190 protein-coding genes, 1 pseudogene and 1 riboswitch (1 of these 192 only partly in view) are annotated in these 206816 nt (G+C 59.7%); of the genes and pseudogenes, 86 read left to right on the forward strand and 105 right to left on the reverse strand.

Annotated elements, in window-relative coordinates; all coding sequences use genetic code 11:
* Window positions 1-1340, reverse strand: the 5' portion of a protein-coding gene (locus QD461_RS12030) for a methyl-accepting chemotaxis protein (RefSeq protein WP_414087983.1). The gene continues 598 nt to the left of window position 1, outside the view; only the first 1340 of its 1938 coding nucleotides appear in the window; it begins with the start codon at window positions 1338-1340; the stop codon falls past the left edge of the window.
* A gap of 536 nt (window positions 1341-1876) precedes the next feature.
* Between QD461_RS12030 and QD461_RS12035 the strand changes: the two genes are divergently transcribed.
* The 4 genes from QD461_RS12035 to QD461_RS12050 all read left to right on the forward strand — a co-directional run bounded on the left by QD461_RS12035 (window position 1877) and on the right by QD461_RS12050 (window position 6342).
* Window positions 1877-3187: an Nramp family divalent metal transporter gene (locus QD461_RS12035; protein ID WP_414087984.1), complete on the forward strand. Its 1311-nt coding sequence runs from the start codon at window positions 1877-1879 to the stop codon at window positions 3185-3187.
* Between the two features lie 106 nt (window positions 3188-3293).
* Complete coding sequence (gene mntR, locus QD461_RS12040) at window positions 3294-3743, forward strand: manganese-binding transcriptional regulator MntR (protein WP_414087985.1); 450 nt, start codon at window positions 3294-3296, stop codon at window positions 3741-3743.
* Between the two features lie 198 nt (window positions 3744-3941).
* Window positions 3942-5411, forward strand: a complete 1470-nt coding sequence (locus QD461_RS12045) for a diguanylate cyclase domain-containing protein (protein ID WP_414087986.1) — start codon at window positions 3942-3944, stop codon at window positions 5409-5411.
* 121 nt (window positions 5412-5532) lie between these two features.
* A complete protein-coding gene (locus QD461_RS12050; RefSeq protein ID WP_414087987.1) occupies window positions 5533-6342 on the forward strand; it encodes a mechanosensitive ion channel family protein in 810 nt (269 codons plus the stop codon).
* Between the two features lie 115 nt (window positions 6343-6457).
* Here the strand turns inward: QD461_RS12050 and QD461_RS12055 are convergent, their stop codons facing one another.
* The 3 genes from QD461_RS12055 to QD461_RS12065 form a co-directional block, all read right to left on the reverse strand.
* On the reverse strand, window positions 6458-7138 hold the full coding sequence (locus QD461_RS12055) for a hypothetical protein (RefSeq protein WP_414087988.1): 681 nt from the start codon (window positions 7136-7138) through the stop codon (window positions 6458-6460).
* A 325-nt stretch (window positions 7139-7463) separates the two neighbouring features.
* Window positions 7464-8555 (reverse strand): LLM class flavin-dependent oxidoreductase, encoded by a 1092-nt coding sequence (locus QD461_RS12060; RefSeq protein WP_414087989.1) that lies wholly within the window; start codon window positions 8553-8555, stop codon window positions 7464-7466.
* A 102-nt stretch (window positions 8556-8657) separates the two neighbouring features.
* Window positions 8658-9590: a LysR family transcriptional regulator gene (locus tag QD461_RS12065; protein WP_414087990.1), complete on the reverse strand. Its 933-nt coding sequence runs from the start codon at window positions 9588-9590 to the stop codon at window positions 8658-8660.
* Between the two features lie 103 nt (window positions 9591-9693).
* Here QD461_RS12065 and QD461_RS12070 point away from each other — a divergent pair, with 103 nt between their 5' ends.
* From QD461_RS12070 to QD461_RS12085, 4 genes are all read left to right on the forward strand, one after another.
* Window positions 9694-11088 carry a VOC family protein gene (locus QD461_RS12070; RefSeq protein WP_414087991.1) on the forward strand — a complete coding sequence of 465 codons (1395 nt, stop codon included), beginning with the start codon at window positions 9694-9696 and terminating at the stop codon, window positions 11086-11088.
* A 58-nt stretch (window positions 11089-11146) separates the two neighbouring features.
* On the forward strand, window positions 11147-12679 hold the full coding sequence (locus tag QD461_RS12075) for an aldehyde dehydrogenase family protein (protein ID WP_414087992.1): 1533 nt from the start codon (window positions 11147-11149) through the stop codon (window positions 12677-12679).
* A 5-nt stretch (window positions 12680-12684) separates the two neighbouring features.
* On the forward strand, window positions 12685-13920 hold the full coding sequence (locus tag QD461_RS12080; RefSeq protein ID WP_414087993.1) for a pyridoxal phosphate-dependent aminotransferase: 1236 nt from the start codon (window positions 12685-12687) through the stop codon (window positions 13918-13920).
* Window positions 13921-14168: 248 nt separating this feature from the next.
* Entirely contained in the window at window positions 14169-17204 is a 3036-nt protein-coding gene (locus QD461_RS12085) for an FAD-binding and (Fe-S)-binding domain-containing protein (RefSeq protein WP_414087994.1), read from the forward strand.
* A 181-nt stretch (window positions 17205-17385) separates the two neighbouring features.
* Here QD461_RS12085 and QD461_RS12090 read toward each other — a convergent pair whose 3' ends face one another.
* A complete protein-coding gene (locus QD461_RS12090; protein ID WP_184707934.1) occupies window positions 17386-18489 on the reverse strand; it encodes a saccharopine dehydrogenase family protein in 1104 nt (367 codons plus the stop codon).
* A 138-nt stretch (window positions 18490-18627) separates the two neighbouring features.
* Between QD461_RS12090 and QD461_RS12095 the strand changes: the two genes are divergently transcribed.
* The 4 genes from QD461_RS12095 (at window position 18628) to QD461_RS12110 (ending at window position 21769) form a co-directional block, all read left to right on the forward strand.
* Window positions 18628-19059: an Lrp/AsnC family transcriptional regulator gene (locus QD461_RS12095; protein WP_184707931.1), complete on the forward strand. Its 432-nt coding sequence runs from the start codon at window positions 18628-18630 to the stop codon at window positions 19057-19059.
* A 381-nt stretch (window positions 19060-19440) separates the two neighbouring features.
* Complete coding sequence (locus tag QD461_RS12100; protein WP_414087995.1) at window positions 19441-19962, forward strand: hypothetical protein; 522 nt, start codon at window positions 19441-19443, stop codon at window positions 19960-19962.
* A gap of 108 nt (window positions 19963-20070) precedes the next feature.
* Window positions 20071-20565 (forward strand): histidine kinase, encoded by a 495-nt coding sequence (locus QD461_RS12105; protein ID WP_414087996.1) that lies wholly within the window; start codon window positions 20071-20073, stop codon window positions 20563-20565.
* 181 nt (window positions 20566-20746) lie between these two features.
* A complete protein-coding gene (locus QD461_RS12110; RefSeq protein WP_414087997.1) occupies window positions 20747-21769 on the forward strand; it encodes an LLM class flavin-dependent oxidoreductase in 1023 nt (340 codons plus the stop codon).
* A gap of 119 nt (window positions 21770-21888) precedes the next feature.
* Here the strand turns inward: QD461_RS12110 and cml are convergent, their stop codons facing one another.
* Entirely contained in the window at window positions 21889-23088 is a 1200-nt protein-coding gene (cml, locus tag QD461_RS12115; protein WP_414087998.1) for a CmlA/FloR family chloramphenicol efflux MFS transporter, read from the reverse strand.
* A gap of 341 nt (window positions 23089-23429) precedes the next feature.
* On the opposite strand from cml, the gene QD461_RS12120 reads away from it, so the two are divergent.
* The gene (locus QD461_RS12120; RefSeq protein WP_414087999.1) at window positions 23430-24932 is read left to right on the forward strand and encodes a methyl-accepting chemotaxis protein; all 1503 of its coding nucleotides are present in this window, start codon (window positions 23430-23432) and stop codon (window positions 24930-24932) included.
* Between the two features lie 103 nt (window positions 24933-25035).
* On the opposite strand, the gene QD461_RS12125 is transcribed toward QD461_RS12120, so the two are convergent.
* Entirely contained in the window at window positions 25036-25914 is an 879-nt protein-coding gene (locus tag QD461_RS12125) for a LysR family transcriptional regulator (RefSeq protein WP_414088000.1), read from the reverse strand.
* Window positions 25915-26084: 170 nt separating this feature from the next.
* Between QD461_RS12125 and bla the strand changes: the two genes are divergently transcribed.
* On the forward strand, window positions 26085-26978 hold the full coding sequence (gene bla / locus QD461_RS12130; protein ID WP_414088001.1) for a class A beta-lactamase: 894 nt from the start codon (window positions 26085-26087) through the stop codon (window positions 26976-26978).
* A gap of 109 nt (window positions 26979-27087) precedes the next feature.
* Complete coding sequence (gene ampC, locus QD461_RS12135) at window positions 27088-28278, forward strand: class C beta-lactamase (RefSeq protein ID WP_414088132.1); 1191 nt, start codon at window positions 27088-27090, stop codon at window positions 28276-28278.
* An 89-nt stretch (window positions 28279-28367) separates the two neighbouring features.
* Here ampC and QD461_RS12140 read toward each other — a convergent pair whose 3' ends face one another.
* A complete protein-coding gene (locus QD461_RS12140; protein ID WP_414088002.1) occupies window positions 28368-28526 on the reverse strand; it encodes a hypothetical protein in 159 nt (52 codons plus the stop codon).
* A 295-nt stretch (window positions 28527-28821) separates the two neighbouring features.
* Here QD461_RS12140 and QD461_RS12145 point away from each other — a divergent pair, with 295 nt between their 5' ends.
* The 6 genes from QD461_RS12145 (at window position 28822) to QD461_RS12170 (ending at window position 34796) form a co-directional block, all read left to right on the forward strand.
* Window positions 28822-29211 carry a hypothetical protein gene (locus QD461_RS12145; protein WP_414088003.1) on the forward strand — a complete coding sequence of 130 codons (390 nt, stop codon included), beginning with the start codon at window positions 28822-28824 and terminating at the stop codon, window positions 29209-29211.
* 142 nt (window positions 29212-29353) lie between these two features.
* Window positions 29354-30100: a GntR family transcriptional regulator gene (locus QD461_RS12150; protein WP_246806440.1), complete on the forward strand. Its 747-nt coding sequence runs from the start codon at window positions 29354-29356 to the stop codon at window positions 30098-30100.
* Between the two features lie 68 nt (window positions 30101-30168).
* The gene (locus QD461_RS12155; RefSeq protein WP_414088004.1) at window positions 30169-31683 is read left to right on the forward strand and encodes a putative N-acetylmannosamine-6-phosphate 2-epimerase; all 1515 of its coding nucleotides are present in this window, start codon (window positions 30169-30171) and stop codon (window positions 31681-31683) included.
* Between the two features lie 47 nt (window positions 31684-31730).
* Entirely contained in the window at window positions 31731-33056 is a 1326-nt protein-coding gene (locus QD461_RS12160) for an ABC transporter substrate-binding protein (protein ID WP_414088005.1), read from the forward strand.
* A 51-nt stretch (window positions 33057-33107) separates the two neighbouring features.
* Entirely contained in the window at window positions 33108-33974 is an 867-nt protein-coding gene (locus QD461_RS12165; protein ID WP_414088006.1) for a carbohydrate ABC transporter permease, read from the forward strand.
* Window positions 33975-34796: a carbohydrate ABC transporter permease gene (locus QD461_RS12170; RefSeq protein ID WP_414088007.1), complete on the forward strand. Its 822-nt coding sequence runs from the start codon at window positions 33975-33977 to the stop codon at window positions 34794-34796. It abuts the gene before it with no gap.
* A 165-nt stretch (window positions 34797-34961) separates the two neighbouring features.
* On the opposite strand, the gene QD461_RS12175 is transcribed toward QD461_RS12170, so the two are convergent.
* The 5 genes from QD461_RS12175 to QD461_RS12195 form a co-directional block, all read right to left on the reverse strand.
* Window positions 34962-35483: an AAA family ATPase gene (locus QD461_RS12175; protein WP_414088008.1), complete on the reverse strand. Its 522-nt coding sequence runs from the start codon at window positions 35481-35483 to the stop codon at window positions 34962-34964.
* Window positions 35484-35699: 216 nt separating this feature from the next.
* The gene (locus tag QD461_RS12180; protein ID WP_414088009.1) at window positions 35700-36680 is read right to left on the reverse strand and encodes a branched-chain amino acid ABC transporter permease; all 981 of its coding nucleotides are present in this window, start codon (window positions 36678-36680) and stop codon (window positions 35700-35702) included.
* The gene (locus tag QD461_RS12185) at window positions 36677-37585 is read right to left on the reverse strand and encodes a branched-chain amino acid ABC transporter permease (RefSeq protein WP_414088010.1); all 909 of its coding nucleotides are present in this window, start codon (window positions 37583-37585) and stop codon (window positions 36677-36679) included. Before QD461_RS12185 ends, QD461_RS12180 begins: the two co-directional genes overlap by 4 nt.
* Window positions 37582-38331, reverse strand: coding sequence for an ABC transporter ATP-binding protein (locus tag QD461_RS12190; protein WP_414088011.1), 750 nt, complete (start codon window positions 38329-38331; stop codon window positions 37582-37584). The genes QD461_RS12185 and QD461_RS12190 overlap by 4 nt, the downstream gene beginning before the upstream one ends.
* Window positions 38328-39125 carry an ABC transporter ATP-binding protein gene (locus QD461_RS12195; RefSeq protein ID WP_414088012.1) on the reverse strand — a complete coding sequence of 266 codons (798 nt, stop codon included), beginning with the start codon at window positions 39123-39125 and terminating at the stop codon, window positions 38328-38330. Before QD461_RS12195 ends, QD461_RS12190 begins: the two co-directional genes overlap by 4 nt.
* A 121-nt stretch (window positions 39126-39246) precedes the next feature.
* Between QD461_RS12195 and QD461_RS12200 the strand changes: the two genes are divergently transcribed.
* The 8 genes from QD461_RS12200 (at window position 39247) to QD461_RS12235 (ending at window position 46444) form a co-directional block, all read left to right on the forward strand.
* On the forward strand, window positions 39247-39981 hold the full coding sequence (locus tag QD461_RS12200; protein ID WP_184707879.1) for a GntR family transcriptional regulator: 735 nt from the start codon (window positions 39247-39249) through the stop codon (window positions 39979-39981).
* A complete protein-coding gene (locus tag QD461_RS12205) occupies window positions 39978-40466 on the forward strand; it encodes a DUF3830 family protein (protein ID WP_414088013.1) in 489 nt (162 codons plus the stop codon). The genes QD461_RS12200 and QD461_RS12205 overlap by 4 nt, the downstream gene beginning before the upstream one ends.
* Window position 40467: 1 nt before the next feature.
* A complete protein-coding gene (locus tag QD461_RS12210; protein ID WP_184707873.1) occupies window positions 40468-40821 on the forward strand; it encodes a TIGR04076 family protein in 354 nt (117 codons plus the stop codon).
* A 5-nt stretch (window positions 40822-40826) separates the two neighbouring features.
* Window positions 40827-41882, forward strand: a complete 1056-nt coding sequence (locus tag QD461_RS12215; RefSeq protein ID WP_184707870.1) for an aldo/keto reductase — start codon at window positions 40827-40829, stop codon at window positions 41880-41882.
* Entirely contained in the window at window positions 41879-42307 is a 429-nt protein-coding gene (locus QD461_RS12220) for a hypothetical protein (protein ID WP_414088014.1), read from the forward strand. Before QD461_RS12215 ends, QD461_RS12220 begins: the two co-directional genes overlap by 4 nt.
* Before the next feature lie 53 nt (window positions 42308-42360).
* Window positions 42361-43617, forward strand: a complete 1257-nt coding sequence (locus tag QD461_RS12225; protein WP_414088015.1) for an ABC transporter substrate-binding protein — start codon at window positions 42361-42363, stop codon at window positions 43615-43617.
* Between the two features lie 136 nt (window positions 43618-43753).
* On the forward strand, window positions 43754-45052 hold the full coding sequence (locus tag QD461_RS12230; RefSeq protein WP_414088016.1) for an NAD(P)/FAD-dependent oxidoreductase: 1299 nt from the start codon (window positions 43754-43756) through the stop codon (window positions 45050-45052).
* Window positions 45053-45226: 174 nt separating this feature from the next.
* Window positions 45227-46444, forward strand: coding sequence for an SfnB family sulfur acquisition oxidoreductase (locus tag QD461_RS12235; RefSeq protein WP_414088017.1), 1218 nt, complete (start codon window positions 45227-45229; stop codon window positions 46442-46444).
* 116 nt (window positions 46445-46560) lie between these two features.
* Here QD461_RS12235 and QD461_RS12240 read toward each other — a convergent pair whose 3' ends face one another.
* The 3 genes from QD461_RS12240 to QD461_RS12250 all read right to left on the reverse strand — a co-directional run bounded on the left by QD461_RS12240 (window position 46561) and on the right by QD461_RS12250 (window position 50680).
* Complete coding sequence (locus QD461_RS12240) at window positions 46561-48033, reverse strand: nucleobase:cation symporter-2 family protein (protein ID WP_414088018.1); 1473 nt, start codon at window positions 48031-48033, stop codon at window positions 46561-46563.
* Window positions 48034-48358: 325 nt separating this feature from the next.
* On the reverse strand, window positions 48359-49564 hold the full coding sequence (locus QD461_RS12245) for an acyl-CoA dehydrogenase family protein (protein ID WP_414088019.1): 1206 nt from the start codon (window positions 49562-49564) through the stop codon (window positions 48359-48361).
* Between the two features lie 69 nt (window positions 49565-49633).
* Window positions 49634-50680 carry a substrate-binding domain-containing protein gene (locus QD461_RS12250; protein WP_184707849.1) on the reverse strand — a complete coding sequence of 349 codons (1047 nt, stop codon included), beginning with the start codon at window positions 50678-50680 and terminating at the stop codon, window positions 49634-49636.
* 398 nt (window positions 50681-51078) lie between these two features.
* Between QD461_RS12250 and QD461_RS12255 the strand changes: the two genes are divergently transcribed.
* From QD461_RS12255 to QD461_RS12275, 5 genes are all read left to right on the forward strand, one after another.
* A complete protein-coding gene (locus QD461_RS12255) occupies window positions 51079-52083 on the forward strand; it encodes a sugar ABC transporter substrate-binding protein (RefSeq protein WP_414088020.1) in 1005 nt (334 codons plus the stop codon).
* A 61-nt stretch (window positions 52084-52144) separates the two neighbouring features.
* Window positions 52145-53695, forward strand: coding sequence for a sugar ABC transporter ATP-binding protein (locus tag QD461_RS12260; protein WP_414088021.1), 1551 nt, complete (start codon window positions 52145-52147; stop codon window positions 53693-53695).
* Complete coding sequence (locus tag QD461_RS12265) at window positions 53685-54704, forward strand: ABC transporter permease (protein WP_414088022.1); 1020 nt, start codon at window positions 53685-53687, stop codon at window positions 54702-54704. Before QD461_RS12260 ends, QD461_RS12265 begins: the two co-directional genes overlap by 11 nt.
* Before the next feature lies 1 nt (window position 54705).
* Window positions 54706-55680 carry an ABC transporter permease gene (locus QD461_RS12270; protein ID WP_414088023.1) on the forward strand — a complete coding sequence of 325 codons (975 nt, stop codon included), beginning with the start codon at window positions 54706-54708 and terminating at the stop codon, window positions 55678-55680.
* Window positions 55681-55716: 36 nt separating this feature from the next.
* Window positions 55717-57105 carry an LLM class flavin-dependent oxidoreductase gene (locus tag QD461_RS12275; RefSeq protein WP_414088024.1) on the forward strand — a complete coding sequence of 463 codons (1389 nt, stop codon included), beginning with the start codon at window positions 55717-55719 and terminating at the stop codon, window positions 57103-57105.
* Between the two features lie 29 nt (window positions 57106-57134).
* Here the strand turns inward: QD461_RS12275 and QD461_RS12280 are convergent, their stop codons facing one another.
* The gene (locus QD461_RS12280) at window positions 57135-57812 is read right to left on the reverse strand and encodes a TetR/AcrR family transcriptional regulator (protein WP_414088025.1); all 678 of its coding nucleotides are present in this window, start codon (window positions 57810-57812) and stop codon (window positions 57135-57137) included.
* A gap of 106 nt (window positions 57813-57918) precedes the next feature.
* Between QD461_RS12280 and QD461_RS12285 the strand changes: the two genes are divergently transcribed.
* The gene (locus QD461_RS12285; protein WP_414088026.1) at window positions 57919-59286 is read left to right on the forward strand and encodes a cytochrome P450; all 1368 of its coding nucleotides are present in this window, start codon (window positions 57919-57921) and stop codon (window positions 59284-59286) included.
* 18 nt (window positions 59287-59304) lie between these two features.
* On the opposite strand, the gene QD461_RS12290 is transcribed toward QD461_RS12285, so the two are convergent.
* Entirely contained in the window at window positions 59305-60342 is a 1038-nt protein-coding gene (locus QD461_RS12290) for a dipeptidase (RefSeq protein ID WP_414088027.1), read from the reverse strand.
* A 213-nt stretch (window positions 60343-60555) separates the two neighbouring features.
* Here QD461_RS12290 and QD461_RS12295 point away from each other — a divergent pair, with 213 nt between their 5' ends.
* The 7 genes from QD461_RS12295 (at window position 60556) to QD461_RS12325 (ending at window position 68123) form a co-directional block, all read left to right on the forward strand.
* On the forward strand, window positions 60556-62154 hold the full coding sequence (locus QD461_RS12295) for an ABC transporter substrate-binding protein (protein ID WP_414088028.1): 1599 nt from the start codon (window positions 60556-60558) through the stop codon (window positions 62152-62154).
* Window positions 62151-63164 carry an ABC transporter permease gene (locus QD461_RS12300; protein WP_414088029.1) on the forward strand — a complete coding sequence of 338 codons (1014 nt, stop codon included), beginning with the start codon at window positions 62151-62153 and terminating at the stop codon, window positions 63162-63164. Before QD461_RS12295 ends, QD461_RS12300 begins: the two co-directional genes overlap by 4 nt.
* Window positions 63161-64063 (forward strand): nickel transporter permease, encoded by a 903-nt coding sequence (nikC, locus tag QD461_RS12305; RefSeq protein ID WP_184707826.1) that lies wholly within the window; start codon window positions 63161-63163, stop codon window positions 64061-64063. Before QD461_RS12300 ends, nikC begins: the two co-directional genes overlap by 4 nt.
* Window positions 64064-64066: 3 nt before the next feature.
* On the forward strand, window positions 64067-64894 hold the full coding sequence (locus QD461_RS12310) for an ABC transporter ATP-binding protein (protein ID WP_414088030.1): 828 nt from the start codon (window positions 64067-64069) through the stop codon (window positions 64892-64894).
* Window positions 64891-65640, forward strand: a complete 750-nt coding sequence (locus tag QD461_RS12315) for an ABC transporter ATP-binding protein (RefSeq protein ID WP_414088031.1) — start codon at window positions 64891-64893, stop codon at window positions 65638-65640. The genes QD461_RS12310 and QD461_RS12315 overlap by 4 nt, the downstream gene beginning before the upstream one ends.
* 20 nt (window positions 65641-65660) lie before the next feature.
* Window positions 65661-67169, forward strand: coding sequence for a serine hydrolase domain-containing protein (locus QD461_RS12320; protein ID WP_414088032.1), 1509 nt, complete (start codon window positions 65661-65663; stop codon window positions 67167-67169).
* Between the two features lie 69 nt (window positions 67170-67238).
* Window positions 67239-68123 carry a LysR family transcriptional regulator gene (locus QD461_RS12325; protein ID WP_414088033.1) on the forward strand — a complete coding sequence of 295 codons (885 nt, stop codon included), beginning with the start codon at window positions 67239-67241 and terminating at the stop codon, window positions 68121-68123.
* 24 nt (window positions 68124-68147) lie between these two features.
* On the opposite strand, the gene QD461_RS12330 is transcribed toward QD461_RS12325, so the two are convergent.
* The 3 genes from QD461_RS12330 to QD461_RS12340 form a co-directional block, all read right to left on the reverse strand.
* Window positions 68148-69014, reverse strand: coding sequence for a D-amino-acid transaminase (locus QD461_RS12330; RefSeq protein WP_414088034.1), 867 nt, complete (start codon window positions 69012-69014; stop codon window positions 68148-68150).
* 36 nt (window positions 69015-69050) lie between these two features.
* Window positions 69051-70097, reverse strand: coding sequence for a P1 family peptidase (locus tag QD461_RS12335; protein WP_414088035.1), 1047 nt, complete (start codon window positions 70095-70097; stop codon window positions 69051-69053).
* Window positions 70098-70244: 147 nt separating this feature from the next.
* Complete coding sequence (locus QD461_RS12340; RefSeq protein ID WP_414088036.1) at window positions 70245-71156, reverse strand: alpha/beta hydrolase; 912 nt, start codon at window positions 71154-71156, stop codon at window positions 70245-70247.
* A 514-nt stretch (window positions 71157-71670) separates the two neighbouring features.
* Between QD461_RS12340 and QD461_RS12345 the strand changes: the two genes are divergently transcribed.
* The 3 genes from QD461_RS12345 (at window position 71671) to QD461_RS12355 (ending at window position 73807) form a co-directional block, all read left to right on the forward strand.
* Window positions 71671-72801 carry a helix-turn-helix domain-containing protein gene (locus QD461_RS12345; protein WP_184708043.1) on the forward strand — a complete coding sequence of 377 codons (1131 nt, stop codon included), beginning with the start codon at window positions 71671-71673 and terminating at the stop codon, window positions 72799-72801.
* Window positions 72802-73076: 275 nt separating this feature from the next.
* Window positions 73077-73298 (forward strand): hypothetical protein, encoded by a 222-nt coding sequence (locus tag QD461_RS12350; protein ID WP_184707810.1) that lies wholly within the window; start codon window positions 73077-73079, stop codon window positions 73296-73298.
* A 182-nt stretch (window positions 73299-73480) separates the two neighbouring features.
* Window positions 73481-73807 (forward strand): VOC family protein, encoded by a 327-nt coding sequence (locus tag QD461_RS12355; RefSeq protein ID WP_414088037.1) that lies wholly within the window; start codon window positions 73481-73483, stop codon window positions 73805-73807.
* Between the two features lie 256 nt (window positions 73808-74063).
* Here the strand turns inward: QD461_RS12355 and QD461_RS12360 are convergent, their stop codons facing one another.
* The gene (locus QD461_RS12360; protein WP_414088038.1) at window positions 74064-74420 is read right to left on the reverse strand and encodes a hypothetical protein; all 357 of its coding nucleotides are present in this window, start codon (window positions 74418-74420) and stop codon (window positions 74064-74066) included.
* 115 nt (window positions 74421-74535) lie between these two features.
* Window positions 74536-74949 (reverse strand): hypothetical protein, encoded by a 414-nt coding sequence (locus QD461_RS12365; RefSeq protein ID WP_414088039.1) that lies wholly within the window; start codon window positions 74947-74949, stop codon window positions 74536-74538.
* A 174-nt stretch (window positions 74950-75123) separates the two neighbouring features.
* Here QD461_RS12365 and QD461_RS12370 point away from each other — a divergent pair, with 174 nt between their 5' ends.
* Window positions 75124-75900, forward strand: a complete 777-nt coding sequence (locus QD461_RS12370; protein WP_414088040.1) for an SDR family oxidoreductase — start codon at window positions 75124-75126, stop codon at window positions 75898-75900.
* A 12-nt stretch (window positions 75901-75912) separates the two neighbouring features.
* Here the strand turns inward: QD461_RS12370 and QD461_RS12375 are convergent, their stop codons facing one another.
* Window positions 75913-76875: a S1C family serine protease gene (locus QD461_RS12375; protein WP_414088041.1), complete on the reverse strand. Its 963-nt coding sequence runs from the start codon at window positions 76873-76875 to the stop codon at window positions 75913-75915.
* Between the two features lie 317 nt (window positions 76876-77192).
* Between QD461_RS12375 and QD461_RS12380 the strand changes: the two genes are divergently transcribed.
* Complete coding sequence (locus tag QD461_RS12380; protein WP_414088042.1) at window positions 77193-77825, forward strand: lysozyme inhibitor LprI family protein; 633 nt, start codon at window positions 77193-77195, stop codon at window positions 77823-77825.
* Window positions 77826-78035: 210 nt separating this feature from the next.
* On the opposite strand, the gene QD461_RS12385 is transcribed toward QD461_RS12380, so the two are convergent.
* Window positions 78036-78284 (reverse strand): hypothetical protein, encoded by a 249-nt coding sequence (locus tag QD461_RS12385; RefSeq protein WP_184707796.1) that lies wholly within the window; start codon window positions 78282-78284, stop codon window positions 78036-78038.
* A 292-nt stretch (window positions 78285-78576) separates the two neighbouring features.
* Between QD461_RS12385 and QD461_RS12390 the strand changes: the two genes are divergently transcribed.
* Window positions 78577-79803: an ROK family transcriptional regulator gene (locus QD461_RS12390; protein WP_184707794.1), complete on the forward strand. Its 1227-nt coding sequence runs from the start codon at window positions 78577-78579 to the stop codon at window positions 79801-79803.
* Between the two features lie 86 nt (window positions 79804-79889).
* On the opposite strand, the gene QD461_RS12395 is transcribed toward QD461_RS12390, so the two are convergent.
* From QD461_RS12395 to QD461_RS12445, 11 genes are all read right to left on the reverse strand, one after another.
* Complete coding sequence (locus QD461_RS12395; RefSeq protein WP_414088043.1) at window positions 79890-81911, reverse strand: beta-N-acetylhexosaminidase; 2022 nt, start codon at window positions 81909-81911, stop codon at window positions 79890-79892.
* Window positions 81912-81939: 28 nt separating this feature from the next.
* Window positions 81940-82410, reverse strand: coding sequence for a GNAT family N-acetyltransferase (locus tag QD461_RS12400; RefSeq protein WP_414088044.1), 471 nt, complete (start codon window positions 82408-82410; stop codon window positions 81940-81942).
* A 12-nt stretch (window positions 82411-82422) separates the two neighbouring features.
* Window positions 82423-83349: an ABC transporter ATP-binding protein gene (locus QD461_RS12405; RefSeq protein ID WP_414088045.1), complete on the reverse strand. Its 927-nt coding sequence runs from the start codon at window positions 83347-83349 to the stop codon at window positions 82423-82425.
* On the reverse strand, window positions 83346-84161 hold the full coding sequence (locus tag QD461_RS12410) for an ABC transporter ATP-binding protein (RefSeq protein ID WP_414088046.1): 816 nt from the start codon (window positions 84159-84161) through the stop codon (window positions 83346-83348). Before QD461_RS12410 ends, QD461_RS12405 begins: the two co-directional genes overlap by 4 nt.
* Window positions 84158-85060 carry an ABC transporter permease gene (locus QD461_RS12415; protein WP_414088047.1) on the reverse strand — a complete coding sequence of 301 codons (903 nt, stop codon included), beginning with the start codon at window positions 85058-85060 and terminating at the stop codon, window positions 84158-84160. The genes QD461_RS12410 and QD461_RS12415 overlap by 4 nt, the downstream gene beginning before the upstream one ends.
* The gene (locus QD461_RS12420) at window positions 85057-86040 is read right to left on the reverse strand and encodes an ABC transporter permease (RefSeq protein WP_414088048.1); all 984 of its coding nucleotides are present in this window, start codon (window positions 86038-86040) and stop codon (window positions 85057-85059) included. The genes QD461_RS12415 and QD461_RS12420 overlap by 4 nt, the downstream gene beginning before the upstream one ends.
* A 22-nt stretch (window positions 86041-86062) precedes the next feature.
* The gene (locus tag QD461_RS12425; RefSeq protein WP_414088133.1) at window positions 86063-87631 is read right to left on the reverse strand and encodes an ABC transporter substrate-binding protein; all 1569 of its coding nucleotides are present in this window, start codon (window positions 87629-87631) and stop codon (window positions 86063-86065) included.
* 561 nt (window positions 87632-88192) lie between these two features.
* Window positions 88193-88588: a RidA family protein gene (locus tag QD461_RS12430; protein WP_184707780.1), complete on the reverse strand. Its 396-nt coding sequence runs from the start codon at window positions 88586-88588 to the stop codon at window positions 88193-88195.
* A 259-nt stretch (window positions 88589-88847) separates the two neighbouring features.
* Window positions 88848-90647: an NAD(P)/FAD-dependent oxidoreductase gene (locus tag QD461_RS12435; protein WP_414088049.1), complete on the reverse strand. Its 1800-nt coding sequence runs from the start codon at window positions 90645-90647 to the stop codon at window positions 88848-88850.
* A gap of 64 nt (window positions 90648-90711) precedes the next feature.
* On the reverse strand, window positions 90712-91785 hold the full coding sequence (locus tag QD461_RS12440; RefSeq protein ID WP_414088050.1) for a 2,3-butanediol dehydrogenase: 1074 nt from the start codon (window positions 91783-91785) through the stop codon (window positions 90712-90714).
* A gap of 164 nt (window positions 91786-91949) precedes the next feature.
* Window positions 91950-93827 carry a sigma-54-dependent Fis family transcriptional regulator gene (locus QD461_RS12445; protein ID WP_414088051.1) on the reverse strand — a complete coding sequence of 626 codons (1878 nt, stop codon included), beginning with the start codon at window positions 93825-93827 and terminating at the stop codon, window positions 91950-91952.
* Window positions 93828-94145: 318 nt separating this feature from the next.
* Between QD461_RS12445 and QD461_RS12450 the strand changes: the two genes are divergently transcribed.
* Window positions 94146-94940, forward strand: a complete 795-nt coding sequence (locus tag QD461_RS12450; protein ID WP_184707772.1) for an SDR family NAD(P)-dependent oxidoreductase — start codon at window positions 94146-94148, stop codon at window positions 94938-94940.
* 104 nt (window positions 94941-95044) lie between these two features.
* The gene (gene ligD / locus QD461_RS12455) at window positions 95045-95917 is read left to right on the forward strand and encodes a non-homologous end-joining DNA ligase (protein WP_414088134.1); all 873 of its coding nucleotides are present in this window, start codon (window positions 95045-95047) and stop codon (window positions 95915-95917) included.
* Between the two features lies 1 nt (window position 95918).
* Here ligD and QD461_RS12460 read toward each other — a convergent pair whose 3' ends face one another.
* The 5 genes from QD461_RS12460 to QD461_RS12480 all read right to left on the reverse strand — a co-directional run bounded on the left by QD461_RS12460 (window position 95919) and on the right by QD461_RS12480 (window position 98527).
* Window positions 95919-96485 carry a methyltransferase family protein gene (locus QD461_RS12460; RefSeq protein WP_414088052.1) on the reverse strand — a complete coding sequence of 189 codons (567 nt, stop codon included), beginning with the start codon at window positions 96483-96485 and terminating at the stop codon, window positions 95919-95921.
* Between the two features lie 3 nt (window positions 96486-96488).
* A complete protein-coding gene (locus QD461_RS12465) occupies window positions 96489-97226 on the reverse strand; it encodes a glutathione S-transferase (RefSeq protein ID WP_414088053.1) in 738 nt (245 codons plus the stop codon).
* 204 nt (window positions 97227-97430) lie between these two features.
* The gene (locus tag QD461_RS12470; RefSeq protein ID WP_414088054.1) at window positions 97431-97745 is read right to left on the reverse strand and encodes a plasmid stabilization protein; all 315 of its coding nucleotides are present in this window, start codon (window positions 97743-97745) and stop codon (window positions 97431-97433) included.
* Window positions 97746-97785: 40 nt separating this feature from the next.
* Window positions 97786-97980 carry a hypothetical protein gene (locus QD461_RS12475; RefSeq protein WP_414088055.1) on the reverse strand — a complete coding sequence of 65 codons (195 nt, stop codon included), beginning with the start codon at window positions 97978-97980 and terminating at the stop codon, window positions 97786-97788.
* 274 nt (window positions 97981-98254) lie between these two features.
* Complete coding sequence (locus QD461_RS12480) at window positions 98255-98527, reverse strand: DUF2934 domain-containing protein (RefSeq protein WP_414088056.1); 273 nt, start codon at window positions 98525-98527, stop codon at window positions 98255-98257.
* A 349-nt stretch (window positions 98528-98876) separates the two neighbouring features.
* On the opposite strand from QD461_RS12480, the gene QD461_RS12485 reads away from it, so the two are divergent.
* Both QD461_RS12485 and QD461_RS12490 read left to right on the forward strand, forming a co-directional pair.
* Window positions 98877-100340: a phospholipase D-like domain-containing protein gene (locus QD461_RS12485; RefSeq protein ID WP_414088057.1), complete on the forward strand. Its 1464-nt coding sequence runs from the start codon at window positions 98877-98879 to the stop codon at window positions 100338-100340.
* Window positions 100341-100463: 123 nt separating this feature from the next.
* A complete protein-coding gene (locus QD461_RS12490) occupies window positions 100464-101309 on the forward strand; it encodes an endonuclease/exonuclease/phosphatase family protein (RefSeq protein ID WP_414088058.1) in 846 nt (281 codons plus the stop codon).
* Between the two features lie 65 nt (window positions 101310-101374).
* On the opposite strand, the gene QD461_RS12495 is transcribed toward QD461_RS12490, so the two are convergent.
* From QD461_RS12495 to QD461_RS12505, 3 genes are all read right to left on the reverse strand, one after another.
* The gene (locus QD461_RS12495; RefSeq protein ID WP_414088059.1) at window positions 101375-102130 is read right to left on the reverse strand and encodes an SDR family oxidoreductase; all 756 of its coding nucleotides are present in this window, start codon (window positions 102128-102130) and stop codon (window positions 101375-101377) included.
* A gap of 467 nt (window positions 102131-102597) precedes the next feature.
* Window positions 102598-103785, reverse strand: a complete 1188-nt coding sequence (locus tag QD461_RS12500; protein ID WP_414088060.1) for an MFS transporter — start codon at window positions 103783-103785, stop codon at window positions 102598-102600.
* Between the two features lie 221 nt (window positions 103786-104006).
* The gene (locus QD461_RS12505; RefSeq protein ID WP_414088061.1) at window positions 104007-104753 is read right to left on the reverse strand and encodes a FadR/GntR family transcriptional regulator; all 747 of its coding nucleotides are present in this window, start codon (window positions 104751-104753) and stop codon (window positions 104007-104009) included.
* A 102-nt stretch (window positions 104754-104855) separates the two neighbouring features.
* Here QD461_RS12505 and QD461_RS12510 point away from each other — a divergent pair, with 102 nt between their 5' ends.
* Complete coding sequence (locus QD461_RS12510) at window positions 104856-105653, forward strand: NAD-dependent epimerase/dehydratase family protein (RefSeq protein ID WP_184707750.1); 798 nt, start codon at window positions 104856-104858, stop codon at window positions 105651-105653.
* Between the two features lie 34 nt (window positions 105654-105687).
* On the opposite strand, the gene QD461_RS12515 is transcribed toward QD461_RS12510, so the two are convergent.
* The 14 genes from QD461_RS12515 to QD461_RS12580 all read right to left on the reverse strand — a co-directional run bounded on the left by QD461_RS12515 (window position 105688) and on the right by QD461_RS12580 (window position 120581).
* Entirely contained in the window at window positions 105688-106734 is a 1047-nt protein-coding gene (locus QD461_RS12515; protein WP_184707748.1) for a sulfate/molybdate ABC transporter ATP-binding protein, read from the reverse strand.
* Between the two features lie 11 nt (window positions 106735-106745).
* Window positions 106746-107618: a sulfate ABC transporter permease subunit CysW gene (gene cysW, locus QD461_RS12520; RefSeq protein ID WP_414088062.1), complete on the reverse strand. Its 873-nt coding sequence runs from the start codon at window positions 107616-107618 to the stop codon at window positions 106746-106748.
* Entirely contained in the window at window positions 107608-108465 is an 858-nt protein-coding gene (gene cysT, locus QD461_RS12525) for a sulfate ABC transporter permease subunit CysT (RefSeq protein WP_414088063.1), read from the reverse strand. Before cysT ends, cysW begins: the two co-directional genes overlap by 11 nt.
* Before the next feature lie 6 nt (window positions 108466-108471).
* A complete protein-coding gene (locus tag QD461_RS12530; RefSeq protein ID WP_184707742.1) occupies window positions 108472-109500 on the reverse strand; it encodes a sulfate ABC transporter substrate-binding protein in 1029 nt (342 codons plus the stop codon).
* 171 nt (window positions 109501-109671) lie between these two features.
* On the reverse strand, window positions 109672-110115 hold the full coding sequence (locus QD461_RS12535; RefSeq protein ID WP_184707740.1) for a PTS sugar transporter subunit IIA: 444 nt from the start codon (window positions 110113-110115) through the stop codon (window positions 109672-109674).
* 101 nt (window positions 110116-110216) lie between these two features.
* Window positions 110217-110909, reverse strand: a complete 693-nt coding sequence (locus tag QD461_RS12540; RefSeq protein WP_184707738.1) for a response regulator transcription factor — start codon at window positions 110907-110909, stop codon at window positions 110217-110219.
* Window positions 110906-113617, reverse strand: coding sequence for a DUF4118 domain-containing protein (locus QD461_RS12545; protein ID WP_414088064.1), 2712 nt, complete (start codon window positions 113615-113617; stop codon window positions 110906-110908). The genes QD461_RS12540 and QD461_RS12545 overlap by 4 nt, the downstream gene beginning before the upstream one ends.
* A 59-nt stretch (window positions 113618-113676) precedes the next feature.
* The gene (locus QD461_RS12550; protein ID WP_414088065.1) at window positions 113677-114282 is read right to left on the reverse strand and encodes a K(+)-transporting ATPase subunit C; all 606 of its coding nucleotides are present in this window, start codon (window positions 114280-114282) and stop codon (window positions 113677-113679) included.
* Between the two features lie 11 nt (window positions 114283-114293).
* Window positions 114294-116381 (reverse strand): potassium-transporting ATPase subunit KdpB, encoded by a 2088-nt coding sequence (kdpB, locus tag QD461_RS12555; protein ID WP_414088066.1) that lies wholly within the window; start codon window positions 116379-116381, stop codon window positions 114294-114296.
* A 48-nt stretch (window positions 116382-116429) separates the two neighbouring features.
* Window positions 116430-116591 carry a hypothetical protein gene (locus tag QD461_RS12560; RefSeq protein ID WP_184707729.1) on the reverse strand — a complete coding sequence of 54 codons (162 nt, stop codon included), beginning with the start codon at window positions 116589-116591 and terminating at the stop codon, window positions 116430-116432.
* 12 nt (window positions 116592-116603) lie between these two features.
* A complete protein-coding gene (gene kdpA / locus QD461_RS12565) occupies window positions 116604-118307 on the reverse strand; it encodes a potassium-transporting ATPase subunit KdpA (protein ID WP_414088067.1) in 1704 nt (567 codons plus the stop codon).
* 27 nt (window positions 118308-118334) lie between these two features.
* Window positions 118335-118424, reverse strand: a complete 90-nt coding sequence (kdpF, locus tag QD461_RS12570) for a K(+)-transporting ATPase subunit F (RefSeq protein WP_184707725.1) — start codon at window positions 118422-118424, stop codon at window positions 118335-118337.
* A 729-nt stretch (window positions 118425-119153) separates the two neighbouring features.
* The gene (locus tag QD461_RS12575; protein ID WP_414088068.1) at window positions 119154-120161 is read right to left on the reverse strand and encodes a Tim44 domain-containing protein; all 1008 of its coding nucleotides are present in this window, start codon (window positions 120159-120161) and stop codon (window positions 119154-119156) included.
* A 198-nt stretch (window positions 120162-120359) separates the two neighbouring features.
* Entirely contained in the window at window positions 120360-120581 is a 222-nt protein-coding gene (locus tag QD461_RS12580) for a hypothetical protein (protein ID WP_184707721.1), read from the reverse strand.
* Window positions 120582-121003: 422 nt separating this feature from the next.
* Here QD461_RS12580 and QD461_RS12585 point away from each other — a divergent pair, with 422 nt between their 5' ends.
* Window positions 121004-121282: an HU family DNA-binding protein gene (locus tag QD461_RS12585; RefSeq protein WP_414088069.1), complete on the forward strand. Its 279-nt coding sequence runs from the start codon at window positions 121004-121006 to the stop codon at window positions 121280-121282.
* Window positions 121283-121400: 118 nt separating this feature from the next.
* On the opposite strand, the gene QD461_RS12590 is transcribed toward QD461_RS12585, so the two are convergent.
* The 5 genes from QD461_RS12590 to nrdH all read right to left on the reverse strand — a co-directional run bounded on the left by QD461_RS12590 (window position 121401) and on the right by nrdH (window position 126191).
* Window positions 121401-122162 carry a glycerophosphodiester phosphodiesterase family protein gene (locus QD461_RS12590; protein WP_414088070.1) on the reverse strand — a complete coding sequence of 254 codons (762 nt, stop codon included), beginning with the start codon at window positions 122160-122162 and terminating at the stop codon, window positions 121401-121403.
* A gap of 264 nt (window positions 122163-122426) precedes the next feature.
* Window positions 122427-123401 carry a class 1b ribonucleoside-diphosphate reductase subunit beta gene (gene nrdF / locus QD461_RS12595; protein WP_414088071.1) on the reverse strand — a complete coding sequence of 325 codons (975 nt, stop codon included), beginning with the start codon at window positions 123399-123401 and terminating at the stop codon, window positions 122427-122429.
* A 24-nt stretch (window positions 123402-123425) separates the two neighbouring features.
* Window positions 123426-125579, reverse strand: a complete 2154-nt coding sequence (gene nrdE / locus QD461_RS12600; protein WP_414088072.1) for a class 1b ribonucleoside-diphosphate reductase subunit alpha — start codon at window positions 125577-125579, stop codon at window positions 123426-123428.
* Window positions 125567-125962, reverse strand: coding sequence for a class Ib ribonucleoside-diphosphate reductase assembly flavoprotein NrdI (gene nrdI, locus QD461_RS12605; RefSeq protein WP_184705582.1), 396 nt, complete (start codon window positions 125960-125962; stop codon window positions 125567-125569). Before nrdI ends, nrdE begins: the two co-directional genes overlap by 13 nt.
* A gap of 10 nt (window positions 125963-125972) precedes the next feature.
* The gene (gene nrdH, locus QD461_RS12610; protein ID WP_184705580.1) at window positions 125973-126191 is read right to left on the reverse strand and encodes a glutaredoxin-like protein NrdH; all 219 of its coding nucleotides are present in this window, start codon (window positions 126189-126191) and stop codon (window positions 125973-125975) included.
* A gap of 251 nt (window positions 126192-126442) precedes the next feature.
* A riboswitch (cobalamin riboswitch) is annotated at window positions 126443-126660 on the reverse strand.
* Window positions 126661-126823: 163 nt separating this feature from the next.
* On the opposite strand from nrdH, the gene QD461_RS12615 reads away from it, so the two are divergent.
* Window positions 126824-128062 (forward strand): hypothetical protein, encoded by a 1239-nt coding sequence (locus QD461_RS12615; RefSeq protein ID WP_414088073.1) that lies wholly within the window; start codon window positions 126824-126826, stop codon window positions 128060-128062.
* 98 nt (window positions 128063-128160) lie between these two features.
* Here QD461_RS12615 and QD461_RS12620 read toward each other — a convergent pair whose 3' ends face one another.
* Both QD461_RS12620 and QD461_RS12625 read right to left on the reverse strand, forming a co-directional pair.
* Window positions 128161-129306, reverse strand: coding sequence for an acyltransferase family protein (locus tag QD461_RS12620; protein WP_414088074.1), 1146 nt, complete (start codon window positions 129304-129306; stop codon window positions 128161-128163).
* Window positions 129307-129457: 151 nt separating this feature from the next.
* Window positions 129458-130195, reverse strand: coding sequence for a GntR family transcriptional regulator (locus tag QD461_RS12625; protein WP_414088075.1), 738 nt, complete (start codon window positions 130193-130195; stop codon window positions 129458-129460).
* A 150-nt stretch (window positions 130196-130345) separates the two neighbouring features.
* Between QD461_RS12625 and QD461_RS12630 the strand changes: the two genes are divergently transcribed.
* Window positions 130346-131659 (forward strand): MFS transporter, encoded by a 1314-nt coding sequence (locus tag QD461_RS12630; protein ID WP_414088076.1) that lies wholly within the window; start codon window positions 130346-130348, stop codon window positions 131657-131659.
* Window positions 131660-131688: 29 nt separating this feature from the next.
* Window positions 131689-132891 (forward strand): D-mannonate dehydratase ManD, encoded by a 1203-nt coding sequence (gene manD, locus QD461_RS12635; RefSeq protein WP_414088077.1) that lies wholly within the window; start codon window positions 131689-131691, stop codon window positions 132889-132891.
* 23 nt (window positions 132892-132914) lie between these two features.
* Here the strand turns inward: manD and QD461_RS12640 are convergent, their stop codons facing one another.
* The 4 genes from QD461_RS12640 to QD461_RS12655 form a co-directional block, all read right to left on the reverse strand.
* Complete coding sequence (locus QD461_RS12640) at window positions 132915-134030, reverse strand: FUSC family protein (RefSeq protein WP_414088078.1); 1116 nt, start codon at window positions 134028-134030, stop codon at window positions 132915-132917.
* A gap of 249 nt (window positions 134031-134279) precedes the next feature.
* Complete coding sequence (locus QD461_RS12645) at window positions 134280-134822, reverse strand: DUF1269 domain-containing protein (protein WP_414088079.1); 543 nt, start codon at window positions 134820-134822, stop codon at window positions 134280-134282.
* 53 nt (window positions 134823-134875) lie between these two features.
* On the reverse strand, window positions 134876-135166 hold the full coding sequence (locus tag QD461_RS12650) for a hypothetical protein (RefSeq protein WP_184705566.1): 291 nt from the start codon (window positions 135164-135166) through the stop codon (window positions 134876-134878).
* Window positions 135167-135469: 303 nt separating this feature from the next.
* A complete protein-coding gene (locus QD461_RS12655; RefSeq protein WP_414088080.1) occupies window positions 135470-135637 on the reverse strand; it encodes a hypothetical protein in 168 nt (55 codons plus the stop codon).
* A 364-nt stretch (window positions 135638-136001) separates the two neighbouring features.
* On the opposite strand from QD461_RS12655, the gene QD461_RS12660 reads away from it, so the two are divergent.
* Window positions 136002-136643: a putative nucleotide-diphospho-sugar transferase gene (locus tag QD461_RS12660; RefSeq protein ID WP_414088081.1), complete on the forward strand. Its 642-nt coding sequence runs from the start codon at window positions 136002-136004 to the stop codon at window positions 136641-136643.
* Between the two features lie 56 nt (window positions 136644-136699).
* Here QD461_RS12660 and QD461_RS12665 read toward each other — a convergent pair whose 3' ends face one another.
* Window positions 136700-137629 carry a phytanoyl-CoA dioxygenase family protein gene (locus QD461_RS12665; protein WP_414088082.1) on the reverse strand — a complete coding sequence of 310 codons (930 nt, stop codon included), beginning with the start codon at window positions 137627-137629 and terminating at the stop codon, window positions 136700-136702.
* A gap of 96 nt (window positions 137630-137725) precedes the next feature.
* Between QD461_RS12665 and QD461_RS12670 the strand changes: the two genes are divergently transcribed.
* Window positions 137726-138550, forward strand: coding sequence for an AraC family transcriptional regulator (locus QD461_RS12670; protein WP_414088135.1), 825 nt, complete (start codon window positions 137726-137728; stop codon window positions 138548-138550).
* Window positions 138551-138620: 70 nt separating this feature from the next.
* Here the strand turns inward: QD461_RS12670 and QD461_RS12675 are convergent, their stop codons facing one another.
* Window positions 138621-139517 (reverse strand): helix-turn-helix domain-containing protein, encoded by an 897-nt coding sequence (locus QD461_RS12675; RefSeq protein WP_414088083.1) that lies wholly within the window; start codon window positions 139515-139517, stop codon window positions 138621-138623.
* Window positions 139518-139612: 95 nt separating this feature from the next.
* Here QD461_RS12675 and QD461_RS12680 point away from each other — a divergent pair, with 95 nt between their 5' ends.
* Entirely contained in the window at window positions 139613-141175 is a 1563-nt protein-coding gene (locus QD461_RS12680; protein WP_184705561.1) for a 4-hydroxyphenylacetate 3-hydroxylase N-terminal domain-containing protein, read from the forward strand.
* Between the two features lie 10 nt (window positions 141176-141185).
* Window positions 141186-141698: a flavin reductase gene (locus tag QD461_RS12685; RefSeq protein WP_414088084.1), complete on the forward strand. Its 513-nt coding sequence runs from the start codon at window positions 141186-141188 to the stop codon at window positions 141696-141698.
* An 80-nt stretch (window positions 141699-141778) separates the two neighbouring features.
* On the opposite strand, the gene QD461_RS12690 is transcribed toward QD461_RS12685, so the two are convergent.
* From QD461_RS12690 to QD461_RS12720, 7 genes are all read right to left on the reverse strand, one after another.
* A complete protein-coding gene (locus QD461_RS12690) occupies window positions 141779-142480 on the reverse strand; it encodes an ABC transporter ATP-binding protein (protein WP_184705556.1) in 702 nt (233 codons plus the stop codon).
* On the reverse strand, window positions 142477-144192 hold the full coding sequence (locus tag QD461_RS12695) for an ABC transporter permease subunit (RefSeq protein ID WP_414088085.1): 1716 nt from the start codon (window positions 144190-144192) through the stop codon (window positions 142477-142479). Before QD461_RS12695 ends, QD461_RS12690 begins: the two co-directional genes overlap by 4 nt.
* Entirely contained in the window at window positions 144179-145048 is an 870-nt protein-coding gene (locus tag QD461_RS12700; protein WP_414088086.1) for a branched-chain amino acid ABC transporter permease, read from the reverse strand. Before QD461_RS12700 ends, QD461_RS12695 begins: the two co-directional genes overlap by 14 nt.
* Before the next feature lie 105 nt (window positions 145049-145153).
* Window positions 145154-146335: an ABC transporter substrate-binding protein gene (locus QD461_RS12705; protein WP_414088087.1), complete on the reverse strand. Its 1182-nt coding sequence runs from the start codon at window positions 146333-146335 to the stop codon at window positions 145154-145156.
* A gap of 52 nt (window positions 146336-146387) precedes the next feature.
* Window positions 146388-148049 carry an amidohydrolase gene (locus QD461_RS12710; RefSeq protein WP_414088088.1) on the reverse strand — a complete coding sequence of 554 codons (1662 nt, stop codon included), beginning with the start codon at window positions 148047-148049 and terminating at the stop codon, window positions 146388-146390.
* A gap of 331 nt (window positions 148050-148380) precedes the next feature.
* Entirely contained in the window at window positions 148381-149859 is a 1479-nt protein-coding gene (locus QD461_RS12715; protein WP_414088089.1) for an aldehyde dehydrogenase, read from the reverse strand.
* 57 nt (window positions 149860-149916) lie between these two features.
* Window positions 149917-151371, reverse strand: coding sequence for an APC family permease (locus QD461_RS12720; protein ID WP_184705544.1), 1455 nt, complete (start codon window positions 151369-151371; stop codon window positions 149917-149919).
* Window positions 151372-151687: 316 nt separating this feature from the next.
* Between QD461_RS12720 and QD461_RS12725 the strand changes: the two genes are divergently transcribed.
* From QD461_RS12725 to QD461_RS12800, 16 genes are all read left to right on the forward strand, one after another.
* Window positions 151688-152521: an IclR family transcriptional regulator gene (locus QD461_RS12725; protein WP_414088090.1), complete on the forward strand. Its 834-nt coding sequence runs from the start codon at window positions 151688-151690 to the stop codon at window positions 152519-152521.
* A complete protein-coding gene (locus QD461_RS12730; RefSeq protein ID WP_414088091.1) occupies window positions 152472-153725 on the forward strand; it encodes a Tm-1-like ATP-binding domain-containing protein in 1254 nt (417 codons plus the stop codon). Before QD461_RS12725 ends, QD461_RS12730 begins: the two co-directional genes overlap by 50 nt.
* Complete coding sequence (locus QD461_RS12735; protein WP_414088092.1) at window positions 153722-154372, forward strand: HAD family hydrolase; 651 nt, start codon at window positions 153722-153724, stop codon at window positions 154370-154372. The genes QD461_RS12730 and QD461_RS12735 overlap by 4 nt, the downstream gene beginning before the upstream one ends.
* A gap of 17 nt (window positions 154373-154389) precedes the next feature.
* Window positions 154390-155745: an aspartate aminotransferase family protein gene (locus tag QD461_RS12740; RefSeq protein WP_414088093.1), complete on the forward strand. Its 1356-nt coding sequence runs from the start codon at window positions 154390-154392 to the stop codon at window positions 155743-155745.
* Window positions 155746-155747: 2 nt separating this feature from the next.
* The gene (locus QD461_RS12745; protein ID WP_414088094.1) at window positions 155748-157031 is read left to right on the forward strand and encodes an aspartate aminotransferase family protein; all 1284 of its coding nucleotides are present in this window, start codon (window positions 155748-155750) and stop codon (window positions 157029-157031) included.
* A gap of 7 nt (window positions 157032-157038) precedes the next feature.
* Entirely contained in the window at window positions 157039-158058 is a 1020-nt protein-coding gene (locus tag QD461_RS12750) for a homoserine kinase (protein WP_414088095.1), read from the forward strand.
* Between the two features lie 53 nt (window positions 158059-158111).
* Window positions 158112-158498 (forward strand): 5-carboxymethyl-2-hydroxymuconate Delta-isomerase, encoded by a 387-nt coding sequence (locus tag QD461_RS12755; protein ID WP_414088096.1) that lies wholly within the window; start codon window positions 158112-158114, stop codon window positions 158496-158498.
* 42 nt (window positions 158499-158540) lie between these two features.
* A complete protein-coding gene (gene hpaE / locus QD461_RS12760) occupies window positions 158541-160058 on the forward strand; it encodes a 5-carboxymethyl-2-hydroxymuconate semialdehyde dehydrogenase (protein WP_414088097.1) in 1518 nt (505 codons plus the stop codon).
* A 132-nt stretch (window positions 160059-160190) separates the two neighbouring features.
* On the forward strand, window positions 160191-161171 hold the full coding sequence (gene hpaD, locus QD461_RS12765) for a 3,4-dihydroxyphenylacetate 2,3-dioxygenase (protein ID WP_184705525.1): 981 nt from the start codon (window positions 160191-160193) through the stop codon (window positions 161169-161171).
* 66 nt (window positions 161172-161237) lie between these two features.
* Complete coding sequence (gene gabD, locus QD461_RS12770) at window positions 161238-162692, forward strand: NADP-dependent succinate-semialdehyde dehydrogenase (RefSeq protein ID WP_184705524.1); 1455 nt, start codon at window positions 161238-161240, stop codon at window positions 162690-162692.
* A 23-nt stretch (window positions 162693-162715) separates the two neighbouring features.
* The gene (locus QD461_RS12775) at window positions 162716-163588 is read left to right on the forward strand and encodes a fumarylacetoacetate hydrolase family protein (protein WP_414088098.1); all 873 of its coding nucleotides are present in this window, start codon (window positions 162716-162718) and stop codon (window positions 163586-163588) included.
* A complete protein-coding gene (gene hpaH / locus QD461_RS12780) occupies window positions 163588-164391 on the forward strand; it encodes a 2-oxo-hept-4-ene-1,7-dioate hydratase (RefSeq protein WP_414088099.1) in 804 nt (267 codons plus the stop codon). The genes QD461_RS12775 and hpaH overlap by 1 nt, the downstream gene beginning before the upstream one ends.
* Window positions 164392-164402: 11 nt before the next feature.
* Complete coding sequence (gene hpaI, locus QD461_RS12785; RefSeq protein WP_414088100.1) at window positions 164403-165209, forward strand: 4-hydroxy-2-oxoheptanedioate aldolase; 807 nt, start codon at window positions 164403-164405, stop codon at window positions 165207-165209.
* 169 nt (window positions 165210-165378) lie between these two features.
* Complete coding sequence (locus tag QD461_RS12790; protein ID WP_414088101.1) at window positions 165379-166167, forward strand: SDR family NAD(P)-dependent oxidoreductase; 789 nt, start codon at window positions 165379-165381, stop codon at window positions 166165-166167.
* 16 nt (window positions 166168-166183) lie between these two features.
* Window positions 166184-166963, forward strand: coding sequence for a MoaF C-terminal domain-containing protein (locus tag QD461_RS12795; RefSeq protein WP_414088102.1), 780 nt, complete (start codon window positions 166184-166186; stop codon window positions 166961-166963).
* A gap of 11 nt (window positions 166964-166974) precedes the next feature.
* Complete coding sequence (locus QD461_RS12800) at window positions 166975-167364, forward strand: nuclear transport factor 2 family protein (RefSeq protein WP_199148280.1); 390 nt, start codon at window positions 166975-166977, stop codon at window positions 167362-167364.
* Window positions 167365-167404: 40 nt separating this feature from the next.
* Here the strand turns inward: QD461_RS12800 and QD461_RS12805 are convergent, their stop codons facing one another.
* The 15 genes from QD461_RS12805 to QD461_RS12875 form a co-directional block, all read right to left on the reverse strand.
* On the reverse strand, window positions 167405-168349 hold the full coding sequence (locus tag QD461_RS12805) for a helix-turn-helix domain-containing protein (RefSeq protein WP_414088103.1): 945 nt from the start codon (window positions 168347-168349) through the stop codon (window positions 167405-167407).
* An 11-nt stretch (window positions 168350-168360) separates the two neighbouring features.
* A complete protein-coding gene (locus QD461_RS12810) occupies window positions 168361-169077 on the reverse strand; it encodes an SDR family NAD(P)-dependent oxidoreductase (protein ID WP_414088104.1) in 717 nt (238 codons plus the stop codon).
* A 15-nt stretch (window positions 169078-169092) separates the two neighbouring features.
* A complete protein-coding gene (locus QD461_RS12815) occupies window positions 169093-169809 on the reverse strand; it encodes an ABC transporter ATP-binding protein (protein ID WP_414088105.1) in 717 nt (238 codons plus the stop codon).
* 1 nt (window position 169810) lies between these two features.
* Window positions 169811-170515, reverse strand: coding sequence for an ABC transporter ATP-binding protein (locus QD461_RS12820; RefSeq protein ID WP_414088106.1), 705 nt, complete (start codon window positions 170513-170515; stop codon window positions 169811-169813).
* Window positions 170512-171549 (reverse strand): branched-chain amino acid ABC transporter permease, encoded by a 1038-nt coding sequence (locus QD461_RS12825; RefSeq protein ID WP_414088107.1) that lies wholly within the window; start codon window positions 171547-171549, stop codon window positions 170512-170514. Before QD461_RS12825 ends, QD461_RS12820 begins: the two co-directional genes overlap by 4 nt.
* Window positions 171546-172412: a branched-chain amino acid ABC transporter permease gene (locus QD461_RS12830; RefSeq protein ID WP_184705510.1), complete on the reverse strand. Its 867-nt coding sequence runs from the start codon at window positions 172410-172412 to the stop codon at window positions 171546-171548. Before QD461_RS12830 ends, QD461_RS12825 begins: the two co-directional genes overlap by 4 nt.
* Window positions 172413-172481: 69 nt before the next feature.
* Window positions 172482-173735, reverse strand: coding sequence for an ABC transporter substrate-binding protein (locus tag QD461_RS12835; protein WP_414088108.1), 1254 nt, complete (start codon window positions 173733-173735; stop codon window positions 172482-172484).
* Window positions 173736-173794: 59 nt separating this feature from the next.
* The gene (locus tag QD461_RS12840) at window positions 173795-175390 is read right to left on the reverse strand and encodes a GMC family oxidoreductase (protein ID WP_414088109.1); all 1596 of its coding nucleotides are present in this window, start codon (window positions 175388-175390) and stop codon (window positions 173795-173797) included.
* 3 nt (window positions 175391-175393) lie between these two features.
* Complete coding sequence (locus tag QD461_RS12845; protein WP_414088110.1) at window positions 175394-176800, reverse strand: aldehyde dehydrogenase family protein; 1407 nt, start codon at window positions 176798-176800, stop codon at window positions 175394-175396.
* A 102-nt stretch (window positions 176801-176902) separates the two neighbouring features.
* Complete coding sequence (locus QD461_RS12850; protein WP_414088111.1) at window positions 176903-177889, reverse strand: helix-turn-helix domain-containing protein; 987 nt, start codon at window positions 177887-177889, stop codon at window positions 176903-176905.
* Between the two features lie 96 nt (window positions 177890-177985).
* Complete coding sequence (hpaR, locus tag QD461_RS12855; protein WP_414088112.1) at window positions 177986-178507, reverse strand: homoprotocatechuate degradation operon regulator HpaR; 522 nt, start codon at window positions 178505-178507, stop codon at window positions 177986-177988.
* Between the two features lie 131 nt (window positions 178508-178638).
* The gene (locus QD461_RS12860; protein ID WP_414088113.1) at window positions 178639-179346 is read right to left on the reverse strand and encodes a GIN domain-containing protein; all 708 of its coding nucleotides are present in this window, start codon (window positions 179344-179346) and stop codon (window positions 178639-178641) included.
* A 33-nt stretch (window positions 179347-179379) separates the two neighbouring features.
* Window positions 179380-179952, reverse strand: coding sequence for a DUF1700 domain-containing protein (locus QD461_RS12865; protein ID WP_414088114.1), 573 nt, complete (start codon window positions 179950-179952; stop codon window positions 179380-179382).
* A 2-nt stretch (window positions 179953-179954) separates the two neighbouring features.
* Entirely contained in the window at window positions 179955-180275 is a 321-nt protein-coding gene (locus QD461_RS12870) for a PadR family transcriptional regulator (protein ID WP_414088115.1), read from the reverse strand.
* Window positions 180276-180604: 329 nt separating this feature from the next.
* On the reverse strand, window positions 180605-181246 hold the full coding sequence (locus QD461_RS12875) for a dihydrofolate reductase family protein (RefSeq protein WP_414088116.1): 642 nt from the start codon (window positions 181244-181246) through the stop codon (window positions 180605-180607).
* Window positions 181247-181359: 113 nt separating this feature from the next.
* Between QD461_RS12875 and QD461_RS12880 the strand changes: the two genes are divergently transcribed.
* From QD461_RS12880 to QD461_RS12890, 3 genes are all read left to right on the forward strand, one after another.
* The gene (locus QD461_RS12880; RefSeq protein ID WP_414088117.1) at window positions 181360-181716 is read left to right on the forward strand and encodes an ArsR/SmtB family transcription factor; all 357 of its coding nucleotides are present in this window, start codon (window positions 181360-181362) and stop codon (window positions 181714-181716) included.
* Window positions 181700-182179 carry an SRPBCC family protein gene (locus tag QD461_RS12885; protein WP_414088118.1) on the forward strand — a complete coding sequence of 160 codons (480 nt, stop codon included), beginning with the start codon at window positions 181700-181702 and terminating at the stop codon, window positions 182177-182179. The genes QD461_RS12880 and QD461_RS12885 overlap by 17 nt, the downstream gene beginning before the upstream one ends.
* Window positions 182180-182324: 145 nt before the next feature.
* Window positions 182325-182723: an NUDIX hydrolase gene (locus QD461_RS12890; RefSeq protein WP_184705484.1), complete on the forward strand. Its 399-nt coding sequence runs from the start codon at window positions 182325-182327 to the stop codon at window positions 182721-182723.
* Window positions 182724-182788: 65 nt separating this feature from the next.
* Here QD461_RS12890 and QD461_RS12895 read toward each other — a convergent pair whose 3' ends face one another.
* From QD461_RS12895 to QD461_RS12910, 4 genes are all read right to left on the reverse strand, one after another.
* On the reverse strand, window positions 182789-184060 hold the full coding sequence (locus tag QD461_RS12895; RefSeq protein ID WP_414088119.1) for a CynX/NimT family MFS transporter: 1272 nt from the start codon (window positions 184058-184060) through the stop codon (window positions 182789-182791).
* Complete coding sequence (locus QD461_RS12900; RefSeq protein WP_184705480.1) at window positions 184057-184734, reverse strand: FadR/GntR family transcriptional regulator; 678 nt, start codon at window positions 184732-184734, stop codon at window positions 184057-184059. The genes QD461_RS12895 and QD461_RS12900 overlap by 4 nt, the downstream gene beginning before the upstream one ends.
* Before the next feature lie 242 nt (window positions 184735-184976).
* Entirely contained in the window at window positions 184977-186200 is a 1224-nt protein-coding gene (locus QD461_RS12905) for an MFS transporter (protein ID WP_414088120.1), read from the reverse strand.
* A gap of 226 nt (window positions 186201-186426) precedes the next feature.
* Window positions 186427-187122: a GntR family transcriptional regulator gene (locus QD461_RS12910; protein ID WP_184705476.1), complete on the reverse strand. Its 696-nt coding sequence runs from the start codon at window positions 187120-187122 to the stop codon at window positions 186427-186429.
* Between the two features lie 265 nt (window positions 187123-187387).
* Here QD461_RS12910 and QD461_RS12915 point away from each other — a divergent pair, with 265 nt between their 5' ends.
* The 6 genes from QD461_RS12915 to QD461_RS12940 all read left to right on the forward strand — a co-directional run bounded on the left by QD461_RS12915 (window position 187388) and on the right by QD461_RS12940 (window position 194630).
* A complete protein-coding gene (locus QD461_RS12915) occupies window positions 187388-187648 on the forward strand; it encodes a hypothetical protein (protein WP_414088121.1) in 261 nt (86 codons plus the stop codon).
* Window positions 187645-189471 carry an ABC transporter ATP-binding protein gene (locus QD461_RS12920; RefSeq protein ID WP_414088122.1) on the forward strand — a complete coding sequence of 609 codons (1827 nt, stop codon included), beginning with the start codon at window positions 187645-187647 and terminating at the stop codon, window positions 189469-189471. Before QD461_RS12915 ends, QD461_RS12920 begins: the two co-directional genes overlap by 4 nt.
* A 43-nt stretch (window positions 189472-189514) precedes the next feature.
* Window positions 189515-191050 (forward strand): ABC transporter substrate-binding protein, encoded by a 1536-nt coding sequence (locus tag QD461_RS12925; protein ID WP_414088123.1) that lies wholly within the window; start codon window positions 189515-189517, stop codon window positions 191048-191050.
* Between the two features lie 64 nt (window positions 191051-191114).
* Window positions 191115-192038, forward strand: a complete 924-nt coding sequence (locus tag QD461_RS12930) for an ABC transporter permease (RefSeq protein WP_414088124.1) — start codon at window positions 191115-191117, stop codon at window positions 192036-192038.
* A gap of 6 nt (window positions 192039-192044) precedes the next feature.
* The gene (locus tag QD461_RS12935; RefSeq protein ID WP_184705466.1) at window positions 192045-192893 is read left to right on the forward strand and encodes an ABC transporter permease; all 849 of its coding nucleotides are present in this window, start codon (window positions 192045-192047) and stop codon (window positions 192891-192893) included.
* Between the two features lie 6 nt (window positions 192894-192899).
* Entirely contained in the window at window positions 192900-194630 is a 1731-nt protein-coding gene (locus QD461_RS12940; RefSeq protein ID WP_414088125.1) for a M14 family metallopeptidase, read from the forward strand.
* Window positions 194631-195060: 430 nt separating this feature from the next.
* Here the strand turns inward: QD461_RS12940 and QD461_RS12945 are convergent, their stop codons facing one another.
* From QD461_RS12945 to QD461_RS12980, 8 genes and pseudogenes are all read right to left on the reverse strand, one after another.
* The gene (locus tag QD461_RS12945; protein ID WP_414088126.1) at window positions 195061-195672 is read right to left on the reverse strand and encodes a hypothetical protein; all 612 of its coding nucleotides are present in this window, start codon (window positions 195670-195672) and stop codon (window positions 195061-195063) included.
* Window positions 195673-196146: 474 nt separating this feature from the next.
* Complete coding sequence (gene fdhA, locus QD461_RS12950; protein ID WP_184705460.1) at window positions 196147-197337, reverse strand: formaldehyde dehydrogenase, glutathione-independent; 1191 nt, start codon at window positions 197335-197337, stop codon at window positions 196147-196149.
* A 593-nt stretch (window positions 197338-197930) separates the two neighbouring features.
* Window positions 197931-199985, reverse strand: a complete 2055-nt coding sequence (locus QD461_RS12955; protein ID WP_414088127.1) for a beta-galactosidase — start codon at window positions 199983-199985, stop codon at window positions 197931-197933.
* Window positions 199986-200089: 104 nt separating this feature from the next.
* Complete coding sequence (locus tag QD461_RS12960) at window positions 200090-203125, reverse strand: aminotransferase class III-fold pyridoxal phosphate-dependent enzyme (RefSeq protein WP_414088128.1); 3036 nt, start codon at window positions 203123-203125, stop codon at window positions 200090-200092.
* 16 nt (window positions 203126-203141) lie between these two features.
* Window positions 203142-203858, reverse strand: a complete 717-nt coding sequence (locus QD461_RS12965; protein ID WP_414088129.1) for an SDR family oxidoreductase — start codon at window positions 203856-203858, stop codon at window positions 203142-203144.
* A complete protein-coding gene (locus tag QD461_RS12970) occupies window positions 203839-205494 on the reverse strand; it encodes an amino acid ABC transporter permease (protein ID WP_414088130.1) in 1656 nt (551 codons plus the stop codon). The genes QD461_RS12965 and QD461_RS12970 overlap by 20 nt, the downstream gene beginning before the upstream one ends.
* 65 nt (window positions 205495-205559) lie before the next feature.
* Window positions 205560-206306 (reverse strand): transporter substrate-binding domain-containing protein, encoded by a 747-nt coding sequence (locus QD461_RS12975; RefSeq protein WP_184705452.1) that lies wholly within the window; start codon window positions 206304-206306, stop codon window positions 205560-205562.
* Between the two features lie 280 nt (window positions 206307-206586).
* Window positions 206587-206816: pseudogene (locus QD461_RS12980) on the reverse strand (LacI family transcriptional regulator); the annotation flags it as partial.

Raw genomic sequence — 206816 nt, forward strand, 5'->3', positions numbered from 1 at the left:
TCGTCGATGACGCCGATGATGTTGCTGATCTCGCTCGACGATTTCGAGATGGCCTCCATGGCGGCGATCGCCTCGCGCATGACTTCGCCGGACTTTTCGGCGCCGACGCGGGCTCGCCCGACCAACGAGCTCGCCTCTTCCGCCCGGCGGGTGGAATCCTTGACCGTGGTGGTGATTTCCTCGAGTGCCGCAGCGGTCTCCTCTACCGAGGCCGCTTGCTGCTCCGTGCGTTTCGAAAGATCGTCGGCCGCGGAGCGGATTTGGCTGGCGCCGGCTGCGATCGCTTGACCGCCCTGACCGACCGCGCGCAGCGTCTCCTCAAGCTTTGCCATCGACGCGTTGAAGTTCGTCCTCAGCTGATCGAGGTGGGCGACGAAAGGCTTCTCGATGCGATAGACCATGTTGCCATTCGAAAGCTCAGACAAGCCGCTCGCCAGCCCATCAACGGCGAATTGGGTATCGGCCGCGTCCTTGGCCTTCTGCGCCTCACGTTCCAGTCTTTCCCGTTCAGAGAGGCTTCGCCCTGCGGCAGCTTCCTGCTCCAATCGAATACGTTCAAGCGCATTGTCGCGAAATACAGAGACTGCTGCCGCCATCTGACCAACCTCGTCCCTGCGGCCAAGGCCTGCGATCTGTTCGTCCGTATGCCCGTCGGCAAGCGATACCATACGGGCTCGTAGTCGCTCAATCGGCAGGGTGATACCACGGGCGGAAACGAGAATGGCAATCAGGATTGCCGCAGCAAAGATGAGACCAAGTGCGACAAGCGTATCGGTGATCGTACTTGACGCATGCTCGTCAAGTCTATCGCTCTTGGCATTGATGTTGTCGTTGAAGGTATCGAGCCAGTGGCGAACGGCAAGGACCTCCTCCTTGATGAGCGGGTCGGCCTGCTTCAGAAGCTTGGTGGCCGTATCGTTGTCATCGACAAGCCCAGCCTTCACGGCCCGATCGGTCAGCGCGACAATGTCATTTGCCTTCGCCGCCAGCTTCTCGATCGCGTCAGCTTCGTCGGGAATCAACTGCTTAACCGTCGCAAAGCGAGCGAGAAGAACGCTCTTGTTCTCGTCGTAATCTTTCGAAAACGTCGCCATCTCCGGGTCTTTCGTGCTGTAGACCAGGATCTGATAGGCATTGTAACTCAGTGCTGTCACCCGCTGGCTGGCTCTGGACATCTCGACGGCCGCGGTCTCATCCTTCGAAATGAAATTCGAATAGGTGCCAACGCTATCCTTATACTGGCTCGATATAAAGAAGACACTTGCAACCCCAATCAGGCAGATCGGGATGATGATGGAGAGTACTTTCGTCCTGATTTTGGCATTCTGGAGAAATGACATGATTTGCCTGCTCTCGGTGAAGAGCCGACAATCGCGTGCACGCCGCAGAATGCGCCCGCGCCGATGATTGCCTGCCGTGGGGGAGTCGGGGGCATCGCAGATAAAGAGCGTCCTGCTCACCGCCAACGGCGCTGCAAAGCAACAAGAACATAATAGACTGATGAATCGGTTAAAATAACGAAATATTACATAAATTTAATTATGCTATAAATATAATATTCTAATAATGCGGATTTTGATAATCAAGAATTGCAAGGATATTCTCATTTCAATCCTTGCGTTTAAACTCAATGCTAAACAACGACGAATCTATACTTTCCTGTGCTGCATAAAACAAGAATAACCTCAAAGAAGATCAATATATTTCCCTCTACCCAACCAGAGCCCCTCGTATTCACCCGTACACGAAGATGAGGCACTCGCTTCTTGTCGCAGGCGGCCGTCGGCCAGCAGGGATTAGCACCAACTCTCAATAATGGTATATTGACATAAATTTAGCCCGGGCTATATTTTTTGCAGCGAGCTGGAGAAGCCCCATGACAGACTCGATTGCCCGGCAGACCCTGTCGGAACGTACAGATACGCAGATTCGCGAAGTTCTGGCCGGCAGGCGCCGTGGGTTCCGATCCGCCCTTCTTTTCGCAGGCCCGGCGGTCATTGCTTCCATTGCCTACATGGATCCAGGCAATTTCGCGACAAATATCCAGGCGGGCTCCGGTTACGGCTATTCTCTGCTTTGGGTCGTGTTGGTGGCGAACCTTATCGCCATGCTCTTTCAGGCGCTTTCGGCAAAACTTGGCATCGTCACCGGCCGCAATCTTGCAGAGCTCTGTCGTGACGAATTTTCAGCACCCGTCCGTTATACAATGTGGGTCGTCAGTGAAATCGCCGCGATGGCGACGGACCTGGCAGAATTCCTGGGCGGCGCAATCGGCCTCTCGCTCCTCTTCCAGATGCCGCTCATCGCCGGCATGGCGGTCACCGCAGTGGTGACCTATGGCGTGCTGTTGATGGAGAAGCGCGGCTTTCGACCCATGGAATTGATCATCGGCGGCCTAGTTGCCATCATCAGCCTTTGCTACATCGCCGAGATGTTCATTGCTCCCGTTGCCTGGGGTCAGGCAGCTCTCGGCACGATCTTGCCGTCGATCCCGGATTCTACGGCCCTGACCATCGCAGTCGGCATCATTGGCGCGACCGTTATGCCACACGCCGTCTATCTGCACTCCGGCCTCACTCAACATCGTGCTCCGGGCCGCAACGACAATGAGCGCCGGAAACTCGTCTTCTTTTCGAATTGGGAATGCGTGATTGCGCTCGCCGTCGCCGGAGTGGTGAATATGGCCATGGTGATCATGGCATCGGCCGCCTTCCATGCGGGCCATTCCGACGTTGCCGAGATCGAAAGCGCCTATCACACCCTCACACCCCTGCTCGGCGGGGCGGCGGCAAGCATCTTCCTGATCTCCCTCATGGCTTCCGGCATCTCGTCGTCGGCAGTCGGCACCATGGCCGGGCAGATGATCATGCAAGGCTTCGTCGGCTTCCGCATTCCCGTCTGGATACGCCGTCTCGTGACGATGCTCCCGGCATTCGTCGTGGTCCTCATGGGCGTCAACACCACGGAGGCGCTCGTCTATAGCCAGGTCGTGTTATCCTTCGCGCTACCCATTCCGATGATCGCGCTCGTCATGTTCACCCGAAACCGCGCCATCATGGGCAACTTCGCCAACGGCAGGCTGACCGATATCGCGGCAATTGGCGGAACGATCGTCATTCTCGGCCTAAACGCGATCCTGCTCCTCCAGACTTTCGGCATCCCGATTCCCGGCTTCGGCAACGGCTGATCCATATCTGAGGATCGGAGACCGGAGTTTCATAACGGAGTTGCATTCTTTATAGTCAAGGCTAAACGTCATTACACGACTCTTAATCTCATGAGGGTAAGCCGCCTTGACGAAACCACCCCCCGCCCTGGAAAGCCGCCTCGCCTCCACCGAAGTCGAGACGCATGTCGAGGCGTTTCAGAAAAGCCGCGATGACCGGCGCACGGAGCTCATGGAGGACTACGTCGAGCTCATTGCCGACCTGATAGAACATGCCGGTGAGGCGCGTCAGACTGACATCGCACAGCGGCTCGGGGTAACCCAGCCTACCGTGGCAAAAATGCTCAAGCGGCTGGCGGAAGAAAACCTCATTACCCAGCGCCCTTACCGCGGCGTCTTCCTGACAGAGGAAGGACATCGGCTCGCCATGGCGACGCGGCGGCGACATCAGGTCGTCGAGGCCGTCCTCTGCCGTCTGGGCGTCGATCCCGACACCGCGAGAAACGACGCCGAGGGCATCGAACATCACGTCAGCGAGAAGACTTTGGAAGCTTTTGAACGCTTCCTGAAGACATGATGACCACAAGGCGGGACCAAAGAGCCATTTTTGGCACAGTTTCAACAAGAATGAATTGAAACTAGTCCACGAACAATTGCCTGACTTGACCAATCAGCCGGTATCAACGCAAGTTTTACGAATATTCGCTAGGCAGAATTTAGCGAACCGCCGGTCCCATTGTTTTGCATTCCGCCTATCCGACCGGCACAGGGAATCATGATGAACGCCCAGGATTTTAGTTCCGCCATATTCGATCTCGCTCCCGTTGCCATGTGGCTGGAGGATTTCAGCGGAATCAAGGAGCAATTCGAACATTGGCGCAGCGAAGGGGTCAGCGACCTGCGCTCTTTCTTGCTAGCCGACCTGCGCCGCGTGGCGACCTGCTCGCAGAATATCCGCGTCCTCGCCGTCAATGCTAAAGCCCTGGACCTGTTTGAGGCGCATTCTTTCGAAGCTTTGGTTGGCGGGCTTTCCGATATTTTCCGAGGCGAGATGCTTCAAAGCCACGTGAATGAGCTGGTAGCGCTTTGGGAAGGAAAGACGGAGTTTTCGAGCACGGCAATCAACTACACGCTGGGCGGACGCAGACTGGATATCCAGCTTCGCGCCGTCATCCTGCCGGGACACGAGGCCTCCTGGGACCGCCTGCTACTGACAACCGAAGACGTGACAGCACGCGAGGAAGCACGGCGCGAGGAGGAACGCCAGCGCCGCTACGCGGAGGGAATGTTCGAACATTCGCCGGTCTCGCTCTGGGTCGAGGACTTCAGCCGCATCAAAATCCTGCTGGACGACATCCGCAAGCGCGGCATCATCGACTTTCAGGTCTTCCTCGACGTGCACCCCGAGTTCGTGCAGCAGTGCATGAGCGAGATCAGCGTGCTCGACGTCAATCAGGCCACACTGGATCTGTTCTGCGCGCCGGACCGCCAGACCTTGCACCAACGGATCGGCGAAGTCTTCCGCGACGATATGGAGAAGCATTTTCGCGGTCAGCTCGTGGAATTGTGGAACGACCGCCTCTTCCATCAGCGCGAAGTGCTGAACTACGCCCTCGATGGCTCCGAACGCCACGTTCTGTTGCAGTTTTCCGTCTTCCCGGGCCATGAACACGACTGGTCGCTGGTTCAGGTCGCACTGACGGATATTACCGCGCGTAAGAAGGCCGAGGCCTATCTCGAATATCTAGGCAAGCACGACGTACTCACCAGGCTCTATAATCGCGCCTTCTACATGGATGAGGTCAACAGGTTGGAGCGCAAATCCCTGCGGCCAGTCTCTGCCATCGTCATCGATCTCAATGGTCTGAAGGAGGCTAATGACGAGAGCGGGCACGATGCCGGCGATTCGTTACTACGGCGCATGGGAGAAGTACTCTCCAGCGTGGTGTCCCAGCCAAATCATGCCGCCAGGATCGGCGGCGATGAATTCGCTGTTCTGATGCCGGGAGCCGATGAAATGGCAGCGGCTGCCATGGTCGACACCATCAATGAACTGCTGAAGATCAACAATCAGTTCTATTCCAGCGCGCCTCTCAGCGTCGCGGTCGGCGTCGCCACCAGCCTGCAGGGCGAAACCATAGAGGCCACTGTGAAACGGGCCGATCTGGGAATGTACGAGCACAAGAAGGCCCATCATGCGGCGGTAGCCAAGGTGGATATGCATCACGCAAAGCATGGTGCCTGAAGTCGGCACCCTGCATTTTTGTCTTTGCAAATGACCGGAAGGCCAGCGGCCAAATGTCCGGCAAGCGGGAACAAAAATCCGCCGCGTCTCATTTGGCCTTGCGGACACACGGAGTTTTTACATGGAAGATCAAGCGACGGGCGTCGTCATTGCCACCCGGACGGCCCTGGATCAGGCCTCCGCGCTTGCGGTTCAATATGGCTTCTCGATCCTCGGCGCTTTCATCCTGCTGATTGCCGGCTGGATTCTTGCAGGCGTTGTCAGTCGAGCATCCTACCGTGTCATCTCGCGTATCCGCGGCATCGACGAAACGCTGGCGAGCTTCTTCCAGAACCTCCTGCACTATAGCCTGCTGATCCTGGTGTTCATCACCGTTCTCGGGCAGTTCGGCGTTCAGACCGCTTCTATCATCGCCGCACTTGGCGCCGCAGGCCTCGCCATCGGCCTCGCGCTCCAAGGAACGCTTCAGAATATCGCCGCCGGCATAATGTTGCTGATCCTGCGGCCGTTTCGGGTTGGCGAATATATTGAGACGACGAACGTCAAAGGCTTCATCAAGGATATCGGTCTTTTCGCAACGGAAATGAGAACCGCGGACGGCCTCTATCTGATGGCGCCGAATTCTACCCTTTGGAACACGCCGATCGTCAATCACAGCCGCGAGCCAGACCGCCGCCAGGAGCTTTCGGTCATCCTTGCCGGCGGCTCCGATATCGAACTCGCGCGCAAAATCATTCTCGACGTGGTCAAATCCGATCAACGTGTCCAGACCACCCCCTCGCCTGTCGTTTATATCGACGATCTGTCCGCTGGCCAGACTACGCTGAAGATCGACTATTGGACGATCACTTCGGCCTGGACGCCTACCCGCCAGGACATCATCTCGAAGCTGCTGGCGCAGCTGGCCGCCGCCAATGTCGCACTCAAGTAGCGGCTGGCGCGCGTGGCGCAAAGCGTTGCGCGGTTTTGCGACGACGACAGGCGAAACATCAAGAACCTGAGCAGAGCACCTATCCGGCCTGCACCTAGATGGCACTACGCATCCGCTACCATCGCACGCGATAATCCAAGCGAAGATTGCCTGACGGAGTGAGCTTCTGCGGATCGGCGAAGGAAGCGGAGAAGTTGAGGTGTGGAGTAATCGGCTGGTGGAATGAGACTGCGCTCGAGAAGATGTTACCGACCTGTTTGAGGTTGCCGCTCGCAGATATGGACGTTCCAGTCCAGGGAACCGCAACGGTTACGGCCTGCGACGCGGTAATCAAGGTCGGTTCGTTTTGCCCGCCCGCATAATTCAGGCTCAAGGACCGGGAGGAGCGCATATCGAGATCCTCAGAGGCAATCCAGCTATGTGTGCGACCAAAACACAGCGATCCCGCGCCATTGAGCGTATCAACACGGAGCGCCATTTCACGCATCGGTGAGTTCGAAAAACGCCCCGGATGGTCGACCGCCATCCACCAGAAGGTTGCAAGCCTGCTGTCGCGAGGGATCGTTCCATTTATCGCCCCCGCAAGACCCAGGTCGACACCCGCGCTTACATCCCAAGCCATGGGCAATCGAAAACCGACCGTGGTCTTATAGGTGCGGGGCGCAACCTTCACCGGCGACCAGATCATCAAGTCACCGGGACTAAGACTGGTGTTGGCGCCGGCACTTGCAGCTTGCGACAGCGAAAGCACAGTTGCAAGAACGCCGAGCAAGGCGTGCTTTGCAGCAGAAGCCATTCATAGACCCATTTGTTTTCGCCCAGCACAGTGATTATCGGGGCGTATCGAGACAACAGCCATATATGCAGCTAGCGCCGCATCAGGCCTCGGAGTGATTTGTTTGGTTAGGCGCTCAAAGTCAGAGTGCCTCGGAGCCAATCAGACATCCGCGTGAAGACCATAGCCACCGCAAATCAGGCGGCATCTTGACGTACAAGCATCCCATCCACCGCAGCGCTTGTAAACCCCTTGGCTCAGGTTTTCGTTGCAACGGACATTGAGCCCGGGCTAGCGCCGAGCGGGACACTAAGGCAGCGATGGACGGTTCCCTGCAGCCGGCAAGTTAGGCGACCCGGAGGCCGGCCTTTTTCAGAAGCGGCAGCACCCGATCGCAGAAATATGGAAGTTCCTGCGTATAGTTGACGAATGAGAGGGCAATGCCCGAATAGCCTTGCTCCGCAATCGCGATCATTTCATCGGCAATGTGCTCAGGCGTGCCGATCAACGGGTAGCTTCCCGCCCCGCCGGCAAAGCGTTGCCGATAGCGATCATAAGCGTCGTGGTCGTGGGACTGGGAGAATTCCTTCTTGCCCGCCATATGCTGGTCGACAGCGGCATGATCCGCCATGGTAACGGCATAGCGGGTGTAATAATCCTTGGCTTCCGCCTGTGTCTCGCGGCAGACGACATGGCATACCGTGTAAACTCCGACCTTCCTGCCGTTCCTTTCCGCCCGCTCACCTATGTCAACGACATGCTTTCCAGCCTCGGTGATCTCCGTAAAGGTCGTGAAGAGGTAGTCGCAATGGCCCGCAGCGAAGTCGCGGCCGGGGCCACCGAAGGCCGCATTCATCGTCACCGGGCGCGGCGCCTGCAGGCTCGCCGGCCGGCTGACGGCTTCCTTCAAATTGTAATAGGTTCCGGCATAGTCGAGCGGTTCATCGGAGGCGTATAGTTTCTCGACGATCTCGAGCCATTCCGCCGCCTGGTCATAACCCTTCTCCACCAGCGGCACGCCGAACATGCCGAATTCCTTCGGATTCCAGCCGCAGACGATATTAAGCCCGGCGCGTCCCTGGCTGATGTGATCGACCGTGGCGAGAGACTTGGCTGCATAGAGCGGATGAACAAGCGGCACATGTACCGTCATGAACAGACCGATGCGATCGGTCGCCGCAGAAAGGGCTGCGGCCCAGGTGAAGGTCTCGAACGACCATTCCCGCACTCGGTTCTTGCCGCCAAAGCCGCGCCAGCGGGCGATCGGCAGGAAAAATTCGAGACCGGCGCGGTCGGCGATCTGTGCCGCCGTCAGGTTGTCCTGCCATCCTGCCGTCCAGCGCTCGGGCACATCGGTGATCGCCAGCCCACCATCCGCATTGGCGGAAAAAACGCCGAGCTTCAACCGGTTCGGACCCTTTAACGGATGCGTCTTCATGATGGCTTGCTCCTCCCCGAGTTTACCTTGCACCTGTCCCGCACTGGAGATGCAGCAGCACAATAGAGCAATGTGTGACGCTCGCGAGAAAGAATTTCAAGCTTAAAGTTTATCAATCAACTCGGTCGTTGACTGCAATCGAGGCGGGACCTCGTTTAAAAGCCAGTTCTGAAACAATGTCGCCGTTTCGTTCGTCTGCTTCTTCTCCGGCATGACGATATAATAGCTGTTCTCCGTCGGCATCGGCAGATCGAACAACGGCAGGAGAATGCCTGATCTCAGCTCCTCCTCGATCAGGTAGGTGGGGAGGAGCGCCACGCCCAACCCGGCTATGGCGGCGGAGATGATCATGGAAAACTGGTCGAAGCGCGCGCCGGGGTAAGCATTCTCGCTCGGCAAATCCTGCAAATCGAACCACTGAGCCCAGAGCTTCGGGCGGGTCGTCAGATGAAGCAGCGGAGCATCGGCCAGCTCCACCGGCGAACGCAGATCCAGCCGCGCGGCAAGCGCCCGACTGGCAACAGGCAAGACCGTCTCGCTGCAAAGAAAAGTCGCAACTGCACCGGCCCAGGCCGGCAGGCCGTAATGAATGGCCAGATCAAAATTATCCTCGTCGAAATTGAAAGGCTTGGAGCGCGATTCCACGGTAACGGCGACGTCACGATGTTCTTCGAGAAATCTGCCGAGGCGCGGCACCAGCCAGCGAGTGCCGAAGGTCGGCAAAGTCGCCACTTTCAGTGACAGCTTCATCTGGCCCGCTGCAACGGCGCCAATCATCAACCGCTCCGAACGCAGCAGCAGATCCTTGACCTCCGGCAACAGCCGAAGTCCGGCTTCCGAAAGTACGACGCGCTGTCTCACGCGCTCGAAGAGCTTCAAGCCGGTCTGCTGCTCCAGTTCGCTGATCTGACGGCTGACGGCACTTTGCGTAAGATTGAGTTCCTCGGCGGCGCGCGAAAAATTCTGATGGCGCGCTGCGCACTCAAACGCCTGAAGATTGACGATGTCGGGGATAAGGCGTCGACGCATGGTCATTCCATTTCAGCATCAAGTTAGGATTTTCTCTCACAAGACCTACTCGTCAGCAAGATATATTCTGCGTGATAGGAATGATGTAGCCTTTCAGGAAGAGATTACCATGAAGTCCGACCACATCTCGACCAGCGATATACGCAGTGCCTTTTCGGCCGCTATGTCCGCCATGTACCGCGAAGAAGTACCCGCCTATGGCACGCTCATGGAGCTGGTCGGCCGCGTCAACGACGAGACGCTGGCCGCGCAGCCCAAGTTGAAAGAGCGCTTGCAGGCGACCGACTATCTCGATCGCATCTCCGAAGAGCGACATGGCGCGATTCGGCTCGGGACGGCAGCCGAGCTTGCCATGATGGCGCGCGTCTTCGCCGTCATGGGCATGTATCCGGTCGGCTACTACGATCTCTCGACGGCAGGCGTGCCGGTGCACTCCACGGCCTTCCGCCCGATCGGCGATGCCGAATTGAAGCGCAATCCCTTCCGCGTCTTCACCTCGCTGTTGCGCCTTGACCTGATCGCTGACGAAGAGCTGCGCGAGGCATCTGCGCAGATTCTCTCGAAGCGTCAGATCTTCACCAAGGGCGCTGTCGAACTCACCGAAAAGGCCGAGCACGATGGCGGTCTCGGCAAAGAGGATGCTCAGCGCTTCGTCAGCGAAGTGCTTGAGACTTTCCGCTGGCACGATGAAGCAAATGTCGACGCTGCCATGTATCATCGTCTCCATGACGCGCATCGTCTGATCGCCGATGTCGTGTCGTTCAAGGGGCCGCACATCAACCATCTGACGCCGCGCACCCTCGACATCGATCAGGTCCAGTCGCTAATGCCCGAATACGGCATCGCACCCAAGGCCGTCGTCGAGGGACCGCCGACCCGCGCCTGCCCTATTCTGCTGCGTCAGACGTCATTCAAGGCGCTGGAAGAACCGGTATCTTTCCGCAATGCCGACGGCGCGTGGGAAACCGGCTCGCATACTGCGCGCTTCGGCGAAATCGAACAGCGAGGCATCGCGCTGACGCCCAAGGGTCGTGCGCTCTATGATCAGCTGCTCGATGCCTCGCGCAAGATCGTGCGTCCGGCGGCCGATGGATCGAACGCGCGCGATTATGAAGCCGCGCTCGCTCAGAGCTTCGCCGAATTCCCCGACGACTGGTCGGCTATCCGCGCCCAGGGCCTGGGTTATTTTGCCTATTCGCTGACGGCCAAGGGCAAGGCGGCCGCAACCACTCGCGGCGATATCGAAACACTGATCAATCAGGGCCTCGTTCAGTTCGATCCGATCGTGTACGAAGACTTCCTTCCCGTCAGCGCCGCTGGTATCTTCCAGTCCAACCTCGGTGACGGCGCGCAGCAGGAGTTTGTCGCAAGCCCGAACCAGAAGCGCTTCGAAACCGATCTCGGTATGAAGGTGCTGAACGAATTCGACCATTATGCCGGCATCGAGCAGGCATCGATCGACGCCTGCCTGCAGGCGTTGTCCAAACAAGACGCAGCCGAGTGATGCGATGAGGCGGAAGTGCCGCTCGCAGCCTGGATCAAGACAAGTGGAGTTTGATAAGATGAACATCGCAGCAAAGAACATTTCCGTCGCAGCCGAAGCGGCCGCCATCCTCGAAAAGCTCGGCGTCGATAAGGCGCTTTACACGCAAGGCGACATGCCGTCCTATTCTCCGGTCACCGGCGAGAAGATCGGCAACCTCAAGACCGTTTCGGCGGCTGAAGCGGCTGAGCGTATCGAGAAGGCCGATGCGGCATACCGCGCTTGGCGCCTGGTACCGGCACCGAAGCGCGGCGAGCTGGTTCGCCTGCTCGGCGAAGAGCTGCGCGCCGCCAAGGACGATCTCGGCCGCCTCGTCTCGATCGAAGCCGGCAAGATCCGTTCCGAAGGCCTCGGCGAAGTGCAGGAAATGATCGACATCTGCGATTTCGCCGTCGGCCTCTCCCGCCAGCTCTACGGTTTGACGATCGCCACCGAACGTCCAGGCCATCGCATGATGGAAACCTGGCATCCGCTCGGCGTTGTGGGCATCATCTCGGCCTTCAACTTCCCGGTCGCCGTCTGGTCTTGGAATGCGGCATTGGCCCTGATCTGCGGCGACTCGATCGTCTGGAAGCCCTCTGAAAAGACGCCGCTGACGGCTCTCGCCTCGCAGGCAATTCTCGACCGCGCCCTCGCCCGTTTCGGCGATGCTCCAGAAGGCCTGTCGCAGCTGCTGATCGGCGACCGCGCCGTCGGCGAAGTTCTGGTCGATCACCCCAAGGTGCCGCTCGTTTCGGCAACCGGCTCGACCCGCATGGGCCGCGATGTCGGACCGCGTCTTGCCAAGCGCTTCGCACGCGCCATCCTCGAACTGGGCGGCAACAATGCCGGCATCGTCTGCCCGTCTGCCGATCTGGACATGGCACTGCGCGCCATCGCTTTCGGCGCCATGGGTACAGCCGGCCAGCGTTGCACGACGCTGCGTCGCCTCTTCGTTCACAAGAGTGTCTACGATCAGCTCGTGCCGCGCCTGAAGAAGGCCTACCAGAGCGTCTCTGTCGGCGACCCCCTGCAGTCTTCCGCGCTCGTCGGCCCGCTGATCGACAAGGCGGCATTCGACGGCATGCAGAAGGCAATTGCGGAAGCAAAGTCGCATGGCGGCTCTGTGACCGGCGGCGAACGTGTCGATGTCGGCCATTCCGATGGCTTCTACGTCAAGCCGGCGCTTGTGGAAATGTCGAAGCAGGCTGGCCCGGTCTTCGAAGAGACCTTCGCGCCCATCCTCTACGTCATGCCCTATGACGATTTCGATGCCGTCCTCGAAGACCACAATGCGGTAGCCGCTGGCCTGTCCTCGTCGATCTTTACCCGCGACATGCAGGAATCCGAACGCTTCCTCGCGGCCGATGGTTCCGATTGCGGTATCGCCAACGTCAACATCGGCACGTCTGGTGCTGAAATCGGCGGTGCATTCGGCGGCGAAAAGGAAACCGGCGGCGGCCGTGAATCCGGCTCGGACGCCTGGAGAGCCTACATGCGCCGGGCGACCAACACCGTCAACTACTCCAAGGCCCTGCCGCTGGCACAGGGCGTTTCCTTCGACATCGAGTAAGCTCCATGACGATCGCCACCACCATAGAAGAAGCGGGCTTTCAGCCCGCTTCGCGGATCGCCTCAATCGGCGTGTCGACAATTCTGCAGATCGGCGCGCGCGCCAATGCGATGAAGCGCGAAGGCCTTCCCGTCATCATCCTGGGTGCGGGCGAGCCGGACTTCGATACGCCTGACAACGTCAAGGAGGCCGCAAAGGCCGCCATCGACCGCGGCGAGACGAAATACACCGCGCTTGACGGCTCGCCGGAGCTCAAGAAGGCGATAGCCGGAAAGTTCCTGCGCGAGAACGGCATCGACTACGCAGTCGACGAGATTACGGTCGCAGCCGGCGCAAAGCAAATCCTGTTCAACGCCTTCATGGCATCGATCAATCCGGGTGACGAGGTTATCATCCCAACACCGTACTGGACGTCCTATTCCGACATCGTCGAGATCTGCGGCGGCGTGCCCGTGCTGATCCCATGCGATGCTGCGGCCGGCTTCCGCCTCAAGGCGGAACAGCTTGAGAAGGCCATTACCCCGAAGACGCGCTGGCTGCTGCTGAACTCGCCGTCCAACCCATCGGGTGCGGCCTATTCGGAAGCCGATTACCGGCCATTGATTGACGTCATGCTGCGGCATCCGCATGTCTGGCTGATGGTCGACGACATGTATGAGCACATCGTCTATGACGGCTTCCGTTTCACGACACCAGTCGCGATCGAGCCGCGCCTCAAGAGCCGCGCGCTGACCGTCAACGGCGTCTCCAAGGCCTATGCGATGACCGGCTGGCGCATCGGCTATGCCGGCGGACCTAAGGCGTTGATCAAGGCGATGGCCGTCATCCAGAGCCAGGCAACGTCCTGCCCCTGCTCGGTTAGCCAGGCAGCTGCCATCGCGGCGCTGAATGGCCCGCAGGACTTCCTTCAGGAACGCACGGCAAGCTTCCAGAAGCGTCGTGACCTTGTCGTTGGCCGCCTGAATGCCATCGAAGGCCTGGATTGCCTCGTGCCGGAAGGCGCTTTCTATACGTTCTCGGGCTGTGCAGGCGTTCTCGGCACGACGACTCCATCGGGCAAGACCATAGCAACGGATGCGGACTTCTGCGCCTATCTGCTTGACGAAGCGCATGTCGCCGTCGTGCCAGGCTCGGCCTTCGGCTTGTCACCCTACTTCCGCATTTCCTATGCGACATCGGAAGCGGATCTCGTCGAAGCCCTTGATCGGATCGAAAAGGCCTGTGCGGCTATCCGGCGCTAGAGCCGGATGATTTCAGGTCTCCTCGACCTGAAATCTCAATCCGCTCTAGAATCAAAGAAGTAGAGCATGATGTGGTCCGAAAACTGCCTACACTTTTCGGCATCATGCCCTATGGCAACTCCAGCAGGAACGCAAATCCGCCATACGCTTGGAATTGCGTGAAAACAAAGAGATAGAGCATTTCCGTAATTCTGTTTAAAAGCGGAAATGCTCGACTCATCGAATAAAAAGCCGGAAGCCTTCACGTCATGATACCACGCCTTGTTTCGGCGAAAGATAGTTTGCAACAGCAGATCGGTGCCTTCGCGCGTCGGCTGACGGCACTCGGCTTTCGCGGCGACGTGGAGATGGATGAAGGCGCAAGGACGGTCGCTTCGACCGACAACTCTATCTATCAGCTCAAACCGGCGGCCATTCTCTATCCTAAGGGCGCCGATGATCTGAAGATCATTGCAACGGCCATGTCGGAACCGGCCTTTTCCGACATCACAATTGCACCCCGCGGTGGCGGTACCGGAACCAACGGCCAATCGCTAACCTCGGGCGTCGTGGTCGATTGCTCCAGGCACATGAACCGCATTCTGGAGATCGATCCAGTGCGGCGGATCGCCCGCGTCGAAGCAGGCGTCGTCAAGGACCAGCTGAACAAGGCGCTCAAGCCCCATGGCATGTTCTTTGCGCCAGAGCTTTCTACCTCCAACCGCGCCACCATCGGCGGCATGATCTCCACGGATGCCTGCGGCCAGGGGTCCTGCCTTTACGGCAAGACGAGCAACCACGTTCTCGGCCTTCGCGTCGTGCTCTCGGATGGCAGCGACTGGTGGTCGCGCCCGCTCGACAGCGGCACTCTCGAAGAGGTTAAGACGCGACCGGATCGCGTTGGAGAGATCTACACGGTCGCCGATGCGATCGCGCGCGACAAACGCGATTTGATCGAGGCGACCTTCCCCAAGCTCAACCGATATATGACCGGCTATGATCTCGCCCATCTAAGACGGAAGGATGGCCGGTTCGACCTCAATGCGGTCCTTTGCGGCTCTGAAGGCACGCTTGCCATGATTGCCGAGGCAGAGCTCAATATTCTGCCGCTGCCGGCGCAGGCCGCGCTCATCAATATTCGCTACGATGCCTTCAACACGGCGCTCGAGGATGCGCGGTTGCTGGTGGCCATGAAGGTCGCCTCGGTCGAGACAGTTGACGAGAAAGTGCTTGGTCTTGCCAAGGGCGACATCGTCTGGACCGGCATCGCCCGCTTCTTTCCGGAGGACACCTCAGGCTCTGCCAACGGTATCAACATCGTCGAGGTTCTGGCCGACGATCGCGAAGAGCTGGAGCGCAAACTCGAAGAGGTGACGACGGTTCTCGATGCCGGCCCGCCGGCGCGCCACAAGGGCTACACCATCGCTCGGGAGCGGTCAGAGATCGAGGCGATTTGGTCGATGCGCAAGCGCGCAGTCGGTCTGCTCGGCAATGTCGAAGGGCCGGTCAGACCCGTGCCCTTCGTTGAGGATACGGCCGTCCCGCCGGAACACCTTGCGGCCTATATCCGCGAGTTTCGCGCCCTTCTCGATGCAGAAGGCCTGGATTACGGCATGTTCGGTCATGTGGATGCCGGTGTGCTGCATGTGCGGCCGGCCCTCGACCTCACGCGTGACGATCATCAGCCGCTCGTTCGCAAGATCAGCGACGGCGTCGTCGCCCTAACCCGCAAATATGGTGGCGTACTTTGGGGCGAGCATGGCAAGGGCGTGCGCTCGGAATATGTTCCCGACTATTTCGGCGAGCTCTATCCCAGCCTGCAGGAGATCAAGCGTTCCTTCGACCCCGGCGACCGGCTCAATCCGGGCAAGATCGCTTCGGGTTCGTCGAAGCCGCTCCTCAAGATCGATGAGGTGCCGTTGCGGGGCGATCTCGATCGTATCATCGGCAACGATATCCGCGCCGCGTTCGACAATGCCGCCTATTGCAACGGCAACGGCGCCTGCTTCGATTTCGACGCCGCAAGCCCCATGTGCCCATCCTTCAAGGCGACGGGCGACAAGCGCTACTCGCCGAAGGGGCGCGCAGCGCTGATGCGCGAGTGGCTGCGCCTGCTTGCAGAACGACGCGTCGACCCACGACGCGAAGTGGAGGCCCAGCGCCGCTCAAACGGCCTCGCCAGTCTTTTCCGGCGGGTGATCAACTCGGTCAATCCGGCCAACAAGGACGATTTCTCTCATGAGGTGCGGGCAGCGATGGATACCTGCCTCGCCTGCAAGGCCTGCGCAGGTCAATGTCCCGTCAAAGTCAGCGTACCCGCCTTTCGATCAAAGTTTCTGGAGCTCTATTACGGCCGCTATCTGCGGCCATTGAAGGATCCCATCGTCGCTGCGATCGAAACGACCCTGCCGCTGATGGCGCGCATCAAGCCCGCCTATAATCTGCTGACCGGATCCAGTGCCGGTCAGGCCTTGATGCGGATTGCCGGCCTTACCGCGCTTCCGACCATGCCCGCGATTTCGCTTGAACGGGAGGCCGCACGGCTGGGTGTTCAGGTTGCTACGCCGGAACGGCTGGCGAAGCTATCGCCGCAAGAGCGTGACCGCACGATTGTCATCGTCGCCGACATCTTCTCCACCCATTTTGATCCGGCCGTCGTCATCGCCGCTCTCAAGCTCATGCTGAAGATGGGTGCCAAACCGTGGCTTGCCGCCTCGCAACGAAATGGCAAGGCGCTGCATGTGCATGGCTATCTCGGTCGCTTCGAGAAGGAGGCTGCGAAATCGCGTGAATACCTCGACCGCATTTCGCAAACGGACATCCCGCTCGTTGGCATTGACCCATCGATGACGCTGACCTATCGCAGCGAATATGCCGCCTTGCCCGTCGCGAAATTGCAGCGGCCGGTACTGCTGCTTCAGGAATGGCTTGCCGCAAATCTCGACCAATTGCCACAACAGCAGACCTCACCCGATAAGCACTTCACGCTGCTGCCTCATTGTACCGAACGGACAAACGCACCAGCCGCCCTCAAGCAATGGTCGGTACTGTTCGAAAGACTGGGCATCAAGCTGGATATTGCCGACGTCGGCTGCTGCGGCATGGCAGGCACTTTCGGCCATGAGGTGCGCAATCGCGCCATATCCGAAAAGCTTTACGCCATGAGCTGGCAGGGCAAGATCGCCGAGACCAGCGATCAGGACGTGGTCATGGCGACGGGCTTTTCCTGCCGCTCTCAGGCGGCAAAAATGGAGCGCCGCACCACTCCGCACCCCATCGAGATCCTGAACAGTTTGGTCGGCTGAAGCCGGCCGCAACGCCACGCAAGCTGCTCCACCACTTCGGCCTTACGGCCCACTCCGCATCGCGCCGCGTAAGGGCGCGGCCTTTCTTGCGCTTATCTCCCCGCGAGAGTAGCAAGCCTGCCTCAAAACAAATGTGGCGCCCCAAGGCGCCACACTGCAAATTCTGAAAGCAAGCCTTAGCTCAGACTGCTTCTCTCATCTTGATCTTTTCCAGGCTGTAGACCTGACCGAAGCGGTTGTTGAGGAAGTCGCCCAGATCGATTTCTTCCTGGCAAACAAAGCCCTTGGCGGAAAGCTTGCCGTTGGCAAGCAGGTCGAGCACAGTCGTGATGCCGGCAGCCGTGGTGATCTGGATGGCGCTCATCTTCTTGCCGGCAACAATGCCCGAATAGACTTTGTTGGCATAGGTTTCCTGCATGTAGCGACCATCGCGCCAGCCGCAGACCGTAACGAAAATAACGACGACGTCCTGCATGGTGGCCGGCAGCGCGTTCTCAAACAGATCCTTCAGAACATCGCGGCGGTTCTTGAGGTTGAGGTCGTTGAGCAACGCCTTGATGATCGCCTGATGGCCGGGGTAGCGGATCGTGCGGTAGTTCATCGTGCGAACGCGGCCCTCAAGCGTCTTGGCAAGCGTGCCGAGACCGCCGGAGGTGTTGAAAGCCTCGTAGGTGACGCCGTCGAGGGAGAATTCTTCACGCTCTTCCATGGCCGGAACGGTGACGAACTTGCCTTCGACGATCGCTTCGCACGGCTCGATATATTCGTTGATCAGGCCGTCCGTGCTCCAGGTCAGGTTATAGTTCAAAGCGTTGGAGGGATACTGCGGCAGGGCGCCGACGCGCATGCGCACGCTATCGAGGCTGTCGAAACGCTTGGCGAGATCATTGGCAACGATGGAAATGAAGCCCGGTGCCAGGCCGCACTGCGGAATGAATGCAGTCTTCGCGTTTTGAGCCAGTTCTTCCACCTTCTTCGTCGTCGCGACGTCTTCGGTGAGATCGAGGTAGTGAACGCCGGCTTCGACGGCGGCTTCAGCGACCAAGCCGGTCAGATGGAAGGGAGCGGCAGACAGGACGGCAAACTTGCCGGTCAAAACGTTCACGAGCGCCGCGCGGTCGGCAATGTCGACAGCCGCCGTGGAAATCGCGGCGTGGCGGTCGATCTTGGCAAGCTGCTCGGGGCTGCGATCGGTGACGACGACCTTGTAATCGCCGGTCTCAGCGAGCATCAAAGCAATCGCGCCGCCGATTTTGCCTGCGCCGATGACCACTATGTCTTTCATATTATTCCCCTGCGTTTCATGAATAAGATTTTTATAAGTGTAGGCAGCAGCTGAACGATTCATAGCGACAAAAAACGCATTTCGTTGTATAAATTTACGCAATATGACGATCATGTTTCGCAAAGTGCAGAGACAACCATGCAGGTAACGGGTAAAGACCGCGAGTTGTTGGCATTGTTGGGCGAAAATGCCCGTATGCCGGTGGCGACATTGGCCAAGAAACTCTCACTTTCGCGGACAACGGTCCAGGCACGGCTTGAGCGGCTGGAGCGCGAAGGCGTGATCGCCGGATACGGCGTGCGGCTTTCGGAGGCCTATCTTTCCGGCCTTATTCGAGCGCATGTGCTGATTACCATTGCGCCGAAAGCGCTGTCTGCCGTGACGGCTTCGCTTGATGCGATTCATGCCGTGACGACGCTTCATTCCGTCAGCGGCTCTTTCGACCTCATCGCGATCGTCGCTGCGCCGTCGATTTCCGAGCTGGATCAGTTGATCGATGAAATCGGCAAGATCGACGGCGTCGAGCGAACTTTGTCGTCGATCATTCTCTCGACGCGAATCGCACGCTGAACGGCGACCCCGTTCTGTCTAGGAGGGCCATCCATGGTGCCGAAATCGGGCAGAGCGAGGCCTGAGGATGTTCGCACTTCTGCGTCAACGGCGCTTCGTGGGTCCCGGATAAAATTCCTCACCCCGAAGCCGACGTTTCGACCCAAAAATGGACCTGTCATGCCAGGCAATATTTGTGGCTCTCGCCTATCGAAAGACTTAGAAGAAATACATCCTATCTTTTTCGTAAGGGCTTAATTCCAATGCCGAAATCTCGCTCCGCCCTGGCAAACTAAGCAGGCGGCCTGATGATACGACCGTCGTGCTCGACGAGTCGTGTTATCTACTCATCCTTGCAGCATCTCCTTCATCAACGACCGGCTAAATGGATCGAAGAGCACCATGCGACGCGCCCTTGGACTGATACTAGCGACCTCTCTTGCGACCGCGGCCCATGCCGAGCCTCTTGCCGATCTGGCTGCAGCACAAAAGGCGACCATCGAAGCCTGGGGCAAGGTTCCGTTTTCACAGCAAAACGTGACCTTTGTCTCCGAGTCCTCGAATGGCTACGGCGTCTACAAGGCGCGCGGCTCGAATGTCTTCAAACCCGGCGAGCCGATCATCACCTATGGTGAGCCGATCGGCTATGGTTGGAAACAGCTTCCAGACGACCTCTATGAAATGCATTTGATGGCCGATCTAGACATCGTCGATGCAAGCGGCGAGGTCCTTTGGAGCAAGCAGGGCTACATGGATACGCACCTTGTCAGCCACAAGCAAAACATGGAGTTCAAGTTCGACATGACCTTGACCGTGGATGGTCTATCCGCCGGAAAATACAAGCTTCATTACACGCTTCACGACATGACCTCGGGCAAGACTTCGTCCTTCGATGAGGACTTCGAGCTCGCCTCCGGCGGCTGACGTCGGCGACCACTCTTTCGTCGCCATGATGGCGGCCGACGATAACACATACCCGTCACCCAACGGGATCAACCCGCCACTGCAACCCACCGACGAACTGGAAACCCAATGAAGAAGATAGTATTTCTCGCCGCTGCGCTGGCGGCATTCCCGATGCTTGCAAATGCCAAGTCAATCGCCTTCCCGAGTGATGCACCGGTCGCCCGCGTGACCATCCCAGACAGCTGGAAGCCGCAGGAGACGGAAACCGGCATCGACTCGAGTTCGCCGGACTCCGCCATCTACTTTTCTCTCGATGTCGCCACCGGCGATAACGTTGATAAGGTAATTGACGATGCCGTCAATTTCCTCGCCAAGAACGGTGTCAAGGTCGACGCCAGCACCCGCAAGGACGACGACAGCAACGAAGTCAACGGCATGAAGCTCTCGCTCCTGAACTGGCAGGGCACCGATAGCGATGGCGACGTCAACATCACTCTCGGCCTTCTTTCTCCGGCACCGAACAAGCTTCTCATCCTGACCTACTGGGGCTCCAAGGAGAACCAGGACAAGCACAAGCAAGAAGTGCTCGACATCGTCGGCTCCATCACGCCGGCGAAATAATGACTTTCGGCCGGAGGCTGCTATGCCGCAGCCTCCGCGTCCACAACCTTGCAGGCCCGCCCGATGGCGGCCCCTTTTCTTTGAAGCCCCTGGGGCGGGATACCTCCACTCCGCTTGTATCTGGCGCCGAAATCGTGGCATGACATAGAGACGAGCGAACCAAACCTTATGGAGTGAGCCTATGAAGAAGATCGGATTCCTTTCATTCGGCCACTGGACGCCCTCGCCGCAATCACAAACGCGCTCGGCTGCGGACACGCTTCTGCAATCGATCGATCTTGCCGTGGCTGCAGAAGAACTCGGCGCGGATGGCGCCTATTTTCGCGTACACCACTTTGCGCGACAGCTGGCCTCGCCGTTTCCGCTGCTAGCGGCAGTTGGCGCCAAGACCAGCCGCATCGAGATCGGCACCGCCGTGATCGATATGCGTTACGAAAACCCATTCTACATGGCGGAAGATGCCGGTTCGGCTGACCTGATCGCCGGCGGCCGGCTGCAGCTCGGCATCAGCCGCGGCTCCCCCGAGCAGGTCATCGACGGCTGGCGGCATTTCGGTTACGAGCCGACTGAGGGTGAGAGCGACGCCGACATGGGTCGGCGCCATGCGGAAGTGCTACTCGATATCTTGCGCGGCGAAGGCTTTGCCCAACCCAATCCGCGGCCGATGTTCCCGAACCCGCCCGGTCTGCTGCGCCTCGAACCGCATTCGGAGGGCCTGCGGGAGCGAATCTGGTGGGGGGCCAGCTCCAATGCGACCGCTACCTGGGCGGCAAGGCTCGGGATGAATCTGCAAAGCTCCACCCTAAAGGACGATGAAACCGGTCTGCCGTTCCATGTTCAGCAGGCAGATCAGATCAGGGTCTTTCGCGAGGCATGGAAAGAGGCCGGCCATAAGCGCGAGCCGCGGGTCTCGGTCAGCCGCAGCATCTTCGCGCTGGTCAATGATCTCGACCGCGCCTACTTCGGCAGCAGCGGTAAGGATTCAGACAAGGTCGGCTTCATCGACGAGAAGACGCGGGCCGTCTTCGGCCGTAGCTATGCCGCCGAGCCGGACGTACTGATCGAGGAATTGGCAAAGGATGAGGCGATTGCCGCTGCCGACACCTTGCTGCTGACCGTCCCCAACCAGTTGGGCGTGGAATACAATGCGCATGTGATCGAGTCGATCCTCAAGCACGTTGCGCCAGCTCTTGGATGGCGTTGAAGCAACGCCGCTGCGAAGCGAATTTATCTCTCAGGAAATCGTCGTAACTGCCCGCAAGACTTCATTTCTTTGCGGACAGTCTTCTTCTCAGATGCGTCGCGCTGGGACGTCTTGTTGACCTATCGCGCTGTCGGTTCGTGACGTTTCAACAGGATCTGAGCGATCAACACCAGCACGGCCATCGTCGTGGAATAAATCACCAACGGCCAAGCGCTGTCACCGTCGAGTATGGTGACTGATAGGGTTCCCACGGTGCTTACGATCATGCTCTGGATGCAGAAGTAAAATGCGACGGCAGACCCGGCCATATCGCCGAACTTAGCAAGCGCACCATTGGCCGTAACCGAAGCCGCAAACACGATGCCAACCGCCATGATCCAGACCGGCAGCAGGAAGCTTGCGAATGACGGCGAACCGAAGATCTGGCCGAATGCGAGAAATGCGGCACCGCATAGGAGCAACAGCATGCCTCGCGTCACGCAACCCGCGATGCCCCACGTCCCAACGAAGATCCCGGCGAATCGCGTCGTCGCAATCATCACACCGGCAACGGTCGCGAATGCGAGGCTAAAGCCAAGCTCCGAGTAGCCGGCATGGCCGATCAGAACACGCGGCGCGGTCGAGAAGAAGACGAAGAAGGTCCCCATAACAGCGCTGAAGGCCAAGGTGTAAACCCAGAAGGCGAAACTGGCGAAGATCGGCGAGATGGACCGCCGCGCATTCGCGGAAGCGAACGGCCGCGTTTCGTGCCACCGGACCGTCGCATTGATCGTCGCCGCCAGAGCCAGCAACGCGAGCAGCACGAAGATTGCGCGCCACCCGAACCTGTCCGCAATGACTGCCCCGGCAATCGGACCAAGTGCCGGTACGAATGAAAGAATCGCACCGAACGCGCTGTAGATGACAGCTCCTTCCTCACGATCGGCATAAACGTCGCGAACCGTTGCGAAGGTCGCGACGAGCACAGCCGAAGCACCACTTGCTTGCAACAGGCGGCATAGGACGAAGATGCCGGCGGTCGACGCGCATGCAGTTCCAATAGACGCCGCGGCGAAAAGAATCGCTCCGAGAATCAGGACAGGACGGCGGCCGACACGATCAGAAATCGGGCCGAAGATGATCTGCCCCGCGCCGAGGACAATCATGTAGCCGCTGAGTGTCAGTTGGATGACCGATGCCGAGGTGTTCAGGATGCCGGGCATCGACGGCACAACGGGAAGGTAGATATCCATGGCCAGGGAAGCGATGATATCGAAAGGCGCCATCAGCAGCAGTGCCGCTGGCGGCGAGTAGGCCCATGAAGGGCGCGTATATGTCATGAGAATATATCCGCTCGAAAGAATAATCGGGCGGCGACTGCCTACGGTCTCGGTTTGGATGGGATCGACAGGACGCCGCAACAACAAAATGAGCTGTTGCGGCTTATCTATCTGCTGACTTTAGGCTTCCCATGCCAAACGCTCCGCGGCGAAATAGTTGGTGATGATGTGGATCGCCTTAGCAGATCGAACCAAGCCTGACAATCATGCACAACCTTGGCTATAGGCCAGTGGGTGCGCTGAAATGCGCAGGTCCAGGAGCCAAAATAACCGGTCAATCTAATGAATTCTTAACCATGGCTGTGGCCTAACTGCTTGAAATTTCTTTACTGGAGCAGATCATGTCGCGTGCATCGAAAATGAACGAGTTGGACAATCGTCTCGACTTCGTAGGACTGGGGCAGGATGCCCGCCAGGCCCTGTCGGAGCTGCAGCCGATTATCGAGCTTGCCGTCAAAGGTTCTCTTGATGTCTTCTACGAGAAGATTACCAAGCACCCCGAGATGTCGAAGTTCTTTTCATCTCCGCAGCACGTGACGCATGCCAAATCCAAGCAGCAAGAGCATTGGAAGACAATCGCATCTGGCAAATATAGCCCCGACTATGTGGAGGCCGTGTCTGCTGTCGGCCGGACCCATGCCCGCCTCGGGCTCGAGCCACGGTGGTATATCGGCGGCTATGCCGTCATCCTCGAAGGCATAGTGCGAGCAGTCGTCGCCCAGCAGTTGAAGGGCATTCTGCAGCGCAAGCACGAGCAGGCTCTGTCACGGCGGCTCTCGGCCGTCATCAAGGCAGCCCTCGTCGATATGGATTTCGGCATTTCAGTCTATCTCCAGGTGCTGGCCGACGAACGCGACCGCGCCGAAACCGAGCGGGCGGCGGCTCAGCAGGAGCAACAACGCGCGCTTAACGCACTCGGCGTTGCTCTGAACGGCCTTGCAAACGGCGACCTGACGGCGGATATCACGGAAGCTCTATCGGCCGAGTTCGAAGTGCTGAAGAGCAATTATAACGAATCGCTGACATCCCTCGGGACCGCGATGCGGCACATCGAAGACTCGGTGACGCGCGTTCGCGACGAGGCCGGCTCGATCTCGTCAGCCGCCGACAATATGGCGCGGCGCACGGAACAGCAGGCATCCGCGCTCGAAGAAAGCGCGGCTGCGATCGAGCAGATTACCACCATCTCCGAGCAGACGGCAGAGCGGACGCGCGAAGTACAGGCGATTGTCAAGGAATCGGCTTCCGAAGCCGAGCGGTCGCGACAGGTCGTTCAAGAAGCGGTGTCGGCCATGGACGATATCGAAACCTCCTCGCGCAAGATGACCGACATCATTTCCGTTATCGACGATATTGCCTTCCAGACCAATCTTCTGGCACTGAATGCCGGCGTGGAAGCAGCAAGAGCCGGCGAACAGGGCAAAGGATTTGCCGTCGTCGCTCAGGAAGTCCGCGAACTGGCGCAGCGCTCCGCCACCGCCGCAAAGCAGATCAAGGACCTGATCGACCGCTCGTCGAACGACGTCCGTCGCGGCGTCGATCTGGTCAACCGTACCGGCGAAGCGCTGGAGCTGATCGGCAATCAGGTGGCCTCAATCGATCGCAATGTCGGCGCCATCGCCCGCTCTGCGCAGGAGCAGGCCGTCGGCATCAGCGAAATCAACTCCGCTGTCCGCAACATGGATCAGATGACGCAACAGAACGTGGCGCTCATGGAAGAGACCAATGCCTCGACCCGCCACCTTGCCGACATCAGCAACGAGCTTGCCGGCCTCGTCGGCCGCTTCAAGACGGTGCGCTCCGGCTCGCGGACGGGCGCCGTCAGACTGAAGCTCGCCAGCTAAGACAGCCTACGGCCGTCGCCAGCGCTTGACGGCGGGCCATTTTGAAGAGCCTCTCACCTCAGGGTTCCGGACGTAAGTCCGGGACCGTTTTCGGCTATTCGGCCTATCCCGGCATCTCCTCGATTTCCGCGATAACCCACTGGCGAAACGCCTTCATCGATGCGGTTTCTGTCCGCGACTTCAATCGCGTCAGCCAATAGCTTCCGGTCATGGCTGTGACCCCAAACGGTTGCATGATTCTGCCGGCCTCGATGTCATGCGAAAACATCGCGACAGGGACCAGCGCAACGCCAACACCGCGTGCAGCGGCTTCTACCAGCGTCAGCGACGAATCGAACATCCAGCCTCGAAGGTGGGGAGGCGGCAGCCCCGCTGCCCGGAACCAAAGCGACCATTCGTCGATCCGGTATGATCGCAGCAGTTCAAGTTCGGCAAGATCCGCGGGGATACGCAACCGCTCGCCCATGGCAGGCGTGCAAACCGGCGATAGCGGCGCATCCATCAAATGGATCGCTTCTGTGCCGTGCCATGCGCCATCGCCGAAGCGCATGAAGAAATCCAGGCCGTCCAGCACCATGTCCGCCCGGTTATTGTTGGTCTTCAGGCGCAGATCGATGTGCGGATGCTGCACCTTGAAGCCGCCAAGTCTCGGGAGAAGCCAGCCGATGGCAAAAGTACCGACGACGCCGACCGTCAGGATCTCGGCGAAATTTCCCTCCTCCAACTGGCTAAGCGTCGCGCTCATGCGGCGAAAAGCGTCGGTCAGAACCGGCAGCAACGCGTGTCCCTCGTCCGTGAGCGCCAGGCCGCGCGGCAGACGCTTGAAGAGCGTCACCCCCAGCACGTCCTCCAGCGCCTTGACCTGATGGCTGACGGCCGTCTGCGTGACCCGAAGCTCCAGACCTGCCCGCGTGAAGCTGCAATGTCGCGCTGACGCTTCGAAAACACGAAGCGCATTCAGCGGAAGCTGTGAGATGTCCATTGTGTCCTAAGCCCAAGTTTTTCTCATGCCTAAGCCCAAAATTGATCGTTTGTCTAGGGCACGAAGCAGCGGCATAGTCCGCGTCGCAAGGTGATTTGCAGGGTCTCCACGACATCCACGGGGCCTGACGCGCAAGCCCTCTGTTTAACAAAAATCGAATTGGAACCACGATGACGATCTTATTGTCACGCCGGCAGAGCCTTGCCGGCAGCTTGCTTGCACTCCCTGTTCTGGCCGGGATAAGCGGGATTGGACGCGCAGCGGACAGTGTTTCAGGGGAAGCGCAGCTTGCAGCGCTTGAAAGCAAGCACCCGGGACGCATCTGCGTCAGCATTCTCGACTTGGCAAGCGGCAGGCGCATCGAACACCGCGCGGACGAGCGCATCCTGATGTGCAGCACCTTCAAGGCCCTCTTGGCAGCCCTGGTGTTGGCGCGGGTAGACAAGGGCGAAGAAAGGCTAGATCGGCGTATTCGCTATACGAAAAGCGATCTCGTGAGTAACTCGCCGGCAACTAAAGTGAATGTCGGCAATGCCGGCATGACCGTTGCCGAACTCTGCGCAGCAACCATCACCCTCAGCGACAATGCGGCGGCAAACCTCCTGCTTGCAAGCTTTGGCGGACCGAAGGTGTTGACCGCTTTCTGCCGCAATCTCGGCGACGAAATCACACATCTCGACCGCGACGAGCCGGAATTGAACTACCACGATTCACCGGGCGACGAGCGCGACACGACGACGGCTGCGGCCATGCTGGAGAACCTGCGCCGGCTTCTGTTTACCGACGTGCTGACGCCTGCATCGCGATCGCAACTCGCCGCATGGCTGATCATGACAAAGACGGGCGACGCCCGTCTGCGTGCCGGTCTCCCCAAGGATTGGCTGGCGGGCGACAAGACGGGAACGAATGAAGACAAGTTCGGCAATGCCAACGACATCGCGGTGTTGTGGCCGTCGAACCGCTCGCCCATCATCGTCACCGCCTATTGCGAGATACCCGGAATTGCTTCGGACGAGCGCAACGCAGTCATAGCGGAGATCGGCCGTATCGCCGCGGCGATCTGAAGCCTGCAAATCGGAGGCGACAATCGCCATGGGAAGTTGCCGTCCAAATCATCTCTCTGCCGCGTCGCTCGGCGCCGTCTACCACTACAATGAGGACATCATCTTGAACATGCGTTTCAATCCATTGCGGACGCTCGGCGTTGCCGCCTGCTGCCTTGCCTATAGCGGGGTGGCTCATGCCGCAGGTCCCGGCGACCAGGACCGCCTCCGGCAGATGGTCGATGCCACCATCCGACCGCTCATGAAGGAAAATGACATTCCCGGTCTGGCTCTTGCGATCAGCATCAAGGGCGAACGCTACGTGTTCAACTACGGCGTCGCCTCGAAGGAAGCCAGTCAAAAAGTTACGAATGACACGATCTTCGAGATTGGCTCCGTCAGCAAGACTTTTACCGCAGTGCTCGCCTCCTACGCGCAAGTCAGCGGAAAGCTGTCCTTCTCAGACAAGGCGACGAAATATATGCCTGAACTTGCCGGAAGCAGCTTCGACAAGATCAGCCTGCTGGAGCTCGGCACTTACACCGCCGGCGGCCTGCCCCTGCAGTTTCCGAAAGAGGTGACCGATCAGGACAAGATGGTCGCCTATTATCGCAACTGGCATCCCTCCTACGCGCCCGGCAGCTATCGGCAGTATTCCAACCCCAGCATCGGCCTATTTGGCTATCTGGCGGCGCGAGCCATGGGCGAGCCATTCGACACGCTGATGCAGGACAAGATCCTTGCCGGCCTCGGGCTCAAGCACACCTATGTTCACGTCCCGACCACCGAGATGCGCAATTATGCCTATGGCTATTCAAAGCAGGCCAAGCCGATGCGCGTTGGCCCCGGCGCTCTTGATGCCCAGGCCTACGGCATCAAGACCACGGCCTCCGATTTGCTCAGCGTCCTCGAGACCAATATGGATAGTTCGCGGCTCAGAGACGGAACCTTGCAGCGCGCGATCGCTGAAACCCATGTCGGCCACTATAGTGTGGGGAATATGACCCAGGCTCTGGGCTGGGAGACCTACGCCTATCCAACGACGCTTGCCCGCCTGCTTGGCGGCAATTCATCCGACATGGCGCTCGAGCCGCAAAAGACAGAGCCTCTCAACTCGCCGCAACAGCAGAAAAAAGACATCCTGCTCAACAAGACAGGTTCGACAGGCGGCTTCGGCGCCTACGCGGTTTTCATTCCGGCACGGCAGACCGCTATCGTGCTGCTGGCAAACAAGAATTACCCGAACCCGGAACGCGTCAAGGCGGCATATAAGATCCTGACTGCGATCGGAAAGCTGGAGGTCACTGGCACCGCTCCATAATGGGCAGAAGCGCTCGTTCTCGCTCCATTCGCCAAACAGCCGGCTCTCGAGAAAACCTCAAGGGCCGGCTTTATTCCATCTGTTGATTTCTATCGGCTATTGGACGCCTTGCGCGGGGCAGCATCTGCCTTGGAGGCTTCTGTCCCGTTGAAAAATTCCTGCAGGAGCCGGGTAATCCGCTCTGGCGAAGTGCCCTTGGCATATTCTTCCTGCATGCGACGTCTTACCAACATTTCCAAGACTGACATGTCTTTCACCTCATCAAGCCGGCGCAAGGCAAATGTCGCTCTCATCGACACGCGAGGCAAGTTACAGTTTTTTCATAGTCTTGCGCCGCAAATGTCAAAATCCCGACCCATCACGCCCAAGCCGCTGACCGTCGCCGGATTCTAACTCAAGCGTGATCGTTATCCCCTTGCCAAATGTCGACACATCGTAGATTTGAAAGCGGCCAAACGGTCGGTTGTTTGCGCTTCGTTAACCTCAGTGCTTTAGCGGGCCACACCCCGACCTTTGGATGAGGTCGCATGCAAGGAATGAATAATGCCCGTAAAGAAGAATTCTGCCTCCGATGTTTTCCAACGCAAGATCTCGGATTTCTGTGATCTGAGGCTCGCGCCGCTGCTGCAGCCGCGCAGCTTTGAAAATCTCAAGGGCTTCATGATCGGGCTCATCGTCTTCCAGTCGCGTCCTCCACTGAGAGCCGGACGCGTGGACTTTCAGGAAATCGCAACGCTTTGCGGCATGGATGCCGAAATGAGCCCTGAGCTCAAGCGGGCAGCCCAACCCGGCTTCGATGCGATTCTTCGCTGGCTCGGAGCGACCAAGGCCAAGACGACCAGCATCACTCCCATCGCGTCCAAAAGCCCGCTGCGCGTCGTCGGCAAGACGACCATGGGCAGGCAGGCGGAACGCCGCTCTATCGCATCATAAGCCCCTGGCCGCAGCACCGGATCTTTCCCGCTGCGGCGTTCACTCCTCCTCTCGACAGATCTAGAAAAGCTCGCCAGAATAATACCAGTAGCGAACGGGGTGAAATTTTCTCCCTGCTCGCATCATGGAAAGAAGGTGCAGCTTGGCAACCGATATTATTGAGCTGATCAGGAGCGAATTCGCCGCTGCCGAGCTTGAGATCCCCCTTTACAAGCGGCTCAAGACAGCGATCGAAAGCGCCGTCCGCAGTCATGCCTTCAAACCGGGTTCGGCTCTGCCCGGTGAACGATCGCTCGCCGAAGCGCTTTCGCTCTCGCGAGTGACCGTTCGCAAGGCGCTGGCGATGCTGGAAGAGGAAGGCATGTTGAGCCGGCGACAGGGTGCACGCAGCGAAATCGGTAACCGCGTCGAGAAATCGCTGTCGACACTGACGAGCTTTTCCGAAGACCTGCGGGCGCGTGGAATGGAGCCCGGCTGTATATGGCTTTCCAAGCAATTGAGCCGCCCATCGCCAACCGAGATGATGGCGCTGGGAATCTCTGCAAACGCACAGGTCCTACGCATGCGCAGAGTGCGAACGGCGGATGGCGCCCCGATCGCCGTCGAACACGCGGCCGTGCCCGTACGCTTTCTCCCCTCGCCCTCCTCCGTCGGCGATTCCTTATATGAGGCGCTCGCCCAGCGCGGCTTTCTGCCTCGGCGAGCAGTACAGAGAATGCGAGCACGCGCCGCATCGCCCGAAGACGCGCAGCATCTACGTTGCGAGCCGGGCGCACCGATCCTGACGACGGAACGACGCTGCTTTCTGGCCGACGGCGAGATCGTCGAATATTGCGAAACGCGCTACAAAGGCGAGGTCTACGATTTCGTCTTTGAGCTTCAGAGATAATACCAGTTTAAAACCGGTTGCTTTCCAGTAACCTTCGTCTATCGTGACACTCCGAAAAGGGGTGCCGAATGCGTAAGGAAGATCTCAATCTAAGCCTAATCGTCTCATGTCAGCCGGTGCCTGATGGAGCCATGGATGAAGCCATTTTCGTCAGCGGCTTCGCTCGATCAGCCCTCGCTGCTGGAGCGCGGGCCTTGCGGATCGAGTCTTCAACCTATGTCGCAGCCGTAAGGGCAGCCGTTGACGCACCGATCATCGGCATCGTCAAGCGCGACCTTGACGACAGTCCGGTGCGCATCACCCCCTTCGTCGCGGATGTCGAGGCACTGGCCGATGCCGGAGCCGATATCATCGCCTTCGACGCCACCGATCGCCCTCGTCCGGCAACGATCGAGGCACTTCTGGCGGCCATCAAGGCGCGCGGCCTGCTTTCCATGGCGGATTGCTCGTGTCTCGATGATGCAAGACGCGCACTTGCCGCTGGCGTCGATTTTGTCGGCACGACCATGTCCGGTTATGTCGGCGGCCCGGAGCCCGTGGATCCGGATATCGCGTTGATCGCCGCCATGCGGCAACTGACGCCCCATGTGATCGCCGAGGGCCGGATCCGCACGCCTGAACAGGCGGCAGAAGCGGTCAGTGCCGGCGCTTGCGCCGTTGTCGTCGGATCGGCGATCACCAGAACCGAACATGTGACGTCGTGGTTCCACGACGCAGTCTCGGCCGCCTTCTCACAGCGAGAGGCAGCAACCTTGGCGATCGATATCGGTGGCACCAAGACGCTCGCGGCGCTCGTGCGCGGCACACAGATCCTCGCCGAAGCAATAATCCTGACCAGCCGAGAGGCTGGCCCTGATGCCTGGTTGGCCGCGATGGCCGAGCAGGCAGCATCATGGAAGGGGCAGTACGAACAGGTGGGCATCGCTGCGACCGGCCTCATTCGTGAGGGATGCTGGTCTGCGCTCAACCCGGCCACTCTAGCAATCCCCGACGACTATCCGCTGGTCGCACAGGCCAGCAAGCTGTTTGGTAAGCCAGCCTTTGCCGTCAACGACGCCCAGGCAGCCGCCTGGGGCGAATACAGGTTCGGTGCCGGCAACAACGAGGACACGGTGTTCCTGACCATTTCCACCGGGCTCGGTGGCGGCGTTGTGATCAATGGGCGACCATTGCTTGGCCTTGCCGGCCACTTCGGCCTGCTTCGTGCGCCGACCGACGGTCAATCTCCGCTGGAGGATGTCGTTTCCGGCCGCTGGATGGCGGCAAAAGCTGCGGCCTCCGGACATCCGATAGAGGCACCCGAAATATTCGAACAGGCGCGCCGTGGCGAGACGTGGGCGCAGGCGATCATCGCGCAATCGGCCGCCCGCGTCGCCCTCCTCTGCCGAGACATCCAGATGATGTTTGCTCCCAAACGCATCGTCATGGGCGGCGGCATAGGTCTGGCGCCTGGCTATCTCGAAGCCGTTCGCGCGCAGTTGACGGAGCTTCCTCACCATCTCGCGCCGCATCTGGTGGCCGCAAGCCTTGGCCCGCGAGCCGGCATCATTGGCGCCTCTGATCTCGCCGGTCGCCATCGCTAAACAAGCCTGCATACGTCAATCAACAACGATAATGAGAGGGAACTACAATGAAATTCAGGCATATATCCTCTGCGCTGCTCGCCCTGACGCTGTCGGCAACAGCACTTCCCGGCCTGGCAAACGCCAAGGTCGTCGTCCTCGGCTGGCCGGGCGGCTCAGAAGAAACGGCGCTGCGCGCCACGACAGATCTCTACAACAAGACCGCATCGGATGCCGACAAGGTCGAGCTGCTGTTCTTCAACCGCGACGGCTTCTTCGACAAGCTGCAGGCCGATATGGCAGCCGGCTCGAACGCCTTCGACGTCAATCTGGTCGCGACCTATTCGATCGGCCGCTATGCGCCTTACATGGAGCCTGTCGAGCTCAATGCCGAGGCATCAAAAGTATTCGGGGACACCGTCCTGAAGACGATGCAATTCGATGGCAAGCAATATGGCGTGCCGACGGACCTTTCGCTGCACTTCATGTACTACCGCAAGGACCTCATCGACGCGCTCATGGCCGATCCGGAAGCCAAAGCCAAATATGCCGAGATTTCCAAGAAATTCCTCGGCAAGGAGCTTGCGCCCAAGCAGCCTGACGGTTGGACCTGGGACGACTGGGCGGCCACCTCGCTCTATTTCAGCAAGCAGGTGAACCGCCGGAGCCCGGTCCGCTACGGCACCGTTCTCCAGATGAAGAACCTTCTGTTCAACATGATGGTCTTCCAATCCCTGCCGCGCTCCTATGGCGGCGACTGGACGGATGCCAGCGGCAAGGTCACGATCGATTCGGATGCATATAAGACGGCACTGAAGCTCTATAAGACGCTTTACGACGCCGGTGCTTCGCCAAAGGATTCGCTGAGCTACGAATATGCCGAAACCAATGCGGCCTACAGCTCCGGACAGGCGGCGACCGCATTGCAGTGGAATGCAGCCGCGGCCGAGCTCACCGATCCGAAGAAGTCTCCTGCCGTCGCCGACGTTACCAGCGTCGTCGCGCCGCCGGCCGGTCCGAACGGCCGCACCGACCATATTCACGGTCTTGGCCTCGGCCTGAACAAGAACGCCAAGAACAAGGAAGGTGCGGTCAAGTTCCTGACGTGGCTTTCTTCCGAGGATGCGGCTCTGGCCTATGCCCGTGCCGGCGGATCGCCCGCTCTGACGCCCGACGTCGTCGCCAAGGTGGCCAAGGAGCGCCCGGATCTGGTCAAGCTCGGCGAGTTCGCCAGCAAGTATGGCTATGTCATGACCGGCGCCACCTCGGCCAAGGCGCTATCGGTCTATGAACTGCAGGCGAAAGAATTCACCGGCTACTGGTCGGGCCAGCAGAGCCTCGAGGATGCCCTTGCCCATACCAAGACGGGCATGCAGGATCTCCTGAAGAAATAAGGGCAAAGACCGGATGCTCTAAATGGGCATCCGGTCGCTACGGCTGACACCATGGCTCTCGTAAAACGTACCGAAGGCAGGCTCTACCTGACACCGCTTGTCGGGTTTCTGCTGCTGTTTCTCGGCTTTCCGGCTCTTCTCAATCTCGTCTATTCCGTTTCGACGGTTTCATTCGAAACTTTGCGCAATCCGCAGATCAGCGGCTTTGGCAACTACGTCATCGCCTTGATGGAGCCGGCATTCTGGCAGTCGGTATGGTTCTCGTTGCGCTTCGGCATCATTACCGCCGTCAGTGAGTGCCTGCTCGGCCTTTTTCTGGCGATTTTCCTGAAACCGCTGCTATCAGCGCGGCCCGTGCTAATGGCGCCGTTGATGCTGCCGTTGATGGTCGCTCCTGCCATGGTCGGTCTGATGTACCGGCTCGTGCTGCACGAATTTGCCGGACCTGTGCCCTATTATCTGTTCGAATGGTTCGGCGACAGCCCCGCCTTCCTCGATTATACGAATGCCTTTCGCACGCTGCTCGTCATCGAGGTGCTGCAATGGACGCCTTTCGCCTTCCTGCTCTTTTACGTCTCCTATATCGCCATCCCCACAGACGTGCATGAGGCAGCAGCGCTCGACGGCGCAACCGGCCTGCAGCGGCTATGGCGCATCGACCTGCCGCTGATGATCCCGACACTCGTCGTTGCCTTCTTCATCCGCTTCATCGATGGATTCCGCGTTTTCGATAATGTCTATGCCTTGACCGGAAGCGGCGCGGGCGGCTCCACCACATCGCTTTCGATTTACATCTACCAGGCCTTCTTCAAGGAGGGCGCCATCGGCAAGGCCGTGGCGGCCTCCGTAGTGCTGTTCATCACCTCGCTTCTAGTCCTCTATGCCTTGAACTGGCTCGGCGCCCGGAGGAAGAGATAGATGCTGAAATCACTCCGCTGGATCGTCTATGGTATCGTCGTCCTTGCCATGAACTTCCCGATCATCGTTACGCTCATCACCTCGTTCAAAACAGCGCGAGAAATCTCCAGTAATGCCGGCCTATGGATCGAACAGCCGACACTCGATAACTACGTCAAAGTCTTTACGGATACCGAGCGCTTCAACATTTTCCTCTATCTTGCAAACAGCGCCGCAGTCGCCCTTATCGGCACCGCGCTTGCGATCCTGCTGTCTTTTCCGGCCGCCTATGTGATCGCGCGCAGTGAAACGGGGCAAAAGCTTCTGCTCCCGCTCGTCATCAACCTTCGCGCCGTGCCTCTCATCGTGTTCGCGATCCCGCTCTACATGATGTACCAGTGGCTCGGCCTGCTGGATACGCGGATCGGGCTAGGGCTCATCTTGACGATCGTCAATATCCCGCTTGCTCTCGTCATGCTGGTCAATGCCATCAACGACATACCGACGGAACTCGACGAGGCAGCGACGGTCGATGGCGCCAGCATCTTCCAGATCATGATCCAGGTCATCCGGCCGGTCGTGCGGCCAGCGCTCGTCACCACCTTCATCTTCGGCTTCATCACAGCCTGGAACGAATTTCTGTTCGGGTTGATGCTGACGACCAATCAAGCCGTTCCCATGACGGTCGGAGCCTCGTTCTTCTTCGCCGCCAGCGGCGGCGGTGTGCAATGGGGTATGGCGTCGGCGGTCATGATCATAGGCGCCCTGCCCCCGGCGCTCCTCGGCCTGGTGATGTACCGGCAGCTTTCGGGCTCGATGACGGCTGGCGCGGTCAAGGGCTAGGTTAGGTTTTTGAAAGCCAGGCTGAAACAGTTCGCGAAAACTGTGTGACTGCTTTCGACATGGCCCAACTCTGCAGCCGTGCCGAGAGATGGCCATATCGACGCCGGTTGGGCGCCGAGGACGCAGCATGCCCCGGCACCGTCCGGTTCGATAGGATGCCGAGCGTCAGGCAGCTCTCAGGACGACGTTGAATCCCTCCGCCTCCGACGGCGGGACGAAATAGCTGGAGATCTGCTCGAATTCGGCATCCGAGGCTGCGAAGTCGTGCGTTCCGGCTGCATTGCGGGCACGAAGGCGCGCCTTGCACACTTCGTCGGGTACATCGAGGAAATGCAGGCGATGATCGGCACCGGCTGCCTCGAAGAGCGTCCTCATCCAGGCCCGCATTGCGAGCGTGTTCGCCGGAAAATCCAATACGACAGACACCCCGGCACGGAGCAGATCCCGCACGTGGGGGCCGATGGCCTCGCGCAGTCGCCGTGAGCAACGGATGTAGTCCGCAACATCCTTCATTTCGGGACTGAACAGGCGGCTTAGCCAAAAATCCTCGCTGATAACAACGGTGGAGGGCATTCGACCCAGTTCGGCGGTAAGCGTGGATTTTCCGGCAGCGATCTTTCCGCAAAGCATATGCAGCGTCGCGCGATGAGAAGCCTGAAGAGTGCTGTTGAATTCCTGATCTGACATTTCCAACTCCGGGAGAGCCCACGAGACGGAAAAAGAAAACCCGCCTCAAGGCGGGTTTCTTTGCTTGGACAACAGATATCCGACCCACCATTCAGTGAATGGCGAGAATAATCTGCAAGCTGGTACGGCGAACGTCGTCCATGCTTTTCAATATCATGCCTTTCGTCGCTGTCAAAGACTGATCCTTTATCCCTTCGGGATTGTCCTCCTTGGACATCAGGAAGAGCTGGCTTCATCCGCTGCGGAGGAGGATCGACGCGCAGCTGGACGCCGACGAGGCATGTCGCCAAGAATTCCACCCGGGCGCACCAGCAGAATTATGCAGAGCATGACGCCGATTGCGACGATCTGCAGCGAGGCTGCGCGAGCCTGTTGTTCAGGGGAGAAGAGTGCGCTCGTCAGCGCGCCGGAGCCTGCCCAGATTGCCCAGACCACGACGCTACCGATGATGGCTCCCTTGTTGCTGCCGGAGCCACCGACGATGAGCATGACCCAGACCTGAAAGGTCAGGATCGGAAGATAGTTGTCCGGCGCGATAAAGCCGATGAAATGCGCCTGTATGGCACCGGCCAGCCCCATGATCGCACCGCCGACGGCGAAAGCCTGAACGCGATAGAAGCGCGCGCTCTTGCCGAGCGAAACGGCAGCGCGCTCATCTTCACGCAAAGCTTTCAGAACGCGTCCCCAGGGGCTGCGCGCCAAATGCTCGAGCGCAAAATATGCGATTAGCAGCACAGCGACAACAACACCGAGGTTGGCGAAGTTGAAGAGTAGCGGCGTCTCGGCAAGGCTTGCGAAGGGACGAGGAATGAAGCCGATACCGAAGGGGCCGCCGGTCAGTTTTTGCGCGTTCAACGCTACGAGCTGGACGACGACCGCGACACCGAAGGTCGTGATCGCCAGATAATCCGATTTCAACCGAAGTGTCGCCACGCCAATGATAGCCGCAGCAAGCCCCGCCACGACCATTGCGCCCAGCCAACCCACAAGGATCGGCAGATCGAAGCCGCCGAGACGCCCGGCGGTATCCGGCGTTGTCAGCAGCGCCGAGGTATAGGCGCCAATGGCGACAAAGCCGGCAAGGCCGACATTGAAAAGGCCCGTCAGTCCCCATTGTAGGTTCAGGCCAAGCGTGATGAACGAAAAGATCAGCGCCGTGGTCAGGAAGAAAGCGCCATAGCCAATAATATCCATCATCGCTCCCTCACTCCGAAAAGACCGATCGGCCGGACGAACAACACCGCCATCAGGATGATGAAGGAGATGGCTGCGCGCCATTCCGCGCCGACAAGCTGAACCGCGGCCGCTTCGGCGAGGCCGATGATCAGGCCACCGAGGACCGCGCCCGGCACGCTGCCGATGCCGCCAAGAATGGCGGCGGCAAACATCGGCAGCAGCATGTCGAAACCCATCAGCGGACGGATCTGTACGAGAATGCCGATCATGACGCCGGCAACGCAGGCGAGCCCGCCGCCGATCAGCCAGGTGACACGCACGACCTTGGCGACATCGATACCGACGACGCGGGCAAGCGCGGGATTCTGGCTGAGCGCCTGCATGGAACGGCCCGTCTGCGTCCTCGTCATCAGCATATGCACACCGAAGACCAGCAGCGCGGTGACGATCAAAAGCGCGATCTGATCGGGCGTGATGCGAATGCCAAAGCCGACGGGCATAGCAATCTGGATAGCGCGGCTGAAATAGGTCGGGCGCGAGGTGAAGAGGAACTCGAGCAGGCTGCGTAGCGCCATAGAGGCGCCGAAGCTCGCCATGACGACGATGATCGATTGGCCCTTGGCTCGCAGCCGGGCAAAGAGCACTTTGTCGAGCGCAAGGGCAAGAACGCCGGTGAAGCCCATGGCGGCGATGACCGCGACAATCAGCGGCCAGCCAAAAGAGAGCGGACCGATCGGGGCGACCTTGCCAAAGATTGCACCGATGGCGCTGACGACGGCAAGGGTCGCGTAGGTGCCCCAAGCCATCAAGTCGCCATGGGCGAAGTTCGAAAAGCGCAGGATCGAATAGGTCAGCGTCACGCCGATAGCGCCAAGGCCGATCATGGACCCCGTGAGCAATCCGTCGACGATAAACTGCAGGTTCATGCCGCACCTCCGGTTTTGGAAGCAGCCGGGCGCTGGCCGAGATAGAGCTCAGCGACGACCGGGTCGTTCCAGAGCTCCGAGGCGACCCCTTCATGCCTGTCCTTGCCCTCGACAAGCACATAGGCACGGTCGCCGATGGCAAGCGCCGCCTTGGCATTTTGCTCGACAAGCAGAATGGTGACGCCCGATTTGCGGATCTCGGTCAACATGTCGAAGACCATCGAGACGAATTTCGGTGACAGGCCGGCCGATGGTTCATCGAGAACAAGAAGCTTGGGGTGAACGATGAGGGCACGTGCGACGGCCAGCATCTGGCGCTGTCCGCCGGAAAGATTGCCGGCAGCAATCCGGCGATGGCGCGCGAGATCCGGAAAGGTCGCATACATTTCCTCAATGCGACCGGGCACTTCCTTCGGCTTCAGAATGCCGCCGGCGACCTTCAGATTGTCTTCGACCGACATTAGCGGAAAGACATTCTCCGTCTGCGGCACGAACGCAAGGCCAAGCCGCACCATAGTGTGCGCCGGCGCGCGGGTGATATCTCTGCCTGCCAGTTCCACCCTGCCGCTTTCGACCGGAACGAGACCGGCAATCGCCTTGATGAAGCTCGATTTGCCGGCACCATTAGGGCCGAGAACGACGACGATTTCCTTTTCCGCAACGGTGATCGAGGCTCCGCGCACAATCGGCACGCCGGGTTCATAGCCTGCCACGAGATCGCGAACGACAAGGACGGGCTCGCTCATGCCGCGCCTCCAAGATAAGCCTCAATAACGCGTGGATCGCGGGCGACCTCCTCTGGCGTACCCTCGCAGAGAAGCTGGCCGCTTGCCATAACGAGCACGCGATGACAGAGCCGTGTCACCATATCGATATTGTGCTCGATCAGCAGAAAGGTAACGCCGCGCTGGTTGATATCGCGGATGCGGTCGATAATGGTCTCCAGAAGCGTGGCATTGACGCCGGCAGCGGGTTCATCGAGCAGAATAAGGGCGGGATCGGCCATCATGACGCGGGCAAGCTCCAAAAGCTTGCGCTGTCCGCCGGACAGAACGCGCGCAGGTTCATGCGCCAGACGTGTCAGGTGAACGAGCTCCAGCAGTTCCATCGCCTTTGCAAGAGCTCCCCTCTCCTGCTCCGCGACCTTCCACGGGCGAAGGAAATTCGACAGCAAGCGCTCGCCCGCCTGATCTTGGGCAGCCAGCATGACATTGTCGAGAATTGTCAGATTGGGGAAAGGCCGCGGGATCTGAAATGTCCTCCCGAGGCCGCGTCCGATCCGGCGGTGCCCCGCCTCGCCCGCAACGGGCGCGCCATTCAACGTGATCTCGCCGCTGGTGGGAGCAACGCTGCCGGCCAGCAGATCGAACATCGTCGTCTTGCCGGCTCCATTCGGGCCGATCAAGCCCAGGATCTCGCCTTGCCGCACATCGAACGAAACATCGCCGACGGCGGTGAGGCCGCCGAAACGGCGCACCACGTTCTTTGCGCTCAGAACGGGCCGGGCTTCCTCCCCATTCCGTTCAGTTGTCGTACTCATGAGATCCCTCTGGCCGGAAGACGGTCGCTGCCGCCCCTGATTATTTGATTTGTGATCACACTTGCATTGATCACGCTAATCAGCTTTAATCCACTCTGCAAGCCGAAAAAAGGGATTTCGAATGCAAAAGGCCACCGCCGACAAGAGCGATCCGATTGCCGCACAGCTTGCGCCCGTAGGCCGCGAGACCGTCCAGGACCGCGTCTACTCCGAGCTGCGCCGCGCGCTGATCGGCGGCCTTTTCGAGCCCAGCCAGGTGCTGACGATCCGTGGCCTTGCCGATGCGCTGATGACCAGCACCATGCCTGTGCGCGAAGCGCTCGGTCGGTTGATTACCGAAAAGGCGCTGGAGGCACTGCCCAACCGATCCGTTCGCGTGCCGCCGATCACGCTCGAGCGCATGGATGACCTTCTGCGTGCTCGCATCCTCATTGAAGGCGAGGCCATTGCGCTTGCGGCAACCCGCATGAATTCGCGCCAGATCGCCACCATCGAGGGCATGCTCGGCGAATGGGACGAGATGCGCGCCCTCAAGCACAAGAAGGACGTCGACCGTGAAGTGACGCTCAACCAGGCCTTTCATTTCGAGATCTATCGCGCTTGCGGTTCGGCGGTGTTGATCCCGATGATCGAGAGCCTGTGGCTGCAGTCCGGTCCTTGTATCCGCGTCGCCATATACGCCTTCTCCGACGCCGGCGAAGTCGACACCGCCCATTATCACCGTACCATCGTCAAGGCGATGGCCGCACAGGATGCAGCGGGGGCCCGCGAAGCGCTGATCGCCGATATCAGCCGCCCCTTCGTGTTCCTGCGCAACAAACTTGAAGCCGATTCCAAGAAGGGCCTATCCGCATGAGCCAACGCGCCATCAAGATCTCCGAACCACGCTCCGGTCTCAGCGTCTTTGCGCCGCTGCTGGAAGCCAAGGCGCCTGACAATGCCGCGTTCCTCTGGAGCTACCTCAGCGAACCGCGCGTGGTCGGCGGCATTCATGCCATGTGGACCGGGCCGGAAATCTCCTGCCCGATCCCGCCCGCGCATTTGAAAGACACAGCCTATGCCGTCGCCCTGCCAGCCGAAAACGCGACATTGACGCCGCAGCCGGGCGATATCGTCTTAAGCTATGTGCCACCGCGCATGTGGGGCGGCAATCCCGACGCCATTTTCGATATCGGCCTTTTCTATGGACAGGGCGCGCGCTTGCTCTTCCCGATCGGCTGGCTTGCCGGCAGCGTCATCGCGCAAGTCCGCGTTGAGGAACGCGAACATTTTGCTGCCGCCTGCGGCATCATCCGTCGCAGCGGTGCCTGCGACGTCACCTTTGAGCGCGCGGAGATCTGACATGGCCACAGTCGCCGATGACAGTTTCGAGCTGTTCGACCTCAGGGTCGAAGCCGTTATTCCCGAGGGCAAGCCGATCTATTGCGGCGCCAAGGCGGGCGACTATTTCGAGCTCAAGGGCGAAATGCTGTCCTTGCCGCCGGGCCAGGGCTTTTCGATCTATTCCATATCGGCCGTGCTGCCACTGCTCGCGGCCAAACAGCGGCCAACCCATAAGAACGACTGGATGACCTCGGATGCGGAAATCGCCTGCCCCGACCCCAACTGTGCGAGCCGGCTGCGGATCGTCAGAACGGGCACGCGACGGTTCAGCCATGCCGAAACGACGGCAGTGCCGTTGCCTGAAGGAGAATAGACAGCATGACCGCCAAGACTTTTGAGCTCAGCCCCGGATACAAGATCTCCCGCGTCATCCGCGGCGGCTGGCAGCTTGCCGGAGGGCACGGCGCCATCGACCGCGCCCAGGCGGTCACCGATCTGATCGCGGCTTACGACGTCGGCATCCGCACCTATGATTGCGCCGACATCTATACGGGCGTCGAGGAACTGATCGGCGAAGCGCGCGAGCGCTTGCGCAACGAACGCGGCGCGGAAGCTGCTGGTGCCATGAAGGTGCACACCAAGCTTGTGCCCGATCTTGAAAAACTCGCAACGATCAGCCGCGATTATATTCGAGGGATCGTCGACAAGTCGCTGCGCAAGCTGAAGACCGAGCAGCTCGACCTCGTGCAGTTTCACTGGTGGGACTATTCGCTGCCAGGCCATCTCGATGCGCTTGCCTGGCTCAACGAGATGCGCCGGGAAGGCAAGGTGCGCAATGTCGGGACGACAAACTTCGACACGCCGCATATTGCCGGGATCCTTGCTGCCGGCATTCCGCTGGTCAGCCAGCAGCTCCAATATTCCGTTCTCGATCAGCGCCCATCACATAGCCTCGCCAAGCTGGCGGCCGAAAACGACGTCAAATTTCTCTGCTACGGGTCGGTAGCAGGTGGCTTCCTGAGCGACAAATGGCTGGGACAGCCGGAGCCGGAAATGCCGCTCGAGAACCGTTCGCTCGTCAAGTATAAGCTGATCATCGATGATTTCGGCGGCTGGGAGCTGTTCCAATCACTGCTCGGCACATTAAAGGCTATCGGTGATCGCCATGGCGTCGACATCGCCACGATCGCCAGCGCCTGGGTGTTGGAGCAGCCGCAGGTTGCCGCCGTTATCGTCGGCGCCCGCAATCAGGCGCATGCGCTTGCCAACGCGAAGATCATGGATATCGCACTCTTGGACGAAGACCGCCGGCAAATCTCCGGCATCATCGCCCAAGGCTCGGGCCTTGAGGGCGACGTCTATACCCTGGAGCGCGACCGCACCGGTAAACACGGCTCCATCATGCACTACAATCTCAACGCGGGGAAAGTATGAGCCAGCAACCCTCTCTCCTTCAAAAGGCCAGCGCCGAGGTCCTCGATTTCCATCGCTTCTTCGAGGGATGGTACGATGCCGCAACGGCCGACAGCGTCGATTTCGGCCGCTGCGAGCGCACATTCGGTCAGGCTTTTCATATGATCCCGCCGACCGGGCGCGTCTTCGACCGCGCGGAGACCATCGAATTGATCCGCGCAAACCGGGCGACTTTTCAGGGCAATTTCACCATCGAAATTTCGGATATCCGCGCAAGCTATGAAACCGCAGATACGATCGTCCTGACCTATATCGAGGCTCAGTCGCGCGCCGGCAAATTCAGCCGGCGGCAGGCAAGCGCGCTTTTCACCGCAAGTTCATCGGCGCCCAACGGCGTCGAATGGCAGMATCTGCAGGAAACCTGGCTGCAGATGCCGGACAACTGACAGGTTCCTAAAAATCAGAAATGAAAATCGTTGACCGAGCAAGGGGAACAAAGATGAAGAAGACGATATTTCAAATCACGACGGCTCTGGCCTTTCTAGCCGCAGCCGGTGTCGCCAATGCCGCGGACTGCAAGGTGACGGTGGGTCTCGTGATGGAACTGACCGGTCCGGCCGGCGAATATGGCCAGGCCGGCGCGAAGTCCGTCGAGATGGCCTTTCGTGACATCAATGCCGCCGGTGGCGTGCATGGCTGCGATCTGGTGACGGACACCCGCGACAGCCAGAGCCAGGGCAATGTCGCAGTCGACGCCGCCACGCAACTTGTACAGGTGAAGAAGGTTCCCGCTGTTATCGGCGGCATCATTTCCTCTGTAACAATCCCGATCCTGACGTCGGTCACCGCGCCCGCTAAGGTCGTCCAGGTCTCCCCGGCCGCCTCTTCGCCGACGCTGACGGCGCTTGGCCGCGACGGCAAGACCAACGGCATCTTCTTCCGCACGATCACCTCGGACTCGCTGCAGGGCATCGCTGCCGCCAAATACGCGATCGACAAGGGCTTCAAGAAGCTGGCGATCATTCACGTCAACAGCGACTTCGGCGTCAACATGGTTGCCGAGTTCTCGAAGGCCTACAAGGCGCTCGGCGGCACGATCATTTCGACTACGCCCTACAATGAGAAACAGTCGAGCTATGCGTCGGAAGTCACGGCAGGCATGGCAGGCAGCCCGGATGGTCTCTATCTCGTCAGCACGCCGGTCGACGGCGCCACCATCGCCCGAACATGGATCTCACAGGGCGGTCCGCAGAAATTCCTGCTCAATGACGGCATGAACAGCCCTGACTTCATCGACTCGGTCGGAGCCGATTACCTCAAGGATGCCTATGGAACGTCGTCGGGTACAACGCCGACGCCTTCAACCGACTACTTCAACAAGAACTACAAGACCTTCTCCGGCATCGAACCGACCAACCCGGCGGCCGACCGCGCCTACGACGCGGGCGCGATCGTCGGTCTCGCGCTTGCGATCGCCGGCGACGACACCTCGAAGCTGAAGGATGATATCTACAAGGTGGTCGACCCGAAGGGCATGCCGATCTATGCCGGCAAGGAAGAGTTCGCCAAGGCTCTCGGCCTGATCAAGGAAGGCAAGCCGATCCGCTACGAGGGCGTCATCGGACCTGTCTCCTTCGATCAGTACGGTGACATCACCGGCCCGTTCCGTCTTTGGAAGATCACCGATGGCAAGGTTACCACCGATGGTGAGCTGAAGATAGAAGACGTCTCGGCTCTCAAGGAAAAGATCAAATAGTCTGGCGCAAGCCATTGAAAATATGACGAGGCCCGCGAAACGGCGCCTCGTCCAGGAAACATAGACCAACGATTCCTTTCAGCGGCCGGCATATCGAGACAGCGATCTGGCATAGGTTTTGGAAGATCATCCGCTAATGCCCAGCAGCATTGCCCGCCCCACCAATCCCACGCTCTGGACGCTGACGGCCAATCCGCCGCCGGAACTTGCCCGCGAGTTGCCTTCACGTTGCGACGTGGTCGTGATCGGCGGCGGTTTTACGGGCCTGACGGCGGCGCTTCATCTCGCGCGCGCCGGCCGCTCTGTCTGCGTTCTGGACGCAGGACGATTGGGTGCCGGCGCGAGCGGCATGAATGCCGGCTTCGTCGTTCCGAATTTCGCCAAGGCGGATCCGGCGACGGTTCGCCAAAAGCTGCCTCGCGACAAAGCCGACGCCCTTCTCTCTCTCGTCGGCGCGGGAGCCGATCGGGTCTATGCGACCATCGCCGAAGAAGGGATTGCCTGCGATGCGGCCCAGACCGGCTGGTTGCAGCCTGCCTATGGCGAGGCTATGGCCGACGTTCTGCGCCAACGCGCCCGCGATTGGGCGGAACTTGGCCGTCCGGTCGAGTTCCTCGAAGCGCCGGAGATCCAGGACGAAACGGGAATGGATATCTATTCCGGCGGGTTGATCGATCATTCTGGCGGGACCATCCACCCGCTGAACTATCTCTTTGGTCTTGCGCATGCCGTAACGCGACATGGTGGCAACATCAGCGAAAACAGCTCGGTAGATCGGGTCGAGCGACATGGCAGTATCTGGCGGATCGCCCTTGCGGGCCGGGAGATTGAGGCAGACAGCGTGCTTCTGGCGACGAACGCCTTTACGGGTGGTGTTGCGACCCGCATGGGACGCACCGGTGTGCCGCTCAGGGTCTATCAGGTAGCGACCAAGCCAATCGAGGCGGAGACGGTTGCCCGTATTGCGCCGCACCGACGTCCCCTTGGCGACACGCGCTCCAATCTTTTCACCTACCGGCTAGATCGCGACAACAGGCTGATCAGCGGCGGCATGGCCATCAATCCCATCGGCGCTTTCGAACGTATCGGCCGCGCTGTCGTCGACCGTCTTGCATCCGAGCTGCGCCTGCCCCGCCATCCCGGTGTCGAAATCGTCTGGACCGGCGTTGCCATCATGACGCCGGATTTCCTGCCTCGGCTCTATCGGTTCGGCGACGATTTCTTCGGCGGCATAGGCTGCAACGGCCGCGGCATCGCCATGACGGCTCAGCTGGGTCATGTTCTTGCCAGGCTGGCCCTTGGAGAACAGGCCGCCTCGTTGCCGATCCCACTACAATCCAGTCGCCCGCTGCCCTTTCATAGTTTAACGCCCCTCGTTGCGTCCATTGCACTCGCGCACGCCCGTTTTGCAGACTGGCGTGCCGGACAGCGTTGAAATGCGTGCAAGACTTGGGGGCAATCGCATCGCACCTTCTCCGGATAGTTATTGTCTAGAATTTCTACCGATAAAGAAATGAAGGCGCGGACCGACAGGAAAAAACGAAAAGCCTTTCCTCGAAGCACCGCTTTGAATGCGGCATCGTGACGCCGAATGAAATCGGAGTCCCCCATGAACGCGCAATTGCACCAACTCAACTCCAAGCACCCCCAGGCCACCGTGCTTGAGACCGAGCAGCAGGCGCTCGCCGTCGCTCGCGAGCTTGCGGAGCATTTCGCCTCCACCGCATCCGAGCGCGACAGCGAAAGACAGCTGCCCTTTGCTGAAATGGATACACTGGCGCAATCGGGGCTCTTGGCGATCACGGTTCCGGAAGAATACGGGGGGCTTGACGTCTCGAATTCCACACTCGCCGAAATCACCGCGATCCTGGCACAGGCCGACGGTTCGATCGGGCAGATCCCACAAAACCACTTCTACATTCTGGAAGCACTGCGCGTAGACGGCTCCGAAGACCAGAAACGCTACTTTTTTGAACGGGCTCTTGCCGGCGACCGCTTCGGCAACGCTCTGTCGGAACGCGGAACGAAAACCGTCGGCCATTACAATACCCGTATCGCCCGGGACGGCCCTGGCTATCGCATCAATGGACGAAAGTTCTATTCAACCGGTGTGCTCTTTGCGGACTGGATCACGATCTTCGCGCTTGATGAGAGCGAAAAACTCGTCATGGCCTTCGTTCCGAAGGGGACGGAGGGTGTCGAAATCATCGACGACTGGGATGGTTTCGGACAGCGTACGACCGGAAGCGGCACCACGGTGCTCAACAATGTCTATGTGAATGCCGATCACGTCGTTCTGCATCACAGGGGTTTCGAGCGTCCAACGACGATCGGTTCGGTCGGTCAGATCATCCATGCAGGCGTCGATCTCGGCATCGCCCGTGGCGCCTTTGTCGAAACGCTCAATTTTGTGAAAACCAAGGCTCGCCCTTGGATGGACAGCGGTGTCGAGCACGCTAGCGACGACCCGCTGACCATCGCCAAGGTCGGACAAATTGCTATCCGGCTGGAGGCGGCCACCGCGACGATCGAGCGTGCCGGGCGCAAGGTCGATGCGGCCCAGGTAGAGACCACCGAGAAGAGAGTGATCGAGGCGACCTTGGCGGTTGCCGCAGCCAAGGTGCTGACTACGGAAATCGCCATTGAGGCGACCAACACGCTGTTCGAGCTCGCCGGCACGGCATCCGTCAAGCTCGATCTCAATCTCGATCGGTACTGGCGCAATGCGCGCACGCATACGCTCCACGATCCCGTTCGCTGGAAATACCATGTCGTCGGCAACTACCATCTCAACGACGTCATTCCGCCGAAGAACGGCGCCCTTTGACGATGAGCTGAACCACGGCCCTGTCCGTCGATGGCGCAAATGGCCACCAGGCACCCATGAAGAAGCGGCTTGAAAGCGTGGAGGCGCTCTCAAGCCGCTTTTATGAATAGCCGAGACTAATGAGCCTCTGCAATGACGAGCGGGACCTCCGCGCCATTGGCGTCATAGAGCCTGCCGTTGAGGAAATAGTCGCCATCGTGGAGAACGGCGATGTCCTGATATCGGATCGAACGCTCGGTGCCTGCGACGAATACCGACTGCTGATCGGAATTCCCGATCTTCAGGTGATTGAACAGAAGATTGAGCATGATTGCCATCAATGCCGCCGAACTGATGCCGGAATGGAAGATGGTAATGACCCATGACGGGAAATGCTCATAGAAGGTCGGCGACGCGATCGGGATCATACCGAAGCCTATGGAGGTCGCCACGATGATGAGGTTCATGTTGTTCTCGTAGTCGACCTTGGCGAGCGTCCTGATCCCGCTTGCGGCAACCGTGCCGAACAGGACAAGGCCGGCACCGCCAAGCACCGAGCTCGGAACCGCAGCCACGATACGGCCGACGACCGGCAACAATCCCAAGGCGACGAGAAAGAGCCCGCCCGTTGCGACGACATAGCGACTCTTGATGCCGGTCACGGCGACAAGGCCCACATTCTGCGCGAAGGCGCTCTGGGTGAAGGATCCGAAAACGGGGGCAATGATGCTGGACAGCATGTCGGCACGCAGACCGTCCCCAAGCCGACGCGCATCGACTTTCGTCCCGACGATCTCGCCAACAGCCAGAATATCGGCCGACGTCTCAACGAGGATCACCATGATGACGATGAACATCGAGATGATCGAAGCCGCGTCAAAGATCGGATAGCCGAAGTGAAAGATCTGAGGCAGAGCCACGAAAGGACCATTCGCCACGCGCGAGAAATCCGTCATGCCAAGCGCATAGGCGATGCCTGTTCCGATGACGATGGCAAGCAAGATTGACAGTCTTGATATCGCGGCACTTCCCAGTTTGCTGAGTAGCAAGACGATGACAAGCGTCACGGCCGCAAGCAGAATATTGGCCTGACTGCCGAACTCCGGTGCGCTTCTATTGCCGCCCATGGCCCAACCCGCAGCAACCGGCATCAGCGTCAACCCGATGGTCGTGATGACGATGCCTGTAACGAGGGGTGGAAAGAAGCGCGTGATGCGCGAAAACACCGGCGTGATGGCAAGCCCGATGATCGAAGCCGCGATAACGGCGCCGAGCACGACTTGGATGCCGCCGTGTCCGGTAATGGCGATCATGGTCGCGACGCCGGAAAAGGACACGCCCTGCACGAGGGGAAGTCGGCTGCCGAAGAAGGGCAGACCGATCGTCTGCAGGATGGTTGCGAGGCCGCCGGCAAACAGCGATGCCGTCACAAGCAGACCGATATCGGCGGGTGCGAGACCGGATGCCTGGCCGATGATCAGGGGAACGGCGACAATACCGCCATACATTGTGAGAACATGCTGAAGGCCGTAGGCCAGATTTGCGCCAAGACCGAGCTTTTCATCCTCAGGGGATAAAGACGCGGCATTTTCCTCTGCGGGTACTGCCAAGGTAAACTCCTCCATACCTTTGCGTTTCTCATTTCCTCCAAATGAGAAATACAGGTTACGGTGTCCGACCTCGGATGACTTTATAGAAAAATGCGAAACACCTTATGGAAGACACCGTTTCGCCTATGAATATAGGATCGGGATTGAGCTACGCGTCAACAGTGCAAACGGCTTGCTGAAGCACTCGCTTCAAATGGATGCAAGCTCCGTCTTGAGAAATCAGCTTCAAGCCAAAAACCTCCATTCGATCCTTTCGGATTGAATGGAGGTTTTCGGCAGCCAGTGGTCTGTCTCTCGCCTGAGTGCTCCTTCGGCGAAAATAGGCCTAGCTGTAGAGGCTCACCTCGGGAATCTTGTCATTGAGAACGAACTCTCCGACTTCCTTGGCCTTGTAGAATACGGGATCGTGCAAGGTATGCGTCCGGACATTGCGCCAGAAGCGATCGAAACGATACTTCTCCGCTGTCGACCGTGCACCGGTCAGCTCGAATATGCGTGATGTGATGTCAAGGGAAACGTGGGTGGCGCTGACCTTGGCGGCATAGGCTTCGGCGGCGACTTCGCCGCGCTCCCGCGCCGTCACCCTTTGCCCCTTGGCAAGAGCGGCTTGTACGGTCGTGGCAGCACTGTCGGCCAAGGCAGCAGAAGCCTTCAAGGCAGCGGTGAACTCGCCGACACGTTCGAGAATATACGGATCGTCGGCGGCACGCTCGGCACCGGACGTGATCCACGGCCTTGTCGTCGTCCGCACATAATCGACAGCCTCGCGCAACGCGCCCTCTGCCGTACCCAGATAAAAATTCACGAAGACCAACTGGATGAGCGGCGTGTTGAAGGTCGCCAGCACAGGTGCCTCGACGCCGGTCGATGCCGCCTTGTCCAGATCCTCTTCGTAGACGGGGAAGTCATGGAATTCGACACTGCCGCTGTCGGACAGGCGCTGGCCAAAATTATCCCAGTCGTCGTTGGCCTTGTAGCCCGCGCGATCGGTCGGGACGGCGAAGCCGACGATCCTGTCATCGAGCGTGGCATTGGCATTGATGTAGTCGGAGACGCGCGCTGCGGTCGAGAAGGATTTGCGGCCATTCAGAACATAGCCGTTGGCGCGGCGCGTCAGCACGAGCCCCGGATCGCGCGGATTGACGGCTGCGCCCCAATAGAGACTGCTGGCAACTGTCTTGCCGGCAAGCTCCTGTGCGCGCGCCTCATCGAAGGCCCAATGAATATATTGGCTATTGACGTAGTGATAGCCGAGAAGCTGGCCAATGGAGCTTTCTCCCCGCGCAAGGATACGCACGAGCCGCAAGGCGTCCACCCAGTCGATACCACCTCCGCCGATTTGCTGCGCATGCAGCGCATTCAACAGGCCTGCATTCTTCAGCTTGACGATCTCAGCAAGGGGTGGGCGGCCCTCACGGTCAAGCTCCGCGGCACGCGTGGAAAGATCGGCGGCAATTTCCTCAGCCCTGGCGAAAAGGATCTCGCGCGTGACATTCCGGCTGCCGGCAAAGACGACGTTGGACTGGCTCATGACGTAAACTCCGGTTCTTTGGCATAAAGCGGCGGACGCGCAGTCCGCCGGCAAATCGGTATCAACTGATTAGAAGAGCTTCTGTGGTATCCAGCTCGCCGTCACTGCATCGCTCGCATTGAAGGCTGGCACCTTCTGCGCGAGCTCCTCGATCGTCTTGACGCCGGCCGTACGCAGCCCCTCCTGGGTCAGGAGCGTCGGCTTGACGGTAATCTGGTGCGGCACGTCCTGCCCCGCGATCTGCAGAGCCGTCGCGCGAATGGAAACGGCTCCCACGACGGCGGGATTGGTCGCAACAGTCGCGACCCAGGGGCTGCCGGGCTCGGTGATTTCCTGGATATCCGCCGTCGAGACGTCGGCCGAATAGATTTTCAGCTTGTTTGCGATGCCAAGATCGTTGGCGGCGAGCTTCACGCCGCGCGCAAACTCGTCGTAGGGAGCGAAAATGACGCCGATATCCGGATTCGCCGTCAGCGCCGCCTTCGCCTGATCGGCAGTCGAAGTTGCTGTCGTATCGCTGACATTGCCAAAGCGCGCCTTTTCGACGACACCGCTATTCTGCTTCTTGAACTTATCCCAGACCTCGTTGCGGCGATCGAGCGGCGCAAAGCCGGCGACATAGACATAGCCTGCCTTGAAGCTATCCCCATTGTCCTTCACGACCTGCTTCAGCGCGAGTTCGGCCAGCTCGTGATCGCTCTGTTCGACCTGCGGGATTTTCGGATTGTTGAGATTAACGTCGAAGGCAACAACTTTGATGCCCTTGTCCAGCGCCTTCTGAACGACGTCACCTAGCGATTCCGGCAGACCGTGGTCGATGACAATGCCGGAGACGCCAAGGTTGATCGCCTGCAGGATCTGCTCGCGCTGCTCAGCCGCATTCTGGCGCCCGGGAAAGACGCGCAGATCGATATCGAGCGCCTTCGCCTGCGCCTCGGCTCCGGCCTGATAGGCCTGGAAGAAATCGCCTGCGGAAATATAGCTGATCAGCGCAACCTTTACGCCGCCCTTGTCAAAGGGAGCAGGCGCACCGCTGACGCCGCCTGCCAATGCAGCCTGCGAAATGAAAAGGGAAATGGCGGCGGCTGACAGGGCAAGCCTTGAAAGGGATTTCATCTTAGCGAACCTCGCGATCGATCTGGAGCGTCGTCTGACGGACAATCCCGCGACGCATACAATTATTAAATATAATCCCTATGTTTTTAGTAGATTAAATCATCCGATTTTGGTGAGCTTCGGAGATTCTTTGTTCTCCGAGGGAAGACCGGACGGCAAGGCGTTGCCTGAGAGGCACGCGGCGGATCAGCCGCACCAACCGATGCGCTCGAAAGCAAGCGGCCACTCCACCCGTTTTAAGCAGGTTGCAGGAAACGCCGATCTGCACACACGGTTTACCGCTCACGGATATTCCCTCCCGCCCGGCGGTTTTGGAAAATCGTTCCTCCCTTAAAGCCGTAAAATCTATCTATTTTATATTCTATTGTTTCATATGCATTGCTGGAGAGGATGCTTTCATGACCGAGAAAAACACGACAGGCTTCGGGCGCCGAGATATTTTGAAGCTGACCGCTGCCGGCGCTGCCCTGGCAACGGCAGGGATTATTTCGAGCAAGGCTTCGGCCGCGGACGATAGCTTGTCTCTGAAGGGCAAGCGCATCGCGATCAGCGCGACCGGTACCGACCACTATTTCGATCTGCAGGCCTACAACGCCCAGATCGATGAGGTGAAGAAGCTGGGTGGCACACCGATCGCTGTCGACGCCGGCCGAAACGATGGCAAGCTCGTATCGCAACTGCAGACGCTGATCGCACAAAAACCGGATGCAATCGTCCAGATTCTTGGCACGCTGAGTGTTATCGACCCTTGGCTGAAGAAGGCGCGCGACGCCGGCATTCCCGTTCTTACCGTTGACGTCGGCTCGACGAATTCGATCAACAACACCACATCGGACAATTGGGGCATCGGCAAGGATCTGGCACTGCAGCTCGTTTCCGATATCGGCGGCGAAGGCAATATCATCGTCTTCAACGGCTTCTACGGCGTGACGCCATGCGCCATCCGCTACGATCAGCTCGTCAATGTCGTCAAGTATTTCCCCAAGGTGAAGATCATCCAACCGGAGCTCCGGGACGTCATTCCGAATACGGTTCAGGACGCCTTCACGCAGATCACGGCGATCCTCAACAAGTATCCGGAAAAGGGTTCGATCAAGGCCATCTGGTCGGCCTGGGATATTCCCCAGCTTGGCGCGACGCAGGCGCTCACCGCCGCCGGCCGCACTGAAATCCGGACCTATGGCGTCGACGGAAGTCCGGAAGTGCTGCAGCTGGTGGCCGATCCGAACTCGCCCGCCGGCGCAGATGCCGCCCAGCAACCGGCGGAAATCGGCCGCACGGCCATTCGCAACGTCGCAAAGCTGCTAGCAGGTCAGACACTGCCGCGCGAAACCTACGTGCCTGCACTCCTCGCCAACAAGAGCAACGTCGCCGACATCGTCAAGAAGCTTGGCATCGGCTGATGCGTGGACCGGCAATGCGGCTTCCGTCGCATCGCCACATTGAATGCGAGGGCCTTTTCCAATGACGGCGACCGAACTTCCACCAACGACCGAAAGCCCGGAGCACATCGTTCGCTTCGAAGGCATCGTGAAGCGCTTTGGCGGTGCACAAGCATTGGCCGGCGCATCGCTCAGTGTACGCCGCGGCACCGTGCATGGGCTTGTCGGGCAGAACGGGGCCGGCAAATCGACCTTGATCAAACTCCTCGCCGGCCTGCACAGGCCGGATGAAGGCCGCATCAAGATCGAAGGCAAAGAAATCGATCGGCTGACGCCACATCTTTGCGAAGACCTCGGCATCCACTTCATCCATCAGGACCGGCTCCTGGTGCCGACCTTCACTGTCGGTGAGACGCTGTTTCTCGGAAGGGAGCTACGCCTGGCGGGCACGCCATTCCTCGATCGCAATGCAATGCGACGCCGAGCCGAAGAGATCCTCGCCAATTATTTTGGCGTTGATTTGCCGAAAAATGCTCTGATCAGCGAGCTTTCAACGGCCGAACAGCAGATCGTTCAGATCACGCGCGCACTGCTGCATCAGCCGAAGTTGCTCGTCTTCGACGAGCCGACCGCGGCTCTGGTGCGGCAGGAGGCGGAAATTCTGTTTCGTCTCATCCATCGCCTGCGCAGCGAGGGCGTCACCATCATCTACATCTCTCATTACCTCAATGAGATCGAGGCCTTATGCGACGATGTTACAGTATTGCGCAATGGCGTCGATGTCGCATCGCTACCCATGAGCGAAACCTCGGCAAACGGCATCGCAACGCTGATGGTCGAGCGGGATTTAGGCGAGATGTTCCCGAAGCGGCAAGTCGAACTCGGCGCCGAAATTCTGAAGGTTCGTAATCTCTCGGCAGCCAACCGCTTCCATGATGTCAGCTTCACTCTACGCCGCGGCGAAATCCTCGGCATCACAGGGTTGCTCGGCTCCGGAGCAAAGGATCTTGTCCGAACCCTCTTCGGACTGCAGGCAGCGGCGGGCGGCGAGATCGATATCGAAAAGAAAACCTTGAAGCCGCGCAGTCCAGGCGAAGCTGTCGATCATCAGTTGGCGCTGGTGCCGGAAGACCGACGCGGTCATGGCGTAGGCCTCGATCTGAGCGTGGGAGAAAACATCACGCTCTCGAGCCTTGCCCATTATACGCGCCTCGGCTTTCTCAATCGCAGACGCGAGGCAAGCGATACCGACGAGCTCATCAAGCGTCTGCAGATCAAGACGGCGGGACGAGAAGCTCTGGTCCGCACGCTGTCGGGCGGGAACCAGCAGAAGGTGGCGATCGCCAAATGGCTGAGCCGCAAATCGGAAATCTATCTGCTGGACGAGCCGACGGTCGGCGTCGATATCGGCTCCAAGGTCGAGATCTATTCCCTTATCGGTGAGCTTGCCGCCCGCGGTGCGGGTGTGATCGTGCTGTCGTCGGACCTGCCTGAACTCGTCGGTATAACCGACCGGATCCTCGTACTCTTCCGCGGCCGCCTGACGCGCGAACTCGTTTCTTCCCAAACGACAACGGACGAAGTGCTGTCAGCAGCGACTGGAGCCATAGAAGGATTGCGTCATGTCGGCTGACGTCCAGTTCGCGTCCCTCCCTGAGGTTGGCAACACGCGCGCACTGCCGTCGGGCGGCAAGCTCGCCGCCGCGGCCCTGCGTTTCGGCTCGCTGCTCGCCTTCCTATCGATCCTGGTGATCTTTTCGCTGACGGCGCCCTACTTCCTGAGCGTCGGCAATATCGGCAACGTGCTCGGCCAATCGGCCATTTCCGGCGTGCTTGCCATCGGCCTGACGATCGTGCTGATCGCCGGGGGGGCCAACGTGGTCACCGGCGGCATTGACCTTTCGCTTGCCGCCAACATGGGTCTCAGCGCAGCCGTCTACGCAACGCTAATCCAGCTGGGCTTCAATGACCTGATGGCAGGTGCAGCCGCGCTCACCACAGGCGTGGCGATCGGCATCGTCAACGCACTGGCCATCGTGCTCGCGGGTATTGTGCCCCTGCTTGCGACGCTTGCCGTGATGAATGTTGTCGCCGGTCTGGAGCTGGTTCTGACCCAGAACACCGTTCTTCCCGCCACGACGGATTTCCTGACTGCGCTTTCCGCTTCGGATGGCTTCGGCATCCCTATCCTTGCCTATGTGCTGATCGGCTTTGCGATCATCGCTGCGGCTGTCGTGCAATATACCCCGCTCGGCCTGCGGCTTTACGCCGTCGGCGAATTTCCCGAAGCAGCGCGGGCCGCCGGGCTTCCATTGAAGACGCTGGTCGCTGGTGCATTCGTCGCAAGCGGGCTTTGCGGCGGTATCGCCGGTGTGCTGTCGGTGTCCTATCTCAGCGGCAGCACGACCGGCTCAGGCGAAATGCTGCTTCCTGTGGTGGTGACGGCGCTGCTCGGTTCGGTCTTCTCACGCCGCTTGGTGCCGACGATCGGCGGAACATTGATATCGACGCTGTTCGTCGGTTTCCTGATCAACGGTTTCCAGCTTCTGAACCTTCCGAGCACGCTCGTGAGTGGCGTTCAGGGCCTGCTCATCCTGGTCGTCGTTTCGGCCACCACCTTGCTGCGCAAACGGGAGATCTGACATGTCCGTGGCTGTTTCAGGAAGGCCTCTGGCCGGCATCAGCCGCTATGGCCTCATTATCGCGCTTGTTGCCGTCTTCGCGCTCTTCTCCCTGGCTGCCCCAACATTCCTCAGCGCCGGCAATCTGCAGAGCATTCTCGTCAACAACTTCACGCTGCTTGCCATCGTCTCGATCGCAATGACCTTTGCCGTCGCAACCGGTGGCATTGATCTTTCCGTCGGCACCGCCGTCGATTTTGCAAGCTTTGCCTTCGTCTCAAGCATTCTGGCCGGCCTGCCGGTGCCGTTGGCGGCTCTGGCGGGCCTTGGCGCCGGAGCGCTGGTTGGGGCGTTCAATGCCGCTTTGATCTCCGGTATCGGCGTATCGCCATTTCTGGCAACGCTTGGGACGCTGTTCATCGGTCGCAGCATCCAACAACTGCTGACGGGCGGCGGCAATCCGGTCTATCTGCCACCATCCGGCGTTCCCGAGGCATTTCGTTTCATCGGACATGGTACGATCGGAAGCATTCCCGTACCGCTGCTGATCGCAGCCGTTATCATCGCTGGGGCAGCCCTGCTCTTTGCACGGATGCGCTTTGGACGCGTGGTCCTGGCAATCGGCATCCAGCCGCGGACAGTACGATATTCGGGGATTGCGCTTCGGGGTCACGTTGCCGCGACATTCATTCTTGCCGGCATCATAGCCGCCTCCGCCGGGCTGATCCTGACCGCGACGGTGACGGTCTATATCCCCTCCTCCGGCAACGGCTTCATGTTGAATGCCATCGGGGCCACCTTCATCGGCACGACTCTCTCGCCGCTAGGGCGGCCGAACGTCGCCGGCACAGTGCTCGGAGTTCTGCTCCTAAGCATCGTCGCCAACGGCCTGCTGCTGACAGGCCTGAACTTCTACTGGCAGCAGGTCGGTACAGGCTTACTGATCTTCGCCGTGCTCGCCTTCAGCTTCGTCAACAAGAAAGCCGTCGGCGCCTAAGCGCCGGCTCCTCGAAATCATGCAGGAACAATAGAGATGACTCGCGAGATCAGGCTCAACGCCTTCGATATGAACTGCGTCGGACACCAGTCACCGGGCCTGTGGCGCCATCCGCGCGACAAGTCCTGGACCTACAAGGATCTCGACTATTGGGTCCATCTGGCAAAGACGCTGGAGCGCGGCAAGTTCGATGGGCTGTTCATCGCCGATGTGCTTGGCGTCTATGACGTGCTGAACGGCAATGTCGATGCGGCCCTTCGCCATTCCGCACAAGTCCCGGTCAACGATCCGCTGCAGCTCATTCCGACCATGGCTTACGAAACAGAGCATCTCGGCTTCGGTCTGACCGCCTCACTCTCCTTCGAGCATCCCTACACCTTTGCCCGGCGCATCTCGACACTCGACCATCTAACCAAGGGCCGCGTCGGCTGGAACATCGTCACCTCCTATTTGAACAGCGGCGCCCTCAACATCGGCCAGGCGGCACAAACAAAGCATGACGACCGCTACGGCTTGGCGGAGGAATATCTCGAAGTCTGCTACAAGCTTTGGGAAGGCAGTTGGGAAGATGATGCCGTTATCCGCGATCGCGAGAAGGGCATATTCACGCGGCCGGAGAAGGTTCACCCAATCCGCCATTCCGGCAAGCATTTCACCGTCCCGGGCATTCATTTGAGCGAGCCGTCGCCACAGCGCACACCAGTACTTTATCAGGCCGGCTCTTCGAGCCGCGGCAAGGATTTCGCCGGCGCACATGCCGAGTGTATCTTCGTGGCGGCGCCCTCCAAGGCGGTGCTGAAGCGTTATGTCGCCAATGTTCGCGAGGCCGCCGAGCGCGCTGGCCGCAATCCTCGCGAAATCCTATCCTTCAACCTGCAGACCGTGATCCTCGGCGAGACCGATGCGGAAGCGCAGCGCAAGTTTAACGAATACCGACAATACGCCTCCCTCGAAGGCGCGCAGGCGTTGATCTCGGGTTGGACCGGCATCGACTTCGGGCAGTTCTCGCCGGATGAGGTGCTTCGGCACCGTTATACCAACGCGGTCCAGTCCGCCGTCGAGACCTTCACGACGATCGACCCGGACAAACAGTGGACCGTGCGCGAGATGGCCGACTGGGTCGGCATTGGCGGCTTCGGCCCGGTCTTTGTCGGCTCGCCGCAGACGGTTGCCGATCTGATGCAGGAATGGATCGAGGATACCGATGTGGACGGCTTCAATCTCGCCTATGCTGTCACGCCCGAAAGCTTCGAGGATGCCGTCGACCTTCTGGTGCCGGAATTGCAAAAGCGCGGCGTCTACAAGACCGACTATAGCGCGGGGACGCTACGCGAAAAGCTCGGCGGGGGCGGCCCGCGGCTCGCAACGCCGCATCCGGCGGCCGGCTATCGCAATCTTCGCGATCTCGTTGCACGGGCATCCTAGCCACCAGGCCATGCTCCATCCGATTGCTTTCAGAACTCGGGAAAAGGTTCTGAAAGCATGGCTTCAAGATCGGCCCTTGCCTCGTCCGAAAGATACGGACGCAGCAGGCCCGAGACTTGGCTCAGCCCCCAGTGGACATGGTTTGGCAGCAGGTCGCGAACGCCCTCCTGCAGGCCAAGATAAACCGCCCAATAGGTTGAGACGATCCACATATTCGTCAATAGCGGCTTGCGATCCTCCGCGGCGACGTGGATCAAACCGGCATGTTCCATTCGCTGAAAAATGACCTCGACGGATAGCCGCATGCCGCCACTGATCATCAGGATCGGCGCTCTCAAGCCCGGTGCGGTCGCCAGCAGGCCCGGAATGTCGCGAAACAGGAAGCGATGGGTCCAGACCAGCGAGAACCATTTGCGCAGAAAGCCGGCATAGGCTTTCGAATCCGCTCCCTGGATGGCATCGGCCTCCTCGAGCAGCGCCAATGCATCGGCCTCGAACCTTGAAAACAAGGCCAGCACCAGCGATTCCTTGGTGCGGAAATGATAGTAGAGATTGCCCTGATTGATGTGGACGGCCTTGGCGATTTCAGCAGTCGTCACCGCCTCTGGCCCCTTCTGATTGAACAGGGACAGTGTCGACACAAGGATCCTCTCGCGCGTGCCGAGCCGCTCGCTCGGCCCTGTTTTTCCGCCTTTGCTTTCCGCCAAGCTCACTCCCCCTTGCAGCCTCAATGCATCCACCCTATGCTTTCTAAGGTAAACACCCTAATCCTGATCTACAAGCACCCATAGGCTTGAACAAGGAGGCTGAGGCATGAAAGCGAGCGTTAACGCCGCTACCGGGTCGCCCGGTGCATTTCCGCTCACACCGCGCTCGATGCCGCGCGTGCTCCTTTCCCTGATCCGCAATCCGCTCGATGCACTCCCGCTCCAGATCTTCGACGAGCCCTTCGTCTTCACGCAAATGGCCGGAAAATCACGGCTCTACCTCGCCGATCCCGAACTGATCTATCAGGCGCTCGTCCGCAATTCCGATGCGCTCGGTAAGGGTGAGGATGTCCAGCGTCTGCTCGGCCCAGCACTCGGCGAGGGCATTCTCACCTCGGATGGCGCGCATTGGAAATGGCAGCGGCAATCGGTAGCCGCTGCCTTTCGCCACGAAAAGCTGCTTGAGCTTCAGCCAGCGATGATCGCAGCGGCCGAACGCCGGCGCGACCTGTGGCTTGCTCACAAGGGCAAGCCCCTTGACCTCTGCCAGGAAATGATGCGCACCACCTTCGACATTATCGTCGAGACGATGATGTCCGGCGGCGACGGTATCGATGTCGATAGGGTCGAGCGCAATATCACCAACTATCTCAAGCCGACCGGCTGGAAATTCGCGCTTGGATTGGTCGGCGCGCCCAGCTGGATGCCACATCCCGGCAAGGAAAAGGCAAGAGCCGCCGTCATCTTCCTGCGCGCTACGCTCGGCAAGGTCATTGCCGAACGGCGGACAAGCGGCCTCGAACGCCAAGACCTCGTATCAATGCTGCTTGAGGCCGCCGACCCCGAGACGGGTCGCATGATGACCGATGAGGAAATCATCGACAATCTGATGACCTTTATCACCGCCGGGCACGAAACGACCGCGCTCGGCCTTGCCTGGACGCTGCACCTTCTTGCCCGCCATCAGGATTGTCAGGCGAGGCTGTTCGACGAAATCGCCACGGTGACCGAGGGCGGTCCGTTACTTGCCGAGCATGTTGGTAAACTGACCTATGCCAGACAGGTCTTTTCCGAATCCATGAGACTGTATCCTCCGGCGCCGGTCATATCGCGGACTGCCATTCGTGAGTTCACGCTTGGCGCATACCGGATTCCCGCCGACACGATCCTCTATGTTCCGATCTACGCGGTCCATCGCCATGCTGCTCTTTGGGAAGATCCATTGGCCTTCGACCCCGAACGCTTCGATCCCGAAGCGACCAGGAGCCGCCACCGCTTCGCCTTCATGCCGTTTGGTGCAGGGCCGCGCGTATGCATTGGCAACGGCTTTGCCATGATGGAAGCCGTTGCGATTCTTGCCACCCTGCTTCAGAAGTTTCGGGTGACCAGCGCGAGCGAACCATCGCCCAAGCCGGTCATGAAGGTGACATTGCGGCCAATGCATCCTTTGCCGATCAATCTCATAAAGCGATAGGCGAAACGACGCCTTGTCTCAGCCGCCCCAGGTCTGCTCCAGGACGCGGACCCAGTTTTCATGGGCGATTTTTGCGATCGCCTGATCGTCGAAACCATGCGCGCGCAGGGCGTCGATCAGCTTCGGCAGGCCGGCGGCATCGCCGAGCGCCTGCGGAATGGTCGTGCCGTCGAAATCGGAGCCGAGGGCGACGTGATCGATACCGATCCGTTCGGCGATGTAAGCGACGTGCCGGACGAGAACGTCGAGCGGCGTATCCGCATTCTTCACACCATCATCGCGCAGGAACAGCACGCCGAAATTGATCCCGACCAGACCGTTCGACTCGCCGATGGCATCGAGCTGCTTGTCCGTCAGGTTGCGGCTGTGCGGGCAGAGCGTATGGGCGTTGGAATGCGAGGCGACGAGCGGCGCGTTCGACAGCTTCGCAATATCCCAGAAGCCCTTCTCGTTCATGTGCGAGAGATCGATCATAATCCGCAGCTCGTTGCAGGCGCGGATCAGGTCCTTGCCGGCATCGGTCAGGCCGGCGCCGATATCCGGCGTCGAGTTGAAGCGGAAAGGCACGCCGTGGGCGAAGACATTCGACCGGCTCCAAACAGGGCCGAGCGAGCGCAGCCCCGCCTGATGAAGAACGTAGAGCGCGTCGAGATCGGCACCGATCGCTTCCACGCCTTCGATGTGGAAAACTGAGGCAAACCGTCCCTCGGCAATCGAGCTGCGAATGTCCGCGGCCGAGCGGCAAACCTTAACAGCACCGTCCGACCGTGCTTCGATCTCAAACAGGAGGCGGGCCATCGCCAGGGTCTCGTTCAATGCATCGGGCTGCGCGGGGGTGACAAAGTCGACATTTTCGGCGCGCGGCAGGTCTGGAGACGGGACGAAGATCGCGCAAAGCCCACCGGCCAGGCCGCCACGGCGTGCGCGCGGCAGATCTATGTGCCCTGCATCCTCGCCCTGCAGAAAGGCGTTGACGGAATTCGAGCCGCCGCGGCGCAACCGCAGCAGCACATCATTATGGCCATCGAATACGGGGACGAACGAAGATTGGGTCATGTCTCAATCCAAAAATTGTCATTGATACCTGCCTAGGCAAGCTTACTCGGTCGAGCAAATGCAAACCGCGCATAGGCTCTGCGAAAAACGGAATTAGGCGCTCGCAATAGGCGCTGTTAAAGAACCGGGCGAAAATACGATAGCGGCCAAGCCGTGCCAAGCCCCGTCTGCTTGCCACCGAGCCTTTGCCGCGAGAGTGAAAGGGGATTTCGCATGGTTTCCAGACGCCAGTTTCTCATCGGCAGCGGTACGCTGCCCTTCCTGTCCTATCTCGATCTTGCAGAATCGGCATTTGCAGCAACGCCGAAAGACGTGCTTGTCGTTGCCCAACAGCTCGACAACATGACGAGCCTCGATCCGCATGAAAGCTTCGAAGCCGTTGGCGGCGAAGTCATCAGCAACATGTATCAGAAGCTGGTACGTCCCAACACCGATGATCCCTCTAAGGTCGATCCGGTGCTGGCTGCATCTTGGGCTGCCGATGCCGACAGCAAGGTCTTCACCTTCAAGCTTGCCAAGGCAAGCTTCGCAAGCGGCTCTCCCGTCACAACTGAAGACGTCGCCTTCTCGCTGCACCGCGCGATCAAGATGAACAAGGGCGCCGCCTTCATCATCAATCAGTTCGGCTTCACCGCCGAGAATGTGGAAAGCCGCATCGTCGCAACCGATGCCGACACGCTGACGCTGACGACTGAAAAGCCGACCGCGATCGCCTTCCTGCTCTACTGCCTGTCGGCCAATATCGCCGCCGTGGTCGAAAAGAAGGTCGTGCTCGCCAATGAAGTGAACGGCGACATGGGCAATGCCTGGCTGCAGAAGAACAGCGCCGGCTCCGGCAGTTTCCAGCTTCAGTCCTGGAAGGCGAGCGAAGCGATATCGCTGACGGTCAATCCGCACGGCCCCTACAAGGGCAATCTGAAGCGCGTCATCCTGCGCCATGTCACCGATCCGGCTTCGCAGCTCCTGATGCTGAAGAAGGGCGATGTCGATATCGCCCGTGATCTGACCTCGGAGCAGCTGCGCACCATCCAGAACGATCCGGATTTCACACTGGTCAGGAAGAGCATCGCCGGACTGGTAGTGATCTCGCTCAATCAGGGTGTCGCCAATCTGGCCAAGCCGCAGGTCTGGCAGGCGGTAAAGTGGGCGCTCGACTACAAGGGCATGCATGAGAACATCGTGCCGCTGACCCACACGATCCACCAGAGCTTCGAGCCGGAAGGTTTCCCTTCGGCAATCAGCGACACGCCCTTCCAGAAGGATGTTGCGAAGGCGAAGGCTCTGATGACCGAAGCCGGGCTTGCCGACGGGTTCGACGTGATCATGGATCACTATGCCGCCCAGCCCTATCCCGACCTCGCTCAGGCCATTCAGGCAAACCTCGCCGAGATCGGTATCCGCGTGAAGCTGCAGTCCGCCGAGAACCGGCAGGTGCTGACCAAGATGCGGGCGCGCCAGCACGAGATGGCCCTTACCGTATGGGGCACGGATTACTTCGATCCGAACTCCAACGGCGAAGTCTTCACCATCAACAAGGACAATTCCGACGACGCCAAGAGCAAGCCGTTCCTGTGGCGCTCGCGCTACAAGAACGACGACTTCGCCGCCAAGGCCGAAGCCGCGCGCGACGAGAAGGATCCGGCCAAGCGTATCGCTCTCTATGAAGAGCTGCAGCGCGAGCACATGCAGAACAGCCCCTTCGCCTTCATGTTCCAGACCGTGAAGACTGCGGCTTGCCGCAAGGCCGTGTCCGGCTTCCGCCTTGGCGCCCTTTCGGAAGCCAATTCCTATCAGGAGACCAGCAAGGCTTGACCCGTCGGATCAAATCTTTCTCCGCCATTCTGAGCAGCGTCATCCTGACGCTGCTCGGATTGTCGATCGTCACCTTCCTCATCGGGCGCGTCATGCCGGTCGATCCGGTCATCGCCGCTGTCGGCGACAATGCACCCGAGGCGGTGGTCACACGCGTGCGGGCGGAAATGGGCCTCGATCAGCCCCTCCCAGTGCAGTTCCTGCATTATCTGAGCCAGCTTCTGCATGGCGATCTCGGCATGTCCGTGCTGACGAAGAATCCGGTCGCGCAGGATATTGCCCGCTTCTTTCCAGCGACATTCGAGCTCGCGACCGCGGCCCTTATCCTTGCCGCCATCATCGGCATTCCGCTCGGCGTCTGGGCTGCCGTCAGGCAAGGAACGATGACCGATCAGGCGATCCGCGTCGTGTGCCTGGCCGGCCATTCCATTCCGGTTTTCATGCTGTCCCTCATTTCGCTGCTGGTCTTCTATTCGGCGCTCGGCATCGCGCCTGGCCCGGGACGGCAGGATATCATCTATGACGGCATGATTACGCCGGTCACAGGTCTGCTGTCCGTCGATACACTGCTTGCCGGCGACCTTGGTGCCTTCTGGGATGCGCTCGCTCACATGGCGCAACCCGTCTGCATCCTCGCCTATTTCAGCATGGCCTATATCGCCCGCATGACGCGCGCCTTCATGATCGACGCTCTGAAGGGTGAATTCGTCATCACCGCGCGCGCCAAGGGTCTGTCCCTCAGCCGCGTCATCTGGGGGCATGCTTTCCCAACGGTTGCCGTGCAGCTGGTAACGGTGCTGGCGCTGACCTATGCCGGACTGCTCGAAGGCGCCGTCGTCACCGAAACGGTCTTTTCCTGGCCCGGCATCGGCCAGTACCTGACCAACTCGCTCATGAACGGCGATATGAACCCGGTTATCGGCACCACGCTTTTGATCGGCATCATTTATGTGGGGTTGAACCTCGTCGCCGATCTCTTCTATCGCCTGCTGGATCCGAGGGTGCGATGATGCTTGCAACTTTTCGCAATTGGGCTCTCGACGAGTCCCCCGCTTCCCGACGTCAGGCCGCCTGGGGCGATCGCTATCGCATCTGGCTCGGTTTGAAGGGCAATGCCCTTGGGATGATCGGTCTTTCGATCATCACGCTGTTCATCCTGCTTGCGCTTTTCGCGCCCTGGCTTGCAACCCATGATCCGGCGACGCAGGATCTGGCGAACCGTCTTGCGCGTCCAAGCGCTGCCCACTGGCTCGGCACCGACGAGCTCGGCCGCGACATCTATTCCCGTCTTCTCTATGGTGGTCGCGTCACGCTCGGCATGGTCATTGCCGTCGTCGTGCTCGTCGCGCCGATAGGTCTCGCCATCGGCTGCATCGCCGGCTATTTCGGCGGCATGGTCGATACCGCGTTGATGCGCCTCACCGACATCTTTCTTGCCTTTCCTCGCCTCGTGCTGGCACTCGCCTTCGTGGCGGCGCTGAAACCAGGCGTCGAGAGCGCCATTCTTGCGATCGCGCTCACCGCGTGGCCTCCTTATGCGCGGCTGGCGCGTGCCGAAACGATGACCGTGCGTGGCGCCGATTTCATCGCCGCCTATCGACTGACGGGTGCCTCTTCCTGGCGCATCATCATGCGCCATATCGCCCCGCTCTGCCTGCCGAGCCTTATCGTTCGCGTCACGCTCGACATGAGCTCCATCATCATCACTGCGGCAAGCCTCGGCTTCCTCGGCATGGGCGCACAGCCGCCTTCGCCGGAATGGGGCGCGATGATCGCAACGGCGAAACGCTTCATCTTCGAACAATGGTGGGTCGCAACGATCCCCGGCATCGCCATCTTCCTCGTCTCGCTCGCCTTCAATTTCCTGGGCGATGCGCTGCGCGACGTGCTCGATCCGAAGGGGAACTGATCCATGCTGGTCGAGATCGACAATCTGCGCATCGGCTTCAAGACGCGTACCGGCTTTGCTCCTGCGGTAAAGGGCGTTTCTCTGCGCCTCGGTGCCGAGAAGCTCGGCATCGTCGGCGAGAGCGGTTCCGGCAAGAGCCTGACGGCACGCGCATTGATGAAGCTTTTGCCAAGACAGACCCGTATCGAAGCCGACAAGCTTGCCTTCGACGGCATCGATATCCTGTCCGCCAGCGAAAAGCAGATGCGCACCATTCGCGGCAAGCGCGCGGGCTTCATCCTTCAGGATCCGAAATATTCTTTGAATCCCGTCAAGACCATCGGCAATCAGGTTGCCGAGGCATGGCGGACCCATAAGGGCGGCCGCCGCCGCGAGGCAGCGGAGGCTGCCGCCAATCTGCTCGAGCAGGTCAAGATCCGCAATCCGAAGGCCGTCGCCGCCTCCTATCCGCATGAGGTCTCAGGCGGTATGGGCCAGCGCGTGATGATCGCCATGATGCTGGCGCCGGACCCCGAACTGCTCATCGCGGACGAACCGACAAGTGCGCTCGATGCGACCGTGCAGGCCGAAATCCTGCGGCTGATCGAGGAGCTGGTCTCCGAGCGCTCCATGGGGCTGCTGCTCATCAGCCATGACCTGCCGCTCGTCTCGCATTTCTGCGACCGCGTCGCCGTCATGTATTCCGGGCGGGTGATGGAGGAGATCAAGGCTTCCGAGCTGCTTTCCGCCGCTCATCCTTATACGCGCGGCCTGCTGAACTGTATTCCTTCGCTTACGCATCCGAAGGAACGGCTGCCCATTCTCGAGCGTGACCCGGAGTGGCTGAAATGACGATAGAGATCGATAATCTGCGGATCCGTTTCGGCGAACGCGAAGTCGTCAAGGGCGTCTCCTTTCAGGTAGAGGAAGGCGGTAGCTTCGGCATCGTCGGCGAATCCGGCTCGGGCAAATCGACCGTGCTGCGCGCCATGGCCGGCCTGAATACAAGCTGGGCGGGGCGCATCGTCTTCAACGGAGAAGCCGCGTCGCAGCATCGCACACCGGATTTCTTCCGCAAGGTACAGATGGTCTTCCAGGACCCTTATGGTTCGCTGCATCCGCGCCAGACCATTGACCGCATCCTGAGCGAGCTGCCGCTCGTTCACCGCATGGGCGACATCGATCGGCGTATCGCGTCAGCGCTCTCCGATGTCGCCCTGCCCCAAAGCGCCCGCTTCCGCTATCCGCACCAGCTCTCGGGCGGCCAGCGGCAGCGTGTCGCCATCGCGCGTGCGCTGATAGCGGAACCGAAGATCTTGCTGCTCGACGAGCCGACGAGTGCGCTCGACGTCTCCGTCCAGGCCGAGATTCTCAATCTGCTCTCCGACCTGCGTAAGGAGCGGAAGCTCACCTATGTCATGGTCAGCCACAATCTCGGCGTGATCGCGCATCTCTGCACGCGGGTCGGGGTCATGATCGATGGCCAGATGGTTGAGCAGCTTACCTCCGACGATCTGCGGCGCGGCAACGTAACCCACCCTCAAACACGGGAACTGCGCCGCCTGAGCGTCGAGTTCGAGGAAGCGGAACCGGCGTAATTCGCATTTATGAGGCATGAATGTCTGATACGGTAAATTGGAAGGCCGCGCAGGAATGCGCTGCTCAATTCACGCAGAGCTGGAACAGCAGTGAGCCGGGCGGCGCTGTCATTGGCTTCGATGAGCATGGCATCCGCTTTGCCGAAACCGGCGGCGTCGAAAGCCTGTCGACGCTTGCGCCGTTCACCGCCGCAAGCGTCGTTCGCTACGCCTCGGTGACGAAGCATGCCTTTTGTGCGCTGGTGCTCGCACATTCCGACAAGATCGGTCTTGACGACCCTCTGGGCAAGCATCTGCCCGAACTGCAGGCGCCTCTTCGCGATGTGACCGTCGGCCGGGCTCTCGACATGAGCGGCGGCCTGCCCGATACACGCGAATGCCTGTCGCTGCTCGGGCTGTCTGTCTATACAGAGACCAAGGCTGGCCCGCTGCTCGATTTTCTCGCACGCCAGACGCGATTGAACTATGAGGCCGGCACCGAGATTTCCTACTCCAACACGGGTTATCGCCTCGTAGAAGCGGCACTCGAGCGACAGGGCGTATTCTTCCGCGATTACGTTCGTGAGGTCGGCGCACAGACCGGCGCGGTACTCGATGCACCCGATGTTTGGAACGATCCGGTCATCGGTCTGGTGCCTGGCTATTGGCTAGACGGAGAGCGTTGGCAGCTTTCGGCCGCCGGCCTGCACATCTCCGCCTCCGGCAGCATGACGGGCAGCGGCGAGAGCCTTGCGAGATGGCTGATCGGCCTCCTCGGTGACAAAGGATCTTTCGTAGGAGTCCTGGAGCAATTATCGGCTGCACGGCCGCTCGCCGACGGCCGAATAAGCGGTTACGGGCTAGGCTTGCGCAAAAGCCTGCTCAGCAACCGCTCATTCATCGGGCACGGCGGCTCCCATCCTGGTTACAAGAGCTACTTCCTGCTCGACCCTGCCCATAAGACCGGTTTCGTGGTGGTGTCGAATCGCGAGGATACCAATGGCTATAAGATCGCCCTGGAATCCATGGCGGCCTTGACCGGAGAGACCCTGCCGCGCCCATCCCAAGCTCTTCGCGATGGCACCTATGTCACGGAAAGCGGCCCGTGGTGGATCAAGGTTGGCGGCAGCACGGTGACCTATCTCGATGCCGACGAGACGGTTTATGAAGATGAGGAATCCTGGGTTTCCTCACGCTCGGCTTCGTCGCCGATGCGCCTGAAGATGGACGCTGAGGATATCATCGGAGAGGTTGGACACGCGCAGCGTCGATTCTGCCCGGTCCGCGAACAAAAGGTGCCGGCGTCCCTGTCCGGCATCTGGAGCTCCTCCGAAGGGGCAAGCTTCGGGATCGAGAACGGCAGTGTGATCATGGGCATAGGCCCGGTACGCCATCGCATGCCCCTGCACGCGCTTGGCAACGGGCGCTTCCTCTTTACCCTCGTCGATGGTCCGTGGACCAAGCGGGTGTGCATCAATCTCCTCTCGACGGATCGGCTGGAAATGGTGCTCGCCCGGGCAAGAATGATCGAATACCGTCGCGCCGGGTGATTGCATTCCCGGCTCATTCGGGCCAAGGAGAACCAGGCTTTGACAGCCGGTTTCTCTTGGGAGCTTCGAGTGGAAGTCAAATGGCTTGAAGATTTTCTGGCGCTGGCGCGGACGTTGAATTTTTCGAAGGCGGCCGACGAGCGCCATGTGACGCAATCAGCCTTCAGCCGCCGCATCCGGCAGCTCGAGGGATGGGTTGGCACGAGCCTGATTGACCGGGCAACCTATCCCTCGCGCCTGACTGCGGCCGGAGAACGCTTCGTGCCGGTGGCCGAACAGACGCTGCAGGCTCTCTACCAGGCGCGGCGCAATCTCCAGCATGAGGATGGTACCGATGCGCGCACGGTCACCCTCACGGCACTGCATACCCTGTCCTTTACCTTCTTTCCGGACTGGCTGAGCCGGCTCAACCTGCTCGTAGGGCCGATCGTCTCGCATTTGCGTGCGGACTCCGGCACCATGGAAGAAAACCTGAATTCGCTCATCGACGGCGATTGCGATTTTCTTCTCACCTATCAGCACCTGCACGTGCCGATGCTGCTCGATCCGCAATTCGAGCACCACACGCTCGGCCGGGAAAAGATCCTGCCTGTCAGTGCGCCTGGCACGGACGGTTCGCCGTTGCATCGCATCGAACCCGGTTTCAGCCATGTCAGCTATCAGAAGGCATCCTTCTTCGGGCAGCTGGTGGCCGGCACCATCGGCGAGCGGCTGCCGGCGGACAACCGGGTGCATGTCGGCAGCATGTCGGTCGGCCTGAAGGGAATGGTCGCAGCCGGCTTCGGCCTTGCCTGGATACCGGAAAGCTTGGTCAAAGCAGAGCTGGCGGACGGTCGGCTGGTCTATGCAGCCGAACCTGAATGGAACATCGACGTCGAAATTCGCGTCTATCGTTCCCGTGAGAACCGCCGTCCGATCGTCGGGCGCATCTGGTCGATGCTGGACAAGCCCTGACGATCGGTTACTCGTTGCAGCGGATCAAACCGCTGTGCGACGCGCATTTTCCATGTAGAGCGCGCGCAGGCGCTTGAACATCGGCCCGGGCGTGCCGTCGCCGACAGCTGCCCCATCGATGTTCGTGATGGAGACGATGAAGTTCGAAGCGCTCGTCAGCCAGACTTCGGCGGCAGCCTTTGCCTCATCGACGGAGAATGGTCGCTCCTCCAGTGCCAGCCCCGCTTCGCGTGCCAGGTCCAGAATCGCGAGCCGCGTGCAACCCGGCAAGGTCGCCTGACTGTTCGCGCGCGTAACGATGCGGCCGTCGCCGGTGACGATGTAGCCCGTCGAGGACGCACCTTCCGTCACCAATCCGTTCTCGACCAGCCAGGCCTCATCGAAGCCTTCGGCCTTGGCGGCACGCTTGGCCATGACCTGCGGCAGCAGGCAGACGCTTTTGATGTCGCGCCGCGCCCAGCGCTGATCCGGCATCGACTTGACCTTGAGGCCTTTCTCGACGGCGGCGACGTGCTCCAGCGTCTTCGCCTGAGTGAAGATCACCAATGTCGGCGCCAGGTCTTCGGCATAGAAGAAATTGCGGTCTTCGGCGCCGCGGGTGTACTGGAGATAGACGACGCCCTCGGCAAGCTGGTTTTCCGCCACGAGACGCTTCTCGATCTCGACGATCTCCTCAGTCGTGATGGGCAAGCGACCGCCGATTTCACCCACGCTGCGCTCCAGCCGCGCCATATGGAGAGCACTATCGATCAGCTTGCCGTCGAGAACGGCAGTCACCTCATAGATGCCGTCGCCGAACAGAAAGCCACGGTCGAAAATGGACAGATGTGCCTCGTTTTCGGGCAAGAAGGCACCGTTCAGGTAGACGGTGCGGATCGTCGGGGCAGACATGAAAACTCCGTGAAATGCGGGATGTGGAAATGAAATTCAGATATGAGCCAAGACGCGAAGGCTGATGGCATCGACTGTCGAGCTCTTGCCGGTCGCGGCATTGAAACCCTTGGTTTCGACCGCCATGGCAAGCGAATTGAGGATGGCCTCCTCGGTCGCTTCGATGGCGGCTTCAAAGAGTGGCGACACGACGTCATTGCTCAAGGATGGAACCGTACTCGCCCCCTTTCGGCGCTCAGGGGTACGACGCACGGTCTCGGCCGTCGAAAAGGCCAGCGCATAATCGCCCGAGCCGTTGCTCAGCGCCGCACCGGTGCGCGCAAGGCCACCGAAGCAGCGTTGTGCGAGCCTCTCGAGGTTGCGCGAGCAAAGCGGAGCATCGGTCGCGAGCACGATGACGATAGAGCCATCCTTGTCGTGCTCCGCAAGCGTTGCATAGTCATGGCCGGCAACGATGAGGTGACCGCCGTAATTGGACTGGACAAGCACGCCGAGCCGATAGGTTTGTCCGCGGACAGGCACCAGGCGCGAGCTTGTGCCGATGCCGCCTTTCAGGCCAAACGCGACCGTTCCGGTCCCAGCGCCGACTGCGCCTTCCTCGATCGCTCCCGATACGGCACCATCGATCGCCTGCGAGATTTCATCGACGCGCGGACGCGCGGCACGAATATCGTTGAGACGGGAATCGTTGGTTTCGCCGACCACGGCGTTGATCGACACTATCAGTTCATTGCCGGGCTGCGCGAGCGTATGGCGGATGATGGCATCGATGCCTCGCCCGACGGCCAGCGTGTTTGTGAGAACGATCGGCGTCTCGATCTCACCGAGCTCGACGATCTGCGTGGAGCCGGCAAACTTTCCAAAACCATTGAGAACGGCAAATCCGGCAGGCACCTTGTCCTGAAACAGATTGCCGCCATGCGGCAGGATCGCCGTTGCGCCCGTGCGGGTGCGCTCGCCTTCACAGCAGGTGACATGGCCGACGCGCACGCCGCCGACATCGGTGATCGCGTTCAGCGGGCCGGGCTCAAAATGCCCGGGTACAAAGCCAAGCTCACGGATTCTATGGCGCTTCTGGTCCATTATTCATGCCTCATAAACATGGCGCGACATTACTCTGCCGCGCAGCGGGAAGGCACAACAAAAACGGAATAGTTTCAGACCGGCCTTGCAAAGATAGGCTTCGCGCGCTCCGGCGCGGCGCAACGATCTGCGCCCATGCAAATCTCTTCAGAGAAAGCCATGGTTGCGCAACCAGGCCTCCCACCAGGCAGGCCATTCGGCGCTCGGCATAGCTGGCTTCCCCATGCCAAAACCATGACCACCGCTCGGCAGCCGATGCAACTCGGCGGGAACGCCTGCTCTGTTGCAGGCATCCGCCATGATGAGCGTGTTTGCCGGATCGGAGATCGGGTCGTCCTCCGCTTGCACAAGAAAAACCGGCGGACATCCCGAGCGAACCTGCGTTTCGACAGACCATTGTGCGCTGGCCTGCGCATCGGGATGCGTGCCGACCAACGAACGGCGGGCGGAGGTGTGGTCATAAGGCGGTTTCAGCGTGATGACGGGATAGATCAGCGCAGCTAAATCTGGCCTAGCTGATCGGCTGTCAACCGCATCGACTGGCTGATATGAGGCAAAGGCGGAGCGGGTTGCCGCTAGGCCCATAAGATGGCCGCCGGCAGAAAAACCGAGAACGCCGATGCGCGTGGGATCGAGATGCCGGTTCGACGCTTCGGCACGCATGATACGCAGGGCACGTTGCGCATCCTGCAGCGGCGCGAACGGACCGTTGCTCCACCCTTCCAGCGGCAATCGATAGGTCAGCACGAAAGCGGTAATGCCGCGCGCCGTCAGCCAGCGCGCGGCCGGATAGGCCTCCTTCTCCAGCTCTATGCGTTTGTATCCGCCGCCAGCGGCAATCAGAACGCTCGCGCCATTTGCCTGTCCGGGCATAAAGACCTCAACATTCGGCACGACAATATTGCTGACGGCGCCCCTGTCGCTCTTTTGCAGACTGCCAGACGGGCCGCCGCCGCCGGGAGGCGGCCCCGACCAAAGGGGAATGATCGAATTTGATGCCGCCACTCTCGCAGAAATTGCGGCAAACATAGTGCCGAGCAGAAAGGAACGCCGATCCATCGCCATCAATTCGAAAACCTAGCCTCTATGTAAAGACACCTGCTATCGGTCGTGATCACAATCATGGATCGTCGTTCTGGACTCCGACGATATGAGGCAAACATCCGTATGTGGCGGCAATGTGGTTGCCGGTAGGGCTCCCCCGCGATGGGTCTGCGCGACGACAATCCGCAACCTTTAAGGGAGCTTCGTCTGTTGCCTTTCCTCATCATCAATAGCGACACTAGCGACAGATTGACCTGTAGCAAGGCTTGCCTTTTCAAAAAACCGCTGCAAATGAATGCCTTAGCGTGGTAAATATGGAGAGTGAGCGTGTGTTGCCACCTTCCATCTCTTCTCGGAAGGGTTTGGTAGCCATGTTCTGTTGAAGCAGTGGGGAGCCTTCAGCTTATCATGGATGAATACGTAACACTGATGCTCTTGCTCTGACGCGGCGGTATCTGAGGAGACCAGATTGCCTGACTTTCGACGCGAGGAACAATCCGCTTTCGGGGAAGCCAAAGCGAAAGATGATATTGAAGGCGGTGACGACAAGCCCGCACAAGCTGAACGCCGGCGCTTTCCGCGGTCGACCATAACGATCGGCGAAGAGCCACGCCAGCAAATCCCGGCCCTGAAGCCGCTTCTGTTTTCCACGCGGGATCTCGAACCCCGAGCGCAATTTGCAGCGTGGCAGGCATATATTGCTCCCCTCATCGACCTCAGGCTGCCGGACAATATCGGCACCGAAGCCGGCTTCCTCGCGGACCATACGGCCTGGAACCTCGGCGGAATGCTGATCACACAGCAGAGCACGCCGCCACATAGCTATCTGCGCTCGCAGGCGAAAGTGAAAGCAAACCTTGTCGATCACTGGCACATTTCCGTGCTGCGCAGCGGCAGGACATGGACCGAAGTGGATGGGCTCGTCTCGGAAGGCGAGCCAGGCAGGGTCGAACTGCGGTCCTTGGGACATCCTTTCCGAGGGCGTTCGACGGAAGCGAAAACCCTATCTCTTATTCTGCCGCGCAGCTTGCTGTCGGATGCTCCTGCTTCGGCCGACATCAAGAACAATATCGCTCTCTATGGGACCCTCACCAAGCTCCTGATCGAATATCTGGATATTATCGAGCGGAATCTTCTCGACTTCGCCGCTGCAGATCTGCCGCATGTCGTTCAGACGTTGCGCGAGATGATCCTTGCAAGCGTTTCATCCTGGGCTGCCCAATCCGCAGGTACAGAGCAACACAGCATACTGACCCTGACGGAGCGCATACGGCGGTTCGTCGAGAACAACCTCACCTCCGACGATTTGACGGTGGACCGCATATGCCGCGAACTCGGCATATCCCGCACCAAGCTCTATCAGGTCTTCGAACAGGAGGGCGGCGTGCATCACTATATCCAGCGGCGGCGTCTGCTCTCCGCTCATGCGGCGCTCAGCGACCCCGCCAATCGGGAGCAGATCGTCGACATTGCCTTCACCATCGGCTTTTCGTCGGCCGCACATTTCAGCCGGGCGTTCAGCAAGGAGTTCGGCTACAGTCCTCGTGAAGCAAGAAACCTCTCCTCCACCCATTATGCCGGACAGCCGCAGCCGCTGATGCCGGTCGACGGGATCCAATCCTTCGATACTTGGTTGAGGATGCTCGGCCACAATCGCTGACGAATGCCGGCGCCTGTCGCCATCATGAGACAAGGTACGCCTATTTCCTTCTCCAAGCGACACAACACTTCCTGACATTTTTCGCCCTGCAACGCACACGATACCCCGTTTGGCAATCGTGAAAATGTACGCTGCTGCAAGTTTCAGGATGCATGGCTAACGACACACAATTCGTAACTTATTAAAAATGAAACAAATATTGGAGCCGACATTAGTGCCTTGGTGAGTGGCGAGTTTACCCGGAGTTCACCAGGCAAATCTTAGGGAGCAGATCGATGGTATCCACACGCCAGACAATAGAGATCAGCAAGCCACAACATTCCGCCAACGATGCCTATCGCGCCGTCGAGCGCGAGGAAATTCTGGAACTGGCATTTCGGGATTTCGTGCAGGCGGTCGTCGCGGCGGGCTGGAGCGAGTCGGAAGTCGCGCTGACTTTGGCCGACATTGCGGACGACTACGTCATGGCGCTCGCGGGCAGGGTCGCAGAAAAATAGTGTTGCATGGCCCTCGGTGCTCCGCAGGGGTGGGCACGTAAGGCTATCGGCAACTCTTGACCATGCCGCCGGTACTCCCGCCCGCTAAGGGCGATTGACCGGCGGCATTGGTTTTTCAGGACGAGCGAACGCTTGCTTCAGGCGATGCATCTCCGAACATATACGCAAAGACGTGCGCGACGATGAAACTCAGACAGCATCTTTGGTTCCGTCAGGATATGGAAGCAGCGCTTGAACTTTACACCTCACTGATCCCCGGTTCGTCGATCGGTTGGGTTTCGAACATCCTGACCAGCAATCCGAACGGCCCGGCTGGCAGCGTCAAGTTCGCTGGCTTCACCCTCGCAAACCGCCCCTACATGGGCTTCGAAGCCGGCCCACTCGACCACTTCGATCACAACTTCCAGATCATGATCGAATGCGAAACGCAGGCCGAAGCAGATCGTCTGCGCCGCGCGATCATCAAGCACGGTGCCTCGACATCTTGCAACCTGATACGCGACGCCTAGGGCGTTTCCTGGCAGTTCTTGGTCAGGCAAAAGACCGGCAATACCGGTGCGCCAGCGCAAGCCGACGCTGTCGGTGCGACCCTATAAAAGGCGATCGCTCCCTCATGCGAAAGGCCTATGTGCCTGAAGGCTCAAATGCCTTAGAGCTTGACAAAAAGAACCATTCCCGCCTTTCGTCAAAGTGCGAAGACGCGCTATGCGTTTGTTTTCACGCAACTTCAGCCGTAAAACCGACATCGGCTTTGCGGGAATTACCTCAGAGATAGCGGTCTCCGCGATGCCAGGTCGCAATACTCGAATGGGCTGATTTCGACAGAAACATGCCTCCAGCCAGACAATAGAGCAACAGGATGATGGCCGCCTCGACAATGAGCGGCAAAAACGCAAAACGCGTTCCCGCCGGTTCCTCTTCGTCAGGGAACAAGTCAGGCAAGCTCAGGACCATCGCGATCAAGGGCGAGAACAGCACCACCAAGAAGGCGACCGAATGAAACCACAGCTGCCATCGGGGTAGCTTTCCCGCGCCCCAAAAGGCTGCCAGTGGCGCAGCAATGTTACATATCACACCCAATATCGCGGCAAGGGCCACCGGCAAGATCGAATCGTCAGGCATGGATTCCCAATCTCTTTTCGACCCAGGTTAGTACCGGGATAAAGGAATGACAACCTCCCTCAACGCCGCTCAACGGCGGTCGATGCGCGATGGAAATGCTCGATAATCCCCGGCTTTACTTGATAGTAAAGCCGACCGATTCCATCGCCTTGCCGTTTACCGAAAACTCGATCTTGTAGGTCCCAACCGGCCAGCCATTATTCGGCTTGGTTATATCCGAGTTCACCTGATTGATCATGGAGGTGATGTCCAGATTGACCTCATCGATCTTGTAGTTGGCCGGAGCAACTCCGCCGGTGTCGACGGCAATCCACGCAATGTTCACCTTGCTTCCCGATGGCACATCTTCGGTAAGATCGGCCGAAACGAAGATTTTCGGCGTGTCCGCGGCAAAGCTGTTCTGGGTCGTCTCGGCATCCTTGTCCGTCGAAACGATGATATTCTCAAAGCCGGCAGCCCAAAGATTCGACGAGATGGTCGTCAAAACCGTCACAGCGAGAGCAAAAAGCAGTTTCTGGGGGCGAAACATTCTCAATTATTCCTCCGATTGAGAAGATGACATAGTGCCAGTATCGTTTTTAGGGCAGCAAAGACTCGCTCGATACTCACACCCGATCGTAGTAATAGCATGCAATGCACCAACAGCCAGTGCGCTGGCCGCCACGACGACAAACTAAAGAAGCGAACTCGACGGGAGACTTAAATGAGCGAGACTTCACCCACGAAACAAGGCGGTGTAGCGCTGGTAACGGGTGGTGGCACCGGCCTTGGGCGCGCGATGGCGAAAGCGCTCGGCGCCGCCGGTTACAAGGTCGTGATCTCGGGACGACGCGTCGATCTTCTCGAGACAGCCGCCAGGGAGTTGGCGGAAGAGACCGGCGCCGAATTTCTCGCCGTTGCCGCCGATGTCAGCGATCCGGTCTCGGTTCGCACCCTCTTCGACGCGATTGCAGGCCGCTACGGCCGCCTCGACCTGCTGGTCAACAATGCAGGCATGGGCCTGCCTGCCGTGCCGATGGAGGAATTAAGCTTCGAGCAATGGAACGCCATCGTCGCAGCCAATCTGACCGGTACTTTCCTCTGCACGCAACAGGCCTTCCGATTGATGAAGAGCCAGGTTCCGCATGGCGGTCGCATCATCAACAATGGCTCGATTTCGGCAACAACGCCGCGGCCGCATTCGGCACCCTATACGGCGACAAAACATGCGATCACCGGCCTGACGAAATCGACGGCGCTCGATGGCCGTCCCTTTGACATAGCCTGCGGCCAGATCGACATCGGCAATGCCGCCACCGACATGACCGCGCGTATGAGCGCCGGAGTGCTGCAGGCAAACGGAGAGATCGCCGCCGAGCCCACTATCTCCGCCGAACATGTCGCCCGCGCCGTGGTTTACATGGCAAGCCTGCCGCTTGAAGCCAACGTCCTGTCAATGACGGTCATGGCCACGCAAATGCCGCTGGTCGGCAGAGGCTGACAACCGCCGGGGTTAGATCGCCGGGCGTACGGAGGGCTTGACCCGCCGCCGTTCGATCAAACCGCCGACACTGAAGATCAGAATTTCGATCTCGGTGTCGATCTTGTCGCCGTCCAAAAGCCTGACCACATCGTCTATTCCTGACACGGCGTGGCCATCGATGGCCAGCAGGTAATCGCCCTCCTGCAAGCCGCCTCGTTCCGCGGGACTATCCTTTTCGACACGGCGCAGCCGTACTGCGGTCGAATGCGTGACGCCCGCCTCCAATGCAATGCGCCGATGCAGTTCAACGGTATCGGCTGCAATGCCGATATAGGCGCGTCTGACGTGGCCGAAACGCAGGATTTCAGAAACGACATGCTTTGCCGTGTTCGAGGCAACAGCAAAGGCGATGCTCTGAGCCCCTTGGATCACTGCCGTATTGACGCCGATCACCTCGCCCGCGGACGACACCAGCGGCCCGCCGGAATTACCCGGGTTGAGCGCAGCATCTGTCTGGATGATATCGTCCATCAACCGGCCATTGGCTGCACGCATCGACCGACCGAGCGCCGACACGATCCCAGCCGTGACAGTCCATTCAAAGCCGAGCGGATTGCCGATCGCGATTGCGATATGGCCGCGCTTCAACGTCTTGGAATCGCCAAGTCGCGCCCAGGCGCCAGGCCAGTCGTTGGCGCGGATGAGCGCAAGGTCGGTGTCGGGATCGCGACCCAGCACCCTGCCTTCGACGGTTGCCCCTTCCGGCGTCTTGATGCGGACCGCTTTGGCATCGTCGACGACGTGATTGTTGGTGACGACAAGACCGTCGGGAGAGATGGCAAAGCCGGAACCATGCCCGGCACGACCACCGAGGCGCTCGATCCGGCTGACGGCAGGTCCGACGACGTCGACGGCACTCGATACCGATTGCGAATAGGCGTCTAGCAGTCCGGCATCGGATGACGGCTGGATGTCACGATCAAGGAAGCCCATGAAAACTCCTAGGACGCGGATGCGTCTCCACGAGGACCGGCAGCAGCTGTAAAAGGCAGGAGGCTGTCAGTTCGACAGGTTGGTACAATTGATATTCAAATGAGAAGCCGCCGGCGCAAGTTCAAGAGCCCTACATTCGCTCTGCCCGGTGACCTGCGACGACCTCAGCGCCTGCCATGACGTTCACCGTCTGCGACCCTCTATTAGGGAACGTCGCTCGACAATCCGGAGCACGACTCCAAGCGACTGCGGGGCTTACCCTTTACGATGGCAACTTCAGATATAGTTAGCTGGGATGATTGGAAAAGGAGGCCCCAATGACGATCTCGAAACTCGCCCTGGCAACACTCATCAGCAGTTTGTTCGCGTTGCCGGCGATGGCGGCTGGCATTGATTGTGCGAAAGCCGCCTCGACAAGCGACCATATGATTTGCGCAGATCAGACCCTTCGGACGCGAGACGTGATGATGAGCAGTCTCTATGCCGCCGCAGTGAAGGAAGTGGATGCAAGCAAGATCAAGCAACAGCAACAACGCTGGGTGAAATCACTGCAATCATGCACGGATGCCGCCTGTGTCCGGCAGGCATATGACGATCAGATCGGCTTCCTTATGACCACCAAGGGCGGGCGCCGCGTTTCCACCAACCTCACCACCGAAAATACTGACGGCAATGAAGGCGATCTTTCCATATTCGGTCCGATCGATGGCCTCGCGGCAGTCTCCGTCGCTTCGACTTTTGTCGGGCCGGGCGGGGCCGATGCGGGCGACGTCAATGCGGACAATGTCAGCGGCGTTATTCCCTTGAAGGACGGGCATGGTAAGCTCTCCGCAGACAATTGCTCCATCGGCTTTGATCGCCTGAACGCCCAGACCTGGCGCGTCTCACAGTCGGGAGCATGCCAGTTTGCCAACGGCGTTACCATGCAAGGCATCTATCGCCGGCAGTGACGCGAGATCGCAGGCAGCAACCCGGCACACGATCAAATTAGCCATCGCGCGGAGCGCAACGGCGCTTTGAAAGGCCGGGAGATACCACCCTGCGGAAACGAAAATGCTGTGACGCGACAATGCACATCACAGCGCTCTAACAGCAATGGTTCATCAGATCCCAGGCGACCAGAGAAGCCGGGGAGCTCCACTCAACAGTCGCGTCGGCAATCAGCCGCCAACGGCGTCAGACGTGCACTTCTTGACGAAGCTCGTCTTGGCGGCGCCGGCAAGCTTCTTTGCTGCCGCCTGGGCGTCGCAAGAGGTCGCCGCATCCTTCGCGCATTTGTTGCTGAAGCTGGTCAAGGCTGCCCCCGCCAGCTTTTTATCGGCAGCCTGAGCCTTGCAGGTGGCATCAGCGGCCATTGCTCCAGTGGCAAGGCAAGTAGAAAAAATCGCAAGTCCGAGCAGTTTGATCATCAAAGTCCTCCGGGGCAAACCTCTGCAAAATGCCGAGGTAACCGGAGTCTAACCGAACGCCTGTCATAGTAAAGACGTCCTCAATCATCGAAGACATCGAAAAATTGCTTTTAAACAGGCTCTACCTTTGGCTCATCGAGCTGTAGCGTCTTGAATCGATAGACAAAAGAATGGAAAGTAACCACATAGGGGCACGCTATGGCAAAGCGCCGCGCCCTCCCCGTCACGTGCCGGCCTCCGTGGCAAATAACAACACGAACCGAACGCTGTTTCAGAAACTTCCACTCACCTCATGAAGACAATTTCAGGCACGAATCTCGAACAGGCCAAATCGCACAATCGGCGTGTCGTGATCGAGGCCATCCGCACCCATGGACCACTGTCGCGCGCTGCAATTGCGCGCATGACGGCGCTGACCACGCAGACGGTATCCAATATCGTCGAAGAGTTGGCACGCTCGCATCTGCTGATCCCGATGGAGGCACAAAAGATCGCACGCGGCCAGCCAATCATTCCTTATACCATCAATCCGGACGGCGCGTATTCCATCGGCCTGGAACTCGGGCGCCAGCGCGCGGCCGGCGTGCTGACGGATTTGTCCGGAACTGTCCGCGCCCGCACAGAGCGCCATGTCGACAGGCCAGGCCCGACAGAGGCGATACCGATTCTGGCTGGCATCGTCGAGGATCTGCAAAAGGCCTTTTCCTTCGATCGGGATCGCCTGCTCGGCGCCGGCATCGCCTTACCGGGGCGCTATGCGGATGGCGGTGTCACATCGCTCAGCCCGCTCAATCTGCCGGGATGGCAGGACTTTCCCGTCGCCAGCGAACTGGAACGGCAGATCAATCTGCCTGTGCTGGTCGAGAACGATGCGACCGCGGCAGCGATCGGGGAGCGTCTCTATGGTGTCGCTCGCGGCCTCGGAAGTTTCGTCTACCTGTTTCTGGCAGGCGATGGTGGTATCGGTGCCGGCATGTTCCTCGATGGCCATCTCTATAAGGGCAGCCGCGCCAATGCCGGCGAAATCGGGCACATCATCGTCGAACCGCATGGAAGGCAATGCAGCTGTGGCAAGCGGGGCTGTCTCGATCGCTACGTGTCGCCATCTGTCGCCTACGAGTATCTCGGCATCGAAGACGCTCAGGAGCTTTCGCCCGACGATCTCGACGCGATGGTCGCGGCCAACAGCCACGGACTGGAGACCTGGCTCGAACAGGCGGCTCAGCCGTTGCGGCAGACGATCGATTTTCTCGAGCTTGCCTTCGATCCGCAGACGATCGTGCTCGGCGGCAGTGCGCCAACATCGCTGTTAACCCGGCTAGCGGCCCGCGTAGAACCGCTCCATATTCCCGTGAACCCGCTAGAAGAGCGCAAGATCCCTCGTCTGATGGTCGGAGCAACGGGCAAGGACACTGCCATTCTCGGCGCCGCCGCCCTGCCGATCTTTTCGGAAACAAATCCGCAATTCGATGTCCTGCAGAAGCCGATCATCCATCGTGCCACTCAGCAAGCAGGATAGACGGTCGAGACGTTCAACCCTGCCAAGCGATTGAACGCAATCAGGCGCGGCAAATGTACCGCGCCTGAGGGTCACGCATCAAGCGGTCAAAATTGATGCAGACCGTAAAGCAGCGGCATCGTGCCGGCGAGCGCCTTGAACCGCTCCCAGGATTTTGCCGATGGCTTCGTCCAGCCGGTTTCCGCAAGTGCGGATAGGCGCGGGAAGACAAGGCGGTCGAAGATGGCGCGATCGGTCATCGACTCCGACCAGATGCAGGCCTGAATGCCACGAAGCTTTTCCTTCTGGGCGTCTGTCCAACCAGCGATGGGATCGAAGGTGTAGAGTTTCTCCGGATCCGAGTGGCCAGCCCAGCTTGCGCCTGGCTCGTCCCAATCCGGGCGCATCGCCATGTCGAGATAGTAGACCTGGCCCGGGCAGACCACCATCTCATATCCGCGGCCAGCCAGCTCGGCGGCGACTTCAACGCTACGCCAGCTGCAGAGATAGCTCTTGTCCTTGTCGATCCTGTCGCCATGCGCAGCCTCTTCCCAGCCACCCGTTATGCAGCCTTTCGAAGCGAGAAATGCCTGGATCCGCTCCAGGAACTCAGCCTGAAGAACCGCGGTGCCGGAACCATCGATATCGTCTGCGCCATGCGTATTGGTGATCACGTTCAGACGCTTGGCATGTGCGTCCGCCACGTCGTCGCCGGCGAGTTCGCGCAGGCGCGCAAGCGCTTCCGGGGAACCGGACCACGCACCGAGCGGCACTTCGTCGGCGCCGATATGGATGGTCTTGAACGGGAAAAGCTCGATGAGTTCGGACAGGATCGTCTCGATGACCTCATAGGTCTTCTCGCGGGCCGGATTGATGCAGTTGTCCGGAAAGCCCTGGACCGAGTAGTAGCTGCCTGCCTCGTCAGGATCTCGAAGCTCGGGAATTGCCTGGAGCATCGCGTAACAATGGCCCGGCATGTCGATCTCCGGCAAAACCTCGATGCCAAGACCCTTGGCATAGCCGACGATATCGCGCACGACCGCCTTGGTGTAGTAACCGCCGGTGCGAGCCGGGCTGGAGCCGAGAAGCGGCGGCATCGGCAGGCCATGCCCACGCCACGCACCAATTTCAGTCAGCGCCGGATAGGCATCGATCTCGACGCGCCATGCTTCATCATCCGACAGATGCCAATGGAAGCGATTGAGCTTGTTCCAGGCAAGCACCGCCATCAGCTTCTTGATTTCAGCGGAACCGTAGAATTGCCGCGCGACGTCGAGGTGCAGGCCGCGCCAGCTCATCGCCGGCTCGTCGATGATCTCGCCGCCTGCCGGGAAATGGAATGCCTGCGGATGCAGACGCGCACCGCGCCAGATCTGACCGATGGTAACGAGACCATAGACGAAGCCGGTCTGCGCGCTCGCTTCGACCGTTATCGTCTCTGGGGAAAAGGCGAGCCTATAGGCCTCGGCGCCCAGACCTTCGACATGGCGCAATTCCACCGGCACGGCACCTTCCGCCTCGGAACGGATCATTCCTTCGGCCGAAAAGAGGTGCTCGACAAGGGCCGTAAAGCTTTTAGCGGCAGCTTGCGCATCCGGCGCCGCGGCCTTCAAGGCGAAGCCTGCCGGCAGTGGACGTCGGGAGGATACCGCTACGTGGTTCGGCCACGGAATGATCGCTAGAGGCACCGGCGGATTTGACGGCACCGAATAGACTTCCGCGCCACGCTTCAACGGCGCATTGCTGGATGATGTGCGCGTCGGCTCGGTGCCAAGTGAAACCGTGGTGCCATCGGCGAATGCGAGATAGGCGCTGTTGGCGCCATCGTTCCAGTGACGAAACTGCCAGCTCAAGGCGCGAACCGTGATGGTCCACGTTTCGCCACCCGCCAGTACGAAGCCTTCCGGCGGCTGGAACTCGGTGAAGTTGGAAAGACGCTTGGAGATCGTCGCGCCTTCAACGATGCCGGCCGGATCGACACGACCCGGGCCGCTGACACAGAGCGCGAAGCCGGAAAGCGGCTCCGACGAAAGATTCTTCAGCCGCAATACGTAGGAAAATTCCTTCTCGTCGGTCGGCGGGTTCCATGTGGTTTCAAGCCGCAGAGCCAAGGATCGCGGTATGGACATGAGTATTCTCTCTTCCTGAAGGGATTGTTCAAAGCTTGAGCATGCCGGCGTAGATGCCGGGCGCGGAATTGGGGATCTGCGTTGCGCCGACCGTCTTCTCATAGAATTCGGAGGGGCCGACATCGCCGATGATTGCGTAGCCGTAGCCCATCGTCTTCATGTCAGCGAGGCAGGCGAACAGCAGCGCGCGGCCGATGCCGAGGCCCCGCACCTCTTCGGCGACCCCTGTCGGGCCGAAAAAGCCGCGTGCGGTCGCCTCGTGGCAGGCAAAGCCGACCAACTCACGATTGCGCGTGGCGATGAAGCAGGTCGGCGGTTGGCGTGTCATCGCAACGGTCGTCTCGCTTGCCCATCCCTGGCTGAAATGTTCTGCCACCCAGCCGGTGATCAGCCGCAGTTCCGGCGGCAGGGCTCGACGGATTGTAATGCCGCCCTGCGCCATCCGCTCGGGCGACTGCGTGTCAGCCGGCAGCGTCGATAGATTGACCAGATAATCCAAGGTGAAATCCTTCTAATTCGATGCGACGAGCGCACGCATGAAATGATTGGTGCCGATTTGCTCGACCTTGGTGGAGACCGGGCGGGTGAGCGCGCGGATCTTCTCTGCCTGCTCGAGAAAGCGGGCGCTGCCGCCGGTCACGAACCTGCGGCCTCCATGCGGAACCGCTGACAGCAGGAGTTGCGTGTAGGGATGCTTTGGCGCGGACAGCACCATTTCCGTATTGCCCCATTCCACCATCTGGCCGGCAAACATCACGACAATCTCCTCGGCGACATGGGCGGCCGTGGCAATATCATGCGTGATATAGAGCATGGCGAGATCGTTCTCGCGCTTCACACGCGCCAGGAGATCAAGGATGTCCTTGCGGATCGAAACGTCAAGCATCGAGGTCGGCTCATCCGCCACCAGCACGCTCGGCGCAACCGCCAAGGCACGGGCAATGTTGACGCGCTGGCGCTGACCGCCCGACAGTTCGTGCGGGAACTTCTGCCGCGTTACCGCCGGATCGAGGCCGACGCTGACGAGCAGCCGGTTTACATTGTCATCCCGCTCGGCCTTCGGTTTGTCGCCGCCATGAAGTTGCAGCGGCCGCGCAAGGTGATGGTTGATAGTGAAGGCGGGGTTGAGCGACGAGAAGGGATCCTGGAAAACCATTTGGACGTCCTTACGGTACATCCGCTCTTCCTTGCTCGACCCTTGCGCGCTGCGATCGTGGCCACGGAACAGAATCTTGCCCGCCGTCGGCTTGTCGAGACGAGCGATGATGCGAGCGCATGTGGTCTTGCCGCAACCCGACTCGCCGACGAGAGCAAGTGCCTTTCCCGCGAATAACGAGAAGGAAACACTCTTCAGCGCATGAACCGCGCCGAAATGGCGTTGAACATCCTCGAGCCGGATAACGGGTTCGGCAGTCACAGCCTGTATGTGCGGTTTCATGCGAAAACTCCGGGAGCGTGTGCGCTGGCTGGAAGCTGCGGAATGGCGTTCCAGAGCTTGCGGGTATAGTCGTGCCTGGGCGCCTGGCTGACCTGCGCGACATCGCCAACTTCGACCAGCTCACCCTTCAGCATCACGCCGATGCGATGGCAAAGCTGCGCCATCAGGTGCAAATCATGAGTGATGAACAGCACGGAGAAACCGTAGGTCTGCTGAAGATCGAGCACTTGCTCGAGGATCTCCCGCTGCACGACGACGTCGAGCGCCGTCGTCGGTTCGTCCATGATGATGAGTTCAGGGCGCAGCGCCAGGCAGATGGCGATAACGATGCGCTGGCGCATGCCACCGGAAAACTGATGCGGATAGTCGCTGACGCGATGGGCGGGAATGCCCACCAGCTTGAACATGTCCTCGGCACGGGCACGGGATTCCTGACGGGAGCATCCGGTATGGCGGTTCAGTACATCATGAAACTGCGCCTCCACCCGCATCAACGGATTGAGCGAGTTCATGGCGCTCTGAAACACCATGCCGACCCGCTTCCAGCGGATCTTCTGCAACTCGGTCTCCGGCATCTTGAGCAGATCCTGGCCATCCAGTCGGATGCTCCCGCCACTGATCCATGCCGGCGGCTTGGAAAGCCGCGTGATCGCGAAGGCAATCGTGCTCTTGCCGCAACCGGACTCGCCGGCGAGACCGAAAATCTCACCGCGGCCGATGTTGAACGAGACGTCTTTCACCGCGCGGAAGTCACCCCTGTCGACCAGGTAGTCGATGTTGAGATTTTCAATTTCAAGCAGGTTATCGCTCATTGGCCTGACCTCATCATGCGGTTGCGGGCTCGGGTCAGACGGAACCAACGGGTCAATGCCGGTCCGGAGCGCAATTGCGGATTGGCGATTTCATCGAAGGTGAAGTTGATGAGCGCGAGGCCAAGGCCGGTAAGCGCGATACCGGCGGCGGGCACTGCAATGTCCCACCAGGCGCCGACCATGATCGCCGAAGCGTTCTGGGCGTTGTAGAGCATCGTGCCCCAAGTCACCTTCAGCGGATCGCCGAAGCCGAGATATTCAAGCGTTGTCTGCGCCACGATCGCGTAGATGATGCTGCCGACCAGATTGATGCCGATCAACGGCGTCAGGTTCGGCAGGATTTCGACGAAGATGATGCGCCATGCCGGTTCGCCGATCATCTTCGCAGCCGTGACGAAGTCGCGATTGCGCAGAGCCATGGTTTGCGATCGGGTCATGCGCGCGCCCCACGGCCACGAGGTCAGCGCGATGATGGTCATGATGATGATCGGTCCTACCGTGCCTGCGAATGAGGCCAGGAGGATGAGCAGCGGCATGTTCGGTATGACCAGCACCGCATTGGTGGCGAGATCGAGTACCGCATCTGTCCTGCCGCCGGCATAGCCGGCGATGAGGCCGATAGCGGTGCCGATGACGGTAATGGCGATGCCGGTCGCAAAGCCTACCGAAAGCGAACTTCTCGCACCCCAGACGAACTGCCGATAGACATCACGGCCCATCTTGGTGGTTCCGAAGACATGTTCGACCGACGGAGGCTGATGCGAGCGTCCGACGCGAGCACCCGGTTCGCCCGGCGCGATGATTGGCGCGAAAATCGCCATCAGGCACAAGGCGGCAACGATGATGAAGCCGATGAGAGCCTTCTTCTGGCTGAAAATGGAGCGAAGCGCAAAGCTCATCGTACGCCCTCCCTCAGTCTCGGATCAACAAGGCCGTAGATGATGTCGACCAGGAAATTCGCGGCAAGGGTCGCCATAGTCATCAAGAGCAGTTGCCCCTGAATGACCGGATAGTCTCGCGCCACGCTGGCGGTGAAAAGCGTCAGCCCGAGGCCCGGATAGTTGAAGACGATCTCGGTAACGATGGAGCCGCCGAAGACGGCGCCAAGCATCAGCGCCAGATTGGTCAACACGGGCAAAAGCGCATTGCGGGCGCCATAGCTGAACATGACGGCGAAATTGCTGAGCCCTTTCGCCCGCCCCATGGTCACATAATCCTCACCCAGTATGACGATCATCGATGAGCGCATGGTCGTCTGGAATTCGCCGATGAGGAACGGCGAAAGCGTCAGCACCGGCAGGATGGCATGCATGAAGACGCTGCTGAAGAAGGTGAAGTTGAAGCCCGGGTCAAGATTGGGATCATAGGCATATCCCACCGGGAACCAACGCAGTGACACCGCAAAGACGAAGAGGATTGTCAGGGCGATGATCACGGGCGGGATCGAGAACATGATGACCGACAGAGGCGACACGACCGTGTCGAACCGCCCGCCGCGCCGCCAGGCCGAGATCGCGCCGAGCACGACGCCGACGCATAGCGAAAAGACAATCGCAGTCACGACCAGGAAGATGGTCCACAGCGTTGCACGGCTCAACACCTGAACCACGGTCTGCGGATAGTATTTGACCGAAACGCCGAGATCGAGGGTCGCGAGGCCTTTGAGATAATCGAGGAACTGCATCATGATCGGCTGATCGATCTCGCCGAAGCGCGCCTTGATTGCCTCGACGGCGGCGGGCGTTGCCCGTGGCCCAAGCTGGGCCACCATGGCATCGACGGGACTCCCCGGCATAAGCCGGGGAAGAATGAAGTTCACGACGATCGCGAAGGCCAGCGCCACCGCGTAGACGCCTAGGCGCCGGCTTGAAATACGCATGTCTGCTTCCTTGGCTTGGGTCTTATTGGACCGGCTTGAGACGCAGCAGATGCATCAGACGCATGCGATTGTTGTCGTGGTTTTCCGGATTCATGACCGGATCCTTGTCGGTAACCCAACCCGTGAACCGCTTACTGGAATACTGATACCAGGTCGGCCCGTTGAAGACCGGCACGACCGGGAAGTCGTCGGCGATCAGCACCTGAATATCGTTGAAGATCTTCTTGTGATCGCTGTCAGCGGACGACTTGCGATACTGGTCGAAGAGCGCATCGAGCTTCGGGTTGGAGTAGCGTGGCGCAGCAACGGTAAGCTTGCCGGCATAGTCCGTCGATAGGCTCTGATAAAAGCCCTGGAAAGGCGTGGCGGTATCGGCACGCGAGTTCATGACGACATCGAAGCTGCCATCGAGCAGCTGCTTGCGCCACTGTTCATATTCCGGCGTAGCAACGGAGGCGTTGATGCCGGCAGCACGCAGACCTTCGACAGCAATCTGCACGGCATCGATCCAGTCCGTCCAGCCGTTCGGCACGATGACCGGGAAGGTGATCGGCTTGCCGCTTGGCGTCGTGCGGAAGCCGTCGGCACCCTTCTTATAGCCGGCGTCATCGAGAATCTTGTTCGCCTTGGCAGTATCGAAGCCCATGAAGGCATCCTTATCGCCTTCGGCGGCTTTGTTGCGCCAGCTGTCGAAGCGCGGCGGCAGGCCGCTGGCATGCAGGTTGACGACCGGGTAGCCGAAGCCGGCAATATCGACCATCGACTTGCGATCCATAGCCAGGCTGAAGGCGTGACGGAAATTGAGATCCTTGAAAGCCTCGAGATTGCCGGCATTGGTGGACTTGAAATTCATCTCGAAGGCAACGGTTTCAGCCGGCGGCTGCCAGTAACCGTTATGCTGGGGATCTAGCCCAACGAAGGTCTTGTCGATTTGCGGCAGGAATGAGCCGATCCAGTCGACAGTGCCTTCCGGCAAAAGAGCCAGCATCTGGTCGTTGCCGGAAATTTGCGGCAGGCGCACGCAATCCACATGCAGCGATGCAGCATCCCAATAGTTCGGATTGCGGCACTGTTCGTAGACCTGCGGCGTGAAGCGACGGACCTCGGTCATCGGACCGGAGCCGATGGGCTTTTCGTTCTTGAAGGCGACCGGATCGGCGACGTCCTTCCAGATATGCTGGGGAACGACGGCCAGATCGGCGAGCGACTGCGGAAACTCGGAATTGACGGCTTTGAGCTTGATCGTCACCTGGGTCGGTGACGGCGCTTCGACCGACGCGACGGTCTGACCGACTCCAACCGTATCGACGGCGGGGTTCTTCAGCATCAGGTCGATCGTGTATTTCACGTCGGCCGAGGTCAGCGGCTGACCATCCGACCACTTCACACCGGGGCGCAGATCGTAGGTGACAGACAAGAGATCGTCGGAGAATTTGTAACTCGTGGCCAGGCGCCAGACGGGCTTGCCACCGTCATTGGCGTTGAAGATGACCAGCGGCTCGTAAATGAAATCCATCGTGCTCTGGCGACGACCGGCCAGATCGAAGGGATTGAAATTACTGACCCAGCTGGTCTGCTCTTCGATGTGCATCGTCAGCACGGATTCGGCCGCCGAAGCGACGCTTGCGCCGAAAGCCAGCGACACGCCGAGCGCTGCCGTTGCCAGCCACGACGTCTGCTGGAAGAGGTTATGCAATCTGCTTGTCTTCAGTCCCATTTTTAGCTCCCTCTCGTTGACCTCTAGTAGTCAATCAAATTGATTTAATCGTCAGTTTGAGCCGTCGTCAATCCGCTGATTGGAAATCAACAGGCGATGACGCGAGCGCGCGCAGACCTTCGCAACCGCCGATATGGCGACTACCGGAAATCAAAATCACAAGGGAAATGGCGAGCGTCCGGCGTGGGATCGTGGAGAATCGGACGACCTGAGACGCGTTGATAAATGCTTGTTTGTGTCAAAGACCCTCACGAGCGGGAAGCCGAGATAGGGCGCTCGAAAGAGAATGCCGGTCAGAACTCCCGGCATCGCAATTAATGACAGCGATGCCGGGTCCAATTGATTGCGCATGGGCAATCGGGTCGTCACAAGGTCATTCCGCTATCGTTGCGGAAACTTGGAGAAGGGACTTGGATACGTCTGGAAACGTCGATTTCAGTCGAGCGGCTTGTAAGCGATAACGTCCATCTCGACCTTCACATCCACCATCATCGGCGACTGAACGGTGGAACGCGCCGGCGGATGATCGATGAAGTGCTTCTGGAAAACCGCATTGAAGCTCGAGAAATCACGGGCATCGTCAAGCCAGGCATTGACCTTCACGACATGCTCGAGAGTGCAATCGGCCAGTGCAAGCACTTCCTTGATATTGGCGATGACCTGCTCGGTCTGTGCGACGATATTGCCGACGATGACCTCGCCGTTGACGGTCGGGACCTGACCCGAGACGTAGACGAAATCGCCGGCGCGCACGGCCTTGGCGAAGGGACGGCGTTGGCCGCCCGCCTGGCTGTCGGCGACATCAAAACGGATCAGCTTGTTCTTGCTCATGCTCTACTCGACCTTTCTCTGTTGTCGAAATCAGCAGCCGGCATCTCGAAATGATGTCAACGAGGCGCGACTCTTCCGCGCCCTTCCTATCCGCCATAACACGGTCACGCCAGACGTTTCGCCGTTCCGCGCCGAGCTCTCCATCTCGGCATTCCTCATGAGAAAGGTGAAAGACTGCGGATCCCGGATGGCGCCAACACTCGACACAACATCCGAGATCACAATATTTTCAAAGCATTATAACGTCTTCCTCAACATGTTAACGTTTATGATGAACGGCCTGCAAACCATAGACAGGGGTAGCAATGCCTTCCATGCGCGCCTTCAACTGTAAGGAAAGATACTGCGAGTAGTGACGCGACTGGTGGAGATTGCCGCCATGGAACCAGAGGGCCTCCTGTTGCGTCGGCTTCCACATGTTGCGCTGCTCACCTTCCCATGGGCCGGGATCCTTCGGCGTATCCGAGCCCAAACCCCAGACCTTGCCGACCTTGTCGGCGGTATCCTGATCGATCAGGTCGGCGACCCAACCGTTCATCGAACCATAGCCGGTCGCATAGACAATCACGTCAGCTGGGATTTCCCCGCCATTGTCGAGCGTGATGGAATTTTCGGTGATCTCCTCGACCTGACCGGCTTGCAGTTTGATCTTGCCGTCGATGATCAATTGCGAGGCGCCGATATCGATGTAGTAGCCGGAGCCGCGACGCAGATACTTCATGAACAGGCCAGAGCCATCCGCGCCCCAGTCCAGCTGGAACCCGGCCTTTTCCAGTGCCGCATAGAAATCGGCGTCACGCTCGCGCATTTGATTGTAGAGCGGGATCTGGAACTCGTGCATGATCCGATACGGCAACGATGCGAAGATCAAATCGGCCTTTGCCGTCGTCACCCCATTTGCCAGAGCCTGCTCGGAATAGAGGCCGCCGAGGCCGATATCCATCAAGGTTTCCGACCGGACGATATGGGTGGTCGAACGCTGGATCATCGTGACGTCGACGCCAGCTTCATGGAGAGCCGCGCAAATATCGTGGGCCGAGTTGTTGGAGCCGATGACCACGACCTTCTTGCCTTTGTAACCGTCCGGACCGGGATGCTGCGAGGAGTGATGCTGCTCTCCCTCGAAACGCCCGCGACCCTTGAAATCCGGAATGTTGGCTTTGCCGGACATGCCTGTTGCAAAGACGAGCTGTTTCGGACGTAACACGACCTCCTCACCGTCCCGGTCGACAACGATGGCCCATTCCTTCGCCTGCTCATCCCATGTTGCCGATTTCGCTGCCGAGCGCGTCCAGTAATTGAGCTCCATCACCTTGGTGTAGAATTCGAGCCAGTCTCCGATCTTGTCCTTCGGCGCAAAGACCGGCCAGTTCTTCGGGAAATCGATATAGGGCAGGTGATCGTACCAGACCGGATCGTGCAGGCAGAGCGACTTGTAGCGCTTACGCCAGGAATCGCCGGCACGATCATTCTTTTCCAGAATGATCGTGGGAACCCCAAGTTGGCGCAGGCGTGCCCCGAGCGCTATGCCGCCCTGCCCGCCGCCGATGATGACAACATAGGGCTGCTTGTCGTAGCCGAGCGTTCGCGCTTCCTCCTCGCGCTCTTCCTTCCAGGTCTTGCCGCCAAGATTCTGACCGTGCTTGGCGCCGAGTGGACGGGTGAAGCCTGATTTTTCCTCGTGCCCCTTCAACTCGACAAGTGCGGTCAACAAGGTCCAGATCAGGCCGTTCTTGAAACGGACGAGACCGTAACCGCGGCCAACGGCCGTCTCGAAAGAGATCCAGCTTTCCAGCACGCCATCGGCTTCCGCTGCTTCCTCGCCTGTGGCAACCCGGAAGTTGGAAGGCTTTGCGCCGGCAAGCTGCCTTTCCAGCATGTCGCGCACCTGATCGCGGCCTTCGACGGTCTTGATGTTCCAGGTGAAGGCGACAAGATCGCGCCAATAGCACTCCTCGGCAAACAACGAGACGGCCTCATCGATGCGGCCGGCAGCAAGTGTGTCGCCGAAAGTGTCGAGAAGCGACTGTACGCGAGTAGTTGGGGTTTTATCGAGCATTTCATCTCCTCCTGCTCTTTGAAAAATACGAGGCGGCTCCTCAACCACCTCGACGATCGATTGGCTATCGCGACAGGTCGATCAGGATTTTAAGATGGCGGCCTGCGGGATCGAGCAGTTGATCGAACCCTTCCTCGACGGCTTCGCTCAGTGATACGAATTTGGTGACGATCCTGAGCGCCGGAATCTGACCGCTGGCAATCAGCCGCGCGACGCGCGGCCAATAGTGGGTCGGATAGGCCCAAGAGCCCCTGACGTCGATATCTTTGAAAGTTACGTCGAACCAGTTCAGCGGGTTCTCGTGGGGATGCAGTCCTGTTTGGACGACGACACCCTGCTTGCGCACGGCATCCACGCAATTCTTCAATGCGTGTTCGTTGCCGACGCATTCGATAGCGATGTCGCAGCCGACATTCCCCTCCGTTTCGCTGCGAACGACATCTCCGACCTTTTCCGATCTAGGATTGATCGTCCGCACCTGACGGAGCGCCTCTCTGGCGAGCGCCAGCCGGGTGTCGTTGAGGTCGGACAGGAAGAGTTGGGTTGCTCCGGCGGCGCGCGCAGCCATCGCCGTCAGAATGCCGATCGGTCCGGCGCCGGTTATCAGGACGCTGCTGCCGGCGATAGCTCCGGCTCGATCACAGGCATAGACGGCAACCGCTGTCGGCTCGACAAGGGCAGCCTCCTCGTCGCTGAGGCTCGCAGGGATCGGCTGTACATTGTAGTCATTGAGAAGTGCTGCCTGCGACATGCCGCCCGAATGCCAGGACAGGCCGGCGAGCGCGAGCTGCGAACTTAGGTGAAAGAGCCCCCGGTCAGCATAATAATCACCGACGCGCGGCATGATCAGCGGCTGAACCGAGACACGATCGCCGATCTTCACATGAGAAACGCCCTCGCCTACTGCCCTCACAACCCCGCCGAATTCATGACCCAGAACCTGCGGCCCGTGGGCCTTGGTGAAGGGATGCGGCTCCTTTGGCACGAAGATCGGCCCATAGGCATATTCATGCAGGTCGGTACCGCAAATACCGCAGAAGCGATTTTCGATCAGGACCTCGCCCGGGCCTGGATCGGCCAGTGGAGCGATATCGTCTATGCGTAAATCCTTGGCGGCATGGAAGCGGAGTGCTTTCATTCCAGTTTCCTCCTCATTGCTCTTGCAAGGAAGAATGAGCAAACGCCGTGCCAGGCAGCCGTGAGGTCGGAAAACTAAATTATTTCAATCCATTATCCGCCGACAGCAATCCTTACCGTTAGGTGTGCAACACCTTTGCTGCAACAGGTGTTGCAGCGGCTGCCTCAGTTGAGGCGCTTCAGCCTGCGGTGAACAGTGGAGCGGTTGACACCGAGTTTGCGGGCAAGCGCGGAGACGTTGTTGCCGCACTCGTCAAGCGCCTTGCGCAGATCCGTATCGTGTTCAACCCGATCAGGTAAGGCCCCGACTTGATACAGCATGTCGGGCAGGCAATCCAGGCCGATGACGCCGCCTTCGGACAGGACAGCAGCGACGCGAAGCACATTCGAAAGCTCGCGCAGATTTCCCGGCCAGTCGTGGTCGAGCAGCGCTTGGCGAGCACCGACATCCAGCCGGTAGAATTGTGCATTCTCCCGCCCGACACGATGCAGCAGATGATCGATCACGGCATTCAGATCCTGCCTTTCGCGCAATGGCGGCAAGGCAAGCACCACGGCATTCAGGCGATAATATAGATCCTGCCGGAACTGACCGAGCGCCACGAGTTCCGCCAGATCGCGATGCGAGGCGGACAGAAGGCGCAAACGCACCGACCTCGTCTTCAGAGCCCCGATCGGTTGCACCTCATTTTCGGATAACACCCGCAGAAGGCGGCTCTGCAGAGAAAGCGGCATATCGCCGATTTCATCCAGGAACAGGGTGCCGCCGTCCGCTTCCTCAATGAGACCGCGCTTGCCCTTTTGGTTGGCGCCGGTAAAGGCTCCCGGCGCGTAGCCGAACAATTCGGATTCCATCAACTGCTCCGGAATGGCTGCACAATTGACCGCCACGAATTTTCCGCTGCCACCACAGCTGTCGTGAATGGCGCGGGCCAGATATTCCTTGCCGCTGCCGGTCTCACCGTGAATGAGGATCGGAATGTCACGCCCAGCAAGCTTGGCCGCCCGGGCCTGCAAGCGCTCCATCGCCGGATCGCCGAAGCTTAAGCTTTCGAACGCGGATTGAATCTTGGAACCATCCGCAGTCGGCATACGGCGTACGCCGGCGGCCGGAGCGATGGCGCTGGCAAAGACAGCAAGCCCGCTCTTAGCCTTGAGTAACCTGTCTCCATTCGGCCTGCCGCGCATGAATTGCGGAAGATCGTCCAGCTCGATATCGAAGAAGCGATCGATCGGTTGGCCGATGAACTGACGCGTCGAGATGCCACGCATATTCATCGCACGCGCCAAGGCCCCGAACCCACCATGCGTCATGCCGGAGATGCGGCCGCTACCATCAAGCGCGATCGCCGCATCGGGATCGACATCGAGAAACTCCGGGGAGCGTGCCAGGCGCAGCACCCAGTCGTTGCGCGTACGGGTCATCAGGTTGGCCAGCTCGATACGCCGCGCCGTCGAAGCGACGAGATGAAGCGCAAGTTGCTGACTGGCCTTTGCCGTCGGCGAGCGCAGCTGCGAGATGTCGAGAACCGCCGTCAGGTCACCCAGCGTGTCGAAGATCGGCGCGGCGGTACAGGTCAGTCCGATATGGCTGGTATCGAAGTGATCATCCTGATGGATAATGACCGGCTCGCCTGAGACGATACAGGCACCGACGGCACAGGTCCCTGCCCTGTTCTCCGACCATTCTGAACCGAGGTAGAGCCCGGCCTTGCGCAACTGATTGTCAAAGGTCGGGTCGCCCATGAAATCCACGGTTACGCCGCGGGCGTCCGACAGAAGCAGCACATAATTCTGCTCGACCACCTGGCCGAAGAGTTGCTCAAGGCCGGAGCGGCCGATGCGGATCAATTCCTCCGCCTGCTCGCGATGCTCGCGCAGCTTGGTTTCCGGCACGATATAGGCCTCCTGTGCGGCGGCAGGATCGAGCCGATAATCATTGAGACAACGCAGCCAGGATTGCACAACAGGCGCGTCGCGCGGGCTCGTGGCCCCCATCGCAACGCGCTCGATCTCCTTAATGTGCGACAAAGTCGACACCATGGACCGCTCCTCCCTCAGGGCATCGTCGCATATTCACAGCCTGTCAACAATGTGTCTTTCGGCCGGCTACCCATATGCGACGCATGTGAACGCGCCGTCGATCGAGCCTCGCGACATCTGAACCCGCCCTCCCGCCTCGGCCTTTCAGCGGAAATGAACATGGCGACACCTCAAAAGCAGCGGGATAGTGCGACCCTAGGCAGACGACAAAAAGCATGTCGCGGGCACATCCATTTTCCCGCATTGCCGCACAGCCCTTGCGCCTTCTGCGGTGGGATGATTTCATCATACGATTGTTGAGGTTCAGGAGGAAACGTCATGGCAGAACTCGCGCAATCCCTCGCTTCCATTCGCATTCCCGATCTTGCAGGCAAGCGGGTGCTGATAACGGGCGCTTCGACCGGTATCGGCGCAGCGGTCGCACTGGCCTTCGCCGCGCAAGGCATGAAGGTCGGCCTGCATTTCAATGCCAGCCGCGAGCCCGCCGAACGTCTGGCTGCCGAGATCAAGGCTGCCGATGGTACGGTCCATCTGATACAGGGCGACGTCTCCAAGGACGGCGAAACGGAACGCGTCGTCCGCGACGCTGTCGACGCTTTGGGCGGCCTAGATGGATTGGTGAACAATGCCGGCGGCATGCTGGGGCGGCTCCCGACGGCCGCCATGACCGACGAACATTACGAGCGTGTGATGAACCTCAACGCGCGCTCTGTACTCGCCGCAACTCGCGCAGCCCACCCCCATCTCAAGAAGCAGGGCGGCTTCGTCATCAACACCACCTCGATTGCAGCACGCAACGGCGGCGGCAACGGTGCGATCCTCTATGCCGCCTCCAAGGGCTTCGTCTCCACAATAACGCATGGTCACGCCAAGGAATTCGTCAACGACAAGATCCGCGTCAACGCGGTCGCGCCTGGCGTCATCGCAACGCCCTTCCACGAGCGCTATACGAATGACGAGCAGATGGAATTGCAGCGCAAGACCATCCCGATGGGCTTCGTCGGTACGCCTGAAGATTGCGTCGGCGCCTATCTGTTTCTGGCATCGCCGACATTGTCCGGCTACATCACGGGCCAGGTCATCGAGGTCAATGGTGGCCAGCTGATGCCGTAAGGCGTCGCGGCGATCGACTTCCCGCGTCGGGCAATGCTAATCTTCGCCCGACGCAGCTTTCCCGCCACAGGAAGATGGAGCGCATGCGAATGGCAAAGACGCCCATTGAGCCCAGACCTGCAACTTCCGTTCAATTGACGCATCCCGAGCGGCTCTACTGGCCGGACGACCATGTGAGCAAGCAGGATCTCGTCGACTACTACGCTTTGGCCTGGCTGCGCATGGCACCCTTTATCGTCAATCGGCCCCTGGCTCTGCTGCGCTGCCCGGAGGGTATAAGCGGGCCTCGCTTCTTCCAGAAACATGCCTGGAAAGGCCTCAATCCGCATATCATCGAGGTTGCCGACCCCGAGGACGAGGCGAGCGCCAAGTTTCTGAAGATCGAGGACTTTGACGGGCTTGCGGCGCTCGTCCAATCAGCGACGCTCGAAATACACCCTTGGGGCACGACGACAGATCATTGGGAAAAGCCCGACATGATCATCATGGATCTCGATCCCGGCGAGGATGTCGGCTGGGCTGCGGTCATTGCAGCAGCGCAGGAGATAAGAGAGCGCTTCGCGACCCTCGGCCTTGCGTCGTTCGTCAAGACCTCCGGCGGCAAGGGGCTGCATGTGGTCGCCTCCCTGAAGCCCGATGCGGAGTGGCCAAAGATCAAGGATACGGCCGAAGCCATCGCCCATGCGATGAGCGCCGACAGCCCCGACAGATATTTGTCGGTCGCCAGTAAGGCAAAGCGAACGGGCCACATCTTCATCGACTACCTGCGCAATGGCCGGAGCAGCACAGCGGTGGCCCCCTATTCAACGAGGGCAAGGCCGGGAGCCACCATATCGATGCCGATTGCCTGGGAAGAGTTGAACGACAAAATCGGGCCGGCGACTTTCACCGTCAGGAACGCCGCCACGCGGCTCGGAAGTACAAATGGCGATCCTTGGGCCAACTTCTTTGAGGCCGCATCAAAACTGAAGACATGACCTATTTGATAAATGGAACCAGGGCCGGCGTGCGAGCCTTATAGTCGGCATAGGCGCTGCCGAAAGTCTCGCTCATCCAGCTTTCTTCGATTTGAACGCGGCGCAGAAATGCATAGAGAATAGCGATGATCGCAAGCACCGCGGCAATATCGCCGCGGGCGATGGCCGAACCGATAACGGCGAGCGTCAGGCCCGAATAGATCGGGTGGCGCACGAGTGCGTAAGGACCGGAACGGATCAGCACGTGGTCTTGCTTGACGGTGATGACGCCGCTCCAGTTCCGGCCGATGTGAAAGCGGGCCCATATGGCGAAGGTGACGCCGACGAACGTCAAAACGGCGCCGACATAATAGACGTTCAAGCTATGCGGGAAGATAAGAATATTGAGAGGTCCGAGCCAGGAACGATGTGCCGCCAGCAGAAAGGCGCCGATCCCGATCGGCACGGTATTGCCGAGGCGCGACAGGGGGGGTTCCTGGCGCACGGTTTTCTTGACGCCAAAAGAGGCGAAGAGCCAGATCAGAATTAAGGCGATCCAACAAGCGGGGATGAACTGATAGACGAGCATCGCTCACGCCATATCTCTATCCAACTCCGGATAATGCCGGAAAATGCCGTTTTCATTAAACGGAATACGGCGGTCCGATTGAAGATAGCGGGCAATGTTTGGCCGTTTCATGACAGCCGCACGCAAAGCACTCAAGTGCGGATAGCGGTCGGAAAGGTGCGCTGTTGCGCGCGGAAAGGCATAGCGCAACCCTTCGAAGACCTGGAAGAGCGATAGATCCACATAGGTCAATCCGCCGCCGAAGATATGGGCCGGCCCTTCAGGATTTTGCTGGAGCACCCGCTCGAAATAGCCAAGATATTTCGGAATGCGATTCTGGATGAATTCTGCCGATCGACTCTTGGCCTCCTCCTTCTGGTCTTCATAATATTTCGAGGTGGCAATGGGATGATGGGTATCATGCACTTCAGCGACAAAATCGGTAATCGTCAGCTGGAGGCCGTTCAACACATGACGTTCACCCTCATTTTGGGGGGCCAGGCGCAGCTTTGGCCCGAGATACATCAGTATGTTTGCCGCATGCGGAATAATGCGTTCGCCATCCTTCAAGAACGGCGGCGCGAACGGGATATCGGCATCGGACCTGCTGCCCATGATTGCCATCATGGCCGGTATTCCCTGTCCCTTGCTTGACGGGCCGCGGCAAACATCGACGTAATCGGCGTTGGCTTCTTCCAGCGCCAATCGCACAAACTCGCCGCGACCTTGAATGCTGTCCCAATAATAAAGCTCATAAGGCATTTATCTCTCCCGCAGCATCTCTTGCCGCCATTGCAAATCGATACGCCGTAACACAGGCCTGCTCTCGCCTTCGGCGGCATGATGCGTTGCTTGCACCTTGCGAGAACCTATCATCGGTTTTGCCAAACGAAAGGGGCCGATCCTGCGCCACGGGCTCGCGAGCCAGTCATTTGCACGGGCACGGCACTTCTTTCTCGTCCTGTTTCAGGAATGAGCGGCCTGCTCGTGGCGCTTGCGCGTTGCAGCCGCTTTCTTGGCCGATGCGGAGCGCTCGGCTGCCGGCCGGCTCGCCGAAGCGCGGCCGCCGATCCTGCCACCCTTCTCTGACGATAGATGGTTCTCCGGGTGGCCGCGACCGGAACCCGACTTCTTGCCGCCGCCACTCTCCTTGTTCACAGTTGCCCATGCGCGTTGCTCCGCTTCGTCACGGGAAACGCCGCGGCTCTCGTAACCTTCCTCGATATGCTCGGCTTTACGCTTCTGCTTGTCCGTGTAAGCGGATTTGTCTCCACGTGGCATGATCTTTCTCCCTAGTTTCGGATGAAAGACCAACCCGTCGTCACGGAAAAGGTTCCGATACCCGGCTGGGAGACGCGCGATTGATTGCGCCAAACAACGTGCGACGGTCGCTACGAGGCGCGCCACGCTGCTTGGCCGACGCGGGAAAGAACATCCCGACGGAGCGATCGATGATCAGAATAAGGATCAATGCCGCCATGAGATAAAGTGCGGCAAGTGCGAGAAGAGAAGTCATTGCGTCCCCCCTGCCCGGTCTACGCAACTGTAAGAACGGCACGCTGCAACGATCGTCGACACAACAACAAACAGATCATCGATATAGCTAGTACGCATGGCGGGGCTCCCTGACCCCTCCTATAGCACCGATGTGTGACAATTATTCCATGCCTCGCGGCCAAGCCACCGAAATCATTGCCAATATCTCGATGACAACTGTCAAGAAACGAGCGGCTCGACGCTCATCATCGAGCCGCCCTCGCCTCCGCCGCACTCACGGGGCAGCACGTGCATCAGGCCTTGGCTTTGACAGCCTTCTTCGGGGTCCGCCTCGCGGTAGGCTTGTCCGCCGCCTCTTCGACGACGGCAGCCACAGCGACCGTGGGCTTGCGCTTCGCCTTGGATTTCGCGCCGAGCTTGCTTTCCTTGCCGACGCTTTTTTCCAGAGCGATGCGCTCGCTGCTTGCCTGCTGCCAGTGCGTAACGTCACGCCCGGTCGGATAACCTTCCTCCTCCCAGATCGCATATGCACGTTTCTTGATCCATTCGTCCCGAGATTCCAACATCTGCTGTTCTCCGTTCGCATCAATGAACATGGTTGGTGATCGATGCCCGTTCTTGAAACGCGGGCTTTCATACCTCCCCCCGAGCAGCCAGGACCCCATGCATGTCGTTGGGTCATGGGGCGATTTCGCGAGTCCCGGCTCTCGAACCGCAGTGGCGCTTCACACTAAGAACACAAATTACCGTGGGGGACGGTAGCGAAGCGGCCGAACCTCGACACTATGAGCGCGACAAACACGCCGTTCAATTAAAAATATCTAATAAGGTCTGCTTTCGCACCGAAAACATCCATCTATCAAAGATCGCAAGGCGGCTGATTGCAGCTTTTGCGGTCGTGGATATACTCGCGCCATGATCGACCTTGTGGCTGCCCATTGGGGCCAAATCCTTGCCGTCCTCTCCATCACCATGGGAGCGGCTGCCGCGATCCACGCCGCCATGACCAAAGAGGATGTCCGTGCCGCGATCGGCTGGGTCGGCGTCGTCATCCTGTCGCCTATCGTTGGCGCGCTGCTCTATGCCGTAGCAGGCATCAACCGCATTCGTCGAGCCTCTCTCGGCTCACAGCGCGACGCGCTCTTTCGCGAGAACACCATCGGCAAGCTGGCCAGTTTCGACGCCGAGGACGATCAGGTGCGGCGGCTTTTCGGCGATCGTTTCGGCTCGATGAAAACGCTTGGCGACCGTGTCGTGCGCTATACCATGAGCACGGGCAACACCATCGAAATGCTGACAAGCGGCGATGTCGCCTATGCTGCCATGAAAGCCGCGATCGACGGCGCCGAACGCGCCATTCTGATGGAGACCTATATATTCGACCGCGACCCCATCGGCTTGCGGATCGCCGATGCGCTGATCGCAGCTGCCAAACGCGGCGTCAGCGTGCGCGTCCTGATAGATGCGGTCGGCGCGCGTTATTCGGTGCCGAGCATCATGGGCTATCTCAGCCAGGGCGGCGTCGATGTCGACGTCTTCAACGGCAACGTCATCATCGGACTGAGATTGCCCTATGCCAATCTGCGCACTCACCGCAAGATTCTGAGCATCGACGGGCGCATCGCGTTTACTGGCGGCATGAATATACGCCAGGGATTCACGCGCGAGTTCGCCCATGAACACAGCGCACGCGACATGCATTTCTGCGTGACAGGTCCGGCGGTTGCCGACCTCTTCAACACCGCTGCCGAGGACTGGCGCTTCACCACAGGCGAAGCTCTGGACAGCGACGAATGGCGGATTGCAGTCCCCACCAACGAGCCAGGAGCGCCTGTCTTCATGCGCGTCGTCGCCTCGGGGCCTGACCGAAGCCTCGAGACCAACCACAAGATGCTCATCGGCGCACTGTCGGTGGCGCATAAGACGATCCGCATCATGTCGCCCTATTTCCTGCCGGATCGGGAATTGATCAGCGCGCTCGTCACGGCGGCAAGACGCGGCGTAGAGGTCGACATCGTCGTGCCGACGGCCAACAATCTCGTGCTGGTGGACCGCGCCATGACAGCGCAATTCGACCAGATGCTGAAGAATTACTGTCGCATCTGGCGTGCCGAGGGTCCGTTCAACCATTCCAAGCTTCTGGCTATCGACGGAATCTGGGCCTGTGTCGGCTCGTCCAATCTCGATCCGCGATCCCTGCGCTTGAACTTCGAGGTTGATCTGGAAGTGCTCGATCGCGGTTTTGCCGGCACGATCGATGCCCATATCGGCGCGATCCTGGAGACTGCACAGCCGGTCGATCTTGAGAAATTGCGGGCGCGCCCCTTCGTCGTCAGGCTGATCGAGAAGGTACTTTGGCTCGGCTCGCCCTATCTCTGACAGCAAAGCGTAGAGACAAACTGTCCCTGTTGCAGCCTTTTTACATGACAAGGCCAACCATCGGTTCCTATACTCTGGCTGATATGCCCGACATGGTCTGATCAGGGAACGGTCGACGGAAAGATGAGAAAAAACAAAGAAAGTCTCCGTGCGAGCATTCTGGAAAGCCTGAAGAACCGAAAGAAGTCGCTTCCCAGGCCGGCAGGTCAGCCTGAGCGTCCTCAAGGTACACTGATCGCCTCATACAACGTCCATAAATGCGTTGGCGCCGACCGCCGCTTCGACCCTGAGAGAATCAGCCGGGTCATTCATGAAATAGATGCCGACGTCATCGGTTTGCAGGAGGCGGATACACGCTTCGGGGAGCGTACCGGCCTGCTCGATCTGCGCCGGCTCGAACGTGAATCCGGGCTCACCCCGGTACCGATCGCCGGCACCCGTAAGGCGCATGGCTGGCACGGCAACGTCGTTCTCTTCAGGCAAGGCACAGTACGCGACGTGCACCAGATCAAGCTGCCGGGGCTCGAGCCACGCGGCGCATTGATTGCAGAAATCGAGCTGGCGCGCGGCGGCAGCATCCGCATCATCGCCGCCCATCTCGGCCTGCTGCACCGCTCGCGCGCCCAGCAGACGCGACTGATCGTCGATCTTATGACCGACGGCCGCGAAATGCCGACCATATTGCTTGGCGATCTCAACGAGTGGCGTTTGGGCGACCGCTCGTCCCTCAATACGTTCCAGAATGCGTTCGGGCCGTTGCCTCCGGCGGTGCCGAGCTTCCCCTCGACGCTGCCGTTGTTGGCGCTCGATCGCATCATGGCAAACCGGCGCGGCATGATCTCGGCGGTCGAAGTGCATGACACGCCATTGGCCCGCGTCGCTTCCGACCATTTGCCCATCAAGGCTGTGGTCAGTCTCGAGCCGCCCGATACCGAAACCGAGGTTCGGTCGCAGGCAGTCCAAGCTTAAAAGCTTGCTGTGGTCATCACGGCCTCCCGCAGGAAGCCGCGATGAGAGTTGGACTACCCTTTTGCTCAGGCGGCATTGATGGCGGCAAAAACCTCCTCGTAACGCCCCTCTCGTTCAGCCGAGCGCCGCGCACGGTCTCGCTCGACCAGCACCTCGCCCCGAGGATGGTTTCCCGTTTCCAGCAATTGCATGACTTCCGCCACATAGGCGGCGACTGGGATGGCGCGCGGATCGATCGCCTGATGACGACCGGTAAGCTCGGTTTGCACATAGGGCGGCGAAAGCTCCAGCACTTCGACAGGGATGTTGCGAAGCTGATGGCGCAGCGATTGCAGCCAGGAATGCAGGAAGGCCTTGCTGGCGCAATAGGTCGGGAAATCAGCGCGCGGAATGAAGGCGAGGTTCGAGCTCGTCGCCATGATCGTCGCTCCCGCCCGTCTCCTGAGCACCGGCAGGAATGCGGCTATCACCCGCAATACACCCATAATATTCGTGTCGACGATAGATTGCGCGTCTGCCGCATCCCAGTCGTCTACCGTCATGTCCTCCGCGCGGGAGATACCGGCATTGGCGATGAGGACATTCAGTTCGGGAAAGCATGCCCGCACATCTCTTGCCAGTTTGGACAATGTGTTGGGATCGTCGAGATCAAGCTGCATTCCCACCAGGCCGGGTCGATCTGCCGCTATCTGCTCAAGCAGAGACAAACGCCTCCCTGTGATGATGACGCGGTTGCCGCGGTCGTGAAAGGCTTCGGCCAGCGCGCGGCCGATGCCGCTCGTGCCGCCGGTTATAAGGATCGTATTGCCGGTCATTCGCATAGTTTTGCTCCATTGTTGCGTGCGGGCTCGGCCCGATGGTTAGAGCGCACCTGTCGGCAGCCTGTAAGATTGCTCCGAGGAAAGCCGAAACAAAGCGACATGGCTGCGCAGGGGGCGCCGGCGCCAATGGGAAACGTCGTCTTCCGCAATGCTCCATGCCGGCCCACGACGCCCAGCGCTTGGAGGCGAGCAAAGCAAGCGAGAACCGCATGCTGCCGGCCGCCACGCGCGGAACACAATCGGAGCCATCAAATGGCGGATAATCGGAAATGGGAACAACGATGTCATACCATAAACGCCTCTCGTATCGAGACCTCCCTGCTGGGACCTTCTCGACAAAGGCGCGTTGGATGACGGTAACGCCTACGACAATGCTACTCGAGCAACTGTATTCCGGCGTCTAGCTTGACGCCGGCTTGTTGTCAATCCAAGGCCCCCTGTACGAGGGAGGCCTTGGATGATTGAAATCACGTAAGGACCGTTTTCGGGGGGACCGCACCGCTGCGCTTTTCACCTGCAGCCGAGAGGATGGCGACCACACAAGCCAAAATGAGCGCAACTGCACCGAGCACCGGCAGGCTACGATAGCCATATCCGCCCTCCAGCAAGGCAGCGCCGACAACCGCGGCAATCGCGATACCGATGTTGAATCCTGATGGAATGAGGGAAGAAGCCAGGCTCGGCGCGTCCGCGGTCCACATAAGGATGCGAGCCTGAATAGGAGTGCCGATAGCAAAGTTGAGCGCACCCCAGACAAAAATCGTGACCGTCATCGCCAGAGGATAGGGGCTAACCATATAAAGGATTGAGAGTGTTACGGCCTGAATGGCAAGCAGCGCAATGAGCGACGGCATGAGCCTCCAATCGGACAGTCGCCCACCGATGAAAACGCCAAGCGTTGCCCCGACGCCGTTGAGCAGCAACACCCAGGGAATGACCATGGCATCAAGGCCCGTCACCTCTTGCAGCAGGGGCGTTATGTAGGTGAAAGGCACCATCTGTCCGATCATCAGAGCAAGCATCATGATGAGTGATGTCCAAACCTGCTGACGGCCGAGAACGCGGACCTCTTTGCCCAGATGGCCGGACTGTCGCGGTTCAGCCTTGGTTTGCGGGATCAACACCCATATTGCCACCAGTGCGAGGGCGCCGACTACGGTCATCGCCCAGAACGTCGTCCGCCATCCCCAAAGGCCACCGATCGCGGCGCCTGCGGGCACGCCGATGATGTTGGAGACCGTCAGGCCCGCGAGAATTACGGACACGGCGCGACCTCGAAAGGCCTGCGGGACGAGACCAACGGCAACCACCATCGCAATGCCGAAATAGGCGCCATGAGCAACGGCGGTCGCAACGCGGAAGACCAGCATGCTGGCGAAGCTAGGAGCAAGTGCGCAGGCGACTTGGCCCAGGCAGAAGGCTGTCGTGAGGGCGAGAAGAATAGTGCGCCGCGAAACCTGCCGCGTGGCCATCGTCAGGAATGGCCCGCCAATCGCGATGCCCAGCGCATAACCGGAAACCAGATAACCCGCGAAAGGAATGGAAACACCCAGTCCGTGAGCCACATCCGGGAGAATACCCGCAATGACGAATTCGGTAGTGCCGAACGCGAAGGCGGCGAGAAACAAAGCAAATAGGGGTAAGGGCACGTCCATCTCCCATATAAAGGCATAAGGATTTCTTTATATTACAACCAAAAGGACATCAAGCGTCGCTTGCGAGAAAGTGAGCACAGCGCTGCAATCCGACAGAGCTTTCTATGGTGCAGCGAGCAAAATTTTCAGAGACGGAAGCTGTTGCCGGCTGCATTCAGCGCACGCCGTCTAAAGGCTCATCGGCTCAAGAGGATTATACAGGCACGCACCTGCGCCATCGGCTATGTGCCGCGAACCAAGCTGCGATAACGCTGCTGGCTGCCCATGAGATGCCGCCGCATCGCAGCCCTGGCGACATCCTCGTCCCGGTCAGAAATCGCCTCGGCGATCTGGCGATGTTCGACCTGAATTTGCATGATGTAGTCTGCGTCGGCGTCTTCATCGCGGTGATCGAGCAGGAGGGAGCGCGGTATCATCTTCCTGCCGCTCAGTTCCAGAAACTCCTTGAAACGCGGATTATTGGTTGCATCCGCTATGGCCATGTGAAAGGCAAAATCGGCGTCGGATGTGGCGGCGCCAGCACGCAAGGCACGATCGATATCCTTGCAGCGCTCAAGGATGGCCTCCTCCTGGGCCGGCGAGCGGCGAATGGCCGCAATCCCCGCCGCCTCCGTCTCGACCGCGGTACGCAGTTCCAGCATCTCGATAATCGAGGAAATCCGGGCGGGGTCGGTCGCCATCAGCTCTGCCAAGGGAAACGGCTGCACCGCACTTACAAAGACACCGACACCGTGCCGCACTTCGACAAGACCGTCGGCGCGCAACGACGCGATCGCCTCGCGAATGACGGTGCGGCTGACCTTGTAGCGTTCGGTCAATCCCCCTTCGCTCGGCAGCCTCTTACCGGCTGGCGATGCGCCGTCGAGAATATCCTGGCGCAATTGCTGAGCGACATAGTCTACGAGGTTGCGTTTGCCGGGAGGCTGCGCGTCGCCCTCTTTGCGCGCGATCATACCCTCACGCCGCATCTCGTTCCTCCTAAATTTCGCCGGCCAATTCTACAGATGTATGATGACTGCGGAAAGGACATATTATAACTTGTTCGCAACGACATCGATCGGGAGACAATCATGTTGCAAACACTATTGCTTACGGGCGCGGCCGGCGGCGTGGGCCAGGCGCTCAGACCGCTTCTGTCGCAAATTGCCGAAAACGTCATCCTGTCCGATCTCACACCGATACGTGACCTGAGGCCGAGTGAGCGTTTCGTCGCCTGTGACCTCGCTGATCGCGATGGCGTCAACGCTCTCGTCACAGGAGTCGATGGCATCATCCATCTCGGCGGGATCTCCGTGGAAAAGCCCTTCGATTTGATCGTGCAAGGCAACATCGTCGGACTATACAATCTCTATGAAGCGGCGCGCGCTGCCGGTAGACCGCGCATCGTCTTTGCGAGCTCGAACCACACGATCGGCTTCTATCGGCGCGACGAGCGCATCGACAACAAGGTGCCGACGCGGCCGGATTCGCTTTATGGTGTCTCGAAGGTCTTCGGCGAGGCTGTCGCCAGCCTCTACTTCGACAAGTTCGGCCAGGAGACGTTGTCAGTCCGCATCGGCTCCTGCTTTCCGGAACCACGCAATACGCGCATGCTGGCGACCTGGTTCAGTGTGCGGGACTTTCTGTCCCTCTGCGGCTGTGCCTTCGACGCGCCGCGTCTTGGGCACACGGTCATTTACGGCGTTTCCGACAATGACGAGCAATGGTGGGACAACAGCAATGCCGCCTTCCTTGGCTGGAGACCAAAGGATAACGCCGCCCATTGGCGAGCTGAAATTCTGTCGAAAACACCGCAGGACGATCCGAACGATCCGGCGGTCATTTATCAGGGCGGCGGCTTCGCATCCGCTGGTCACCCGGAAGACTGATCGGCCAAACTCGCCTCGACAACAAAGACCGGTTTCAGGTGACGCTACGGAACAAGGTCCAGCGGGTCGGTCTGAAAGCAACGCGGTTGCGATCGAGCGCGTCCGCCTTGTTCGGCGGCAGCTCGATTTCGATATTGTCATGGCTGGCGCCGATATCGATTTCGAGATGTCGCGTACCGGCGACGCGCCGGCTGGCGATGAGCAGACCGGCGATGGAGCCGCCGTCGCCTTCCTGTAACTCTATGTCGTGCGGCCGGAAATAGAGATGGGCCTCGCCATCCGGCTCGTGCGGCGTGCTCAGCCCCAACGGCCTGTCTTCGAACCATATCTCGCCGCTGGCAATGCGTACCTTGACGCGATTGGATTGACCGATGAAACCGTAGACAAACGGAGAATTCGGCGTGTCGTAGATTTCGTCCGGAGTGCCGACCTGCTCGATGGCTCCCTTGTTGAGCACGACGACGCGATCGGCAAGCTCGAGCGCTTCCTCCTGGTCATGCGTGACGAAAACCGTGGTGTGACCGGTCCGATCATGGATTTCCCGCAGCCACTTGCGCAAATCCTTGCGTACCTGTGCATCGAGCGCGCCGAACGGCTCGTCCAACAGCAGAACATTCGGCTCGACTGCCATGGCGCGTGCCAGTGCCACGCGCTGACGCTGACCGCCGGAGAGCTGCGCCGGGTAGCGCTTTTCCAAACCGTTCAGCTGCACGAGTTCCAGCAATTCCAGCGCGCGCCGACGAATTTCCTCGCGCGGTGGACGACGCGATGCCGAGCGCACCTTCAGGCCGAAAGAGATGTTGTCCAAGACGGTCATGTGCCGGAAGAGCGCATAATGCTGAAACACAAAGCCGATATTTCTCTGCTGCACGGTCTTTCGCGAGGCATCATCCTCACCGAAGAAGATCTTGCCCTCCGTCGGCGTTTCCAGTCCGGCGATCAGGCGCAGAAGCGTCGTCTTGCCAGAGCCAGACGGACCGAGGAGCGCAATCAGCTCGCTCGAGCGAATATCCAGGGACACGTCATGCAATGCGGGAAAGCGACCGAATTCCTTACGCAGGTTTTGAACGCGAACTTCCATCAAGAATTCCTTCAGTGACGCCGGCTGGCTGCGATCTCTTCGCTATAGCGCATTTCCAGCAGCGTCTTCAGCAATAGTGTGACAAGGGCAAGCAGGGCCAGAAGCGTGGCAACGGCAAAAGCCCCTGAGAAATTATATTCGTTGTAGAGGATCTCGACCTGCAGCGGCATGGTGTTGGTTTCGCCGCGAATGTGACCCGAAACGACCGAAACGGCACCGAATTCGCCCATGGCACGGGCATTGCAGAGCAACACGCCATAGAGCAGGCCCCATTTGATATTCGGCAGGGTGACATACCAGAAGGTCTGCCAACCATTGGCACCGAGCGAGAGGGCGGCCTCTTCGTCGGCGCTACCCTGTTCCTGCATTAAAGGGATCAATTCGCGCGCCACGAAGGGGAAAGTCACGAACATCGTTGCGAGGACGAGGCCGGGAACCGCGAACAAAACCTGCAAGCCGTGGCTTTGCAGCCATGGCCCGAGCACGCTGTTGGAGCTGAAAAGCAGCACGAACACCAGGCCGGAAATGACGGGAGAGACCGAGAACGGTAGATCGATCAGGGTCGTGAGGAAAGCCTTGCCCTTGAACTCGAATTTGGCGATCACCCAGGCGGCTGCAACACCACAGATAAGGTTCAGCGGCACGCTGATGCCGGCAACGATCAAAGTCAGCCGGATGGCAGCAAAAGTCTCCTCGTCGACCAGAGCTTCGAAGAAGGTCCCAATGCCCTTGCGAAAGGCTTCGACGAATACTGCCGCCAGGGGCAAAAGCACCATAAGCGTCAGAAAAATGAGCGAAATCAGCACGAAAACGATGCGTGCGACCCGGCTTTCGGTGATGACGGAATGTTCTACCGTGGAAATGCCAGAAAGATCATGCGCCATAGCCATACCTCCTTCTGCTCCAGGACTGAATGAGATTGATGATCAGAAGCATGGTGAAGGAGATAAGCAGCATCAACGTCGCGATCGCCGTTGCCGCCGCATAATTGTACTCCTCGAGGCGGATGACGATCAGCAGCGGAGCGATCTCCGAGACATAGGGCTTGTTGCCGGCAATGAAGATGACTGATCCGTACTCGCCGGCGGCACGCGCAAAGGCAAGCGCAAAACCAGTGAGCGCGGCAGGCGCAAGCCCCGGCAGCAGCACCCGCGTAATCGTCTGGAAACGGCTTGCACCCAGGGTCGCAGCAGCCTCCTCCACTTCGCGGTCGATTTCCTCCATGACGGGCTGTGCCGTTCGCACCACGAAAGGCAGTCCAACGAAAATCAGCGCGATGATGATACCGATCGGCGTGAAAGCGATCCTTATGCCGAGTGGCGTCAGAAACTGGCCGATCCAGCCATTCGGCGCATAGAGCGTCGTCAGTGCGATACCGGCGACTGCCGTCGGCAGGGCAAAGGGCAAATCGACCATAGCGTCGAGAATGCGCTTGCCGGGAAAGCGGTAGCGCACCAGCACCCAGGCCAGGATGAGACCAAGCACGGCGTTGACGAGCGCAGCGACGAAAGCGCCACCAAAGCTCATTCGCAGCGCATAAAGCGTGCGGACATCAAGAGCCAGTGCCCAAAACTTCGACCAGCCGAGAGCGCTGCTCTTCCACAGCAATCCCGACAGCGGAATGAGGACGATGAAGATGAGCCAAGCCAAGGTAACGCCGAGCGCCAATCCGAAGCCCGGAATGACACTCGGCTGCCGAAACCGCCACCGTTTGCGGGTTATGGAATGCATTCAGTCTTATTGCCCCGGCTTGTAGATCTGATCGAAGACACCACCGTCGTCGAAGAACTTCGGCTGAGCTTGGCTCCATCCACCGAAATCGTCAATCGTCGCCAGCTTCAAAGCCGGGAACCGTGCGATATCCTTAGGATCGGCCGCTTCCGGCTTGGTCGGCCGGTAATAGTGCTTGGCGGCGATCTTCTGACCTTCGTCCGAGTAGAGATAGTTCAAATAGGCTTCCGCGATCTTGCGGGTGCCCTTCTTGTCGACATTGCCATCGACGACGGCCACGGGAGGATCGGCGCGGATGGAAACGGATGGGGTCACGATCTCGAATTTATCGGGGCCAAGTTCGTCGAGCGACAGATAGGCTTCGTTTTCCCAGGCGAGCAGCACATCGCCGAGGCCGCGCTGCACAAAGGTCGTCGTTGCGCCGCGCGCGCCGGCATCGAGAACCGGGACATGTTTCAGAAGCTTGGACACGTAGTCCTGCGCCTTGGCATCGTCGCCACCATTGGCCTGCTTGGCCCAGGCCCATGCCGCCAGAATGTTCCAGCGGGCACCGCCCGACGTCTTCGGGTTAGGCGTGATGACTTCTACACCGTCCTTGACCAGATCCGGCCAGTCCTTGATGCCCTTCGGATTACCCTTGCGGACCAGGAAGACGATGGTCGAGGTGTAAGGAACAGAATTGTTCGGGAATTTACTCTTCCAGTCGGCGGGAATCTTATTGGTCGCTTTGGCGATCGCATTGATATCGCCTTCGAGCGCCAGGGTCACGACATCGGCGTCAAGACCATCGATGACCGAGCGGGCCTGAGCGCCGGAACCGCCATGAGACGCCTTGATGTTGACGGTCTCGCCGGTGTCCTTTTTCCACTTTGCTGCGAAGACGGCGTTGAAATCCTTGTACAGCTCGCGCGTCGGATCGTAGGAAACATTCAGAAGCGTCTTATCCGCCGCCCATGTCGGCGCAACGGCCGCAATCGAAAAACTGCCGATCAGAACTGCTGTGGCGAGAAGCCGGGAAAGCCTTATCGTCTGCATGGATGAACCCCCTTCGTTTGCCCCTAAACCCTATCAACTTGGTCGTATAAAGTAACGAAGACCGTTCCCGTTTTCAGGAACTTCGGAGAACAACATCCCATAGAATCAAAGAAAATGAAATCGCATTCCCGCACCGGCACATTATCGCAAACACCATAGCCGATGGCGGCCTCAAACCTGAAAGATGGAATAGAGCTCGTCGGCGCTCTTTGCCTGCTTCATCTGCGCCTGCACACCGTCCATCCTCAATCGTCTTGCGATCGCGGCCAGCACGTTTAGATATTCGCTGCGGCCGCCCTCCCCGAAAAGCAGCACGAAGGCCCATTCAGTCGGGATATCGTCGATGGCCTCGAAATCCACTGGTTGAGCGAAACGGGCCAGAAGACCGCGAGGCCGCGTCATGCCCGCAATCGCGGAATGCGGAACCGCGACGCCATTGCCTATTCCGGTCGTCCCGAGCTTTTCGCGCGTCTCGAGCGCCCGCAATACGGCAGCGCCGTCCAGGCCGAAACAGGTCGCGGCTTTCGAGGACAGCGTCTGCAAAGCCCGCCATTTTGTCGGCGCAGCCACTCCGATGAAGACATGCTCGGGCAGGATGATGGTGGAGAGGTCCATGGTCGCTCTTACGGGTCGGACAAATCGATGAATGATGCGCAAGTTTCGCGGATGTTGGTCGAGCACGGGCCTTGCTCGACCAGCATCCAAAACCCGTCATCTCATTCCGGTTCGCGAAGACGATAGCCAACGCCGGTTTCGGTGGTGATGTAGTGAGGCTGATCGGGCACCTGCTCGATCTTCTGCCGGAGCTGGCGGACATAGACCCGCAGATATTGCACATCCGCCGCCGGCCCCCAGATCTGCTTCAGCAGGAATTGGTGGGTCAGCACCTTGCCGGCATGCTGAGCGAGCACGCGCAGGATGTCATACTCCTTCGGCGACAGCTTGATCTCGCTGCCATCGACCTTGACGATACGCTTGACGAGATCGATCGAAAGACCGCCGGTCTGGAAAATCGCCTTTTCCCCCTGCTGCTGCAGGCGGTGACGCAAGGCAACGCGAATGCGCGCCGCAAGCTCGTTGACGCCAAATGGCTTGGTAATATAGTCGTCCGCGCCGCTTTCCAGGGCCTTGACGATACCGGCCTCATCGGTGCGGCTCGACAAGATAACAACTGGTATCTGCACCCCGTCTTCACGCCATTCGATCAAAAGATCCTGCCCGGATTTGTCTGGCAGCCCGAGATCGAGAACGACCAGATCGGGCCGATCCTCGTTGACCGAAGCCCGGGCGGTGGCGGCATTCTGGGCCTCGTTGACAACGTAGCCCTGGGCACCGAGGCCGACACGCAGCAGTTTGCGGATCGGCGGCTCGTCATCGACGACGAGAATCTTGACGGCAGTCGTGTTCATTTCAATTCATCCAGCTTCGGGACATCGTTTGGTCTTGGCATGCGGATGGTAAAGACCGCCCCTTGGCGATCCGTTCGGTTACCGGCAGCAATCGTGCCGCCCATAGCTTCGACAAAGCCGCGGCAGATGGAAAGGCCAAGCCCCGTGCCCGCCCTCACCTGGTCTCCCTTGCGCACACGGTAGAACGTGTCGAAAACGCGCTCGAGATCGGCGGGCGGGATACCGGGCCCCTCATCCATGACGCGGAACACGATATTGTCGATATCGGCCCAGGCTTCGAGGCGAATGGCCGAACAATCCGGGGCATATTTGGCGGCATTGTCGAGCAGATTGAACAGAACCTGCTCGAAAAGGACCGGATCGACCTTCACCATTGGCAGGTCGACGGGAATTTGCACCTCAGCGCGGTGGCGGTTGAGGATTTTTTCGGCGCGCCGCAGCGCACTGCCGACAATATCACCGCCATAATGCAACGCATAATTCGGCTCCATCGCACCGGACTCGATCTTGGTCATGTCGAGCAGGTTGACAATGAAACGGTTGAGCCGTTCGGATTCATCGATAACCGTCGACAGAAGATCGACACGATCCTCATGCGGCAGCGTTTCCAGATAGTCCCGCAGTGTGCCCGCAGCCCCCATGATTGCTGCGAGCGGCGTCTTCAGGTCATGGGAAATGGAGGTCAGCAGCGCCGAGCGCAACCGGTCCGCCTCGACGGCCAGCTTGGCTCGGTCGACATCCGCCACCAATTGCACGCGCTCGATGGCGAGCGCCGCTTGATCTGCAAGAGCGTCGAGAAGCCGCTGCTGCTCCGGCGTCAGAAGCGGGCCTTCGCGGCGGTCGCTGTCGAGACCGATAACGCCGACGGCGGTGCGGCCAGTGCGCAGGGGCACGTACAGGCGCTTGGCACCCGGCAGGGTATCGGCACCGCGACCGGCGGCATGATTGTGCTCCCAGGCCCAGCGCGCCGCGGCGATATCGGCATCGTCGAGCGTATCGTCAGGCGGATAGCCGGCCCTGACGGCGATCGTGCCGTGCTCCGGCAAAAGCAGAACGACGCGCAGCTTCAACATCGAGGCGAGTTGGAAGGCAGTTGCCCACAAGACATCATCGAGCGTGCCGGTGCCGGCGAGCTTCTTGGAAAACAGATAGAGGTCTTCGGTTGTTCGAGCACGCTGACGCGCGGCAAAGGCCTGCCGCTGCACCGTTGCCGTCAGGTTACTGGCGATAATCGCGACGCCGAGGAAGAAGAAGAAAGCCAGCACGCTTTCCGGATCACTGATCGTCAGCGTGTAGCGCGGCGTCAGGAAGAAAAAATTGAAGGCAAGAGCACCAAGAATACAGGAATAGAGCGCCGGGCGCAGACCCTGTGTCACGGCGCTGGCAAGGACCGCCATCAGGAAAACCAGCGCCAGATTGCGCACGTCCAGGACCTGATCGAGGATGACGCAGAAGCCCAGCGCGATGGCGACATACAGCGTTGCCAGAGCATAGCCGCGCAACTGGAAAGGAGACGGCGAAGGCGCGACTTTGACACCACGATTGGCCGCCGGTCCATCGACCTCGCTGCCGGAAATGACATGCACGCTGATGTCGCCGGCCTTGCGGATGAGATCGTAGGAAACCGAACGCCGCGACCAGTCGCGCCACGACCCGATCTTCGGCGAGCCGATGACGATATGGGTCACGTTGTTGCTGGCCGAATGGCGAAGCAGTTCCTCCGCCACCTCGCGGCCCGGAAGGGTTATGGCCTCGCCTCCGAGCTGCTCGGCGAGCCTCAGTGTTGCAGCAATCGTATCGCGCTGCGCTTCCGTGAGGCTGATCGAGCGATTGGTCTCGACATAGACGGCGGCCCAGGGCGCGCGCAGACGTGACGCCATGCGCGCGGCATAACGCACCAGCGAGGCGGAGCGTGGGTGATGGTCGATGGAGACCAGCACGCGCTCGCCCGCGGCCCAAGGCCCGGAAATGGCATGGGCCTGCATATGCGTCAAAAGCTGATCGTCGACGCGCTGCGCCGTGCGCCTCAGCGCCAATTCGCGCAGCGCCGTCAGATTGCCCGGCGTGAAATAGTTGGTCAGCGCCCGCTCGGCGGTCTTCGACACATAGACCTTGCCATCATGCAGGCGCTTGATGAGGTCGTCCGGCGTCAGATCAATAATCTCGACGTCATCGGCAAGATCGATGATCGAATCGGGCACCGTTTCCCTGACGCGGATACGCGTGATCTGCGATACGACGTCGTTCAGGCTTTCGACATGCTGGATATTCAGCGTCGTATAAACATCGATGCCGCGCTCCAGGAGCTCTTTGACATCGAGATAGCGCTTGGGATGGCGGCTGCCATGCGCATTCGTGTGCGCGAGTTCGTCGACCAGCACCAATCCGGGCCGGCGTCTCAGGATGGCGTCGAGATCCATCTCCTCGAGCGCCCTGCCCTTGTAGTCGACCTCGACGCGCGGGATGATTTCGAAACCGTCTAGCAGAGCCTGCGTTTCGCGCCGGCCGTGGGTCTCGACCACACCGACGACCACGTCCACGCCATCCGTAATCTTTGCTCTGCCGGAAAGCAGCATTTCATAGGTTTTACCGACGCCGGGCGCTGCACCTAGAAAGATTTTCAGCCGTCCGCGTGCCTCGGCCTTTGCTTTTTCCAAAAGCGCGTCAGGCGAAGGCCTGCTTGTCATGTCGCGGCTGTCATCTGCCATCGGTGGGACGTCTTTCATGACGAGGTTGAGACGGCGCAAACCGTCTCAACCTACTCAACTTACTGTTTCATAGAAGCATCGAGGGCTTGGTTCAATGCCAGCACGTTGACGACCGGCTCACCCAGGACGCCGAACTCCCGGGATTCGACGGCGGCATCGACAATCGCCTTGAGCTTGGCCTCATCCATGTTGCGCGCCTTGGCCACACGCGGGATCTGGAAATAGGCGGCATCCGGCGAGATGTCCGGGTCAAGGCCACTGCCGGAAGTCGTCACCATATCCATCGGAACCGGCAGGTTGGGGTTCTGCGCCTGCAGCGTCGCGGCATCACCCTTGATGCGGGTTATCAAGCTCGAATTGGTCGGACCGAGATTGGAGCCACCCGAATTCGCCGCATTGTAGGGCGCCGAAATCGTCTTGGACGTATCATTCGGGTCGGTGCCAGTCGTGGCCGAAGGGCGGCCATGGAAATACCCATCGGTAGCGAAGTTCTGGCCGATGAGGCTGGAGCCTACGACCTTGCCATCCTTTTCCACCAGGCTGCCATTAGCCTGATGGGGGAAGAGAGCCTGGGCGGCGCCCGTCATGGCGAGCGGATAAGCAAGGCCGGTCAGGACGGTCGTAGCAACGACCATGACGATGGCGGGTCTGATTTGTTTCAACATGAGGGAACTCCTTAGGCGAGGCCGATGGCGTTGATCGCCAGATCAATGGCCTTGATGCCGATGAAGGGAACGATGATGCCGCCGAGGCCGTAAATCAGCAGGTTGCGGCTCAGCAACGCGCCGGCACCGATCGGACGATAGCGGACGCCCTTCAGCGACAGCGGGATCAGCGCAACGATGATCAGAGCATTGAAGATGATAGCCGAGAGAATGGCACTCTGCGGCGTCGCAAGCCCCATGATGTTCAGCATCTTCAGCTGCGGATAGAAGGCAATGAACATCGCGGGAATGATGGCGAAGTATTTCGCGATGTCGTTGGCGATCGAGAAGGTGGTTAACGCGCCGCGGGTCATCAGCAACTGCTTGCCAATTTCGACGATCTCGATCAGCTTTGTCGGGTCGCTGTCGAGATCCACCATGTTGCCGGCCTCGCGGGCGGCAACGGTACCCGTGTTCATGGCCACGCCGACATCGGCCTGGGCAAGTGCCGGAGCATCGTTGGTGCCGTCGCCGCACATGGCAACGAGCTTGCCCTTGGACTGCTCCTCGCGCATCAGCGCCAGCTTCATTTCCGGGGTCGCCTGAGCAAGGAAGTCGTCGACGCCGGCTTCCGCTGCAATGGCTGCGGCGGTCAGCGGATTGTCGCCCGTGATCATGACCGTGCGGATACCCATGCGGCGCAGCTCGGCAAAACGCTCGCGGATACCGCCCTTAATGATGTCCTTGAGGTGAATGACGCCAAGCAGACGGCCGTCGCGAGCAACGGCGAGCGGCGTGCCGCCTGCCTTGGCAATCTCGTCGGCGATTCCCTGCAGTTCACGCAGCATTTCGCTCGAGGTGCGCGACATGACCGCCGTACCGTCGGTGCCGTTATTGGCGGCGCCATCGACATAGGCGAGCACGGCATCGACTGCCCCCTTGCGGATCGACGAGCCATCAAGGTCGACACCGCTCATGCGGGTCTGAGCGGTAAAGGGAACGAAAGTCGCCTTCAGGCTCGTCATGTCACGGCCACGGATGGCATATTTCTCCTTGGCAAGCACGACGATCGAGCGTCCCTCAGGCGTTTCGTCGGCAAGCGAGGCAAGCTGCGCTGCATCGGCCAGATCCTGCTCGCTGACGCCTCGAACCGGGCGGAAAGCCGTTGCCTGGCGATTGCCGAGGGTGATCGTGCCGGTCTTGTCGAGCAGCAAGGTGTCGACGTCGCCAGCGGCCTCGACGGCGCGACCGGACATGGCAAGCACATTGAAGCGGACCAGACGGTCCATACCGGCAATACCGATCGCCGACAGCAATGCACCGATGGTGGTCGGGATCAGCGTCACGAATAGGGCGACAAGCACGACGGTCTGGATCGAACCGCCAGCATAGGCGGCAAAGCTCGGGATGGTGACTGTAGCAAGTACGAAGATCAGCGTCATGCCGGCCAGCAGGATGTTGAGCGCGATCTCGTTCGGCGTCTTCTGACGCTCGGCACCTTCCACCAGCGCGATCATACGGTCGATGAAGGTCGAGCCAGCGGCGGCAGTGATGCGCACGCGGATCTCATCCGACAGGACCTGCGTACCGCCCGTTACGGCCGAGCGGTCACCACCCGATTCTCGGATGACAGGCGCGGATTCGCCCGTGATTGCGGCTTCGTTGACGGAAGCGACGCCTTCGATGACCTCGCCGTCCGAGGGGATGATGTCCCCGGCTTCGACCAGCACGACGTCGCCGACCTTCAGGCTGGTGCCGGGCACCATCTTGTAGTCGGTACGGCTATTACCGACAAGCAGCTTCGCCTGGGTTTCGGTGCGCGACTTGCGCAGTGAGTCCGCCTGCGCCTTGCCGCGGCCTTCGGCAACGGCCTCGGCGAAATTGGCGAACAATACCGTGAACCACAGCCAGATATTGATCTGCAGTGAAAAGCCGAGATTACCGCCGCCGGTGATGAGGTCGCGCAGGAAGAGGATGGTCGTCAGCATCGAAACGACGGCGACCACGAACATGACGGGGTTCTTGGCAAGCGTGCGCGGGTTCAACTTCTTGAAGGAAGCGCCGATCGCCGGAACGAGGATGCGAGAATCCAGAATACTCGCTGATTTTAACTGGCTCATAAGAGGCTCCAGCGTGAAGAGGAAAAGGTCAGATCGGAACGCTGCCGATCAGCCGATAAGAAATCCGAAAACGACTAGACCGAGGAACAGAGCGATCATCGCCAGGAGGATGGCATCGGATGCGCAGGTCGTTCCGGTCGGACCACGCCCCCTGTCGGAGGGGCGTGGATCGATCGCTTTTCTAAGCTTGCTCAGAAGCGGTTGGCTCATGGCCGTCGTTCCTTAGAAGGCCTGACCGGTGATCATCGCGAGGTGTTCGACGATCGGTCCAAGCGCAAGCGCCGGGAAGAAGGTCAGACCACCGACGATCAGGATCGTGCCGACGAGCAGGCCGACAAAGAGCGGTCCGTCGGTCGGGAAGGTGCCGGCCGAGGCGGGAACCGTCTTCTTGGTGATCAGCGAACCGGCAATGGCAAGTGCCGGAACGATGACCAGGAAGCGGCCGATCAGCATGACGAGGCCGAGCGTGATGTTGAACCAAGGCGTGTTGCCCGAAAGACCGCCAAAGGCCGAACCATTGTTTGCCGCAGCAGAGCTGTAGGCATAGAGGATTTCGGAGAAACCGTGCGGGCCGGCATTGCCGACGGAAGCCACTGCCGAAGGCAGCACGGCAGAAATGGCAGTGAAGATCAGCATGCCGAAGGGCAGGCAAAGCACGGCGAGCATCGCCATCTTCACTTCTTTGGCTTCGATCTTCTTGCCGAGATATTCCGGCGTACGGCCGACCATCAGCCCTGCAACGAAGATGGCGATGATGATGAACATCACGATGCCGTAGAAGCCGGCGCCGACGCCACCGATGATAACTTCGCCAAGCTGCAGGTTGATGAGCGGGATCAGGCCACCGATAGCGGTGAAGCTGTCGAGCATGCCGTTGACCGCACCGCAGGACGCAGCCGTAGTGATGACGGCGAACAGCGAGGAGGCGACAATGCCGAAGCGAACTTCCTTGCCTTCCATGTTGCCGCCCTGGATGCCGAGCGCATGGACCAGCGGGTTGCCGGCAGCTTCAGCCCAATAGGTGATGATAACGCCTGCAATGAAGAGAGTGCACATTGCAGCCAGGATCGCCCAGCCCTGACGCTGGCTGCCGACCATTCGACCGAAGACGTTGGTCAACGCCGCGCCGATCGCGAAGATCGACAGCATCTGGATGAGGTTGGAGATTGCGTCCGGATTTTCGAACGGATGCGCCGAGTTGGCGTTGAAGAAGCCGCCGCCATTGGTGCCTAGCATCTTGATGGCAAGCTGCGATGCGACGGGACCAACGGCGATCGTTTGCTGAGCGCCTTCGAGGGTCGCCGCGTTCACATAGGGGCCAAGCGTCTGCGGAACGCCGAGATAGACGTATACCAGCGTCAGCACGATGCAGATGGGCAGCAGCACATAGAGCGTGGCACGGGTCATATCGACCCAGAAGTTACCGATCGCCTTGCCCGAAGCACGCGCGAATGCGCGGATCAACGCAATGGCGATGGCAATGCCGGTTGCTGCGGACACGAAGTTCTGCACAGTCAGACCTGCCATCTGCACGAGGTAGGACATCGTGCTTTCGCCGCCGTAGTTCTGCCAGTTGGTATTGGTGACGAAGCTCGTAGCGGTGTTGAAGGACAGTTCAGGACCGACCGCAGTCATGCCCGCCGGATTGTACGGCAAGCCGGCCTGCAGTCGCTGCAGCGCATAGAGAACGATGAAGCCAGCAAGGCTGAACAGCAGCAGCGAAACCGAGTAGGTCGTCCAATGCTGGTCTTCACGTTCGTCCGTGCCGGCCAAGCGGTAAAGTCCTCGCTCCACAGGACCGAGGACATAAGAAAGGAGTGTGCGCTCGCCGGTAAACACACGTGTCATGTAACCGCCAAGCGGTTTGACGAGCAGAAGGAGGATCCCGATGAAAATCAGGATCTGGAGCCATCCGTTGAGGGTCATGGAAGTAACTTTCCCTATCCAGCGCTGTTAGAAGCGCTCGGGGCGAATGAGAGCATAGACCAGATAGGCGGTGAGAAAGAGCGTCACGCCGCCACCGAGAATGTAATCGAGAAGCATTGTCGTCTCTCCGGCTAGAGGCTGTCGCAGGCCTTAGTGTAAGCGACGCAGAGGAGGAAAAATAAAACGCCGATCCCGACAAGAAAAATGTCCATCATCGATCGCGAATCCTTGATTGTTATTGTTGAGTGCAGAAGCGATGGGGAGCGCCGCAGATGAACAGCGCTTCTTTTCTTTCTGCCAAGGGAGAAGAACACTTCGCGTGCATCTTCCATCGACAATATGCGGCCGAATGGCATTAAGGTTCGAGACGGGCGCCAAAGCAAAGATATAAAAATCTTATAAATGCCAGCTCCGGTCATTCGGGCTGGCGACCGCGTCTTTATAACCTGGCCTGCACTTAAGGACCTCGGCGCGAAAAGCGCCGCGGCGAACTGCACGGAAAGGCGCGCTCAGCGAAGCGATCTTCACTGGATTGGGCGATCTGGATCACGTCCAAAGGAAAAGCCGCATATCGGCGTTCCCAGCGCGACGAAGGTGACGACAGGATAATTGAGCGCTTCAAGAGCTTGAATGGAGGAATGCGGGGAGGATCTACGCGCGGAAAGTGGCCGCCGTGCATTCGCCTGACAAGGATGCTCCGGGCTCCCAGACGGTGGAGCTAGCCGAAAAGAATGACGCTCTAAAAAAGAAAGACCGATGAGCGTGTCAGCGAAAAACCCGCTGAGACAGTGGCGCCCGCCCTCAAAGATTGCAAGGGCGGGCGCAAATCAATTCCAGGCAGCCAGTTTAAGCGTGCGCAGCATCCGTGCCCTGGATGGCCGAAAGCGTCCAGTCCGAACCGGGCTTGCGCACGAAGGTCCAGAGCTCAACCGTTTCCGATGGCTTGTGATCGTCGCCGTCGACGAGCTTGCCCGTCGTACGATCGAGCATGGCGTCGATGCTGGAATAGCGCATCGCGAGCGTCGCGTATTCGGCATTGTCCTCGCGCCACGCTTCGGCGATATCACCCTGCAGCAGGCGAACGTCAGTTACACTGTTGCGTACGCCATTGGTGGCATTCTCGCCCAATTCTTCCGCAAGGTAGGACATTGCCTCCGGCGTAGTCAGCCGGCGCAGGGTCGCGTAGTCTTCCTTGCCGTAGGCAGACTGGACTTCGGTCAAAAGCCGCTCGAAGCGATCGAGATCGGCCTGTTGCAATCCGATTTCGTCCTCGGCCTGTCGGGCTTTCTGAGCAGCGCCGGCCATCGCACCACCACCGATCGTCGGAATGGAGAAGGACGGACGCGGCGAGGTGCCGGCATTGTTCATCGCGTTCACATTATAGGGCGAACCCGTTCCCGGTGCCGCATATTGCGTGCGCTGGCGGTTTGCGAAGAAGCGCATGGCAAAGCTGACGGCAGCGATGATCAGACCGATCTGCAGCAACATGCCAAGGAAGCCGAAGCCGCCGCCGAAACCATGGCCGAGCATCATACCGAGCAGGCCACCGGCGAGCAGGCCGCCGATCATCGATCCGCCAAATCCGCCGAAGAAGCCGGGACGCTGCGGCGCGCCGACCGGCTGCTGCGCGGCGGGCTGCTGAGGTCTGGTTGTCATCGTCCGATCGATCGGAGCGGCCTGCGTCGGAGCCGTTCGCGTTGTGGCGGGCGCGTCAAACGTCCGCGTTCCGCGGCTGCCGAACCCGCTCGAGCCGGCACGGCGTGCGTCGGCAACATCGAAGGTCGCTACCGTGGAAGCTGTAGCGAGCAGGACGATGGCTGCGATCTTGGCAAAACGGGGAACTGCACTCAGCATTGGCTCTCCTCTGATTGAGCGAAAATGGAATTCAGCACCATATGGGGATGCCGAACTGCGATTGTAAGTTGGTGTGCCGTCAAATTTCAAACCGCAGCGCGTTTTGAGCCGGAAAGTTCGGCGGATTTTGCCGCGAAAGCCCCGAAAATGTCGAGGCATCCCGTGCTGGCGCCGACTGGCAATCCAACGGACAGACGCCTAGTTTTCCTCGGCGCCTTCGAGCAATCCGTCATACACCTCCATCAGCGCGTTGGTGATTGCCTGTCCAAGTGCGTTGCCAGCCGCGCGGACATCGTCATCCGTGCCGTCACGTGCTGCCCTGGCCAACTCGAAGCCCTCGCCGCTGACGATCTGCTTTGCGACCTCGATGGCCCACAGACCGAAGTCGCCGCGATTGTCGATCTTCATCGCCTCTTCCATGATCAGTCGTGCTCCTTTGTGTTCACTCGCTGCAATCAGCCTCTACACACTCATGTGGAGCAAGGCCAGTATGATGGCGCCGTCGCCTGGGGACCGACCGCGCTGCTGATGACCTAGCCTTTCCTTTTGGGATAAGGGGTATCATGGCAAGCCGATCGGTCAACAAGCGCGACCCGTCAAGACGGCAGATCGCCCCAAACCGGCTTGAGAGGGTAGAACAGCGAGGGAAACTGCGCCCTCCCGCCAGGGCGACGAAAACTGACAATTTCCCGAAATTGGAACGGCAGAAGGCCGTGGCGAACCTTGCGGACGCTGGAAATTGTGGAAATACGCCCTTTCGAGCCCCTAAAGATCAACAGGCCTCGTGACAATGAACGGCTGCAATGGAAATGATTCCTCCGTAACCAATGCGGGGAAGCATCATGACCACCACCAATGAAATCGCAGACAAGATTGCCGCTGATCACAAGCTGACCAAGGCTCAGGGCAAGGCAATCGTCGAAGCCGTCTTTGCATCTATTATCGGAGCAGCTACTTCCGGCGCAGAGACCTCCATTCCGGGTTTCGGCAAGTTCAAGGTGAAGGACACGCCGGAGCGCGAAGCTCGCAATCCGGGAACGGGCGCGACCATCAAGGTTGCAGCAGCAAAGAAGCTCACCTTCACGCCGGCAAAGGCCTTGAAGGACGCACTTAACAAGTAATGCCAGCTTTGAGCCATTGAGGCTCGATGCGTCAGACGGCCGGCCCTCGCGGAGTGGGCCGGCCGTCAGCATTCGCGACTTGATACGGCGGACGCGATCTCGCCGGAGCGCGACAAGATCAGCTCAACCTGCCGCGAGCAGATGGTCGGCGGTTATCAAGATGGGCTCTTAGAGCTGCAGGCTCATCCGTCTGGATCGCTGAAATGCCGGCGTCGATCAAACGGCCCCAGACCGCTTGCGGATCCTGCAATGCAGCGGAGTCTGTGAAACCGGCACACGAAACCGCGTCCAGCGTATTGACCCAGAGCGCAATGCCGGCCTGCTTGAAAAGTACCCGGCGCTCGGCAACTTGTTCCAGCCTGTCGAAATAGATTTCGCATAGGAATGGATTGAGTTGAAGCAAGAGGTCCAACTGACTGTCGGCATCCGGTGCCTCGAGGCGGGTCTTCGCGATGAAAGGGACGGCCTGCGACGAGACATTGGCGCGGATCCATGCCAGATCCTCCTTCGTCTTCAGATTGGCCCAGAAATCAACTTGCTGATCGACGCCCATGGCGTGGGCGCATACGATTACTTCCGGGATCAAATCCCTGTACTTGACGTCGAGATGGAGGAAAACTCGATCTCGCGTCAGATCGAAGACCTCCTTCAGGCTCGGCAGCGTCTCTGCCGTCATTGGGTTCCCCTCGCCCCCATCGCGATCACGCAAGTGAAGGCTGCATAATTGCTGCCGAGTTAGCGCCTCGGGCTGTTTATCGAGGCCTGCCATTCGTTTGAGCGTATCGTCGTGCAGGAGAACAAGCTCTCCGTCGCTACTGCGCCTTATGTCGATCTCGACCACGCCATAGCCGGCAGAAATCGCTCGCTCTATCGACAGCAAGCTGTTTTCCGGCGCCGCATGCCAGAGCCCGCGATGAACGATGATCGCGCAGTCGCGCGCGGGATCGCGCGATATAGTCGATGTAGTTCATGACACGTCCTTTTCTTGCGCCGAACCGGGCGTAGCACAGGACTTTGTCAGAGCTGCAAAGCACGACGCACATCGTTGGGCCGCAAAGCTCGCCGAAAAAGGACAATCGCAGCCTCATGGCTGCGATTGGAAATCATCAGGCATTCCATGTCACGGAGCAGCCAGGTCGGCTCCTCAGAAGGCCCAGTCCTCATCCTCGGTGGCAACGGCCTTGCCGATGACATAGGACGAGCCGGAGCCGGAGAAGAAGTCGTGGTTCTCGTCGGCATTCGGCGAGAGCGCCGAAAGGATCGCCGGATTGACCTTGCAGGCCTCCGCAGGGAACAGCGCCTCGTAGCCGAGGTTCATCAGCGCCTTGTTGGCGTTGTAATGCAGGAATTTCTTGACGTCTTCGGTGAGGCCGACGCCGTCATAGAGCGCTTCGGTGTACCTTGCCTCGTTGTCATAGAGCTCGAGCAGCAGGTCGAAGGCGAAATCCTTGATCTCCTGCTTGCGCTCTTCCGAAAGCCGCTCCAGTCCCCGCTGGAACTTGTAGCCGATATAGTAGCCATGCACGGCTTCATCGCGAATGATGAGACGGATCATGTCTGCAGTGTTGGTGAGCTTGGCGCGGCTCGACCAGAACATCGGCAGATAGAAGCCCGAATAGAACAGGAAGCTTTCGAGGAAGACGCTGGCGACCTTCTTCTTCAGCGGATCGCCGGATGCGTACTGTTCCAAGATCAGCGCCGACTTGCGCTGCAGGAATTCATTCTCCTCCGACCAGCGATAGGCGTCGTCGACGTCGGGTGTCAGGCAAAGCGTCGAGAAGATCGATGAGTAGGAACGCGCGTGCACCGCTTCCATGAAGGAGATGTTCGAAAGAACGGCCTCTTCATGCGGCGTCGCGGCATCGGCCATGAGCTTGACCGAACCGACGCCGTTCTGGATCGTGTCAAGCAGGGTCAGGCCCGTGAAGACGCGGATCGTGAGCTGCTGCTCTTCCGGCTTCAAGGTCGCCCAGGATGGGATATCGTTCGACAGCGGCACCTTCTCGGGCAGCCAGAAATTGCCGGTCAGGCGGTTCCAGACTTCGAGATCCTTATCGTCATCGATGCGGTTCCAGTTGATCGCACGGATACGACTTGCCGGCTTGAATTGCATGTTCACGGGAATGTCCTTTCAAACCGGAAATCAGAGGGCGCAGGAAACGCAGCCTTGCACCTCGGTGCCGGACAGCGCCATCTGACGAAGACGGATGTAATAGATGGTCTTGATACCCTTCTTCCAGGCGTAGATCTGCGCCTTATTGATATCGCGGGTGGTCGCGGTATCGCGGAAGAACAGCGTCAGGGACAGGCCCTGATCGACATGCTGCGTGGCCGCCGCATAGGTATCGATGATCTTTTCCGGTCCGATCTCGTAGGCGTCCTGGTAGTAGTCGAGATTATCGTTGGTCATGAAGGCGGCCGGGTAGTAGACGCGGCCGATCTTGCCTTCTTTGCGGATCTCGATCTTGGAAACGATCGGATGGATCGAAGAGGTCGAGTGGTTGATGTAGGAGATCGAGCCTGTGGGAGGCACGGCCTGCAGGTTCTGGTTATAGAGCCCGCCTTCCATCACGGCCTTCTTCAGTTCCAACCAGTCTTCCTGCGTCGGGATGGCAATGCCGGCCTTTTCGAACAGCTCGGCCACATGCGCGGTCGCCGGCTTCCATTCTTGTCCGGTATATTTGTCGAAATATTCGCCGGAGGCGTATTTCGAATTCTCGAAGCCCTTGAAGCTCTGGCCCCGTTCGACTGCGAGCAAGTTGGAGGCGCGGACGGCGTGATAGGTCACGGTGTAGAAATAGATGTTGGTGAAATCGACGCCTTCTTCGGAACCGTAGAAAATGCGTTCGCGGGCGAGATAGCCGTGCAGGTTCATCTGGCCAAGGCCGATGGCGTGGCTGTCGTCGTTGCCCTTCTCGATCGAGGGCACAGAAGAGATGTGGCTCATGTCGGAGACGGCGGTCAGCGCGCGGATCGACATTTCGATCGTCTTGCCGAAATCCGGGCTGTCCATTGCGGCGGCGATGTTGAGCGAGCCGAGATTGCAGGAGATGTCCTTGCCCATGTGCTTGTAGGAGAGATCGTCGCTAAATTCGCTCGCTTCGCTCACCTGCAGGATTTCCGAGCAGAGATTGCTCATAGTGATGCGGCCAGCGACCGGGTTGGCGCGGTTCACCGTGTCTTCGAACATGATGTAGGGATAGCCGCTTTCGAACTGGATTTCGGCAATCACCTGGAAGAAGTCGCGCGCCTTGATCTTCTTCTTGCGAATGCGGCTGTCGGCTACCATCTCGCGGTACTTTTCCGTCACCGAAATTTCGGTAAACGGCACGCCGTAGACACGCTCCACGTCATAGGGCGAGAACAGGTACATATCGTCATTGTTCTTCGCGAGCTCGAAGGTGATATCGGGAATGACGACGCCAAGCGACAACGTCTTGATGCGGATCTTTTCGTCGGCATTCTCGCGCTTGGTGTCGAGGAAACGCATGATGTCGGGGTGGTGGGCGTTCAGATAGACGGCGCCGGCCCCTTGTCTTGCACCCAGCTGATTGGCGTAGGAGAAGGAGTCTTCCAGCAGCTTCATGACGGGAATGATGCCAGAAGACTGATTTTCGATGTGCTTGATCGGGGCGCCAGCCTCACGAATATTAGTGAGAGACAGTGCCACACCGCCGCCGCGCTTGGAGAGCTGCAGCGCGGAATTGATGGCGCGACCGATCGACTCCATATTGTCTTCGACACGCAGCAGGAAGCAGGAAACTAGCTCGCCGCGCTGCTTCTTGCCGGCATTGAGGAAGGTTGGCGTCGCCGGCTGGAAACGGCCGGAAATGATTTCGTCCACCATGTCGCGTGCAAGCTGCTCGCTGCCGCGGGCGAGCGCCAGTGCAACCATGCAGACACGGTCTTCATAGCGCTCTAGATAGCGCTTTCCGTCAAAAGTCTTCAGCGTGTAGCTGGTGTAATATTTGAACGCACCGAGGAACGTCGGAAAACGGAACTTCTTCGCATAGGCATGATCGAAGAGATCGCGCACGAAGTTGAAGGAATACTGATCCAGCACCTCCTGCTCGTAGTAGCCTTCAGTCACCAGATAATCCAGCTTCTCCCGCAGGTTATGGAAAAACACAGTGTTCTGGTTGACGTGTTGAAGGAAATACTGCTTGGCCGCCATGCGGTCCTTGTCGAGCTGGATTTGACCCTGCTCGTCATAGAGGTTCAGCATGGCATTGAGGGCGTGATAGTCCAGTGCCGTTTCCGTGGCCTTTGCTGGCCGGTCAAGCGTTAGCGTGTCCAAAATCGTTCCAATCCGTGTCTGACATTGGCAACATCCTCCGCCGTCCCCAAAAGCTCGAACCGATACAGAAACGGCACTTTGCATTTGTCGGAGATGATGCTGCCGGCGATACCGTAGGTCGCCCCGAAGTTGCTGTTGCCCGCGGCGATGACCCCGCGGATATTTGATCGGTTATCCGCATCGTTGAGGAAGCGGATGACCTGCTTGGGCACGGCACCTTTGCCCCCTTCGCCGCAATAGGTCGGGACAATGAGAACGTACGGACGGGCAGCTCTAAGCTCCTCGCCCGCTGAAAGCGGGATGCGAGCGGCCGGCAAGCCAAGCTTGGCAACGAAGCGATGGGTGTTCTCGGATCTGCTGGAGAAATAGACGAGCTCACCCACCTTCAAGTCCTCAGGCGAGGGCGCTGATCATGTCGGGACGGAAACCGGCCCAATGCTGTTCGCCGGCGATAACGACCGGAACCTGACGGTAGCCGAGGCCCTGCACCAGCTCGTAGGCTTCGCTGTCGGTGGAAACGTCGACGATGGTGTAATCGATGCCCTGGCGGTCGAGAGCGCGGGTGGTCGCAGTGCATTGTACGCAGGCGGGCTTGCTGTAGACGGTAACCATTGGATGTCCTCGTATCTATATATAGGCGTGCAAAAGGGTCCGGGCACCAAAGGATGCCCGCATTCGGGATGACAGCAGAAACGGATGCAGCTCGCGGCTGGTCGCTTAAACGACCGTCATTCGCGAAGCCGGATATGGGTACTCAAAAACATGGACTTCACCCCGAAGCTATTCATGCGGGGCATTCGCGGGAGCAAAGACGACGACAATCATGCCGCGCGAACCTTCGCTCGCCATCCGGACACCCCGCCCGTGGACGTTATGCTCGAGGCAGGTCTCCTGGCTCACGGGTCGCAGCATTCGATCCGCCTTCCCAAGACGCTGGTCTCAGTGGCCATTTCGAACGAACACTCGCCGCTCACAGTTGCGGGGGCAGCTACGGCTTGGCAATCATCATGGCTGCCGACCGTATTCCCATCTTAGCCTCCAATTCTTGCGAATCGAAGGAACCTCGAACACTATATATAGTATATGAGGTTAAAGTTGCGTCAACTGGTTCCGACATCCCTGCCTTAATTTGAATGTTGATAATGTGTGGATAGCACCACCAAACCCTGCATCTGTGGGGCTGGACAACCATGATGTTACTTTATAACAATTGATATGTAATGTTATTACATAAAGGATCATCCATGTTTTACTCTCGTTCAAATCACCTTCTCGCAGCCACCTCGCTGGTCTGCGCATTGTTATTGCCATTCTCGTCTCTCGCCGACGACGAAGTCGCATCGGAGACATGGAGACTGTTCGTCGCAGACCATAGCCTGCCGGTGGTTCGGGCAATCGACGTCGCGAGCGGCAAGGAGATCGGCCGTTTCGACATCGAAGGATATGCATCCCTTTCGCTCAGCCAATCCGGCAGGACAGTCTTTGCCGTACAGGGCGAAAAGAATGTGGTACTAGCAGTCGATACCGGCATATCTCTTTCCGATCATGGCGATCACCGCGATATCGCCCTTTCCGATCCGAAACTGATTGCAACCGTGATCAAGGGCGAGAAGCCGGGCCATGTGGTCAGCCACGCCAACGAGGTGACGATCTTTTATGATCGCGGCGGCAAGTTCGACCTCCTCTCGGAGGCGGATCTCCTCCAGAACAAGCCCGAAATTCGCGCATTTGACACGACCGCCGCCCATCACGGTGTCGCGGTGCCGATGGGCAACCACCTCCTTGTGTCGGCGCCCGATCTGAACGCGCCGGTGAAGGAAGGCGAATTGCCGCCGCGCCTCGGGCTGCGGATACTTGATCGTGAGGGGAAACAGGTCGGTCAAATTGGAACCTGCACGGGCCTACATGGAGAAGCAACATCTGCCCGGCTGGTCGCCTTCGGTTGCGAAGAAGGCGTGTTTATCGTTCGTCCCGGCGGAGTCGACGGCCCGAAGATGGAGATGCTCGCCTATGGTGCGGCATTGCCGAAGGGCAAGGTTTCGACCCTGCTCGGCGGCACATTTATGCAGTTCTTTCTCGGCAATTACGGCGAGCAGAACATCGTGCTCATCGATCCAGACGACAAGACCACTCCCTACAGGCTGATCGAACTTCCAACCCGGCGCGTGGATTTTGTGCTTGATCCTGCCAAGCCGCAACATGCCTATGTCTTGACGGAAGATGGCAGACTGCATCTTATCGACGTGGTGGACGGCGTGATCGCAAAATCAGAGCGCGTGACCGAACCCTACAGCAAGGATGGCCATTGGCGCGATCCACGGCCGCGCCTGGCTGTTGCCGGTAAACTCATCGCCATTACCGATCCCCGCCAAAGCAAGGTGCATCTGGTCGACGGAGAGACCTTAAAAGAGGTTCGCGATATCCACGTAGAGGGGCAGCCCTTTGCCATCGTCTCCGCCGGCGGATCCGGCGCCACCCATTGAGGTCGCGCATTTAATAGCGCGAATGCACGACAGGACCTTCGCGGCTCCAACGCAAGAGAGAAACCGGCTATCTCAGCCGGTTCTATCGCCACGCGACATCATGCGAAGCGGGCGGTGAACATCGCTTTACAGGAAGCCTCAAGCTGCCGCTTCAGCTCATAAAGCAGCGCGCAAATCGCAAGGGTAACAACGACGATGGGGACGAACAGCGAGGCAGACATCAGTCCGAGCTGATCCAATACGTAGGCGATAAGCAGCATGACGGTCTGATGAAGCACATAGTAGGTAAGAACCGCCCGGTTTAGATAGCGGATGACGGCATTCTCGGTTTTGAACCAGATTCTTGCGTAGCCGAGAACGGCGACGATGGTACACCACTGAAAAACGCCCGCAATTGCTTGCCCGACAACCAGGCGCCATTTTTCAGGCTCCGGCAGCGGCATCGCCACAAACAGCAACGCCAAGACCGGCGCACATGCCAAAGCCAGGCACAAGGCCGGCCTTCGCATGCTGACAACCGCATCCCAATAATCATCACGCATGGCCAGTGCCGCTCCGATGAAGAAGCAGGCTATGTAGATGGCGTGGCTATACCAGTCACCCAACAGATTAGACGTCGGCGGAAATACCGGCCTGAGCAGGAGTCGCAGCAGCACGAAGAACATGATGGGCAGGATGAGAAGCCATTTTCCGGTCAGCCATGAGGCGAGCTTGTCACCAGCAAAAACCAAGAGTTGCGGCCTCGCCGATACGGCAAGCGTCAGGATAGCCGTATAGATCCAGAGATAGGCGAGATACCAAAGATGCTGCATCCCCGCGAGTTGCGCCAGTTCGCCGTCCGGCAGGCGTATCGGCGTCCACGTGAGGTAGTGCCAAACGACATCGTAGAAGCTGACATTCACATCCAAACCGGCATTCAACCATACGTAAATCTGGGGAGGTATCAGAAATAGCAGCCCCAGCAGCAAAGGTATCAGTAATTGTCTCGTGCGCGCGCTCCGCAATGCCTCGGGAGATTGCCGCGTCAGCAACATACCCGTCACAGTCCCCGAGATGATGAACAGGAGGGACATCCGCCAAGGATGAGTCCATAAGTGAATAATATCGAAAATAGGAGAGGTGTCCGGCGCCTTTAGCAGGAAGTTTCTCGAATTATACATCAAGCTGACGTGGTAGACGATCAACAGCATGAAAGCTGCGACCCTGAGGAAATCCAGATCGTATCTGCGCGGCACCTTATTCATAGTTTAGCATATTCAACCTCAACCCTTAATGCATTGCCAAGAAGGGAAGGAAAAAATCATGCCGTGCAGTGCTTGCCGGCGAGCACCATCGAAATCCCCGCGGCGGCCAAGCAGTGATGTCGGCATCCTGACCGATCAGCAAGGCCCTCCGTCAGTTGATCGGGCCAGCTATTCCTGTTCGCACGGTCATGTCGGCCAGGCTCACATCGAGCGTCGCGGGATCGATCGATTGGCGCACCTGCAGCAGCATGCTCGACAGGTCCTGCATCATTTCACGGACGAATTTCTCGGTATTCGCGCGATCTCCGGAGACGATGAGCCGCAGCAAGGAAATGTGGCTCTCAATCATGGTCGCCATAGATGCGCCGGGGCCGAGATAGGTGTGGAATATCCATCCGGTGCGGCGATAGAGTGTCTGCAGCGGGATGAGCGTATTTGCCAGAAGCGGTTCGCCGGATGCGGTCAGGATCGCCTTGTTGAGCAAACGATCGGTGAAGTTGAAGCGCTCCAGGCTAAGCTCCGACTTTGAAGCCTCCAGTTCAGTGATGAAGGTCCGCAAGATCTTGTGGTCCTGCGGCGTGGCACGTTCGCTTGCCAGTCCGCAGCCGATGACCTCCATTTCCGTACGCAAGGGAAGCAAGGTTCTTTCCTGCGCCAGATTGACCGGCGCGATCCTCAAGCCTGAACGCGGGCTGACATAGATAAGCTGGTTGGCCGAGAGGCGCTTTACGGCGTCATGAACGGGCGTGCGTCCCAGGCCGGATTGCTCCTGCAATTGCTGGATGGTGTAGCGCGCGCCTGGCTGCAGCTCCGTGGAAACGATCATACCTTCGAGGCGATCATAGGCTTCCTCTGACAGGCTCCGGGTTTGCTTCTCCGTCTTCGTCATCGCGCAATCGATCTTTTCCCACCCGGCTCAGCCGTCGCTTCCCACATCCGATCAACCTGGATCGGCATTGACTTTCGGCTCCATATATCAAAATTATTGCCTCATGTGAAATTTCAGATTAGTAGCGTGATATTTCATATGGGAGGATTCATGACAATCGAACACGCAACCACTGCCTCGACGATGCAGCGGCCATCCACCAATCGCCGTTGGTGGATCGGCGCCTTGTTAGCGCTCGGCGTTCTCGTCAACTATTTCGACCGGGTGAACCTGACGGTCGCCTCGCCCTTCATCCAGGACGACTTTCACATCGGCCCGGCTGAGATGGGCATACTTTTCAGCGCCTTCGGCTGGACCTATGGCTTCCTGCAAATCCCCGTGGGCATGCTGCTTGACCGCTTCGGCGTCCAGCGCGTCATGCGCTGGAGCACATTCTCCTGGGGTGTCGCTTCCATCATCACGGCCTTCTCGACCGGCATGCAGACGCTCTTTCTTTCACGCATGCTTCTCGGCGTCGCCGAAACACCCGGCTTCCCTGCCAACTCGAAGGCAACCGGCTATTGGTTTCCGCGCCATGAGCGCGGGCTTGCAACGGCTCTCTTTGATGCGGCTGCAAAATTCTCCAACGTCATCGCCATTCCGCTGGTCGCCTTCCTGATGCTCCACTTCGGCTGGCGCGGCGGCTTCATCGCCACGGCGATCATCAGCTTCGTTTTCTTCGCACTGTTTTGGCTATTCTATCGCGATCCCGGCGCCGACGGGAATCTCTCGAACGAGGAGCGCGCCTATCTGAAGGCCGGTGGTGCGGCGCAGGAAGGCGAGGCCTCCGCCAATGCGGTTGGCATGCTCGGCTATCTCCTGCGCAATCGCAAGGTCTGGGGCCTTTCGATCGGCTTTGCCGCCTACGGCTACGCCTTTGCCCTCTTCATCTTCTGGCTGCCGGGTTATCTGGTCAAGGAGATGCATATGGATATTCTGAAGTCGGCAAGCTTCACGACAATTCCCTGGATCTTTGCCACGGCTTCAGACCTTCTGATCGGCGGCTGGCTGATCGACCACTTCATCCGAAAGGGTCACGACGAATCCCGGGTACGCAAGACGATTATTGTCCTCGGCATGCTGATGGGTCTGGCCGTAGTCGGCGCCGGACTGACTGCCGACCCCTATTGGGCGATCCTCTGGATTACCATCTCTCTGAGTGGCCTTGCCGCGGCTGCACCGGCCGGATGGTCTATCCCCGCTCTCATCGCGCCGAAGGGCGGTGCCGCCACCGTCGGCGGCATCATGAACTTCCTCAACAGCGTAACCGGCATTGCCGCTCCGATCATCACCGGCTTCATCGTCGGCGCCACGCAATCCTTCAGTCGTGCCTTCCTGCTGGCAGGTGTGATGCTGGCGATCGGCATCGTCTCCTATGTCTTCGTCCTCGGTCGCATCGAGCAGATCCCCGATCCGAAGGCATGATTTCGTTTAAAGACCAGGAAAGGTTTCCCATGAAAATCACCAATGCGAAGGTCATCGTCTGCTCGCCCGGGCGCAACTTCGTCACCCTCAAAATCGAAACCGATGAAGGGATTTACGGCATCGGCGATGCAACGGTGAACGGCCGCGAGCTGGCCGTCGCCTCCTACCTGCAGGATCATCTCGTTCCCTGCCTCATCGGCCGCGATGCGTCGCAGATCGAGGACATCTGGCAGTATTTCTACAAGGGCGCCTATTGGCGCCGCGGCCCGATTACCATGGCGGCGATCGCCGCCGTCGACGTGGCACTATGGGACATCAAGGCCAAGGCGGCCAACATGCCGCTCTACCAGTTGCTCGGCGGTGCCAGCCGCACGCATATGCTCGCCTATACCCATGCAAATGGCGAGACGATCGAGGAGACGGCCGACAAGGTTGCCGCCTTCAAGGAAGAGGGCTGGAAGGCGATCCGCGTGCAAAGCGCCGTTCCTGGCCTACCGGTGACTTACGGCGTCGAAAAGGTCGGCTCGCTCGTGCAAGCAGAGGACAAGCCGCGCGAAACGCTTTGGGACACGCCCACCTATCTGCGGTTCCTGCCGAAGCTTCTCGACCATCTGCGCGATCGGTTCGGCTATGATCTTCACCTCCTGCACGACGTTCATCATCGCCTAACCCCGCAAGAAGCTGCAGCGCTTGCGAAGGAAGTAGAACGCCACAGGCTCTTCTGGCTCGAAGATGCGGTTCCCGCCGAAAACCAGGAATCCTTCCGGCTCATCCGGCAGCACTCCACCACGCCGCTCGCCCTCGGCGAAGTCTTCAACTCGATCCACGATTGCCGCCAGCTGATCCAGGACCAGCTAATCGACTATATTCGTACAACGCCGCTGCATGCCGGCGGCATAACCCATGTGCGGCGCATCGCCGATCTTGCGGGCCTCTATCATATCCGCACCGCCTGCCATGGCGCGGCTGACATGTCGCCGATCACCATGGGTGCGGCGCTGCATTTCGATCGCTGGGTGCCGAATTTCGGGATCCAGGAATATGCCTTCCATCCGGATGAAGCGAAGAACGTCTTCCCGCACGAATGGCATCTGAAGGACGGCCAGCTCTATAGTGGCGAAAAGCCGGGACACGGCGTCGATATTGATGAGAAGGCTGCTGAAAAATACCCCTATCGGCGAGCCTATCTCGACGTGGCACGGCTGTCGGATGGAACCATGTGGAGTTGGTGATGCTCAGCGAACGGCCGGCGTGCTCAAGTCGGCCGTTCGCTTTCATCACCGCGGCTTTCTCGGATGCGGTCGGCGAGATCGAGGAAATTTTGTCGTATTCGGCGCAGGGTGAAATCGAAGCCGAACAAACGCCCGCTGTCGCTGAAAGCGACCGATTGGGCAGCCTCGGAATGCTGAAATGCGTCGAAGGCCGCTTGGAAAGCACTGTCCGCATCGGACAGACGATCTGAATCGATATCGCCTCCCTCTCTTAGTGCTTTCCCGCAAGCCTCGGCAAAGGCGGCTTGGGCGCGCAGAACCAGTGCAGCCTGTGGCCCGATCGCCTCGACCACTTCAACGGGAAAAGGCGCTTCGAACAGGTGGCTGACATAGGTCATGTCATTGCGAATGCGCCACAGCGAACGCGGAATGGCGTCGGAAATTCCCTGCTTTGCCAGCCATAGAGATCGCTCGCGCTGTGCATCGGTCAGCAACGCTTCCGTTGCCACCAGCGATTGTCGCAGCCCGATATTGGCCTCCGCCGCCGACACCGCTTCGCCCTTTTCAGCTGCAGCCGCAAGCATCCGCATGATCTGGGCCATCACATCGAGCGCCGATGCGAAGCGATCGAGCACAACGGTTCGCGAACGGGTCGGCAGGATGAAGAGGCTGGCGAGCACGCCGATGACACCTCCCAGTGTGATTTCCGCGATCCGGTCAATCACGAAAACCTCCACCGGAACCGCCTGCGAATGCGTCAACATTACGATCGCGGCCGTCAGACCTGCGTTTTTCAAGCGCGGCGCTCGCACGGAAACGAAACTCGCAAACCCGACGACACTGATCAGTGCGACCCCTATGGGAAGCGGCTCGTGCGGCGTCAGAAACACGGCTATGCCGCCAAGCACCGCACCGGCGACCGTCGCAACCAGGCGGTCGACGGCCATGCCGGCTGTCGCACCGACCGAAGCCTGCATGACGATCAGTACCGTAAACACGGCCCAATAGCCCTGCTGAAGGTGGAGCAACTGTGAAACAGCATAGGTGACCGTACAGGCGATCATGACCCGCAACGCCTGTATCGCTGCGCGTTTGGTTTGAAACGTCGAGGTTTTCGGTGGAGGCGGAGGTCCGCTTTGACGAGATGCGGGCTCGATCATCGCGCGGCCTCACGGGTGTAGACGTGTGTTGACAATGGCCGTGCGGGGGCTTGCCCCTCCCCTTCGAGTGTGGCGGCATCAGCAGCCGCACCTTCGCCAGACAATGGCAGCAATTTCTCCAGTAGGAAAGAAGGTGGACGCGTACAGATGGCCTGCGCCGCACGCCATCAAGGCTCTATAAGATGAAAGCCCGAACAACCGCTGAGGTCGTACGGGCTCCAATATGCGACCAACCTTGAGATCCGCGGATCACGCCGTGGCTGGGGCGGCGGATGGCGTCAGCGTATCGTCGAGAAGCGCTTGCCGCAGCCGATCTTCTTGCTCCGGCGAAAGCGAGGTGCGAAGCAGACGCGCGTGATCGCCCTTGAACTCGGCCAGCACCTTCTCAGGCTGGACCTTGCGGATCAGCAGGAAAAGCGCCGAGCTTTTTGCAGGAATGGTGTCAGCCAGCTTCTTGATGAGGTCGTCGTCGATACCGTAATCCGCCATCGATCCGGCCAATGCGCCGGATCCCGCGCCGAGCGCGCCGCCGACAACCAGGCCTGCCAGCGGATTCAGAAATAGCAGGCCGACCAGAGATCCCCAAAGGGCACCCGACAGACCACCGCTTGCCGCACCCGCAGCAGTGAGATTGACGCTTTGCTTGAGACGAACCTTGCCAGTTTCGTCTCTGACCGCAATGACGGCGTCTTCCAGATCGATCAGATATTCCTTCTCTAGCTGAACGAGACGATTGAGAACGGCATCCGCCTTGTCGGCATCATCAAAACCAAGCACCACGAGTTCAGACATCAAAAATCCTCCAGGGTCGTGTCGACGTGACGGCAGATAGTGCACCGCCGCGATTAGTGAACAGCCGTGCTGATCATTCGATACGGATGGCTGGCCTTGAACTGGGAGATGACCTCAGTGGCCTGTTGCAGCACCTTGTCTGCACTTTCCGGATCATCGCGGGCGAGCTCATCCGCGTGAATGCGGATCGCCTCGGCCATATTGTTCGAAAACGCCGCGAACTGCTTGTCGCCTTCAACCAACGCTTCGTTTGCGGCATCTTCCAATGTCAAAGCGGCATCGATCAGGATTTCCTCGCGTTCTTCAACGCTCAACTCTTCTATTACTCTGGTTCTGTCTTCCATTTTGACCACTCCAAATAGACGTGATGCATATCGAGCTCATGAAGCCTCGAATACTAAACAGCTAAGAAGAGGGAATTTCAGATTCAAGCCCCCAGTGCCTCTAACCAAGGTCAGGCGTGCCCGGATTGCATGGCTTGCACATCGAGGGCTGAAGGATGTCGAACCCGTGTACGGAGCTTGGTTGCGCGCTTATCAATGATTGCATACATAACAGCAAGCTACCAAGAGCTGCAATTCGCTATTCACCGCCCCCGCCGAGCATCCAGCTGATGTCGGAAATCATCGAAAAATGATGCCGTATCCTTAGAAAGCGGGACCTGCCGGGCCGCCTTTCAGCGAGAAGTAAGCAAAGGCCGCTAGGAAAAACAGGACGATGGCAATGGCCACCAGCAGGCGCTTCAGCCATGGCGGTGTTTGCCTTGGCGGCTTCGGCTTGGGACGGCGCTCGAATTTGACAACATTATCGGACATACAGACCGGATTAGCGAAGATCAAACGGTTTGCCAATCCAATATTACCATAAGCGAGGTCACCTTCGGACTAGCCATTAGCCCAAATCGCTCAAGCGAACTCTCAATCTGACCTGCGACACACCGGGGGCGTGCAAGTGGGCCGACCGCCAATATCAACGGAAATGCAAAACGGACCTGACACAGATCGCGAATTGCGGAGCAGGCCATTGAACGAATAGACAAAGCCCCGAAGGTGCCTTCTTGAATATATTCAACATGGTGTGCCCCTGGACAGCCCAGCAGCGCGCGCTCATCGTCCCGTTCCCTGCCCCGCAAGATCTGGAGGGGCGCAAATCCGCAGTGACCGACGCCGATGGTCTGTGGTGGCTTTCTTCACCGCCGGCAGCTTCTACGAACAGGAAGAGAAGCGCATGGCCCGTTCAGCCGAGAGGATCGGCCTGAAGGTCCTTGCGACAGCATTGCCCAGCGCCGGAAGCTGGGTGCTCAATGCAGGCCTCAAACCCGGCTTTCTCACGCAAGAAAGATCAAGGTTGCGCGGACCGCTGCTATACGTCGATGTCGACGCCGTCTTCCATCGCAATCCCTGGCCGGAACTTCGTAAACTCGATTGCGATATTGCCGCTTACTACGAGACCAACGGCCGTCTGGTCAGCGCGACGATCCTGATCAACGACACGCCGGCGGCGGCGCAGCTTCTGGAACTCTGGCGGCAGGGATGCGTTGCCAATCCCGAGATGTGGGATCAGCTCGTTCTCGAACATATCATCGCCGAGGATGAAAAGAGCGTTCATCCGCAGTTTCGCATCGTCAAGCTGCCCGTCTCCTTCGGCTGGATTTTCGATCGTGTCGAAAACGAAAGTGTCGCCGAGGTCTATATCGAGCAACTTCAGGCCAGCCGGGAGGCAACGAAGCGCAAGCGCTGGTTCGGCCGCATCGGCAAACGCCTGAAACGCCGCCCCGACCGCATCGATGAGATAGAGCGCATCCTGTGTAGCTGTCGCTGACCGGAACCGGCCTCCCCACTTCGGCCGGCATCCGGATCTGTGCTGGCTTGGTCTTGTTAGAGCATGTCGCCAAGCGACCAATGGTTGTTCCAGCGAACGTCGATCTCATCCTCCACATTCTGATAGCGGATGTCGGTGGACAGACGCAGTCGCTGGCGCTCATCCTGATTGGTCGTCGAGGCATGAATCATGAAGGGCGAATGGAGCATGACGTCGCCGGCTTCATAGTCGGCGACCAGCCAGCGCGTGTCGAAACGCTCTGCCATGTCAGGCAGGTCCTTCGAGACCCACCCGCCCTCTGTCATGTTGCGATTGTAAGCGCTCACGCGCTCCTCGGGGCTAAGGTCGCTGTTCTGTTCGGCGAAGTCGCGCTCCATTCGCGCGCCGATGGCATGCGAGCCTTCGAGATAGGTCAGCCCACCCATTTCGACCGGAATGTCTCCGATCGGGATCCATGCCGTCACGACCCGACTGGTGCCGCCCCGAAGATAGACGAGATCATAGTGCGCCGGCGTTGCCGTCGTCGTACCCGGCCGAACATGGCGCATGATCTTGCGCTTGTGCAGGTAGGAGATGCCCGCCAGGAATTCATCCATGAAACGAGCCATACGCGGCTGCGCGCAGAACCCCTCATAGGCGACGGAACGGACCAAGGCCATCAAATAGCGGTCCACCGCTTTGCTATCCGGAGTGATCGCAGAAGCGATCCCGTCGCGCGGGTCCGTGCCGGATGCGATGAGGCCGGTTGCCGCCAGATGGCTGAACACCCAGCCCCGGAACTCGATCACCTCGCTTCGCGGCAGAAAGCCTTTCAACCAGACATATCCGTTCTCTTCATAAAGCCCGCGGATCGCGGCAACCCCGATACCCGGATCGGTCGGAGTGAGGTAACCGAGCCGATCTGCCGCCGTCGACAGCTGTTTCCCATTCGCCACGAGACTGGGGCCTTTCCCGTCTCCGTACGTCACCCCCATGGAAATCGACATTTCACTCGCCCGCTACAAGAGTTGAAGCCCATTGAATCTAGCGAAAAGAACTGCTTTCCTACATGGAGGAAAATCATGCTGGACTTTTCGCTCACCATGGAAACGACAGACGCCATCTATCGGTCACCTCTTGAGGCCATGGGAGGACTGGCCGTTATCGGCAGCGGGAGGCAGCACGTCGCTCATTGGGTGAAAGCCCGAAAGCTGCCGAGCTATGCCGCCGTTCTGATAGAGCAAGGCAACGGGCATCTTGAAACCGATGCCGTCGGTCGTCGGAGCGTAGAAGGCCCTGCCCTTTTCTGGCTCTTCCCGAACAGGCAACACTCCTACGGCCCGGATACGGATGGCTGGAGTGAGCGATGGGTGCTTTTCGAAGGCTCGCTCGTCCGCGATTTCCTGCGGCTACGGCTTATCAATGAGCAGAATCCGATTGCTTCTTTACGCAACCTCGACCGTATGCAACGCCTCTTCAGCGCCCTTCACGCCAATCTGCTCGAAGATACCCCACTTGCCAGTGCCTCGGCAGCTTCAGTGCTGCATCAGATCGTCATTCTCGCGGCCCATCAGGCCAGTCAAACAAAGCCTTTGCAAGCAGATGGAGCCGATCTCTCCGAGATCATCGACGCGCTTCGCAAGAAAGCAATGCAGCCTCTCGACATGACGGCTTTTGCAGCCGAGCACGGCATGTCGCCGGCAACGCTGCGCCGGAAATTCCTAGCGGAAATTGGGTTGCCGCCAAAGGCTTTTCAGCTTCGGCTGCGCATGGACCACGCCAAGGAGCTCTTGGCGACGACGGACGACAAGATCGAACTCGTCGCCTGCAAGGTTGGGATCGTCGACGCTTTCTACTTCTCGCGTCTGTTTCACGAGCGGGAAAACTGTACACCGCGCGAGTTTCGCCAACGCTACAGCAGAAGTTGAGCCGCAGCGAGATCGCGCATCAGGCCCTTGATAGCACGGTCATACCCACTGGAAACTGCCGCATCTGCGTTCATATCTCGGCATCGCCGCCGATCGAGCTTCGCTCCACATTCCGACGTCGCCACGCGGCCGGAGCCTCTCCCATCCGCTTGCGGAAGAACCGCGAGAAGTAGGACGGATCCTCAAAGCCAACTTCCCGGCCGACATCCTCGACCGAGCGGATCGTGAACATCAACAGGCGCTTGGCCTCCAGCAGACGCCGCTCGAGCAGCAGTTCCTTGACGGTAAGCCCGAAAACCTCGCGCGCGGCCTTGTCGAGTAGATGAGGTGTGGTGGCAAGCAGTTCGACGTAGCGGCCGACCGGCCAATCGCTCCGATAATGGCGATCGATGGCGCTTCTGAGCGCCAGCGCAAGGGCAACGGTCGGTGAGGCTTGCGGAAGCGCCGCGCTGCCGCCAAGGCGCCCCACCAACGAGAGCACGACGCCAACCAATCCCAATATGACTTTCTCGTTCTGCCCGCCACGATCCGCATATTCGGCGCTCACCATTTCAAGCAGCGCATCGACCCGCTTCCAGGATGGATCTTCCGGCCGCCCCGTCAGAAATGTCGGCGCATCGAGGCCGAGGTCCACCTGAGAGGCAAGCGTCTTCAACGTATCGTCCGATACCGAGACCACAATGGCGTCTGACTGATCGTCAACCTCGAATCCATGAATGATGTTGCTTGGGACGAAGCTGATCGTCGGAGCGGAAAAATTCCAAGTTTCGTCCTCAATACGATAGCGACCGCCACCTTTGAACCAATAGGTGATCTGCCCCATAGATGGGTGCTTGTGCGCCGCCACGTGCCCGAAATGCAGTGTTTTCCGGTCCATGACCGTCTCCACATGCAGAAAGCCGATGTCAAGCACACGGCTTGGCTCGCCATAGACAAAGAAATTCGGGATCTCATTTTTCTGCGACATGCCGGAAAAAGTACCAGCGAATTACCTCCTTTGTCCATGGCCGCGGCGCCGGCGGCGACGTAGCATCGGTCATGATCTCAAGGGAGGAATACGAGATGCGAGCCGAAGACCACCGCAGCGACAAGAGCCGTCCATTTACCGGCGCCGAATATCTGGAAAGCCTGCGCGATGGCCGCGAAGTCTACATTAATGGCGAACGCATCGCCGATGTGACGGCGCATCCCTCCATGCGCAATTCCGCTCGCTCGATTGCGCGCATGTACGATGCGCTGCACGACGAAAAGTCCAAGGAGCGCCTGACGTCGCCCACCGACACTGGATCCGGCGGCTACACCCATAAATATTTCCGGGTGGCGAAATCCTCCGCCGAGCTTGTGGCCCAGCAGGGCGCCATCGCCGATTGGGCACGCATGTCCTATGGCTGGATGGGCCGGACCGCCGATTATAAGGCCGCTCTGATGAACACGCTCGGCGCCAATGCCGACTGGTACGGACCATTCAAGGACAATGCGCTTGCCTGGCACAAGCGCGCGCAGGAGTCCGTGCTTTTCATGAACCACGCGATCGTCAATCCGCCGATCGACCGTCATAAACCTGCCGATGCCGTCAAGGACGTCTTCGTGCACATCACCAAGGAAACCGACGCCGGTATCTATGTGTCCGGTGCCAAGGTGGTCGCGACCTCTTCGGCGCTGACCCACTACAACTTCCTTGCCCAGAGTTCGGCGACCGTCACTGAAGATCCGTCGCTATCGGTCATGTTCATCGTTCCGATGAACGCGCCCGGGATCAAGATGTTCTGCAGGGTTTCCTATGAGCAGACCGCCAATACTGTGGGGCAACCCTTCGACTATCCGCTGTCGTCGCGCTTCGACGAAAATGACGCGATCCTGGTCCTCGACAACGTCTTCGTGCCCTGGGAAGACGTACTTGTATTGCGCGATGCGGCCAAGATCCTGTCCTTCCACCCGGCCTCGGGCTTCATGCATGGCTATTGCTTCCAGGGCTGCACGCGCTTCGCCGTAAAACTCGATTTCATCGCCGGACTGCTGGCCAAGGCGCTGCGTGCCACCGGCGGTGACGCCTTCCGCGGCAATCAGGCGGCACTCGGCGAAGTCATCGCGCTGCGCCACATGTTCTGGTCCTTTTCCAACGCCATGGCCTACAATCCGCAGCCCTGGGCGAATGGTGCAGTGCTGCCGAACATGGAAGCAGCCCTCTCCTACCGCACCTTCATGTCCGAAGCCTATCCACGCGTCATCGAAACGGTGCGCAAGGTCGTCGCCTCCGGCCTTATCTACCTGCCCTCATCGGCCAAGGATTTCGGCAATCCGGAGATCGATCGCTACCTCGCCCAATATGTGCGCGGGTCCAACGACATGGGCCATATCGAGCGCATCAAGATCATGAAGCTCTTATGGGACGCGACCGGCACCGAGTTCGGCGGGCGGCATGCACTCTATGAGCTGAACTATGCCGGCGCGCCCGAAGAAGTCCGTCTGCAGGTTCTGAAAGGCGCCGAGCGCGGCGGTCGGCTGAAGGAGATGGAGGCACTCGTCGACCGGTGCATGAGCGACTACGACGAAAACGGCTGGACTGGAGACACCTGGCTTCCGCCGCTTGGGCAAACCTCCCCTATCCGCAACGCTGCCGAGTGAGGTCGTTGCTATGGAGGAGCAACTTTCGAAAACCGAATTTCGCAACGCGATGGCCCGGGTCTGCGCCCCGGTCAACGTGATCACCACCAACGGCCCTGCCGGCCGCGGCGGCTTTACCGCCACAGCCATGTGCAGCGTCACCGACGAACCGCCGACGCTTTTGGTCTGCATGAACAGCCGCTCGACGCAGACGACACTCTTCTTCGAAAACCGCCGCTTTTGCGTCAACGTCCTCACGCAGGAGCATAAGGAGCTGGCCGGCTACTTCGCCGGTCAACGCGCCGAGATGGAAGAACGTTATGCCGCAGCAGAATGGGTGGATTTCCGCTCAGGCAGCCAGGCGCTTTCCGACGCGATCGTTTCCTTTGATTGCCGTTTGACAGAAGCACGCCTCGTCGGCACGCATCACATCTTCATCGGCGAGGTGATGGATATCCGCAGCCGCAGGGATGGACACGCCCTACTCTACTTCGACCGTAACTATGTCCATGTCCCAACCCAGGCCGGCAGCTTCGGCGGCTGAGCAGCAAAGATGCCTACGACAAAATGGGGATGCGATCCGTAATCGCATCCCCATTTGCCATCTTGAATACCGTTAGGTCGTTAGGCGGCGGCATCGCCGAGATAAAGACGATGCAGATGCGCCGGATCGCCGGCGAGCGTCGCGCAATCACCGTCATAGACGATCGCTCCGCGGCGCAGGACATAGGCACGGTCGCCGATCGCAAGCGCAAGCGCCGCGAATTGCTCGACGAGAATAACCGCCATGCCGGAATCGGCCAATTGCCGGACCGCCCGCATCAGGCGGCTGACGATGACAGGCGCAAGACCGGAGGACATTTCGTCGATCATGATGACCTTCGGCCGGGTCAGCAACGAACGGGCGATGACGACCATCTGCTGCTCACCGCCCGACAGCATGCCGGCCTTGATATCGCGACGCTGACGCAGCTCCGGAAAGAGGGCGTATGCCTCCTGAAGATCGGCGGCAGGATCGAGTGCGACCTTGAGATTCTCCTCGGTGGTCATTTCCGGAAAGACCGTTCGCCCCTGCTCGACGTGACTGATGCCGGCACGAGCGCGCAAGCCTGCGCGCAGCTTCAGAAGCTCGACGTCATCCATCGTCACCGAGCCCGCCGCAGCGGGGATAATGCCCGACAGGCTTTCGAGCAGCGTCGTCTTGCCGGCTCCGTTCGATCCAAGGAGTACGCTGATTTCACCGCTCGACACGCTGAGATCCACGCCACGGACGACGGGAATGCCGGAGCGGTTGACAACGAGGCCGTTGATGGAAAGTGCGGTCATTCGGCAGCCTCTTCGAGTTCGATGCCCATATAGGCCTTCTGGACGATCGGCATTGCAAGCACGGCTTGCGGGGCGCCGTTGGCGATCACGCGCCCGAAATCGAACACCGTGATCGCCGAGCAGGCCCGCCGTACGAGATCCATGTCGTGCTCGATCAGAAGCACGGCGCTGCCGAAAGTCTCGGGGATAGCAGCAATGCGTTCACCCAGCTTGACCGCATCGGCATAGGATTGGCCGGCGGCAGGTTCGTCAAGGAGGATTACGGGCGGGCGCGAAGCGACGACGCCAGCGACATCGAGCAGGCGCCGTGTCCCCGCGTCGATCGACGCGATCGGCGTGTCGGCGGGCGGACAATCGAACCATTGCAGAATGGCGGAAAGTTCGTCATCGCTGATGGCGCCTGCAGCAAGCCGCACATAGCCGCCGACGCTGAGTTCGGGTGCGATACGTGTCGTCTGCCAGGTCCGGTGAATACCCAACCGGGCGCGGCTGGTGGCCGAGAGACCCTCCAGCGGCTTGCCATTCAGCTTCACCGAGCCGTCATAGCGGGCCAAAAAGCCCGCGATCGCATCGACCATAGTCGACTTGCCGGCGCCGTTCGGCCCGACCAGGCCGACGACGGTTCGCGCAGGCACTTTGAGGTTGACTTTATCGAGCGCCACGACCGCGCCGTAGCGGACGGTGAGATCGCTGACCTCGAGCGCCAGACCCGGTTCATGAGCGGCGCTTGGGGGCAAGCGGCCCGCATCTTGATGGGAGGAAGCTTCCCGGCGGCGGGGCAACAGCTTGCGCCCGAGCCGCATCCAGGTCTCGCTGATCGTTTCGCCGGAGGAGAGCGCATGCACAGCACCGATGGCGAAGAAGACATTGCCAACGTCCTGCGGCAGATTGAGCCTGCGCAGCAGTTCCGGAAACAACGTGATCAGTATGCCGCCGATGACGGCGCCGAGCGTGAAATGCGCACCAACCATGGTCGCGACGGCGAACAGCGCCAGCGATTGCATCATCGAGAAGTTTTCGGACACCAACGTTCCGAGATAGCCGGCGAGAAGTCCACCCGACACGCCGGAGATAAAGGCGCTGATGGCGAAGGCGCTCAGCTTTGCCCGCGGTATCGAAACGCCATGCGCCGCGGCTGCACGCTCCGAATGTCGCACCGCAAGCCAGGAAGCACCAAGCCGCGAGCGGCTGACGAATTCGAGACTGACGGCAATCACCCCATAGACAATCAGCACGAAGATGAAGAAGCCATAGTCGCTCTCAAAAAGCGATGGGCGTACGACCTGCGTGAACGTGGTCTGCCCTGGGAAAGTGATCGTCGCCAACACCGTATCGAATGCGGCGGCGAAGCCGAGAGTAACAATCGCAAGGTTGATGCCGCGCAGGCGCAGCGCTGGCAGGCCGATGGCTATGCCGACCGGCACGGCGGCAAGACCGCCGACGATCATCCACACCACGAGGCCGCCAGGTGCCTCGATAACGTTCAGATATCCTGTCACCCAGGCGCCGACACCCGCGAAAGACATCTGGCAGAGCGAGATCATGCCCGTGCGGCCAGCGACGAGACCAAGGCTTTGCAGCGCGATGCCGGTGATGAACACCGCGGTCAGCAGGAACACCCAGTACTTGGGCAACAACAGAAGAATGAGCGCGCCGACTGCGGCAAGCGATAGGGCCGTGACAACGGCGGCGCGGAAACTAGCGTGCTTCATCCCAGCGGGCTCCTCTTTGCGACCACAGGAGGACAGCAAGAATGACAATGAATGGAACGGTGCTGCGATACTGGCTGACGAGATCGATGGTGCTGACAGCACCCTCCAGAATGCCGATCGTCAGTCCACCCAAAAGGGCGGCGCGGAAGCTGGCAAATGCGCCGATCAACGCGGCGGCAAGCGCTGGCACGACAAGAAGGCTCAGCGACGAAAAATCGGGAGAGCGCAGCGGCGCGATGATCATCAGCGCGAAGGAGGTCACGCCGCCTGTTACGGCCCAAACTCCAAGCGCCAGCAATCTTACGCGAATGCCGATCAGCTCGGCTGCCATCGGCCGCTGCGACAGAGCGCGCAATTGCAGCCCTATCCGCGTGCGCGCCAGGAACTGCTCCGTCACCAAGGTAAAGACCACGGAAAGAAGCAGTGTCGTCACAGCCGCCCAGGTAACTTCGACGCCGGCGAGGCGGAACGCCGATCCGGGGATCAGCTCGGGAAAATAGTGGGGATGCTGGCCGCCGGTCAGCCGCAAGCCGATGGCGATGATGCCGACCAGAAGCGCCGCCGTGACAGCCGCTTTGGTGGAGGCATTCACATTGGCAAACCAGGTCGTCATGACGAGCCCTATCAGGACCCCGGCCAGGGCGCCGGCGGCAATTCCCAGTAGCGCCGCCGGGAGGAGCGGCATGCCGGCCTCGTGCAGCGCGACCATGATGAAGGTACCCGTGGCGCCGATTGCGGCACCGGTAAAGTTCACCACGGCTACGAGGCGGTAGGTGAATATTGCGCAAACGCCAAGGATGGCATAGGCGCCGCCTGCGGAAAGACCAGCCACGGCGGCTGTAAAGAGAGCGTTCATTCAGAGACTCCGGAAGCGGGCACACCGCCTCACCAGATCAGATCATGGTCGGGGCTCATCGCCTGGCCTTGTCTCGGTATCGACAAGGCCAGGCGCGCAGCCTTCTTACTTGGCCTTCGCCAAAGTATACCAATCCGGTGTTTTGACTGTCCACTTGCCATCGACAAGCTGCATGACCTTGGTCGCCTTCATGGGCGAATGCGCCCTGGCTTCGCCGAAGACATAGGGACTGCCGGCGAGGGAATACTGCATTTCCTTGCCTTCCTTCAGCGCCGAAGAGACGGTTTCGCGGGTGACTTCGCCGTCGATGCCCGAAATCGTGTCGATCATCACCTTGGCGGCGAGATAGCCACCCTGCGAGAAGGCGGTCTTTGCGAGGCCAGCCTTGTCCATGGTCTTGGCCCAGTCGGTGTTGGCAGCGGTGTTTTCGGTGTAGGGCTCCCATTCGGTGCCGACATAGACGGGCTGCTTGCTACCGGCCAGTGCCTTGGCAACGCCCTCCGTGTAACCGGGTGCGAGGAACAGCCAATTGATGCCCGAGATCTTCTGCGCATCGGCAGTCTTCACCCATTGCACCACGCCCGGCTCAACCTGGTTGGTGAGCACGGCATCGCAGCCCGCGTCGCGCGCCTTGATGACGTAAGGCGTGAGGTCACCCTGCGGCGGCAGCGTCATGTCGACGAGGCCGACCTTGTTGCCGGACAGCTTCTGCCAGGCCGCAACCGCGTTGCCATAGGCTTCCTGCGTGCCGCCCAGGATCAGGAAGAAGGCGCAGACCTTCTTTGCTCCAAGGTTTTTCGTCGCATAGTCAAGCATAACCGTGGTCAGCGTGAACGGGCCGACGTTCACGGGCGAGATGCTCGGCGCATTGAAGCAGAGGGGGTCGACGCCCACGCCCTGAACCGCGAGCACGTCATTGCGATTGTAGGTGCCGGCATTGACGGCGCAGTCGAGCAGGCTTGCGCCGCCTGCCAGAGCCACGACGCCTTTGTTGTCGATGAGGTCGCGTGCCGCTTGGGCCGCTACTTGGGGGTCGCCCTTATCGTCGGCCAGCGAATAATCGATCTTGCAGCCATTGATGCCGCCTGCGTCGTTCAACTGCTCGAAGACGGCCTTGGTAGCCTTCGGCGCGTCGGAAAAGTCGACGACGCCGGTGACCGTCGAGACGGCGCCGACCTTGATCGGCCCGCTCTTGCAGGTCGGTCCGGCCGCGAAGGCTGACGAACCCGTAAAGGCCATGCCGGCAACAGCCAGGCCAACGGCGATGAGTGTGGATGTCAATTTCATTCTCTTCCCTTCCCTCCTTGTAATTTGCGGCGTTTCCTCTTCGCCGCTCCAGCTAGCGCTGGTAGACAGGCTCACCCGCGAAATATGTGGTCAGCACCTTGGTATCGGCGATTTGATCCGCCGGTACTTCGAAGACATTCTGGTCAAGCACGATGATGTCGGCCGATTTGCCAGCGACAAGCGAGCCGGTTTCATCGTCCAGCCGCATCGCCTTTGCCGAATTGAGCGTGTAGATCTCGATTGCCGAAGCGAGGTCGATCGCCTGCTCCGCCCAAAGCGAGACACCCGGAAAGGCGCCGGACGGGTTCTGCCGCGTCACCATGCCTTCAATCCCGTTCCACGGATCCGGGATCGGAATGACGGGCCAATCGGAACCGCCCGCCAACAGTGCGCCGGTGGCCTTCATGCTGGCGATCGGCCAGAAGCGGGTTGCCCGCTCCTCGCCCATCACTTCCTTGTGGCCTTCCAGGAAGGTCGTCGGGTACCAGATCATCGGACAGAGATCGGCGACAACGCCGAGCGTCGCGAAGCGGCTGATGTCTTCCTTGCGCAGATAGCTCGCATGAGCGATGTGATGCTTGATGTCAGTCGGGCCGTTGAAATGCCTGACGGCCTCGACCGCATCGAGCATCTCGGTGACGGAATAATCGCCGGCGCAGTGGATCTTCAGTCCCATGCCGAGCTTTTCGGACTTGTCGATATGGCGAACGAGATCAGGGTAGCTCACCAGCACTTCGCCACGATAGCCATGGGGATGCGCGGCGTCTGCGACATAGGCGTCGTGGAAAGCCGCCGTGCGGGCGCCGGGGACGCCATCGAGGAAGATTTTCGTGAAGTTCGGCTTCACATGTTCGGTGCGATATTCGTCCCGCAGCGCCAGCAGGCCATCACCCGATAGGCCAAACATGAAGCTCGGCTCGATGAGCGGCAGCGACGTAACAGCCCATGCGGTCAGCTTGCCCTTTAGATCCAGATTCTTGAGGGCCTTCAGTATGGGCAATACCGACGCGGCATCCTGGAAGGCAGTCACGCCGTAGGAGTTGACGACTTCGATGGCGCGGGCCACGGCGGCCTCGCCCATTTCCTCGGTGAAGGCCTCGGCAGCCGTCCGCTCGACAAGGCCAGCGGCAGACTCGACCAGCAGGCCGGTGAGCCCGCCGGTGACCGGATCGCGGCCGAAGGAACCCTGCGGTGGATCAGGCTGATTGTTGGAGATACCGGCAAGCCGCATCGCCTCGCTGTTGACCCAGCGATTGTGCATGGTTTCATCACGCAGAAGAACGGGATGTCCGAGGCTTGCCTCATCCAGCTTCCTGAGCGCGGCCTCGCTGTTGATCGCCGTGATCATGTCGGCGCCCCATTGATTGGCGACGATCCATTGCCCCTGCGGCACGATCCCGGCCTGCTTGCGCACATGGGCGCAGATCGCCTCGACAGAGGCGCCGGCCGGAATCTGGGTTTCGAACAGTTCGGCCTGGCCGCCCATCATGATGTGGTTGTGGATGTCGATGAAACCGGGCATCGCCATCTTGCCGGCAAGATCGACAAGGCGCGTTTCCGGCCCCTTCAGCGCTTCGATTTCAGTGTTGCTGCCGACGGCCAGGATGCGGCCATTCTTGACGGCGAGCGCCTCGGCCCAAGGCCGGCTTGGCTCAACAGTATAGATTCGTCCATTGAGAAGAATGAGGTCGGCAAAGCCGAGTGAAATAGTCATGTTCAGTTCCCACTTAGATTCATTATTTGAACCATTTATTCAAATATTGAGAGTGATGCAGGGCTCAGCGTTTGTCAATATAGTTCACACGTTAAATATATTGATGTGTGTACCACCAGCGCGAGCAAACCCGGAGCTCCGCGCACGACATATCAGCCGCCCGCAAGGCCTATGCTTGCGAGACGGACGCAGCCGGTGCGCGTGCGTTCCCGGCGTTTGGCCAGGGTAATTCCGCGAAAAGCGCGTAACGGCTTTCCGCCCGGAGTTTTCAAGGAAGCAGAAGGGTGTGGCACTTTCGCGATTCGAAGAAAAACGGAAGCGCCTTATCGCGTCAAAGCTGGATCCAGGCGGTTTTCAGATCGACATATTTGTCGAGAGCGTGCAGCGACTTGTCATGACCGTTGCCCGATTGCTTGACACCGCCCAACGGCACGCTGTTGTCAGCGCCGCCATAGGTGTTGACGTGGACGACGCCAGCCTGGATTCCGCGCACCATCCGATGAGCACGTGACAGGTTCGACGTCCAGACGGCCGAAGCGAGGCCATATTCGGTGGCATTGGCAATCTGCAGAGCTTCCGCCTCGGTCTCAAACGGGATGATTGATAGGATCGGCCCGAAGACTTCTTCGCGCGCCAAGGTCATCGATGGCATGACGTCGAACACGGCCGGCCGCATGTAATAGCCGCCGGTCTCCTCCAGGATGCGCGAGCCACCGGTGCGCAAGGAAGCCCCTTCGGATAGGGCCTGCCCGACATAGCCGAGATCCTTCTTCAGCTGTATCTCGCTGGAGATCGCGCCGGCTTCCGTCGACAACTGGAGGGGATCACCGACCGTCATGGCATCTGCAATGCGGGCGACTTTTTCGGAAAAGGCCTCATGGATCGATTTCTCGACGAGCAGGCGGGAGCCGGCGACGCAAACCTGGCCAGAATTGCGGAAGATGCCGTAGGCTGAGACTTTCGCAGCCTGATCGAGATCCGGCGCATCGGCAAAGACGATGTTCGGAGACTTGCCGCCAAGTTCGAGATAGATGCGCTTCAGGTTCGAGCGCGCCGAATATTCCAATAAACGACGGCCAATGGGACCTGAGCCAGTAAAAGCTAGAACATCGACATCCATATGCAGGCCCAGTGCCTCGCCGCTGACCGCACCCCGGCCGGTGACGACGTTGAAGACTCCTTCGGGCAATCCTGCCTCCGCACAGAGTTCCGCGAGCCGCAGCAGCGTCAGTGACGCACCTTCAGCCGGCTTCAGCACGACGGAATTGCCGGCAGCAAGAGCCGGCGCAATCTTCCAGGCTCCGATCATCATCGGAAAATTCCACGGCACAATGGCGGCAACGACGCCGATAGGCTCGCGGTGGACGAGGCCGAGAATATTGTTGGCGGTCGGCGCGATCTCGCCATAGACCTTGTCGATCGCCTCGGCATAATAGCGGAAAGTGCCGGCGGCACTGCCCGGCTCCGCCTTCAGGGCCATTGAAATTTCGGTGCCGTTGTCGCGCACGCCGAGCACGGCAAGCTCCAGCGCATTCTTCTCGATCAAGTCGGCGATCTTCAGCAGCACTTTTTTGCGTTCGACGGGAGCCGCTTTCGACCAGCTGCCCTTTTCGAAAGCTGCACGCGCCGCCCTGACGGCCAAATCGACGTCTTCCGCGCCGGCATCGGCGATGGTGGTCAATTTGGTGCCGTCGATCGGCGAGATGACGTCCATGACAGCGTCACTGACCGCCGGCCGCCAGGCGCCGCCGATGAACAGCGATTGCGGGGAAACGGACATCGTTCGGAGCTGATAGATCTTATCCTGCATCTCATTCTCTCGATTGAAAGGGTGGCGAGTACCCCCGCCACCACGCTTGGAATTGTATCAGGCTTCCTGACCGGCACCGAGGCGGGCGAAACCATCGGCATCCGCCGACCGCAGGCGCGCGGCAGCGATAAATCCGATCACGCCCGCGATCAGAACGAGGCAGGGCAGCAGCACGGCAAGCACACCGTTTGCTCCGGCAATCGCGCCGAAATTCGCCGAGATATAATAGACGAGCGCCGCAAGAATAAGCCCCGTCAACGTCGGCAACACCTTGACCGCCAGCACATTATTCTCAAGTCCCGGATTGCGGCTGAAGAACACGACAATCGAAAAGGCGGTAAAGGCCATCAGCAGAATGATTGCCAGAGTGCCCACGTTCGTCAGCCAGGAGAAGAGCCCCAGCACAGGATCCTGACCGGTCGCGGCGAACAGCGCGACGACGAGCACGGCAATAACAGTCTGGATGATCGAGCCGACATGCGGGCTCTGGAAGACCGGATGCGTCACGCCGACCGACTTGGGCAGCAGTCCTTCGCGACCCGCGACATACATGTAGCGCGCAACACCATTGTGGAAGGCGAGAACGCCGGCGAAAAGGCTGGTGATGAAGAGGACGCTCATCACGACCGTGATCCAATGACCGACATAGCGCTCGGCAAGGCCGAAGAGGAAGGTTGTCGGATCGGCAAGGCCCTGCAAGGTGGGCACGAGCTTGTCGACGCCGGCGCCTGTTACCATCAGCCAGGACGTCAGCATGTAGAAGAGGCCGATAATCAGCACCGAGATATAGGTTGCACGCGGTACGGTCTTGTGTGGTTCGCGTGCTTCTTCACTGTAAATTGTCGTTGCCTCGAAGCCGATGAAAGCGGCAAAGCAGAACAGAAGGCCCACAGCCGGCGTTCCGCTCCAGAAGGCGGTTGGCGTGAAGGGCGCGGCAGAGAGGCCGGCATCGCCACCCTTTACGAAAATCGCGCCATCGATGACGAGAACGACGAGATATTCAAGGATAACGAGCACGGTAAGCACCTTGGCCGAGAGATCGACTCGGCGGTAGCCGAAGACGGCCACAAGAGCGATGCCGATAAAGGTCCAAACCCACCACGGCAAGTCAAGGCCGAATTGCTCGGCAAAAAAGCCTTTGGTCGCAGCGCCGAAAAGCCCGAAAACGCCGACCTGCATGCAATTGTAGGCCAGAATGGCGATGAGAGCGGCAGCACCGCCCATAAGCCCGCCGAGACCGCGAGCAGTATAGGCATAGAAGGCGCCGGCGTTGCGGATGTGCCGCGCCATCGCCACGTAGCCGATGGCGAACAACAGCAAAATGCCGGTCACCAGCAGGAAGGTCAGAGGAATGCCCGGGCCGTTGCCGAGCATCATCGATAGCGGCACGCCGCCGGCAACCGCGGTCAGCGGCGCTGCGGCAGACACGACCAGGAAGGTCACGGCACCCACGCCGAGACTGTTTTTGCGCAGCTGATTCTCAGCAGCACCTTGCGAATTTTGCGTGTTCATCTGCGTTTGTTCCCCTTGTTGAGAGCATCCGATCGTCGCTGTAATTTCCCACAAGCGACCTCCACCAGAACCGGACTGACGAGCGGGAGCTTGAGCTTTTGTTGATTATGCCGCCATCAGCGCTTATGGTTCATTATTTGAACCACAGCTTCAAATATAGACTTGCAAACATTCCCGTGCTCTGTCAAGTTATTTCGCATGTTAAGTATCTTGGGTCGCTGCTATCGTGCCGCGGCGCATGGTCAGCGAGCTGATTTGACGGAAGCCCCGGCTGGACGCACAAAAACAGACGCTGACCAACCCAAGAGGAGGAACAATGAGCACGATCGGGAAGGCGCTTTCATTGCTGGATACCCTGTCACGGCTGGACAAGGAGGCGGGTCTGACAGACATCGCCAATCTGTGCGCACTCGACAAGGCGACGGCGCGACGCTTTCTGGTCGAGCTGGAAAAACATGGTTTCGTCGAGCAGGATCCTGACACGCGGCGATATAGAGTAGGCTCCGCACCCGTACGTCTTGCCCGCATTCGCGAAGCGCGTTTCCCGTTTTTGCGAGTAGCAATCCCCTTCATTCAGGCACTCGCGGGATCGTCGACCGAGACGGTGCATCTTTCCGAATTTTCCGGCGGGCAGCTCTCGACCATTTATGTGGAGGATTCGTCCTGGGCGCATCGGATCATCGTCGAAGTCGGCAGTCTCCTGCCATTTCATGCGACGGCGTCCGGCCTCGCCTTCCTTGCATTCTGCCCGCCGGCAGAAATCGGAGCCTTTCTTAAAAAGCCGCTCGAGAAATACACCGATCATACTGTCGTCGATCCCCAGCTGATCCGCGGCATGCTCGACGAAACGGCGGCACGCGGCTTCTCGATCAGCCATCAGGGACTGGAAGCCGGCGTGATCAGCACGGCGGCACCCGTCTGTGGTCCCAACGGCCGCCCGATCGGCTGCGTGGCCATCGCAGCCCCGCTCTCGCGCACGACAAACGCGGGCATCTACGAATTCGGCGCACAAGCCGTCGCGACCGCCAACGCGATTTCAGAAAAATACTACGGGTCGGAAAAACCCTTGGGAACCAATGCAAAACCAGGAGGACGGATTAATGAGCCCCAAGGCTCCCTCGCCCAGAATTCTCGTCATCGGAACCGGTGACACCAAGAGCGACGAACTGCAATTCATGGCATCCGTCATCGCGGAAGCCGGCGGCAGGCCTGTTATGGTCGATGTCAGCATTCTCGGCGATCCGCCTTATGTGCCCGACTTTTCCAGGCATGACATCGCAAAGGCCGCCAATACCACGATCGAAGCGATTGCCGAGAGCGGCGATGAAAATAGCGCCATGGCCGGCATGGCCGCAGGCGCAACGGCGCTGACGAAACGACTTTACGAGGACGGTCTGGTCGACGGCATCATCGTCCTTGGCGGCACCATGGGCACCGATCTGGCGCTCGACGTTGCTGCGGTCCTGCCACTCGGCGTACCGAAATTCGTGGTTTCGACGATTGCCTACTCCCATCTGATCCCACCCGAGCGCATTGCCCCAGATCTCATGATGATCTTATGGGCCGGCGGCCTCTACGGACTGAACGATATCTGCCGTGCGGTTTTGTCACAGGCATGCGGCGCCGTCGTCGGAGCGGCAAAACACGGAACCAAGACCGATCGCCAGCGCCCGCTCATCGGAATGACCTCGCTCGGCTCCAGCTGCCTCAAATATATGAAATACCTGCGGCCGGAGCTCGAAAAGCGCGGCTATGAAGTCGCGATCTTTCATGCCACCGGCATGGGCGGACGCGCCTATGAAGCCATCGCTTCGCAGGGAGGTTTCGCCGCCGTTTTCGACTTCTGCATTCAGGAAGTCAGCAATCATCACTACGACACCGTGGTCACCTCCGGCCCGGACAGGCTGGAGAACGCCGGCCGCACCGGCATTCCGCAGATCGTTGCGCCCGGCGCCGTCGACATGGTCGATCTTCAGGCATGGCGGCCATTGCCTGATATCCTCGCCGAACGGCCCTACCATGCTCACAACCGGCTGATCGCGTCCGTCACCACATCACCGGAGGGCAGGCGTGAAGTTGCCCAATTAATCGGACGCAAACTTGCACGCGCCGATGCGAGGGTTGCCTTCCTGCTCCCGACCGAAGGCATTCAGGAATGGGACAAGCCGAACGAGCCGCTGCATGATCCGGATGGGCTTGCCGCCTTCGTGGAAGAGATGCGCCGTGCCATACCGCCGTCCGTCGCTTTGGAAGAGGTCGACGCCCACATCAATTCTCCCGCCTTTTCAGCTGCAGCCCTTGCCGTTTTCGACAAATGGGTCGCCGAAGGCGTCATTCCGGAGGGAAGACCATGACATCACAACGCGCGCTCATCCTCGATTTCGGCGGCGTGGTGACACGTACATTGTTCGAAACCCATGAGGTCACCGAGCGCACTCTCGGTCTCCCGAAGGGATCGCTGACGTGGCTCGGACCGTTCGACACCACCACAGATCCGCTCTGGGTGTCGATGCAGAAACGCGAAATCACCGAGCGCGATTACTGGCTGACGCGCGCGGGAGAAGTTGGGAAAATGGTCGGCGAAAACTGGGCCGACATGCAGACTTTCGTTCGTCGCGCCCGCGGCGCCGAGCCTGAACTGGTGTTGCGTCCTGAAGCCCGCGACGCCATCCTGCGGGTCAAGGAAGCCGGTCTCAAGCTGGCGATCCTGTCGAACGAACTAGACCTTTTCTACGGCGTCGAGTTCCGCAAACGCTTCCCGCTGATCGACCTTTTCGACGTTATTGTCGATGCCACCTATACGAAGATCCTCAAGCCCGATCCCCGCGCCTACGAACTCGTCCTTGCCGAGCTCGATCTGCCGCGTGAGGCCTGCGTCTTCGTTGACGACCAGAAGAAGAACATCGAGGGCGCCGAAGCCGTGAAACTGCCTCACGTGCATTTCGACGTTACCCGCCCCGCCGAAAGCTATGCCCAAGCACTTGCCATGCTGGGACTCTGAACAAGAAGGAATTTGATATGCGCGAAACCAATTTCATCATTGAAAACAACGCCCGCCACCTTTGGCACCCGATGGCTCACCCGGCCGAGATGCAGGCGCATCCGCCGCGAATTGTCAATTCAGGCGAAGGCGTCGAGATCGTCGACATCCAAGGCAAGAAGGTAATCGACGCTGTCGGCGGCCTCTGGAACGTCAACCTCGGCTACTCCTGCGAGCCGGTGAAGAAGGCGATCCGCGACCAGCTCGACGAACTGCCCTACTACTCCACCTTCCGCGGCACGACGAACTCGCCGCTCATCGAACTGTCCTACGAACTCGCCGAATGGTTCAAGCCCGATGGCCTGAGCCGCTCATTCTTCACCTCCGGTGGCTCGGATTCAGTGGAGACCTGCTTACGGCTGGCGCGCCAGTATCACAAGATCAACGGCCAGCCCGAGCGCACCAAATTTGTCGCGCTGAAGAAGGGCTATCACGGCACGCATTTCGGCGGCGCTTCGGTTAACGGCAACCAGAATTTCCGCCGCAACTACGAGCCGCTGCTCCCCGGCGTGATCCATCTGCCCGCGCCCTTCACCTACCGCAATCCGTTCAACACCACCGACGGAGCAGAGATCGCCCAGGCGATCGCGACACTCTTCGAGGATGAAATCGCCTTCCAGGGTGCTGACACCATCGCGGCCCTGATCATCGAGCCGGTGCTGGGCGCCGGCGGCGTCATCGTTCCGCACGAGACCTTCCTGCCGCTGATGCGCGAGATCTGCGATCGCCATGGTATCCTGCTGATCGCCGATGAGGTCATCACGGCATTTGGCCGTACCGGCGCCTGGACTGGATCGCGCCTCTGGGGCGTCAAGCCGGACATGATGTCGACGGCCAAGGCGATCACCAACGGCTACTTCCCCTTCGGCGCCGTGATGATTTCCGACAAGGTCGCCGAGGTCTTCGAAAGCAATAAGAACTCCGTCGGCAATATCGGCCATGGCTACACCTATTCCGGCCATCCGGTCGGTGCCGCAGCAGCGCTCGCAACGCTCAAGGAGACCAAACGGCTTGACGTGGCTGCCAATGCCGCCGCCCGCGGCGAAGAGCTGCTGGCCGGCCTGAAGGTGTTGCAGAACAAGCATGAACTGATCGGCGATGTGCGCGGCAAGGGCCTGATGTGCGCCCTCGAGCTTGTCGGCGACCGGGCGAAGAAGAGCGCGGCGGCCAAGGACGTGGTTCAGAAGGTCCATGACGCAACCTACGATGCCGGTGTGATGGTCCGCACCTCCGGCGCCAACGTGATCATGTCGCCGCCGCTGATCGTGACAGCTGCGAATGTCCAGACCATCCTGACCGCGCTCGATGCCGGCCTCTCTGCAGCAGGAGCCTGATCATGTCCGACAATGCAGCTCTTATCGCACGGCGCGAGCGGCTTCTCGGCCGCAACATGTCGCTCTTCTATGAGGATCCGGTCCATCTGGTGCGCGGCGAAGGCGTCTGGCTCTGGGACGCCGACGGCAAGAAATACCTCGATTGCTACAACAACGTGCCGCATGTCGGCCATTGCCATCCGCGCGTGGTCGGGGCCATCACGCGCCAGGCCTCGACGCTGAACACGCACACGCGCTACCTGCACGAAGGGATCCTCGACTATGTCGAGCGGCTGACGGCGACTTTCGACAAGAGCCTCGGCGCGGCGATCCTGACCTGCACGGGCAGCGAAGCCAACGACGTGGCCCTGCGCATGGCACAGGCCGTCACCGGCAAGACCGGCGTCATCGCGACCAACCACACCTATCACGGCAACACGACGGCCGTGTCACAACTGTCGACGCGCATGCCGCCGGTCGGCGGCTTCGGTGGCCATGTTCGGCATGTGCCTGCGCCGGACAGCTATCGGCCGCTCGGCGGCGAAGGCGGAGACGCCTTTGCCACGGCTTTCGCAGCAGAGGTCGAGAAGGCGATTGCTTCACTGCAGGACAGCCCGCATGGCTTTTCCGCTATCATCATCGACCCGTTCTTTGCCAATGAAGGCTTCCCGGATCTGCCGCCGGGCTTCCTGGACAAGACGGTCGCCGCCGTGCGGAAAGCGGGCGGCCTAGTCATTACCGACGAGGTGCAACCCGGTTTCGGCCGCACCGGCACGCATATGTGGGGGCATCAACATGCCGGTATCGTTCCCGACATTGTCACCCTCGGCAAGCCGATGGCCAACGGCCATCCGGTCGGCGGTGTCGTTGCCAACATCGATACGGTGAATGCCTTCCGCAAGGCGTTCCGCTATTTCAATACCTTCGGCGGCAATCCGGTCTCCTGCGCGGCGGCGATGGCGGTTCTTGACGTCATCGACGACGAAAACCTCATCGAAAACGCCCGCAAGGTCGGCGAATACACGCGCACTGCCTTCCAGAAACTCGCGCAAAAACACTCGATCATCGGCGACGTGCGCGGAAGCGGCCTCTTCATGGGGACGGAATTCGTGCTCGACCGTGCAACCAAGGAACCTGCGGCGGCACAGGCAACCCGGATCGTCAATAAGATGCGCGAACGGGGCGTGCTGATGGGTAAGATCGGCATTCATCAATGCGCGACCAAAATCCGGCCGCCCATGCCCTTTACTACAGAGAATGCCGATTTCATGCTGTCGATTTTCGACGACGTGCTGTCGGGCTTGTGAGGCTGATATGGCTGACGAGTTGCCACAGGCCGTCCGGGACGCCCTGCAGAAGCGCGCACTGGAGGCGCTCGACCATTGGTCGGTTCAGGCCGATGAACCGGTGCTGATGAAATATCGGGAGAATGCCGTCTTCCGCATCACTCTCGACGACGGACAATATGCCGCCCTTCGGCTACATCGTCCAGGCTATCACGACGAAACGAGCCTGCGCTCGGAACTGCACCTGATGGCTGCGCTGCGGCTCGGCGACCTCAACGTGCCGAGCCCTGTTCCTACAAGCGACAGGCAAAGCCTCGTTCGGCTCCCGGCGAACCGGCAATTTTCCGAGCAGCACGCCGACGTCGTCAGTTGGATCGAGGGTTCACCGCTCGGCCAGAGCGGCACGCCGCTGGCACAGTCAGCCGAAAAGCAGGCGCAGATATTCTACTGCGTCGGCCGCTCCATGGCGACCATGCATAATCTCGCCGATGCATGGGCACCGCCCGAGCGTTTTCGACGCCCGGCCTGGGATGTGGAAGGCCTCGTTGGCGAAAAGCCCTTGTGGGGACGCTTCTGGGATTGCCTGGGCCTCCCGAAGGACGATGCCGAAGCGCTGACGGCATTGCGAGGCCAATTACGCCAAGCGCTCGCAAAGGCGCAGGAACGTGGCCTCGATTATGGCCTGATCCATGCCGATCTTGTGCGTGAGAACATCTTCCTCACGGACAACGAAAGCGACGTTGCCTTCATCGATTTCGACGATGCGGGATATGGTTTCCGTCTTTTCGATCTTGCAACGGCCTTGCTGAAGAATCGCAACGAACCCGCCTATCCGGACATCGAGAACGCGCTGATTTCGGGCTATCGGAGCCAGCGTGAGCTTTCCGACGCAACGCTCGAATTCCTTCCGCTCTTCATGGTTCTGCGCAGCCTCACCTACATCGGATGGCTCGCCGAGCGGCCCGAGATTCCGAACGCCGCCCCGCGCCTTGCTCGCTACGTCAACGAAAGTCTGGAGATGGCAAGAAAGCTCGATACCATTGCTTGACTTCTCCTTGGAATTGATTAACGTGTTAAGTAAATAAGAGATCGGGAGGACGTATGCCACATCTCGCCATCGAGTATTCGGCTAATCTGGAAGGCCGCGCCGATATCGGCGCGCTTTGCGAACGACTGCTGAAGACCGTGCTGGAAACCGGTCTTTTCGAGATCGGGGCCGTGCGCGTCCGCGCCTTCCGCGCCGATCACTACGCAATCGCAGACAAACTGCCGGAGAACGCCTTTGTCGATCTGAATTTCCGCATCGGCAAGGGTCGCACGGCTGATGAAAAGAAGCGTACCGGCGAAGCGATCTTTGCGGCAGCAACCGAGGTTCTAAGCCCCCTCTTCGAGACGCCGCATTTCGCGCTCTCGCTGGAAATTCGCGAGATCGATGCGGAACTCAGCTGGAAAAAGAACGCCATTCATCCGCGGCTTCGCGGCAAGTGACCACGCCCGCCTAGGGACGAGATAACATCAAGGAAATAGACGATGTCCAAATTGCAGGAAAACATCGCAAAGGCCGAAAGCTTTCTGGCCCGGTTCAAAGAGCGCGGTGTTCTCAACCGCATCAACGGCGAGGATGTCCGTGCCGATGACGGTTCGACCTTCGAGACCATTTCGCCGGTCGATCTGAAGCCGCTTGCCACCGTCGCCCGCGGCAAGGCCGCCGATATCGATCGTGCCGCCAAAGCCGCAAAGGCCGCCTTTGCCGATTGGGCTGCCATGCCGGGTGACGCCCGCAAGAAGCTTCTGCATAAGATCGCCGATGCAATCGTGGCCCGCGCGGAAGAGATCGCCTTCGTCGAATGCATGGACACCGGACAGTCGCTGAAATTCATGGCCAAGGCCGCCCTGCGCGGCGCCGAGAATTTCCGTTTCTTCGCCGATCGCGCACCGGAAGCGCGCGATGGCAAGTCGATCCGCGCCGAAGGCCAGGTGAACCTGACGACGCGCGTGCCGATCGGCCCGGTCGGGATCATCACGCCCTGGAACACGCCCTTCATGCTGTCGACCTGGAAGATCGCGCCGGCACTGGCCGCCGGCTGCACCATCGTCCACAAACCAGCCGAATTCTCGCCGCTGACCGCCCGCTTGCTGGTGGAAATTGCCGAGGAGGCCGGCTTGCCGAAGGGTGTTTGGAACCTGGTCAACGGTCTGGGCGAAGATGCTGGCCGCGCTCTGACGGAACATCCGCTCATCAAGGCCATCGGCTTCGTCGGCGAAAGCCGCACCGGTTCGATGATCATGAAGCAGGGTGCCGATACACTGAAGCGGGTGCATTTCGAGCTTGGTGGCAAGAACCCGGTCGTCGTCTTTGCCGATGCCGATCTTGAGCGCGCCGCCGATGCCGCCGTCTTCATGATCTACTCGCTGAACGGGGAGCGCTGCACCTCGTCCTCGCGCCTGCTGGTCGAGGAAAGCGTCTACGACAAGTTCACCGCAATCGTCGCCGAGAAGGCCAAGCGCATCAAGGTCGGCCATCCGCTGGACCCGGAAACTGTCGTCGGCCCGCTCGTCCATCCCGTGCACGAAAAGAAGGTGCTGGAATATATCCAGATCGGCAAGTCCGAGGGCGCAACGGTTGCAGCCGGCGGCGAGAAGTTCGATGGCCCCGGCGGCGGTTGCTACGTCTCCCCGACCCTGTTCACGGGCGCCAACAACCAGATGCGCATCGCCCAGGAAGAAATCTTCGGGCCGGTACTAACAGCCATCCCCTTCAAGGACGAATCCGATGCGCTCGCGCTCGCTAACGACGTCCAGTATGGCCTGACCGGCTATCTCTGGACCTCGGACGTCACCCGCGCGTTCCGTTTCACCGATCATCTCGAGGCCGGCATGATCTGGGTGAATTCGGAAAACGTTCGCCATCTGCCCACCCCCTTCGGTGGGGTCAAGAATTCCGGCATCGGCCGCGACGGCGGCGACTGGTCGTTCGATTTCTACATGGAAACCAAGAACGTCGCCTTCGCCACCAAGCCACACGCAATCCAGAAACTCGGCGGCTGAGCCGACAATACGCATTAGAGCGGTTCAGCTTTTCGAGGAAGCGCGGAACCGCTCGAACTTTTCGTTTAACGCAATTCCGGACGGAAAACCGCTTCGCACTTTTCCTGGAAATTGCTCCAAGAGGAGGAACACATGCCCCTGCCAAAACCAAATCTCTATCCGCCCTTCAACATCGTGCGCCTCAGCCATGTCGAATTCGGCGTTACCGACCTTGCCAAGTCGCGCTCCTTCTATGTCGACACACTCGGCCTGCAGGTGACGGATGAGACGGCCGACACCATCTACCTGCGGGCACTCGAAGAGCGCGGCCATCACTGCATCGTCCTGCGCAAGTCCGACAAGGCGGAAGCTCGCGACCTCGGCTTCAAGGTCTTCGGCGACGAGGATCTCGACAAGGCCGCTCACTTCTTCAAGGGCAAGGGCCTGCCGGTGGAATGGGTCGAGCGCCCTTACCAGGCGCGGACCTTCCGCACCCGCGACCCGCATGGCATCCCGCTTGAGTTCTACTCGAAGATGGATCGCCTGCCGCCGATCCATCAGAAATATGCGCTCTACAAGGGCGTCAAGCCGCTGCGCATCGACCACTTCAACTGCTACTCGACCAATGTCGATGAAAGCGTGGCTTTCTATAACGAACTCGGCTTCCGCGTCACGGAATATACCGAGGATGCCGAAACCGGTCGTCTCTGGGCTGCCTGGACGCACCGCAAGGGCGGCGTCCACGACATCGCCTTCACCAATGGTCGCGGCCCGCGCCTGCACCACACCGCCTTCTGGGTTCCGACGCCGCTCAACATCATCGACCTTCTCGACCTGATGGCAACCACCGGCTGGGTCAGCAATATCGAGCGCGGCCCGGGACGCCACGGCATCTCGAATGCCTTCTTCCTCTACGTCCTCGATCCGGATGGCCACCGCATCGAAATCTACTGCTCGGACTATCAGACCGTCGATCCCGATCTGGAGCCGATCAAGTGGGACCTCAAGGATCCGCAGCGCCAGACACTTTGGGGCGCACCCGCTCCCAAATCCTGGTTCGAACATGGTAGCCTGTTCGCCGGCGCAGAAGTCGCGGAACCGGAACTGAAGGCACAGCCGATTATCGCGCCTTAAGCGTTACCCTCAAGAGCGGGCGAAAACGCCCGCTCTTTTCAACGTTATCCAGGCGAGGAGATAGTCATGAAATTGAAGGACGCAACGTTGTTCCGGCAGGCGGCATTGGTCGGCGGCGAGTGGATCGAAGCCGATCCCGCAAACGCGATCAAGGTCGACAATCCGGCAACAGGCGAGATCATCGGCCTGGTTCCCAATCTGGGCGCTGCCGAGACGAAGAAAGCGATTGCTGCAGCCGAGGTGACCCAGAAGGAATGGGCCGCCCGCACCGCCAAGGAGCGTTCCGGCATTCTGCGACGCTGGTTCGAGCTGATGATGGAAAACCAGGATGATCTCGGACGCATCCTGACAGCCGAACAGGGTAAGCCACTGCCCGAGGCCAAGGGCGAAATTGCCTATGGCGCAAGCTTCATCGAATGGTTTGCCGAAGAAGGCCGCCGCGTCTATGGCGACATCATCCCCGGCCATCAGAAGGACAAGCGCATCCTTGTCATGAAGCAGCCGATCGGCGTCGTCGCGGCCATCACCCCCTGGAATTTCCCGAATGCGATGATCACCCGCAAGGCTGGCCCGGCTTTTGCCGCTGGCTGCGCCATGGTCCTGAAACCCGCGTCCCAGACGCCGTTCTCGGCAATCGCCCTTGCGATCCTCGCCGAGCGTGCCGGCCTGCCCAAGGGACTGTTCAGCGTCATCACCGGATCGGCCCGCGCCATCGGCGCCGAGATGACCGCAAGCCCGGTCGTGCGCAAGCTCACCTTCACCGGCTCGACCGAAGTCGGTGCGGAACTCTACAAGCAGAGCGCGCCGACCATCAAGAAACTCGGCCTTGAGCTAGGAGGCAATGCGCCCTTCATCGTGTTCGACGATGCCGATCTCGATGCTGCTGTCGAAGGCGCGCTGATTGCCAAGTTCCGCAACAACGGTCAGACCTGCGTCTGTGCCAACCGTCTCTACGTGCAGGACGGCGTCTATGATGCCTTTGCCGAAAAGCTTGCCAAGGCTGTGGGTTCGCTGAAGACCGGCAACGGTTTTGACGAGGGCATCAACCTCGGACCTCTGATCGATGAAGCGGCTCTCAACAAGGTCGAGGAGCATGTCGCCGACGCTCTTTCCAAGGGCGGTCGCATCGTTGCCGGCGGTCATCGCCATCAGCTCGGCGGACGCTTCTATGAAGCGACGGTGCTCGCCGACGTCACGCCTGCCATGGCTGTGGCGAAGGAAGAGACCTTCGGACCGGTGGCTCCGCTCTTCCGCTTCAAGGATGAGGCCGATGTCATCGTTCAGGCCAATGACACCGAGTTTGGCCTTGCCTCCTACTTTTATGCCAAGGATCTCGCCCGCGTATTCCGCGTTGCCGAAGCCCTGGAATACGGCATGGTCGGCGTCAATACCGGCCTGATCTCGACGGCCGAAGCCCCCTTCGGTGGCGTCAAGCTCTCCGGCCTTGGTCGCGAGGGCTCGCGCTACGGCATCGAGGAATTCACCGAAATCAAATATGTCTGCCTCGGCGGCGTCGTCTGAGGTCAAAACAAGGCCATGAAAGCATGACCCATCCAAGATTCCTGTCCTTTTCGAGAAACGGCCGTCATGGTTACGGGCTTGCGGTCGACGGCGGCGTCGTCGACCTCTCCGCCCGCCACGGCGCGTCATGGCCGACACTGCGTGAGGTGATCGAGGCCGGTCGCCTCGTTCAGCTCGCAGAGGAAGCCAAGACGTTGAAGCCGGATTTCGCACTGGACGACATCCGCTTCGAAATTCCCATTCCGTCGCCGGAAAAGATCATTTGCGTCGGGGTCAACTTCCCCGACCGCAACGAGGAGTACAAGGATGGGCAGGCTGCCCCTTCCAACCCCTCTCTCTTCATCCGCTTTCCGCGCTCGTTCACCGGCAACGGCCAGCCGCTGATCCGGCCGCCGGAAAGCCCCCAGCTCGACTACGAAGGCGAGATCGTCATTGTCATCGGCAAGGGTGGCCGGCGGATTGCCGAGGCCGATGCCTTCTCGCATATCGCCGCTCTTTCGCTTTGCAATGAAGGCACGATCCGCGACTGGGTACGGCACGCGAAGTTCAACGTTACCCAGGGCAAGAACTTCGACAATACAGGCTCTATTGGCCCCTGGCTGATCCCCTTCACCGATGGCGCCCAGCTTGACGACATTGAGCTTAAGACCCGCGTCAACGGCGAGGTGCGCCAGATCGACCGCACCAGCCGGATGATCTTCTCCTTCCGCAAGATCATCAACTACATCTCCACCTTCACCACGCTCGTTCCCGGCGACGTCATCGTGACAGGCACGCCGACCGGCGCCGGCGCCCGCTTCGACCCGCCGATCTGGCTGAAGCCGGGAGATGTCGTCGAAGTCGAGGCAGATGGCCTCGGCATCCTGAAAAACACCATTGCCGACGAGGTGCTCTGATGCTGTCGCAAAATGAAATCCAGGCCGCGGCGGAAAGCCTCGATCTGGCCGAGCGGACGCGCGTCCAGACGGGGCTCCTCTCGCTGAAGCACCCGCAGATGACCATGGACGATTCCTATGCCGTCCAAAGCGCTTGGGTGACGAAGAAGATCGCAGCCGGCCGCAAGCCGATCGGCTGGAAGATCGGGCTGACGTCGAAGGCGATGCAATATGCCCTCAACATCAACATTCCGGATTCCGGCGTGCTCTTCGAAGACATGGTCTTCGAGGATGGCGCCACCGTGCCGGCCGACCGCTTCATTCAGCCGCGCATCGAGGCCGAGATCGCCTTCGTCATGAAGGCACCGCTCAAGGGGCCGAACGTCTCGATCTTCGATGTGCTGAATGCCACCGACTACGTGACCCCCGCTCTTGAGATCCTCGACACCCGTATCCTCCGGGTCGACCCGGAGACGAAGAAGGCGCGCACTATCGTCGATACCATCTCCGACAATGCCGCCAATGCGGGTATCGTCACCGGCGGCCGCGCGGTGCGACCCGACCAGATCGACATGCGCTGGATGGGCGCGATCGTCAGCCGCAACGCCGAGGTCGAGGAAACCGGCCTTGGCGCCGGCGTCTTAAACCAGCCTGCACGCGGCATCGCCTGGCTTGCCAATCGGCTGTCGCAATATGGCGACGGTATCGAAGCCGGTCAGATCGTTCTTGCCGGTTCGTTCATCCGCCCGATCGAGGCACGGCACGGCGATACGATCACCGCCGATTTCGGTCCTTACGGATCGGTCAGCCTGTTCTTTGCCTGAAGGAGTGAGACATGCCTGCGCCCAAGAACCTCTTTAAACAGGCACTGAAGGAAGGGCGGGCGCAGATCGGCCTCTGGCAGGCCCTCGCCAATGCCTACACGGTCGAAATCTCAGCGGGCGCCGGCTACGATTGGCTCCTGCTCGACGCCGAGCATGCGCCGAATGACGTGCCGCTCCTCGTCTCGCAACTGCAGGCGATGAAGGGCACGGCGAGCCACGCGATCATCCGTCCGACGATCGGCGAGACCTGGATCATCAAGCAGATGCTCGATATCGGCGCACAGACCCTGCTCATCCCGATGGTCGACAGCAGGGAAATGGCCGAGACCATGGTCAAGGCTGTCAGATATCCGCCACATGGCGTGCGCGGCGTCGGTGCGGCCCTTGCCCGCGCCTCCGCCTTCAATCGCATTCCCGATTATCTGCCGACGGCCAATGACGAGATCTGCCTGCTCTTGCAAGTGGAAAGCCGCGCAGGGCTTGAGGCGCTCGATGCCATAGCCTCGACTGAAGGCGTTGACGGCGTCTTTATCGGCCCCGCCGATCTCGCTGCCGACATGGGCTATCTCGGTAGGCCGGGCGCGCCGGAAGTGCAGGCGGAGGTCGAAAAGGCGCTTGCGAAAATTCAGGCTCATGGCAAAGCGGCTGGCATCCTGATCGGCGACCTCTCGCTGGCCAAGCGCTATCTCGAACTTGGTGCGACGTTCGTGGCGATCGGCAATGACGTCACGCTTCTCGCCAATGCCACCACCAAGCTTCTGGACGATTTCAAAAAGGTTGAAGCAGCAAAACCGCCTGCTGAAGCGAAGGTATACTGATCTCCGCGGATGCCTCTCGTAGTCGGCGGGAGGCGTCTGCCAATCACACGGTAGAGGAGCAGTGCGATCAGACGCGTTGTGCACGCTCAGTCAAAACGGACTGCACAGCTGGACGCGACGCCTGCGAACGCATCGGCCATGATGCTCAAGAAATCCAAGAGGAGGAAACATGCGTTTCAAGAACAAGACGGCCCTGATCACCGGTGGCGGCACGGGTATCGGCGCAGCGGTCGCGCGCCGCATCCGCGAGGAAGGCGGCAATGTCGCGCTCGTCGGACGCCGTCCCGAGCCGCTTAGAAGCGTTGCCGAAGAGATCGGCGCAACTGTCGTTGCAGCCGATGCTGCCGATGGCGCCGCGATGAAGGCTGCCGTGGAGAAAGTCGTCGAGACCTATGGCGGGCTCGACATTCTGATCGCTAATGCCGGTGGCCACGGTGTCGGGCCGACGGTCAGCATGTCGGACGAGACATGGGATCTTGCCGTTCGTCTAAACCTCAACACCGCATTCGTCAGCGCGCGCGAATCCCTGCCCCACCTCATCAAGAACAAGGGCAACATCGTCGTTCTCGCCTCGATCGCCGGGCTCTTTGCCGGGCCGGATGCCGCAGGCTACGTCACCATGAAGCACGGCTGCATCGGCCTCGCGAAATCGCTGGCGCGCGACTACGGCCGCAAGGGCGTACGCACCAACACCGTCTGCCCAGGCTGGGTCACGACCGCCATGGCCGACGAACAGATGGAATTCATCGTCGAGAAGTACAAGCTGAACAGCATCGAGGAAGCCTATGCGCTCGTCACCAAGGACGTGCCGCTCGGCCAGCCGGCAACCGCCGAAGACGTCGCCAATGCTGTCTGCTTCCTCGCTTCGGGTGAGGCTTCGATGATCAACGGCGCGGTCCTGACCGTCGACGGCGGCGCCGGCACCGTCGATCTGCCGACGCTGGCATTTGTGGATTAAGGGGGAGGAAACGCGCATGAACCAGAATCCAAAAGATTGGAAAACCTACGATCAATTCGCCTATGGCATCGACACGAACCGGCTGCCGGCGACGGATGCCCTTGCCGGCTCGTCGCACAAGGTCGCCTTCAACGACGGCCGCAAGCTCGAGCTTGCCTTTGGCAAGGAACACGTCAAATGGTCCGACGGCAAGGACAGCGCCACGGATAAGGCCGAAGTTATCGAAGTCGCGCCGAACACCTATTTCGTCGAGATCGTTTTTGCCGGACGTTCGAAGGAAGCGGAAACGCTGATCCTCAATGTCGAGACGCGTCGCGCCCTGTCGATCTACTCGATCGTTCGCGAGCTGAAAGATTCGGTCGGCGAGCCGCAGGTGGCGCAGATCTTCCGTCCCGGCATCATCGAGGGCGGTGTTGTCAGCGGTCAGGCTCCAGCTGAGAGCCGCGACCTGATCGGTCTCCGGGCACACTTCACCTACAGCCCCAACCATGTCTACGAGCACACGTACCTGTCGTCGCAGCGCTATGCCTGGCAATGCCTCGTCGGCGTTCAGCGCGGCCATGGCGACGTCGATCTGACCACCACCTACAAGTTCGACGAGAACCAGTACATCTTCACCTTCCGCGAATTCAAGATCGCGGTCGCGTCGACGTTCTTCTACAATTTCAATGACATGCGTTCCACAGGCAAGTTCCTCGGCATTACTGGCGACGGACGTATCCAGAATAGCCCGGCCGGCGCGTTCATTCGCAAAGCCTCGATGACCTACTACCTGCCCGGCCAGGAACCAGTGTGAAGGACAGCACGATGCGAACAGCTTTCGAAATTGTGAAGGCGCATTACGACGCCAATCTTCGCCGCGACATGGATGGCATGCTGGCCGACATCGCTCCGGATTGCCACTGGACCGAGATGGACGGCTTCCCCTGCGTCGGCACCTATGTCGGCCCGCAGGAAATCTTCAAGAACGTCTTTCAGGCGCTCGGACAGCTGTTTGACGGATACACGTTCACGCTCGAACGGCTCCTCGACGCCGGCAACGACGTGGTCGCCATCGGCGAATATACCGGCACCAGCAAACAGACGGGCAAGCCGTTCAAAGCTCGCGTCGTGCATGTCTGGGGCGTGGCGCAGGATAAGATCCGCCGGTTCGAACAGTTCACCGATACGCTTCGGGTGGTAGAATCGATGCGTTGATCGGTCGAGGCGGCCGGGACTCGACGTCCGGCCGCCTCTTTTATACAGCCGCGGCCCTACGCCATTGCGAGGGAGAAACACCGAAGCGATTGCGAAAGGCCCGGGAAAAATGTGCGCTTGATGAAAAGCCGAGCGCAAACGCAATTTCGGATATTTCGCCCGCATAGCCTCCGGCATCCCGCAACTGTGCGGCAGCCTTCTCCACGCGTAAATTCCAGATATAGTCCGAAGGCGTCAGGCACTCGACCTCGAATGCCCGATAGACATAGCGCACAGAGCAGCCCATACGGCGCGCGATCATTGTAATGGTCAGGTCCGGCCGCTCGACATTGCTTTCGATGAACTCCTTGATCCGCTGCAACAGCAGAGCCAGCGGATTGGCAACCGGTCTTGCCGGCTGCGTATCCGCGCCGATCACGGTGCGAACGAGATCGATCATGGTCTGGCCGATGCCGGCGCGCCTAGCTTCATCGAGATGGCCGATCTCATGCATGGTCGATTCCATCAACGACAGCAGGATGCGGCACATGCCGTCCTGCTCCGCATGCGCCGTGAACGGCCTCGCCAGCCGCTCGATGGCGCTGTGGGAGAGCGCATGCCGTGGCAACTGCAGCAGAAGCTGGCGCACGGGCGTGCTGTTGGTCAGCACATAGGGCCGACGTGGGTCATAGATGACCAGAGCATCGGATTGCACCGGGGCACGCTGTCCGCCCTGCATCAGCGAAGCAATACCCTCAGTCTGCAGGATCAGCTTGATCGCGTCCGGATCATCCGGTCCCGCCGCGACGCGTTCGCCGAAAACGATATGGCGATCGGCCTCCAACCGCGTCAGCCGGCAGGCGCCAAGCATCGCTGAGACCATGCGGCTCTTGTTCTCGTCGGCAGCGCCGAAATCAAGACGGACATTGCCGAAGAGATTGCGCGCGAGGCCGGCAAAGTCCTGCCCACCGGCAATCTCGACATGACGTTGAAGCGCTGCAGCCATCGTAGAAGCCCTCAAGATGTGAGATATCCGCCGTCGACCGGCAGGCAGGCACCCGTGACATAACGTGCCGCGTCCGAGGCAAGGAATATGATCGCATCTGCGACCTCATCCGAAACGCCCCATCTGCCAGCCGGAATACGTTGAAGAATGGGGCCGGAAGCAGCTTCGTCGGCGAAAAGCGCGCGGCTGAGCGGCGTGACGATCCAGCCCGGCGCAACCGCGTTGACGCGAATTCCGGCCTGCGCATATTCCTGCGCCAGCGACTTCGTTAGCTGCACGATCGCGCCCTTGCTGGCCGCATAAGCCGGGCGGTCGGCTGCTCCGAAGGTGGAATACATCGAAGCGATGTTGATCATAGCCGATCCGACCTGCATTCGCGGACGGGCGAGCCGGCAACAATCCATGACCGAAGTCAGGTTGATCGCCATAACCTCGTCGAACACGGCCTTCGACCATTCGCCCCGATCGCGGCTGACGCCCGTGCAATTGACCAGGATATCGATGGCTTCGACGGATGCGAAGAAGGCTTCCAGCGCCCCCGGTACGAGCACATCGACTTCATGGTTTTCGATCCCCGGCACTGCGGGCGCCTTGGACGCGCCGAGACCGCAGCTGAGAACACGGGCACCAAGTGCGGCAAAGCCGTGCGCGCTGGCCGCTCCAATGCCCGATGTGCCGCCGGTCACGACGATCGTTCGCCCGGCAAAGAGATCCGCAGAAAACGTCATGGCAACTCCCTTCTGTCAGCTGGCAAGGTAGGCGCCGTGGAGAATGTCCGGTTGCGCCTTCAAGGTCGCGGCCGAGCCGTCGAAGACGAGACGCCCACGCTCCAGAACCAGGGCCTGATCGGCAAGATCAAGGGCAAGGTTGGCGAACTGCTCGATCAGGAGAACGCCGATGCCGCCGGCCGCTGCGATCTTGAGCGCCTCGGCCAGCCGCTTCACGACGGCAGGCGCCAGTCCGAGAGAAAGCTCATCGACGATCATGAAGCGAGGCTTGGCAACGAAAGCCTGCGCCATCGCCACCATCTGCTTTTGGCCGCCAGACAAGTCCGATGCCGATTGGCGGCGGCGTTCGGCAAGTTCGGGGAATATTTCGTAGGCGCGCTCGAGCCCTTGCTTGCGGCCACTGGCCGACGGATCAAGGGCGGCCACGAGGATGTTGTCCTCCACGGAGAGCTGTCCCAACACGCGATGCCCCTCCGGCACAAGCGCAAGGCCCGCACGGCGAATGCGATCAGGCGCAAAACCATCGAGCTTGGCACCATCGAGGTTCACCGAGCCGCCGCGCGGTAAGACGCCCGCCATGGCCATGACGGTGCTCGACTTGCCTGCGCCATTGGCGCCAAGCAACGTCGTGACCTTACCGGCAGTCACCGAGAAGGAAACATCATGAATGACGCGCTTGCCGCCGCGCTCCACGACAAGATTCTCGACGCGGACTTGTGATGTACCGGTCATCTCAGAACTCCCCCAGATAGGCGCGACGCACATTGGGATCGGCAAGCACGGCATGGGTCGGACCGAGCGCCAGAAGCTTGCCGTAGTCGAGCACCATGGTCTCGCTGCACATCGAGCGGATCAGATCGACATCGTGATCGATGATCAGGACCTGTGCCCTGAACTCCGCCGGGATGCGGAGAACCAGTTCTCGAAATGCTTTGCCCTCCTCCTCGGTCAACCCTGCCGCCGGCTCATCGAGCAGGATGAGCTTCGGGTTGCCGATCAAACACTTGGCAAGCTCGACGAGACGACGCTGAAACAGATTGAGCGATTGCCCCAGGCAATAGGCAACCGAGGTCAGACCGACGAAGGCCAGAGCCTGATCGACCGCGCCGGAGCGATGTCCCACAGACACGACATGATCGGCGATCGCAGAGATATTGCCGGCGACTGTCAGATCCTCGACAACCTGCTCCGTCTGAAACGAACGCCGCAGGCCGGCGCGCACGCGCTGAAGCGGCGACATCGACAGCAACGCCTGCTCGCCCAGCGACACCGTGCCCTGGATCGGGCGGACGAAGCCGGAGAGCACATTGAGCAGCGTGGTCTTGCCGGCACCATTCGGACCGATGAGGCCGGCCACCGGCGCCGTCAGCACGGCGCTGAGCTCGTTGATCGGCTTGACGCCGCCAAATTGCACTACGAGATTGTCGATCTTGATCATCGATCCCTCCCCAGGGAAAGCTTGTTGCCGAGCCAGGCGATCACAGCCGATACCTGACCCGCAATACCTGTCGGAGCGGTCGCCAGAGCATGGAACAGCGCCATGCCGAAGATCCCGATCGTCACATAGCCGTCGATACCAAGATCGGTCAGAAGCGCCGGCACTGCCCGCAGGAGAAGACCGGCGATCAAGGCGCCGTACCAGTTGAAGACCCCGCCGACGATCGCCAGCGAGAAGAGATTGAGACTATCGAAGGCGCCAAAGGCGCGGCCGTCGAGCTGGCCAACATTGCCGGCAAGCAGCCCGCCGGCGAGACCGGCCAGAAAGCCGCTGAGCGCAAAGGCCCACGCCTTGTAGATCAGGACATTGACCCCACTTGCTACCGCAACCGTCTCACCCTTGCGGATCAGCGCCCAGGCGCGACCCGGACGAGCAAGCTTGTGCCATTGCGCAACCAACAGACCGATCGCCGCCGCCACGCAGACATAAAGGAAATAGGCGACTTCGCCCTCGGCGATAACGGGTCTCGCCAGCATTGCACGTCCCGAGCCATCTGCACGCCCAAGGAAGCCGGGACCACCGTCCGGAAAGCCCCAGGCGCTGATGACGATCTGGAAGGCACCGGCCAGCATCAGCGTTACAAGCGCCAGATACAGACCGCGCAACCGCAATGCCGGTACGCCGAAGGCCAACCCTACCACTGAGGCGACGATGCCGCCCGCGAGCAGGCTGACTTCGAAAGGCGGATGGAAAGCATGACCTATACGCAACGTCACCCAGCCGCCGACACCGACAAGCGCAAACTGGCAGAGCGAGACCAACCCGAGCTGGCCGTAGAGAATGGCGAGGCCGGCAACGGAGAGCGACAGGGCAACGGCTGATGTTGCCGCCGATAGCCAGAAGGAATTGGCAATGAGAGCGACGACGAGCGAGAAGATCGCCATCGTCATCGGAACATGCAGTAGCTGCTTCGGCAGGCGCACCACCGATATGCCTTCGGCGTTGGAGGCGATTGTCTGATCTTGAACGGTCATCGGTCTTTCAACGCGGCTCGCGCCGTGCCTCCCAGGATCGTGACTGCAACGAGCGCGATGACGAAGGGTGCAGCCGCGCGATAGGGCGAGATCCAAGCGATCGGCGTCAGCACGGCCTCGGCAATGCCGATCAGAATGCCGGCGACGGCCGTTTCCCAGAGCGAGCGCAGCTGCCCGAGGATCGCCGCCGCAATCGCCGGAATAACGAGCAAGGTCAGAAACGTTCCCTGCAACCGCACAAGGTCGGCAAGCAACAGGCCAGCGAGGCCTGAGAAGATACCGGTGATGACCCAGGCAGCAGTTTCCGTATAAAGGATGCGTACGCCGAGGACTGCGCTCAGATCACGGTCATTGGCAAGAGCGCGCATATCGAGGCCGAGGCGCGTGCGATTCAGCAGCAATGTAATGGCAATGACCATTACGACCGCCAATATGATGGCGATGATGCGCGTATAGGTCAGGCGCACAGCAAAGAGGGTCACAAACATCTGGTCGGTCGGGAACTGCAACCGGCGCGGCAGCTCGCCCCAGATGACACCCATGACGGCGATCAAAAGGAGAGCCGGCGCCAGCGTCCCTACCGCGCGCACGACGATATCGCGATGCGACAGCATGGGCGCGAAGATCCGGCCATAGAGAAAGCTGATCGTGGTGGAGACGGCAACGGCCGCCAGAATGGCAACGGCGAGCGGCATCTTCCACTCCAGCAGTTGCCAGGCACAATGGGCGCCGATCGCGCCGAAAGCGCCGAAAGCAAAATTGAGAACGCCGGTCGCTCGAAACAGAACGACGAGCCCGACACCGGACAGTGCGTAGACTGCACCTATTCCCAGCCCGGAAATGACAAAGGGTAGAAAGTTCATGGATCGATCCTCTCGGGTCGCTCGGTTCCGCGGCGTCAGCACCGCGGAACCGATGGCAAGCTTCGGGGCTTAGTTGAGGCCGGCCGACTTTTCGAAGGCGCGGATATCCTTCAGTTCCGGATCTGGCGATGGAGCGCAATCGGAGACGACCTTCCACTTGCCGCCTTCGGCAACCGCCATGCGTGTCGTCGAATTGGCATTGTGACGCGGCTGGCCGTCGCCATAGTACCAGGGAGCGCAGAAGATATCGCTCTTGAAGTCCTTGATCTGCTTCACGGCCGCGGATGCGGTCTCGCGGTTGATCTTGGCAGGATCGAGCGTCATCAGTGCCTTCTCGGCGACGCGCGCCGCCAGATAGCCGGCCTGAGCGAAGGTGTCACGCGGGTCCGACTTCTGGCCGTATTGATCCATCACGGCGAGCCAGTTCTGATTGTCCGGCGTGGTTGCCTCGAGATCATTGAACTCCATGTTGACATAGAACTTGTCGTTCCAACCCGGGCCGATGGTCGACGGAACCGAGAGATCATAAGCAGAAGCAGCGCTCAGGAAGGTGATGGATTGGTTCAGACCCTGCTCTTCGGCTGCGGTCAGAAGCGGCACCGCAACGCCCTTTGAAAGGCCGAGAACGATAACGTCGGGCTTGCTTGACGCTGCCTGCAGGATGACGGACGTCGCGTCGGCAGAGCCCGGATCCATCAGGATCGTCTGTGCGGCGAAGCCCTTTTCCTTGGCGAGCAAAGCGACGCCATCGCAGGACCACGTGCCGACGTTCGGAATGTTCGGGGCGACGCAGACTACTGACTTGGCATGGAGCTTGTCGAGCGCGTAACCCATGGCACCCAGCATCGAGACGCGCGGTCCGGCATTGGTCGGAGCGATATTGCCCGCAAAGAAGCATTCGCGCGGCACGCCGACACCGGCCAGCACCAGAATACCAGCCTTCTTGTAGAGCTCAGCATTGGCGCCGCATTCGACATAGCTCGAGTTGCCGACCATCAGCACGGCTTTCTGATCGTTGACGAGCTTGGCCGCCAGCTGCGCCGCGATCTCCGGGTTCCATTGGTCGTCCTCGACCATATACTTGACCGGCCGGCCCTTGATGCCGCCATTGGCGTTGAGGCAATCGAAATAGGCCTTTGCCGCCTTGGTCGAGTTCGAGAAGTCGTCCGGGCCGGTCTTGCCGGTGATGGCGCCGATGACGATCGGCTCGCCGGTCGCCGGCTTGCCACTATTGTCGCCGCAGGATGCGGTCGCGTGTGCGCTGAACGCCGAAACGAGCGTCAGGAAAAGGCTGATCGCCAGCCCTCTGAGATTGATAGGCATTTTCTCCTCCAGTTGTTGTCCCCGCTCCCCACGGGATCTTGATGTCTGCGATCTCGGGCTCAGCCCGAAATCGCCTTTCCTGTCATGAAGGCGGCAGCCTTTGCCGCAATCATCATCGTCGGGGCGTTGGTATTGCCCGAAACCAGAGTCGGCATGATCGAGGCGTCGCAGACCCGTAGCCCCTCTATGCCGCGCACCTTCAGGTCCGGCCCAACCACAGCATTCGGATCGTCTGCCCGGCCCATGCGGGCCGTGCCGGCCGGATGGAACACGGTCTTGCACGATTGGCGGATGTAGTCCCGCAACGCCTCCGGGTCCTTCTCGACACCCGGCTTCGGCAACACCCGACGCTTGACCAGCTTGGCAAGCGCCGGTGCATCGAGAATCCGGATCGCGGTTTCGACGCCGCGCACCAAGGTCTCGATATCGGCGGGATCGGAAAGCAGATTGGCATTGAAATCCGTCTGCTCGGTCGGATCGGCACTTTTCAGCCGGATCCAGCCGCGCGATCTCGGCCTGAGATAGCAGGGGCCGATGCTCAACCCGTGACCAGGTTCCGGGTCGCGATCGATGAAGCCGATCAGAACCGGCAGGACGTGAAACTGCACGTCCGGCTGACCGGTGCCTGACGTATCGACAAAGCCACCACACTCGACGACATTTGATGACAGAAGCCCGCGATGGGATGTCAGATAGCGCAACATGTGGCCCGCCGCCCGCAGACCCTTGTCCTGTCCGAGGATCGAGATCGGCTCGTATGTTTCCCCCTGCACGGGCACTTCCAGGTGGTCCTGATAGTTGGTGCCAACGCCGGGCAGATTAGCGACGACCTTGATACCGAGCGATGAAAGATGCTCCGCATCGCCGATGCCGGATAGCTGCAGGATCTTCGGCGTTGCAATCGCACCGGCGGTCAATGCAATTTCGCGCTCCGCTTTAAAGATCGTGCCGTCGAGCAATTCAACACCAACGGCCTTTTTTCCTTCGAACAACACGCGAGCCACCTTGCGCTGCGTCAGCACAGTCAGGTTTGGCCGTTTCTCGGCGTCGCGCAGGAAGGCTTGCGCGGAACTCCAGCGTCGGCCCCCGTAGGTCGTGCTTTGATAGAAGCCGACACCGGCCTGATCCTCGCCGTTGAAGTCGTCATTGTGCGGAATGCCGATTTCGGTCGCGGCCTTGATGAAGGCCTCGCTCAGCGGGTGGCGGTGACGTGGATCCGAGACGCGCAGGCCGCCATTGTTGCCGTGATACTGACCATTCAGTCGCTCGTTGTTCTCAAGCGAGCGGAAGGCGGGAAGGACGTCGTCATAGGACCAGCCCTGGCAGCCCATTTGCGACCAGGTATCGTAGTCGTTGCGATGACCGCGAATATAGATCATCGCATTGACCGAACTGCCGCCGCCAAGCACGTTGCCCTGCGGCGTGATGCTCGGACGCCCGTTCAAGCCTTTGTCGGGGTTCGAGGCGTAGGGATGGATGTCGATCCCCTTGCCCAACACCTTGAAGAAGGTCGCTGGGATATGGATCCAGGGATCCGCATCCCGCCGGCCCGACTCGATCAGCAGAACCCTGTGGGCGGGGTTCTCCGACAGCCGGTTCGCCAAAACGCAACCAGAGGATCCACCGCCAACGATGATATAGTCGTACGTCGCCATGTCTTAGCTCAGCACCGTCTGGATCGTCGTGAATTCCTTCAGTCCCTCGGCACCGAACTCGACGCCGAGGCCGGATTGCTTCACGCCGCCGAAGGGTGCGTTGGGCTGAATGGTGCCGTGCTTGTTGATCCAGACAGAGCCGCATTCCAGCTGCATCGCATAGCGCTTCGCCTTCTGGGCATCAGCAGACCAGACAGAGCCGCCGAGGCCGGCGGGATTCTGGTTGGCGCGCGCGATCACCTCATCGATATCGCTATAGCGGATGATCGGCAGGGCCGGACCGAACTGCTCCTCATCGACCAGCCGCACACCGTGATCGACATCGGCCACAAGCGTAATCGGATAGAAATATCCAGGCCGATCCATCGGCGCACCGCCGGTCAGGATGCGGCCGCCATTGGCACGCGCATCATCGACGAGCTCGCGCACCTTGTTGAACTGCATTTCGTTCTGGATGGGGCCGAGAATGCTCGTTTCGTCGAGGCCGTCGCCAACGGCGATCTTGCTCGCATAATCGGCAAGCCCGCGGCATACCTCTTCATAGATGCTGTCATGCACGTAGAGGCGCTTCAGCGCCGCACAGGTCTGGCCATTGTTGATGAAGGCACCCCAGAAGAGGCCTTCGACAATTGCTTTCGGGTCTGCATCCGGCAGCACGATACCCGCATCGTTGCCGCCGAGTTCCAGCGTCAGCCGCTTCAGGGTCGCAACCGCCGACGCCATGACCTTCTTGCCGGTTTCCGTCGAACCGGTGAACGTCATCTTGGCGATGCCGGGATGAGCGGAGAGTGCTGCCCCGATGCTATTTTCGCCGGTAATGACGTTGACGACGCCGGGCGGGAGAACTTCATTCATGATTTCGACTAGGCGGATGGTCGACAAGGGTGTCAGCGGCGACGGCTTGATGACAACAGTGTTGCCGGCGCGTATGGCCGGGACAATATGCCAGCAGGCGATCATCACGGGCCAGTTCCAGGGCGTGATCGAACCGACGACGCCGATCGGCTTACGATGCAGCTCGACACGGCCTTCATTGTCGTCCTGAAGCACCTCGACCGGCAGGTCCAGTTCGGCGGTGTGCCGCGTCCAGGCGAGTGCGCCGCCGATTTCGAAGCGCGAACCAAGACCATTGAGCGGCTTGCCCTGCTCCCGGGTCAGGATCTGAGCGAGTTCTTCGGCATGTTCGTTGATCTTCTCTGCGACCGCGCGGCACGCCTTGGCGCGCTCCTCGTTCGAAACCTGAGACCACGCTGCGAAGGCTTCCGCGGCCGCGGCAACTGCGCGATCAAGATCCGCTTCGCTGCCGAGCGGCATGTAGCCGACAACATCTCCGCTTGATGGATTTGCGACCGGCGCATGATGGGACGTGGCAACATGCTCGCCGCCGATAAGCAGGGTATACTGCTTCACGATATTCTCCTCCCGTGACTTTCGAGAGGACTATGACTTTTGCCGCAAGACCCGTCTTGGGGAGAAACGCGCCTCGTCTTGGACTGGAACGCAGACTGCGTTTCAGTCCAATCGATGCGCCGGTTCGGCGCCGCGCAGCAGCTCGCTCGGAGCGCAATCGAACAGCTCCTTGAAGCTACGATTGAAATAGGAAATATCGTTGAAACCGGCGGAGTAGGCGACTTCGGCTATCGTTGTCGGGTTACGCCGTTCCTTGAGTTGCTCGATCTTTTCGCGTGCAAAGCGTAGGCGCTTGTCGCGAATGACGGTCGTGCAGGTCATGCCCATTCCCTGGAAATCCTGTTGCAGCGTACGGATCGACACGCCGAGCCTTGTCGCCAACCATTTGGCGTTGAGGTCGGTATCGGTCAAGTGCTTGTCGATCAGGATATCCACCATCTGCATACGCTTGCTAGCACTGTCGTGCAAAGAGTTCAGATTGGTCGCCTGGGCGCTTGTCGACAGAAACGCCTGACGGGTCGTATCAAACATCAGCTGACGCAGATGCGGTGAAGCCACATCGTTTTCCGGCGTAGTCATCATCTTTGCGATCAGCGCCCGCAGCATCATCGCCATCGGATCGGAGGCGACAAGCTTGCGCGCGACGTCGAAATCGACCCTGCTGTTGGAATACATCAATTGCCGGGGCAGATGCAGCGAGAGATGGTTGGAGAAGTGTCCACGGAAATAGAAGGTTGTGGGACGCGTGGAGTCGACGAGAATGCACTCGCCGACGTCAAGAATGTTCTGCTGGCCGGAATGCTCGACGCCACAGACACCTTCAAGCTGCAGGATCAAGAACAGGTGTTCGTTCGCATCGCGCCGGATATCGTCCCAATCGCGGTGGACATAATCGAGGTCGTTGGAGACATGGGCAAACTCCATGCCGCATACATCGATGCGGCTTGCCATGCCGACGACACTATCGCCGCGCTTGACCGTATGCGGGTTGAAATTCCCGCAAATGCTCCGCAAGCCGTCCGCCCATTGATCATAAGGCGTTGGTGACCAGCTTCGTTCGATGAGGCTGCGATTCTGCAACAGGTCCAACTCTGCCTCCCAACAGTATCAGCACTGATGAAGACTGCTACAGTTCCTCCGGTCCGTCAATTAAATACTTAACACATTAATGAAATCGAAGAGATATCACTCTTCACCGACTGAGCCGTTCTCAAGCTTCAACGACGCCAACTCCGCCAGCATGTCGAGAAGCTGCTCCACGCGCTGTACGCCGAAGCGGGCGTCGATATCGGCATAGACCTTCAGGCTCTCCGGCATAACTTCCGTAACGAGGGCCTCTCCCGCCGGCGTGATCTGCAGAAGTACTCTGCGGCCGTCGGCTTCGTCCTTGTGCTTAGTGATAAAGCCACGCTCCTCAAGCAGCCGTATCATCCGCGTCAGGCTCGGCGCCAGAATGGATGCCTTGTCGGCCAGTTCGGTGGCATCAAGCTTGCCGCCCTCGTAGAGGACACGAATGACGCGCCACTGCTGTTCGGTAACATCGTGCGCTGCCAGGATCGGTCGGAAATGGCTCATGACCGCTTCGCGGGCGCGCAGGAGCCCGATCGCGAGGGAACGGCGAGGCTCTCGCAGCGGCAGCTTGGGCTTTACCGCCGCAGTATCGAATGCTGATGCCTGTCCGGCGTCGCTGTCTGTCTTGTTCGGCATCGTTTCCGCATATTTGCTAAGGTCACATTCCCATTGATTAACATGAGAATTTTTCAAAGCAAGGTGGTCGGAAGAGCAAGGCTCATCCGACCACTGAAACACCATGCAGCAGCACCCGCCTCGGGGCTGACCTATGGCACCTGCACGAGGCGCCCGCTGCCTCTAATCTCGGAACGTCGCAGCACCGGATGCCCATATAGCTCGACATTGCCGCTTCCGCGGATCGATATGTCGGCGTCCGTCGCCGCAGCAACCTGCGCGTCGCCGCTGCCGCGGACTCTGATTTTGACCGACTGGGCGGCAAGATCCTTGAGGTGGGCGGCACCGGAGCCGGCGACATCCAGATCGACGGACCGAGCGATGCCGGCGGCCTTGACACTGCCACTGCCGGAAATGCTCAGACGCAGATCGTCTTGATCAAGCTGCGACAAGACAAGGTCTCCGCTGCCGCGAACCTTCCAATCGGTGACGCGCGGCCCGGACAAGGCGACATCGAACTTGGACATGGACCAGCCCGGATTGCAATCCAGGCTCAACCGTCCGCCTTCCAGCCGCACGTGGTCGAGAAGCGCAGCGTTGCCGCTAATGACGGCCTCGGCTTTGCCGCCCGGCTGATATCGAACGGAAGCGGGCATATCGATTGACAAGCTGCCATCCGAATTGAAAGGCAGGACGATCTGCTGCTTGCCCGCCCCCGTTGAACCACACGCGGATTGTATGCCATCCCACCAATATCGCGCGTTGGCCAGATCCGGCCCCGAAAGCCCGAAGCCCACGGCAAGAAAGACAAATGCGCAAATCAATCCGGCCGTGGCGACAGTCGCCAGTTTCCCGTTCATTGTCCATTCCTCCAACGATGTCAGACGCGGCGCTCAAACACGATTTTCGGTTGCCTGCGCCAGGCGGAAATGCAGGCGGGCATACTGCCCCAGCATGCGGATACCCAAGCCAAGCCCCATCAGCAGCAGCGCGCCACCACCCACGAGGGCACTTACCAGCCCTGCCCCTATAAGGAGGCGCGCCAACATGCCGACGGTCGGCAGGCCGATGTGAAAAAACACGGTCGTGAACACGATCTTCAGACCGACAGCGCCGATGGCAACGAGTGCGATTGCAAGACCGAACGTGACGAAGACCGCAGCGAACAACAAAGGCAGCAGAAAGAAGATATCGACGATGGCAAGTCCGGCCAGCGCCATCATCGCCGCCAGAAGGTTCGGCATGCTCCAATGGGCTTCGAAACGGCGCAGCCCCGCATCGGCTCGCAGTTCCCTGGCGATCCTGGCTGGATCGCCCAGCGCCACCGCGACCTCTTCGTCACTGCGACCCGAGGCCTGGGATTCCGTGAAATAGGCCGTGTAGTCGGCAACGATATCATCGACTTCGCGAGGCGGAAGCCCTGTAAGGCCCAGTCTCAGCGTACGCAAAAAGGCATCCCTGGTCATGGCTATTCCTCAAGAAGTTTGTCGACGGCGCCCGCAAGCGAGCGCCAGTCGCGACGATGGGCCTCGAAGATCGAAAGTCCCGACGGCGTAAGCCGGTAGTATTTGCGCGGCGGCCCATTGCTGGACTCGACGATGCGGGTCGCAACCAGGCCGTCATTCTGCATCCTGCGCATCAGCGGATAGATCGTCCCTTCCCCCATCCCAACGGCTGCAACCAGCGTGCTAGCAATCTCGTAACCGTAGCTCTCGCCCCGCGAGAGTACGGCAAGAACGCAGAGATCGAGAACGCCCTTGCGCAGTTGAACTTGGATCGAGTCGGTCATGAATGCCTCAGCTTTGAGGTATGCATATAACAAGCTATCTGTCTATGCAAGGTACCGGAACGGCGGCCGTGAACTCCTGACTAGAATCCTGCCCGAAACGGTCAGATTTCCGGTGATCGCGCCTCCTTTGACCGCTTCGCGAATGTGGCGCTTCAGCCGCTCGCCCTACCGGAAAACACCGGAACATGAACGCAAGCACGACCAGGACGAGACAGCGAAAAACAACGATATCAGCCAGCAGCCGATTGCCGACAGCGAAGATCACAGCCCCAAAGGCATCATGGACCATCTGCCGATGGTCCATGATCGCGCCACGAGCCGGCGTACGTTTAACGGCGGAACGTCAGATGGATGGTGCCACTCGGCGCCGTTTCCGACTTGACCGTGTAGCCGGCCTCCAAACCACGCAGATCGTCCCACAGGCGGATGCCACGTCCGAGAAGGATCGGCGTGATTGCGACATGCAGACGATCGACAAGACCCGCCGTCAGAAAGTCACGAACGACCGTTGCGCCACCGCCAATCCGCACATCTTTTCCGCCCGCCACCTTTTCCGCCCGCTGGAGCGCGTCGATCGGCCTGGTATCGATGAAATGGAACGTGGTGCCGCCGGCCATTTCCAGGGTGGGTCGGGCCGTGTGGGTCAGAACGAAGACCGGAACCCTGAAGGGCGGCTCTTCGCCCCACCAGCCACGCCAGTTCGGATCATCGGGAAAGTTATGAAGCCCGAACATGCCGGCGCCCATGATTTCGGCGCCCACATTCTCAAAATACTCTCTTGCATAGTCGTCATCGATGCCGGTGGTACCGGCCCCGCTTGCATCCTTGAACACGCGCTCTCTGAACGTCCGCGTTGCGGTATATGCGCCGACGAGACGCGGCCAGTCCTCGCCGAAAGGGACTTCGGGTGTCTGGTCCGTCGTTGTCGCGAAGCCGTCGAGCGAGATCATGAGATCGACACGAACTGCCATTGGAGCTCTCCTTGTGAGTGGTTACGTAGCCGCTTCCATCTTAGACGGACTAAATACTAAGGCAAGTGCCTAAGTTTTCTTGACCAACGCCGCAATTCGTTTTAGGAAATGGCATGCCCTATCATTCGACGCCTCTCGACCTCGCCTTTCATGCTCTCAGCGACCCCACCCGCCGCGCTGTTGTATCGCGGCTGGCCGAGGGTGAGGTTCCCGTCACGGTCCTCGCCGCGCCATTCGACATGGCGCTGCCCTCCTTCGCCCAGCATCTGAAGGTGCTGGAAGATTGCGGGCTGATCGCAAGCGAAAAGCGCGGCCGCAGCCGCTGGTGCAGGCTGGTGCAGGCGCGGTTCGACGAGGCGGCAGACTGGATGGAGGCGGAGCGCCGGCGCTGGAGCGAGCGGCTGGACCGGCTGGAAGTCTACTTGGATAAGACGAGAGAGGATGAAGAAGAACATGACAAATCCGTTTGACACTTGGGCACTGGATCGCGAAATCGTGCTGGTGAAGGTCCTGAATCACCCGCGGCAGAAGGTCTTTGCCGCCTGGATGGACCCAAGGGCGCTGGCCCAATGGTATGGCCCGACCGATCTCAAAATCGAAAACCATGAGGCCGATATCAGAGAGGGTGGAATCTGGAGGTTCGACATGGTCGGCTTGTTCGAAGGGCAGGAACGTCGCTTCGCGAACCTCGTGCGCTTTCTGGAAATCGTGCCGAACGAGCGGATCGTGATGGATCACGGCACGCCCGATGCAAATGACCCCGACCGTTTCCGCGCCACGGTGACCTTTGATGAGCAGACCGACGGCAAGACGGTGTTGACCATGCGCCAGCTCCATCCGAGCCCGGCACGTCGCAAGATCGTTATCGGCTTCGGCGCTGTGGAATACGGGTTGCAGACGCTGGATGGCCTCGCAGCATGGCTGGACACCTGAACCTTTTGTCGATCAGGGCCGCGCTCATAAGGGCGATGGCCGAAGTGGTGAGCAGATCGAGCTGCGCTTGATTGCGCAGCTTCAATCCCGCTGATGGGACCGGATGATCATTGAAACCCGATCGCGAATCCGATCAGATTGACACATGACGAAAACGATAAGGATCGCTGCGGCTCTGCTACTGCGCCGCGATGGAGATACGCTGCTGGTGCGCAAGCGCGGAACCACGGCTTTCATGCAGCCCGGCGGCAAGATCGAGCCGCATGAGGCGCCGGAACAAGCGCTCGTCAGGGAGTTGCACGAGGAGTTGGGCCTTGCGATCGACACCGAGTCATTGGCATTCCTCGGCCACTTCGAGGCGCCCGCTGCCAATGAGCCCGAGCATATCGTCGTTGCGGACGTCTTCCGCCTGGATGTCGGCGATGCCGCGATTACCGCTGCGGCAGAGATCGAGGAGATCCGTTGGATATCGCCCGCCCATCCGGGCACGATATCCATGGCGCCTTTGACCGAACACCATATCTTGCCGCTTCATCGGCAGTGAAAACCCTTTGGCGAGCGGGGCGGATCCTCGAAACCGGTCCACGCGTCGTCAAAGGGCCATTTAGGCTATGGAGTTTCGATGGTCTTGGCGTTGACGGTAATCGCGCGACCGGCAAACCAGCCATTGATGGCGGCACCAAGACCGAGCAGGACGAACAAAACGGAGCACCAGGCAAAGCTGCCCGTCCAGCCATGGATCATGCCGACAATAAGGGGACCGATGGCTGCAAGCAGGTACCCGACAAATTGCGCCATGCCAGAAAGATGTGCAGCGATATGCGCATCCGGCGACCGCAGCACGATCACGGTGAGCGCCACCGCAATCAATCCCCCCTGCCCTATGCCCTGCAGCACGGCCCAGAACCAGACCGTCCAAAGCGGAGCGAAGAGCAGGCCAAGCAATGCAACGACGGCAAAAGCGCAGAGGACAACGTTGATGACGCGCTGATCCCTGCCTTTGACGGCGATGTGAGGCGCTACAAGACATGAGGCGGCCTGCACCATCACCGACGCGGATACGATTGCGCCCGCGGTGACGCCATCGAGACCGCGTTCGCGCAGGATGGGAACGAGCCAGCCGAAGACGCAGTAAGCGAGCGCCGATTGCAGGCCCATGAACAAGGTCACCTGCCAGGCAATCGGATCAGTCCACAGGCCCGTCACGCGAAAGCCGGTGCGACGGGCCTGGCTGCGCGTTCCGATGACTTGCGGCAACCAGAGAAGGCTGACCGCAAGCGCCGGCAAGGCCCAAGCCGCAAGTGCGCCACCGAGCGATCCGCCGAGGGCATGTTCGAGGGGAAGCGTCAGCCCCGCCGCGCTTGCCGCTCCAGCGCATAGCGCCATCGTATAGCAGCCCGTCATCAGCGCTGCCTTGTCCGGGAAATCGCGCTTGACGACACCGGGCAGGAGGACGTTGCCGATGGCGATGCACGCGCCGGCCAGAGCAGTCCCGACGAACAGCATGGAGATAGAAGACAGGCCGCGTAGCGCCGTGCCTAGGGCAAGCAACAAGATTACGCCGAGCAGAACGCGCTCACTCCCCAAGCGCTGCGCAAGCCTTGGTGCAAGCGGTGAAAACAGCCCCAGGCAGACCACGGGCAAGGTGGTCAGAACACTGGTGCCGAACGAAGAGAGACCGAGCCCGGTTCTGATCTCAGGCAGAAGCGCCGATGCACTGGAAAAGACCGGTCTCAGATTGAACGCAATCAGCACAAGGCTTGCGCCCAGGACAAATCTGCCGATCGGCGATTGTCCGCTGTGAGGCTGCGGTGGTGGAATTTCATCGGCCTCAGCGTCGATCAGGTCGACGGAGGCGGCATTTGGCAAGGAGGTGGTCATGATAGCAACAACCGGTCAAGAGTAGCGATAACGGGAGCCATGAAGCGGCGCACGGCGGCGTCGGCCGCCTCCGGATCGCCGGCCTCAATGGCGTCGACGACCTCGATGTGGGCCTGCATGTCCGGCTCGGGAATTTCAGCATCGAGCGTCGCTTCGATGGTCTGCGCGATCGACATCGAAAAAAAGTCGTAGAGCTCGACCATCGCCAGGTTTCGCGACGCCGCGACGACGGCTTTATGGAAAGCAAGATCGCGTTCGATGAAGCCTAACTTGTCACTCCCGGCGTAATTTCCTCGTGCAGCGAGCAGCGCGCGCAATTGCGAGATCACCTCGGGAGTGTGGCGCAAGGCGGTCAGGCGCGCGGCTTCGACCTCAAGCGCCAGCCGGGCTTCGAACTGATCCCGCAACCCGGCGCGGCGCGCCATATCGAGCGGCCGGCCGAAGTCGGTCGTCGAGCGAACATAGGTGCCGGATCCCTGACGGGTTTCGAGATAGCCCTGCGAGGCCAACACCCGCACGGCTTCGCGGATCGTACCGCGACTGACGGACAGCATCGCGGAAAGAGAAGCTTCGTTGGGCAGCTTCTCGCCCACACCCCAGCGTTGGGCGACAATTTCGCTGCGGATTGCCTCGACGGCAGTTTCGGCAAGCGTCGTTTTGGTCAGAGCGCGCATAGTTCAATTTCATCAAGTCATCTGATGACTTTACGAATATGCGATCGTTGCATCTTCGTCAACAGGCGGCAGCATCGCCCATGAAGGGTGAAAGAACCGGTGATTTCTATCTGCGCAGCCGGATACGGTCGCAATAGAGCAACATGGCGAACCCAATCAGCTCGCGAAAAACCTCCAACAGGTTTAGGATCGTCCGATACCTGCGATGCGAATGAATGCTGCACCAAGAAAAGGGCACCACTTTATTCGATGACGCCGCGCCTAGCCATCAGTGCCAAACCAATCATCGCCACCAGCGAGAATATCGCAGGAAGGTAGAAAACATTTGGCAGACCAAGATATGCGACACCGATACCACCGACACCGCCGCCGAGCGCCATCGCCAACGCCGAAGAGCTCATGAAGATTGCTGAGGCGGTTGCGACGGCATTGGGGAGAAGACGCTGGGCGACGATAAGCCCCAACACCATGTAGAGCCCCCAGACGCCACCCATGAGCGTCTGCCCCGCAAACATGCCAACAGCGGTTGGCCATGCAGCGAAACAGAGATTGGCAACGACACCACACGCTGCGGCGATGCACATGAGCCAAAGCGTACCGATCTGCCGTGCCAACATCACGCTGAACGGCATCAGAATAAGCTCGATCAGGGGCTGGGTGCCGATTACGGCACCTCGCACACCGGGATCGATCCCGAGGTTTTCCTCCATGTAAAGCAGAAGGAAGCCGTATTTGATGGGCTCGCCGGCATAGACCAGGACATAGAGGCCGGTGAAAGCCAGAAGCGGCGCCATATCCGACCAAGTGGGCGAGCCGGCCGCAGCGGCCGCCTGTGTTGCCTTTTTCTTGGGGCTCGGCGAGACGCTCAAGGTCCCCAAGGGCACGATCTGCGCCACGAAACAGATGGCCGTTGCCCAGAACATGGTGCGCAGGCCCGTTTCGGCCGCCAGCCAGGCACCGATGAACGGGCCAACGATCCAGCCCGCCGTCAGCGCCATCCGGATGAGTGCAACCACGCTTTCGTTCGCGCCCGCCGGATTCCTCTTCAGATCGTCATGAATGGCCGTGAAAAGCTGCGATGTGGCGGAGCCGGAGAACGCCAGGACGACGGCACCAATCACAAACGGCATCCATGGTGCGCTCGAAAGCGCAAAACCCACCCATCCGAGAAAGCCTGCCATGGCACATAGCCGGAACAGGCTGAGGCGCTTGCCTGTCCTGTCGGAGTAGCGACCGACCAGATAGCCGGCAACCGGCGCGGTCAGGCCGGTCAGGTAATAAAGCCCGGCTACGGGCATGGATGTTCCGAGTTCTTTGACCAGGAAGACGACGATCTGCGGCAGCGAAGCCGAGGTCCCTAACCCTGAAAGGAAAAGGGCGAGCGTTGCGCCGCGATAGAGCGGCGAAGCCCATACTTGCTGGATTGCGGTCGCCTTGCTGGAGCCTTTGAAGGATTGCGCGTCCATTCCATTTCAATCCGCGGTAGCCGGTTGCCTATCTTGTCTATTCCGGTTCGACGCGCATAGCCGCCCTGATCAACAACGACCAAGATCAACCCTTCTGGACAGATGGAATCACGATTTCGTCCCGGATGGCGGGTATCTTTCCGCCAAAGCAGCTCCTGTGGCAAATGTTTGCTTCAAGCCGCAGCCTTTCATATGATGATTTCCACAGTGATAGCTGATTCAGGCTTCAGCCGGGTATCGCCCGGGAATAGGCGGCCAGAATAAACCGCTCTGCCTGATACAGATATTTCTCCAACGCCTCGGCGGCATTCGCTGTCGCCCCCTCCTCGATATGAGCGAGAATCGTGGCGTTCTGCCCGACATAGGGAGCATGCAGATATTCAGGATCGCGGATCAAACCGAATACCAGACGCAACTCCAGCGAGATCTGGGCATAGAACGCCGAGAGCCTCGGGCTGTCGGCCAACTCGACGATGGCGGCATGAAAGGCGATATCGGCGCTGCCGACATCAAGCCATTCGCTGCGGTCACGATGCTGGATCGCAGCATCCACAGCCTCTCGCATCTTGCTGACGCTCGGATGGCGATGATGTGCGCCGGAAACCGCCGAACACTCTATGAGCCGGCGAATATGGAAGATATCCATAATGGTGGAGATGCTCGGCGTGGTGACGAACACGCCTCGGTTGGCCTCGTGACGCAGCACGCCTTCCTTTGTCAGCAGCCGAAAGACTTCACGCAGCGTGTTGCGCGAAACTTGGAACTCCTCACATAGCGTCGCCTCGGAAAGGTGGCTCCCGGGAGACAAAGTCCCGCTGATGACCCGCTCGCGGATGCGCGCCGCCGTCACGTCCGTCACCGTTTGTCCAGCCTCCGCCGGACCCGAAATCGGCTCGATACTCACAAGCTTCGTCTGCTTCATCTGCTCTCCCGGCGCCTGGCGTCAATCCCTGTTGCGCCCTTCTATCCCTGCGTTATCCAGCAAGCCACCCATCGCTGTGAAGGCGCGCAAGCAATTGGATTTCAAACCGAAATTCACCGGGTAAGGCCAATAACAAGGCTACCAACGTTGGACGATTTCGGATGAAAGCCCCTCAATTTTCGATGATGATCGCGAAAATTGTTGAACAATATAGACCAGATTGTTGTTTGATGCTATCTCATCGCCTAAGAAATGTAGTGGGAACATGGATATAGATGACCGCGGATTGCGCGATTTGGAGGAAGCCGTTGCTTGCTTTTTCCAGAATCAGATGTCGGCGGTCGTCAGGATGCCGGCACCCATCCGTAGCGACACCTTCGGCGGAGGATCCGGCGTGTTCACACCAAAAGGCGATATCGTTGCCGTCTGGGACACAGTGAAAATGGAAGTGCAGATCGTGCCCATTAATCCGCAAAACTGCGAAAACTCATGGCGCAACCCGCTACATGCCGAGATGAGCGCATGACGAAGGCGACGGATATGAACAAGCCACTTCTGTCAGTCGCGGATTTGACGGTGCGCTTCGGCGAAAACCGCGTGGTGGAGGGCCTTTCCTTTTCCGTGGAGCCGGGCCGGACGCTAGCGATCGTCGGGGAGTCCGGATCCGGAAAGTCAGTGACATCGCTCTCGATCATGCGGCTTGCAGACATGATGGGTGCTCGCTTCGAGAGCGGCAGCATCGCTTTCAACGGCGAGGATCTTCTCAAGCTCTCGCAGAAGGAGATTCGCTCCATCCGCGGCAAAGAGATCGCCATGATCTTCCAGGAGCCGATGACCTCGCTCAATCCCGTCTTCACCATTGGCGACCAGATCAGCGAAGTCCTTCTGCTTCATGAAGATGTCGGCAAGTCCTCCGCGATGACAGAAGCGCGGCGACTTCTCGAAATGGTACGGCTGCCCGATGCCGAAGCGCTGCTGAACCGCTTTCCGCATCAACTTTCCGGCGGCATGCGCCAGCGCGTGATGATCGCCATGGCGCTCGCCTGCCGCCCCAAACTACTGATCGCAGACGAGCCGACGACGGCGCTCGACGTTACCATCCAGGCGCAAATTCTCAATATCATGCGGGACCTGCAGAAGGATCTCGGCATGGGCATGATCTTCATCACCCATGACATGGGTGTCGTCGCTGAAATGGCTGACGATGTGGTCGTCATGTGGAAGGGAAAGAAGATTGAGGAGGGTCCGGTTCGCGAGATATTCGCCAATCCGAAGCATCCCTATACCCGTGCTTTGCTTGCCGCGGTTCCGAAGCTCGGAAGCATGGCTGGCGAAGACTTTCCGAAGCGGTCGCCCCTCATCGTTCTCGAAGGTGGCGAGCCGAAAGTCGTCGGCGAGGAGCGGATTCAGAATACCGCCCGCTACGATCAGCCACCATTGCTGTCCGTGCGCGACCTCTTCGTGCGTTTCGACATCAAGAAGAACATATTCGGCCAGGTTACGCATCGTTGCAATGCCGTCCAGCAGGTCGGTTTCGACATCCACCCCGGAGAAACGCTTGCCCTGGTTGGCGAATCCGGCTCCGGCAAGTCGACCATTGGCCGAACCATCCAGCAATTGCAAAAAGCCCGAGCCGGCGAAATCACCTTCAACGGCAAGAGTTTTGCCGCGATGTCGGCGGCAGAACGCTTCCGCATGCGCCGGGACGTGCAATATATTTTCCAGGATCCTTTCGCCTCGCTCGATCCGCGCAAGACGGTCGGTTTCTCGATTGCCGAACCCATCAATACGCATGGCATCATCCTGGGCTCGAAGGAGGTTCGCCGCCGTGTGGACGAACTTCTGGAGCGCGTCGGTCTGACATCGGCCCATGCCGAGCGTTATCCGCACGAATTCTCCGGCGGCCAGCGCCAGCGCGTCTGCATCGCCCGCGCACTCGCCTCCGATCCCAAGCTCATCATCGCGGATGAGGCGCTTTCGGCGCTCGACGTATCGATCCAGGCACAGATCATCAACCTGTTCATGGATCTGCAGGCCGAACGCGGACTTGCCTATCTCTTCATCAGCCATGACATGGCAGTGGTGGAAAAGATAAGCCACAGGGTCGCGGTTCTCTATCTCGGCCAGATCATGGAAATGGGCAGCCGCCGGCAGGTTTTTGAAACGCCGATGCATGACTATACGCGACGCCTGCTTTCCGCCGTACCGGTCGCCGACCCCACGGTCGAGCGCAAGACCGCGCTGATCGAGGGCGAAATTCCAAATCCCGTTCGCCGTGTCGGCGATGAGCCGCCCATTCTCTCCCGCGAGGAAATCGGCGCGGGTCATTTCATCGCCAGAAGCGCATAAACGACCACTATCCATTGCAACGATCTGAAGAGGAAACAGGTTGATGAAAAAATTCAAATTGGGGCTGAGAACCGCTCTTGCTGTGCTCGCGCTGTCGGGCATGACCGTCAATGCGGCGCCGGCACTGGCCGCTGGAAAGATGACCATCGCTTCGTCGCAAGACCCCGGCAGCTGGGATCCGATCGACACGTTTCTGGTGGCCTGGGCCGCCGTATCGACCAATATTTTCGATGGGCTGACCTATCGCGGCCCCGACCTCAAGCTGGTGCCCGGCCTTGCCGAATCCTGGGAAGAGCTGGACCAGGGCAAGCGTATCCGTTTCAAGCTGCGCCACGACGTGAAGTTCCACGACGGTGAGCCCTTCAATGCCGAAGCGGTGAAATTCACCTTCGATCGCCTGCTGGGCGCAGAGGGTGCAAAAGGCCCGCAGCGTTCGAACTACACGGCGATCGAAAGCGTCGATATCATCGATGACTACACGGTCGACATGAAGCTGAAGACGCCCGATCCGGTGCTGCTGACCAAGCTTGCCGGCTACGGCGCGATGATTGTTCCGCCGAAGTACATCAAGGAGAAGGGCGAGGACTATTTCAACCTCAACCCCGTCGGCACCGGCGCTTTCAAGTTCGTTTCCTATTCGCCTAAGGTGAACATCAAGCTTGCAGCCAATCCGGACTACTGGGGTGGCGCACCGAAGCTTTCCGACCTCGAATATCGCTTCATCAGCGAACCCGCCACCGCTGTCGCGGAGCTTCAGGCCGGCCGCGTCGATCTCGTCATCCCGCCGATCATCCCGATCGGCATGCTCCCTGTTATTCAGAACGACTCCAAGCTGGAGATTGCGAGCGTTCCCGGCCCGACGGTCGACGCGCTGCGCTTCAATACCCGGGACGGAATCACGGCTGATCCGCGCGTGCGCAAGGCCATCATCATGGCCGTCGACCGTGCAACCATCGTTAAGTCGATCCTCGTCGGCCAGGGCGCTGAAATCACCAGCTTCCAGAGCGCGCTGTCCTTCGGCTATGACCCGGAACTGAAGGCGGTTCCCTTCGACCCCGAAGGCGCCAAGAAGCTGCTCGCCGAGGCCGGCGTGAAGTCTGGCGCTGCAATCCAGATCGACATTCGCGGCAACGACGCGACCATGAACGAGGTTGCGCAGGTCATTGCGAGCTACTTGCAGATGGTCGGCATCAACGCCACACTGAAGCCCTACGAAACCAACGTCATGCTGAACGACATTATTCCGCAGGGCAAGACTGGCGCGCTGTTCCAGGAAAAGTGGGGCGGCTGGACCTTCGACTTCGACAACACCGCCTATGCGATGTACCACTCCGGCGAAAAGTGGAATCCCTATGAAAAGGATGCCACGCTGGACAAGCTGCTGGAATCCCAGCGTCCGCTCACCGACCGTGCCGAACGGGAGAAGATCCTGAAGGAGATCGGCAAGTACGTGGCGGATAGGGCGCTGGAAATGCCGCTCTACAACACAAACGCGATCTACGGCGTCAGCAAGCGTGTGAAGGGCTTTGTGCCCGCACCGGATACTCGCATCAAACTGAATGAAGTGACCGTCGAGTAGTCGTCAATCGCGCCGCCGCCGACCAGGCTGGCGGCGCCCAAACTGCAAATTTCGGGAAAAGAACGTGGCCGGTTTTCTCATCAAGCGATTGTTGCAGGCGATCTTCGTCGTCATCGCCATCACCCTTCTCGTCTCCTTCGCCATTCGTCTGACGGGCGATCCCGCCATGATGATGTTTCAGGGCGGCGGCAGCATGACGGAAGAGGATCTGGCGCGCATTCGCGCCGCGCTCGGCACGGACCAGCCGTTCATCGTTCAGTATCTGACCTTCCTGAAAGGCCTGCTGACGCTGGATTTCGGCCGCAGTTTCACCGGCGGCACGCCCGTCTCCCAACTGATTGCCGGCGCCCTGCCCGCCACCTTGCTGCTCGCCTTCATTGCCATGGCGATATCGATCGTGCTCTCCATCCCGCTCGGGATCAAGGCTGCGACCGCGCGCGGCAGGACAGCCGACCAGATCATCCGCGTTCTCTCGCTGCTAGGTCTTTCCTTCCCGAATTTCTGGCTGGCGCTGATGATGGTGCTGCTGTTTTCGATCACGCTCGGCTGGCTGCCACCGAGCGGCATGGTCGGGATAGCGAGCTACGTCATGCCCGCGCTGACGATGGGCGTCATCCTGACGGCGACGAATGTGCGCCTGGTGCGCACAGCCATGCTGGAAACTCTACAGTCGCAATACATCATGGTCGCACGCGCCAAAGGCCTCAGCGAGAGCAAGGTGCTTTACAAGCATGCCCTTCGCAACTGCGCCATTCCGCTGATCACCTACTTCGGCATCCAGTTCGGCGGATTGCTCGGCGGCATCGTCGTCATCGAGCGCGTCTTCAACTGGCCCGGTCTCGGAACTCTTGCCTTCGACGCCGTCGCCGCCCGCGACTATCCGCTGTTGCAGGGCGTGATCACTGTGCTGGCCTTGTTCATCGTCGGCGTAAACCTGCTGGTCGATATCGCCTACGGGCTCATCGACCCCCGTATCCGCACGGAGTAACCGCCCATGGCCGCCACGACTTCAAGCCGTTCGCGATTCCACAGCCTCGAATTCATCGTCGGAGCTTTGCTGACCGTCGCCATCTGCCTTGCCGCCATATTCTCGGATGTGCTCTTTCCGGGTGGAGCCGAGAAGATCGATCTGATGGCCCGGCTTGCAAGGCCGTTTGCCAGCCTCGCCCACCCGTTCGGGACGGATCCGCTCGGGCGCGACGTGCTTGCCCGCGTTATCGCCGGCGGTAGGATATCGCTGTTGGTCGGCCTCACTTCCGTCATCGGCGGCGTCGTTCTTGGTGTTCTGGTGGGTCTGGCAGCGGGCTACTATCGCGGCATCTGGGATGTGCTCCTGATGCGCTTTGCCGATATTCAGCTCGCCATGCCCTTCATTCTGCTGGCAATCACCTTCATCGCTATCGTCGGCGGCAGCCTCACCAACACCATCATCCTGCTGATCGTGTCGCAGTGGGTCCAATATGCCCGTCTCGTCCGCGGATCGGTGCTGACCCTGCGTGAACGGGAATTCATCCTCTCCGCTCGCGCCATCGGCGTTAGGGATTGGCGTATCATCTTCCAGCATCTGCTGCCGAACCTTCTGGGACCGGTGATCGTGCTGATGACGCTGAACATTGCCAACAATATCCTTCTCGAAAGTAGCCTCACCTTCCTTGGTCTCGGCGTCGATCCGACGATCCCCAGCTGGGGCGGCATGCTGGCCGACGGACGCACCTACCTACAGACCGCGTGGTGGGTCAGCCTCTTCCCCGGTCTCGCCATCCTGCTGACCGTGCTCGGTCTCAATCTCCTGGGTGACTGGCTGCGCGACAGCCTCGACCCAACAGGCAGAACGACAAGGTAAGACACCATGACCGTGATTTTCGAAAAAAGCTTCGAGCGGACGCTTTCGCAACTCGTCTCGGATGCCGAGGCCGGCCAGGAATTCGAAGCATGGACCTTCGACGACAGGCAGAGCCGCCAGGATGCGGAGCGCAAGCTCAGGGAAAAGGGCGTACAAGCCCGCATCCGTAGCGCATACAAACCACTCCTCCATGCTTTTCTCGAGGAGATCAATCTGAACGGCGTGGAAGCAATCGAGATCCGATATCCGGTGCATGCGAATGCGCCCGCCAACCGCTTCCGGTTAGAAGCCTATCCGCTTGCGGCGATGGTAGGAGATCGCGCGATCACCTTCGTCGCCAGAGCCGATAGTGATTTCCATTATGATGTTCTGTTGAAGAATGGCTCGGGTGACGAACGCCAGGTCAAAGTATTGGCGCCCAATCGGGTCCACATCGACACGGCCGGCGAAACGAACGTTTCGCCAACGGGTTGGCTGGTACGGGACGGCAAGGCCACCGGCGAACGGCTGGCGACGGACTACGAGCGGCTTTTCGAAGAAACCATCGCTGCAATTACGCAGTACGACTGGGGTACGACCGAGCCCTATTTCGAAGAGCTCAATATTCACGTCGGACTGCCGGCTGCCGATGAGCCCCTACCGGTCGGGGACGAAGTCATGAGCCTTCGGGAGGCGCTGCACGAGGACTTCTATTTCTCGCTGCTTGAGTTCTTCCAGAAGAGATCCGGCCGGCCGCTCGGCGATCGCGGCTTGAAGCCGGGACAGATCGTTCCGCAGATCCTGTTATCTTCCGGCGAAATCTCCGCCAAGGTAGAAACGCAAGCATTGGCCTCACGTTACTGGGACGGTGCGGAGCAGCAGATCGAGACGGCAGCAGAGCCCCTGGCCGTGCGGCAGATCGAGGCCATGCTGGAAGAGATCGGCGGCGAGACGTTTGAAGCCATCACCCGTTCCGGCCGCGCGGTCAAAGCTCGCTATATCAAGGGCCGCGACGCGGCTGTCATGATCAGCGGCGGGCAGCATGCCAATGAGACAACCGGGGGCGTCGGCGCGCTGCGCGGCGCGCGGAGGCTCGTAGCGATCGAAGGCGCGCATTTCACGATCTCGCCGCTGGAAAATCCCGATGGCTACGCGCTGCACCAGCGCCTGCGCAAGGACAACCCGCGCCACATGTATCATGCCGCACGTTACACCGCTCTCGGCGACGACCTCGAATATCGCACCGAGGCGAATGCCAGTCTCTATCTCTACGAGAAGAAAATTCGCTTCCTGGCGGAAAAGCTGAGCGGTGCGCAACTGCATGTCAATCTGCACGGCTATCCCGCTCATGAATGGACCCGTCCGCTTTCCGGCTACGTGCCGCGGAACTTCGCCATGTGGACGTTGCCGAAGGGCTTCTTCCTGATCGCCCGCTACCATTCCGGCTGGGCAGCGCAAGCCAAACGGCTACTGGATAGAGTCACCAAGCATCTGGGCGCCATTCCCGGACTGCTGGACTACAACAACAAGCAGATCGCCCTTTACGAAATACACGCCGGCGAAACGGGCTTTCGGATCATCAACGGCTTTCCGTGTCTCGCAGATGTCGACGATCGTCACACCGTGCCGGTAACGCTGATTACCGAATATCCTGACGAGACCATTTATGGCGACGAATTCATCGCCGGCCACACCGCACAGATGGAAACGGTCCTCTCGGCATATGACGCCTGGCAGGACATCACAGCTTCCAGCTGAGTGGAGTCGATCACAGCATATCATCAAGTGCGGCCATTGCACTTGATGATACTTAGAAGACTTTCACATCCCTATTGATACGTAGATGCCTCGGCATTCGGCGCAACTCGACGGAATATCGTACGCAATTAATGCGGAATTCCAATACTTACGATATTGGTTCCTTGAGCGGGTATGTACGTGTATTTGTTCGCTTGGTGCATTTATTGATATAAGTGCTGCGATCAGCCCATACTATGTAATTGTCGTTGCTCAAATCGAGCATATTCCGAAGCCATAGAAGATATGCCCGACGTACTTGCGCTTTTTCATCGATGCGATGGACATACAAAGTTGGTGATGTCTCGGTGCCTATCTAATCGATCAAGATCGCCTCAGATGAGCACTCATCTGCGGAAAGTATAAAGCCCGCACGAAGCGGGCTTTATCATCATTCGGCAGTGGCATCAGCCTTTACCTTGCGGCCGCGTTTCGGCTTTGCCGCTTCGGCACTTGCTGCCGCCGGAGCCACCTTTGCCTTTGTGACCTTAGGTGATGCTTTGCTTGCCGCAGGCTTTGCGGCAGCTGGTTTCGCTGCAGCCGGTTTAGCTGCTGTCGATTTTGCTGCGGCAGCCTTAGCTGCTGCCGGCTTTGCCTTTGCCTTGGAAGCGACAGCGTCTCCGCCGGACTTTGCCGCGTTCAGCAATGCAACACGGCGGCGGCGGTTCTGCTCGAGCGCCTGCTGAAAGCCTACGTCCTTTTCCGCATGATATGCCAGATCCTCGAGAAACTCCGCCACGTCCTTAACGGATTCCACGACGATATAGCTCAACCCTTGACCGGCATTGATCGAGTCACGCCCAACGGTGACACCGAAGCCACCGGGCACACGCTGGAACCAGGTGGAACGCCACTTCTTGAAACCAGCGGCGTCTCGCGCGTACTCTTCCAGATATGCTTTCTGCTCCTCTACTCTTGCACGAAAAGTATCGACTACATTCCGCGCGCCAGCCTTAGGCTTATCAGCCTTCTTCGAAGACCATTTCTCCAGAAAGTTTGCCATTGTCTGTTTCTCTTCAGGTTTGCGTTTTGTCCAAGCGGCCGTTTGTTCGGGTCAGCGATAACGGGGTTGCTCCACATGGATAGCCGCATAAATGTATAAGATAAGTATATAATGGCAACATCATCCGTTATCATTGCTTACGGACATGCCTCGGCACCTGCACGATCGCCTGTGGCCCGCCTCAATAATATGGGGACCCTATCGGCTTAGCGGCCGAAATATCCGGCTACTCTTGATGAAGATTGACGTGACTGCCAGCAGATGGTGCGACGCAACATATCCGCTCTTCGAAGCCGTTTCCTTTAGATGCTTATATCGATCGGAAAGCCGGAACAGCCTCTGGCCTGAGTGGCACCCGGCATCTATGTCCAGCACGTTCGTGATAGTTCCTCAAGGCAATATCGGGAGCCGAAAGAATATCTCTCAGCTCCCGATATTTTGCTTGCATAATGATTAGCTGCGACTGCAGCGTGCCTATGCGGCCTTTGTCAGCTCGCCATGCGGATCGAGAACGAACTTGGTCGCAGCACCCTGGTCGAAGCTCTCGTAGCCTTGAGCTGCATCCTCGAGCGAGATGATCTTCGCATTGACGATATCGGCAATAGGCAACCTGTCGTGCAGGATCGCCTGCATAAGCTGCCTGTTGTATTTGATCACCGGCGTCTGGCCGGTGTGGAAGGATTGAGCCTTCGCCCACCCAAGGCCAAAGCGCAATGACAGGCTGCCATGCTTGGCGGCATTATCGACCGCGCCAGGGTCTTCCGTAACATAGAGACCGGGAATACCGATCGATCCCGCTGCACGCGTGATCTCCATCATCTGATTGAGGACGATAGCCGGCTGTTCGCCACCGGAATGCCCCCTTGCCTCGAAGCCGACAGCATCGATTGCACTATCCACTTCATTGGTGCCGACGACTTCGGCAATCATCTCTCCAAGGCGGTCGCTCTTGGAGAGATCGATCGGCTCGAAGCCCACCTTGGCGGCATGCGCAAGGCGATCCTTATTGAAGTCGCCGATCATGACGACGGCTGCACCCAGGATACGAGCGGAGGCGGCGGCGGCAAGACCAACCGGGCCGGCACCTGCGACATAGACCGTCGATCCCACGCCGACGCCGGCACGAACCGCACCGTGAAAACCGGTCGGCAGGATGTCGGACAACATGGTGAGATCGCGAATCTTCGCCATCGCCTTGTCGCGATCGGGAAATTTCAGCAGGTTGAAGTCTGCATAAGGCACCATGACGTAGCGTGCCTGACCGCCGATCCAGCCGCCCATATCGACATAGCCATAGGCGCCACCGGCACGCGACGGGTTCACCGTCAGGCAGACGCCGGTATCCTGCGATTTGCAGCAGCGGCAGCGGCCGCAAGCCACGTTGAATGGAACCGACACAATATCGCCGATGTCGAGCATTTCGACGTCGAGACCTTTTTCGATGACCTGTCCTGTGATCTCGTGACCAAGCACCAGACCCGGCATGGCCGTCGTACGGCCGCGCACCATGTGCTGATCGGAGCCGCAGATATTCGTGGAGATCACCTTCAGGATCACGCCATGCTCGATGCGCCGGCCGTCCGGCGCTTCCAGTTTCGGATCGTCAATATTGCGGACCTCGACTTTGCCGGGCCTCAAATAGACAACGCCTCTGTTCCCAGTCATGCCATCTCCTCCTTGGTTTAACGCTGATCTTCGTTACGAGCGCTTGCGCGCCTCAGATCGGCCCGCTCCTCAACGGGCTGAACAGCAGCAAAACGGCCGCGGATGTCGCCACCTCAGCAGCATCCACAACCGGTGCAGATATGACCGATCGGTGAGGAAGCAAGAGATGGATGGCGCAATCTGAAAAGCCTCCCATCCGCCTCCGGATCACTCGTCGCGATCATCAGGCCTGCTGTCCAAAGCTCGATTATGCTCGTCAAACCCGTTCTTCAAAACCCGGTTTGACGCACTTTGGCCCGAGAAGAGCCGAAGTATGACCCTTCTCGCGCTCCCATCAAGAGATATCTCGATGGTGCCTTGAACATGGATAGAAGATCATGCCTCGGGGTAAGGCGCGCGCAGGAAAGCGACATCAGTGCCTTGCAAGGCGACATGGCGCGCTTTCATTCCGAAGCTCCGGCAATGCGGAACACGCTTCGGCTTGCGGCTATTTGTTTGCCTTGCTTTCAAGGCCAGTACGGATTTCTGGACAGTTCCCCTTCCTGCGGCCTGTCGAGGACAAGACAGCCCGCAGGAATTGCCAATGCGATCAACTATTTGATTGCGGCGTCTTCACCCGCCTGGATCCAGATCGCGACGTCAACCGGCTCCACATTTCTGCTGCCAACAAGGAAAATCGCATCCGCTGCGACAGGCGCACTTACGGCTGTACTGCCGTAGTTGAAAGCGAAATGCAGCTTGCCGCGTCGAGCAAGGCGCAGGTCGCCGAGATCGGGCAGGCAGTCGACATCAGCCCAGGCAAGCGTGTCGCCCATCAGTTTCAGCAGGAACTCTTCGCGCGGAAGCGTTGCGCAGTAGCGCGCCTTCTCATTGCCGATCAGCGCCGGTGTATCGGGGCGATACTCCCCCTGGAACGTTGCAAGCACGGTTTCCCTCGTGCGGATCGTTTCCCGCCATCCGGTCGTCTGATGGCTGGTATTGCCGTAGAGCACGGCCTCGGACTGAAACGCCGGCAGGGACTCGACGCGCGTAACCCGGAAATCGAGAAGATCGCCAAGGACACCCGGCGGCAGATCGCCCGGAATATGCATGTCGCGCGTCTTGCTGCCGCTGCGGGGACCGAACAAGACCTTCGCATCCGATGCCTTGAGCCGCGCAATGAAATCCGCATCAGGGATGACAAGATCAGGTGCCAGCACGAGCTTGTATCCGTCGAGATCGGAATGCTGTCCTACGAAATCGATATCGACCCCGAGACGCGAGACGGCGGAATACCAATCAAGCGCGATCGCGGAGGCGGCATAGTCGCGCCCCTGCGGCAGGGCGCGAGTCGCAAAACGCGAGTCATAATCGAGCAGCAGCGCCACGGAAGCCTTGCCGCGCTTTTCGCCCTTGGGCAGCAGCTTCATCTCCTTGATGACCTCGGCCACTTCCTTATAGCCCTGATCCTCTTCGCTGTTGGGCAGCAGAAGGCCGGCATGGAATTGCTCCTGCGCAAAGGGCGCCTGACGCCAGCGGAAATAGGACACCATGTCGACGCCGTGGGCATAGGCAAGCCAGGTCCACAGCCGTACCATGCCATCGGCCGGCGACTGATTGTGCGACGCCCAGTTCACCGGTCCCGGCTGCTGTTCCATGACCCAAACGCGGCCGCGGCCGACTGCACGATAAAGATCGTGGTTGAAAGCAGGCTGATCGGGGTCGCCGACGCGCAGATAGCGCTGCTTTTCCTCTGCGCTCAGTCGGCCATTGATGAGCCCGCCCATGGGATAAACGTCCCACGAGGCGATATCGATGTCCTCACCAACCTTATAGTGATCGAAGTCGGTATTCTGCGACATGAAGTTATGCGTCACCGGCCGGCCCGGCGAATGGCGGCGAATGATGTCGACCTGCGCCTTGTTGAAGTTCTGTACCTCATCGGAGGCGAAGCGGAAGTAATCGACAAGATGCGTCGGCGTAGGCTCTTCGACGAGATTGTTGGGCAGATCCACCTCATCGAAGCTATTGTAATGCATGCTCCAGAAGGTGGTGCCCCAAGCTCGGTTCAGCTCCTCTATGGTGCCATATCGAGCCGCAAGCCATCCGCGGAACGCGTGGAGCGCCCCTCTTGAATAGCTATGGATTGTATCGTGATCGCCATACTCATTGTCGGTCTGCCAGGCATGGACGAAAGGATGTTCGCCATAGCGCTGCGCGACCGCCTCGGTGATACGGGCGGCCTCCAGACGATAGCGTTGGCTGGAGAAGCAGTAGTGCCGGCGCGCACCGAATTTGCGGACAACACCGCGCGCGTCGACGGGAAGAATATCGGGATAGCGGTCCACCAGCCACTTCGGAGGCGCGGCCGTCGGAGTGCCGATGATTACCTTCAACCCCGCCTTACCGAGTACCTCGACAGCCTCATCGAACCACTCCCAATGGAAGACGCCGGATTGCGGCTCGATGCGCGACCAGGCAAACTCGCCGATACGCACCCAGGCGAGCCCGAGTTCCACCATGCGAGCGGCATCCTCTTCCCATTTCGCCCTTGGCCATTGCTCCGGATAGTAGCAGACACCAAGCTCCAGCATGCCGGCATCCTGCCGGCTTGCATCGAAATTGTTCTGTCTGGCGAGCGGCTTGTGCACTGTCTTGTCCTTCATCATTCAAGTCGCCGAACGTCGGGCATTACCCTTGTCGCAGTCGAAATTTAAACGTTTATATCGCCGCTAAAACCAATGCGGCATGATCTCTGTGGTGAGGTGAAAACTTAGCGGCCCGGCAGGCGAGACAGGGTCTCGTCCAGTGCATCGAGGAACCGGTCGCAATCCTCCGTACTGAAGGGCGCCGGAGGCTTCACCTTCAGCACGTTATGATGCGGGCCTTCGCTGCCGAGCAGGATACGATGCTTGCGCTTCATCTCCGCGATCACGAAGTCCAGCTCCGCGGCTGCGGGTTCCAGGGTTTTGCGATCACGCACCAGCTCCACGCCGTTGAAAAGGCCATGGCCGCGCACATCGCCGATGATCTCATGGCGTGCCGCCAGCGCCCGCACGCCATCCATCAACCGGTCGCCAACAACACGGCAATGGTACATCAGCCGCTCGTCGCGGATGACATCGAGAACCGCGAGGCCAATCTCCGCGGAGACGGGGTTGCCGCCGAAAGTGTTGAAATACTCCATGCCGTTGGCGAAAGAGGCGGCAATGGCTTCCGTCGTCACGACGGCTGCCATCGGATGTCCGTTGCCGATCGGCTTGCCCATGGTGACGATGTCGGGCACTACGCCCTGCAATTCATGCGCCCACATATGGTTGCCGACGCGGCCGAAGCCGACCTGGACTTCATCGGCCAGACAAAGACCGCCTGCCGCCCGCACATGGGCGTAGGCTTCCTTCAAGTAATTGGCCGGGAGCGTCAGCTGACCACCGGTGCCTAGAATGCCCTCGCTGAAGAACAACGCGGGACGACGTCCCTCCACCGCAAGAGCGGCAACCTGGTTGTGCACGTCCTCCGCATATTTGCTGCCGGCATCCGCATCGCCATAGCGGAAGCGGCCGCGATAAAGATCAGGCATCTCCGCCACCCGGACATGCCGCGGACGCCCCTCTCCGCCCTTGCCGGCAAACTTGTAGGGGCTGACATCGATCAGGCTGGACAGATGCCCGTGATAGGCATGATCGACGGTGATGATATCACGATTGCCGGTATAGGCGCGCGCCAACCGGATCGCGAGATCATTCGCTTCGCTACCAGAATTGACGAAGAAACAGACGTTAAGTGGATCAGGAAACAGGCTCGCCAGACGGCGGGAATATTCCACCAGTGAGTCATGCAGATAGCGCGAGTTCGTGTTGAGCTTCCCGATCTGCGCCTGTGCCGCCTTCACCACGCGAGGATGGCAATGGCCGACGTGGCAGACGTTGTTGACCATATCGAGCCAGCGCGTGCCCTCTTCATCGATCAGATAAGCGCCCTCACCGCCGACGATTTTCAGCGGCGTTGCGGAATAGGCGATGCTGAGCGAGCGGCCGATGCGGCGATAACGCTCGCGCACCAGAAAATCCTTGTCCCGCGCGACGACGACCGACGCAGGCTTAGAGAAACCGAATACGACGCTCGGATCGGGGCTGATAGCCCGCCACACCTGCCATTGATCGCGCACGCCGACACCGTGCATCTGCGCACCGAGGCCGAGATGATCCGTGACGATCTGGAAATGCAAATGCGGAGACCAGTTGCCGTTTTCCGACGCCTCGCCGAGAGTGCAGAAAGCCTCGCCCTTGGTGATTATCTGCCCTACCGAGAGTTTGGCCACACTTTCCCGCGAAAGATGGCCATAGAGACTCCAGAAGACATCTCCGTCATCCGTACGATGTTCGAGCAGCACCGTAGGGCCAAAGCCGAACGCGACGGCATCGTCGTGAATGAAGGCGACCGTCCCGGCAAAAGGCGCACGCACAGGCTCTTGCGCTTCCCCGAAGAGATCGACACCGAGATGAATGCTGCGGCGCTGGCCGGCGGTCGGCGTCCGATAGGCATCGCTCTTATAGATGTTGCGATCTTCACCGTAGAGACCAATGGCGAAATCGGCCCCAGCCTGTTCGACACGCTCTTCGATCAAGCGAGCCGCACCGGCGGCGTCGAGCAAGGCCCAGCTGTCCGCATCCGGTCCCGACACGGTGAAATCGAGCGCCAGTACCTCCGGCTTCGCGACCGACGGCCTGAAGACACCCGCAAAGTCATGCGCGTTCCGCTCCAGCCAGCGCTCGATGCGGGGGCTATGCGGAACCGGATCGAAGCCGCAGGCATCGCGGATGCGGGCAATCGCCAACGAGCGGTTTTCCTGCAGCAGGCGCTGTAGCTCGCGCCAGACGTCTTCCTGACTGACGAGAAGATAGGTATTTTCCGGATTTTCGCGGATCTGCTTTGCCGCCATGCACATGCTAACGGCATAACGTGTGCAGGTCAGATCGAAGATCAATTCGGCTTCGATCTCGTTGATTGGATTGACGGCATGATAGGCACCTGCAAGGCGACCGATCGTCTCGACCGGATCTGCCGTGCCGATCAGCGCATAAGCGCCGGCAACGGCGATTTCGATGACCCGCCAGGTTTCGACCATATCGCCGAAGTCGAGCAGGCCGCTCACGGCACCGGTCTCGCCAAGCAGGACGTTGTAGTCGTTGGCGTCATTATGGATGACCTGGCGCGGGCATTGCTGCAATCGCGGCAGTATCTCGCCAACGAAACGCTCAAGGATAGTCGTCACGGTTTCGCGCTTTTCGGCATCCGTAATGAAGGCAAGGTTTTCCAGATGCATATCGGCGCGGCCGATATCCCAGGCGTAAGTACGCTTGGCACCGGGATGGCTGAAGTCTTCGAGGCTGCGATCCATCTCGCCCAGCAGTTGACCGAGAGTAACGACGCTTTGCATGCCACGCGCAGTAGATTTCGACCAGACGCTGCCATTCAGCCACGTCAGCAGGCGCGCGGTACGTTTGCCGCGCAGCTCCGCTGCAATGGCGGTGGCACCATTCCTGTCCGCCAGCGCACGGGAGATCGGAAGCTGCGGCGCAATGCGCGCCAAATGATCAAGCACGGCAATCTGCATTTCCAGATCGTCGGCATCGCCCGGCGCGTGCAGCTTGAGCAGGAAGCGGCTTCCGTCTTCCGCCTCGACGCAATAATTGAGATCGTGTTCGCCCGGCAGAGCGGTTATCTTGCCCGAGACGTCATAGCTGTCGCGGAGTAGTGCGTCGATCGCCCGGATCTCACCGTCATGCTGGCTGTTCGCGTCGGTCATTGCCAAACTCTTTTCCTTACCAAGATATTGCTTTGCCGTCGTAGGCGCGAAAACTGCCGGTCTCCGCCATCGTCGTCGTGTCGATCAGGTCCTTCAGCCCTCGCGCGCTCCGCTCGATGTCGACAACCGCGTCCGGACCACCCATGTCGGTGCGGATCCAGCCGGGATGCAGCGATAGGACCGCGATATCCTCGCACCGAAGATCCTGCGCCAGCTTCACGGTCGCCATGTTCAATGCGGCTTTCGAGCAGCGATAGGCATAGTCGCCGTCGTCGTCATCCAGCGTCCCCTCCGCGAGGGATCCGGCCCGGCTGCTGATGTTAACCAGCACCTTGCGTCGCCCGAGGCAAAGATTTTCCCTAAGAGCTTGAGCAATCAGCAACGGCGCCAGCGCGTTGATCCGCATGACCTCTATGAAATCATCCGTCCGCAGCGACGCGAGCCCGCCAGTGTCGCCTCGAACCGCCGCATTGTTGATCACGATGTCGATCGTCGTGCCCTTGAGCATTTTTCCAAGCGTTTCGATCGACGCCGCATCGTTGACGTCGAGCGGATAGAACAGCATGGAAGCCATCGCCTCCGGGAGCTCCTGGCGTGCGCACGCCAGTACCCGCCAGCCTTCACCGGCATACAGCTCTGCGAGCATTCGTCCGAGACCGCGCGAGGCGCCGGTCACCAGGACTGTACCCGGCCCCTGTAATCCCGACGGCCTGTTAGCGGTGCTTGACGTCATATTTCTTCTCGATGAGGCTCACGAAGCTGGCGGCCGCAAGCGTCAGCAGGATGTAGAGAACCGCTGCGGAATTATAGGGCGCAAAGGGCAGGAAGCTTGCCGACTGGAACTCGCGCATGCGCTGGGTGATATCGCGGATCGACAGGATCGACAGAAGCGACGTGTCCTTCAAGATAGCAATCAGTTCATTGCCAAGCGGCGGAATGATGATGCGGAATGCCTGCGGGATGATAACCAGCCGGGCAGTCTGCCAGCGATTGAGGCCGATGCTTGCCGCAGCTTCGATCTGGCCGACAGGGATTGCGTTGATGCCCGAGCGGAAGATCTCGGCGAGATAGGCCGAATAAGCAAGAGCCATGGCAACGATGCCGCGCATCAGGTTCGGAGGATCGAATACGCCCTGGGTCGCATCCTTCAGAGCACCGCTGAGCGGCAGTCCGACGTAGAGCACGATAACGAGCATCGGGATGCCGCGGATCGTATCGACAATGAACTCCGAGCCGATCGACAACGGATGCCGGCGATGGAGAAAGCCGCCAAGGGTCAAAAGACCGATGATAATGGCGACCACGGAGAAAGTTATACCGGCGGCGCGGTCACGGTCGTTCAGTGCCTGGGTGCGCCATATAACCGGCCAGTCGGACGGCACGGACGCCTCAGGCAGTAATGCGCCGCTGACATCCTGCTTCTTGCCGACAGCCTCGATGGCCTGCTGGGGAGTGACGAAGGTCCTGACCGGCGTTTCCGCTTTCGGAGCCCCCTCGTACTGGCCGAAGCGCACCGCGCTGATCAAGCCCGACGGCGTGTTGGTGACGATGCCGATCTTGCCGCCGAGCGTGCCGGCCAAAACGTAGTTGTCGCGCGGCTGCAGCAGGAACCAGGCGGAAAGAGCAGCCAGACCAAACGTCGTCGCCACAAAAAAGATCAGGCTTGAACGCGTATAGCGCAGCTTCTGCAGCCCCACCCATATGAGACCAAGAATCGCAGCCAGAAGATAGGCAGCGATGGCGGCGCGGATGGTAGTGGCAAGGCCGGACGCGAAGGCGATGTAAGCGATCAGGAAAATGAAGGCAAGGCCGGCGCCGTTGACCACCCCGAGCAGCCATGCGCCTGCCCGGCGCGCGGCACTCTCAGCCGCGACGGCTGCGCGGTTGCCGATCGCGAGCAGCGCGAGACCAGCCACCAACAGCAGCGCATAGGCCGGCCAGACCCAGGCTTCGACCTGCCGCACGGCCCCATCGGCAGCCGGCGTCAACTGACGCGGGGTCACGCCCTTGACAATGAGATCGGATTTGAAGGGATCGACGCTGTTGGCGACCACCGAGGCGATGAAGGGATGAACCATATCGCCCGCGAGGATTGCGGCAGTCGCGATGAGACCAAGAAGTGTCACCGCAATGGTGAGGCGCGGTCGCGCGACGTTCGCCCGCGACAGGAAAAGAACGGCGATACCCGAAGCGAAAGCGGCCGACAACAGCAAGAAGCCGGGCACAAACGCCGAGGATCCCGGTTCCACGCCGAGGATGGCCTGCAACGACCGCAGATAATCCGGCGAGGACGCAAACAGATAGACGATGAAAGGCAGCGCCGCGAGAATGATCAGGTTGCTGGGCCGCACGCTTTTTATGAACAACATTCCGGCCTCCAGCGCCAGATCGAGCAGACGAGGTCGGGAGCGCGCAGCGCGCTCCCAACAGGAACTTACTTGAGGCCCCAGTACTTGGCGATCAGCTTGTCGAGCGTCCCATCCTTCTTGATCTCCTGCAGGCCCTCATTGAAGGCTGCGACGTTCTCGTCGCCCTTGCGGAAAACGAGACCGATCGGATCGGACTGCAGACCCTTTATGGCTGCTACCAGCTGGCCGGCGAATTCGCGCTCATAGGCGGCGGCATTGGCGCCATTGATGACGACGCCGTCGACGTCCTTGTTTTTGAGGGCGATGATCGCCGCGCTGAACGTGTCATATGCGGCAACGTTTTCCTTGCCGACGAGGCCTTCTGCGACCTGGGCATCGGTCGTATTGGCTTGCGCCGAAAGCTTGCGACCCTGTGCTTTGAACTGCTCGAGCGTGATGCCCTGATCCTCAGCGCGCGTCAGGATGACCTGGCTGTTGATAATGTACGGATCGGAGAAATCCATAGCCTTCTTGCGCTCGTCTGTGACCGACACGCCGGAGGCGACAAGATCGAAATTGCCCTGATCGAGGGCGGCGAAGATGCCATCCCAGCCTGTCGTCACGAACTCGGCCTGGCAATGGATCTTGGTGCAGATGGCGTTTACAACATCAATGTCGAAACCGACGATCTGGCCACTCGCCGGATCGATGCTTTCCATCGGCGGAGAGGTCGTGTCGGAACCAATCTTGAGCAGCTTGCCGCCGAGATCCGCGGCCTGGGTGGCGCCTGCAGCCAATACGGCAAATGCAAGCGTCGCGACAAATTTCTTCATTTCTTCCTCCTCAATCGTCGGAACTGCCACCTTGGCAACTCTCGACAAAACCCTAAAGAAGATCCGGCCCCCTCGACGCCATCAGTCAGATCCTCGCTTCACGCCATTTTACCTAGCAAGGAATATAAACGTTTTCAATGCAAAATATAAACGTTTTTATTTCCGAATCTAAAGAACTGTGCACAAACACCTCCGAGGCGAAAACCCCGACGTGAACAGGTTTTGGATGCTGAAGGAAGAGACGGAATTCGAACAGACGGCGCGGAGCATGTCTCTAGGATCAGCGTTTTGGTGTGACGCGATCGTCGGAGCGTTCGATGAGCCTGGGCATGATGAGGGCTTGCAGTGCCTCGGGCGGTTCGCCTTCCATGCGGCGCAGGATGTAGCTGCCCAGAAGCTCGCTCGGCTCGTGGATCGGCAGGAAATAGGTGGTGATCGGCGGCGCGAAATACTGGCTGACATTGAGATCGTCGGTCGCATTGATCACCGCATCGCGGCCATGCACCAGAC

The sequence above is a fragment of the Rhizobium sp. BR 314 genome (assembly GCF_047445805.1).
GTDB classification, from domain to species: Bacteria; Pseudomonadota; Alphaproteobacteria; order Rhizobiales; family Rhizobiaceae; genus Rhizobium; species Rhizobium lusitanum_B.

Coding starts and splice junctions, on each gene's coding strand:
- QD461_RS12160 (WP_414088005.1), top strand. CDS start 31,731: ATGAAATTCAGGCATATATCCTCTGCGCTGCTCGCCCTGACGCTGTCG.
- QD461_RS12230 (WP_414088016.1), top strand. CDS start 43,754: ATGCCCAGCAGCATTGCCCGCCCCACCAATCCCACGCTCTGGACGCTG.
- ampC (WP_414088132.1), top strand. CDS start 27,088: ATGCGTTTCAATCCATTGCGGACGCTCGGCGTTGCCGCCTGCTGCCTT.
- cml (WP_414087998.1), bottom strand. CDS start 23,088: ATGACATATACGCGCCCTTCATGGGCCTACTCGCCGCCAGCGGCACTG.
- QD461_RS12900 (WP_184705480.1), bottom strand. CDS start 184,734: ATGCGCGCTCTGACCAAAACGACGCTTGCCGAAACTGCCGTCGAGGCA.
- QD461_RS12790 (WP_414088101.1), top strand. CDS start 165,379: ATGCGTTTCAAGAACAAGACGGCCCTGATCACCGGTGGCGGCACGGGT.
- QD461_RS12725 (WP_414088090.1), top strand. CDS start 151,688: ATGAGCACGATCGGGAAGGCGCTTTCATTGCTGGATACCCTGTCACGG.
- QD461_RS12200 (WP_184707879.1), top strand. CDS start 39,247: ATGCAAAAGGCCACCGCCGACAAGAGCGATCCGATTGCCGCACAGCTT.
- kdpB (WP_414088066.1), bottom strand. CDS start 116,381: ATGAGCCAGTTAAAATCAGCGAGTATTCTGGATTCTCGCATCCTCGTT.
- QD461_RS12405 (WP_414088045.1), bottom strand. CDS start 83,349: ATGAAACCGCACATACAGGCTGTGACTGCCGAACCCGTTATCCGGCTC.
- QD461_RS12620 (WP_414088074.1), bottom strand. CDS start 129,306: ATGAATAAGGTGCCGCGCAGATACGATCTGGATTTCCTCAGGGTCGCA.
- QD461_RS12625 (WP_414088075.1), bottom strand. CDS start 130,195: ATGACGAAGACGGAGAAGCAAACCCGGAGCCTGTCAGAGGAAGCCTAT.
- QD461_RS12445 (WP_414088051.1), bottom strand. CDS start 93,827: ATGGTGTCGACTTTGTCGCACATTAAGGAGATCGAGCGCGTTGCGATG.
- QD461_RS12085 (WP_414087994.1), top strand. CDS start 14,169: ATGATACCACGCCTTGTTTCGGCGAAAGATAGTTTGCAACAGCAGATC.
- QD461_RS12820 (WP_414088106.1), bottom strand. CDS start 170,515: ATGATCAAGATCGACAATCTCGTAGTGCAATTTGGCGGCGTCAAGCCG.
- QD461_RS12110 (WP_414087997.1), top strand. CDS start 20,747: ATGAAGAAGATCGGATTCCTTTCATTCGGCCACTGGACGCCCTCGCCG.
- bla (WP_414088001.1), top strand. CDS start 26,085: ATGACGATCTTATTGTCACGCCGGCAGAGCCTTGCCGGCAGCTTGCTT.
- QD461_RS12955 (WP_414088127.1), bottom strand. CDS start 199,985: ATGATGAAGGACAAGACAGTGCACAAGCCGCTCGCCAGACAGAACAAT.
- QD461_RS12435 (WP_414088049.1), bottom strand. CDS start 90,647: ATGCTCGATAAAACCCCAACTACTCGCGTACAGTCGCTTCTCGACACT.
- QD461_RS12875 (WP_414088116.1), bottom strand. CDS start 181,246: ATGGCAGTTCGTGTCGATCTCATGATCTCGCTCGACGGCTTCGCGACA.
- hpaD (WP_184705525.1), top strand. CDS start 160,191: ATGCCCCTGCCAAAACCAAATCTCTATCCGCCCTTCAACATCGTGCGC.
- QD461_RS12360 (WP_414088038.1), bottom strand. CDS start 74,420: ATGCCTGACGATTCGATCTTGCCGGTGGCCCTTGCCGCGATATTGGGT.
- QD461_RS12655 (WP_414088080.1), bottom strand. CDS start 135,637: ATGTCCGATAATGTTGTCAAATTCGAGCGCCGTCCCAAGCCGAAGCCG.
- QD461_RS12495 (WP_414088059.1), bottom strand. CDS start 102,130: ATGCGAATGACCGGCAATACGATCCTTATAACCGGCGGCACGAGCGGC.
- QD461_RS12140 (WP_414088002.1), bottom strand. CDS start 28,526: ATGTCAGTCTTGGAAATGTTGGTAAGACGTCGCATGCAGGAAGAATAT.
- QD461_RS12880 (WP_414088117.1), top strand. CDS start 181,360: ATGCCCTATCATTCGACGCCTCTCGACCTCGCCTTTCATGCTCTCAGC.
- QD461_RS12700 (WP_414088086.1), bottom strand. CDS start 145,048: ATGAACGCTCTCTTTACAGCCGCCGTGGCTGGTCTTTCCGCAGGCGGC.
- QD461_RS12890 (WP_184705484.1), top strand. CDS start 182,325: ATGACGAAAACGATAAGGATCGCTGCGGCTCTGCTACTGCGCCGCGAT.
- QD461_RS12960 (WP_414088128.1), bottom strand. CDS start 203,125: ATGACCGACGCGAACAGCCAGCATGACGGTGAGATCCGGGCGATCGAC.
- nikC (WP_184707826.1), top strand. CDS start 63,161: ATGATGCTTGCAACTTTTCGCAATTGGGCTCTCGACGAGTCCCCCGCT.
- QD461_RS12550 (WP_414088065.1), bottom strand. CDS start 114,282: ATGTTGAAACAAATCAGACCCGCCATCGTCATGGTCGTTGCTACGACC.
- QD461_RS12380 (WP_414088042.1), top strand. CDS start 77,193: ATGACGATCTCGAAACTCGCCCTGGCAACACTCATCAGCAGTTTGTTC.
- QD461_RS12330 (WP_414088034.1), bottom strand. CDS start 69,014: ATGTCTGCCCCGACGATCCGCACCGTCTACCTGAACGGTGCCTTCTTG.
- QD461_RS12530 (WP_184707742.1), bottom strand. CDS start 109,500: ATGCAGACGATAAGGCTTTCCCGGCTTCTCGCCACAGCAGTTCTGATC.
- QD461_RS12965 (WP_414088129.1), bottom strand. CDS start 203,858: ATGACGTCAAGCACCGCTAACAGGCCGTCGGGATTACAGGGGCCGGGT.
- QD461_RS12830 (WP_184705510.1), bottom strand. CDS start 172,412: ATGAACTTTCTACCCTTTGTCATTTCCGGGCTGGGAATAGGTGCAGTC.
- QD461_RS12740 (WP_414088093.1), top strand. CDS start 154,390: ATGCGCGAAACCAATTTCATCATTGAAAACAACGCCCGCCACCTTTGG.
- QD461_RS12090 (WP_184707934.1), bottom strand. CDS start 18,489: ATGAAAGACATAGTGGTCATCGGCGCAGGCAAAATCGGCGGCGCGATT.
- QD461_RS12465 (WP_414088053.1), bottom strand. CDS start 97,226: ATGCCTTATGAGCTTTATTATTGGGACAGCATTCAAGGTCGCGGCGAG.
- QD461_RS12840 (WP_414088109.1), bottom strand. CDS start 175,390: ATGGCGACGTACGACTATATCATCGTTGGCGGTGGATCCTCTGGTTGC.
- QD461_RS12375 (WP_414088041.1), bottom strand. CDS start 76,875: ATGGGCTTCCTTGATCGTGACATCCAGCCGTCATCCGATGCCGGACTG.
- QD461_RS12920 (WP_414088122.1), top strand. CDS start 187,645: ATGACGAAGGCGACGGATATGAACAAGCCACTTCTGTCAGTCGCGGAT.
- QD461_RS12905 (WP_414088120.1), bottom strand. CDS start 186,200: ATGGACGCGCAATCCTTCAAAGGCTCCAGCAAGGCGACCGCAATCCAG.
- QD461_RS12645 (WP_414088079.1), bottom strand. CDS start 134,822: ATGTCTGAACTCGTGGTGCTTGGTTTTGATGATGCCGACAAGGCGGAT.
- QD461_RS12800 (WP_199148280.1), top strand. CDS start 166,975: ATGCGAACAGCTTTCGAAATTGTGAAGGCGCATTACGACGCCAATCTT.
- QD461_RS12925 (WP_414088123.1), top strand. CDS start 189,515: ATGAAAAAATTCAAATTGGGGCTGAGAACCGCTCTTGCTGTGCTCGCG.
- QD461_RS12060 (WP_414087989.1), bottom strand. CDS start 8,555: ATGAAGACGCATCCGTTAAAGGGTCCGAACCGGTTGAAGCTCGGCGTT.
- QD461_RS12410 (WP_414088046.1), bottom strand. CDS start 84,161: ATGAGCGATAACCTGCTTGAAATTGAAAATCTCAACATCGACTACCTG.
- QD461_RS12460 (WP_414088052.1), bottom strand. CDS start 96,485: ATGCTCGTCTATCAGTTCATCCCCGCTTGTTGGATCGCCTTAATTCTG.
- QD461_RS12265 (WP_414088022.1), top strand. CDS start 53,685: ATGTCGGCTGACGTCCAGTTCGCGTCCCTCCCTGAGGTTGGCAACACG.
- QD461_RS12715 (WP_414088089.1), bottom strand. CDS start 149,859: ATGCAGGATAAGATCTATCAGCTCCGAACGATGTCCGTTTCCCCGCAA.
- nrdH (WP_184705580.1), bottom strand. CDS start 126,191: ATGGTTACCGTCTACAGCAAGCCCGCCTGCGTACAATGCACTGCGACC.
- QD461_RS12745 (WP_414088094.1), top strand. CDS start 155,748: ATGTCCGACAATGCAGCTCTTATCGCACGGCGCGAGCGGCTTCTCGGC.
- QD461_RS12680 (WP_184705561.1), top strand. CDS start 139,613: ATGCGAGCCGAAGACCACCGCAGCGACAAGAGCCGTCCATTTACCGGC.
- QD461_RS12505 (WP_414088061.1), bottom strand. CDS start 104,753: ATGCGGCGTGAGGGTATGATCGCGCGCAAAGAGGGCGACGCGCAGCCT.
- QD461_RS12065 (WP_414087990.1), bottom strand. CDS start 9,590: ATGACCATGCGTCGACGCCTTATCCCCGACATCGTCAATCTTCAGGCG.
- QD461_RS12710 (WP_414088088.1), bottom strand. CDS start 148,049: ATGACTATTTCACTCGGCTTTGCCGACCTCATTCTTCTCAATGGACGA.
- QD461_RS12225 (WP_414088015.1), top strand. CDS start 42,361: ATGAAGAAGACGATATTTCAAATCACGACGGCTCTGGCCTTTCTAGCC.
- QD461_RS12735 (WP_414088092.1), top strand. CDS start 153,722: ATGACATCACAACGCGCGCTCATCCTCGATTTCGGCGGCGTGGTGACA.
- QD461_RS12870 (WP_414088115.1), bottom strand. CDS start 180,275: ATGACCGACTCGATCCAAGTTCAACTGCGCAAGGGCGTTCTCGATCTC.
- QD461_RS12260 (WP_414088021.1), top strand. CDS start 52,145: ATGACGGCGACCGAACTTCCACCAACGACCGAAAGCCCGGAGCACATC.
- QD461_RS12420 (WP_414088048.1), bottom strand. CDS start 86,040: ATGCGTATTTCAAGCCGGCGCCTAGGCGTCTACGCGGTGGCGCTGGCC.
- QD461_RS12340 (WP_414088036.1), bottom strand. CDS start 71,156: ATGGATCGGCGTTCCTTTCTGCTCGGCACTATGTTTGCCGCAATTTCT.
- QD461_RS12270 (WP_414088023.1), top strand. CDS start 54,706: ATGTCCGTGGCTGTTTCAGGAAGGCCTCTGGCCGGCATCAGCCGCTAT.
- QD461_RS12475 (WP_414088055.1), bottom strand. CDS start 97,980: ATGACTTCTCTTCTCGCACTTGCCGCACTTTATCTCATGGCGGCATTG.
- QD461_RS12035 (WP_414087984.1), top strand. CDS start 1,877: ATGACAGACTCGATTGCCCGGCAGACCCTGTCGGAACGTACAGATACG.
- QD461_RS12720 (WP_184705544.1), bottom strand. CDS start 151,371: ATGAACACGCAAAATTCGCAAGGTGCTGCTGAGAATCAGCTGCGCAAA.
- QD461_RS12640 (WP_414088078.1), bottom strand. CDS start 134,030: ATGATCGAGCCCGCATCTCGTCAAAGCGGACCTCCGCCTCCACCGAAA.
- QD461_RS12945 (WP_414088126.1), bottom strand. CDS start 195,672: ATGGCAAACTTTCTGGAGAAATGGTCTTCGAAGAAGGCTGATAAGCCT.
- QD461_RS12165 (WP_414088006.1), top strand. CDS start 33,108: ATGGCTCTCGTAAAACGTACCGAAGGCAGGCTCTACCTGACACCGCTT.
- QD461_RS12385 (WP_184707796.1), bottom strand. CDS start 78,284: ATGATCAAACTGCTCGGACTTGCGATTTTTTCTACTTGCCTTGCCACT.
- QD461_RS12575 (WP_414088068.1), bottom strand. CDS start 120,161: ATGCTGAGTGCAGTTCCCCGTTTTGCCAAGATCGCAGCCATCGTCCTG.
- QD461_RS12510 (WP_184707750.1), top strand. CDS start 104,856: ATGTTGCAAACACTATTGCTTACGGGCGCGGCCGGCGGCGTGGGCCAG.
- cysW (WP_414088062.1), bottom strand. CDS start 107,618: ATGGCGCATGATCTTTCTGGCATTTCCACGGTAGAACATTCCGTCATC.
- QD461_RS12705 (WP_414088087.1), bottom strand. CDS start 146,335: ATGAAATTGACATCCACACTCATCGCCGTTGGCCTGGCTGTTGCCGGC.
- QD461_RS12215 (WP_184707870.1), top strand. CDS start 40,827: ATGACCGCCAAGACTTTTGAGCTCAGCCCCGGATACAAGATCTCCCGC.
- QD461_RS12515 (WP_184707748.1), bottom strand. CDS start 106,734: ATGGAAGTTCGCGTTCAAAACCTGCGTAAGGAATTCGGTCGCTTTCCC.
- QD461_RS12155 (WP_414088004.1), top strand. CDS start 30,169: ATGCGTAAGGAAGATCTCAATCTAAGCCTAATCGTCTCATGTCAGCCG.
- QD461_RS12335 (WP_414088035.1), bottom strand. CDS start 70,097: ATGGACCAGAAGCGCCATAGAATCCGTGAGCTTGGCTTTGTACCCGGG.
- QD461_RS12365 (WP_414088039.1), bottom strand. CDS start 74,949: ATGTTTCGCCCCCAGAAACTGCTTTTTGCTCTCGCTGTGACGGTTTTG.
- QD461_RS12775 (WP_414088098.1), top strand. CDS start 162,716: ATGACCCATCCAAGATTCCTGTCCTTTTCGAGAAACGGCCGTCATGGT.
- QD461_RS12860 (WP_414088113.1), bottom strand. CDS start 179,346: ATGAACGGGAAACTGGCGACTGTCGCCACGGCCGGATTGATTTGCGCA.
- QD461_RS12500 (WP_414088060.1), bottom strand. CDS start 103,785: ATGGACGTGCCCTTACCCCTATTTGCTTTGTTTCTCGCCGCCTTCGCG.
- QD461_RS12390 (WP_184707794.1), top strand. CDS start 78,577: ATGAAGACAATTTCAGGCACGAATCTCGAACAGGCCAAATCGCACAAT.
- QD461_RS12630 (WP_414088076.1), top strand. CDS start 130,346: ATGACAATCGAACACGCAACCACTGCCTCGACGATGCAGCGGCCATCC.
- QD461_RS12865 (WP_414088114.1), bottom strand. CDS start 179,952: ATGACCAGGGATGCCTTTTTGCGTACGCTGAGACTGGGCCTTACAGGG.
- QD461_RS12485 (WP_414088057.1), top strand. CDS start 98,877: ATGATCGACCTTGTGGCTGCCCATTGGGGCCAAATCCTTGCCGTCCTC.
- hpaI (WP_414088100.1), top strand. CDS start 164,403: ATGCCTGCGCCCAAGAACCTCTTTAAACAGGCACTGAAGGAAGGGCGG.
- QD461_RS12070 (WP_414087991.1), top strand. CDS start 9,694: ATGAAGTCCGACCACATCTCGACCAGCGATATACGCAGTGCCTTTTCG.
- QD461_RS12615 (WP_414088073.1), top strand. CDS start 126,824: ATGTTTTACTCTCGTTCAAATCACCTTCTCGCAGCCACCTCGCTGGTC.
- QD461_RS12810 (WP_414088104.1), bottom strand. CDS start 169,077: ATGACGTTTTCTGCGGATCTCTTTGCCGGGCGAACGATCGTCGTGACC.
- QD461_RS12245 (WP_414088019.1), bottom strand. CDS start 49,564: ATGAGCCAGTCCAACGTCGTCTTTGCCGGCAGCCGGAATGTCACGCGC.
- hpaR (WP_414088112.1), bottom strand. CDS start 178,507: ATGCCGAACAAGACAGACAGCGACGCCGGACAGGCATCAGCATTCGAT.
- QD461_RS12045 (WP_414087986.1), top strand. CDS start 3,942: ATGATGAACGCCCAGGATTTTAGTTCCGCCATATTCGATCTCGCTCCC.
- QD461_RS12940 (WP_414088125.1), top strand. CDS start 192,900: ATGACCGTGATTTTCGAAAAAAGCTTCGAGCGGACGCTTTCGCAACTC.
- QD461_RS12170 (WP_414088007.1), top strand. CDS start 33,975: ATGCTGAAATCACTCCGCTGGATCGTCTATGGTATCGTCGTCCTTGCC.
- QD461_RS12580 (WP_184707721.1), bottom strand. CDS start 120,581: ATGGAAGAGGCGATGAAGATCGACAATCGCGGCGACTTCGGTCTGTGG.
- QD461_RS12180 (WP_414088009.1), bottom strand. CDS start 36,680: ATGATGGATATTATTGGCTATGGCGCTTTCTTCCTGACCACGGCGCTG.
- QD461_RS12675 (WP_414088083.1), bottom strand. CDS start 139,517: ATGTCGCAGAAAAATGAGATCCCGAATTTCTTTGTCTATGGCGAGCCA.
- fdhA (WP_184705460.1), bottom strand. CDS start 197,337: ATGACTGGGAACAGAGGCGTTGTCTATTTGAGGCCCGGCAAAGTCGAG.
- QD461_RS12440 (WP_414088050.1), bottom strand. CDS start 91,785: ATGAAAGCACTCCGCTTCCATGCCGCCAAGGATTTACGCATAGACGAT.
- QD461_RS12415 (WP_414088047.1), bottom strand. CDS start 85,060: ATGAGCTTTGCGCTTCGCTCCATTTTCAGCCAGAAGAAGGCTCTCATC.
- QD461_RS12730 (WP_414088091.1), top strand. CDS start 152,472: ATGAGCCCCAAGGCTCCCTCGCCCAGAATTCTCGTCATCGGAACCGGT.
- QD461_RS12195 (WP_414088012.1), bottom strand. CDS start 39,125: ATGAGTACGACAACTGAACGGAATGGGGAGGAAGCCCGGCCCGTTCTG.
- QD461_RS12540 (WP_184707738.1), bottom strand. CDS start 110,909: ATGAACACGACTGCCGTCAAGATTCTCGTCGTCGATGACGAGCCGCCG.
- QD461_RS12480 (WP_414088056.1), bottom strand. CDS start 98,527: ATGTTGGAATCTCGGGACGAATGGATCAAGAAACGTGCATATGCGATC.
- cysT (WP_414088063.1), bottom strand. CDS start 108,465: ATGCATTCCATAACCCGCAAACGGTGGCGGTTTCGGCAGCCGAGTGTC.
- kdpA (WP_414088067.1), bottom strand. CDS start 118,307: ATGACCCTCAACGGATGGCTCCAGATCCTGATTTTCATCGGGATCCTC.
- manD (WP_414088077.1), top strand. CDS start 131,689: ATGAAAATCACCAATGCGAAGGTCATCGTCTGCTCGCCCGGGCGCAAC.
- QD461_RS12910 (WP_184705476.1), bottom strand. CDS start 187,122: ATGAAGCAGACGAAGCTTGTGAGTATCGAGCCGATTTCGGGTCCGGCG.
- QD461_RS12975 (WP_184705452.1), bottom strand. CDS start 206,306: ATGAAGAAATTTGTCGCGACGCTTGCATTTGCCGTATTGGCTGCAGGC.
- QD461_RS12275 (WP_414088024.1), top strand. CDS start 55,717: ATGACTCGCGAGATCAGGCTCAACGCCTTCGATATGAACTGCGTCGGA.
- QD461_RS12665 (WP_414088082.1), bottom strand. CDS start 137,629: ATGTCGATTTCCATGGGGGTGACGTACGGAGACGGGAAAGGCCCCAGT.
- QD461_RS12835 (WP_414088108.1), bottom strand. CDS start 173,735: ATGCCTATCAATCTCAGAGGGCTGGCGATCAGCCTTTTCCTGACGCTC.
- hpaE (WP_414088097.1), top strand. CDS start 158,541: ATGTCCAAATTGCAGGAAAACATCGCAAAGGCCGAAAGCTTTCTGGCC.
- hpaH (WP_414088099.1), top strand. CDS start 163,588: ATGCTGTCGCAAAATGAAATCCAGGCCGCGGCGGAAAGCCTCGATCTG.
- QD461_RS12650 (WP_184705566.1), bottom strand. CDS start 135,166: ATGGAAGACAGAACCAGAGTAATAGAAGAGTTGAGCGTTGAAGAACGC.
- QD461_RS12320 (WP_414088032.1), top strand. CDS start 65,661: ATGTCTGATACGGTAAATTGGAAGGCCGCGCAGGAATGCGCTGCTCAA.
- QD461_RS12285 (WP_414088026.1), top strand. CDS start 57,919: ATGAAAGCGAGCGTTAACGCCGCTACCGGGTCGCCCGGTGCATTTCCG.
- QD461_RS12350 (WP_184707810.1), top strand. CDS start 73,077: ATGGTATCCACACGCCAGACAATAGAGATCAGCAAGCCACAACATTCC.
- QD461_RS12185 (WP_414088010.1), bottom strand. CDS start 37,585: ATGAACCTGCAGTTTATCGTCGACGGATTGCTCACGGGGTCCATGATC.
- QD461_RS12395 (WP_414088043.1), bottom strand. CDS start 81,911: ATGTCCATACCGCGATCCTTGGCTCTGCGGCTTGAAACCACATGGAAC.
- QD461_RS12795 (WP_414088102.1), top strand. CDS start 166,184: ATGAACCAGAATCCAAAAGATTGGAAAACCTACGATCAATTCGCCTAT.
- QD461_RS12315 (WP_414088031.1), top strand. CDS start 64,891: ATGACGATAGAGATCGATAATCTGCGGATCCGTTTCGGCGAACGCGAA.
- QD461_RS12470 (WP_414088054.1), bottom strand. CDS start 97,745: ATGCCACGTGGAGACAAATCCGCTTACACGGACAAGCAGAAGCGTAAA.
- QD461_RS12490 (WP_414088058.1), top strand. CDS start 100,464: ATGAGAAAAAACAAAGAAAGTCTCCGTGCGAGCATTCTGGAAAGCCTG.
- QD461_RS12050 (WP_414087987.1), top strand. CDS start 5,533: ATGGAAGATCAAGCGACGGGCGTCGTCATTGCCACCCGGACGGCCCTG.
- QD461_RS12970 (WP_414088130.1), bottom strand. CDS start 205,494: ATGTTGTTCATAAAAAGCGTGCGGCCCAGCAACCTGATCATTCTCGCG.
- QD461_RS12685 (WP_414088084.1), top strand. CDS start 141,186: ATGGAGGAGCAACTTTCGAAAACCGAATTTCGCAACGCGATGGCCCGG.
- QD461_RS12210 (WP_184707873.1), top strand. CDS start 40,468: ATGGCCACAGTCGCCGATGACAGTTTCGAGCTGTTCGACCTCAGGGTC.
- QD461_RS12205 (WP_414088013.1), top strand. CDS start 39,978: ATGAGCCAACGCGCCATCAAGATCTCCGAACCACGCTCCGGTCTCAGC.
- QD461_RS12815 (WP_414088105.1), bottom strand. CDS start 169,809: ATGACCGGTACATCACAAGTCCGCGTCGAGAATCTTGTCGTGGAGCGC.
- QD461_RS12295 (WP_414088028.1), top strand. CDS start 60,556: ATGGTTTCCAGACGCCAGTTTCTCATCGGCAGCGGTACGCTGCCCTTC.
- QD461_RS12080 (WP_414087993.1), top strand. CDS start 12,685: ATGACGATCGCCACCACCATAGAAGAAGCGGGCTTTCAGCCCGCTTCG.
- QD461_RS12075 (WP_414087992.1), top strand. CDS start 11,147: ATGAACATCGCAGCAAAGAACATTTCCGTCGCAGCCGAAGCGGCCGCC.
- QD461_RS12355 (WP_414088037.1), top strand. CDS start 73,481: ATGAAACTCAGACAGCATCTTTGGTTCCGTCAGGATATGGAAGCAGCG.
- gabD (WP_184705524.1), top strand. CDS start 161,238: ATGAAATTGAAGGACGCAACGTTGTTCCGGCAGGCGGCATTGGTCGGC.
- QD461_RS12670 (WP_414088135.1), top strand. CDS start 137,726: ATGGAAACGACAGACGCCATCTATCGGTCACCTCTTGAGGCCATGGGA.
- QD461_RS12055 (WP_414087988.1), bottom strand. CDS start 7,138: ATGGCTTCTGCTGCAAAGCACGCCTTGCTCGGCGTTCTTGCAACTGTG.
- QD461_RS12235 (WP_414088017.1), top strand. CDS start 45,227: ATGAACGCGCAATTGCACCAACTCAACTCCAAGCACCCCCAGGCCACC.
- QD461_RS12430 (WP_184707780.1), bottom strand. CDS start 88,588: ATGAGCAAGAACAAGCTGATCCGTTTTGATGTCGCCGACAGCCAGGCG.
- QD461_RS12750 (WP_414088095.1), top strand. CDS start 157,039: ATGGCTGACGAGTTGCCACAGGCCGTCCGGGACGCCCTGCAGAAGCGC.
- QD461_RS12145 (WP_414088003.1), top strand. CDS start 28,822: ATGCCCGTAAAGAAGAATTCTGCCTCCGATGTTTTCCAACGCAAGATC.
- QD461_RS12935 (WP_184705466.1), top strand. CDS start 192,045: ATGGCCGCCACGACTTCAAGCCGTTCGCGATTCCACAGCCTCGAATTC.
- QD461_RS12825 (WP_414088107.1), bottom strand. CDS start 171,549: ATGACCGTTCAAGATCAGACAATCGCCTCCAACGCCGAAGGCATATCG.
- QD461_RS12250 (WP_184707849.1), bottom strand. CDS start 50,680: ATGAAATCCCTTTCAAGGCTTGCCCTGTCAGCCGCCGCCATTTCCCTT.
- QD461_RS12805 (WP_414088103.1), bottom strand. CDS start 168,349: ATGGCTGCAGCGCTTCAACGTCATGTCGAGATTGCCGGTGGGCAGGAC.
- QD461_RS12695 (WP_414088085.1), bottom strand. CDS start 144,192: ATGAAGCACGCTAGTTTCCGCGCCGCCGTTGTCACGGCCCTATCGCTT.
- QD461_RS12290 (WP_414088027.1), bottom strand. CDS start 60,342: ATGACCCAATCTTCGTTCGTCCCCGTATTCGATGGCCATAATGATGTG.
- QD461_RS12545 (WP_414088064.1), bottom strand. CDS start 113,617: ATGGCAGATGACAGCCGCGACATGACAAGCAGGCCTTCGCCTGACGCG.
- QD461_RS12915 (WP_414088121.1), top strand. CDS start 187,388: ATGGATATAGATGACCGCGGATTGCGCGATTTGGAGGAAGCCGTTGCT.
- QD461_RS12100 (WP_414087995.1), top strand. CDS start 19,441: ATGCGACGCGCCCTTGGACTGATACTAGCGACCTCTCTTGCGACCGCG.
- QD461_RS12370 (WP_414088040.1), top strand. CDS start 75,124: ATGAGCGAGACTTCACCCACGAAACAAGGCGGTGTAGCGCTGGTAACG.
- QD461_RS12190 (WP_414088011.1), bottom strand. CDS start 38,331: ATGAGCGAGCCCGTCCTTGTCGTTCGCGATCTCGTGGCAGGCTATGAA.
- QD461_RS12885 (WP_414088118.1), top strand. CDS start 181,700: ATGACAAATCCGTTTGACACTTGGGCACTGGATCGCGAAATCGTGCTG.
- QD461_RS12125 (WP_414088000.1), bottom strand. CDS start 25,914: ATGGACATCTCACAGCTTCCGCTGAATGCGCTTCGTGTTTTCGAAGCG.
- QD461_RS12120 (WP_414087999.1), top strand. CDS start 23,430: ATGTCGCGTGCATCGAAAATGAACGAGTTGGACAATCGTCTCGACTTC.
- QD461_RS12535 (WP_184707740.1), bottom strand. CDS start 110,115: ATGGACCTCTCCACCATCATCCTGCCCGAGCATGTCTTCATCGGAGTG.
- QD461_RS12175 (WP_414088008.1), bottom strand. CDS start 35,483: ATGTCAGATCAGGAATTCAACAGCACTCTTCAGGCTTCTCATCGCGCG.
- QD461_RS12450 (WP_184707772.1), top strand. CDS start 94,146: ATGGCAGAACTCGCGCAATCCCTCGCTTCCATTCGCATTCCCGATCTT.
- QD461_RS12755 (WP_414088096.1), top strand. CDS start 158,112: ATGCCACATCTCGCCATCGAGTATTCGGCTAATCTGGAAGGCCGCGCC.
- QD461_RS12585 (WP_414088069.1), top strand. CDS start 121,004: ATGACCACCACCAATGAAATCGCAGACAAGATTGCCGCTGATCACAAG.
- QD461_RS12255 (WP_414088020.1), top strand. CDS start 51,079: ATGACCGAGAAAAACACGACAGGCTTCGGGCGCCGAGATATTTTGAAG.
- QD461_RS12095 (WP_184707931.1), top strand. CDS start 18,628: ATGCAGGTAACGGGTAAAGACCGCGAGTTGTTGGCATTGTTGGGCGAA.
- QD461_RS12690 (WP_184705556.1), bottom strand. CDS start 142,480: ATGACCGCACTTTCCATCAACGGCCTCGTTGTCAACCGCTCCGGCATT.
- QD461_RS12310 (WP_414088030.1), top strand. CDS start 64,067: ATGCTGGTCGAGATCGACAATCTGCGCATCGGCTTCAAGACGCGTACC.
- kdpF (WP_184707725.1), bottom strand. CDS start 118,424: ATGCTTCTCGATTACATTCTCGGTGGCGGCGTGACGCTCTTTCTCACC.
- QD461_RS12895 (WP_414088119.1), bottom strand. CDS start 184,060: ATGACCACCTCCTTGCCAAATGCCGCCTCCGTCGACCTGATCGACGCT.
- QD461_RS12105 (WP_414087996.1), top strand. CDS start 20,071: ATGAAGAAGATAGTATTTCTCGCCGCTGCGCTGGCGGCATTCCCGATG.
- QD461_RS12425 (WP_414088133.1), bottom strand. CDS start 87,631: ATGCACATCGAAGAGCAGACCAGCTGGGTCAGTAATTTCAATCCCTTC.
- QD461_RS12560 (WP_184707729.1), bottom strand. CDS start 116,591: ATGAGCCAACCGCTTCTGAGCAAGCTTAGAAAAGCGATCGATCCACGC.